The following is a 230686-nucleotide window of genomic DNA, read 5'->3' as shown; positions in this document are numbered from 1 at the left end:
ATGTAACAAAACCATTTAATCCATTGGAAATCGCTGCGAGAATTAAGGCTCGCCTGAGACGAGATAATTTATCTATTCCAATCTCAGAGCCAGAGATTACAACATATAGCTACAATTTTGGCAGGTTTATCGTAAACGAAACGGCAGGGGAGCTTATCGTGGAAGGACAGCGGGTCTCGTGTCCGGCACAGGTCTTTCTGTTGCTGCTCTATTTGTGTAAACATCCCAATCGGATATTTTCGAAAGGTCAATTGTATGAAGCGGTATGGGGATTAGATGGTCTAGCAGATGATAACACTGTCATGGTTCATATTCGTAGAATTCGTGAAAAAATTGAGGTTAATCCCAGCGATCCAAAATATCTGGTAACCGTTCGAGGGCTGGGGTACAAACTTGTCAAGGAGAACAGACGTGAGTAGGTTAAAACGAAGGCTAGCTGTACACTTTATGTATCAGTTTTTTTTACTTGCAATCGGAACACTTCTGCTCATCACTGTGGGATTAATTGTACTTGTACAAGAAATCAGTCAGAACGAGATTAAACGGAATTTTCCCGCAGGTGCACTGGACATAATGGTGTCTGATACCATAATTGAAAAAGACAAAGTCCAATTTAATGACTTGTTACTAAAGCAGATACGTGAAAAGGGCATGTGGTTACAAATCGTTAGGGAAGATGGGCGCGTTATTCATTCAGTCAATGTTCCCGAAGGCTTGCCAAACAGCTACCGAATCGATGAGCTGTGGGGGATTCATCAAACAAGTCATTGGAATTCATATACGATATACACAAAGATTTATAACACATTTGATTCACCGTATTTATTTTTACTAGGTAATAGTGAACCAAACAAAGAATTGGCGGCTAAATGGTTTGCCCACTATGCTCATCAAGGAATAGTGGCCACTTCTTCTCTGGCACAGATAGAAAAAGAAGTGAATGATCTAGGTTACCTACATGTTGTCGATCCACAAGGAAATGTTATTCAAACAATTGGCAAAAAAACAGAGAAACAGCAGTATCTTCCTATTGATTTAGTGAAGATGCAGATGGAGCCAGGTTCTTATCCGACGAAAATTGATGTATATTATGACCCTACATCTCTTAATACGTGGGTTCTACATATTACGAAAAAAGACGGAGAGTATCAGAAGCAACCGCTTTTACATGAAATCATTTATACTCTCGTAAAATTATGCGGGGGACTTTTTGCTCTGGCCATTCTTTTTTCCATCTGGCATGGCTATCGTTATGGTCAGCCGTTGCTGTTATTTATTGGCTGGCTGGAGCGAATGGGACAGGGACGCTACGATGAGGTATTGACCAAGAAGGACAGGAAAAATGCGTATCGTAAAAACGGAAAGCTACGCATGCGATATCGACTTTATCAGGAGGTTATTGAGGCTTTTTATCAGATGGCTGAAAAGCTAACAGAGTCGGAGCGGGAGAAAAAACGGTTGGAAAAAACCAGAGAAGAGTGGATGACTGGAATTACTCACGACCTGCGAACACCTCTGACAACCATTCAGGGCTATGGACACATGCTTGAAAGCAAACAGCTTGATTGGACAGAAACGGAATTACAGCAAGTGGGGCATATGATTCGAGAAAAGGCGGATTATATGCGGATCTTAGTAGAGGATTTTTCTCTTTCCTTTCAATTAAAGAACAATGCGGTATCCTTTTTTGTAGAACGGGTGGAGCTAAATGAATTTGTAAGACGGATTATCTTGCAGCATATCAATGACGTAACCATAGAGGAAACCTCATTTACCTACGAAAATAATCCTGAGCCACTGTACATGATGGCTAATCCGAAGTGGTTCACGCGCATGCTGGATAACCTGATTATTAATGCAGTCAAGCATACTCCTCCGGGGACGATGGTTACAGTTATGACGAAGCGCCAGGAGAACAGAGCAATATTAATTGTAAAAGATGAAGGATTAGGGATGGATGAGGAAACGAAAGAAAAGCTATTTGAACGTTATTATCGTGGCACTCATACGGAGGAGAAGACAGAAGGCTCCGGTCTGGGAATGAGTATTGCAAAGGCCATTGCAGAGGGGCATCACGGGACAGTCGAGGTAGAAACAGGAGTAGGCAGGGGTACTGCGATCACCTTATCGTTTCCTTGTGAATAACATCAGTAGGGAGCTTCTCATGCTTGAGGAGAGAATCTTGTGCAAAGCAGAATTATCCAGATGTAAAGCAGGCATTAACAGGCAGTCATCCTGTAGTGGCTGCTTTATTTTATTTTATGGATTAATTCCGATCGGTTTACTTGCCTTTTTTCGTTAAGGTGCTATACTAGAAAACAACTTAACGTTATTCCCGAAATGAAGATCAAAATCGGAGGAGTCGACATGACGAAGCGCTTTGGAATTATTTCTATTATGATGAGTATCCTTTTATTTCTTAGCGGCTGTGCTAGTGAAGGTACAGCACCTCAGCAGGGAGGAGACCAAAGTCAACCTGTAGCCGGGAGCGGCACACCCAAAAATGGGGGAAGCTTGGTAATCGCAGTTGGCGATGATCCTAGCGCACTTAACCCGAACTATGCTGGGGATCGCGTGACCTTAACGATTAATCAATCCTTGTTTGCACCCTTATTTACGATCAATGAGGGGAAGAAAACATTTGTATTGGCTGAGAGCCTGACGCAATCCAAGGATTTTTTAACCTATACGCTAAAACTGCGAGATAACCTGACTTGGCATGATGGGAAAAAGCTGACTGCTGATGATGTAGTCTTTACGCTTGCTAGTATTTTGGATGAAAAGCAACACAGCCCACAACGAAGCTTGTTTGTCTTAGATGGAAAGCCGATTCAGGTGAAAAAAGTTGACGATACAACAGTAGACTTTGTACTTCCTCAGGTCAGTGCAGCTTTTGAAGGAGCTTTGGTTCAGGTTTCCCCTATTCCTAAACATATTTTTGAAAATATAGAGGATATTGAAAAGAGTGAAAAAAACTTCAGTCCAGTCGGTTCTGGTCCGTTCAAATTCAAGGAATATAAACCTGGAGAGTATGTAACCTTAGAACGTTTTGATAACTACTTTGCAGGAAAATCCTATTTAGACACGATCACGTATCGAATTACCAAGGATAGTAACGCTGCGAATTTAGCAATGCAAAATGGCGAAATTCAAATGAAGTTCATCGACCCACAGGACTATAACAAGATGAATGACATGCAGATGTTTACCTTAATTAAATATAATGAAGGTCGATTGGTGTACATGGCTTTTAACCTCAATATTGATGTTTTACAGAAAAAAGAGGTTCGCCAAGCGATTGCCTATGCGATTGATAAAAATGAATTAGTTCATGCAGCGTACTCGTCTCTTGATTATGCTGAACCTGCTTATTCCTTGCTTACTCCTGATGCGCTTTATTATACAAAGGAGTTGCCTACGTATGATTATAATGTGGAGAAAGCTAAGGAATTGCTTAAAAAAGCAGGAGTCAATCAGTTGAAGCTTAGATTGGCCTATGTGAATAACAATAAACCGCAAACCAGCCAAGCGCTCTATCTACAGCAGAAATTGAAAGATATCGGAATTGAAATTGAATTGCAGCCATTAGATCCAGCAGCGTTCTCAAACAAATCTCAGGATATGAAAAACAAAGATTATGACTTGTCCTTTGGCGGCTATATTATGGGCTATGAACCGGATGCTTATAAATCTCTATTTGTTAGTACAGAGCCTTTTAACTATTCGCACTACAATAACAAAGAGTTTGATCAGCTATGGTCCAAGGCCGCTGTAGAGGTTGATACGGCAAAACGTGCTGAGCTGTATAAAAAAATCCAGCAAACAGTAGCAGATGATGTACCAATCTATCCGATTGCATACCCTAAATCCATTATAGCGGTGGATAAAAAATTTGGTGGGTTGCAAGAGGCGGTTACGAAGCCGGTTACCATGTTTGAGGATTTGTCAAAAATTTACGAGCAATAATAATAGTTCAATCATTTATAGGGAACAAGGGAGAAAATAAGCTGATTCGAATCAGCTTATTTTCATTCCCAGAAGCTGTTGTAGGAGGACATTCATGTGTTTTCATTTATAGCAAAACGGATTCTTCAATCCATTCCAATGTTATTTTTTATTTCTATTGTTTGCTTTGCTTTGATAAAGCTGGCTCCCGGTGATCCCCTGCAAGCCTTCATTACTCCCAAAATGAGTCTTGAGGATATCGAACGGATTCGGCATAACATGGGATTAGATCGACCTGGGTATGTTCAGTATTTGATGTGGCTGAAAAATGTGTTTATGGGTGATTTTGGCTATTCACTTATCAATCATCGGCCTGTGCTGACACAGGTAATTGAACGGTTGCCGGCAACAGCAGGGTTAATGGGAGCTTCTATCCTTCTGTCTGTTCTGTTGGCTATTCCATTAGGATTGCTGGCAGGGGCAAATCGAAATAAATGGATTGACAGTATTTTAAATATGTTTTCATATGTAGGCATTTCCATTCCAGCCTTTTGGTTTGCTATGCTTCTGATTTACTTTTTTGCGATTAAACTGCATCTTCTTCCTAGCATGGGAATAAGAACGATCGGAGTGACCTCCACCTGGGATGTTATCAAGCACGGGATTCTTCCCTGTTTGGTTCTTAGTTTTGGGCAATTGTCTGTTTATATGAGATATATTCGTTCCAATACGATTGGACAACTAAAAGAGGATTATGTTCAAATCCAATACGCGTACGGCTCTACCCGATGGCAGATTCTTTTTCGCCATGTGCTAAAAAATGTACTTTTACCGATTATTACCCTTCTGGGGATGTCATTACCTGATTTGATTGCTGGGGCGATTATTACTGAAACGGTATTTTCTTGGCCGGGAATTGGCTCACTTAGTATTAAAGCTGCCTTTGGATTTGATTACCCAATCATTATGGCGATTACCATGTTTACGTCCGTCTTGCTTATCATCGGCAATTTACTGGCAGATATCCTATACAGCGTAGTTGATCCTCGAATCAGGGCATGGAGGTAGCAAGATGAATAGAAGAAGATGGAATAACGTAAAAATGGAATTGTTCTCTAATAAGCTGGGCTTGATCTCGATTATGATTCTGCTTGTTTTTGCCCTTGGCTCCCTATTTGCTTTTTTAGCTCCGTATGATCCTAATCAGATCGTTATTCAGGATCGGCTTCAGGCGATGAGCCAAACGCACTTTTTTGGCACTGATGATTACGGTAGGGATTATTTTTCTCGGGCTCTATATGGTGGGCGAGTCTCTTTACTGGTGGGATTTGCTGCTATGATTATCGCTACCGGACTTGGTACAACAATTGGAGCGATTAGCGGTTATTTTGGAGGTATGGTCGATAGCATCATCATGCGCATCGTAGAGATTTTAATGTCAATTCCATCCTTTTTATTAATGCTGATTCTAAGTGTGTATTTAAAGCCTAGTATTCAAACCGTGATTATTATTATTGGACTTTTGACCTGGATGAATGTAGCTAGACTTGTCCGAGCAGAGACACTATCTGTCAAGGAACGAGAATATGTATTGTACGCCAAGGTGTCGGGACAAAGCTCATTTAAAATGATCTGCTATCACATCATTCCAAGTATCTCTTCTACTATCATTGTGACGGCGACCATCAATATTGCTTCTGCGATCTTGATGGAGTCGGCGCTGAGCTTTCTGGGATTAGGTATTCAACAACCTAATTCATCCTGGGGGAGCATGCTAAACAACGCACAAGGATATATAGGGGAAGCACCCCATCTAGCTCTATTTCCCGGCTTGTTTATTCTGCTTACGGTAATGAGCTTTAATGTCTTAGGGGATGTTTTGCGAGTAGCCTTTGAACCAAAAGCCAATGACGAATAGACATAGAATAACGAATGAAGATGATCAGCTTGGAGTGAGTCATATGACGGAAGTTTTATTGGATGTGAAGAATTTAAGAACGTCCTTCTTCACACGCGCTGGAGAGGTGCAGGCTGTTAGAGGAGTCAGTTTTTCCGTACACAAAGGTGAAATAATTGGGATTGTAGGCGAGTCGGGAAGTGGAAAAAGCGTAACCGCCAAATCCATTCTCTCTTTGATTGCACACCCGGGAAAAATTGTTGGTGGACAGATCAATTTCGGTGAAAAGGATCTGCTTTTAGCGACAGAAAAGGAGCATAAAGCAATTCGTGGGAATCGGATCGCTATGATCTTTCAAGACCCCATGACTTCGCTGAATCCGGTATATAAAATTGGGCGTCAGCTAACGGAAGTAATCATCAGACATCAAAAGGTGAGTAAGTCTGTAGCGAAACAAAAGGCAATCGAAATATTAAAACAGGTAGGCATTTCCTCTGCTGAGGAACGCTTCAACCAATACCCCCATGAATTCAGCGGCGGAATGAGGCAGAGAGTGATGATTGCAATGGCGCTTTCATGTGAACCGGAGCTATTGATCGCCGATGAGCCTACTACCGCATTAGATGTAACGATTCAGGCGCAGATTCTTGATTTAATAAAAGAGCTCGCTAACCAATCAGATACAGCAGTTATGCTGATCACGCATGATTTGGGTGTAGTTGCCCAAGTATGTACAAGAGTAATTGTCATGTACAGCGGTATGGTGATGGAGGAGGGGAAGGTTGAGGATATCTTTTATCGCCCGCAGCATCCTTATACACAGGGGCTTTTGCGTTCCCTGCCGAAACATCATAAGGGGAATAAAGAAAGACTAACTCCCATCGAGGGAACTCCGCCTAGTTTATTAAACCCTACGAATGGCTGTCCATTTGCCGAGCGTTGCCCGCATATGATGGATAAATGTCTGAATCAGATTCCGCCTTCTTATGAATTGGGCTCCGATCAACGGATGAAATGCTGGCTGGGAGAAGAGATCGGGGGGAACAGGTATGAAAACCAAAGACATTTTAGTTGATGTAGAGCATCTCAAAAAATATTATCCAATCCATAAAGGCTTTTTTGGAGGGGTAAAGACATATGTGAAGGCTGTGGACGATGTCAGTTTTCAGATTTATAAGGGAGAAACGTTTGGACTGGTTGGTGAGTCCGGCTGTGGTAAATCTACAACAGGACGCAGTATCGTTCGACTGTTCGATGTGACTGAAGGGAAAATACTGTTTGATGGACATGATGTTGCAAAAATGAACGAACAACAGCTTAAGCCATTCCGCAAACGAATGCAAACGATTTTTCAGGACCCGTATTCTTCTTTAAATCCAGGTATGACTGTCTTTGAGCTGATCAGTGAACCTATGAATATCCATGAATCGCTCGGGGCAAATGAGCGCAAGGAAATCATTTCGGCTCTCTTGGAGCGTGTAGGTTTAAAGAAAGAACATCTGGAGCGTTACCCGCATGAATTTAGCGGTGGGCAAAGACAAAGGGTTAGTATTGCTCGATCTCTTGCTGTGAAGCCGGAGTTTATTATGTGCGATGAACCAATCTCAGCACTGGATGTATCTGTTAAAGCACAAGTGGTCAATATGCTAGAGGATTTGCAAAATGAACTGGGGTTGACCTATCTGTTCATCGCCCATGATCTATCGATGGTCCGTCATATTTCAGATCGCATTGGAGTGATGTACTTAGGTCAATTGGTAGAAGTAGCTGAGAGTGGCGAGCTATATGAGCATCCGGCACATCCTTATACACAAGCACTGCTTTCCTCTATACCGGTAGCTGATCCGAACCTGCGCGATCAAAATCGTATCATGATGAAAGGTGACATTCCAAGCCCGTTGTCAACCATTCGCGGCTGTAAGTTCCAATCGAGATGTCCTTATGCATCGTCATGCTGTGCAGAAGAGCAGCCAAAGCTAGTATCGATTAGCGCGGGTCATCAGGTTGCCTGTCATTTATTCAGTGAATAAGTCAAAAATCGAGAGGGTATTCCACAATGTCTCTAGTAAAGCTTTCGCAAAATGAAGCACTGATGATTGAAGTCCTTCGAGCAAAGGGTGTGACAGATGAAGAATTATTGGATGCTTTAAAAAAGGAAGATATCAGCGATTTTCAGCAATGTAGCGATGACTTCGACTTTTCTCATCTGCTCGATTTTTCCAGACAAAACTGGAATGAGCTTGAACAAGCAGTCAGAGAAGGATATCAGATTAAATTTAATACAATCAATGGGATTAAATATCTGATCTCTGTAAGACTAAACCAAGTAGCTGACCGTGATTATCAAAACAAGGGAGAATATCTATCGGAAATTAAGCTGAAAGAAGCGGAAGTCATCTGGCTACAGTCTGTGATCTCTAAGAATTGGACAGTCGTAGAGCAAAAGCAAGATCAACACGCAGAGCTAAAGGTCGTCCAAATCGAATTGGTTCATTCGTAAGCATAGGAGTATCATACCGTCATTTATTAATGGAAAGTCACCTGTCAGGGTGACTTTTTTGTCGTTTAGCATCACGATCGTATCATTTTCTTTTTTGTCGTACTGGCGTAACACTTCAGCACTACGATATATCTAGTCATTTTTCAACAACGCAGTATGGCTCCTTTTATAAATTCAGCGCCAACAGGTGCTGTTTTTTTATTGACGTTAGAGATTGATTTCGATCTGATAGATCATGTAATGAAGGAACAACTTTCACAAAAATATAAAAACAATTGTGGGTATAATTTTTCTTGATTTTTTATAAGTAACCAAGCTATAATCACAACTGAAAATAATTATCATTTTCAAAGTAAGCTTGTTATACATAAAATTCAAACAAGAATTGGTTTGAGGAGAAGGAATGCTGTTGAATAAGCATGTGATAAAAATAACTACAGCAAGATGGAGTCTATCACTCATCTCGATGCTTTTTCTCTTGGTGCTTGTCGGCTTACTTGTTTCTATGTTCATAGCCATCTCATTTGGAGCAAAGGATTTGACACTAGAAACGGTATGGACGGCTGTTACTTCCTATAATTCAGAGCTGACAACACATCAAATTATTCACGAAATGCGGTTACCGCGTGTGATTGGGGCTGCTGTTGTCGGAGCAGCGTTCGCAGTTGCTGGGGCGTTGATGCAGGGAGTTACACGTAACCCGCTAGCTGATGCAGGGATTTTGGGGATTAATGCAGGTGCTACGTTTGTTGTAGCGCTCAGCTTTGCATTCTTTCCAAATTTGACCTACTCAAGCTTGATGGTTCTTTCATTTCTAGGAGCCGTGCTTAGTACCTTACTCATCTTTTTATTGGGATCGAGGGCAACTGGAGGGTTAACACCATTGCGTCTAACGATCGCCGGAGCGGTTGTTGCAGCTTTTCTACATTCACTCAGTTCAGGAATCGCTATTTATTATGATTTAAGTCAAGATTTAGCCTTTTGGTATGCCGGTGGTGTCTCTGGAGTGAGATGGTCTCATCTTAAGATACTGGTGCCGGTTATCCTGATTGCCATTTTGTTTGCTTTTTTATTGGGGCGTTCTGTTTCGTTACTTTCATTGGGCGACGAGGTGGCAGATAATTTAGGCGCTCATACAAAGCGTATTCGGTTATTTGGAATGGCGCTTGCTGTATTGCTTGCTGGTGTGTCTGTGTCTGCTGTTGGTTCCATTGGATTTGTCGGATTAGTCATTCCGCATATTTCCCGAAAGCTAGTAGGAGTTACTTATCGACTTATTATTCCAATGTCAGCTTTATTAGGGGCAATTCTGCTGGTGTTAGCTGACTTGGGAGCAAGGACAATAAATCCGCCTAGAGAGTTAGCGATAGGCGTAATGGTGGCACTTGTCGGTGTTCCTTTCTTTCTTTACCTTGCCCGCAAAGAAGGGAGGAGCTTATAAATGGAACAGCGCATTTTCAAAAGAGACAGGCGAGCCGGATTGGTCGGAATCATTCTAGTGCTTATTAGCTTGGTTACCATTCTTATCAGTCTTAATACAGGCTCTATCCGACTTGCTCCGTTAACTGTTTTCCAAGCCTTTATAGGCAATGGCAGTCAAGAGGATATGATGGTTTTATTTGAATACCGCCTGCCGCGTATTGTTGTCACCATGCTTGCTGGAGTGGGCTTAGGAGTTTCGGGAGCTATACTGCAAGGGGTATCCCGTAATTCATTGGCAGATCCGGGGATTTTGGGTCTGCATGCAGGTGCTGCTTTTGGCTTGATGATCTTTGTTAGTTTTTTTGAATCCCTAAAAGGGTCTCAAGCTTTATTGATCCCGCTGTTTACCTTTTTAGGTGGTGTAGTGACTGCGGTACTGATCATCCTCCTAGCTTATGATCGACATAAAGGGTTGCTGCCGATTCGCCTCATACTGGTTGGCATTGCCATTACAGCAGGCTTCAGTGCAATTACGCTGTTTCTGTCACTTGCCTTAGATGAAACAATATATGCATTCACTTCTAGATGGCTGGTTGGTAACGTATGGGGACGAGATTGGATCAATGTAGTGGCTCTTCTGCCATGGATTCTGATCTTTACACCATATGCATTCACCCAATCAAAAGCACTGAATGCTTTCTCACTTGGGGATGAAGTGGCGATGGGGATTGGAACTGCCGTGAACCGTAAACGCTTCTTATTACTGATAACCGCGGTAGCCTTATCATGCGCCAGCGTTTCGATGGTGGGAGGAATCGGTTTTATTGGGTTAGTTGCTCCTCATTTAGCGCGTCGACTGGTTGGACCGTTGTATCAGCATTTGCTACCAATAGCGGGTCTTATTGGCTTGGTCATTCTAGTGATTGCAGATACGGTTGGTCGTGCTATTTTTCAACCAAATGCGATTCCAGCCGGAGTAGTAGTGGCTGCTGTAGGTGCCCCCTATTTTTTATATGTATTAGGTAAAACAAAATAAATCATTTTCAAAAGGAGAAAAAATGAAAGAGAAACTACTGATTCTAATGTGCATCCTCACTATTTTTGTATTGTCTGCTTGTGGACAAAGCACGCCACAGTCAAATACAGAGTCGACAAAAGGGCAAACAGTCGAGCAATCGGCAGATAAGAAAGAGCCCCGTATTGCCTCCATGTCCATCCATTTGACAAATAACCTGCTTGCATTAGGCATTACGCCAGTTGGTTCTGTAATTGGTGGTGATTTAAAATCCTTCCTGCCTCACGTAGCTGATCGTCTGAAGGATACGAAACCATTAGGAGTAGTAGCAGACCCTGATATGGAAGCTCTATTAGCATTAAAACCAGATGTAATTTATGTAGATCAACAATATGCCGGAAAAGATTTATCTAAGTATGAAAAAATTGCAAAAACACATTCATTTAACCTAGATGATGGTACATGGCGAGATACGTTGAAAAAAGTAGGAAAGCTTGTAAACAAAGAGCAGCAGGCGGAAGCCTTTATTAAGGATTACGAAGCACAGGCAGAGCGTGTGAAAAAGCTTGTACAGAGCAAAATCGGTGATGGAACCGTGATGGGAATACGTGTAACGGGGAAAGAGCTACGCGTATTTAGCACAAGAAGACCAATGGGACCCCTTTTATATGAGGATTTAGGCTTGAAGCCTGCGAAGGGTGTAGAGAAGCTAAATAAAAAGAAAGCTTTTGAAGTGATTTCACAAGAGGTCCTTCCTGATTTTGATGCAGATGCCATCTTTGTTATTGTGAACAATAGAGGTGGGGCCGACAAGATGTTTGAGCAATTACAGAGCAATCCGATCTGGAAAGATTTAAAGGCCGTGAAAGCAAATCACGTCTACATGATTCCAGAACAACCGTGGCTAGATTACTCAGCACTTGGGGCAAAAATGGCATTGGATCATGCTGAAAAAATCTTTAGTAAATAGACAACAACCAAAAAGTCATGCGATTCTTGCGCATGGCTTTTTGCTTATTGAAAAAGAGGAATGGAAAAATTTTTGTGGAAGTAAATGGTAACGAAGTATCTATACAGCGAATGATGGATGGCATTAATAGGGAAATCAAAAAATAAAATGGAATGTGCCTCATTTTTCTATAAAAAGGGTTGGTCACAGGTAACACCTTTGCCAAAAATCGGACAGTCCGCAATAACATTCAGAGGGATTTGTTATTTTTTATAGAATTAGTTGGTATTGATTTCTATTTCAAGGAAATGTAACACCGAACAACCTGTGAGAACAGAATAAGCATACTTTAAGAGGAGAAACACGCATGAACAAACGACGACTCATTATTACTTGTGGCTCAATCGTAGCTTTCTTTTTTATTGCGATCATTGCCGCCAGTAGCTATTTTTATCAGATCAGCATCAGTCGTGATGGTCAGGTCACGCTGTATTCTGGTGAGCAGGAGGCTGCTACTACCCCTGTAGATGCAGAAGTGGAACGGGATAAAATCAGTGTAGAGGAATGGTACAAAAATCAGGAAAAGGGCAGTTTAGAGCAAACGTCCTTTGACGGATTAAAGCTAAAAGCCACTTACATACCAAGTGATCAACCTAGCGACAAGGCAGTTATTTTAGCTCATGGCTATCGCCGTAAAGGGGAAGACATGAAAAGCTACGCAAAATTCTATCATGACTTAGGCTTTCAAGTGCTAATGCCGGATGCCCGTGGCCATGGGAATAGTGAAGGCGACTATGTCGGATACGGCTGGCATGATCGTAAGGACTATCTAGGGTGGATTAAAATGCTAACGAAACAGGCAAAAGTAGAGCATATCTTCTTACATGGAGTCTCAATGGGTGGAGCAACAGTCTTAATGACTAGCGGCGAGGAGCTGCCACCTGAGGTGAAAGGGATTATTGAGGATAGTGGATTCACATCTATGACCGAGGAATTGGCTTATCAGTTGAAGCATTTATATCAGTTGCCGACTTTCCCACTTATGCAAACAACGAGTTGGACGACTAAGCTACGGGCAGGTTATTCGTTTGCAGAAGTTTCTCCTATTGAACAAGTGAAGAAGAATACTCGACCGTTATTTATCATCCACGGCGATCAGGATAAGCTGGTGCCAACAGAGATGGCTTATCGAATCTTTGACGCAGCACAAGGAGAAAAACAGATCTGGATAGTGCCTGGAGCAGGACACACGAAATCATTTACCGTAGCAAAAGAAGAGTATCAAAAGCGTATAAAGAATTTTATTGAACAGGCACTTTAGGCAAATGTTTATGTGACGTGGCATTCCGTTAGCAAAAAATAAAAATAAATGTAGAGCATCTGTTTATAGCGTTATTGCTGTGACAGATGCTTTTTTGTTTGGTACATTGCCTTTTCTATTACATAGAATATGAAAAACACAACTAGAGGAGGGTGCCTCATGATGTGGGAGGAATCGGATGTTTTAGAGGCGGCACGGCAATATTTGCCGGATGATGCGGAGGTTTTGCCAATGATAAAGCCTCAACATTCATCTTATGTTCGTACAATTGACACGGGCAAAAAAGGCAATCCAAGCGTTGCTGTTGCGTATAGATGGTCTGGGGGAATTTCACTGGTGATGCTCAAGCGAGACTGTGCTGGTTGGCAGGCAGTTTTTGAAGATACGGCTCATCCGCTCTATTGGTACTATCTGGCTGAAGCTCAATTGCAGGAAAATTTACCCGCTAAGGCTATTGAATCTATAGGAGCAGGTATCCGAGTCAAATCATCAGCTATCTATGCACCAAAATGGAATGAGTTAATTAAAACGATTCGTATACAAATAACACAAAAGTTAGTTGCTCTCTATCCGGCATCCATGAGTACGAGGGAAGGAGTGAAATGGGGCTACATTAATGAGCGCGGACAGTTTCTAATCATCCCCCAATTTGTATACGCCCTTCCCTTTGAAAAGAACGGGCTTGCTGTTGTAACGGTCGCAAATGGTACCGGATTAATCAATGAACAAGCTCAGTACATTGTAAAGCCTATTTACAATTCAATTAGCTCGTTTACGGAAGGTCGGGCAACTGTAATCGATGACAAGGGCTTTTGGGTGATAGATGACAAGGGAACAGTGTTGAGCGATAAACCCCACTCTTTTATTGGAACGTACCAAGATGGAAGGGCAGTATTTGCTGATTCAAATGAGCAGGGGTATCGATACGGCTATCTTAATTTGGAAGGGAAGGTTGTGATACCTAATAAATATGAAGAAGCCAATGATTTCATTGACGGGAAGGCAGTTGTCAAAATCAAAGAGAATCAATATGCGCTTTTAGGCCGTAATGGGGAGGTATTACATACGTATCCTTACCATACTGTAGGGCCGTTGAGCGATGGATTAATGGCTGTTCAACATAAAGAAAAAGAGCCGTTTGGCTATATGGATGAACAAGGAAAAGTAATCATCGAGCCGAAATTTACTTCAGCACAGGCATTCAAAGGAGGTCGTGCTGTAGTTAATACATCGGTGGATGATTTCGTGCTTACATTGGGGCTGATTGATAAAACAGGAGCATTCAAAATTAAGCCGGAGTACAGTGATATTGAGATGCTAGGGGAAGACCGGGTAGCAGTAGGCATTCTAAAGGACAGCAAAGCACCATACATGGGTTCTACATATGCAATTGCTGATAAGGATGGGCGTTTTTTTACAGAATTCGTGTTTAATAAAGTAGAGAAATATCAGGATGGGATAGCCTCAGCGACTAATGAACAGTCTACCTTCTTTATCGATCGTTTTGGAGAGATCATGAAGAATCTCCCCATTCTTAAAGGGAATGGAACGCTTAGTAAGATAGGAAACGTAATTAGGGCTGATGTGAACCAGCGAGTAAGCTATTATCAACCAAATGGCACATTGATTTACGCACAAAATACGGTTATTCCACTTACCAAGCAATACCGGGTCAAAGAGGAGATGTACCATCCTAACAAGGATTATCTCGTCTACTATCCGCAAATAGAAGGAATGGCTACCAGCACGATTCAGGAACAAGTAAACAAGCGTTTAAAAGATTTATCTCAAGTCAAGCCGATCGATCCGAATGTCCAGTTAGATTATAATTATTTCGGTGACTTCTCTGTTGATTTCTTCAATAATCAGCTTGTGCAATTAAAGCTACAGGGTTATAACTATCCGTTTGGAGCTGCACATGGAATGCCTACACAGATATATACTCCAATTGATTTGGTGACGGGGCAATTCTATAAGCTACAGGATTTATTCAAACCTAGTAGTGACTATGTAAAGATTTTAAGTTACATTATCGGCCAAATGATCAAGACAGACCCACAATACTCCTATGTTTTTCCTAATGCCTTCAAAGGAATCGCGCCGGACCAGCCCTTTTATGTGCATGAGGACGCTTTGTATATTTATTTTCCTCCCTATGAAATCGCACCTTATGCTGCAGGCTTTCCTACTTTTCGGATTCCATTTAAAGAGATTATGCCTATTATTAATACACAGGGAGCGTTTTGGAAGGCATTCCATTAACAAGCTAGATACGAAAAGCCGCAATTCATGTTTTTTGAGTTGTGGCCTTTTTGTATGTGCGAAAAATATTTGTATGATCTTCTGATTCTTGACTACTAAGGCTCGTACTTTTATACATATGTTTTAGATAAGTGTTTATTTTTCAGGAATAGGATGTCAGGTATGTGAATACATCAAAAGGGACGGATGCATGTATCAGATCATTTACACGAAGTTACATAACAGGAGAGGCGTAAGGAATTAGGATAGATCATTTTTAATAGAGGAGGGAAATATTCATGACAGAGTGGAGGGCTTTTGAAGAAAATGCATTGTACCCTGATTGTCATGCGAGGTACTATTTCTATCCGTTTGTAGTTGATCCTGACGTAGAGATCATTATCGAGGGAGAATATCCTTGTTCACGTTATATGTCTTATACAGTTTACGGCTACAATCTGCAAGTGATTGCAACCGCGTTTGATCAAATGCTAATCCCCAATGATGGATGTGTAAATACGTTTGAGCCATATGCGAATTGGCAAGCTACAAATCGCAGCTATACACTCAAGCTTCAGTTCATACCACCACCTCAATATGTATGCCCTTTTGTTCCTGGGGTAGGCAATAATATATTTTTTGTTGGCGCACTGCCAAATGGCCAGCCTAATTCGTGGGGGATTCTAGTTTATCGTATATATGTAGCAAGTGAAGGAGGAGACGAGGCAGGGGGAGCTTTACCGAAAATCACCTATCGGCGCATACGAGATGGCAAACGTCTCAGAATAAAAAATTCGAAGCCATTTGATATGAAAGCTATTTTACAACAAAGCAATCAAGCATGCTGCATGCCGTCTAATCCAATAGCAAATCGAACAGGAGCTTTGCCGCCAAATACTAATGGGCTCACCTGGACTCGTCCATCTTACAAGCAAAATCTCGTTTTACTAGGTAACCCACAGGGAGGTTATATATATGCCCCGCTTTATTCCTCGCCTACTCAGTATTTGTGTTTGAGATGGAAGGCCCCCACATTCCCTGATACGTACCATAATCAGCCCATTACAGGACTAGAAAATATGCGATATTGGAGCATGTCCTTTGTCTCCAAGGTTGGGACTGCTACTATTTGTACGGTGGCTGATTATCAAACCGTATTGGACGAACAAGGATTTGCTACATTGGTAGTAGGATTCGGAGCTCCGCGTCCCGCCTTTGCCATTCCTGAGCATGGGTACACTTGGATTGATTTAGGCAATCAGCCAGTAAAAGGTGTCATTTATCGCAATATGGTGGTATCTGCATGTTTTACTTGCACAGCAGTAAATATCCCCTTTGGTCAACAGGTTTCTATGCAGATGGGAGAGTATTTACCAGTGGGACAATATATTTCAGGAAACTAAGGGAACATTCTGCATTCAAAGTTTATTTCCTTTGAGTGTAAATTCTATAAGGGAAAGTGATACAGGAAATTCCAATCAATGTGAAGAACAGTATAGATATTGAAAAAAATTCTAGAAAAAGGAGGTGCACCTATGAATATACATGCAGTCAGGACAGAATTAATTGAGACGGTAGATGGTTTGTCAGATACAGAACTCAATCAAAGAGCAATGGAGGGTGTCTGGACGATAGGACAGGTACTGGAGCATTTGTATCTGACCGAAAAAGCGGTAGCTTACCATGTGAGGAAGGCGCTACATAATGAGGATGTACAAATAGATCCAAAGCCCATTTCCTTCATACTGGATCGTAACAACAAAGCGCAAGCTCCCGCTCCTTATGAACCAACAGATGAACCTAAACATCTACAGGACTTACTCCTGAAGTTGGAATCTACTCGTACCTCTTTGTTGGGCGCTTGCGAAGATAAAGAGAGTTCTCAGCTTGCCAAAAAAGGATTTACTCATCCAGCATTTGGGCTTCTAGACATAAATCAATGGATTGAATTTGTTGGACTTCATGAACAAAGACACCTAGAGCAAATTAAAGAAATCAAGGATCACTTATCGGTGTAGCTAGCTAGATTTGGTGTTTCTGCTGGCGCTTGTCTAATGAAAACCCGTAAAAAGGAAAAACAGACTGCCAATCCGGTATCTGTTTTTTTTATATTCCTCTTTACAAACCGACCGGCGGTTTGTAAAATGATAACAGGAAATAATGGTAAAGGAGAAAGTGCTTATGACACAACAGAATCACGCCGTGTCCACTTTTCAGCTACTAGTAGCAACTACGGAGGATCTCATTCGTGAACGGGGATGCCGGCAAACTACCCTACAAGAGATTATGAACAGAACCAAATTGTCAAAAGGAGCCATTTACCATTATGTGCAAAGTAAGGATGAGCTATTTGCTTATATTTTGCAAACGAAAATGGAAAAGGTAAACGAGCAGTTTCAGCACCAAGTGGAAATTGCCAAACGTGGAGAATTACATGATCCACTAAAAGCCATCATTGATGGTTTTACTGAGTTGCTACAGGGAGAAAAAGAAGTCTCCAGTCAAATTTTTATATATCTCCTTAGCCAAAAGGAAAATAAAGGTATTTCTACTTTATTGAACCGATTTCACCAATTTTCTGTTGATATGCAAATGAAGTGGCTTCAATGCGGACAGGAAGCGGATGCTATTTCCCCAAATATCGATCCACGGAAAATGGCTCATTTTTTTATGACAAATATGTATGGGAGCATAATTGCAAAAGAAATGGGTGTTGATCTATTTTTGGCTGATGATTTATACCTTATTATGAATGATTTATTGCAAAACAAATAAAGAAGCAAGTGAAAAATACTAGGAATAGCAGGAGGTCAACTACTGATCTCCGTCTGCTTGACCTACTGGGAAAGGAACTTTTGCAAATGATCCAAGTATGGAACACGATCCTTCTGCCTTGAGCCAATAAAGAGAAAGTATTGTAGTCCAATCCAAAGAAACAATCATGAGAACGAGCATAGGAGTTCTTTATTTTTTATCGAATACAAACCGCCAGTCGGTATGTTAATAGGAGTGTTTAGCTTATATGAAAGCAAGATCAACAAAGACGCGCAATTTTAAAATCATCCTTACTATTATTCTAGTGGTGGCCATCTCAATTATTTGGTACTACAGCTACAAAAATTACTATTACGTAACAACTGAAGATGCTCAGGTTACAGGGGAAATCTATAAAATAGCAGCTAAGGTACCAGGAAAGATAGAACAATTCAGTTTGGAAGAGGGTACGCAGGTTCGCATGAATCAGGTAGTTTCCAGGCTCGAACAAGTAAATGCCAATAATATTTCTTCTTTAGAAAACATGATTGTACGATCTCCAATCGATGGTGTCATTATTCAAAAGCTTGCTAATCAAGGGGAGATTGTAGGCGCTGGTAATCCGTTAGCCCTTGTAATGAACAAAGCCACCTTATATATTCAGGCCAATATAGAAGAAACCAAAGCAGGCTATGTTAAAGCTGGGCAGCCGGTGGAGATTCGCTTAGATATGTTTCCCGGTCATGTGTATCAAGGCAAGGTTGAATATGTCGGAGAGGCGACGCAGTCCACATTTTCTTTGCTTCCTCGAACGAATGCAGGGGGCAGTTTTACCAAGGTCACACAACGTATTCCGGTTAAAATCAGCTTTGTTCAACAAGCTTTTCATTTTACGCCTGGAAGTAATGCTACGGTCACGATTCTTGTGAGATAGGAGAGAAATCATGAGTAGAACGAAACAACGTTATCTAGACCAAGCGCATTCTTCTTCCCAGAGCTTTTGGCCCGCTGTATTTGCTATTGTGCTAGGCACATTTATGGCGGTATTGGATACCAGTATTGTTAATGTGGCGATCCCAGAAATGATGAATGTTTTTGGAGTCTCTACGGACGAGATTCAATGGGTTGTTACGATTTATACGCTTACGATGGCAGCTATCATTCCCCTCTCAGGATATGTAGGCGCTCGTTATGGCATGAAGGTGAGCTATCTTGTCAGCCTGCTCCTGTTTACGTTAGGTTCGTTATTTTGTGGATTGGCATGGAGCAATGAAAGCATGATTGCAGCAAGAATTGTTCAAGCCATGGGCGGTGGCTTGATGATGACAATTGGACAGTCGATGATTCAATATGTTGTACCTGTGGAAAAAATGGGTCCGGCAATGGGGGTATTTGGCATCTCGGTATTTGTCGCGCCAGCAATCGGACCTAGCTTAAGTGGCTATTTTGTAGAATATTTGGATTGGCGATTGATTTTTACTGTGAATATTCCATTTGGATTACTGGCTCTTTATTTAGTCTGGCGCTTTTTACCAGAGACAAGAGCAGAAGGAGGGCACCGCTTTGATTTACTGGGGTTTGTGTACGCGAGTGTATTTCTTGTTGCGACCTTGTTAGCCTTTACTAAGGGAGAGCAGGAGGGATGGGGTTCCTTTTATATCGTTTCCTTATTTTTGTCAGCATTAGTGAGTGGTGTTCTCTTTATTCAGAGAGAGCTATCGACATCGGAGCCTTTAGTGGATATCCGTTTGTTTGGTAATCGAGATTTTACATTAGGTGTTTTGGTTAACAGCTTGATCATGGCAGCCAATTTTAGTGTTATTTATCTCTTGCCTATTTATTCGGAAAACATGCTAGGAAAAACAGCAATGGAAACAGGCCTTCTCCTACTGCCTCAAGCGATTGCATCTGGTATTGTGACGCCGCTAAGTGGAATGCTGGCGCCTAAATGGGGAGTAAAGCCTTTTATAATTAGTGGCATTGCACTATGTATCCTATCTGGGATCGGCATCGCTCAGATCGATCTACATACGGATATGAGCTATATGACATGGTTACTGGTACTCAGGGGTGTAGGAATGGGTTTATGCTTAATGACCTCTATGCAGATTCCTCTGTTAGCTATTACGGATCAAAGCAGGATATCGGCAGGCTCTGTCATTACTAATGTTTCTCGACAAATGGCTATCTCAATTGGCATCGCTGGCTTAATTAGCTATTTTTATCAGCGCGGTGCTACATATACGGCTCATTTATCAGAAACGGTTACATATAAAAGCGTGTCAACCAGCGAGACACTACAGCAATTTATACAAATGTTTAGCCATAAAGGATTTTCGAGCATGGAGGCACAGAGTATGTCTTTGGGATTAATGGGGCAATTGGTTCAAAAATATGCTACTATTCAGGCTTTGCAGGATAGCTTGGCGATGGCAGTGCTCGCATTCGCGGTAGCTCTTGTATTGATTTTTTTGGTACGGGAAAAGAAAATGCCTTAGAGCAGATTTCACCCATCGCAGATAGCGGTTCCCATACATTTATGGTCAAGGTGCTACTGGATCATGCTGAATTACGTTTGCGGCCTGGAATGACGGGTTAGTAACATTCACGGAAGATACGAAATAAGAATGCACAAAGAAGGGGAGAGAAGATGATGAATAAAGTACAAAATGGTCGATTCGCAGCATCAGGGGGCAAATCCTTCGTGGTGTTTTACATTGGAATGCGCATCAATAAATGGTGGGCCGTTCATAAATGGATCCCTGTCTTTCTCGCAATGGTGAAGATGCTTAAAGAGCTATACCAGCACCCAGAATTAGGGTTTATAGGAGCAGAAAATTGTTGGAATGGTAGAACAATCGGTCTCATACAGTACTGGGATTCCTATGATCAGCTAGAAAGCTATGCCCATGGTGGCTATCATCTAAAGGCTTGGAAGGATTTTCAGCGCAAAATAGGTTCAGATGGAAGTGTAGGTATTTTTCACGAAACCTATAGCATGGAACCCTCCAAGTATGAGGCAATTTACGCGAATATGCCGTTGTTCGGACTAGCCAAAGCGATTGGTCAGGTCCCTGCCACTGGTAAATATCAAAGCTCTCGAAAAAGATTAACAGCAAACCCTTCAGAAGAGAAAGCAGAATGAAGAAGGGGGCAAGGCTTCTTCTAGGATATGTGGGCAACAAGCTGGTGTAAAATCAGCTTGTTATTTTTTAAAAAAATATTGACAATGAGAATCAGTATCAATATTATGTAAGTGATAATAATTTTCATTTAAGGATTAGAAATATAGATATAAGGGAGAGATCTCCGTGAGCAAAATTGGAATGATATATGCGAGCATGACAGGAAACACCGAGGAAATGGCAGAACTGATTGCGGAAAGCATTCGCGAACAAGGGCTAGAAATTGAAGTAAAAGAGGTATGGAATGCGAAAGCTGCTGACTTGGTTGAATATGATGCAATCCTGTTAGGGGCATACACTTGGGGCGACGGAGATCTGCCGGATGAATTCCTCGACTTTTACGATGAAATGGACGGACTTGATCTTAGCGGCAAGAAAGCAGCTGTATTCGGCTCTGGCGATACGAGCTATCCAATGTTTGGAGAGGCTGTAGAGACACTGACTAAGAAGCTGCAATCCTTAGGAGCAGAAATTGTAGTAGAGGGCTTGAAGATCGAGCTTTCACCTGGAGATAAGGAAATTGAGGAATGCAAAGAGTTTGGCGCTACCTTTGCCCAGAAGCTAGGATAATGAATAGCTCGGATACGAGTACCTTTTACGAATAAAGATAGGGATAAATGATAAAGAAGCCAGAAGATGAAACAGGTAATTTCTGTTCATATCTGGTTTCTTGTTCTGTTCAGTTTTCTGTTTCCTTTTGTTTAAAGGCCGACCATCATGCAAAAAGCCCCGGAGAAAGCCTCCGGGACCGATTGAATAAGAATTCTTGGTTATTTAGCTTATTGCTTGTCGTAGGTAACTTTATTCGTTTTACCTTTACCTTTGAATTCCCACAAGTCATCTTTACCATCAGTGTCATAGATTGTTCCATCAATGTCAGCATCTTTAAACTCATCCCAGATGTCATCGCAGATATCTTTGATGAATTTTTTGATTTCTGAATCACTTAGGTCTTCATATTTACTCTTATAATCATCAAGGTCAACCTTAATGGTTACGTCGATATCATCCTCGTCACCTTTTAGAGTGATATCCCATTCGATTTTTTTCCATTTACCATAATCATCGTTTAGATTGTCCTCTAGATCATCTACATCATCTTTTTTGCTCTTTTTCTTTTTATCTTTATCCTTCTTATCTAATTGATCTCTATAGTAGGTAACGTCTTTTTCTAACGTAGAGATTTTAGAATCTTTGGCAGCAAGCTCTGCTTGTAGCTGTGCAATCTTAGGATCTACACGATCTCCTACAGATACTGTAAAGGAAGCTTGATCCCAAGAAACATCCTTGTTAAATACCCCTGCCATCATGCGAAGCGGGATGTATGTAGTACCGTTTACGATGAATGGCTCGGTATCAGTTGGAACTACATAGCCGTTATACTTTACTTTCACATTGTTGTAAGTAGCTTGAATATTTTTTTTCACGACAGCTGCATCAGTTGTAGCAGGCAAAGCCCCGATTAACAAAGCTGAGGACAGCAAAAGTAGCGTTTTCTTTTTAAACATGTCTTTCCCCTCCAGATAGTGGATCAATCTTCTTTTGATACTCATTTGTAAACCTTTTATCCGATAATGAAACGGCAAGTTAGCATGGAATTCTCTCTAAATATAGAACTCCTGAAAATATACGGCTAAGTATCAGAATAGTGCTTATCACGCTTTTTTACAAGAGAAAAAAGTCATACTGTCGTCCCATTTTTCATCTTTTTTCCTGCTAGGTTCGTGTCGTTTTTTTCCATTATTTTAATTAAAAGCTTTTATACTGGGAAAGTTTTTTAGTTAAGATAAAAGTATCCAAAGTAAATAACGGTAATAATTACTAATCTTTCAGTTAATGTAAACTGAAGGAAATTGTCTAAACAGTGATGTAATCCATATATCATAAATGTCTAATAAAGCAGAATACCCTTGTTGAATAGCGAAGAATAGACTTGCAATTGCAAACAAATAAAAAATATACTGAAGATACTCGACAAGGACTGCTGATTAGAAAAAAATGAAAACTAGAAGTAATGTTGCAATTCGTTCAAAAAATATCCACTTTAGAGAAGATCACAGCATTGCGATAAAGTCCAAGATCAACTACTATGGAAAATAACTGTACTTTTGTAAGTAAATAAATAATAGTATGGGTGGTGTCAAGTTGAAAAAACAACACAACAAAAAGACGAAAGCTGGATCAGGTAAAAAAGGACAACCCTCTGATCAATCTTCAAAATGGATCTTTTGGAGTATCGGAATCATAGCTGTTTTAGTAGTAGCGTATCTCTTTCTTATGCCAAAATCAACGCAACTGGCATTGATGGAAGCTACAGATTATGAAGGGCAGCCTTACTTTGGTAAAGAGACTGCCAAAGTTAAAATTGTAGAGTTTGGTGATTATAAATGCCCAGCCTGCAAAACATTTAATGAAGAGCTTGTAAAACAGATTGATAAAGATTTTGTGGAGACTGGAATAGCTCAGTTTTATTTCTTCCAAGATCCATTTCTTGCTGTAGATTCTCACCGAACAGCTTTATTTGCTGAAACGGTTTATGGAGAATTAGGGAATGACCTTTTCTGGAAATTCCATGATTTATTATATAAAAACCAGCCAGAGGACCTTAGTCTGGAAAAACAAGATTATTTTACAGAGGATAAGCTAAAAGGTCTTATCGGTCAAATCGCTGATCAAAAGCAAACGGAAAAGGTTATGCAGGCTTTTACGGCTAAGAAATACCAAGCGGCTGTTGACAAGGATTTGGCTATTGTAAAAAGGCTGGATGTAAGAGGAACCCCAACCTTATACATTAATGGTAAGCGATTTGAGGGAACTACCATGGATGACTTCAAAAAGGCTGTAGAAGAAGCCGCTAACCCTGTTACAGAGGGGAAATAGCGTATGAACAAGCCGTTAGTGTTTTCCTGGATTACTGCAATTATTGCCACAGTTGGCAGCCTTTATTTTAGTGAAGTAATGCATTTTGTCCCGTGTACGCTTTGCTGGTATCAGCGAATCTTAATGTATCCTTTGACAATCCTGTTGGGGATGGCTGTGTATCGCAATGATACCAGTATCTATAGATACATTTTGCCGCTTTCGATTATTGGCATGGTCACTTCGGCTTACCACTATAGTGTACAGAAGGTTCCTTTTATGAAAGGAATGTCCTTCTGTACGCAAGGTGTGCCATGTACAGGTGAGTATATTAATTGGCTCGGCTTCATCACAATACCTTTCTTGGCATTAGTTGCCTTTGTGATGATTACGATTTGTCTGCTTGTAGTGAAAAGAGGGGCAGATACCGAGTAAGGACAAAAGAAGTGAGTTTAGAGCTGGGCAAAAATTTATTGGTAATTTACTAACAAGAGCGGCATAGTGGCCAAATGAAGTGCATAAGCTATTGCAGATAGCAACAGACAAGCAGAGTGTTGGAAGAGAGAATTCCCAGCACTCTGTTTTTTTTATAGGGCAACGTGTACCGATTCATCAGCAAGGCAGTGTTGGGACAGAAGCCGCCTATCTGGTAAAAGCTTTATTTTCTACCTATGGGGCTAAGTAAATTGAATAATAGGGGAATAGTGACATAGCTTCGTCAAAGGGAATGAGTGGTAGAGGATTGCTAACAAATGTTTTTTATTTTAAAATAGTAACAGTGGAAAATATAAAAAATAAAATATTTTCCTTGGTTCCAGAGGGGGTGATCTCAATGCAAAATCGCATTGCAGTGTGTGCGATTGAAGAGGTGAAGCGATATGGTGTCAAATTCACAATGGCAAACGTTGCTCAGCTTGCAGGCGTTAGCACGAAAACCTTATATGGTATTTTTACATCCAAAGAGGAGCTGCTAGCCTACATTATTCAGCAGGATATGCAGCATTATTTCAATAAAGAAACAGAAATCTTACAACATGAGCAGCTGGGACCAATTGAAAAATTAAAGCAGTTGTTCTTCGTGATTCCTAGTGAGCTTATCACGTTTGATTTACGATTCTTAGAAGAATTAAAGAGGTTTTATCCTGAGCAGTGGCAGATTTTTAATACGCTTATGCATGAGGGATGGGACAATATAAGCAGATTTATGGAAGAAGGCATTGCAGAAGGTGTCTTTCGGCCCGTGAATGTGAAGGTTTTCATCCAGATGTTTATAGGTTCCTTACAGCAGATGACCTATCAATCTCCGCTCACACAGCAGCAAATGACAGTGCATGAGGCGCTGGAAGCCATCATGGATATCATGGTGGAGGGTGTAAGAGATAGAGAGAGTGAGTCAGCAAATAGAGAGGAGAGAGCGAAATGAGTTGGGTCTTTTTGGGAGTAGCTATTTTATTAGAGGTTGCAGGCACGACTATGATGAAGCTGTCGAATGGGTTAACGAAGATATGGCCAACCATTCTTATGTTTGTGTTTTATCTGATTTGCTTTTCCTCGTTAAGTTTAGCTTTAAAAAAATTAGAGGTTGGCGTTGTGTATGCAATTTGGTCAGGAATCGGTACCGCATTAATCGCGACCATTGGGATTATTTGGTTTAAGGATAGTCTATCCTTACAGAAGGTGATTGCTATTCTATTGATCATCGCAGGATGTGTTCTTTTAAATTTGCAAGGTGGCTCCCATGGAGCACCAGCAGAAGGAAAGCACAGTGAAGAAACCGAAGTGGTAGCATCTGATAGTAAGAGTGGCTGATACCAGTAAGCAAAAAATGACGTAAAACCATTCAGGCTACAAAGGAGTGCACCAAGAAATGAGACTAGGGGCAGTGGAAGCAGGGGGAACAAAGTTTGTCTGTGCAATCGGAAATGAATTTGGAGAGATTTTGGAGAGAAGTAGCTTTCCAACCACGACTCCGCAAGAAACCTTGGAGCAGGTAATAACCTTTTTTCACCAAAAGAAGCTAGATGCGATTGGAATAGGCTCGTTTGGACCGATTGATCTAAACACAGCTAGTGCTACCTATGGATATGTAAGGAATACGCCAAAGCTCGCTTGGAGAAATTATCACGTGCTTGGTCATATGAAAGAGCATTTTTCTGTTCCGATTGCGTTTGATACAGATGTAAATGCTGCTGCATTGGGTGAGTCTACTTGGGGTGCCGCAAAAGGCTTGGATAGTTGCATCTATATGACAGTAGGTACGGGAATTGGTGTTGGGGCTATTGTTGAAGGAAAGCTATTACACGGTATGTCTCACCCAGAGATGGGACATATCTTGGTAAAACCACACCATCTCGATTCGTTTACAGGTGTGTGTCCGTACCATGGCAACTGTTTAGAGGGCATGGCATCTGGACCAGCTATTGAAAAACGGTGGAATCAAAAGGGAGCAAAATTGCAAGCAAGCACAGAGGTCTGGGAGCTGGAGGCTTATTATTTAGCTCAAGCGTTGATGAATTATGTCCTTATCTTAGCACCTAAAAGGCTCATCATAGGCGGCGGGGTTATGAAGCAGGAGCAGCTATTTCCCCTAGTAAGGCAGCAACTGAGCGAGCTATTACAAGGCTATGTGAGTGAAAATCAGCATTTCTGTAACGACTTGTCAACCTATATTGTTCCACCGGCACTAGGGGATAACGCAGGAGTGTGCGGTGCTCTAGCCTTAGCGAAAAGAAGCTTGGTACAAGGATAACAGCAACCAACAAGGTTTTGATTGAAGATCAATTGATTTTGCATGTATATAAAAAAAGGTAGCTCATTTCGGGCTACCTTTTTTCGTGCTTGTTAGACAGTAACTTCTGTTTCGCGCTTTGTAAATTGTGGAACAGGTGGTGTTTTGCGATTTAACATACGAATGCTTAATGCGGTCAATGCTTCGGCAATAGGGATTGCGAGCCAAATGCCATTTACCCCGAACCATTTTGGCAGGATAAACACCAAAGGAATAACCAGCAAGACACCACGGGTTAAAATAATCCACAGTGATTTGCGTATCTTCTGTATGGCTTGGAAATACTCCCCATATACAAGATTATATCCTAAGAAAAGATAGTTGATAAAAAATAGATTCATTCCGTTCACGGTGATTTGAATCAATTCTTCTGATTGGATGTCAAATAACATGATAAACACATTCGAAAACAAAACGCCAAAAAGTAAGGCGGCGATTCCGAAGCCCCAGCCAGTTTTTACTGTTAAACGTAAGCTAGCTCGCAATCGCTCACTTAATTGAGCACCATAATGGAAGCTGGCAATCGGTTGCAGTGCCGCTCCTACCCCCATGAACAATAACAATAGCATCGCATGAATATAGTTGACGATGGCATAGGCTGCAACCCCCTGTGCCCCCAGATATTTCATGAAAGCCAGATTGTACGCTAAAGTAGTGATCGCGATTGTACTCTCTGCAATAAAGCTAGGAAAGCCGATATTTACGATTTGCCTGATTTCCTTTAACTGAAACCGGAATGCCACAAAACGCAATGTGCTACCTTTCTTCCAAAAGTGGGTAAGTAGCACTAAAAATCCGATAGCAGCCGATAAGATTGTAGCGTAGGCCGCTCCCTTTACACCCATTCCCATCATGAAAATAAAGATATAGTTAAATAGTATGTTCAGAACCGATGTGACGATTAGGCCCATCATCGCTAGCTTGGGGTTTCCATCATTACGGATAAAAATGCTCAGGATGTTTTCTAATACATAAACGATCCCGAAGGTTAACAACACATGTAAATAATCAAGTGCATAAGGCAGGATTGTCTTGTCAGCTCCAAAAATATAGGCTATTTGTTCGATATGTGTTAAGCAAACAGCCATGATGAGGCTAACCAATAGAAGTGCCAGTGCAAAAGATTGGGTAAAAATCTGGCGAGCGTGTGTTACTTCATTTCTTCCCAAGGCAGCCGAGTAGAGAGTAGCTCCACCCATTCCAATCCAAAGAGAGATAGAAAGGAAGATAGAAAAAGCGGGTACGGAGATGTTTACCCCGGCTAATCCTTCTGGTCCCACCCCGCGGCTAACAAATACTCCATCCACAAAAATATTAATCGACATAAGTAACATGCCGAGTACAGAAGGGATGAGATAAGAGATGAATAGCTTTGGCACGGGGGTCTCCCTTAGTTTAATTGCTGCGTCTGTCATAATACGACCTCCTTGTGATAGCTCTTATTGTAAACCTTCAAGCTACTTGAAACTCAAGGGGGCGTAGAAAATTTTTTGTTTGCGAGTCAATAAATTCTGTTGAAATCAGTGATTTATAAGGAGGATAGAGGCTGAATTGGGATTTGAATTTCAGTAATAAATTCATCCGATTCACTGGTGATAGACAAATCTACAATGCCTAGCTCATAGGATTTGTCTGTAATCTCATAATGACACTGTTTGATCGCTGAAAGGAGGCGTTCATATGACTGATCAAGCTGTTCGTAAGGCCCATAATGCATTGTACATGCATACAGACCAGCAGGAATACTGGCATAGCGCTCTTTATCGACGGGGAGATCATCAATCATAATAAATAAACTGTTGTAATCTTGATAGTCTCCTTTGAGGATGGAGGATTTGGACACAGAGGTACCGATATCACCAGCAAATAAGGATACCTCTAAAAGCTGAAGATCGCTTTGCAAGGTATTAAGGTGATATTCAAATTCTTCATCAGAGAGTTCTGCTTCCACGACTATGGAGTGAATATATCGCTTTGGTAACTCTTTAAATACCACGGAATCATCCGGTTTATCTACGCCTTGTTTAATGGTTGTGATCTTACTTTCCAAGCGATTTAACATGTAGACAATTTCCTGTTGTTTTTGTTGAAGAGATGTTCTTTGCTTTTCTAGGATGTCCAAAGCCAAATCGGGTGTACGTTCATCCATAAATCTTTTAATCTCTTGTAGGGGAATCCCTAAATGGCGAAAAAACTTAATAGAAGTCAAAGTAGAAAATTGGTCAATGGTGTAGTAACGGTACTGGGTTTTCTGGTCAATAGTTTTGGGCTGAAAAATGCCCTTTTCATCATAATAGCGAAGCGTTGATTCCGCGATACGATGCATACGAGCCATTTTGCCAATTGTAAAGCGATTTTTCATAACAGATTCCTCCGGTTCGGGTACACGTTTCCTCTTGTGTTCTAGTAATACATTATCTTGTCCTGTTATGCAAAATCAATCAAGTCAAAGAAGCATATAAAAAAGACAGACGAAATGATGAATTTCGCCTGTCTTTATGAGATAACATGGATAGAGGCTTTGTTGCTCCTCTATTTTGAGAGCATTGCTTATCCGATGAATTCTTGTACCCAGTAACCGTTGTAGTATCCTACTCCGATTTTTGTAAAGGAAGAATTCATGATGTTTTCACGGTGTCCGTCGCTGCCCATCCAGTCTTTCATTACTTCTTCAGCAGAACGTTGGCCTTCAGCGATGTTTTCGCCCGCTGTTTGGTAGGAAATCTTATACTGATCCATCATGTTAAATGGAGATCCGAAGGTTGGGCTATCATGGTCGAAATAATTGTTGTCTGCCATGTCTTTTGCTTTGTCTGTTGCCATTTTAGCTAGCTCTGTATCCATGCTAAGTGGTTTCAGACCAGCTTTATCACGTTCTTTGTTTACGATATCTACTACTTCGTTCACCATTGCGCTTGCGTCAGCAGATACGTTTTCTTTTGAAGCTTTATCTTTTCTCTCTTGTTTCATAGAAGGTTTTTTCTGTTTGTCTACAGAAGCTTCATCGGAATCGTCAGCAAATCTGTTTTCAATCTTTGGTGCAGAAGGTGATTTAGTGCCCGAATCTTCAATGTTTTTTAACTTTTGAAAAATGGAGTTGTCCTTATCTTTCGTTTGATTTAATAGGCTATTTAATAGATCTGTAGGAAGGCAATCCTTGGATTTCCCTTGCTTTTGATTAAGTAATTCAGTCAATGAAGCAATATCTTGTTTGGCTGGTAGATTTTTTACCGCGCATACTGGAGAAGCAGCAAATGCAGACGTAGCGACACCACTTACTGCCATTCCTACTGCCAATGCAAATACCGTTTTAGACATCCAATTTTTCTTCATTATTCATCGCTCCTTTTTTTTACCTACGAGGTTAGTTGTCGGGTTCGGATTGAGGATACAACCCTACGCAGCATTTATGTGTGATTCACCCCAGGTGGCTAGCATAAGCCTTACACCATCGGTCATCCCCCGCACTTCTCATGACTTGGGAAGTTTCGGCAAACTCAGAATAACAAAGTTGCAAGCACGGAAAAAGCGGTAGATAACTGGTAAAAGTAGATAAAAATTCCTATTAAAATTTGATGAGAAAAGGAGGAATAAGGAAGAGATCAAGCGGCTAAAGGGATGAAGCTGGATCAAAATGATAGAAAATGAAGGCCATGGTAACAGGTAGTTTTGAAAAAAAACAGCACATTTGTTATGTGGAGGAGGAGAGCGAAGCAAATGAAGCAGGAATAAATTAGGATTAATTGTAAAAAACATCCTCCTATCAAAGTCTACTATAAGACAAGCTGAATGTGGAAAAGTTAAATAGGAGGTTCATTTTAGAGTAAAAATCTGAAAATTGAAAGTATGTAAGAAGAGTGAAGATGGGTACTAGGAGGAAACAAACCTATAACGAATGGTAGATAAATAGAAGAATATCATTTGTTACGATCTAGAAGGAGGGATGACTAATGGTTTTTCAGACCGCAGCATCGTCGGAATACCTAAAACTAGTAGAGGATGTATTTGAACAAGCATATGAATGTATAGTGGTCACTAATCCAGAAGGCATCATTCTAATGATGAATCATACATATCGGAATTTCATCGGGATAGCTAATCCAATCGGCAGACATGTTACTTCAGTCATTGAGAATACGCGCATGCATATAGTAGCTAAGACCGGATTAGCTGAATTGGCTGAGGTTCAACGGATTAACGGCCGTGATATGATAGCGAACCGTGTCCCTATTTATCGGGATGGGAACATGATTGCTGTGCTGGGAACTGTTCTGTTTCAGGATGTACGGCAGCTTCACGCTTTGTCTGCTACTGTCGATCAATTAAAACAAGAATTAGATTACTATAAAGGCGAATTGCAAAGAAAGCTGGGAGCAGTTTATCGTTTTGAACAGATTGTTAGCACCAGCGACTTAATGAATAAATGTAAGGAATTGGCGATGAAGGTTGCTAAAAGCAATACAACTGTACTTATTACGGGAGAGAGCGGGACGGGCAAAGAACTATTTGCGCATGCTATTCATGCGGCAAGTCAGCGAGCGATGGGACCATTTATTCGGGTAAATTGCGCGGCAATCCCAGATAATTTATTGGAGTCCGAGTTGTTTGGATACGAGGAGGGAGCATTTACAGGAGCTCTGCGCAAAGGGAAAAAAGGGAAATTTGAGCTAGCTGATCGAGGTACAATCCTGCTAGATGAGATTGGGGATATGCCACTCGCTCTACAAGCCAAGCTCTTACGCGTTTTGCAAGAAAAAGAAGTAGAGCGAGTCGGAGCAAGTCGACCAATCTCATTAGATGTACGAGTGATTGCTTCTACGAATAAAGATATGTTTGCTTTAATGAAAGCGGGAAAGTTTCGCGAGGATTTATTTTACCGCTTGCACGTTGTTACCCTTACCATACCGCCGCTTCGTGATAGGTTAGAAGACTTGCCGCATTTGGTAGAGAGTATACAAGAGCAACTGATGGAGTCAACGGGGATTGTTGTGAAAGGGATGGATGAAGAGGTATGGGAGCTGTTACGTTATCACCGCTGGCCTGGCAACGTAAGAGAGCTGCGCAATGTATTGGAGCGTGCCATGCATATGATGGAGGGGAGTTGGATTCGGGCCGAGCATATTTTGCTGCCAACATCCACATCAGGAAACCCAATGATACAGAGTAGAGTTCCTATTCTTAAAGATTGGTTAGCAAAGGCTGAACGAGAGGCGTTGCTACGGGCCGTTCAACTAACTGGGGGAAATAAACGGGAGGCAGCAAAACTGCTCGGAATTAGTAAATCCAGCTTTTATCATAAGTGGGAGAGGCTAATTGACAGGCAAATGCAACAAGTGAAGCAGTAAGTCCAATATTTTGGAAGGTGTCCAGAATCTTGGACTTTTTTACATGTGCAAAGATAAGGCTTATGATTCTTATAGAGACGAGCTTATATATTTGTAGGAAGCAAAGAGCGTGCGAATTTATTTCCGAAAATTTGGACTTTAATTCGAGAGCGGTATGTGAAAGCGTTCCGTTGGTAAAAGCATGGGACGCTAAAAAGGCTGTTCGTATCTGTGAGAATTGCTGGAATGATAGTAAAGAACGCGTATTACTGAATGAATGGCATGAATTATGCTTCTCTTGTAAACGACAGACACCATTTTGTCATATGAGAGAGGGGAAGTATTTATGCTGTTAGAGATCGTAGCGATCCTTGTATCTTTGAGTCTACTAATGTTTTTTGCATATCGAGGCTATCCCGTTATCGTATTTGCCCCCATTTTTACTCTGTTGGCTGTCGCTTTATCTGGCTTAGCGTTATTGCCAAGCTATACAGAGACATTCATGAGCAATGCAGCTAATTATATTAAGGCATTTTTCCCCGTCTTTTTATTGGGAGCGATTTTCGGTAAGGTGATGGAATTGAACGGAGCGGCTGGTTCTATCGCACAGACAATTGTCAAAGGATTAGGAGCAAAGCGTGCAGTGTTATCCATTGTATTAGCCTGTGCAATCCTTACCTATGGTGGCGTTTCCTTGTTCGTTGTAGCTTTTGCGGTCTATCCCTTTGCAGCAGCTCTTTTCCGGGAAGCGAATATCCCGAAACGCTTGATTCCGGGGACGATTGCTTTAGGAGCGTTTACATTTACCATGGATGCGTTACCCGGTACACCACAGATTCAAAACATTATCCCAACCAATTACTTTGGGACAGATGCCTATGCGGCTCCGCTAGTAGGAATTGTGGGAGCCTTCCTGATTTTTCTGGGCGGGATGCTGTGGTTGGAAAAACGTCGCAACCAGGCGGCTATAGCGGGAGAGGGATATGGTGACAATCATAAGAATGAGCCAGAAGCAAAAGAAACTGAAAAATATCCTCCTATTGCCTTGGCTATCTTGCCTTTGTTGCTGGTGCTTCTCACTAATTTTCTGTTAAGCAGAGGATTCATTGCGGTCGATAGCTGGTATGATCCGGCTATGCTTAACGAAAAATTTAAGATTGAAAATGTGAAGACGGTAGCTTCTTCATGGGCTTTGATCATTGCGTTGTTAGTAGGGGTTATTTCAGCTTTAGCTATCAATGTAAAAACGGTGCACAGCAAGCTAGCGGCAGGTCTTACAACAGCAGCCATGGGGGCTTTGCTTGCCATCTTTAACACGGCCTCTGAGGTGGGCTTTGGGAACGTGGTAAAGACATTGCCCGGCTTTCAAAGCATTCAGGGTTGGATTTTGGGAGCAAGTGATCATCCATTGGTCTCTGAGGCCTTAGCGGTAAATGTACTGTCTGGAATGACTGGTTCCGCCTCTGGTGGTTTGTCGATTGCCTTGGAGGTAATGGGCAAACAGTATGTAGAGCTAGCAAATGCCGCTAATATTTCCCCAGAACTCCTACATCGGATTGCTTCCATGGCCTCAGGGGGGATGGATACGCTGCCTCATAATGGTGCTGTCATTACATTATTGGCTATCACGGGGCTTACGCATCGTCAGTCCTACAAGGATATTTTTGTTATTACTGTTTTGAAGACAGTAACGGTTTTCCTATTGGCTTTCGTGGTTTCCATTTTCTAATGAGATGAGGGCGGAAAAGGGAAGAAATAAAGGATGTTGCCATGATGATAAGGAAGAGGAGAAATGTCGTATGGGGTTGCTAGATCAAAGAGTAGCATTCATCACTGGGGCTGCGAGCGGTATTGGTTATGAGATGGCTAGGCATTTTGCTAAGGAAGGAGCAATTATTGCCATCGCTGATCTGAATGCAGGAGCTGTTGCTGCGTCGACAGAGAGACTACGTCAGCAGGGGTATAAGGTGATCGGCTTACCCTGTGATGTTTCAAATGAGGAGCAGGTTGCAGCCAGCGTCCAACGAGTTGTCGAAGAGTATGGCAGATTGGAGATTTTAATCAATAATGCTGGTCTACAGCATGTGTCTTCAATTGAGGAATTTCCGACAGAGCGTTTTGAGCTACTGCTAAAGGTCATGCTAGTGGGGCCTTTTCTAGGCATTAAGCATGCTTTCCCTATTATGAAACAGCAGGGATACGGTCGGATTTTAAATATGTCATCCATAAATGGGCTTATCGGATTTGCTGGAAAAGCGGCCTACAACAGTGCCAAGCATGGAGTAATTGGATTGACGAAAGTAGCCGCGTTAGAGGGAGCAGTACATGGGATTACAGTAAATGCCTTGTGTCCCGGCTATGTTGACACTCCTTTAGTACAAAATCAACTGAAGGATTTGGCTATTACTCGTAACGTACCTTTAGAAAAAGTATTGGAGGAAGTCATTTACCCTTTAGTTCCTCAGAAGAGATTGTTGTCCGTTGAGGAGATTGCAGACTATGCCTCTATGCTGGTAAGCGATAGATTAAAGGGAGTGACAGGCATTGCCGCCGCTATTGATGGCGGATATACCGCTCAGTAAAAGAACCATTATGAGCAACTGTAATGAGAAAAAGCAGGTAACAGAAAAGGAGTAGAGAAGTCCTTTGGCTATTACCTGCCTTTCTATCTATTTTCTTATTGGAAAGAAAACGTAATTTCTTCTAAAGCTTCATTAAAATCAACGGTCATGCTTTTATCTTCAATAAACCACATATCATCTTGTTCAAAAAAGAAGGTCATGCCTTCAACCGTACTGGAGAGTGCAATCTCATTCGGTTCGGTTTTAGAAATCCCCATGGAATAGCTTTTATGTAGGCTAGTGCCTCCGCCGTATCGGACGAAAAAGCGAATGAAATCGCCTGATTTAAAGCCCCAGTCTTTTTTGAACCAAGCAAGTGCCTGTGGTGTAATGGTAATGGACATTGAGAGCCACTCCTTCATCATGTCGTCTGGAGATTGGTCGATACAGAAGTATCCTTTTATGTAGCATACCAGATTTTTATTGAAACATGATAGGATATAAGTGTAAAGTCTAAAAAAGTTAGTTAAAAAAATCCAGGCAAACGTGTGAGAAACATCACATACATATACATAGTTATCGAGTAAGATAAGAGTGCACCAAGGAGCTGAATAGAAAAAGATAGCCCCAAGGTGGTTTATAAGGAATTGCTTTTATGCGCTACTTAACATCAATAACAAAAGTTCCTTGTAAACTAGAATGTGAAAAATTTCACTTTCGCTTTATTTTTTTAACGCGTACGTGAAAAAAATTCACTAAATCTGTGGATACAATGCTTTCTTATTTAATAAGGAGGAAGAAACCATGAGCAATGAAGTAAAAGTGCAGGAGCAAGCAAAAGAAGAGGCAGTAAAAACAATGATTGATACCTTGGTCGAGAATGGTAACCAAGCGTTAAAGGACTTTGCTAATTACGATCAGGAGCAAATAGACAGCATTGTAAAAGCAATGGCATTAGCCGGGTTAGATAAACACGTATATTTAGCAAAATTGGCTCATGAGGAAACAGGACGCGGTGTTTTTGAAGATAAGATGATCAAAAACATTTTCTCTACAGAATATATTTATAACAGCATTAAAAAGGATAAAACAGTTGGTCTTATCCGTGAAGATGAGCAGAATGGCATCATCGAAATAGCTGAACCGATTGGGGTAGTAGCAGGGGTTACACCAGTAACAAACCCGACCTCTACCACCATGTTCAAAGCAATCATTTCTATTAAAACACGAAACCCAATTATCTTCGCCTTCCATCCATCTGCACAGAAATCTAGTGCAGAAGCGGCGCGTACATTATATGAAGCAGCAATGAAAGCTGGTGCTCCAAAGAATTGCATTCAGTGGATCGATCAGCCTTCCCTAGAAGCAACCAAACAATTGATGAATCATCCAGGCACAGCTCTTGTATTAGCAACAGGTGGAGCCGGTATGGTGAAATCAGCTTATAGTACAGGGAAGCCGGCACTTGGTGTAGGTCCTGGTAACGTACCTTGCTATATTGAGCGGACTGCGGTAATCGAGCGTGCAGTAAATGATTTGATTTTATCCAAAACATTTGACAATGGTATGATTTGTGCTTCTGAGCAAGCCGTGATTGTTGATGCACCAATCTATGAACGAGTTAAACAACTGATGATCTCTAATAATTGTCACTTTTTGACGGCTGATGAAAAGGCCAAAGTGGAGAAATTGGTCATAAATGAAAATACATGCGCCGTTAATGCGGATATCGTAGGAAAACCAGCGGCGGTTATTGCAGAAATGGCTGGTATACATGTAGATCCGGAAACGAAAATTTTAGTAGCAGAATTGACAGGTGTAGGCCCTGACCATCCATTATCTCGTGAAAAATTAAGTCCTGTTCTTGCATGCTATAAGGTGAAAAATGCGGATGAAGGCTTCCGCCGTGCTGAAGAAATGCTTGAATTCGGCGGCTTGGGACATACAGCGGTTATCCATACAGAAGACGATGATCTTATGGAAGCATTCGGAATGAGAATGAAAGCTTGCCGTATCGTAGTGAATGCTCCATCTTCTCAAGGTGCAATCGGGGATATTTACAATGAATTCATCCCATCCCTAACGCTTGGTTGTGGTTCTTATGGTCGAAACTCTGTATCTACCAACGTTAGTGCTGTGCATATGATCAACGTCAAAAAGGTGGCGAAACGACGCGTGAACATGCAATGGTTTAAGATTCCAGAGAAAATTTACTTTGAGAAAAATTCTATTCAATATCTGCATGATATGCCTGATATCTCTCGTGCTGTAATTGTGACAGACCCAGCTATGGTAAAACTAGGCTATGTAGATAAGGTATTGAGAAATCTGCGCAGTCGTTCTCAATACGTCCATTGCAAAGTGTTTAGCGACGTAGAGCCAGATCCATCTGTAACAACTGTACGGAAAGGAACCGAGCTCATGGTGGATTTCCGTCCTGATGTGATCATTGCATTAGGTGGCGGTTCTGCGATGGACGCAGCGAAAGCGATGTGGTTGTTCTATGAATATCCAAATGAAGAATTCCAAAACCTATACCAAAAATTCTTGGATATCCGTAAACGCGTTTATAAATTCCCTAAACTAGGTCGCTTAGCTAAATTCGTAGCGATTCCTACCACCTCTGGTACTGGTTCTGAGGTAACACCATTTGCGGTAATTACTGACCGTGAGAAAAACATGAAATATCCAATTGCTGATTATGAATTGACTCCTGATGTGGCGATCCTTGATCCGCAATTTGTAATGACTGTACCAAAGGTAATCACTGCTGATACTGGTATGGACGTCCTTACTCACGCGATGGAAGCGTATGTATCTGTAATGGCAAATGATTTCACAGATGGTCTGGCATTAAAAGCCATTCAACTTATCTTTGAATACTTGCCACGTGCCTATAAAGACGGTGGAGACGAGGTCGCCCGTCAAAAGGTCCACAATGCATCTTGCATAGCAGGTATGGCTTTTGCGAACGCATTCCTTGGTATCAACCACAGCTTAGCACACAAGTTGGGGGCTGAATTCCATATTGCACACGGTCGTTCCAATGCGATTTTAATGCCACATGTTATTCGCTTTAATGCGACTGTTCCGAATAAATTCGCATCTTTCCCTCGATATGAAAAGTTCATAGCACATGAGCGCTACGCAGAAATCGCTCGGTTGTTAGGACTTCCTGCTAAAACAACAGAAGAGGGTGTAGAAAGTTTAATTCAAGCCGTCATTACATTAGGAAAATCTTTAGATATCCCAATGAGCATTGAAGCGAATGGAGTAACGAAAGAAGACTTCGAAAAAGAAGTGGATCGCTTAGCAGTTCTCGCATTCGAAGACCAATGCACTACGGCTAACCCTAAAATGCCATTAGTTACTGAGCTTGCAGAGATTTACCGAAACGCATTCAAAGGCGTGTAGAGCTACACAAATTTGTGTTAGCTATACCATATAGTTTCTCCTTTCCGATTTCATATGATAACCTTCCCTTCACACTACTAAATTGGGCGAGCCGAATCAGGCTCGCCGTTTTTTTCTTTTCCTGCGCGACAGCAATCTTATTACTTTAACTGCTATCTTCTTACTATGTAAAAAATTTTACTAAGCGTTTGTTAATTTCAGCATATTTCAGAAATTATATTTACAGTCTTCAAAAAATCAGATAATGTATTACAAAAGAACATAGCAGTACAGTTGAGAGAGCAGATAGAGAAGAGTAGATAGGTTTTTAGTAAACAGTGCAGGTTAGACCAGTATAGTACAGGGTTTATAGAGCTGAGGAGGAGAGTTTAGATGAGAAAAGTAACAGGTTTTATTATGTCTATTGGATTAGCGTTGTCATTAGCTGCATGTGGTGCTGCACCAACTGCAAAGCAGGAGGGAGTAACAGCAGCTGGACAAGATACATCAGATAAGCAGGTCAAAATTGGTGTATCCCAATTTGTACAGCATCCTGCCCTAGATTCCATTTATCAAGGAATTAAGGATGGATTAAAAGATAAAGGCTTTGAAGAGGGTAAAAATCTGGAAGTAGATTATCAGAACGCAAACGGCGAACTGAATAATACCATCACAATTGCTCAGAAATTTGCGAGCGACAAGAAAGACGTGGCAGTGGCGATTGCTACTCCGTCCGCTCAATCGTTGGCTAAAGCTATTGAAGATGTTCCAGTAGTATTTACTACAGTGACAGATCCTGTATCAGCAGGATTAGTGCCTTCTTTAGATAAACCAGATAAGAATGTAACAGGAACTTCTGATAAATTGTCAATGGAAGTGCAGTTGCAGCTCGTTCAAAAGTTCATTCCTACCATCAAAAAAATCGGTGTCATCTATACTACATCAGAAGTAAATGCAGAGGTTCAGGTTAAGGATTTACAGGCGGCTGGTCAAAAAATGGGTATCGAAGTAGTCCCAGCAGGCATCAGTAGTCAAAATGAAGTGCAAATGGGCGCTCAATCCTTACTTGGCAAAGTGGAAGCTATTTTTATCCCGATTGATAATACAGTGGTTGCTTCCATTGAAGGCGTGCTTGGTGTAGCGGAGAAGGCTAAAGTACCGGTGTTTGCATCCGATATGGATACGGTAAAACGCGGTGCAGTGGCTACGTATGGCATTGATTATTACAAGATGGGCAAACAGACCGGGGAAATGGTCGCGCGTATTCTGAATGGTCAGAGTGTGGCAAATACACCGGTTGAAGTTGGAAAGGATACCGAATTGGTCATTAACGAGAAGGCTGCTCAAAAGTTTGGTTTGACTATTTCAGATGATTTGCGTAAAGAAGCGAAAGAAATCGTGAAATAACAAAGGGGGCAGCGATGCCCTCTTTTTGGCGTGCGATTAGACAGGGTATTGCTTGAAGAGAGCAAAAATCCTTTAATGTAGAAGGTTGAGATTAGTAAGCTGAGACGAGCACAGGAGGATGACAGATGAGTGTAGCAATGATGGGAGCTTTGGAACAAGGATTATTATTTGCTGTAATGGCTTTAGGTGTTTATCTTACGTTTCGCATTCTTAACTTTCCTGATCTAACAGTAGATGGGAGCTTTGCCTTAGGTGGAGCAATGGCAGCTACCTTGATTTCGGAAGGAACAAATCCTGTATTAGCTACTTTAGTTGCCACAGGAGGTGGAGCATTAGCGGGAGCTTTTACAGGAGTACTTACTACGAAGGGGAAAATTAACGGGCTACTTGCAGGGATTTTAACCATGATTGCCCTATACTCGATTAATTTACGAATCATGGGTAAATCAAATGTTCCCCTATTACGTGAAACGACACTGTACTCAATAGCAAAGGATATGTCTATTCCAGACTTCACGGTGAATGGTATTACATTGTTTTCAGGAGTTGCGTTCCTTTTCCTAGGTGGAGTTTTTCTCTTAAAAGGAATCTTGGATTATTTTTTACATTCTGATATAGGGCTTGATCTGCGTGCTACGGGAGATAACCCAACTATGATACGGAGCTATGGTGTTGGTACGGATGGAACGTTAATTATGGGACTGGCCCTATCTAATGCACTCGTGGCCTTATCTGGGGCGCTGATTGCCCAATTTCAAGGGTTTGGCGATGTAAACATGGGAATCGGTATGATTATCATTGGACTCGCCTCTGTTATTATTGGAGAAGTGATTGTTGGCGATAAGAGTATCATGAGAGCTACATTTGCAGTTATTATGGGCTCCTTATTGTACCGATTTGTCATTGCTTATGCACTAAAAGTTGGTCTGTCACCTGGGGATATGAAGCTGATTACCGCTTTACTAGTGATTGTGGCACTTACTTTACCGAATGTATTGCGTGGGATGAATAAGCACCTGCCTGTCTTAGGTAAAGGAGGGAATAAATCATGCTAAAGCTAACAGATGTATCTAAGCTATTTTATAGAGGAACCGTAAACGAGAAGATTGCTTTACAGCAAATTCATTTACATTTGATGCCGGGTGATTTTGTAACCGTAATAGGCAGTAATGGAGCGGGTAAATCAACATTGCTAAATATGATCGGCGGAGCCTTGTTGCCGGATGGTGGACAAGTATGTATTGATGGGAAAGATGTAACACGCAGGGGAGAGCATCAACGCGCCAAATATATAGGTCGAGTATTCCAAGACCCAATGGCGGGAACCGCACCTCATATGACTATTGAGGAAAATCTAGTTATCGCACTAGCGCGAGGGGAGCGGAGATTGTTCCGACTAGGGGTCACGAAGTCAAAACGGAGCTTCTTTCGCGAACAACTGAGCATTTTGGAGCAAGGGCTAGAAGATCGCTTGCAGGCTAAGGTGGGTCTATTGTCTGGAGGTCAACGTCAAGCTCTAAGCTTGTTAATGGCAACCCTGACTAAGCCAAAAATCTTGCTATTAGATGAGCACACCGCAGCGCTTGATCCGAAGCGGGCAGCACTGATAACAGCACTGACTAAGCGAATTGTCGAACGTGATCAGCTAACGACTCTCATGGTCACACATAACATGGAGCAGGCACTTTCGCTAGGAAATCGATTGCTGATGCTGCATGAGGGCAAAATTATTTTGGACGTAGGGCAGGAGCAAAAAGCTAGCATGACGACAAAAGAGCTGTTACAGGCTTTTGAAACAGCGCGGGGCGAGAGCTTTACAGAGGATCGATATTTACTGTCGTAACAAACGAAACTATGAAAATACAAAAGCCAATGCTTATGGACAAAGAACCTAGGCATTGGCTTTTTATATGAAAATCCCTATTAGCCGTTGATCAGACGACCAATGATTGGATAGTAGTACGTTCTACCTGTAAGAGAGTAGAAAATACCTTTGATTGGGCAGTAGAGAGCCATGATTCCGAACACGATGAGGAACGGAATACCAATTAGTATAAACGACAAAGCCCAAGAAATACCGATCAATACAGACATGGAAATATGGAAAACGAGTGCTTGCAGAGCTACGTTTTTGACATAGCGATCAGATGCAAGTAACCAAATAAGAATGGGCCCGATGATGGGAGCAAAAAAAGTGCTGGCATGGGAAAGTAATTTTAACACTTGATTCATTTCCATAGCAAAAACCTCCTATTCGTTAAGGCAAATATCACGTAAGTAACAATAGATTCACATGATATCATGTTCCTAATGAATTTTCAAAATGTCATACTCAAAATATTTCTTTGTTTTACACTTTTATTTTACAAGTGAATCAATGTTTTTTATACCAGCAAACGAATGATTTTTATCTCCTCCTAGAGACTGAGAGGAATAGTTAAATGAAAGCTGAACAATTGTCGAAATATATATTTGATTTATCGAAAAAAATAAAAAAATGTAAAAGGATTTTAAGATAATGAAAAGAATGGTAAAAAGATACCCGAATAATGAGTTTTTATAGGAGGAAAGGAAGGTTTTTAGATGAAGTGGAGAAAGACAATGTCTGCGCTGCTTGCCACCGCGCTGCTTTTTAGTACAATGGCAGGCGTACCAAGCATTACGGAAGCTAAGAGTAAGAAAGATACCAAACAGCAAAAGCATCATCAGAAGAAGAAAAAAGACAAAGAAACGACAAAAGACAATTTTTCACCCGTAGACGAGTCTAGTCTTAACCTCGATCGTTTAGTGAAAAATCTACAGGCAAGAGGCATTATCGCTGAAGATGCTACTCAGGATGAGATTCGAGATTCTATCAAGGAATATCTGGAGGATAAGCGTATACCGAGCGGGCCAGATACCTCAAGCTCATTTGGTGCTGAGGCAAAGCGGAGTCAAGAAGCTGCTAAAGAAGAGGTCATCCAGAATGTAGCTGAATTTAAAGGAAAGAAGCGTTCTAGAAATTTTGATGACAATATGTTTGTTGATAATATCGTTGTTAGTCTCATTGAGTTTCCCGATCGGCTTCACAATGAATTACCAAAAGTGAAGGATTCGATCTGGACGGCTGATTTTAATGAAGAGCATTATGAAAAAATGCTGTTTGAACCGGGCGGATATACTACGCCGGAGGGAACTTCAATGACCACAATGGCTAAATATTACGAAGAGCAATCGCGTGATACTTGGTCCGTAAATGGGATAGTAACACCTTGGATAACCGCTAAACATTCCTATAAATACTATGGGAAGAATAGGAATGGTGGGGATGCTCACCCACGTGAGCTAGTTATTGAATCCTTGGAGCAGGTAGGTAAGGCAATCGCTGGACATGAGGAGGAATACGATCAACGTGACCCTTACGATCTTGATGGGGACGGAGATTTAAATGAACCGGATGGCATTTTGGATAATCTGATGCTGGTACATGCCGGTATCGGAGAAGAAACAGGGGAGGATGACGATGCGATCTGGTCACATCGTTGGACGCTGGAAGAGCCTGTTAAGATACCAGGAACCAATCTACTTGCATATGATTATATGATTCAACCAGAAGATGGAGCGCCAGGTGTTTTCAGTCATGAGTATGGACATAATTTGGGCTTACCGGACTTATATGATACGAATAAAGGCGGACACGATTCTCCAGTTGGAGCTTGGTCATTAATGTCAAGCGGTAGTCACACAGGCTATGTATTTCAAACAGAACCAACTAGTCTTGATCCGTGGTCTAAGATGATGCTGCAAGAAATGTACGGAGGCAAATGGGTATCTCCGAAGGTAGTAGATTATGCTGACCTTCGCAAGAAACAGAAGTTTACATTGCATGAAGCGGTAAACAAAGATATTGATAATAACATGGTACTTAAAATTGATATGCCTGAGATTATGAAGGATGCACCAACGAAGCCCTTCCAGGGTAAATATTCTTATTTTTCGGATGAGGGTGATAATTTAACTAGTACGATTACCACTCCTGAAATTGATCTCACGGATGCTACGGAAGCAACAATGACTGTAGATATGTGGAGGAGTATTGAAAAAAATTACGATTTCTTATACCTAAATGCTATTGATGTAGATACAGGCGAGGAGGAATTAGTAGAGGATTGGAGCGATGATCCCGAGGATTGGGAGGAAGTAGAGATTGATCTCTCTGATTATGTCGGGAAAAAAATGAAATTCCAATTCGAATATGTGACAGATGCTGCTATGACGAAGCAAGGAGTATATCTGGATAACATCGTAGTATCAGTTGATGGTGAAGAGGTATTTATAGATGACGCAGAAGGGAAGCCTAAGATGGATTTAGACGGCTTCACTCAATTCGATGGAAAAGGGAAAAAATATGATGCCTATTATCTCGTAGAATTGCGCTCTTATAACGGTGCTGACGAAGGATTGAAATATTTTCGCCGTGGAGAAACATTTTTAACCTATGATCCTGGAATGGTTATTTGGTATTACGATGGGAGATATGGTGCAACTGAAGATAATAAAACCAGTTTGCATCCTGGTCATGGAATGCTTGGCGTGGTTGATTCCCATCAACAAATAAAATATTGGGACGATAACAAGAAGAAACCAGCCGATGCGCGTTACCAAGTAAGTGATGCTGCATTTAGTCCAAATCGTACCAGTGAAATTAATCTTGATTATATCTTGGGAAAGATGTGGAGTCCGTCGAGGAAGGGTGTAACAACCTTCTCGGATGAAAAGGATTACTCGATGCCAGGCTTAGAGGATGTAGGAATGGTACTGCCACAGGTAGGTCTTACCATCAAGATTAAGGATGTCGAGGAGGACTTCTCAAAGGCTACAATTGAAGTGTGGAAAGACTAGAGAATAGGACAAAAAAAGACGACTTGTTAGAAAGTCTTCACCAAAAATTAGAAAATAGGTTACATGAATTCGAGCATTTGTGATAACATATGAATTGTTGGAAACAGCAACCTATTTCGACAAAAAATTACAAAAAATATTGTCGATCCGCATAGAAAAACCGCAGGTGGCCGAACACCTGCGGCGATCGCAAATAGTCGTACGGGGTAGGTAGCCGTTCGAGTCAGCCATGGCCACTTTTCTGTTTAGTAGACAGACTAGTGGTCATTTCCGTTTGGCAGAGGCGGTCAGCAAGGCTATGATGAGTGTCCCAAACGTAATCATCAATGATAAGCCTTCATACACTGACATATGCCCACCCCCTTTCCGTGGGGATACGGTCCGCCTTACCGTCGTTTGACTTATCTGCTTAAAATTTATTATATCATGATATTTTCCTTTGTTGTATTATTTTGTAAAATGTCATGATTGTTAAATCATTTTTAGACCGCTGATTAAAATAATAACGCAAATCATGTAGCGTAAATGAATGGTAGGTACTTTAAGAGCAAGCAAACTCCCAATAAAAACACCGGGAATTGAACCTGTTAACAGTTGGAACACGGTAGCATAATTTATGTTTCCATATAGGATATGAGTAAAACCAGCAGCAGTAACAAGAAAAAAAGCGTGAGCAATATCGGTTCCGACCGTTGAGGCACCTCGCATTTGAAAAAGGTAAAGCAAAACAAGGGCAAATAGGGAACCGCTGCCAACAGAGGTAAAGCCTACGATAAAACCTAAGATGGCCCCTGCAGTAATGACTAACATACTTTTTTCTTGCGTCGTTTTTAGTTGCCATTTGTTTGGCTTCACTTCTTTATGAGATTGAATCGTTTTGATCAGCATGACAATAGGAATGAGAATCAGCGCAAAACCTAATACCTTTTTTACTACTACATCAGCCGAACCGAAATTTGTTTGTATCCAATGTAGAGAATGAACGGCGAGAATGGCGCTGGGTACACTTCCAATACCTAAGTAGAATACAATGGTCCAGTCCACCGTTTTTTGTCTCCAATGCTGGAGAGTACCAAATATTTTTGTAATGGAGTTGTAGACAAGGTCTGTTCCTACGGCGATCGTTGGTTGAATTCCCATCATGATTAAGAAGGGCGTCAGTATTGCTGCCCCACCTACTCCTGTTAATCCGACAAGAAAGCCAACTAATACACCGATGAGAGTTAATGAAAGATCGATCATGCGAAACCCTCTCTTCTGTGGGCGAATGTACCTTACATGGTATGGAGCAGAGAGAATCAGGGTGCGTATCGATCAAAAAATGGGCGAGGGGCAGTTGTTATGTGCTAACTGCGTTTCTATTGTTGACTGTATATGGAAAGATTCGCTACAATGAATGCGAATCTATTTATGAAAAAAATCACTTCTTAGCTATAGACTTTCGAGTAAATATTCCGCTGTTATAGGATATGGGATCACTTATTTTGAAAGAAGGAAAGGAGCCTTGCAATATGGAACACGAGGTTGACTTAAAGGAGTCCGGCACCTCTTTCCTAGATGATATGGATACAAAACAAGTGCAAACTGAACCCGCAACGCTATCAGATTATGTACAATTAATGAAACCAGGTATTATTTTTTCTAACTTGCTTACTGCTTTTGCTGGTATTTGGCTTGCTTCAGCAGGTTTTAAAAATTTTCAATTTGACCTGACGATCTATACGTTGATTGGAACTTCTGTCATTATTGGCTCTGGTGCTGTGCTGAATAACTATCTGGATCGCGATCTGGATAAAAGAATGAAACGAACGCAAAGCCGTGCCCTAGCAACAGGACGAATTCAACCACGCAATGCATTGATTTTTGGACTAGGTTTATTATTGCTTGGATTGATAGTGCTGTTCTTTCTAGCTAATCCGCTGGCAGCAGTTTGTGGTCTGGTGGGGCACATTTTTTATGTGTTAATTTATACCCCGATGAAGCGTGTCAGCACTTTGAATACCGTGGTAGGTAGTGTCTCAGGAGCTATGCCGCCTTTAATTGGCTGGGCTGCTGTAACAGGAACGCTTGATTTAGGAGCCTGGACTTTGTTTCTAATCATTTTCTTGTGGCAATCTCCGCACTTTTTGTCATTGGCTATGATGAAGGTGGAGGATTACCGAGCAGGCGGTATCCCAATGCTTCCGGTGGTACGCGGATTTGAAGAGACAAAGCGTCAGATGTTCTTCTGGGGTGCTGCACTACTGCCGGCATCACTCATTTTATTCCTATATGGGAATGTAGGCATGTTATATTTTATTGTCGCATCCATCATGGGGATTATTTATGTAGTGTTTCTCTTCCAAGGTTTTTCTGCCAAGGATGATATGGCATGGGCGAAAAAGCTATTTGGTTATTCGCTCATTTACTTAACAGTGATGTGTGCAGCCATGGTTATCAGCGCTATTTTGGTTCACTTATAAAAAAGTTTGAAAAGTTGACATGTTTATCACACATTAATATAGGAACATCTCTTGCAAAGCGGGGGATGTTTCTTTACTGTTAAAGGAAGTAAGAAAAAATTCGGAATAAAGGAATTTATTAAAAAGATGGCGGTTACATTTTTGCGCCAGCTAGGTTCGTTGCTTCTTCAAAACGATTTGCTACATTAATAAAAGAGGTATGGAAATGGACAAAAATGTAAAACGATTAGCGATCCTCTCGACCCTTGTTATGTTTATCGTGATGATTGCCGGTTCTTTAGTAACCAAAACTAATTCTGGTCTCGGCTGTGGAAATGATTGGCCACTGTGTAACGGGAAGTTTGTTCCCTCCTATGCTTTGGAGTCGATCATTGAATATGTTCATCGATTAACCACCGGTCTAGCAGGGATTGTAGTGGTTGTCTTTTCTATTTACTCGATCTTTACATACAAGGGCAATAAAGAAGTATTAGGGCTAGCAATTTTCGGAATGTTTTTTATTGTAGTAGAATCTATCCTAGGAGCCTCTGCAGTCATTTGGCCACAATCTTCACCTGTCTTAGCTCTTCATTTTGGCTTTTCTTTACTCGCCTATACAGGGGTATTTATGCTCACGATGTTTGTGATTAATCATGAACGCCTCCAGAAAATAATCAAGGGAACTGTTACAAAAGGCTTTGGTTTATATGTGTGGATGGTAAGTTTATACGCTTACGGGGTTGTGTATTTGGGTGCCTACGTGCGTCATACAGGCTCCAGCTTGGGCTGTTCGGGCTGGCCGCTTTGTAATGGGAAGCTTATTCCAGAATTAAGCGGTCAGGTAGGTGTTCAGTTTGTACATAGGGTGGCTGCTGCTGTATTGGTGCTGTTGATTATCGGAATTTATGTATATGCTGCCAAACATTATAAAGAATCACGCAAAGATATTTATACCTGCTCTAAGCTAGCGCTTGTATTGGTTATTCTTCAAGTTCTTAGTGGAGGCTTAGTGGTATTTGCTAATTTAGAATTATATGCTACTTTGACACATTCTGCTATCATTACAGTATTTTTTGGCATACTATGCTACTTAGGCTTACAGACATTGAAGAGGCCATCCTAAAAAGCGGAAATGGAAAAGAGCGAGGTGTTCTCGCTCTTTTTCTTTGGTAGACGGATGAGTAGCTGAGGAAGCCTAATCATCCTCCATGTATTCGTCCTGCAAGACGGAGTAAACCTTTGAATCCCGCAGTTCCCCTTTGATTAACACATTTTTACGAAGTGTTCCTTCATAAACCATCCCCAATCGTTGCATGACACGCTCAGATAGCGTGTTAGTTGCTTCACATTTACCTTCCATGCGAACGAGACCAATTTCTTTAAACCCATAAGCCATTACTGCCCGAAGCGATTCGTAGGTCATTCCTTTTCCGCGATAGTCAGGATGAAGGACTGCACCTAATGAAGCGCTTTTTTCTTTTTCTGCATATTGAAAAAGACCTGCGACTCCAATGGTTTTACCAGATTCTCGATGATAGATCGCCCAAATAAAAGCTTTTTTCTCTGCGCAATCGGCCATTCGTTTTTCTAAGTACAGAACCGTATCTAATTTGCTTTTATGGATTTTTCTAGGAACGTGATGCGTGGTTTCTTCCTTTGAAAAGATTTCAAAAAGGTCATCGGCCTGATGCAAGGATAGATGGAGGAGCATGAGTCGTTCGGTTACGAGAACAGGGTAGTCGGTTATCATTGATCCAACTCCTTTATATGTATTAGTTCCTTGAACCTATTTTTTCTTATTCTATGTATATCACAGGTTTTGGTAGAAACAAAAGAATATCTCCAAAACTTTCATCACTATCTTTTCTGAAGCAACCCTCTTACTTCTGGTACAATAGGTAAAAGCAAACAAATGATCGATAGAGGTGGAAAGATGCGTATTTTGCATACAGCAGACTGGCACTTCGGCAGATTGCTAGAAGGTCGGGATAGACGTATAGAACAAGCGGCTTTTGTAGACGAACTATGCCAGATTGTTGAGGATAAACAAATAGATTTAGTAGTGATAGCAGGTGATGTATATGACTCTGTAAACCCACCGGCATGGGCGGAGGAGCTGTATTATGAAGCCTTAGAGAGATTGTCAGCAGAAGGTAAGCGCGGGGTAGTCGTTATTGCAGGTAATCACGACCAACCAGAACGGGTGCGCGCTGCTTCGCCACTAGCTCATAAGCATGGAATTGTGTTGCTTGGGTTGCCTAAGGAGCTACCTTTGCTTACTAAGGCTGAGGCGTCAGCAGATAAAGTAAGAATCATCGATGGAGGATCATCTTGGTTTGAGATTGCTATTCCAGGAGTAGACCATACCGCAGTAGTGGTGGCTTTATCATATCCTTCAGAAGCACGATTAAAAGAATTGATAAGTGAAAGCTTTACACCAGAGCAAATGCAACAGGCATTTAGCGAGAGAATCAAGGACCTCCTCCATGATTTAGCCAGCCATTTTCGGCAGGATACGGTCAATATTATAACAAGCCATCTGTTTGCTATGGGCGGAATGGAGACTGACTCGGAGCGTCCCATCCAGATTGGTGGGACACATACTGTCTCGCTGGATGCGTTTCCTCCACAAGCAGATTATGTTGCTTTAGGACATTTGCACCGTTTGCAAAAACTAAGTGAAGCACCATTGATTCGCTATAGTGGCTCACCGTTATCGTACAGCTTTTCGGAGGCGGGACAAAGCAAGGCGGTGGTGATGGTGGAGATTATTCCGGGTCAGCAGCCGACAGAAGAAATTATTTATTTAAAATGCGGTCGTACTCTAGCAAGATGGAAAGCGACTGGCGGAATAGCAGAGGTTGAAAAGTGGCTGGAGGAAGGAAAAGATGCAGATTGTTGGATTGATTTAGAAATTCACGTGGATGATGTGATTGATCCAGCAGAGTTTCAACGTATTCGTAAGCTGAGCGATAACTTTGTAAAGGTACAGCGCGTGCTGGTTGTCTCCACAGAACAAGAGAGGCAGGAAATAGAAAAACGCGAGGAATTAAATCCCGTACAGCTTTTTACTCGTTTCTATGAACGAAAGCGTGGAACATCACCAGATGAACAGGTTATTCAATTATTTTCCCGTATGATGATAGCCTCTGATGCTGAGACAAAGAAACAGCCAGGAGGAGATGAATAATGAAGCCTATTTACTTGAAGCTATCAGGATTAAATAGTTATCGAGATTTGCAGGAGATTGATTTTGAAACGTTGTGTGAAGCCGGATTGTTTGGGATTTTTGGCCCTACTGGTAGCGGTAAATCCAGCATTTTAGACGCGATTACGCTGGCGTTGTATGGACAGGTTGTTCGTACAGGGGGAGGTTCGCATCCGCATGAGGTTCTCAATCAATTGGAGTCACGGCTATTTGTCTCCTTTACCTTTGAATTAGGAGGGGCGAGCCAACGACAGCGCTTTACCATCGAGAGGGAGTTTGGTCTAAATAAAAATGGTAATCGAAAGCAGCCGGAAGTACGTTTAATTCAACACGGCTTACTTGATGGTGAACAAGATCAGGTGCTGGAATCTAAAGCAACAGCAGCTACATCCATGATCGAGAACCTGGTGGGTTTAACCATTCATGATTTCACACGGGCAGTCGTGCTACCGCAAGGCCAATTTTCTAAGTTTTTGACCTTAAAAGGCAGTGAGCGAAATGAAATGCTCCAGCGAATTTTTCATTTGCACGAGTATGGCGAAAAGCTGATGCAACGGGTCAAGGAGCAGATAGACAGCAATAAAGCCTCTCTACATCAGTTAGAAGTGGAAGAAGCACGGCTGGGTGATGCGAGTGAGGAGGCTGTTGAAGCGGCGACTCAGGAGGCAGCAGGATTAGAGAAGGAATATGCGGAAGCGGAGCAGATTCACAAGGCTTTGTTGAATCAAAAGAATGAATGGGAACAAATTCGCAAGTGGCAGTTCGAATTGGGGGAAATCCAACAAAAGCTGACACAGCTTGAAGAGAAGGCTCAGCAAATCATGCTGCGAAAAAATGAAATAGCTAGACTGGAGGCATCTATTTCTCTTTATCCATTGGTGCAAAAGGAACGACAGACGATAAAGCTATGGGAAGATGGTAAGCAACAGTTACTAGCAAAACGGGTGGAACGGGAGCAAGTAGAGCTGCGTTGCCAAGAGGCTGAACAAGTAAGTCAACAAGCCCAACAACGATTGCGACAAGAGGAGCCACAGCTCATTCAGAAGCGAATCGAACTACAGCAAGCCGCAGAGTGGGAGCAAGAAATAGTAAAATTGGCTCAGGAAATCGGGCAATACCAGACAGAGATCCGTTTATTACAGCAGCAAATAGATCAGGATGAAGCTATGCTGTCAGAACTTGATCAGCAAAGAGCGGTAGTAGCTCAGGACCTGCAAAAGATTGATGCTGAATGGCAACAGACCACATTACGTTCAGAGGAACGCAAAGCGATTCGTGCGATGCAACAGGCCAAAATTGCCTTTGTTCAGGAAGAGCAACGTTTTGTAAGCACTGAGCGTGAAGCAACAGAGCTGTCTCAAAAGGTACAGCTTGGTCAAACCCGATTAAAAGAAGCAGATAGCTTCTATATTCATGCTCATGAAAAACGTAAAGAGACCGAAATCGCGGTAGTTGAAAAAGAGGCTCAGCCGATCAGAAGTGAAGAAGACATTACTCGATTACGTGAACAGCTTGTAGATGTAAAACGGATCGGCATTGATTGGCGTGGCTTCGAAAAAAAACAGGATGATTGGCGGTTAAAATGGACGGAATGGACTGCTTCACATGCGGATGTAACAACCAGATTACAGCAGGCAGAACAAACGTTGAACCACATAGAAAGCAAGAGAGGGGCTAGCCAGGATCAGTTAAAAGAGTGGGAGACGCAATGGGATTCTTGGCAGCAGGCTAATATGGCTCATGCGTTGCGTTTACAGCTAAGAGCTAATGAAGAGTGCCCGGTTTGTGGATCAACGCATCATCCTTATAAGGATACAGATACGGATACGGGCAATATCGTGCAGACAACAGCCCAAGCTCCTTCGCTACAACAGCAGGAAACGGCTTTACGTGATCGTCGGGCCAACTTAGATCACATGCTGGAACAAGTGGAAGAGGAATGGAGGAGTACCTCGGAGGCTTGTCAGCAGATAAGAGTCGAGCTGGCTGGGTTATTGGAACGAAAGGATTCCTTGCAAAAGGAAAATGCACAGATTGATCAAGATTTGCAGCATATCAAACACCAATTAATTCAATTGGGTGAAGAGTGGGTTGTAGCGTCTGTCGATGAATTGGGAGGGAAGTTCAAACAGGTTAGTCAAGAAGTAAAAGAACTCTCAGAACAACGTCACAGCCATGTGAAGCAGCTAGATGAATTGCAAAAGCTTCTTCGTGAGCAACGTGATGAAGAGCTGGAAAAAAAGGCGCAACAACAAAAAATCACCGCTTGGCTAGAGGGTCAGCAGGAGCAGCTACAACAAGTTAACAAGCGTCTATTGGATCATCAAAAGGCTTTATTAACGGCAGAACAGCAATTGGATGAACTACGGGGGGAAATTCCACGTGATCAGATTGAAGCTCATCACGCCAGAATGGAAAAGATGGAGCAAAGACAGGAAGAGCTGCGTACGCTACGAGTGAATCTGGAAAAATCCCTTGAGGAATTACAGCAACAAAAACAAGTTCAGATAGAACAGCGCGGAGAAAAACAAGCCAGACTAACAGCGTTACATCAACGCTATGACGATCGAGAGGCACAATATAAAGCTAAACAAGAGCAATGGCAGATACGTACACAAGGTAGACCGGCTAATGAATTATTGCAGTTGTTGGAGCAGAATCTACAAGAGCTACAGACAGCAGCAGAACAAGCCGATACTCTAAAGCTTCAACTAACAAATCAGCGGCAACAATTGATGGAATCATTAGTTTCATTAGAAGAAACAAATTTACAGCTTACGAAGCAAGCTAAGGAATTGGAATTGGAAGTTGAACAAGCTTTGTCGCATGCTATGTTTGCTGATCGGGAAACCGTCTATGAATATTATGAGCGCCGAGCTTTATTGGGGTCGTATCAGACAGAGGTAGAAAGCTACCAAAAACAGCTAACGGAATTGGCATATGCTAAGACACGCTTGGTTGAATCTCTTGCTGATCGGTCTGTAAGCGAGGAGTCTTACAATGAGCTATATACCTCCTTTTCAGAAGGAGAGCAACGCTTGTCTGCATGTAGGGAAGCTTTAACACTGGCAAAAGAGAGACTTCTAATCGTGCAACAAAATCACGAGAAATGGAAAAAAATAGAGAAGGAATTCGGTGCTGTCATTGATGAGCAGAGTCGTTTAGAAGAGTTACGAAAGCTGTTTGAAGGAAAAGCATTTGTTCAGTATATTGCTGAAGAAAAGATGATGACGATCGCCCGTGATGCTACCTATCATTTAGGACGTATGACGAAAGGCCGCTATGCACTGGAAATTGGAGATGGTGGAGAATTCGTATTGCGAGATGAAGCAGCGGGTGGACTGCGCCGTGCTGTTAACACTCTATCTGGAGGGGAAACATTCTTAACGGCTTTATCTCTAGCATTGGCCTTATCAGTTGAAATTCAAATGCGGGGAGGTCGTTTGGAATTCTTCTTCTTAGATGAAGGGTTTGGAACCTTAGATCCTGAATTGCTAGAGGTTGTCTTGGATGCTTTAGAGAAGCTAAGAATGAGCCAATTTACGATAGGATTAATTAGCCATGTACCGGAACTAAAATTGCGTATGCCGCGACGGCTGGTCATTACCCCTGCTGAACCGCTTGGGTCTGGTAGTCGCATTCATATGGAGATGGAATAGGAGGGGAGACAATTGGCTGTACAGTTTTTACTAGGTCGGGCAGGTACCGGCAAGACGGCTGCGATCTATTCTGACGTAATAAAAAAGCTCGATGAGGAACGGATGGGTCCCCCTCTAATCTACTTGGTTCCCGAGCAATCAACTTTTCAGGAAGAATATAAATTAATTAATTTGCCCGGGTATTCGAGTCATATCAGGGCACAGGTGTTAAGCTTTGGCCGTCTTTCCTACCGAATATTACAGGAGGTTGGGGGACTGACAACGTTGCCTATTGATGAACGTGGTAAGCAGATGGTGCTACGTCTGCTATTAGAACGTTATCAGGATGAATTAAAGGTGTTTCATCGGTCTGCCTTGCAGCCAGGATTTGCTGAAGAATTGGTACAGATGATCAGTGAATGTAAAAAGTATAGTGTCAGTCTGGAAATGCTGGAGCAGCTACAAATAGAAAATGCAACCCTTCAGCATAAATTACATGATTTGCTATTAATCATGAGGGCGTATGAAGAGTATGTTGCAGATAAATATTTTGATAGTGATGAACTTTATTCCACAGTTGCCAGCAAGCTAGCTCAATCTAGTTTTATTGCAGATGCAGAGATTTGGATTGATGGTTTTAGTGGTTTTACAAAACAGGAATATGCGTTAATTGAGCAATTGATGTACTGCGCTAAACAAGTAAATATAACTTTGTGTTTAGACCCGCAGGATCGAATGAAACCGCTAGATGATCTTTCGCATTTCTATCCAACAATGGAAACGTATCAAAAGCTACTAGATATTGCGATGCGAGGCAATATTCCAATTGAGGAGCCGCGTTTGTTTGAGCATAACCATCGTGTTACTAGTAGTCCATGGCTTGCACAGGTAGAACAAAAATATTTTGACTGGAAAAAGCCTGCTGTTCTGCCTTCACCTAAGCATGTTGACGAGGTAAAGCTGTTTACAGCCGCCAATCGCAGGGCTGAGGTACAAGCGGTCGCTCTGCAAATTTTGTCACTTGCACGTGATTATGGCTACCGGTATCGTGATATGGCTGTGCTTTTGCGAGAAATGGGTACTTATTCTGAAGAAATTGCTCATGTATTTACGAGCTATGATATACCATACTTTCTTGATCAAAAGAGAACCGTAAGCCATCATCCTTTGATTGAATTTATTCGTTCATCACTTGAGGTGATCTCTAAAAATTGGAGATATGACGCCGTCTTTCGTTGTTTAAAAACTGATTTACTGTCCCCGTTGAATCAGCCGCTTAGCCAATCGAGGGCTGAGATTGATTTACTAGAAAACTATGTGCTGAGCTATGGCATTCAGGGATATTATTGGTCCATGGATGAGTGGGGGTTTCACGGAACTAATACTCTATACGAGCAAATTGAATCCATACGTCAACAATATGCGACACCTCTTACAACATTTGAGGCTAATATGAGAGTGGCTTGCAAAGCGGGTGTACGCCAAATGGCGACCGTCCTATATGAATTTTTACAAATGCAGGATGTTCCTACCAAACTGGAGGAGTGGCAGGAGCAGGCCGAATTAGAAGGTGATTTGGAAGCTGTCCGTGAGCACGAGCAGGTTTACAATGATGTGATGGATTTATTGGATCAGATTGTAGAAGTAATGGGCGATGAACAAATGGAGCTTGTTACATTTGCTCGGATCATTGATACAGGTCTGGATAGTATTCGTCTTGCCTTAGTTCCTCCTTCGCTGGATCAAGTGGTCATTGGGTCCATGGAGCGCTCCCGTCAACCTGACGTAAAAGCTTTGTTCTTGATGGGAGCAAATGAAGGTGTGATCCCCCTACGTCCCAAAGAAGAAGGGATTTTAAACGAAGCGGAGCGAGAAAAGCTGGAAAAGGCAGGTATTGAACTAGCACCAACAGCGAAGCGAAAGCTAATGAATGAGCAATATCTTCTCTATCGTGCAATGACACGACCATCGGAGCGACTATGGATTAGTTGCTCGCTGGCTGATGAAGAAGGCAAAGCCCTGTTACCATCTAGCTTGTACGAAGAGATGAAAAAGACCTTACCTGGCCTTACGATTGGATATTTTCACAACGAACCAACTGCAGAACCGCAGTTGGATATAGGATTGCTGGGAAGACCGCGACAGGTGTTTAGTCATTTACTAACATTAATTCGTCAATTAAAAAAAGGAATTTCGCTTCCTCCATTTTGGTGGGAGGTGTATGACTGGTTCCTTGAGCATGCAGAAGATGAAAAACGTGAGAAATGGCTGTTATCGGGGCTGGGATACCAAAACCGTGCTTATCCACTTTCCAAAGAAGTTAGTCGTTCCTTATACGGAAATGAGATTCGGGTAAGTGTTTCCCGATTAGAACGATTCCAAGCCTGTGCCTATTCTCATTTTTCCTCACATGGTCTGCGGCTAAGTGAACGTCAAATGTATCGTCTCGAAAGATTTGATGTTGGTGAGCTTTTTCATGCATCTTTGAAAATGGCAGTAGAGCAAATGAACAAACAGCAGGTTAATTGGAGTGATATGACGGAGCAAGGTAGCATGCAGTTGGCTGATCAGGTGGTGGAGGAGCTTGTTCCACAAACCAGAAGCAGTATTTTGCAACGCACGGCTCGTTATCGTTATGTCACAAAGAAATTAAAACGTGCTGTTGGGCGTGCGATCTCTGTACTGGGTGAGCATGCACGAAGAAGTCAATTTGAACCGATCGGTTTGGAAATTGCTTTTGGGCCTGGCGGAGAAATTCCGGGGCTGACTCTGGAGCTGGAGGATGGAATCAAATTACATTTGTTAGGTAGAATTGACCGAATTGATCACTCTGTAGGAACAGAAACTGAATTTTTACGTGTGATTGACTATAAATCGGGCCCGAAAGCCCTTGTTTTGTCCGATGTGTGGAATGGATTGAATCTTCAATTGCTAGTATATCTGGATGTGGCTGTGAGCAACGCTGAGAAATGGGTAGGCAAGCAGGCTGAAGTAGGCGGTGTCTTCTATTATCAAGTAGCAGATCCGTTTGTTGCTGCTAAACAAATGCTATCAGCCGAGCAGGTGGAAGCGGAACGGCAGAATAAGCTGAAAATGAAGGGGCTTATGCTAGCGGACTCACAATTAGCACGCTTAATGGATAGCCAAACGGAATCGGGGAATTCTGATCTGCTTCCGTTTGGGATCAAAAAGGATGGAAGCTTCACACAATATTCATCAGTAGCTTCCAAGGAGCAGTTTGATCTCCTGCAAAAATTTGTGCGCAAATGTATTGTGAAGCTGGGGAAACGATTAACGGATGGAGATATAAGCATCGCGCCTTATATGCAGGGGCCAAGACTTGCATGTCAGACTTGTGCGTATAAGTCGGTTTGTCAGTTCGATAGTTTATTGGAAGGCAATCAGCCACGTTTATTAAGTAAAAAGACCGATAAGGAAGTTTGGGAGTTAATTCGTGAAGAAGTCTACGAACAAGATGACGAGGGAAGGGAGGTAGGAGCATGAGTGAGCAGGATAATGTAGTGGAACAAAAGCCGAGTCATTGGACGGATGAGCAGTGGAGAGCCATTATCGAAAAGGGGGATAACCTGCTGGTAGCTGCCGCTGCTGGTTCTGGTAAAACCTCAGTTTTAGTAGAGCGGATTATTCGTAAAATCTCTGATGTTAACGATGCTGTAGGAGTGGACCAGTTACTGGTTGTAACATTTACAAATGCGGCTGCTGCCGAAATGCGCCACCGAATTGGCGATGCTCTGCGTAAAGCCTTGGAAAGCGATCCTACCTCTGCCCATTTACGTAAGCAATTGGTTTTACTGCAACGAGCAACTATTACCACGTTGCATTCTTTTTGTTTGGGCTTGTTACGTCAATATTATTTCATAGTGGAGCTTGATCCAGGGTTTCGCATTGCAGATCAAATGGAGGCAGAATTACTGCGTCAGGATGTATTAGAAGAGCAATTTGAACACTGGTATGAATCTGATGAAAGCTTTGCAGCATTAGCTGACGTGATGGTAGAGGGCCAGGATGACGATGCGTTAATGGGGTTATTTATGCGATTGTTTGACTTCTCCCAAAGTCATCCGCATCCAGATCGTTGGCTAAAAAATGCAGCCGATATGTTTGCCCATACACAAGTGGAAGAGTTACACGAATCTCCTTGGGTCGTGACATTGACAGGGGCTATTTCTTTAGAGTTATCTGCCCTTGAGTCGCAAGTAAAAAAAGCAATAGCTCTTGCAGAAGAACCAGACGGACCTGGAGCATATACGCCTTTATTACAGCAGGAGCTTACTTGTATTCATCAAGCGAAATGTGCTGCTGAGCAAGGCTGGAAGCAGTTAGATGACAGTATGAGAAGCATTGCATTCGGTCGATTGCCAGCAGTAAAGGATGCTGACCCGCTGCTTAAAGAACAAGTCCAAAAACTACGCAATGGTGTAAAAGATAAAATAAAGAAGCTACTGGAAGAATATTTCACGATGACGCCTGAGCAATATGCGACAGACCTCAACCGAATGGCTCCTTATATGCATACACTGGCTCGGCTTGTTAGTGAGTTTAAACAGGCCTTTCGACAAGCTAAGCAAGAACGGGCTCTTGTTGATTTTAGCGATCTGGAGCATATGGCACTGCGAATTTTGCAGCAGGAACAAGAGGATGGCAGCTTCGTCCCCTCTGCCATTGCTATGCAGCTACAGGAACAATTTGCTGAAGTGCTAGTCGATGAGTATCAGGATATCAATCTTGTGCAGGAAACGATTTTACAGTTGGTCTCAAGGAAAGAGACAGCAGGAGTGGCAGCAAATCGTTTCATGGTAGGGGATGTTAAACAGAGTATCTATCGCTTCCGACTTGCTGAGCCTAATCTCTTTATGCAAAAGTACGATTCGTATGAAACGAATGAAGAAAAGGACCCTTTCGCTCCTAAGGAAAAGAGTGTGCCTTTGGAGCTGAAGGGAAAGCGAATTGATTTGGCCGCTAACTTCCGCAGTCGAAAGGAAGTAGTGGATGCTGTCAATTATCTGTTTCGTCTAGTCATGACTCCGCGTGTAGGTGAGATTACTTACGATCAATCGGCAGAATTGATTGGTCGAGCTTCCTATCCAGAGATAGAGCCAGAGCAATTGGTGGTAGAAGTACATTTAATCGATCGTACGGGGGTTGAATCGGAGGAGTCCAGTTTAGGGCAAGTGTCAGAGCGAGCAGGTACTAGCTCTACAGGAAGTATAGATAGCTACGATAGTGAAGGAGAAGCTCTACCTACTCTTGAAGAGGAAGCCTCTGTTGCTCAGCTAGAAGCACGTTTAATTGCCAAGCGTATTAAGGAATGGCTAGAGCCTGGTGTGGGCGGTCAGCCGTTACTTGTATTTGATAAGAAAACACAGGGAATGCGTCCCCTAGAATATCGGGATATTGTTATTTTGCTTCGAGCTACCGCGGGCTGGGGACAAGCAATAGCAGACGAATGTAAGCAGGCTGGAATACCTATCTATGTAGAACAGAATCAGGGTTACTTTTCCGCGAATGAAGTGGATGTAATCATGTCATTATTACGTGTCATAGATAATCCAAAGCAGGATATCCCATTAACAGCGGTACTTCGCTCTCCTCTTATTGGCCTTAGCGAAGAAGATTTAGCTCAGATTCGAGTGTTGACTCCTACGGGGCCCTTTTATCAGGCAGTCGAACAGTATGTTATGACCGAGGAGGAGCAGTTGAATCGGGTCGTAATGGCCAAGCTTCGCCGATTCTATCGGATGGTGCAGGGCTGGCGAACAAGGGGAAGACGAAGCTCGGTAGCAGAGTTATTGTCTGATATTTATACAGAGACAGGCTATGTTGATTATGTAGCATCACTAGAAAATGGATCACAGCGCCAGGCAAATCTACGCGCTTTATATGATAGAGCGAAGCAATACGAAGCTACCTCATATCGTGGATTGTTTCGATTTTTACGCTTTATTGATCGAATGCAGGAGCAAGAGAATGATCTTGGAGAGGCGCGGACCATTACAGAAAGTGAAAATGTAGTCCGTTTAATGACGATCCATAAAAGTAAGGGATTGGAGTTTCCGGTCGTATTTGTGGCTGGAATGGGTAAACAGTTTAACCAAAGCGATATGAAAGGTCGTTTTTTACTGCACAAGGACTTGGGCTTTGGCCCACAGGTGGCCGACGCGGTTTTGCGCCTGCGTTATCCAAGCTTAGCTTTTTTAGGAATTCGTCAAAAGCTTAAATTAGAGATGCTAGCTGAAGAGATGCGTGTACTGTATGTTGCGCTGACTAGGGCTAGAGAAAAGCTTATCCTTGTAGGCTCAGCTAAGGACTTGAGCAAATCAGCCATCGCCTGGTGCAGCCAGTCTACTGATAAAGAGACCCTATCTGATGAAGATTTAATCCAAGCGAAAGGATATCTTGATTGGATTGGTCGAGCATTAGTCCGGCACAAACATGGAGAACCTTTACGCTTGTTGTGCCCAGAAAGTCAGGATATTTCCTCGATACCGCTAGTGCGAGATCCGTCTGTGTGGCAGTTTCAGTTTTATCAGCCGAGTGATCTGATGGCGATAACCGAACAAAGTGAGCATGATGAGGAGGTTTTCTCCTTATTGCAGAAACGAAAGCCAGTTCCTGATCATCCACATGCAGAGGAATGGCGTGATCAAATTAGGTCTGTACTGGAGTGGCAGTATGCTTCACAGGTTGTGTCACAGGTGCCGGCTAAATGGACTGTTAGCGAATTGAAGAGCCAAGCTGTAAATCTAGCCGATGGAGCAGAAGGAGCTGGAGTGAAGCTTGATTGGGAGAATGAGCGTATTGACACGCAATCTCAAGTGGTAGCAGGAATAGAAAGCCAAATAGATAGACAGCTAACCACTCAGGCTGCAGCCGAAGAGCGCGGTCACCTTAATGCAAGCCCTGAGCAAATAGCAGAGGGTCCAAGGCTACGTCAATCAAGGCTCACAAAGAAGCCGAGATTTCTAACTGAAATGGACAAGAAGAGCAAGGATATAAACAGCGAAAAATGTGATCCGAAAATCATAACAAATAATGATTCTGTAATCATCAAGGAAGAAAGACGCGAGAAGCTGGTAAATCAAACGAAGTATGAAAAACCTATTTTTACGAAGGCAGAAATAGGTACCTTTACGCATTTGATTATGCAAAATCTACAGTTGAATAGAGCCTTGGATCAGGCGGACGTTACTGATCAAATCGAGCAGATGATAGCAGGACAGATGTTGACTAGGGAACAAGCCAATGTGGTGGATATTGCTTCTATAGCTCGTTTTTTTGCCAGTGATTTAGGACAGCGCATGCAAAAGGCTACCAAGGTGTACAGAGAGCTACCATTTACGCTTGCCGTCCCTTTACGTGATATTAGATCTCGCTTGCTTGCTGAACAAGCAGAATTATTATTATCTGATTCAGGTGACGAACGGGTACTTGTGCAGGGGGTAATTGATTGTGTCATTCGTGAGGCAGACGGTGGATTGACTTTGATCGATTATAAAACAGATCGATTACCAGCAGATGAGACTAAAGCAGCTCAGATGCTTCGGACAAGATACAAGGAGCAAATAAGCTTGTACACACTCGCTCTTGAGGAGAGCTGGAAAGAGCCAGTTGCGAACCGCTATTTGATAGCTATGTCAACAGGACTTGCGGTTCCATTGCATGAAGAGTAAGGACGATTGAAAAAACGAAGAGGTTTCCCGAAAATCGAAATGAAAGAGGGAAGCCTCTTCGTTTTACTTTTTATCTTGTTTAATCAGCACCATCATAGTGAGTACAATACAAGTCAGAAGGCTAGTGATGCCGATCGTAGCACCAATAAATGCAATTCCCAAGCCTTCAAATCCACTTACATTGATGCTATATAGAACTGCTATACTGCTGACAATAAATACGACCGTTGAAGGGATATACATAAGAAACAAGGTTCCAGGTTTTTTGATGTACAGAAAGTAGGAAATGGAGAATAAGCCCAAAAAGGTAATGATAGCGATCATGATTATGCCTAACAAATAAACATCACCATCCTTGTGTTGTTGGCTTAGTTTATCCAATTTTTAAACAGGAAATTTAGTGATGAGTAATCACGTTACCGGCAACATGTGAGTTTTCTTATCTGTTGACCGCAACTTCCCTCGATTTTTAGCGTACTAGTATGGAGGGGGAAGAAAGATATGGAAAGTAGAGAATATATGGAGTTTATGGGGGCCTTAACTGCAATAGCGCTACCTGTCTCCTTAGGATTATTGCTTGCCTATTTTATTCGGAAACTGCCTGAATGGTTCAAGTGATGATGACATTCTTTTCGTACCGCATGATTTCTTCTATTGCTGGCATCATAGATGATAGATTCATCATAATTACTAACATAGAAAAGCAGGTATGGTCCTTTGCTATATGCGAAAAGACATGCCTGCTTTTACATTTCTACATATAAAAAAAGAGATAATAACATGTTGGGAAGGCCTACTAAAAAAAAATGTACGGCCCACATTTGCTGTTTTTTGTGTTTTTTATCATAAAAAAGAGAGCGTTCATGCATTCTGCTACTATCTAATAGAAAGGTAGAAATGAATGCGCTGATCCCCCAGAATAAGGCACCAAGGATAACAGCTACTTTAAGCATGAGCAGGTGGTCTTGAATGAGTAATGAGACGAGGAGTGAGACAAGTAAACCTAAACTTAATGATTTTAACATGAATCCCCTCTCCTTTCTCACTCATTTTTACGCTTGGCAGGCCGAAAAGGTTACAGGAAAAAATGCCATAAATCTGTTCTTTATTACGGTGATTGGATAACGAAGGGGAACGTGCTATACTTTGAAGAAAAAATTCGGGAGGAACCCTACGATGCAACCAATATCTGACAAAGAATGGAACCAATTTAAGCAAAAGCATGAAGATACAGCAATTATGCTAATTACGTGCCCTGATCGTCCCGGGATCGTCTCAACAGTTTCCCGATATCTATATGAACAAGGTGCTAATATCATTCAATCTGACCAATATACAACCGACCCAGAAGGTGGACGCTTTTTCATGCGGATTGAATTTAAGCAAAGCCGTCTACAAGAGTGCTGGGAGTCATTAAATCAGGGGTTTGAACCGATTGCCAAACAGTTTGAGATGGAATGGAAGCTAGTAGAGGCATGCAAGCGTAAGCGTATGGCCATTTTTGTATCGAAAGAAGATCATTGCCTAGTAGAATTGCTGTGGCAGTACAGTGCAGGATACTTACATGCGGATATTGCGATGGTTATCAGTAATCACTTGGATACGAAAGATATTGTAGAAGCGATGGGGATTCCTTTCTATCATATTCCTGTGACAAAGGACACGAAACAAGAAGCTGAGCAAAAGCAAATCGAGCTCATCAAAGGCAAGGTAGATATGATTGTATTAGCTCGTTATATGCAGATTTTATCGCCGACCTTCCTGCAAGATTTTCCATGCCAAATTATCAATATTCACCACTCCTTCTTACCAGCTTTCGTAGGAGCAAAGCCATATGAACGAGCGTATGAGCGTGGCGTTAAATTAATTGGTGCTACTGCGCATTACGTAACGGAAGAACTGGATGCGGGCCCGATTATTGAGCAGGGAGTAGAACGTGTGACTCACCGTGATGATGTAGATGATCTTAAGCGTTTGGGTAAACAAATAGAGCGGACCGTGTTGGCCCGCGCTGTTCATTGGCATTTAGAAGATCGAGTTTTGGTTCATCAAAATAAAACCGTAGTTTTCCCATAAAGATCGGGCAATTCTTGCTGTAGAACGTGGTTGATATAGGAGATGACCTGCTGAGATTCAGGGCCATGTAAAATAATATGACCAGAGTTTGGGAAGTATTGAACAGTGGTTTGCTTGCTCGTCACCTTTCGCTGTAGATACTCTGCGCTAACAGCTTGAACAGTATCATCCCTTTTCCCCTGAATAATGTAGTACGGGCATGTAACACGATGCATCATGAGCTTTGTTTCAGCTAAAAGCCTGCGGAACTGGAGCATGCTAGTAAGCGGAATACGGAACAGGCTAGCCAGATATTTGTTGCTGTAGTTACTGAAGTCTTCTTTTAAATTAGAAAGGGATTGGGGAATATCCCAATAGTAGTATGGTGTACACAGAGTAAACAAGAGTCGAACGGGGTAACGAGCGGCTAGATGGAAGGCAAGTAGGCCACCCATTGAAAAACCGATTATCACTGTGATATCTACGCGCATGCTAAGTCGTTGATAGGCATGCTCGGCTGAATGTATCCATTGCTGGCGAGTTGAATGCTTCAAATGATAACGATCGGTCCCATGACCTTCTAATGTAGGGCATTCAACAGTATAGCCCTGACTACGCAAAAATTGAACGAGAGGTAGCACATCATTCATTTTGCCTGCAAATCCATGTAAAACAAGAAAGCCAAGCGTGGTAGCCATTTGCAAGCTCCTTTCTAAATAAAAAAGGCGACCCAAGGGTTGCCTTTTTTTGCCTAGAATACAGGGATTCTTAACTCTAACAAGCGCAACAGAGGAGATGCTTTTGCATATGTGCAAAGCCAAGCTTACGATGTCTTGTTAGGTTATGCGAAATGAAATGAAAGTAACCGTGTTAGACGATAACGGTTTTTAACTCGTTTGCCACTTGGAAGGAAGCGGCGGTGCAGGCTTTAATATCATCTGCTGTGAAGCCATCCGCTACTTCGATTAAAGTAAGGCCTTCTGACGTTACGTCAAATACTGCACGATCAGTAATAATCCGGTTAACCACTTGTTTCCCGGTTAAAGGGAGCGTGCAGGCAGGAAGAATTTTGCTCTCTCCATGCTTATTTACATGCTCCATGATCACCACAATTTTTTTTGCACCGTGGACCAAATCCATGGCCCCGCCCATTCCTTTTACCATTTTTCCTGGAATCATCCAATTAGCTAAATCACCCTTCTCGGATACCTCCATCGCACCCAGAATGGCCAAATCAATATGACCTCCGCGGATCATGCCAAAGGACTCAGCAGAGGAGAAATAGGAAGCACCAGAAATGGCAGTAACGGTCTCTTTTCCAGCGTTGATCAAATCAGGATCGATATCATCAGCATACGGATAAGGGCCGATGCCCAGTAATCCATTTTCTGATTGTAAAACTACGGTTTTACCCTCCGCAATATAGTTAGCCACCAGTGTAGGCATACCAATTCCCAAATTTACATAAAAACCATCCTCGATTTCCTGAGCGGCACGCATGGCCACTTGCTCGCGAGACAAGGTCATGGATAACTACCTCCTTATTTTAAACAGTGAGTAAGCGTACGATTAAACATTATCAATGTTTGTGATTGTTCGATAATATTTTTAATAATGTTATATCAAGCTTTCTGAACAGTGCGCCGTTCGATACGTTTTTCAAAGGAAGGGGCTTTAATCAAGCGTTGTACGTATATGCTTGGAGTATGAATATGATCAGGGTCAAGTTCACCTGCCGCTACGATTTCTTCCACCTCAACAAGCGTGATTTTACCAGCCGCCGCCATCATTGGATTAAAGTTACGTGCGGTTTTATGATAAATGAGATTACCGAGCGTATCTGCCTTCCAAGCTTTGATTAATGCAAAATCACCGGTAATCGCAGTTTCCATTACGTATTCTTTATCATTAAATATGCGAGTTTCACGTCCTTCGGCAATAGGTGTACCGACACCAGCCGGTGTATAAAAGGCAGGAATGCCAGCCCCACCAGCACGAATTCTTTCCGCTAACGTACCTTGTGGCGTTAATTCTACCTCCAGTTCGCCGGAGAGGAATTGCCGCTCAAATTCTTTGTTCTCCCCTACATAAGAGCTGACCATTTTCTTAATTTGCTTTTGCTGTAGCATGAGGCCAAGCCCCCAATCATCCACGCCGCAATTATTTGAAACCACGGTTAACCCCTTGACCCCTTTATCACGCAAGGCAATGATCAGATTTTCCGGAATACCGCAGAGACCAAACCCACCTACTAATAACGTAGCCCCATCATGAATATCCGCAACCATGTCGTTATATGATTCATAAATCTTTGCCACGATGCACCTCTCCCTCCTGTTTAAAAAAAGCTATCACAGTTTTGTACGATCTGGGATGTGTGTAAGCGTTTTATAAGATGAATTTTATCAGACTATTCAAAAAGATAAAAGGGTAGAACACAACTTTAGCGACCTATCATATCTTTTCTTTTTAAGGTAAGATTACTAAGGATAGATAGAGAGTTTTGAAACGGAGGAAACCTGCATGATAAAAATGTTTGTAAGCGATTTGGATGGCACTTTACTAACAGATGAGAAAAAAATTGATCCGGCCGATCGTGAGGCATTGCTGTTTTTAGCTCAAAAGGGAATCCAAATTTGTATTGCCAGCGGTCGTATTGATAGAGATATTAAATGGGTCATTGAGGAGCTAGGTCATCAGTGCCATCGTGTGAGCCAAAATGGTGGTTTTGTTATTACGCGAGAAGAGCAGTTACTGCATGCTTGCGATTTTGATCCAGAGATGGCTCGGAAATTGTGTGAGACAGGGCAGGAATTCGATGCAATAAGCTTGGTGAGTGTAGGCGATGATGTGTACCTGACGAAAAAAACAGCGTACAAGGAAATAGAAGAGGCTCATAAGGAACAAATTAAAGAGGAGCCAAACCTTATTAATATGTTCAGCGATCAGCTAAAACCAACTAAATTAACATATATCGGTGAAATGGAGACATTAAAGCAATTACAGCAAAAGGTTCATGAGCTCTACCCTGAACAATTTGATTCATTTGTATCCTTTAGCGATTGTCTAGATTTAATGCCTTTACATGTTAGTAAAGGAGATGGTGTAAGCCGATTGATGGACAACCTAGGTCTATCACCGGATGAAGTGGCTTGCATCGGGGATTCCTACAATGATCTGCCTATGTTTGAAGCAGTGACACACAGCTTTGCCATGGGACATGCTGATGAGCCTATTAAAGAAAAAGCGGCTCATACAGTAAAGAGCGTGCGCGAGGCAGCAGAGTGGGTCGCTTTGCAAAACGGCTGGCAGTTGACACCTTCATATTCATCTAAATAGCAGGAATATAAGACGCGGCTTCCACGTATCATGTGGGGCTGCTCTTTTATTTTTGTTTTTGTGGTAATTTTATTTTTTAAATTCCCTATCATTTGGAGCAAGAATAAATAAAGCGAAACAGATGCTCGCGGTAGCCGATGATGAGCTGTCAAAGGGGTAACTTTGCCAGTTATTTGGTAATTGGCGGAATAATAGAAGGAAAAGAAATTATGTAAATGATGGTAATTTAAATCCAAATGAAGGAAGGAAAGAAGAGGATATGGCAGAAATAGAAGATAGACGGGAAAAGCTATGTTCGGAAGATTTTCAACCCTTACTACGTACCAATAGATAACTAAATAACAGGTAACCATGGATTTGGCATAAGCAGTAGACCAAAAAGGGCTGTCAACTCAATGGATAGCCCTTTTTCCATTGGTCAAGCTTTCAGGTATAATAGTGAAAATCAGTTTATTTCACAAAGAGGTGACCCATGAATCGTCGAAAGGGGCTGGTGTACGTATGTATTCTACTATTGGCACTAGCTGTTCAATTTGTATTTTCTTCTCAACCGTATGGACAACAGGATATACGCGGACAATTAAAAAAATATCTCGACCTACATGATGTTCAGGAGAAAGTTGGAAATATTTCATTTCAATATGTAAACAAGGAGGTAAGCTTTGAAAATAATGGTGTAGAAGGAGTTTTAGAATTTTTCATTCGTAAAGGAGGCCATTTCTTTGGTTTTATGTTCATTGGAATCATGCTGTTCCAAGCCATTCGCTATTTCTCTTCCCCTGCTTATTCATTGCCATGGAGCTTGTTTTTAAGCCTATTTTTAGGGGTGCTAGATGAATGGCATCAGTCCTTTACACCCGATCGCTCTGCACTCGTTACGGATGTTGTGCTTGATTTTTCGGGAGCCTTCATTGGCATAATATTTTTATTTGTCTATACAATTTTCAGAAAAAAACAAAAAAGTTTAAAAATGTTGTAACAGAATACTCACAGGTGTTAACATTTTAACGTAGGGTTGATGATAAAATTTAGAAAATCAACCATCATAAAGAGAGATAACACCACTATAGAATTAGGAAAAAGAAGGGAAGTCTGTTAAATGAAAGTACCTGTTGGTATTTCAAACCGTCATATTCACTTATCACAACAAGATCTGGATCAATTATTTGGACCTGGCTATGAACTTAAAAAGCTGAAAGATCTAAAACAAGTTGGTCAGTACGCAGCAGAAGAAACGGTTAACATTGTTGGACCAAAAGGTAGAATTAATAAAGTGCGTGTATTAGGACCGGTACGTAAAGCGACCCAACTAGAAGTATCCCGTACGGACAGCTTTGTCTTGGGTGTAGAGCCTCCAGTACGTGATTCTGGAGACATTAAGGGCAGCCCTGGTATCACTCTCGAAGGTCCTCATGGAACTGTTACCATTGATGAAGGTGTTATCATTGCATTCCGTCACATTCACTTCTCTGAAGAAGAAGCAAAAGAATTTGGCGTAAAAGACAAACAATTTGTTTCCGTTGAAGTTCCAGGAACTCGTTCCATTGTGTTTGAAAATGTATTGTGCCGTGTGCATAAGGATTTCCGTTTGGAATTGCACATTGATACGGACGAAGCCAATGCTGCTGGTCTTAAAAACAACATGGAATTAGAAGTTATTGTACCAGTTGATAATCGTGACACCTATTCTAAGTTTAAAGCACAGGAGAAAAAGCTAAGTCTTGTTCTTAACTGCGGTAGTTCCTCTGTGAAATATCAATTGTTCGAATTGCCTTCCCGTAAGGTAATCGATAAAGGCATTGTAGAAGAAGTAAAACGCGATGCTTATGAACAAGCTATTAATGCTATCTTTGATAAATACAAGCAATACGATATCTCTATGGTATCTCATCGTGTCGTTCACGGTGGAGAGGATTTCAAGGAATCCGTGATTATTACGGACGACGTAAAACAAAAAATTGATGCATTGTCTCGATTTGCACCACTTCATAATCCTATCAATCTACTAGGAATTGAATTGGCGCAAAAAATTCGTCCAGATGCACTACACGTAGCCGTATTTGATACAGCTTTCCATCAAACAATGCCTCCAGTATCATATTTGTACCCATTGCCATATGAGTACTACGAGAAATACGGCATTCGTAAATACGGCTTCCACGGAACGTCTCACCGTTATGTTGTTCAACGTGCTGAGCAATTAATGGGTACTCCAAAAGAAAAATTACGTCTAATTAGTTGTCATATTGGTAGCGGTGCAAGCATCACGGCTGTTCGCTATGGCCAATCCATTGATACATCTATGGGTATGACTCCACTAGCGGGTGTAATGATGGGTACTCGTAGCGGTAACATTGATCCAGGTATCTTGCCATACATCGCTGAAATCGAAAAAACAGATACAGCGGGTGCAATGGAGATTTTGAACAAAGAAAGCGGTGTGCTAGGTTTATCTGGCATCTCCAGCGACTTGCGAGACATTGAAAAAGCAACAGCAGAAGGTAATGAGCGTGCTAAATTAGCACTTGAATTATTCGCTCAACGCCTACATGACTTCATTGGTTTGTACTTGGCTCGCTTAAATGGCATCGACGGTATCATCTTTACAGCAGGTGTGGGCGAAAACAGTGAATTAGTTCGTCAATTGGTATGTAACGGACTAGAATACGCTGGTGTTATTCTTGATAAAGAAGCAAATCGCAACAACAAAGGGGAGGGCTTCATCAACAGTCCTTACTCTCCAGTGAAGATTATGGTAATCCCAACTAATGAAGAATTAGTGATGGCTACCGATGCTTACCAGCTTTTCCTAAATAAAACAGATATGGTACAAGTATAAAAGTGAAGAATGGGCTTTTCATTAAATCGTTTTGTCTGCTATACTTAGGAAATGAGCCTGTATGAAGTGAGGTTCTCGACACTTGGTGAAAAGATAAAAGGAGTGCAAAATGGATGGCAGTAGAAGTTGGAAGCATCATTGAAGGAAAAGTGACGGCAATTAAACCTTTTGGTATGTTTGTTGCTGTGGATGAAACGCAACAAGGACTAGTTCACATTTCCCAAGTTGCAAATGGTTTTGTAAAGGATATTAATGATCACTTTTCCGTTGGAGCTGCTGTGAAGGTTAAAGTACTCTCCATCGATGATGCGGGTAAGATCTCCCTTTCCGTTCGCGCAGCTTTACCAGCACCAGAACGCGAAGCTCGCGACGAACAAAAAGATCGTGGTGGAGAACGTGGCGGCTATCGTGGTGGGGGTAATCGTGGTGGAGACCGTAGCTTCAGTAAGCGTGACACTCCTAAGGACTCGTTTGAGGACAAAATGAAAAAATGGTTGAAGCACAGCGAAGAAAATATAGCTACCATCAATAAAAAACAGAATAAGCGCGGATATTAATCGTAGCGATGTTATAAACAGAAAAGAGGAACTATCATAGTTCCTCTTTTCTTTTTCATGTTTTAGCATAAAATCTGGATAAATATAGAGAACAGGTGGTAATAAAGCATGTGGAGAGAACTTTTGCAGGGTGTTACTGAGATCATTCAAATTACGGAAGAAGAACGAGCTATTCCGCAGGTGGCATTGTTCACAGTAACCTATCGTAGCGATATACACCTAGTAAAAGCACTTTTAGCTATTCCAGATCAGAAATTACAATCTCAGCCTAAAGCAGAAGGTCTTTTGCCAGCCCTTCTATACTGCCGAGGCGGCTATAAAAAAGTCGGAAGAGTTCAGCCAATGCGAATCTCTCAAATGGCAGCTTTCGGCTATGTTATTATTGCTCCTCACTATCGGGGAAATGAGGGCGCCCCTGGTAAAGACGAATTTGGCGGAGCAGAGCTAGAGGATGTGCATCAAGCTTATGGTTTACTTGCTAACATGCCTTTTGTAGATCGCAGCCGGATACATCTGTATGGCTTCTCCAGAGGGGCAATGATGGCACTGCGCGCTAGCATGATACCTAACCGTTTTGCGTCCGTAGTTGTTTGGAGCGGTGTAAGTGATATGCATCTTACGTATGCAGAACGGGAGGATTTGCGGCCCTTGTTGAAAAAAATGATGGGTGACCCAGATTCTGCTCCCGAAGCGTATGAGAGCCGCTCACCAGTGAGGGAGGTAGAAAAAATCACCTGTCCCGTGTTAATCATTCATGGCAAAATCGATCAGAATGTTGGGGTAGAGCATGCGAATCGTTTGGCGAAAGCTCTTGTCCTGCATCATAAACCACATGAGTTGTGGTTGGTAGAGGATGAGTCCCACTTATTTACTTCGGAGCAGATTGGAGAATATACGAAAGCTATGTTTCGTTGGTTAGAAAGCATTTCTATTAAATAGATAATAGGATAAGTAAAGCCAGTTAAATTAACATATCAATGTTTAACTGGCTCTTTTAGTAAAAGTAAATTATTTTAATTATTGACAATATATTGAATTGAAAGTAAATTTAAGTAAAGTTATATTATGCCATTTATAGAAGGGAGGTGAGAGTATGAAAAATTATACAACACCAAAAGTGAAAGTAGTAAACCCTGGCGTAATTGATGTAGTTGATTCTTGTCAATGTGGTGCAAAAAATGGAGCAGGAGCGTAAGACACATAGGCAATATTAGTAATGGCACTACTTGTAAAAATAGTGCCATTACTATTTCTATTAGGAAAGGAATGATACGATGTTAGTAACCGATGATGTATTAACTTTTCCAAGATTAGCTGTCTATCGAGAAAAGGAAGACTATATTATTCATAATTACTTGGTGAGTAGTTGGATTGTGTTGAATCAGCAAGAATATGAAATAGCGCATGAAATGATTTACAACAAAAAGTCACCGCAGGGTTTAATTGATGAACAGTACGATGCAAGTTTGGTAAAAAGGGTCATTGGTTTGATTAGACTGTATAAGATTGATAGCTTTAAGGTAGATACTGAGAACAAGCAAAGTATGCATAAACCTGTACCTAAATCTGTTTATTTTGTTACAACATACAAATGTAATTTAAATTGTGTCTATTGTTATGCAGAAAGTAGCCCCAACAGATCTATGGATAATGATATCTCTACCGAAGAGGCTAAAAGAGTCATCACAGAAGTAAAGGAATTAGGGACAAAAACGATTGTTTTTACAGGGGGAGAGGCATTTTTACGAAAAGATCTCGTGGAATTAATGGAATATTCCGATTCCTTAGGGTTACATGTCCATATGATTTCAAATGGTTCTTTTATTTCTAACAAAGAGATAGCTAACAAAATTGCCGAGATTACGAAATTAGTAACGATAAGCCTTGATTCCATGATCGAGGACGAGCATGACAAAAATAGGGGAAAAGGATCGTGGCAGAAAGCGAAAAAGGCCATTGATTTATTGCTAGAAGCTGGTTGTAAGTTAAAAATTAACCAGACAATCACGAAAAATAATATGGATGCTGTGGAGGACGTAATCGATTATACAAATAAAAATAACATCAGGCTCATTATAGCTCCTGTAGCTTCATTAGGAAGAGGCAAGACTCACGAACACGAATTAAATTATGTGCAACGTATAAAAATCGAAAACACAATCATCAACAAACAACCTAACTTTGATGCTGTTAACCAGTTTTACATTAAAAATCATTGTGGTCACGCGTACAGTGAGTTTTCGGTTGATAGCAAAGGCGATGTATTTCCCTGTAAAATCATGCATAATCCCCAGTTTTTAGGTGGGAATGTAAAAGACAAATCGTTAGAAGAAATTTATTACGAATCTCCAGTCTTTACTGCATCACGAAACAGAATCACGGATAACTTACCGATTTGTGGAAAATGTACATTTAAACATATGTGTGGAGGTGGATGCAGAGCTATCCAATGGAGCGATACAGACAGTATAGATGGCACAAACACGGAAGAATGCAAAATTATAAAAAGTAACTTGAAAAAACATATGTGGAATTATTTTAGAAAATCAAAAGAGGAGGTTCCTTCCTAATGATGTCTCCCTATCAAGTAAACAAAGATATCTTCTATGATCAAAATGCAGAGGGTATATTTGTCCTTACACCTGAAGGACAAACGATATTGTTTGAGGATGAAGTAGCCTGTACACTGTGGACACATATTTGTACGAAAGAAACAATTACGCTTGAAGAGATGCTAAAAGAGATATCGGGAAAATTTAATGTTAATACAGAAAATACGATGATTACAAATGATATACAGATGTTTTTAGATGAATTAGTTAGGCATAGGTTACTTACTACCTAGGTAATGTTTCTATTTGCTATCATGACAACGAAAATGATGGATATCAACGCCAAACAATTTGGGGCATGACCATCTAAGATAATAAGTAAGTACATGCAATCATGCCCTGTAGCATCTAAAAATATTTGTACGTTAAGAAGGAGATTTTGGTTTGGATATCATAAGAATATTCAAAAATAAAAACTATACATATCTTTTTCTGGCGAATGTAACCTCCTCTATGGGCAATAAAATTGGTCTTATCGCATTCACATTATATATTCTTACAAGATTTTCTTCACAGCCTATCTTTGCTACCATTACAGAATTAATGTACTCTCTCCCCATGCTTGTCATTTTCTTGTTCATTGGTGCTGTAGCAGATCGTTTTGACCGCAAAAAGATTGCTTCTTGGGCGGATTTTATTTGTGCTTTTCTTTCTCTAGGATTACTTTTTTCTATTGCCATTGATTCCATCGTCCTTTCCTTTTTCATCATATTTGTGAGGAGTGCAGTCTCTAATTTTTTTGGTCCTGCACAAAGAGCTATCATGCAAGGCATTTTAACCGAAAAGGAATATCCAGTAGCTACCGGTTTAAATCAAATGGTAAACAGTATTCTTATATTAGTAGGCAGTTCCATTAGTATCTTTCTTTATTGGCACATTGGTATAGAGGGAGCAATCTTGGTAGATGCCATATCATATCTGGTATCTGGATTGCTAATCCAATTATGCAATATCAAAGTAGAAATCAGATTGCCAAATGGTGAGAAATCGTGGAAAGATGTATCAATAGTAGCCTTGCTATCAGATTTCAGCAAAGGTGTTCGATATATTTGGAATAATAAACTAGTATTAGCCATATCAAGTGCTTTTTTTCTATTTGGAATTATAAATGCCGGTTATGCACTCATTCCTACTTACGCATTGAAGTATAAACTTGCTCCAGAGTCATATGAGACAGTATTGCTATGGATGGGGATTGTGTCAGGGGTAGGTTCTTTGTTTGGAAGTGTAGTCGGGTCCTATTTAGCAACTAAAATGAAACTATATCACATAGCAGTTCTTTCCCTTATAATTATGGGGAGCTCGGTTGTTTTCTCAGGTCTTACGAACAACGTCTCCATTTTTATTCTCCTTGATTTTTTCATTTCTTTGGCTTTTCCCTTATTAAATATAGGTTTTGGCGGTTGGTTGCCAAGCCTCGTTGACCCCAAAATAATTGGAAGAGTATACGGGTGCCTTACGCCTATGATGATGCTGTCACATTCTGTTACGTTGGGGATTATCGCAGTTACGTTCCCTGTCTATATAAGTGTAAGCTTCTTATTCTTCATACACGGCACATGTATGCTTCTAGCGGCCATTTTTTACTACTATATCTTTCAAAAGAATTTTGCAAATAAGCGAGTTGTTGAGCAACAGATGTAAAAGCGAATAATGGAAACAATTCGTTTGAAAAATCGCTTTTTCCCCCTATGCCCATTCGTTATAATGAAGAGACAAAAGGATGATAACGGATCCATGTAGGTAACTAAAAAAGCGGGGAATTCATGTATGCAGCAAAATTTGTTTGAGCAGTACCAGCATAGTGATATTGATGAATTGGCAGATGTTATAGGTGAATTACTACAAAATCCAATTACCATTGAAGATTTGGATCATCGATTGATTGCTTATAGCTCTCATGGTGATAGTACCGATCCAGCGCGTTGGTCTACGATTATGGGACGGCGTGTGCCAGAAACAGTATTAGCACGGCTCTGGAAGGATGGCGTTTTTCAACAGCTCTTTTCGCAAAAGGACCCCGTACATATTCCTGAAAAGAAAGAGATTGGACTTGGAAAACGGGTTGCAATTGCGATACGCAGAGGCAATGATATCTTGGGCTATATCTGGGCGCAGGAGGTAAATCGTGCCTTGACCTCCTGGGATGATGAAATTCTTCGTCAGGCTGCTAAGGAAGCGGTGCCTCGACTGCTACAACGACAAGGAAAGCGCAAAGCCGAGCAGGATAGACAAAAAGAATTCCTCTGGGAGCTTTTACTTGGTGGACATAGCGAGGAGACGAAGCTGCAACAGAAGGCGATTAATCTACACATGAAGATTGTTCCTCCATTGATGGTTTGTACCATAGAGGTTCTGGAAGGCAAGGGTGAACAGCTGCACCAATTGCTTTATCCTCTATTGATGCGAGATAAAATGTATAGCTTAACAGATGGTTCTCAGCTGATTTTGCTTCTGCAGCACCCTAAAGGGCAAGCTGCTACAGAAGACGCGTTGGTTACTTATTCTGAGCAATTTTTAGGGGAATGTATGTCCAAGCTCACAGATAAGTTTGGAAAGGGAAAAGCCCATATTGGCTGTGGCCGCCCGGTTTGTTCCCTCATTGAAGGGCGTCAAAGCTATCAGGAGGCTTTGCAAATGAATGTGATCAAACGGCTGTTTCCTCAGGAGACAGAGCGGATACTGAGATTTCAGCAATTGGGAATCTACCGTTTCTTGCCTCAGATTAAAAGCTGGAATAAAGAACAAGCCTACAAGAATGATCAGCTAGCTAAACTGCTTTATTATGATCAAGAAAACCAAACGAATTTAACCGAAACGTTGGAGGTCTTTCTCGATCATGTCGGAAAGGTTAACCGAACAGCGGCTCATCTGCATATCCATATTAATACGCTTAGCTATCGTTTAAAGCGCATTGAAGAAATCATGCAGATTGATTTAGATGATCCGAACCTGCGATATTCACTCTATATTGATTTAAAGGTAATGAAGCTGGGATAGTTCTTTTGCGCATTTGTGAAAATTCACAAACGAACGCTTTTTCTCTCAAAAGAATCTCTAATGCCCCCTTTATGAAAACGCTGTATTATTGAGAAGTGAAGAAAATATTGTAAGTGAAAGAGAACTGAGCAGGGGCTATCAAGGGGAGGATTTAATTATGATTATCGGAATTCCTAAAGAGATTAAAAACAATGAGAACCGTGTAGCGATCACGCCTGCTGGAGTGACAGCATTGGTACAAAGCGGTCATCAAGTATTAGTTGAAACAAATGCAGGGCTAGGCAGTGGATTTATTGATACTGAATATCAAGCAGTGGGGGCTACTATCGTTCCAACAGCAGCAGATGCTTGGGCAGCTGATATGGTGATGAAAGTAAAAGAACCACTTGCTTCTGAATATAACTATTTCCGTGAAGGACAAATTTTATTTACTTACTTGCACTTGGCACCAGAACCAGAATTGACCAAAGCATTGGTTGATAAAAAAGTGATTGCGATCGCTTATGAAACCATCCAAATGCCAAATGGCTCACTTCCGCTGTTAATGCCGATGAGTGAAGTAGCAGGACGTATGTCTGTTCAAATCGGAGCTCAATTCCTTGAAAAACCATACGGCGGTAAAGGTGTACTTCTAGGAAGCGTTCCAGGCGTTCCAAAAGGTGAGGTTGTCATTGTCGGTGGTGGTATTGTAGGTACTAACGCTGCGAAAATGGCAGTAGGCTTAGGTGCAAATGTTACGATTTTAGACATTAGTGCTGATCGTCTTCGTCAATTAGATGACCTATTTGGTGGACGTGTTCACACATTGATTTCTAACAGCTTTAACATTGCTAACGCAGTGAAAAAAGCAGATTTGTTAGTAGGAGCAGTTCTAATTCCAGGTGCACGTGCGCCACGTCTGGTAACAGAAGAAATGGTAAAAACAATGGCACCAGGGTCTGTGATCGTTGACGTTGCAATTGACCAAGGTGGTTCTATTGAAACGATTGATCGCATCACTACACATGATAACCCAACCTATGAAAAGCATGGGGTTATTCATTACTCAGTAGCCAATATGCCAGGAGCAGTAGCTCGCACATCTACACTTGCTCTAACAAATGTAACTGTTCCTTATGCTGTGCAAATTGCTAATAAAGGATATGTGGAAGCAATCCGTAGCAACCAAGCTCTAGCAAAAGGTGTTAACGTTATTAATGGTCAAGTAACCTATAAAGCAGTAGCGGATACACACAATCTGCCATTTGTTTCTTTGGAAGATGCGTTACTAGTAGCAAGTAAATAAGAAGTTCCAAATTATAAAAATAATTCATTTGAAAAAGTGCCATACTTTTTGTTAAAAAAGGTATAGCACTTTTTCTTTTTTTGACTTTCTATCCAATGCCAAAGGTTTGTGGTATGCTCTTATATCGAGAACAGAATATGCGTTAGGAGTGAAGTGGCAACAATGTATAAGCACCTAAAAAAGTTTATCTTTAAAATGGATCCTGAATCGGCACACGAGAATGCGATTAATGGACTACGAATGGCTGACAGCATTCCTTTAGGCAAAAAGGTATTAAACATGATGTATGGCTATGAAAATCCAATGCTCGTAAACAAAGTATGGGATATCGTTTTCCCTAATCCGGTAGGACTGGCGGCTGGGTTCGATAAAAATGCCGAGGTGTATATTCCGCTCGGATTAATGGGATTCGGCCATGTAGAAGTCGGCACGTTAACTCCGCTAGCTCAACCAGGTAATGACAAGCCACGTTGTTTTCGCTTAAAGGAAGATCAGGCGATTATCAACCGTATGGGTTTTAATAACCACGGTGTACAAGCAGCAGCGAAATCCTTAAGTCATTATCAGGATGCCTGCATGCCAGTTGGGGTAAACATTGGAAAAAATAAACTAACTCCTAATGATCAAGCAGCAAGTGACTATGAAAAATGCCTCGAAGCGCTCTATCCCTATGGTCATTATTTTGCGATTAATGTAAGCTCACCTAACACTCCTAACTTACGTGACTTGCAGGAAGTAGATAGTTTACGTCATCTTTTGCGGACAATCCGTAAGAAGGCGGATCAGCTAGAGAAATACGGTGCGAAGCGTAAACCAATCCTTTTAAAAGTAGCCCCAGACATGTCGGATGAGCATATGAGCGATGTTGTTTATGTTGCTTTAGAAGAGGGAATGGATGGTTTGATTGCTACCAACACTACTCTGTCTCGAGAGAGTGTTTCCGATCGCAGGCTGGCGAAGGAAGCAGGGGGACTGAGTGGTCCAATGCTATTGCCACGTGCAACCGAATGCGTTCGTGATATTTATAAAGCAGTAGGCGACAAAATGCCTATCATTGGGGTAGGGGGTATCTTCACTGGTGATGATGCGTACCGCATGATGAGAGCAGGTGCGTCTATGACCCAGATTTACACGAGCATGATCTATGTGGGACCTGGTGCTGCCACAGAGATTAACAAGCGTTTGGTTCAGCTTATGAAGCGAGATGGATTTACGCATATTAGTGAAATTATTGGGATTGATCATAAATAAAGGTGCAATTCTACTAAAAGGAGCTCTTTCATTTTGAAAGACTCCTTTTTAATATGCCGATTTTTCTACACATTGCTTTCAAAAATTCTGCTTGGGATTTCCCAAAAACCAGCTACAATATATGTGAGACGATACAATAAGAGAAATGATTATAGGGGGTTAGTGTAATGCGGATACTGATGGTAGGTGCGGGTGCAATTGGTGGATATTTTGGATGTCGTTTAGTGGAGAGTGGCAGGGATGTTACTTTTCTTGTACGTCAAAAACGTAAGGAACAACTAGAAGAGCGAGGTCTAGTTATCCAAAGCGTAAATGGCGATTCCACAGTCCAAACCGCCTTATTAGTAGCTGGAGAAGAAGCGCCCCCTTTTGATGTCATTATGTTATCGCCAAAAGCATACCATCTGGAGGATGTAATCAATGATATTGCTCCCTTTGTGGGTGAGGATACGATGATTATCCCGCTTTTAAATGGAATTGCTCATATGCAGCCATTACAGGAGCATTTTGGGGCAGAAAAGGTATTGGGCGGATTGTGTTTTATAGAAACAACGCTAAGCGCTGACGGGGATATCGTCCAAACTAGTAAGGCTCACAGGCTCGTTTTTGGGGAATGGAATGGTGGCACGTCCGAGCGAGTAGAGCGATTATATGAGTATGTAAAAGGAGCGAATGCGAGCTTCGAATTATCCTATAACATTCAGCAGGAGGCTTGGCAAAAATATTTATTTATTACGATGCTCTCAGGCATTACCACCTTGATGAACTCCGCAGTAGGACCAATTCGCGATTCTCCATTTGGAATCGAGCTAACGAAACAAGTAACAGAGGAATGTGTGAGAGTCATGATGGCGGTTGGCGCACCTATCTCTGCTGACATGGTAGATCGTGTGATGGAGACTTTTAAGCAACAAGGCTATAAAATGAAATCCTCCATGCTACGGGATATGGAAAAACGTCTGCCAATTGAAGGAGAGCATTTGCAGGGGTACTTGCTACATCTTGCCGAACAGCAGGGAATAGAAACACCAATGCTGCGAATTGTTTATAATAACGTAAGAATTTATGAACAAAAGCGTCAAAGCACATTCTAATGTTATAATAAGGGGCAGAAAAGGAGGGCTATGCTGAAATGGAAGTTGTAAAAATTGCTCCCCGTGGTTATTGCTATGGCGTAGTGGATGCCATGGTACTGGCTATTAAAACGGCAAAAAATCAAAATGTGCCGCGCCCTATCTACATTTTGGGAATGATCGTGCATAATGCGCATGTGACTGAAGCCTTTGAACGTGAAGGAGTTATCACGTTGGATGGAGAAGATCGTCTAGCGCTTTTAGATAAAATTGATCACGGAACCGTTATCTTCACGGCTCATGGAGTATCGCCAGAAGTCCGCAAAAAGGCGAAGGAAAAAGGTCTGACGGTTGTGGATGCTACTTGTCCTGATGTAACGAAAACGCATGATCTCATTAAAGAGAAGGTGGAGGAAGGCTACCATATTCTCTATATTGGTAAAAAGGGACACCCTGAGCCAGAGGGAGCCATTGGGATAGCGCCTGATCGTGTTCATTTGGTTCAGACGCTGGAAGATTTGCAAAACGTCCACATTACGACTGACAAATTGGTGGTCACCAACCAAACAACGATGAGCCAATGGGATGTCAGACACATTATGGAAGCCATTGTAAAGAAATACCCTTCGGTAGAGGTGCACAATGAAATATGCATGGCTACACAGGTTAGACAGGAAGCAGTAGCAAAACATGCTGGTAAAGCAGAGGTAACGATCGTTGTAGGTGACCCTCGAAGTAATAATTCCAATCGTTTAGCGCAGGTTTCAGAGGAGATTGCGGGGATTCCGAGTTATCGCATTTCTGATCTGTCTGAGCTTAATATTGAGTGGCTGAAGGGTAAAAAGAGTGTATCTGTTACTGCGGGTGCATCTACTCCGACACCATTAACAAGGGAAGTTATTGCTTTTCTTGAACAGTTTGATGAGCTTGATCCTTCTACGTGGGAAAAAGTACGGACAGTTAATTTCGGTAAGCTATTACCTACCGTAAAGGAAGAGAAAAAAGAGTAAAAGTAGCAATCTGATACAAAAACAGCTTCTTCGGTAATTCCGATTGAAGCTGTTCTTTATGTGGAAAGTAGAGGAGAAAACTGCATGAACAGCAAAAATAACCAGCATACTTTTACAAACGAAAGCGCTTCAAATGCTTATGTAGCCTTAGGTGGGCTTTATATCTTTTTGTATTACGCTATGGGTGCTTACTCGCCTCTACTAACAGAGTACTTTAAATCTATTCATTTAACTGGAGTTGAAATTGGTACGCTTAGTTCGATCACTCCTGTAGTATCCTTGCTGCTACAGCCCGTTTGGGGAATGATTTGTGATCGCTTTCAGGTTCGGAAAAAGGCGCTGATTCTAGCACTTATCGTTGTAGCCTGCGTCTCATTTTTGTTTACCTTTATTCATTCGTACGCATGGGTGTTTTTTACCATTGCGTTCTGGTCTGTTTTTCAATGCGCGGCTATCCCGATTTCAGATAGCTTAACACTTAGCTATGTAAGCAAGCGCTCCATGCATTTTGGCAGTATTCGTTTATGGGGAGCGATTGGATTTGCTATTGCCGCTTTTCTTACTGCCTTGGCTGTTCAGCAGTGGGGTCCATCTGCTATTTTTTACAGCACAGGATTTGCTTATTTTATCGCTGTACTCTTTTTGATCAGAATTCCCGATGAGCGAATTGAGCGAAAGGCGATCACGCGTAATAGCTTTAAAGAGGCTGGGACGCTTTTTAAAGGTCCACGCTTTATCCTCTTTCTCGTCTCTACATTTTTCGTATTTGGTCCAATGACTGCTCATAATACCTGGTTTAATCTATACTATCAGCATATCGGTGGAGAGATTGCCACATTAGGACTTGCTTTTTTACTGTTTGCAGGTAGTGAAGTACCTTGTATGAAGCTGGCATCAAGCCTTGTCAAAAAAATAGGTCTGGAGCAAACACTCTTATTTGCTTGCCTTGTTTCTGGTGTCAGGTGGTTTTTCTACGGATCAGCTCCTAGTACGACAATTGTCTTAAGCTTATTTTTCCTACAAGGATTATCAGTTGGGCTATTCCTCGCTACGGCTGCTCAATATGTACGGGATAATACACCGCTTGCCTTGCAGGTAACAGCTCTAGCCCTATTTGCTTCATTTGGACAGGGATTAGGCTCCATGGTTGCTAATTACACAGCAGGCTGGGTTATGGAATATTACGGTATTTTGCGTACGTATACATTCTTTGGGATTTCTACCTTACTCGGAATCATCCCTTTATTGCTCATCTGTTATGGTCCTTGGAAGCGCCGTTCAGAAGAGATTGCTGCAAAATAAGATTCAAGGTTAGAATCGGAAACAATATAATTGAAAACCGACTGAAAGGCGCATGTTAGAAGGCCCTTTCAGCCGGTTTTTTTATGTTTGAAACGTGATTAGAAAACAAAAAAGGAGAAAGAGAATTCAATTTTTTACGTTATACCTTATGATATAAAGCGCTGCTACACGATACCACTTACAATAATTGACAATCATCAGAGCTGTGATTTATACTCGCCTTACAGAATGAAAATTCATTCCGCAAAGGAGTACAGGATGTGTCGGAATCTAAACGCGATTTAATCATGAAAGCTGCACTAATTCTTTTTGAGGAACGAGGCTTTGATGGGACAACAGTTCCGATGATTGTAGAGAAAGCGGGAGTTGGTGCCGGTACTCTTTATCGGTATTTCGAAAATAAGGAGTCGCTCGTCAATACCTTGTTTCAAGAATGTGTAATGGATTTGCTAGAGACTGTAAAAAAAGGATATCCCCATTCTTCTGAAGATGTATATGAGCAATTTCAACACATTTCCAATCAGGTGATTAGCTATTTATTGAACAACATGTATGCATTATTGTTTCTTGATTCACATGCGAATAGGCATTATCTGGACGAGGCTAGTCGCCAATCCTACAATATGCTACGGGATTTCTTTATTGACTTTATTCATCAGGGCCAACAAAAGAACATCATTCGCCCACTACCTGCTGAAGCATTGCTTACGATCGTTGACGGTGCCTTTATTGCTTTAAATAAGGCCATTCGATTTTGTGAAATTAAGAATCCATCAGAATTAATTGCAGGTGTACAAGAAGCATGCTGGGATGCGGTCAGAATTCATTAATTCAGACCCCTCTTATCAAAACGGAATGAATATTCATTCCGAGCCCAAGTCAGTTTTCACAATCTAACAGATTTAAAATATAGGAGTGATAAGAACATGAATGCTACCGTACAAAAAAGGTTTTGGATTCTACTCATACTCTCCCTCTCGATGATCGTGATGACGGCATGCAGTAAAGATAAGGAAGCAACTGTTCAACCGCAGGGGGCGAAAATAGTTGTAGCAGAGGCAATTAAAGCGAAAACATTTAAAGAGATGAGTGAGCTTTCCGGAACGCTTGCTCCCAAGGAAGAAACAACGTTATCTTTTGAAGTAGCAGGAGAGGTCAAGTCCCTACCATACAAAGAAGGAGATCAAGTAAAAAAAGGGGACATTTTGGCCCAGCTTGATTCCACAGATTACTCTCTCCAGCTAGCTTTGGCCGAGGCTCATGTATATGGTGCGAATGCTAATTTGGCTAAAGTAAAAAACGGCTTCAGAGAACAAGAGGTTCAGCAAGCAAAAGTAGCGGTTGATGCAAAGAAAATCTTGCTGGAAAAGGCACAAAAAGATTACATACGCATGGAGCAACTCTATAAGAGTGGTGCGATCCCTCAAACTGAGCTTGAAAATGTCAAAAATGCACTTGAACTTGCTAAAAAAGACTTTGCCTCGGCCCAGCAATCCTACTCGCTTGTAATGGCAGGAGCTCGGGCGGAAGATATAAGCTCGACCCAAGCGAACTACCAGGGCGCTGTTGTTGGTCGAAATCAGGCCGCAGCCACTCTAGCAAAAACACAGATAAAAGCTCCGATTACGGGAACAGTACTATCAAAATTAGTGGATGTGGGACAACTGGCGAGTCCGGGCGTTCCTGTTTACCGTATCGGCAACATTACCCAATTGAAAACAGTTTTACCCGTACCTGACAGGGATATATCCGCCTGGAATGTAGGAGATACAGTCGAATTTACACTGTATGAGCAAAAACGAACAGGAAAGGTCTCAAAAATCTATCCGGCCACCAATGAGCAGACAGGTACGATCAGTGTAGAAGTTGTGATTGATAATACAAAGCATGACTGGTTTCCCGGACAAGTAGTGAGTGCTAAGCGCGCCTTGTTACAAAAAGAAGGAATTTTTGTGCAGGTCGAAGCTGTTTTTAGCCGAGGGTCCGGTCCTTTCGTTTATGTGATAAAAGATGGTAAAGCCAGAAAGACGCCTGTTGCCATTGGCCAGTACGTTGATAACTTTTTGGAAATTACATCAGGGCTTCAAGCAGGAGATATGCTGATTACGAAAGGTGCTGACCGATTGCTCGACGGTGACATTGTTGCCGTGGGAGGGGGCAAACAGCATGATTGAGTATTTCATCAAAAAGCGAAAAATAACGCTTGTCTTCTTTACGATGGTGGTGCTGATCGGGATATTCGTCTCCCTCTCACTTCCTAAGCAGGAATCACCAGACACCATTGTCAGTATGGCTACGGTTACAACCATTTACCCAGGGGCCACTCCAGAAAAAATGGAACAAACCGTAACAAAGAAATTGGAAGGAAAGATCAATGAGGTTCAAGGCATCAAATCAATTAGCTCCGAATCCCGTTCTGGAATATCCCTTATTACCGTTCGGTCAGAGAGTAAAGTCGAACCGAAAAAGGTATTTGAAGAACTGCGGAAAAAAGTGAAAGATGCTGAGGCTGATTTACCTGAGGAAGCGGAGCAACCAATCATTAATGATGACATGAGTCGTACGTTTATCCAGACCTTTCAAATTACGGCAGAATCATTTGAGGAAATCCTTCAGCTACGCGATACACTTGATCTTTGGAAGGATCAGCTTCGTACCATACCTGGTGTTTCAGATGTCTCTATACTCGGTCTGCCAAAACAGGAACTAAAAATATATGTAAATGCCCAAAGATTGCAACAATACAAAATTTCCTGGACGCAGGTAATGAATGCTGTTCGAACGAAAAACGAAACGACGCCACTTGGGGACGTTAACGTTGACACCCGTAAATATCAGCTTACCTTACCTGTTAGCTACAAGGCTGACACATTCAACAAAGTAATTGTAACCCGTACAAAAGAAGGAGTGCCTGTTTATCTTCAGGATATCGCGACGATTTCAGACAGTACCAAAAGACTTGAATATCAAACCTATTATAACGGGAAGCCTGCTGTGACGGTCAGCATAAATGCCGAATTGGGAAGCGATGTTCCTGGTGTTCAGAAAGCCATTGATCAAAAGCTAGAAACGTTAGAAAAGAATCTTCCTTCGTGGGCAAAAAAAGAACCTGTTTTTTCCCAGATGGATCGAATTGATGAGCTTTTCTCCGGACTGTTTCACGAGATGCTGATTGCCATTGTGGCCGTTCTTTTCATATGCACGCTAGGCCTGAACCTGACGACCTCCATGATGGTGGCATTGGCGATTCCAATCTCATTGGCAGCAGGGATGGCTGTCCTTCCCTTCTTTGGAATTACACTCAACCAGATGACAATCTTCGGGCTTATCATTGTACTTGGTATTCTAGTGGATGATGCAGTAGTGGTGAATGACAATATCGAGAGAAGGCTGTCTGTACTGGGGGAAGATGCGTATACGGCTTCCGTACTTGGAACCAAAGAGGTCTCGGTTTCGATTATCACAGCTACTCTCGCTACGGTCTCGGCGTTTGGGCCAATTATTTTTCTTCCTGGAGATGCGGGGCACTTTATCTTTCCCGTTCCGGTGATCATCATCTTTACGATGCTAGCCTCAATGCTCATGTCACTTACGATAGTTCCTATTTTTAGAGAATGGAACCAGAGACGGAACAAAAAACAGACAAACTATCAAAAGCCAGCCGGTCTATTAGGCAAACAAATCAATTCCTTGATCCAGTGGTATGGAGATCGCGTCATGCCGATTATGCTGAAGAATCCATTAAAAACAGGAGTCACTGGGGTATTGATAGCAACCGTGTTTTATGGACTGATTACATTTATACCCGTTCAACTTTTTCCAGATGATGACAGGCCACAGATGGTTGTCAACATTAGCACGCCTATTGGCAGTAATTTGCAGGAAACAGATCGAATTGTTCAGGGTGTTACAGAGTGGATTCAGAAGCAACCGCATATTGAAAAGGTCTCTGCTTTCTTAGGTGGAAATGGGCCACAGATGATTCCGAGTGCACCACCTGTCGGATCAGGAGAAAATATGGCACAATTGGTGATTACATTTGATAATAAGCAGATGGATTCAAGAAAAATTCTGGAGCCGTGGATGGTACAGTTTAAACAGATGTACCCAGAAGCAAATATTATTCCTTATAGTGTAAAGGCCGCGATGTATACAGGAAGTCCGGTAGCCATTCGGGTGTATGGAGACGATTTGCATCAGCTATACGCCATTTCGGAGCAAATAAAACAACTGATTGCCGAGACGAAGGGAACCTATAATATAAACGATACTCTGGGTAACGAGCAATATTCCTTGCAATTCAATGTGAATCAAGGAAACATGGATAAGAAGCTGATCAGTGAAGCTGACTTAACACGGACATTACGTCTGATTAGCCAAGGAATTCCTATGGGACAATTTGATAATGGAAAAAATTTAGTTGATCTCACTCTGCTTGCGGATCAGTCGGGAATGACGACTCAGCAAGTCTTTCAACAGCTCACGGTTCCCAACGTTCAGGGGCAGCTCATTCCTGTCTCTCAGATAGCGGAAATGAAGCCAACCTTATCATTACAGAATATACCTCGCTACAATTTATCACGCAGTGTTACGATTACAAGTGATGTAGGAGATCGGACTGCCGATGATGTGATGAGAGAATTGAAAGAGAAGATGGAGAAGCTAGAATTACCAGCAGAGTATGCATGGAATGTAACTGGTGAAACAGAAGAGGAAACTGATATTTTACTTGATTTAGGAATGCTTGCGGTTGTAGCTGTTTTCCTCATTTTTCTCTTGATTGTCATACAGTTTAATTCATTATCCATTCCTATTTTGGTCATGAGTACGGTCTATTTGGCGATTTCTGGCAGTCTAATCGGGTTATTTATTACAAGAACACCAATCGGATTTATGACAGTGGCGGGCTTTATCTCCTTGTCTGGGATTGTTGTGCGAAATGGGATTGTCTTGATTGAGTTTATCGAGGAGGCAAGACATACTGGTGTTGAACTGAAGGAAGCAGTTATTGGAGCTGGTAAAGCCCGATTGAGACCGATCCTGTTAACATCTGTGGCAGCGATAGCAGGGCTTACACCAATGGCGATTACGGGCAGCGTGATGTTCAAACCGCTCGCTATTACCATCATTTCTGGTTTGTTGTTCTCTATGCTACTAACACTGATTGTGGTTCCATCTTTGTACACGGTTCTTGCAATTGGCAAGCAACGGAAAGTAGCAAGAAAGAAGGCTCGGGAACAGATAAATAGCCAACAGGTTGAAAAGTCATTGTAAGTCAAGGCTTCCTCAGTGTCATAAAAAAGTAAAAAGGAATGGATAGCGAGTCAAATGATTTATGACTGCTATCCATTCTTTTTTGCGTGTCTTTACAAGTCTACGATAAGCTTTTCGTTGTTGATTAATGGTTATATGGGAATTGAGTTGAATATCCGCTAAATTGCTGATGAGCTTGTGTTACCTTTTGCTGATCTGCTGCTTCAAGCTTATACCAGCCCTTTTGAAACATACAATTATATAATTCACGGGCTGACTGATGAGTTTCCGTTAATAATTGCATATAGGCTTCATGTAATTGCTGGTGACTTGCTTCTCGCACTGCATCATTTAGGCTATCAGTTAAATATTTGCAGGTGCTAAGCGCATCATTGATATAATCGCGATCGTTCATTTCAGGGCCTTTGACCTTTGGCAATTGATTGGATTGCGGATTCGCAATTTGTTTGTTTTGCATGAGGAAAACTCCCTCCCTTTCCTAGAAATTATTGCATCTGTGGCAACGTTTTGATGACATTTGTATTATTGATAGTTAGGTGTGTTAACAGTTGTTCATAATGCATTTGGTGCATGTAGCCCGTTTTGTTTAACAAATCTTTAATCTGAGGGTCCTGTACCTGCTGTGCGAAATAATGCAGCTTCTTAAAGGCGTTTAACTCCCAGGACATAGCATCCTTTAGGTAAGATAAATCCTTGCCCGTAATGACTGTAGGCGGAGTAGGGAATGGAATTTGTTGATTTTGGGCGTTGGCTAATTTAGAAGAGATGGTTTGCATAGTGGAAAGCCTCCTTTCAAATCTGGACAGTTTACAGGGATAGCTTTTGTTTGAACAGAAGGTTTCATACAAGACAAAAAATGCCCTTTCCAAAGCCAAATCGGCCTGTTAGGAAAGGGCTGTGATGTATGTATTTTCATGCTTGATCGGGTATGTTTACTTTGAGTTGTCGTTTGTAGCTTGGATGAATTGCAAAGCGATTATTTCAAAGTCGATGCTGGCTGGAGCGATGAATAAGAAGTATTCTAGCTCCTCCTGTAATTGATGCTGTAGCTCAATTAACCGAGAACGTAAATCTTCTCCAAGCTTTGCTTGTACAGATAGTGCTACCTCAAGGCGAGGCATGGCTTGAAATGTATAATCCACCCTGTGCACTTTCACGACAGTGCTATTTCGATAGCAGGCCTGCTGTACCAGTTTCCGCAGTACCTGTTCATGAATTTGAATCCGGCCTTGGGAAAAGGAAGGTTGAACAACTGTGGTTTCACCCATGTGTTTTTTAGAGGCAAAGATTTGCCATGCTGAATCAACAATCCGTTTAAATAAATCCTTCTCCACTTCTACGCGTGGAATAGGAATTACGTGCTGACCCATTGTTTCACGAACATAGCGGGCTGCTTCAATCTCTTTTTCAGGTTTAATCGCTTCTATTGGGATGTATTCCGTTACTTCCGGCAAATCGAGCGCAGTGATAATCTTTCCAATCATCCGTGTTGAGGTGCCTAAAATTAAAATCTTCTCAATAGGAAGCTTGTGCAGAACGCGCTGTACTTCATCCACATGATCTGAAAAATGAAAGATAGCGCGTTTTACTGCACGAATTTTTGTCTTTTCATATTTAGCTGAGTAGCCTGCAACCTTACGACCTTGATAGATAAGAATTCCATCATCAATGATGGCATCAATGTGACGTGAGTGAGCGAGACTTAATGCACTGGTGCTTTTACCTGTACCACTAGGGCCATAGAGAGCATATACTTGCACAAACTTCCCTCCTCCACTTTTTTATTCAGTATAGCATGGATTAATCAAGCGCAGGGAGAAAAGCGGGGTGCCGAATAGAAGCACAGCGAAATCGCTTTTAGAAGTCTGAGATGACTTTTTTACCGATAAGGCGCCCCTAGCTCTCGTGCTCGCTCAGTAGCTCGCAGAATGGCTTCTGTTATGGCTTGTTTAAAGCCGTGCGACTGCAATACCTCTAGGCCTGCCTGTGTAGTTCCGCCTGGACTAGTTACTTTTTTACGCAGGACCGCTGGCTCTTCCTTGGTCGCGATCAACATGTGAGCGGCGCCAAGCAATGTTTGTACGGTTAGCTCCCGGGATATCTCTTGGGAAAGACCTGCTTGCTGTCCAGCACCCTCCATGGCTTCCACAAGATAATAAATATAAGCAGGCCCACTCCCAGATAAGCCAGTGATAATATCTAATTCTTGTTCGAAAACGATACACACATGACCGATTGCTTGAAATAAACATTCTGCTATAGCCAGATGTTGCTCAGACGCAAATTTACCAGCAGCTATTCCAGTTGCGGATAAACCTACGGCTGAAGATGTGTTTGGCATCGCACGAATGATTGGACATTCGACGCCAAGCCATTCCTGAATAGAGGAAGTAGGGACTCCGGCAATGACAGAGATAATCAAATGATCAGGAGTTACGTACTCACGCAGGGTCTGGCATGCTGAGGCGACGTCCTTTGGTTTCATTCCCAAAATGATCACTTGAGACTGTAGAAGCATAGTTGATAAATCACGAGTTGGGGTCACTCCGTACTGTTCTTGTAGTTCACGGAGCCTAGCATCATCTGAATGATTAGTCACATAGATGCTATTTGCAGGTAGTAAATGTTTAGCTGTGATACCTTTTACAATGGCTTCTACGATGGAACCTGCTCCCATAAAACCTACGTGAAGTTGTTGGCATATCTGGTTAGCTTGATGATCGTTCATGAGAGAGATCTCCTTTCGTAAATAACGATTACCTTGTTTGTCCGTTTCCTAAGACACGATATTTAATAGAAGTCAATGTTGTTAGACCCATCGGACCGCGAGCATGCAATTTTTGTGTGCTAATTCCAATTTCAGCTCCAAAGCCAAATTCTCCACCATCTGTAAAACGTGTAGAAGCATTATGATAAACAACAGCAGCATCTACGGCTTGCAAGAAGCGTTCTGCTTGCGTTTGATCCTCAGTCAAAATTGATTCCGAGTGCTTGGTTCCATAAGTAGCGATATGTTCCAAGGCCTCATCTATATTCGTAACCGTTTTAACAGCAAGAATGGTGTCTAGGAATTCAGCATGCCAATCCGGTTCGGTAGCTAAGACAAAGCGATCGCGTAGCTCTGGGTGGGAAGCCATTGTTCCTTCGCATACGCGTAGCTCTACGCCTGCATCTAGCAGGGATGTCAAAAGAGCTGCGGATTGATCATGTCCAAAATCTTGATGGATGAGTAGGGACTCAAGAGCATTGCATACAGCAGGACGACTTAGCTTAGCATTTTGTACGATAGCTTTGGCCATAGCCGAATCAGCGGATTGATCAATGAAGATATGGCAATTACCTACTCCGGTCTCAATAACAGGCACAATGGAGTTTTTCACAACACGATTGATTAGGGATGCTCCTCCACGTGGGATGATCACGTCGATAATTCCATGGAGGCTGCACATCACATCTACCGCTGCCCGATCGGTCGTAGCAAGATACTGAACCGCTTCATGTGGCAGTCCAAGATTTTGAAGGGCGGTTTGAATACTTTTTACCAAAGCTAGGTTAGAACGAGTGGTTGAGGCACTACCGCGCAGTACAACGGCATTTCCTGTTTTTAGTGAAATGGCGGCCGCATCTACTGTAACATTTGGACGTGCTTCATATATCATACCGACTACCCCTAGTGGTACACGCACGGAACGAATGGCCAAGCCGTCCTTTTGAACCCACTCCGCAGTTGTTTCGCCAATAGGATCAGCAAGAGCAGCTAAATCCTCTAGGCTATCAGGTAAGGCAGTAATTCGTTCGGGTGTTAGACTAAGACGATCAATTAAGCTCGTAAGCTGTCCACTTTCAATTGCCTTGTCAACATCCTGTTTATTTTCAGTTAAAATATAAGCTTGATCAGCTAAAAGCTGTTCTTTTATAGCGCGTAATGCAGCGTTCTTTTGTTCGCTGGTCAAAAGTGCCAACTTTCGTGAGGCTACTTGAGCTAGTTTTGCCTGCTTCGTAACCTGATCAATCACCTGCTTGGAGGCTACATTCGTTTGGTGGTTTCCTTCTCTCATGTTTCCCGCTCCTTTTTCTTGCTTATTTTATATGAGATGAGGCAGAGATACCCATTGATCTCGATGAATAGCTTCTGTAAAAGGTTTTTCCCTCTGTGGGTCACTGATGATTTGGCGCAGTAGTTCACTATCATAGCGACAGACACCTCGACCAATTAAACCAGTAGGGGCATACACTTCAACAACATCCCCCTGTGAAAAATCACCCTCTACACTGGTAATTCCCGCTGGTAGCAGACTGCTCTTGCGTTGCTGAATCGCTTCTTGGGCCCCAGCATCTACATGCAAGCGACCGGCGATAGCGGAATGCAGGGCAATCCACTGCTTCTGTGTAGAAACACTCTCGCGCTTTTCAGCAGCATGAGTAGTAGAGGTGTCCAAATTTATTCCGCCAAAATCTCCAATATAGGTTCCTTCTCCTGTCCCATTAATGACATGCAATAAACTATCCTTGGAGGATAACCGTCCGATAAAGGTACGCGTGCCTACATTTAAGGCCGTTTCAGCAGCAATTACCTTGGATTGCATTCCTCCAGTACCAAGAGATGAACCTGAACCGCCAGCTACTGCTTTGATTTCATCTGTAATGGTAGCGACCTTGTCGAACCGCTTTGCGTCAGGATTATTTCTTGGGTCTTTATTATAAATACCATCAGTATCAGTCAAAATGATGTAGATGTCAGCATGCAGCATACCAGCCACTAATGAACCTAACATATCGTTATCGCCGAACGTTAACTCGGCAACAGAGACAGTATCGTTCTCGTTAATGATAGGAGTGATGTTGCGTGAAAGGAGTAGGGACATCGTTTGAAACGCATGACGGTATCGTTCCTGATTAGAGAAGTCACTGCGAGTCAACAGAATCTGTGCGATATGATAGTTATAGGCAGCAAACAAAGCTGAGTAATGCTCCATCAAAATACTTTGTCCGATAGCTGCTGCGGCTTGCTTAGCTACGATGGTTCGCGGTCGTTGTTCATAGCCTAGCAGGCAATATCCACTTGCTACAGCTCCCGAACTCACGAGTACGACCTCGTGTCCTTCACCACGCAGAGCTGCAATGGCGTCTACCAAGAGACTCATTTTTTGTTGGTCGCAGCCGCCTTGTTTTTTTGCTAAGGAACTGCTTCCTACTTTCACCACAATGCGCATTTTTCCGGTCTGATTCATGTTGATCTGCTCTCCTTTTTCATCTCTAACAAACAAAAAAACCTTCCATCCTTAGAAAAACATAAGGACGAAAGGTTTACTTTCGCGGTACCACCTTAATTAAATGCCGAACCAACCCTTACATGGATCGACATCTATCTTTACACTTAAGAAAGCCATACATGGCCGATAAGCGCTTTCCTTGATAACAGGGGAAAGAATCCTGTCTAGGTCATCCCTAGCCGCTCTGGGATGGGTTCAAGCTGTTTCATGCACGCGATCTTCCAGCCAATGGATCGCGTTCTCTGGAGCAGAAAGGGGGCTTTACTATTTCCCTTCAAAGCGATGAAGTATGATTATTTACATCATTATGATGGGGAGGACGGGAAAATGTCAAGGGACGTTACTGGAAATTTTCTTGTCCATATATGCCAGAGCGTTTTGTTATTTCGTACCGTTTGGATTCCTGATCCCGTCCTAAGTGATACCTCACAAGCGAGCTAGAGGATGCAACAGTAGGTGAAATTCCAGAAACCTCAACAATCAAACCGCTATTTTCAACGGAGACCTTCATATTCTGAGTAGAGATAAATACAGGATAGCGTTTTGTCGAAGTAGACAAATAAACATGTCCATCAACGATTTTTGTATCCAAATGATCGTACAGGGCAACAGCTAATGGTCTGCTCCAATACTGCTGAAAGAAAGCGAGAATCCCATCTCTGGTATGATAAGGCTTTGGAAGCTGTCGATAAATGAGCCCATCTTCTTTAATCTCTTTGCCATCAGGAAGGGTAGCGGCAGCATATTCTAAATCATTAATGACCTGTTCGGCTTTTTGTAAGAATACGGACACATCATTGAGATTTGTTTCCATATGAGCTATTGCTGTCGTTTGCCATTTAGTCTGTTCCTTTTTGGTACTGGCTGTTTTTATGTGATCTGATTTTTTAGCAGTTGTAGCAGAATCGTCCTTGGATTTATTGGTAGCACCTTTTGATTTGACTGTTTTCTCAGCCTTTTGGCTCTGTTCCTTTTCACTGGTATTCTTTGATTGCTCTGGTGGTTTACCACCTTTACATCCCGTTGCACCAGTTATAAGCAGAGCTATTACCAACGGAATATACCAATTTTTGTGCATAAAAAAGCACCTCGTTTCTCCTTTTTTGCTAGCTTTTGAGTAGGAAGTCGATTTCAAACCCGTTAGATTTTACTAAAAAAGGGCATGGAGGAAGGAGGAGATGGTTATGATAAGACAATATTGAAACGAGAAAAGGGAAAAAAGAACGACGAGGGGTTGTTTGTTGGCTGTTTTCCCACTATCATAAAAGGGATAAGCATTCGAAAATAGGGGGAAGCCCCGGTTTATTTGAGGTGGTAATAACGCATGTTCGGATTTGGAAATAAACAAAGAAAATTAATGACGTATGACGTATTGCTGGTAAAAACAAAAGATGGCAGAGGCCGTGACTTTTTCCAAGTCGCTTTTCACAGCTCTCAGGCCGCTGATATTATGAGTATGATTACGAAGCTGGAGAAATCCAAATACAATTCAACAGAATATCTAGGTGAGCTTGGTGATTTTAAGATTATTACGCATTATGAAGGGGTAGAAAGCATCAACATTCATGACACTGTAGACCCTGATTCGACACCTATTCAAATTCAAGATTTCGCAAATATGATGCTCCGTCGTTTTGAAATGCTTCAAGAAGCTGGCAAGCTGGAAGAAACAGAGGAGTTAGCTTTCTTTATGGGCGAATTAACTATGCTGCGCGATGAATCCTTTACATCATTATAGAATCTAACCAAATAGTGATGAAATTCAGAAAATAGGATTGCAAGGTATGGTTATTTGGTTTACAATGAATCTGAACAAGTACTTTTTTGGTAGTAAATGTCAACATTCCACAGAATCGAAAAAATAAGGCGATTTTTGTGGAATGTTTTTATAGGCAGATAATGAATGAGCATTCATTCAAGATGAAAAACGACACCAAATCTGCCTACCTGCTAAAATCAAGCCATGATACGGCATATGAAGGAGGAGACTTCATGGAACGCAAAATTAACAAAGCTGCGGTCTTGGGATCAGGGGTCATGGGAGCTGGTATTGCAGCCCATTTGGCTAACGTAGGTATCCCTACTTATCTGCTGGATATCGTACCGCGTGAACTGACGGAGGAAGAGAGCAAAAAGGGATTGACGCTGGATCACCCAGCCGTTCGTAATCGTATTGCACAAGCGGGTCGTGATCGACTGCTAAAGGAAAAGCCGGCGCCTCTGTATGATAAAGATTCCATCTCCCTCATCACAGTAGGCAATTTGGAGGATGATCTAGACAAACTAAGAGAAGTGGATTGGATCATCGAGGTTGTTGTCGAGAATGTAGATGTGAAAAAGCAGGTATTTGCTAAAATAGAAGCGTATCGCAAACCTGGCGCGATTGTGTCCTCTAATACCTCAGGTGTTTCCATCAATGAAATGTGTCAGGATTGTTCAGAAGAGTTCAAAAAATCCTTCCTGGGAACGCACTTTTTTAATCCCCCTCGTTACTTAAAGCTCTTAGAAATTATCCCAGGTGAGCATACTGATCCAGCTTTAGTTGAATTTATGATGCATTTTGGAGAATTTGTACTCGGAAAAGGAACTGTTCTTTGTAAAGATACACCTAACTTTATCGCCAACCGCGTAGGTACATATGGTCTGCAAGTGTCCATTCAGGAAATGCTACGTCTTGAGTTAGGAGCAGATGAAATAGATGCTCTTACAGGTCCAGTAATTGGTCGTCCAAAAAGTGCGACGTTCCGAACCTTGGATGTGGTGGGTTTGGATACGTATGTGCACGTTGCAAAAAATGTTCGCGATAAAGCTACAGACGAAGCTGAAAAAGCCATGTTTGAAATTCCTGAGATCCTTACCAAGATGGTGGAAAATCGCTGGTTAGGTCAAAAGGCAGGTCAGGGCTTCTTTAAGCAGGAGAAAACAGCAGCAGGAAAAGAGATTTTAGTCTTGGATACGAAGACGTTGGAATATAAGCCAAGGGTAAAAGCGAAGTTTGCTTCATTGGAGGCGGCTAAGCAAGCCAAAACATTGCCACAAAAATTGCAGGCAATTGTGTATGGAAAAGATAAAGGCAGCGAATTTTTATGGAACGTATTGAAAAAGACAATGCTGTATGCAGCCGCAAAAGTACCAGAGATTGCAGATGACATTGTTTCAGTAGATAAAGCAATGAGATGGGGTTTTGGTTGGGAGCTAGGTCCCTTTGAAACATGGGATGCCATAGGTCTTGAAAAATCAGTAGCTCGCATGAGAGAAGAAGGTGAAACCATTCCAGCTGTGGTAGAGGAGCTATTGGCTAGTGGAAAAACCTCATTCTATGAAAAAGCGGAAGGAAAGGTTGCTGCTTTTCATATCGGCGGAGCCTTTAGAGAACTAGAAGAGAAAAAGGAAGTCATTAATCTAGCCGCTCTAAAAGAACAGGGCAAGGTGGTTGTCAAAAATGCAGGTGCATCCTTAATTGATTTAGGCGATGGAGTTGCTTGCTTTGAATTTACCACCCCGCATAATGCGCTAGGCGTAGATATTTTGCAAATGTTCAATAAAGCAGCAGATGAAGTAGAGAAAAACTTCACTGGTATGGTGATCGGAAACCAAGGTAAGAACTTCTGTGTCGGATTAAACCTAGCGATGGCATTAATGGAGGCACAGGACGAAAACTGGTTTGAGCTAGATATGCTGGCTAAGAAATTCCACAACACCGTTAACCGAATACGTACAATGCCTCGTCCGGTAGTAGCTGCGCCGTTCGGAATGACGCTTGGTGGCGGAGTAGAGATTTGTTATATGGCTGATCAGGTGCAAGTAGCAGCGGAAACCTATCTGGGCTTTGTAGAAGTAGGCGTTGGTGTATTGCCTGGAGCGTGTGGTACCAAAGAAATGCTCTTTAGAGCGATGGAAAACATCCCAAGCGGAACTCCTACTCCTGTCGATGCCTTCCCATTTGTAGCACGAGCATTTGAAACCATTGCCATGGCGAAAGTATCCACCAGCGGTAAGGAAGCAATCAAATTAGGGTATATGCGCCCAACCGATCGCGTTTCAATCAATCAGGATCATCTGTTATATGATGCTAAACAAGCGGTACTAGAGCTTGATAAACGCGGATATACAGCTCCTGTTGAACGCCGGATTCCAGCTATCGGAACGACAGGATTTGCCTCATTACGCCAAAATATCTATGGATTGCGTGAAAGCGGCATGATCAGTGAGCATGATGAACTCATTGCAACGAAAATCGCTTATATCATGTCTGGGGGAGATGTCCCAGCAGGTACACAGGTTAACGAAACGTATATTCTTGAACTTGAGCGCCAAGGCTTCCTTGAATTAATCAAAACCCAAAAGACCCAACAGCGCATGCAGCATATGCTTGCTAAGGGAAAACCGTTGCGTAACTAAACGAGCGTCGGAAAAGAAGGAGGAGAAAGCATGAGAGAAGTAGTCATCGTGGCTGGGGCACGTACGGCTGTAGGTAAGTCAAAGCGCGGCTCATTAAAGGATGTTCATCCAGTTGATCTGGGCGCATATGTTGTAGAGGATTTGCTTCGCCGTGTTCCGAATCTGGACCCGGCGTTGATTGAGGATATAATTATTGGAAATGCAGTGCCAGAAGCGGAGCAAGGAACCAATATGGCTCGTTTAATCGGTCTTCGAGCTGGATTGCCGACCAATGTATCAGGGATTACGATAAATCGTTTTTGTTCGTCTGGTTTACAAAGTATTGCTTATGCGGCCCAACAAATCATGTGCGGTGGTGCTGATGTCATCATTGCAGGTGGTGTGGAAAGCATGAGTCTTGTACCGATGGTGGGGAATAAGGTAGCTTTGAACCCAACCTTGGTGGAAACGATGCCAGAAGCATACATGGGCATGGGACATACGGCAGAGAGAGTAGCACAGCGCTATGGCATTAGTCGTGAGGATCAGGACCAGTTTGCGGTAAGAAGCCATCAACGTGCGGCGGAGGCGATTGCGGCTGGTAAGTTTAAAGATGAGATAGTCTCAGTGCCAGTGAAGCAGGTATTTGTGGATGAGAACGGTAAACGTCATGAGAAAGAATTTGTGTTTGATACGGATGAAGGTGTACGCACTGACACAAATGTTCAAACCTTAGGAAAATTACGACCAGCCTTTCATATAAAAGGAAGCGTTACAGCGGGTAACTCGTCTCAAACTAGCGATGGCGCTGCCGCCGTTCTCGTGATGTCTAGAGAAAAAGCAGACGAATTGGGCATTAAGCCAATCGCTAAGTTCCATTCCTTTGCAGTAGGTGGAGTTGATCCTGATGTCATGGGAATTGGTCCAGTTGTTGCTGTTCCAAAGGCCCTGAAGCAGGCTGGGCTTAGCCTTCAGGATGTAGATTTGTTTGAGTTAAACGAAGCATTTGCCTCGCAATCCTTAGCTGTTATTCGTGAGCTGGGCATTGATGCTGAGAAGTTGAATGTTAACGGTGGTGCAATCGCATTAGGACACCCATTAGGATGCACAGGTGCCAAATTAACGGTATCTCTACTAAACGAGATGAAGAGACGTCAGTCAAAATACGGTGTTGTAACAATGTGTATCGGTGGCGGTATGGGTGCTGCTGGGGTGTTTGAGGTTCTGTAAAAAAGATGTTTGTGATTCTGTGAAAAATTGTAATCTTCCAAAGCATGAATAGCTTGATCGTTAAATATGGAAAGGAGAAATGAAACATGGCAGATGTAAAAGAAATTGTACGCGGTGGAAGCTTTTTGATCGAAGCAGGTTTAGCAGAAGATGTATTTACACCAGAGGATTATACAGAAGAACAAAAAATGATTGCGAAAACCACAGAAGAATTTGTGGTTAACGAAGTTTTACCTCACTTGGAGGAGATTGAACAACATCATTTTGATCATTCGGTTCGCCTGTTAAAGGAAGCAGGAGAATTAGGGCTGTTAGGTGCAGATGTTCCAGAAGAGTATGAGGGGCTTGGACTTGATAAAATGAGCTCTGCGTTAATTACAGAAAAAATGGCACGTGCACGTAGCTTTGGCCTAAGCCATGGTGCTCATGTAGGGATTGGTTCCCTGCCAATCGTATACTTTGGCAACGATGATCAAAAGCGTCGGTACCTGCCTGATTTGGCATCGGGTCGTCGTCTAGCGGCCTATTGCTTAACAGAGCCGGGTTCTGGTTCGGATGCATTGGGTGCTAAGGCAACAGCGCGTCTATCTGAGGATGGCACGCATTACCTGTTAAATGGAGAAAAGCAATGGATCACCAATGCTGGATTTGCTGATGTATTTGTAGTCTATGCCAAAATCGATGGTGAGCATTTTACAGCGTTTATTGTAGAACGTGATTTCCCTGGCGTATCATTTGGACCAGAAGAGAAAAAAATGGGGATAAAAGGCTCCTCAACACGCACCGTTATTTTTGAGGACGCTAAGGTACCGGTCGAAAACTTATTGGGTGAGCAGGGCAAAGGTCACGTCATTGCGTTTAATATTTTAAACGTTGGTCGTTATAAACTAGCGGTAGGGACAGTAGGCTCTGCAAAACGTGCATTAGATATTGCGACAGAATATGCAAAAGAGCGTAAACAATTTAAAACGCCAATTGCTAACTTCCCACTTATTCAAAATAAATTAGCTTCTATGGCAGCAAAAGTATATGCGTCTGAAAGCTCTGTATACCGTACAGTAGGGATGTTTGATTCCTCCCTGTCAAGCTTGGGAGAAAAAGCAAATGATGGCCGTGAAGTAGCAAAAGCAATTGCTGATTATGCGATCGAATGCTCGATCAACAAGGTGTTTAGTTCCGAGGTATTGGATTTCTGTGTGGATGAAGGCGTGCAAATCCATGGTGGATATGGCTTTATGTCCGAGTATGAAATCGAGAATATGTATCGTGACTCTCGCATTAATCGTATTTTTGAAGGTACCAATGAAATTAACCGCTTATTAATTCCGGGCACATTGGTTAAAAAAGCAATGAAAGGCGAATTGCCTTTGTTGCAGGCAGCATCAGGCTTACAGGAGGAGCTGATGAGCTACTATCCTAGTGAGCTAGAAGAAGCTCCTTTGGCTGTTGAAAAGCATCTGCTGGAGATGACACGCAAAATCATTTTAATGGTTGCAGGCTCAGCTTTAATGAAGTACCAAAAACAATTGGATCAAGAGCAAGAGCTACTAGCGATTGCGGCTGACATGCTAATAGAGCTATATGCGATGGACAGTGCCGTGAAGCGCACAGAAAAAGCAATCGCCAAAAATGGAGCAGATAAAGAACAGCACAAGCTGAACCTGACAACAGTGTTTGTGCATGAGGCTTTCGATCGTATCGAGCAAGGAGCGAAGGAAGCGTTAGCGGGAATGGAAGAGGGAGACGACCTCCGTTTACGCTTATCTATTCTTAAAAAATTGACACGTCGTGACCCAATCAACAGCATTGGCTTAAAACGCCAAATCGCGGCTCACGTATTAGAGAAGAATGGCTACGCAGTATAAAAGCATATAGCTTGAGCCTAAAAAAGGTTGCCAAGGAAGTCGGCAACCTTTTTTTACTTTTTCTTTTTTACATCCTTTTGGGTGGAAGCACGATAGTTAGCGCAAGAATTTCGCTCGACTAATTTGAAAGGGATAATAATGCGCTTGGTAGGTTCATCAGGTTGTTCAAGCTTCTCAATCAAGCATTTTCCAGCCTGATATCCCAGTTGAAAGATTTGAATATCTACTGAGGTGAGCGGCGGCTGAGAGATTTCCGTGATCAGAGCATTATTAAAACTAATAAGAGACACATCTTGAGGCACGTTAACCCCTATCTCGTTTAGGACTCGCAAAATGCCCAAGGCCATCATGTCATCCGTCACGATCAGGGCAGTCGGTCTGTTAGGCAAATTCATTAGTTCAATCGCAGCTTCCTCACCGCCTTCACGCAGGACTTTTTCTCGAACAATATATTCGTTATGTAGGGTGAGGGAAGCTTGGGTGATGGCTTGTTTATAGCCTTCTAAACGGTCAATGGTTACCACCATGTCAGGTGAACCACCAACAAACGCGATTCGTTCATGCCCCTTTTTGATGAGGTACTCGGTGATTTCCTTCGCTGCTGAATAATTGTCGTTATCGACATGATTAATGGCATCCATGTCCGTATGTGGTTTTCCCACCATTACAAAGGGAAAATCTCGTTCTTTTAGATAATTGGTGACGCGATCGTTAATTTTGGAATAAAGCAGAATCAATCCATCTACTCGACCACCTTGAACCATTCTCACAACGCCATCATACAATTCCGCTTCCGTTTCCCCGGTGGACATACAGATAGCGTACTCGCGGCTATGGGCAATTTTGCTGATACCTCGGATCACTTCAGGAAAGAAAGGATTTTGGAAGATCCGATCTGTTGAATCAGGCATTACCAGCCCAATGGTTTGTGAGGATTTGCTAGCAAGACTCCGAGCCTGATAGTTAGGATGATAACCGAGTTGTTCCATGGCTTTTCGAACACGCTGCTTTGTTTTTTCGCTAATGCGAGGATGGTTGGCAACGACACGAGAGACTGTAGATGGTGCTACATTTGCCGCCCTTGCTACATCTTTAATTGTTACCCCCATGCGTTACCATCCCTTTCCACTTCATTTTTCATTATGATCTCTCATGAAAAAACAGTCAGGGAGGTGCCCCCAACTGTTTGAATAATTATTGGTTTAGTTCAAATGTGAAGATCTGCTTATCCTTCAAATAAGAGCCTTTCACTTCTTGCCCATTTACATAAATGGTTTTCATCGTATCTACTCCGTGAACGTGGACAATCATAGATTTCCAAGAAGGAGAGTAGCCTGTGTAAATGTCCTCTATGTTTATTTCTACTTGATTTTCATCGTGGTGACAAGTAATTTTTCTCTCTAGATATTGATTATTTTGATAGGAGAACGTATTTCCGTCATCTTCATACAGGATGTACTCTGATTGTTGCTGGCTTGGATAGAGATGAATCATGATCTGCTCGTCAGGAACCTTAGTGGATAATTTAGCTGGTGCCTCCGGAATAATTGCCCCTTCCTTCACAAAAATCGGTAGGGTATCGAGAGGGGCAGAAACCATGATATGCTTACCGCCAGCGAATTTAGTATCTGTCCAGTAATCATACCAGGTGCCTTCTGGCAGATAAACAACGCGATGGTACGTTGCTGGTCTAGTGATTGGCGCGATTAAAACATTCTCACCAATCAAGAACTGATCGGACAGATTGGATGTATGTGGATCGTTTGGATATTCCAGAACAAGCGGGCGCATGACAGGAAGACCTGTCTGATGTGCTTCACGGAACAACGTATATAGGTGCGGAAGCCATTTATAACGTAGTTCAATATATTTCTTCGTGATCATTTCCACTTCTTCTCCAAACGCCCATGGCTCTTGCGCTACTGTACCAAGATTGCTGTGGTTTCGGAAATAGGGGGTAAAAGTTCCGAGCTGTGTCCAGCGTGTCAGCAATTCCCCTGTAGTATCATGTGCAAAGCCTCCAACATCAGGTCCGGTAAATGGCACTCCAGATAACCCAAGATTCATGCACATAGGTATCGCCATTTGCATATGCTCCCAGAAGCTTCGATTATCTCCTGTCCAGACAGCGGCATAACGCTGTACACCAGCGTATCCAGCTCTGGTCAGCACAAACGGACGCTTTCCAGATAACTGTTCTTTTAAACCTGTATAAGTCGCTTCGCCCATTAGGAGACCATAGATATTGTGCAATTCGCGGTGAGTTTTTGGATTTCCGTCATTTTCATGTATGACTGACAAATCCATGGTCTTTGTTTCATTGAAAACAGCAGGCTCATTCATATCATTCCAGATACCTTCAATGCCCATGTCAGTATAGAATTTTTGCTTCTGTCCCCACCATTTCCGCACATTTGTATTGGAAAAGTCAGGGAATGCACTGATTCCGGGCCAAACTTCCCCTACATATATATTTCCATCCAGGTATTTGCAAAAATGATTTTCCCGTACCCCCTCTTGATAGATAGGGTACTCCGCATCTTGCTTGACACCTGGATCAACAATGGGAACGATGTTAATCCCTTCTGCTTTTAATTCTTGAATCAGCGAATGGGCATGCGGGAATCGATCATAGTCAAAAGTAAATACACGGTATCCGTCCATGTAATGAATATCCAAGTAGATCGCATCGACTGGAATTTCTTTATGCTTAAAATTTCTTACCAGTTCCCGTACTTCCTGCTCGTTTTTATAGCTGTAACGTGATTGATGATAGCCAAGTGCCCATTTAGGGGGAATATCCATGCGGCCTGTTAATGTCGTGTATTGAGTAATAACATCCTTTGGAGTAGGCCCTGCCAGAATGTAATAATCTAATTCGCCGCCTTCTGCCCCGAAGGAATAGCGGGTTTGACTAGATTTCAGATCAAAAACGCTGCGATACGTGTTATCAAAAAAGATTCCATGTGCAAAACCATTTCGAATCGTCATGAAGTACGGAATCGATTCATAGAGAGCATCAGTCTCTGGATTATGCGGAGCAAAAACGTCTGTATTCCACATCGTCATGTTTTCCCCGCGTTTATCAAGAAAACCGGTTTTTTCGCCAAATCCGTAAAAATGGTCGGCGGCATCCATTTCTTTAAAACAAATAATTTCTTGTTTTTGTGTAAAGGCCATTCCTCTCTCGCCCTCAGCTACAAGCAGTCGTCCCAAAGGATCATAGGCGGAAATGCGAAAAGGATTTTTGTTGATTTTTAGGTGAAGCCCAGCTGCTTTAATCAGGAGATACTGATCATGGTCCTCACATATTGTATGGACATCCTGAGAAGCTTTTATGAGGGCAAAGCTGCTTTCTAGGGTAGGTTTTGATAGCGGTTTCATAGTTATCCGCACAATATCATCTGCATAGAAGGATAGACTAACCCAACCACGCTCACAGCGAAAGTGGAAGAGATCAGTTTTTTCATAGTCTAATAAGGCACCAATATCATAGTATTGGTTCGAATTGCTTGCTTGTTCATTTCCAGGATGAATGGCAAAACTGGTATCTTGCATATAAAAACCTCCTTTGTTCTTTGGTTGACCGCATGTTTGAAAGAATCTCACAATCATTATATTTTCAATCAATTAATTGTGCAACCGATTGCGCAAGTTATTTTCGAGTATTTTATTGTTATTCTCTTAAAGGGACTGCCTTTCATTTGGTTTATGAAGGGATAAATAGTTGTATTAAATGTATTTTCAGTTAAGAGAAATAAGCTATTTTATTTTTGGAGCGAAAAGAGGAACTATTATAAAATTTCTCTTGTTTTATGAAAGCGTTTTTATTACAATGATTTTGCGCAAACGATTTCATTGAGTTGATAAAATAAATGATAGATGTATTCAGGGGGGAGTCACAGTGAGAAACATGGCATCTTTTGATTTCTGGCAAAAGCTTGGGAAAGCACTTTTAGTGGTAGTTGCTGTCATGCCTGCTGCGGGGATTATGATTTCTCTAGCCAAGCTGATTGCGATGGTAGGTGGAGATGTAACCTTTGTCGTCAGATTTGCCCACGTGATGGAAGAAATAGGCTGGGCTATCATCGGTAATCTTCATATTTTGTTTGCAGTTGCCATTGGTGGCTCATGGGCTAAGGAGAGGGCAGGTGGCGCATTTGCCGCACTGATTGCTTTTATCTTAATCAATCGGATTACGGGTGCAATTTTTGGAGTAAGCGGGGATATGTTATCAAGCCCTGACGCTACGGTCTCCTCCTTATTTGGAAAAGAGTTAGTAGTGAAAGATTATTTTATTTCATTTTTAGGGGCCCCTGCTCTTAACATGGGTGTTTTTATTGGCATTATTTCTGGTTTCCTAGGGGCTGTTATCTTTAATAAGTACTATGATTACAATAGACTTCCGGCGTCGTTAGCTTTCTTTAATGGGAAGCGATTTGTTCCGTTTGTCGTTATTTTTTGGTCGGCTGTAACCGCTATCATTTTGTCTGTTATTTGGCCGTCTATTCAGGGAATTTTGAATGATTTCGGAAAATGGATTGCTTCTTCTAAAGACTCTGCACCTGTCATTGCTCCCTTTATCTTTGGGATGCTAGAGCGCTTATTGCTACCATTTGGATTGCATCATATGCTGACTGTTCCTATTAATTATACCCAGCTTGGCGGTACATACACATTGCTTACTGGTACCAGTGCAGGTCAGGTCGTAGCAGGTCAAGATCCATTGTGGCTGGCTTGGGTTGCTGATTTGAACAACCTACTTTCTCAAGGTGATACAGCTGCTTATCAGCAATTGCTAAATAGTGTAACGCCAGCTCGTTTTAAAGTAGGTCAGATGATTTTGTCAACGGCGTCATTGCTTGGTATCGCGTTAGCTATGTATCGTCATGTGGATATCGAGAAACGGCCAAAATATAAATCCATGTTTTTCTCTGCTGCTTTGGCGGTATTTTTGACAGGGGTAACAGAACCGATTGAATTTATGTTCATGTTCGCCGCACCACTTTTGTATGTGGTTTACTCCATTTTGACTGGACTTAGCTTTGCGATGGCTGATTTTATTCACCTACGCCTACATTCCTTTGGATTTATCGAGCTGTTAACACGAACACCAATGGCGATACGGGCGGGAATGATCCAGGATATCATCAACTTTGCCATAACATGCCTCGTCTTCTTTGGATTGAATTTCACTGTCTTTCATTTTTTGATCAAAAAGTTTAACTTCCCTACTCCAGGGCGCGCTGGAAATTATACAGATGAGGAAGAGCCCTCCACAAAACAAGAGCAATTGAAAAAAACCACTACTGGTGTTGCCGAAACGATTGTTCAGCTATTAGGGGGACAGAATAATATAGTAGATGTGGATGCTTGTATGACTCGTCTGCGAGTAACCGTTAAAAATATAGAAGATGTGGCTAAAGAATCAGAGTGGAAAAAGACAGGTTCGCTCGGACTGATTTTAAAAGATAAGGGAGTTCAGGTTGTGTACGGTCCGAAGGCAGATGTGATTAAATCAGGCGTTCAGGATTACTTAGGAGTCTAATATGAGATTATTAACACTGAACTGTCATTCGTGGCAGGAATCTAATCAGCAAAAAAAGCTAGAGGAATTAGCGGATGCCATAGCAGAGCATGCCTACGATGTTATAGCTTTGCAAGAGGTTAGCCAATCGATTGATGCTGTAGTGATAAAGGATCACATTAAAGCAGATAACTATGCTTATCTGTTATTACAAGAGCTTCAGAAGCGTGGACTAGACGATTATCGGATGGTCTGGGAGTTTTGCCATATCGGCTATGAGATATACGAAGAAGGGGTAGCTTTGCTAACCAACCTCCCCATTATAAAGCAAGACGCATTTTATGTATCCAAGCATACAGATACGTCATATTGGAAAACCCGCAAGGTTATCAAAGCGACTGTGGAGTATCATCAGAAGTGCATTTCATTCTTTTCCTGTCATTTCGGATGGTGGGAGGATGAAGAGGAGCCCTTTCATGCTCAGTTCGAACGTTTCATAAAGAGGACGGATAACAATGAACTTACCTTCTTAATGGGAGATTTTAATAATCATGCCAAAGCGAGAGGGGAAGGCTATGACATGGTAAAAGGGCAGGGCTGGTACGATACGTTTCTACTCGCAAAGGTTCGAGACGAGGGCAGTACAGTTCAAGGAAAGATAGCCGGATGGGATCGGAATCAGGAAGGCTTGCGGATCGATTATATCTGGGTTAATCAGCCTGTCTCTATCCAGGAATCAAAAGTGATTTTTAACGGAACCAATAAGCCAGTCATATCTGATCATTTTGGAGTAGACGTCATGATTTGATGCTAAAAAACCAAGATCCGATTTACTAACAATCGGGTTTTGGTTTTTTTATTTTTATTTTTTTTATCTTTTCCTGAAACGTTTGTGAAAAACACCTCGTCAAAGAGTGTGAATCAAGCAAAATGGAAATTTTGTTAATGAAAATGGAGGTATCCACAATGAATAAAACCTTTAAAATGTTAAGTGCTGCTCTAGTTACCGCTGTGGTGGCTACCAGCTCCATCTCTGCTTATGCCGCTACTCCACAACTAACACAAACAAATCTTATACAGCCAAAACCAGCATCTAAGCATGCGATTTATGTAAATGGCAAAGTAGTCGATCAGAAGCTAGACGTATACGCAAATAAACAAAATGTACTAATGATCCCTTTGCGTACAATTTCTGATCAACTAGGCTATAAGGTTACCTGGAATGCAGAAACGAAGAGTGCTGAGTTGCAAAAAGATGCGCAATGGACAGCAGTTGCGGTGGGGAAAGATCAATACAGTATAAATAAAATGTATGTGCAGTTAGGATCAGCTCCCGAGTCAAAAGCAGGAGTAACCTACGTGCCAGTTACCTTCTTTGATAAAGTGCTTCATCAGCAAGTAATTGTTGAGGAGGATGGGACAATAAAAATTGGCGAACAAGTTCAAGGGGTAACGAAAAAAGGTAGTATTACTAACATCTCTATTGACGAAAAGGATGCTTCTCTTAAAGGGGCTATCATGGTGAATGGATTTACAAACGGTGTGCGTTTGAACATCACAGACGAGACAAGCATCGTTAATCAGGATGGTAAAAAGCTGACCATAGCTGATTTGAAGTTGGGTCAAGAAATTGAAGTTGAGCACGGTCTGGCTATGACTTTAAGCATTCCGCCTATGACCAATGCAGTGAAAATCGTGGTAAATGATAAAATGGCTACTCCTGAGGTTTTAGGAACGGTTGGTGAAGTCGTTGAAGCGAAAACATTAACAGATGGAACCGTGCAGGTAGTGATTAAAGGCGAGAAGCTAAACGACCAATCCTTTGAGATGATTGCGCTAAATCTAGCAAAAGATACTCCGATTATCGACGCAAAGGATAATAGTCCATTAAAAGCAGAGGACTTGCGTAAAGGGACAAAAGTCTATGGATTCTATGGTCCTGTGACAACAAAGAGCCTACCAGCGATTGGGCAGGCGATGAAGATCGTGGTTGAGCAGGAGTCTTTGATTCAGCCTAAATAAAAAGCTACAGCCTACGTGGATAGCTACAGATGCTATGGCAGATCGTGGCTTGAATACGGAATACAAAAAACGCTTGGACGGATGATCCAAGCGTTTTTTTATGTTATGGAAAACCAGGCTAATCGCTTAAGGATAAGCTTTCCCTATTTTCCGATGTTCGCTTAATAATGTTCCTAGTAAATCGCTTCCCAACCAGCAGGAGTTACAAACAGACGAATCGCAATAATTTTCCGATCCTCCATTAAGGTAAAGTAATGACGATAGGAAGAAGGAACAGAGATTAAATCGCCGGGGGATAGCTCTACATCAAAGTAGCGACCGTCTGTGCCTAAAATGGCAAAAATACCATGACCATCTACGCAAAAGCGGACTTCATCATCCGTATGATGATGTTCTTTGACGAAGTTCTCTAATTTTTTATCTAACTCTGGTGTTTTGTCACTTAGGACAATGACGTCTGCTGTAGTGTAGCTGCGGCGTTCGCTAATCTCTAGTATCTCTTTTTGGAAGGTATCTAAAATTTGCTGTTTTTCAGCATCAGTTGGCGCGTAATTATTTCGCAAAGCAGGATCTAATTGATCCACGCCCCAATATTCATAGATAACATCCTGTGAGTTTAAAAAAGCCTGAACCGCCTCTCTATCCTCAATATATTCATTGGTATCGTGAAAACGTACTTTTGCCATGAAGAAGGACCTCCTAATGTTGTAATCTTATGAATTATTTATTTAATCAGACTGAATTAAATGGCAATACCAGACGCTTTTGCAGATAAATTACCTACTTGCAATAAGCGCAGTTGATATTCAAATAGAAATTCAAAAGCTTCTATATGTCTTTTTGCTTCAAAATCATTACGACCCCAGGCATATATTCCGTGGTTGCGGATTAACACGCCGGGTACATCAGGCTTGATCGCCTCTTTAATGGCCGCTGCTAACGTAGGGATATCTGCATAGTTTTCTACAATCGGGACGGTAAGAAGAGCGTTTTCCTCCCAAATGCCCAGTCCTTTGATTAATTCTTGACCATGAATAGTAAAGCTTTGCTTTTGTGCATACACCTCGGAAATCACATTGTTGGCAATCGTGTGTACATGAAAGCAAGCGCCAGCATCGGGAATGCTTTGGTAGACAACAGCATGCACTAATGTTTCCGCAGAGGGCTTCAAATTGGTAGGTTCTACAGAATTGCAATTGCCGTCAACGATCAAGTAATCTTCTGGCGATAGTTTGGTTTTATCTTTGCCACTGGCGGTCACAGCAAATTGTAAGGGTACATCGCTGATTTTAATAGAGAGGTTTCCGCTTGTGCCCGGAAACCAATCTCTTCTAGCAAACGTTAGCTTTACCTCATCTAATTTTTTAAAAGCGGCGGTGCGCTGTTCAAGTGTTGTTGTCATAGCACAATCCCCTCCTGTTTGGCCCTAATGGCTTTAATAATTGAAATCACATCATAAAAAGTAGTAAATGGTTTATGTGATAAATTTTCTTCCTGACATTTTTCCAGCAGGAAGGAACGAGCAATGACAAAATCAGCAATTCGAGACCCTGCCAAGTCAGTGATACTATCCCCAATAACAACACGTGTATAGCCGGTAGCATCATAGCTTCTAATAATGGTAGTTTTACACATTCCGCAATCTGTTTGGCAATGCTCATCGCAGGTATGCGGCCACGTAATTTTTATTCTCTCTTTGCTAAAATCACTGCCATTACAATAAATTGGGCCATCAAGCTGAAACGGAGCAAGAATCGGATGAACAAAAAAATCGATACCTCCGCTTGTAATGAGCAGAGTCACGTTTTCCTGCCGGCAATAATCCACAAACTCTGCAAAACCAGGGCGGATACGGGCATTCTCTACAGCAAATTGAGTGATTTCATGTTCGAGTGAAGAGGGAAGCAGGGAAAACAGCTTTCCTACCCCTTCTCTAATGGATATTTGTTGCGTCAAAATTTGTTCGGTTAACTCTTCCCAGCCTGGGGGATGAAAGTGGCGCATGATTGCCACAATATTGTCTTTTTCTGTAATCGTTCCATCGAAATCGCAAAAAAGCACAAGCTGTTTCGTCATGCAGAACCTCCCCATTTTTCTAGTGCGAGTCGCAGTTCATTAGAGTCGGAAGCTGCTACTGTAAGACTGATTCCATTCACGGATGCATCAATAGCGGCACGGAATGCTCGACCGCCTGCTGTTGCTCCGAGTGGGTGCCCATGAATGCCGCCGCCTGCGTTAACAACCTGATCTAGGCCAAAGTCGGCGTACAGTTGGGGAACCAATCCGGGATGAATACCCGCTGATGGAACAGGGAAGGCAGGTTGCAAGGTGCCGTGTTCCTCGACTAAATGATTAGCTAGCTGAGTAGCCTCGCTCTTATCTAATGCTACATTTCCGTATGGAGAAGGGAATAACACTAAATCAGCCCCGGCTAAACGCAATAGCTTACCGAGCAGGAGCGGAGCAGCAATGCCGTAATCAGGACTAGGATAATAGGCGCCGGCGAGTGCGGGATGTGCCATGATTGGCACTTGAATGTCTGGATCTTCTGCTAGACGTTGCAGGAGATCGAAGCCAAAAGCAAGTGCATTAAACAAAAGGCAGGAAGCACCTGCATCGACAGCTTGCTTCGCTCGTTCAATAAGCTGTGAGCTAGGCCCTGTAAGGTTAGCGGCATACAAGACAGGTTTGCCGGTTTGTTCTGCAATTTTATCTGAGATGGCTTTAAAGCGTCTGATACGTTGGATAAATGGAGCTTTATCATCAGCAAAGAAAATTTCATCATCCTTAATCAAATCAAGGCCGCCTTCTGCTTGGGCACGAAACTGCACTTCTAGTTCCTCTAGTGACAAACCTGTGCATGACTTAAAAATACTCATTAATAAAGGACGATCATGCACACCGGTTATTTCCCGTATTCCTTTTATGCCGAATTTTGGACCCTGAAAGCCTTGTAAAAAAGAAGGAGGAAGCTGAATGTCTACCAGCTTGATTTTCCCGTCCATTGATAGTTTGCCAAATACCCCTGTAAGAAGAGAAGGGATATCCTGTGTAAAGCATATGGTTGGATAACTAATCGTGATATAACCTCGTGTTTCACCTGACGAGGTGGATTCAAGAGGAGATACATCCGCTACTTCACCTAAATAGGGGCGTAGCTGCTCCTGCTTTGCCAGAGGAAGGTCCGTCCATGAGCCTACTGTCATACCAACTGCAATACCTTCCGCTTTTTTTTGTAAATCCTTTGCTTGGGTTAAATAGGTTACGAGGATTCGATCTGTACTCATGGATGACCTCCTTGTAGGTAGAGAATTTATCAACTAAAAACGCCCCCTTCAAGAGAAGGAGGCGTCCGATAGACAGATCATCTTCTTCTCTTATCTCTCACATAAATCAGTACAGCACGATTATGTGTAGGATTTAGCACCGTTTCGCATCGTTTATCCCGATGCGAGGGTTGCCGGGCATCATAGGGCCAGTCCCTCCGCCTTCTCTCAATAAGAGCTAGGTAATTGTTGTAATTGTCAAAATTGAAGCTGATTCTTGGAGATCATCTTATCCCTTTTTGTAACATGCGTCAACCCTTTTTATAAATAAAAACTGAGTTGAATAAATTGTTTGACATAACTGGATTACCTGTGTATATTTCTACTAACGATTCATTTATGAGGCTTTAGCTACGCAGGATAGGAACCTGTGTTCACCTACAATTACATATACTTAATGGATACCTTATCCAGAGACGGTGGAGGGACTGGCCCGATGAAACCCAGCAACCGACACATAGCCGCTAACCTGGCATGTGCACGGTGCTAATTCCTGCAGAGACATGTAAAATTCTGGTAGATAAGGGGGAACGTTTTATGAATATGACATGTCAAAACGACCTCTTTTCTTCGGAAAAGAGGTTTTCTTTTTCTTTGGTAAGCAAAGCATGGTGTGAACAGATATGGGCAGAGCATAAGTATTGGGTCATGATGAGGTGTTATCAAAAATATAAGCAAATCTCACAAGCATTTCGGGATCAAGTAAAAACGTCTCGCGAAACAGGCGAACGCGATTGGAGTATATTTGCAGAACAGTTATTACATGAATTTCAGAAGATGCGAAAATTGCCTATTGATTCAGGCAATGCCTGTAATGCCTTGAGTCATGCATTCGGTCATCTGCGCGGAAAACTTACGGAGCAAGAAAGCGGCTCCTGGCATGTCTTATTGCAAAGGAACTGGGAGGAAGCTCATCGTATATTGTTCTTACTTACTATGGAATATGGTGATGATTATTTGTCGCGGTCTCGCCTATTTTCACCGGAGGCTCCTAGCAGTCACACATGGATTCGGTTTCGTGGCAAAGATTTTTTTATTGCAAAGGATTTGGGGCAGTGGAAGATTCTTGAGCCATGGGAAGTTTGGGAGCGAGTCGGCGTGTATCAAGTTAACCTATTAACCAAATATCGCTTATTAGCCAATCTAGGAGGAATCGTTCATCCCCTGGCACAATACGATCAATACATCAACCGAGACTAGAGTGGTAAAAGGAGAGGAAAAGATATGGGGTATCAAGCGTTATCGGTTCAAGAATCCATTTTATACGTACAGAATCAGGGAACGATTTTTACACAAGCTGCGCCTCTTGTTAGCCGAGAAATTGGTGATGGCAATTTAAATTTGGTTTTTAGAATAACGGATGAAGAGACCGGTAAAAGTGTCATTGTGAAGCAGGCTTTGCCTTATGCCCGCGTGGTTGGCGAATCATGGCCGTTAACGCTGGACCGATCTCGGATTGAAGCAGAGGCTCTCAAAATTCAGCGAGAGCTGGTAGGAGATTTAGTACCTGAGGTATACCATCACAATTCGGAGCTGGCTTTGACGATTATGGAGGATGTAGGTGATCATAAGCTACTCCGTGCAGGCCTTATTGAGGGAGAGATATACCCGTATTTCGCTAAACATATTGGAACTTTTCTAGCTCATACCTTATTTTTTACCTCTGATCTTGGAATGAATCCTTTTGCTAAAAAGGCTAATGTGAGCAGGTTCATTAATCCAGAGCTATGTAAAATTACGGAGGATCTTGTATTTACTGATCCATATGAGGACCATGACACCAATAATTTTAATCCACTTATCCGCCAAGACGTAGAAGCAATATGGGGGAATCACGCATTACGTCGAGAGATTGCTAAGCTAAAATACGACTTTTTGACACGAGCAGAAGCTTTGTTGCATGGTGATCTGCATACAGGCAGTATTTTTGTCACCAAAACAAGTACAAAGGTGATTGATCCCGAGTTTGCTTTTTATGGGCCAATAGGTTTTGACATTGGGGCTATCATCGCTAATCTTGTCTTAAATTATGCAGGACAGCACGGCCTCCAAGCCGACATAGAGAAACGGGAGCAGTATCGTTTTTACTTATTGGATACGATAGAAAACGTCTGGAATGAGTTTGTATCGCAATTCGTTCGTCTGTGGCATAAAAAAGCGGAGGAGCGTAGTGCGCATGTTCCTGATTTTTGGCAGGATTATGTATCTCAGGTCTTACAGGATACGGCAGGATATGCTGGGTGCAAAATCCTAAGACGCGTGATTGGACTGGCGGGTGTAGCTGATTTAAATAGAATTGAACAAGAGGAGCTTCGAGCAGAAGCCGAAAGACTGGCATTAGAGATCGGCCAATCCTTCATTCTCAATCGTAAGCATTTGGCAGAAATCACAGATATCACGGCGATCGTGCGAGAGATTACGCTTGAACGGGAGCAGGTCCTACAAAAGTAAAGTGGCAATCAAACAGAGTCATCTGCTGTCCTGCTAAACAGGGCAAGCAGGTGATTTTTGTTTTTTAGAGAATTATTGTTCAATCTATTGCATCAAAAAAGGCTAAAAAAAGGGGGAGAAGCATGAAAAATATCGTCATATCGCCTGATTTGGAGCTAAAGGAAGTTCGTATTGAGGATGCAGCAGTCACCTTTGCTTTAATAGAAAAAAACCGAGATTATTTACGGGAGTTTTTGCCATGGCTAGATAATGTGCGAGATATAGAGGATTCGGAAAATAATATTCGTTTTGCCATTCAACAGGCAGCAAATATGCAGGGAACTCATTATTCGATTTGGTATCGAGGCCAACTTGCAGGAAGAGTTGCCGCCAATTTTATCGAATGGAATCATCGTAAAACGGTAATTGGCTATTGGCTGGGGGCTGAATTTCAGGGTAAGGGTATCATGACGCAAGCAGTTGAGGCATATCTTGATTACTTGGTATTTGGGAAGTGGAATTTACATCGGGCAGAAATTGCAGCTGCTGTACAAAATGAGAAAAGCCGTGCTATCCCGGAACGGCTAGGGTTTCAATTAGAAGGAATTATGAGAGGAAATGAATGGCTGTACGATCATTACGTGGACCATGCTGTATATGGAATGCTACAGCAGGAATGGAAGCAGCGAAAAAAAGAGAGGGAAGCTAGGGGTCCCATTTTATAATTGACTGAATTTTGAGATTTGTGGATGGGGAAGGTGTTGGAAACTGGGTTCAGCCATTCTTGTATTAGATGAAGCAACAGCTAGGATTGATAGTGAGACGGAATCGGCGATACAGGATGCTTTGAAGGTTCTAGTGCAAGGAAGAACAACTTTTATCATTGCTCATAGACTGTCAACCATTCAGGATACCGACGTTATATGGGTGTTGTCACAGGGAGAGATCGTTGAGCAGGGGAACCATGAGGAGTTAATGGAGAAGCAGGGCATCTATTATAAGATGTATCAGCTTCAGCAAGGAAAGCCTTTAAAGTAAATTGAGAAAAAGTAGAGGGTTGTGGAAGAGTAGGGATACGGTGTATGATCTTCTAATGGAAAGGAGATCGCATACATGAAATCTTCGCGCTTTACTTTTACAACATTGCTCGTAGTGGTCTTTATTGCTGGTATTACTCAGGGATTGACGCTTCCTTTGCTAGCTATCTTGTTAGAGGAACGCGGCATTTCTGCTGTTTCTAACGGTTTGAATGCTGCTGCTCTCTATGTCGGAATGTTCATTATGTCGCCATTGATGGAAATCTTTTTACGAAAATGGGGTTATCGGACATGTCTATTTATAGGGCTTGTACTGGTGACATTTTCTACTTTATTACTTCCATTGTTTACATCGCTTAGTGTATGGTTTGTCCTCCGCTTGATAATGGGGATGGGCGACTCTGCTCTGCATTATACCAGTCAGATCTGGGTGACGGCAACATCTACACCAGAGCGACGTGGGCGTGATCTTTCGCTATACGGTCTGTCTTATGGAGCTGGTTTTAGCGTAGGACCACTAGCCATCAATTTAATGCCGTTTGGCTTGTGGGCACCTTTTATGGCACTTGTTGCTTGTAATCTGGTAGCTTTCTTCATGCTGTTACAAATTCGTAACGCCTTCCCACCTGAAGTAAAAGCAAACGATGGAAAAAAGGTAGTTAAATCAAGAGAAAAGTACAAGATGGTTATCCAAATGACATGGCTGGCTTTGATTCCAGCTTTCCTATACGGTTTTATGGAAACAACGCTAAACGGCAGCTTTCCGATCGCTGCCCTACGTTCGGGAATTTCGGCAGAATCCGTTTCTATTATTTTGCCATCCTTTGTAGTAGGTAGTTTATTCCTACAGTTGCCACTTGGAACCCTAAGTGACAGAGTAGGACGCAAAAAAGTCATGATGTACTGTGCCATAATTGGCTGCATCGCGTTTATGCTGTTCCCGTTGGCAACATCCTCTGTACCGCTAATGATGCTGTTATTAGCTTCTGCGGGAGCAGCGGTGGGCTCTTTCTACTCGCTAGGATTAGCTTATTGTGCTGATATCCTGCCACAAGGCTTAATTCCGATTGCAGGAATTATTGCAAGCATGAACTTTAGCGTAGCAAGTATTATTACACCTAGTGTTAATGGATTCTTAATCAATTACGTTTCTCCAACCTCAATCTTTGTGGCGATGGGTGCTATGTTTATTGTTTTCTTCTTGGCAGCTCTTTTCTTCCGACCAGAGAAAGCGCAGACTACATCTATTCAAGAGTTTGAAGGAGTGGAAATGAAGTAGGATAAACGAGACCTGGCTATGACGGCTAGGTCTTTTTTCTTTTCAAAATTGTTCTTGACGCATGTAAAAAAGAATTATACTATGATTGTAATCATTATTAAAAAGTTTGCCTTGTTCAATTATATTCACCTATGGAAAAATGCATAAAGCCGCATGAACGCTGTTACCTTCGGGTAGCAGCTTCGTTTGTTTTTAGGGGAATTTTAAGTATGATTCTCTTTCTCAACAAAGTAAAAATTCAAACCAAAAAAGAAAGAAGGGTGATTGTATGTTACAAAAAGGGATGATGATTCTTTCAGGTGTGTGTGTTCTGATTAGCTGGCTATGGGGCAGTATCGCAGGGATTGATCCTGCTTGGATTGCCATTGTGGTATGCGGGGTACCCATTGCCATTACAGCGGGTAAGGAATTATGGGAGCAACGAAGTCTGAATAGCGATGTGCTGGTCACGATTGCAATCATCGCGGCTACCTGTATTGGGGAGCTACTAGCTGCGGCTGAGGTAGCCTTTATTATGATGATTGGAATGTGGCTAGAAGAGAAAACCGTGGCCAAAGCCACTTCAGCTTTAAAGGAAATGGTAGAAATGACTCCTGAACAAGCACGCGTCATGCGAGGGGGACAGTGGATTGAGGCAAAAGCAGATTCAGTGCTAGTAGGTGAGCTGGTACTGGTAAAACCGGGTGAGCAGATACCAGTGGATGGAATTGTAGTAGCTGGTCAGGCTGCGATTGATCAGGCAATTTTAACTGGAGAGTCCTTACCTGTTGAGAAGCGGCAAGGGGATGAAGTATTCGTAGGTACTACCAACACAAACGGCTCCCTAGAAATTCAAACCACTCGTGTAGGAGAAGAAACAGCATTTGCGAAGGTAACGAGATTGGTAGAGGAAGCAATGGAGAAGAGGGCACCTGTACAGCGCTTGTTGGACAAATGGGCGGTATGGATCGTCGGGGCTAGCTTATTATTGGCTATTCTTGTGTATCTTGTTACAAATGATATGGTGCGTTCTGTGACCGTTCTAATCGTATTTTGTCCCTGTGCTTTGGTACTGGCTACTCCGACTGCGATTATGGCAGGGATAGGAAACGCAGCTAAAAATGGGATTTTAATTAAAAGCGGTGTAGCACTAGAGCAGTTAGGCTCAATTAATACGGTTTTATTTGATAAAACAGGTACGTTAACAAAAGGAGCATTGTCCGTTGCCGGGATTGCACACGCGGAGCATAGTGCCCAAGAGGTGATGCGTTGGGCAGCGGCCTTGGAACAGCATTCGGAGCATCCGATTGCTACAGCTATTTTACATCAAGCTAAAAAATGGGAATTAGAACTTCCTGCTGTAGAATCCTTTATTATGCATGCTGGCAGTGGAATTGAGGGGGTTGTTGAAGGGAAACGCATCTATGTGGGAAATCCATCCTTTATGAAGGGACTAGGAATAGGTCTTGAACAGGTTCAAGGCTTGCTTACAACGAAAGAAAAGGAAGGAAAGACGAATATTCTTATTGCTTCCGAGTACAAACTGCTAGGACTCATTTCAGTATCTGATCAGCTTCGACCTGAAGCTAGGGAAACGGTTGAAACATTAACAAAGGCAGGTGTTGAGGTAGCGGTCGTTACTGGAGATAACAAGGGTGCGGCACGGTTTATGGCAGAACAACTGGGAATTACACAGGTGTATGCGGAACAAATGCCGGACATGAAATATATGCAGGTAGAGCGCCAGCTGAAAGCAGGTCGTAAGGTAGCGATGATTGGTGATGGGATTAATGATGCCCCAGCGCTAACACTAGCTGATGTAGGGATTTCGATGGGCGTACACGGTACCCAAATTGCTGCGCAAGCGTCTGATGTGGTATTAATGTCAAATGATCTGCGCAAAATTGCCGATGTCATGCGTTTGGGTCAAAAGGCAGTACAAGTGATCCGGGAAAATCTAATCATTTCTACAGCTATTAACAGCGCTGCTATCTTGCTTGCTTTATTAGGTGTGTTGGGCCCGGTATTTGGTGCTTTCGTTCACAATATTACTTCGGTATTGGTGGTATTAAACTCTGCCAGACTCATTAATTTTTTATCTACTCCTAAAAATTCGCGTCCATCTTCTCCGCATCATGGAGCCCATTCATCAGCCGGGTATGCTACTGATACAGGAAAGCTTCAATCTATCAATAAATTTGTCGGATTGTAAAAAGAGCAGATGGAAGCTGTACAAGGGATAATGCTACGGTCAGGTTATCCCTTGCAGTCAACATCTGCTTGCTCAGTATCAATGAACTTTGTTTCCCTCATCCAGCAATTGACTAACAGTAACAAACTTATATCCTTTAGAACGCAAGTCAGTAATGAGCTCCTGTAAGGCTTTTAAGGTTTGCTTTTGATTCATCCCGCCATCGTGGAAGAGGATGATATCCCCTCGGGAGGTATGCTTTTTAACACTGTTCACAATAACAGATGAGGTGCGAGCTAAGGACCAGTCTCGCGGATCAACCGACCAATAGATGATATCATAACCCGATAATTGCACAGCATTCATCACATCAGTGGTAATCACACCCCCTGGCGGACGATAGTATTGGGGGAGGACACCTGTAGCCTTGTAAATGGATTTTTCAGCTTGTTTAATTTCATCATAGATCTCTTGCTCGGTTAATTTGTTTAGATCGTAATGATGATACCCATGGTTTCCGATTTCATGGCCAGCTTTTTTTATCCATTGCATAATGACAGGATATTTATCAGACTGGGAGCCTAAGACAAAGAAGGTGCCAAGAATACCGTTCTTATGCAGCGTTTCTAGAATACGAGGTGTATAAGTTGGATCTGGACCATCATCAAAGGTTAAAGCCACCACCTTTTTTTGCGTTTCAATTCGGTGGATAGGCTCATAGACCATTTGATTGGCAAAAAGACCAACAGAACCTGATGAAGTTACCCCTAACCATGCTAAACCTATGAGGGCAAGGCAGCATGTAAAGCTTCTTGCCAATCGCTTCTTCACGGTGAAACCACTCCTTTCTTCCGTCATTTCCTTCCTTAGGTTGACCGAACAGGGATAAGAACATGCTGGAAGAAAAGCGCAAAGTTTGTCGGATATGGTATCATGGAGGGAAATGTTAAGGGCGAGAGGAGTGACATGACGTTGGAAAAAAGCGGCTTGCTGCATGGACTAGCACATACCTATCAAGGAAAAGAACAACCTGTCGATTATTATCTTCATTTAAATGAAGAAAAAATAAGCCTGAATGAGTGGATTGGACAACAAATTTCGATTCAGTATGATGGACAAAAAAATTGTATTGCTTGTGGACGCAAAACCAATAAAACCTTTAATAGTGGTTACTGTTATCCTTGTTTTACGAAACGACCAGAGAACGATCTTTGTATTGTCAAACCGCATGAATGTCATTTTGACCAAGGAACCTGTAGAGATGAGAGCTTTGGAGAATCACATTGCATGATTCCGCATTATGTATATCTGGCGCTCTCTAGCGATGTCAAAGTGGGACTTACCCGTAAGAACAATGAGTTAAAACGTTGGGTAGATCAAGGAGCCATTCGGGCTATACCGATCGCAGAGCTCCCAACACGTCGAATGGCAGGAGAGCTTGAGGTACATCTCAGCCAATTCATGCCAGACAAAACCAACTGGCGTAAAATGTTAAAAGGTGAAGTAAAAGAAGCCGATCTAATTCAAATTCGGGAAGAAGCTTATGAGAAATTTCCGGAAGAGTTTAAGCCATTCCAATTGCGTGAAGACGAGTGGATCGATATTACCTATCCAATCTTAGAAACCTTGTCTAAAATTAATTCTTTATCCTTGGACAAGCTCGAATGTGTTTCTGGAAAGCTACTTGGTGTAAAAGGTCAATATTTAATTATGGATATTGGAGTTTTCCAGGTACGAAAACATGCCGGTTACCATGTAACGGTGAAAACTGGATAAATCAAAACAACAGCAAAAACCATGGTCGAACCGGATCATGGTTTTTTTGCTGTGTAAATGCCACTTCTATCCAGGCCCGACTTCTAATGTTCACTGAAATATCACACAGATGGAAGGCGTATCCAATGGATATTGTGAAATGGAGACTCATATACTTTTTGAAAAACGTAAGAGGTGTTTTCAAATGGACAAATTCTATCGTGATACGTGGGTAGAGGTCAATTTGGACGATATACGGACTAATATATTGACCTTTCGACAGCATATACCCAAAAAAACTGAAATCATGGCAGTAGTGAAAGCAGATGCATATGGACATGGCTCCGTAGCAGTCGCAAGAGAAGCCCTAGCGGCAGGCGCTACCGCTCTAGCCGTCGCGTTCCTAGATGAAGGGATTGTCCTTAGAAAGGCAGGCATCAAGTGTCCCATACTGATCTTAGGCTATACACCGATAAGAGCAGTGCAAAAAGCATTTGAATGGAACATCTCATGCACTGTGTTTCAAACGAATTGGATAAAAAAAGCGGAAAAAATCTTAAGCAAGAAACAGGAAAAGAAGAAAGCCAATAACCATGCAGATAATCATGGAGATAACCATGCAGATAAAAATGAAGACAAATCAATAACAAAGAATGCTCAAGATAAGAAGGACATAGCCACACAGGGGTGTAAACGCTTGTCTGTACATATCAACATCGACACAGGTATGGGACGAATTGGTGTAAGGACAAAAAAAGCACTTCTTTCTGTGGCGAAGGGTGTCTATAACAGTGAAGTGTTTCAATGGGATGGCATTTATACTCATTTTGCCACGGCAGATTCACAGAATGTCACTTATTTGAATCAGCAATTCGAAAGATTTCAAGACTATTTAGGATTTTTAAAGAGAAAAGGGTTTAAACTACCTGCTATTCACTGCTGCAATACTGCGGCAGCGATGACTCATCCTGAGTGGGGATTTAATTATATTCGACTAGGAATTGGAATGTATGGATTATATCCATCTGTCTATATAAAGTCATTACATATACTTAATCTAAAACCTGCTCTTCAAGTAAAAACCCGTGTTTCAAATGTGAAGTTTATGCAAAAGCCGCTTGGCATAAGCTATGGTGTTACCTATATCGCTTCACCAGGGGAACAGATTATTACTCTTCCGATCGGCTATGGAGACGGTTTTTCGCGGTTGCTTTCGAATAAGGGAAGCGTCCTTTTACAAGGAAAGCGATTTAGCGTGGTAGGCAGGATAACGATGGATCAATGTATGGTAAGTGTAAATAAAATCAAGGCAAAAGTAGGAGATGAGGTTGTGATTTACGGTCGATCTGGCAAGGAAGAGATCACACTGGAAGAAGTAGCCGAACTAATGGGTACGATTAATTACGAGGTAGCCTGCATGCTTAATTATCGATTACCGCGGGTTTATACCAAACAAAATAAAATCGTCTCCGTACGTAATTTATTAGGATCAATAAATCCTAAGCCAAGAAAACAGAAGAAAAAGTAACAGAGCTGATACATATTGAAAGTGGATGGCTTTTTTGTTTCGTGATGATTGGATATTTTCGAAAGGGGGATACTTTACATCCATTCAGCATGTGTATATTTCGAATATGGGGATGAACACTTCCATAAATCCATCCTAGATGTTGATTTTATGATACGTTAACAGATGTCATCATAACGTCGTTCATACTTTTCTTTTTTGAGACCCTTTGATGAAAGATATATTTTATGAAAGATATTTATAACCCTCGACAATCCTCGACTTTCAAAATCCTTTTCATTAAATAAAGTAAAATCAATCCAATAATTTTTATTGTTATTTACATATATATACAATAAAGTTAGAATCAAGTTAAGAATGATAAAGGAATCAATGTAATAATTTATAAATCATGGAAGGGGATTAACATGAGCGTAAGTCTAACTTTCACAACATTGGGGGAACTGATAAAGAGGAAAAGAGTAGAAATAGGCATCAGTTTGTCAGAAGTGTCCAGAATGACAGGGATTAGTAAAGGGGTTATTTCTAAAATAGAAAGTGGTGAAACAAAAAGTCCAGAGTTGAGGACGTTGAAACCTATCGCAGATGTATTAAAAATTCCTTATGAAGACATAATTGAATATAGCATCCAGGTAGAACGCCGTTATGGATTATATGATGACTTTTTATCAGAGGCTATTGAGATTTCCAACCCTTCTTTGATTAATAAAGTAGCAATCAAATTTCTGGAAAATATCAGGAAGGAAAGAAACGTGCTCATCGTTAGACCATTTGTATACACTTGCAAACACTAATATAAGCAACGATGCAAAGATAACTCTTTACACAACTATTGTTACTTACGCCAGAGTCCATGGATTACCGCAATACATAGCTAAAGGGTTATTCAAAAAATACTTAATTGAAAGAGAAGATTTAAGGAATTTGGAAGAGTCGTTTAGAATGGGAGAAGAAATCAGCCATTATGTAGATTTTTTATCTAACAATGAAAAGATAACATATTACTTCAAAATGGCTTTACATGCTCATAATATTAAAAAATATAACGAGTGTATCGAGTATTGTGAAGCAGGTCTTAAACTAGATGTTTCAAGCAACGAATTGAAGGCAAGGGCTTATTTATCTATGATAAATTCCTATGGTTTCATGAAAAATTACGATATGGCAGAGTACCATTTGAACTTTTTGGAAAAATACGAGTTCAAATTCATTTCCGATTCATGTAAAATTACTAGAGCTATTATACAGGGGAAAAAGAAACATTTCGGTATAGCTATTCCAGCACTACGAAAATGCTATGAAGTGGTACAAAGTGACTTGAAGATACATATAATCAATGAGTTATTAGATTTGTATCTTCAGGAGAATGATTTCATTTCAATTGAAGAAATTTTTAACCTTGAATCAGAATTTCTACCCCAAAATCCTACAACTCCTTATAAAAAAATAGCCATTGGTAAATATTTTCAGTATAAAGGGAATTATTTGACCGAAAATTGCATATTTAATGAAGGAGCAAGATCATACTTGCAAAGCTTAAAGACATTTGGAGCTGTTTATGCAATTCAAGAACTTGCAGAATGTATGGCCGAATTTTTGGAATTGTTTACGACAAATTCAAAATCAATGGATTTAGAATATGTTGTAAGACTAAAAGAGTTGTATACTGATATAGCAAACAAAAAGGAGGGGATATAATTGAGAAAAGCATATGGAATGTTGATGTTATCGTTGGCGCTAGTGATGACTCTAGGCATTACAGCAAATATTGAAACCGCGAGTGCTAAAGAATTTATTTCTCCGCAAAAAGCTCAATCTTATTTTGTTGATCCCGGTCATTAATTCAATTGTTTTTATCCTCAAATAATAAAGAGAGCGCTAAATAAAAAGCGTTCTTTTTTTATTTTTTTGAAAATTTTGCATTTATCATAAAAAGGGAAGAACGTTTCTTCGAGAAAAAAATAAAGGTAGTCCCTGCAACTAATGGTAAAATAATACATAGGAGGAAGGAAGGGGGTATCATCTTCGAATTATATTATTTGTCAACTAAAAGGGGCGTTCCCCTAGTCACCAACTAACTGGAACGTCCCCGTCATGAATAACAAAAAATGTTATTCGAGCCAATTGTATCACTTAAATAAGGAAAGAGAAATGGAAAAATTCAAATCAAAAAATGATTTACAGAAGCTTATAGAACTCCTCCGTCAAGAGTTAGAGATGTTGTATTACAAAGAAGGCTCATTCGTACATCCAACCGTACTACAACTGAGCCAACAACTAGATGAGTATATCGTTATGTTTGAGAAGATTAGACAATAGTTGGTCGATATGAAGAAGCTGTACGGGAAACTTTACAAAGCCCAGTAGGGGGAATAATTATAAAGCCGTTTTTCAGCTATTCACTAAAGACCTCTAGGGAGGTATATCTCAAGATAAAACTGTAACACAAAACCAATTGTAAAAAAGAGGATTTTGATTAAAAACATAGAAAGGATGTTTAAGGTTTGAAAAAACAAACTATTAATTTCTCTATTTTATGTGCATTATTGTCGGGCGTTACTATGCCTTCACTCATCACAAATCCAACGGCAGTATATGCTTCTCCACAAAGTCAACAGGATTTGGTTAAGTGGTTTAAAGAAGCCGCAGATGAATACAATGTTCCGCTTGAACTCCTTATTTCTATAGGATGGGTTGAATCCAGATTAAATGATCATGATGGAGAACCTAATAACATTAATGGCTACGGATTCATGAATTTAGTATCAAATCCAGAAAGGAAAACGCTTGAAGAGGCTTCAGAAATAACTGGGATTAGCATAGATGAATTAAAAACATCAACTCAATCTAATATCAAAGGAGGTGCTGCCATATTATCTAAATATCAACAAGAAATTACTGAAAACAAGGATAATTCAAAGGATTATAAAGATTGGCTTGAAGCAGTAAAATTATATAGTGGTGCTGATTCTGATGATATAAGTACCAGTTACGCTGAAGATGTCTTTAGCTTAATTGAGAATGATTTAATTGATTTATCTAGCGAAGAATTAGTAAAACCCTCTCAAGTAGATGTGGATGAGTATCAAATAATGGCAGGCCCACCTGAACTTGATATTAAATGGGTTCCAGCGCACAAGTCTAACTATGATTCTACAAAACGATCTGCAAAAGATATTACCCATCTAGTTATTCATGTTATGCAAGGCACATATACAGGCTCTATTAGCTGGGCGCAAAAAAACCATGGTAGTAAGGGTGCTTCATCAGCTCATTATTATGTAAGTGATGACGGGGATATAACTCAAATGGTTGATGATAGGCATATTGCTTACCATGCGAGAAGTGCAAATCCTTACACAATTGGTATTGAGCATGAAGGGTATGTTGATGAACCAAAATGGTTTACAAATATAATGTATAGAGAATCTGCGAAACTTGCGGCAATGTTAGCTTATACCTATGATATTCCTGTGAATAGAAAGCATATTAAAGGGCACAGTGAATATCCAAATCAAACGCATACTGACCCGGGAAAATATTGGGATTGGGATTATTATATGAAAAAGGTAAAGGTATATTATGATAAATTTGAAGATGATGGCAGATATTAGGTTTTAACTTATAGCTGCCATCAAATAAGGAGGAACTCAACTTGAAGAATCTGTTTTATTTGTTGGCAGCATGTATTTTTCTTTCTGGTTGTGGACAGGAGAAGGTAACTTCTCAACAAGAACACAAATTCCAATATAATGGAATTTCATTAGGAGACTCTTATGATAAGGTCGTGGAGCTATATGGAAAGCCAGAATCAGAAGACAAAAAGGGGGATATAAAGTTATTAGCATACCGAAGTAAAAAGGGTCTTTCAAATACCTTGATTCTACAAAATGATAAGGTAATTAAAAGCACTTCTTATATGGAGTATCTTGATGGAGAAAAATTACCAAAAACAAAAGAAGAGGTTTTCCAGACATTTGGTACAGGTTATAAAATGGAACTAAAGGATTGCTATGAATCAACTAAGTGTGAAAATTATATATACTCGTTCGAAGATGAGATTCTAGAGTTTTTAACTTATTGGGATAATCAAAAAATTGATGTGGTAACGTTAAAGACAAAAGAAGCCGACAGTGTTCAATGAATAAGTCTTTAATGAGTGACTAAAACCCATGCTCTTAATGAAGCGTGGGTTTTATAATAAAAAAGTATGCATTTGGAATAAATTGACAATAACTTATCTCAATTTTATAATAATGGGGGATTGTGCTTTTTAAATAAAAAAATGAATAAGAATGGAGAGTTTGGTAATGAAAAAAGTTTACCTTTTCTTGCTAATTTCCATCCTAGCTATCACTTCAATTTCAGCTTGGAATCCAACCAAAGCTGAAGCAGCAAACGCCAGTGTTGTCACCCAAAAAAATGATAAGCTAACAAAAGAAAATATAACTTTCATAGCATCTCTTTTAGAAAACTCTGCTCCTGATGTGCTGACTGATAAAATCCTGACTAGCAAGGGTGACATTCCTAAATTAATTTGGTTTGATAAGTTGCAATCGTGGACGGGTGATTTTTTATCACTTACAAGATCAAAACGATTCATTGATGGCAACTCGAAGGAAGTAATCATTTCAACATTAAAAAAATACTATACCTCCTCTAAAGCAGAAGAAATCTTTTCCTTTTATTTTAAGAAGAGAGAAAATGGTACTTATGAATGCATCGAGACAGAAGGATTCTCTTCAAGCCTACAAGGCATTCTAGAAGGGCTAAAAGTAAATATCCAAAAGAAAAATGCAACAAATACAAGTGTTTTGTTTGAAGGTTTTGGATACGACTCCTTTAACTTTAAGGAGACGCAGAAAAGTGCAATAAAGGTACAATTCAATCTTGTTAAAAATAAGGATCATTATCTCATTAACGATATAATTGACCTAGATTAAGTTTTAGCTGATATTTGCTCTAAAAGACATTATATCGTTTAATTGCAAACTAAATTAGCAATCCAGGAACGTCTGAATATCAAATTCAGGCGTTTTTTGATGTATAAAAAGTAATTTATGTTTTAGTTAAGCTATCCACTAGACTGTTCCTATTTGGAGTCCTCATATGAAATTATATAGTAGTAAAACTAGAATTCCTCAGGCGCGATGTTGGTATTACTTTTTTCCTAAAATAAGAATATAACCAGTATCCCTTATGAAGAGATAATTGAACGCTATGTTGAAATAGAACATCGAATCGAGGTTTTGGATGATATATTACAGTTGTGCATTGAGGTCTCAAGCCCTTCTTTGATGACTAAGGTGGCAACGAAATTCCTTGAAAATTCTAAAGAAGAAACATACGTACTATTAGAGCATGTCTTTTGTCTTGCTAATAATACTGCAAACAATGAAGTTAGACTGTCGCTATACAATACAATTATTAAATATGCAAGGGTACACGAAATTTCCCATGTACATAGCCAAATCATCCCTAGGCTGCACGGAAAACTTTACGAAACCCAGTAGGGGGTAATAATTATTATTGCCGTTATTTAGCTATTTATGACCAATTTAGGGAGATTTACAACATGTTTATTTGGGACAATTCATTTCCTTTAGTTGAAAATGAAACCTCCCTTTATCTCCTCCAATCATAAACATCCTTTGTTACATCGATTTCATGTCCATTGATTATGACTGTTTTGTTATCCACCCAATTGATTGAAACAGTATCCATTTTAGAATCCCAGTAGATATTGTTTTTTTTCCCAGAACTATTTGTAACGACTTCAGCCCGGATCGAATCGGGTACTGTGGCTCCACCTTCAACTATGTAGGCATTTACGCTGTGCTTTTTATCAGGTGATGCTACTGTATGAATTAATTTCCCTTCTGGAAGATTATACATTGCATAAAAGAAATGATAGAACAAAGCTCCCATAACTAAGAGTATTAAAAGCAATATACTAATCGCCCATTTCCATTTGTTCACAAATACCCCTCCTAATTAACATCTAAGAAAGTAGATACCTTATTATATAGAATATAATGTAAAGTGAGGGATTAAAATGAAAAATGCTATGTTTATATAGTACAAAATCATGGTTGTAAGAAGCATCGAAGAATAATTTAAAATAATGTTGATAAATTCTTTCTGTTGACTTGGTTTGTGGTTAAGTAAGAACTGGTCTGGTACTTTATATTAAAAGGATAAAAAAAGAGGGTGATACAATGGGCATTGTTTCATTTTTCAATATCGTTAACACAGTAGGTATCCTGTTGTTTGTGCTACTAGTAGGCATCATGTTTTTCAGAAAAAAAACCGACACCCCAAAAAATATATACGTAGAGGTACTGTTTCTTGTTTTCTTAATTGGGTTTGATGTGTACATGTTTTTAAACGATCAAACAGCAATTAAACCTTTAGTTGTATCTTTACTAACAATCGCTGCTTGCCTTCAAGTAGCAAAATTAACTAAGAGTTTAAGAAAAAGCAACTAAGCAAAAAGGCTTTATGTGGGTCCCGATAATAGTCATTATGTAAAAAGCGTCCGAACTCAAATTCGGGCGTTTTTGATATGTTTATATAGTACAAAATCATCGTTTCAGAAAGCATCGAAGAATAATTTAAAATAATGTTGATAAATTCTTTCTGTTGACTTGGTTTGTGGTTAAGTAAGCACTGGTCTGATACTTTATATTAAGAGGATAAAAAATGGTATAATATTCATATTGATTATCTTTTAGAAGGTATTCCTTTTATGAAGAAAAGATTACAAGTTTTCATATCGTCCACTTTATAGTGTATCAACTGAATTTTTTCTTAACATATAGACATAATGGAAACTAGACTACATAAACTAAGTGTTGCAGGCAATGGATAAAAGAATATTTTCACCTAAAGATGATGAAACAGGATAAACATACACCAATGAGTTACCGAGCAAGTGAAATAATGAAAAAACGCAATAAACAACAGGCTGTTAGTAATAGGACAAATATCCACTAACCGGAATATCCTTCTGTGCAAAATGTGGAGGTATGGCGAGGGAAAAGATATACGTCTCGATACTATAGATGCTCATCTACTCAAAACGATGGTGATAGAAAGTGTACTCAAAATGGAATAAATGCTGAGAAACTTGAAAAAACTATATATGAGGATTTACTCGAAGAATTTACAAAAATGAAAGAAGGAAAATATGTTATTGACAACGAAATTGAGGTTAGATCGTATAAAGAGAAATTAGAGAAAGCTGAATAAGGAAAGAGAACAGCTAAAAAAAGAAGCAGGTTCAGGTTGTAATGAATATAGATTTAGTTGATGATGAAGGAAGTCCAGAAATATTACTGGGGCTGAAGCATAAAATCTAAACATGAGATGAACAAATTTTTATAACGAAGAGACAAATCATTGGATCAGAAAACCATGATAAAAATGTCTCAAGGGTAAAGATGTAATTGAAAGAATGAAGGCTATAGATTTAGAGGATTTAGGAGCCTTACAAGTATTATTCCATAATGTAATAGAAGAGGTGAGGAGTTTTGACAAACGCACCAAATATTCGTTTGTATAGTTACGCAAAGTGCGGCACATGTCGCAAAGCTAAACAATGGCTGGATACCAATGAGGTTACATATACAGAAATCCCAATTGTTGATACTCCGCCATCGAAAGAGGAATTGCATCAAATCTGGCAAAATAGCGGGTTGGATATTCGCAAATTTTTTAATACTAGCGGCCAATTCTATCGTGAGCTGAACCTGAAGGAGAAGCTGCCAACAATGTCAGAGGATGAAATGCTAGAGCTGCTCGCGTCCAATGGTAAGCTAATTAAGCGACCTCTTATCACAAATGGGGCAAAGACAACACTCGGTTTTAAAGAACAAACCTTAGAAGAAATGTGGGGCAAATAACCCAATCTTCTAGTTAAAAAGGGAAGAGTCACATACCGATTTTCATTACAATCGGGCAGCATACATAGAGATTGAGGATCATTGTCAAACAAAAACCACTGTTTAATAAAAATTATTACAAATTAATATTGACTATAATCTATTGATTTTGATATCATAACTCTTGTAAATAACATTTACTATTCCTTAAGGAGGTAATATATATGGCACAACGTATTATTGGTCTTCAAGCTCCTGATTTTTCTATGGAAACAGTATCCGGTGACGGAAAAGAATTCGGTCGCGTTTCTCTTTCTGACTATAAAGGTAAATGGTTGGTATTGTTCTTCTATCCACTAGATTTCACTTTTGTATGTCCAACTGAAATTATCGCTTTGAGCGACGCATATGAAGATTTCAAAGATTTGGATGCAGAGGTACTAGGTGTATCTGTTGACTCTGTACACTCTCACAAAGCTTGGATCAACACTCCACGCGACCAAAATGGTCTTGGTGGTTTGAACTACCCACTTGCTGCTGACTTCAACAAAACAGTTGCTCGTTCTTTCGGCGTGTTGGATGAAGAATCCGGTGCAGCTTACCGTGGTCTATTTATCATCGATCCCGAAGGCGTTGTTAAATACCAAGTAGTAACTGATATGAACGTAGGACGTTCTAACGACGAAACTCTACGTGTTCTTCAAGCTCTACAATCCGGCGGACTTTGCGCAGCTAACTGGCGTCCAGGCCAAGCTCATCTAAAAGGATAATTCCTGACTTAGTTGGGTATCGTGTACACAAACAAAAGGGTCTAACTTTACAGTGTTAGGCCCTTTTCTATATTAAAGGAGGCATGAACCATGCGTTTACGTGAAGAACTTCCAGACTTTCCAGGCATCACAGAATGGGTAAACGGTCAAGTTTCTAAGGCTGATTTGCAGGGCGAAAGAGCAGTTCTTGTACATTTCTGGTCCGTTAGTTGCTATATGTGCAAAGAATCTCTACCACAAATTAACGAGTGGCGTGAAAAATATGCAGATCAGGGCTTAAAAGTTATTGGTATTCATATGCCGCGTTCCGAAGCTGATACAGATATTGCGAAAATTAAAGAAACCATCGCTCAATATGAGCTTACTCATCCAGTAGCGATTGATAACGAAATGACCACAACTGATGCGTTCCAAAACGAATACGTTCCTGCCTACTATCTGTTTGATGAGACAATGGCACTTCGTCATTTCCAAGCAGGCGAAAAGGGCTTAAATATGGTCAAAAAACGTTTGCATCGAATTTTGGGTATTGAAGAGGATTAGGGTCCTTACATGTCCAATTATGTAGAGGGGAAACTCTAAGAAGACCCCCGTTGCTCATACACTTCAAAAGAAGAGGAGCAATGTCGGCTTTGCCGTCACCAGAAGTCTTGGATAAACATCCGAGTGTTCTACGAAAAAAGGAGGAAGTTAGATGGAATTTCCAAAAGAGTTACGTTACAGCGAAGAGCATGAATGGGTACGTGTAGAAGGCAACAAGGCTTATATCGGTATTACTTCTTTCGCTCAGTCCGAACTAGGTGACATCGTATTTGTTGAATTGCCAGAAGTAGGCTCTACCATCCAACGTGATGAACCATTCGGTAGTGTAGAATCTGTTAAAACCGTATCTGAACTATATGCTCCAGTTACTGGTAAAGTATTAGAAATTAACGCTGCTCTAGAAGAGGAGCCTGAATTGGTAAACACATCTTCCTATGACAAAGCTTGGATGATCGTGGTTGAGTTGTCTGATTCCAGTGAGTTGGATAAGCTTATGGATGCGGATAAATACGAGGCAATGGTAAAAGAATAATCAATAGCGCTTACTAACGTTATGAACAAAAAGATCGGTTATCAGAAACCGATCTTTTTTTGCTTTCGTAACCTTTTTGCAAACATTACAGAGTGATACTCTTTTATAATGAAGGAAAGGTATGTAGTTTAGTTGGAGGTTTTCTACCATATGATTATGAATTTGAAACAGTGGAGTGCTGGTGTACTGCTGGTAGGCTTATTGGCAGGGTGTACACCTGTTGCTTCCCCGAATGAATTATTGAAGGCTCCCACCTTAAATAAAAATCAAGAAGAAGTAAAAAAGGCAGTACTGGCTAATTTGCCGCAAGGAAGCTCGCTTATGATTCCACGCAATAATTCTGATGAAAATGGAGCCATTATCGAAAAAGACTTAAATGGCGATGGAAGTAATGAAGTTGTAGCTTTTTATAAGCAAGGTGAATATAACGTGGGATTTATTGTGATGCAAAAAACCGAGAATAGCTGGCAAAAGGTTGGACAGATCGAGGAGACGGGTCAGGATGTAGACTATGTGGCCTTTGAGGATGTTTCAGGAGATAAGGAAAAAGAGATTTTCGTTAACTGGATGGCAAGTGAGGGTGTAGACAAAGAGTTTGGCGGATACAAGTGGATAGATGGACAAATGATTCAAATTTTAAAAACATCCTGCAAGGAAGCTATCGTAGGGGATTTAGACAAGACAGGGGTATCAAAGGCCTATGTGTTCAAACTGGATCATGACAAAATGAAAGCCCCTGCGGAAGTGTACCAGTATGACAAAGCGACTTCGAAAATGAAAATGATTCAGCAATTGGGATTAGATTGGTCGATTAATGGATATGAAAATATTTTATTAGGCAAGGCATCTAAAGAGCAAAATGGTATATTTTTAGATTCGGGTATCGGTGCCCATTCAGGGCAAACGGCACTTTTGGTCAGTAACAAGGGAAAGCTAACACAGGTAGACCTGTCGAATTATGATAACGTAATGTATAAGCCTTATTCTACTTTTAGTAAGGATATTAATAATGACGGAATTATCGAAATCTCGACATTAGTACAGCCGGTGGGAGCAGAAGATTTGTCCATGGTTGATACGCCTTGGATTACAGAGTGGTACCAATGGAACGGTCAAAAAAGCCTGATCAAAGTAAAAGAATCCTATGATGACGATAGCAATGGATTTCAAATAAATATACCAAACTACTGGTTCGGACATTATACGATCAGGCTGGTCACTACAAAGGAAGCAGGAGCGATCACCTTTTTATACCTAGATTCTCAGGGAAAGCCATCAGCCGAGTTGTTTACCATTGATCCGATTAAAAAAACAGAGTGGGCGAGTAAAGAGAAGGAGTTAAAACAACAAAGAAAAGAGTATAGCGTTATAGATGAAAATGGTGAAAACATCTTTATTGCTCGATTCCCGACTAATATGAGCAGTGTTCCAGCAAAGGAACAATCTGTTTATCGAAAAATGCTATTTAATTTGCAGCAGATCCAAGAGATATTTCGAAAAATATAGGTGAATAGCAGGGCATCTAGGTACAAGGCAGAAAGGAGCAAGGGGAGAGATGAAAGTACTATTGCTAGAAGATGAGGAATCCATCCGAGGATTTGTCCGCATTCAATTTAAACGAAATGGGTTTGAAGTATTAGAGGCACAGACAGGCGAAAAGGCGTTGGAAATTGCTAAGAAGGAGCCAGATATCGCTATAGCTGTATTAGATGTAATGCTTCCGGGCATCAGTGGTCTGGAGGTTTGTCAGGAATTACGGAAGATGTACCCGCAATTGGGGATTATTATGCTTACTGCTAAAGCTCAAGAAGTAAATAAGATCGAAGGATTAAACTTAGGAGCAGACGATTACATTACAAAGCCCTTTAGTGCCGCTGAACTGATTGCCCGAATGAATTCGTTGAAACGACGGGTAGAAACGATACCTTCCACTGTAAAACCAGGTGAATTGATTACTTCTGGCCCATTTACCCTGCGATTGGCGGATCGAAAAATGATCAAAAATGGGCAAGAAATAGATTGCACGCCCAAGGAATTTGCAATTATCCACTTATTAATGGAACAAAAGGATCGTGCAGTCAGTCGCGATGACATCCTAAATGAAGTTTGGGGAAAACATTACATTGGGGATTTAAAGGTAGTAGATGTTAACGTTAGACGCATCCGCCAGAAAATCGAGGATGATCCCTCGAAACCGAAATATTTGGAGACAGTCTGGGGATTTGGTTATCAGTGGAAAGAAGGAACGTAAAATATGTATGGAATAAAAAAACGTCTAGTCATGAATTTTACCTTTGTCGTATTAATGGTAATTCTAGTACTAGGAAGCTCGTTTGTTATAGGAGTCCGTAGTTTTTATTATGGTGGTGCAGAACAGGCGCTACTTAGCCGTATAAATGTGTCTACGAACTTTTATAACAAATACATTCAATATTATAATCTGCAAAGTAAAGCAAAATATATTTTCGAGCATACGTCACAGGATGATCTCGCACATGTAGAGGTCATTGATTTAGATGGTAATGTGATTTTAGATTTTAACGGTTTCACTAAACGCAAAAGTGTACTTACACAGGATGTACAGGATGCATTAAAAGGTGACACAGGGATTTGGGTGGGAAAAAGTGAAGATACAGGAGAACATATTCTTGCAGTATCTAAGCCACTCACCTTTTATAATTCAACAGCAGGAGTCCTGCGTTATGTGACCTCTGTTGAAGAGATCGACAAGGTTGTGAACCAGATTACACTGCTTGTGTGGAGCATTGGCACTGGTCTCGTTCTTTTATCTCTAGTCTTAAATTTGATTTTATCTAAGCGAATTATAAGCCCTATTGTTGAGCTTACGGGTGCGGCTAAGTCAATGGCAAAAGGTGATTTTAGTCAACGGGCTAGGCAGGCAGCAGATGATGAGATTGGAACGTTGGCCGAAACCTTTAACTATATGGCGAGCGAATTAGAGAAGGCTGAGGAGATCAAGAACGACTTTATTTCTTCTGTCTCCCATGAATTGCGAACTCCCTTGACCTCTATTAAAGGCTGGTCTGAGGTGGTTCTGACAGGTGACATGGAAGACAAGGAAGAGACACGCCTAGCCATGCAGATCATTGTGAAGGAAACGGATCGACTCACTGGATTAGTAGAACAATTGCTAGACTTTTCCCGCTTGCAGGCAGGAGGAATGGAGATTCATAAGACAGAGCTAGAGGTGAATCAGCTCTTAATGGATGTCCAGCAGCAGTTTTCTGCTCGTGCCTTCCAAAAGGAGATTAACTTGGTGACAGAAACTCCAGATGAACCCTTGCGTGTATTAGGAGACGAGAATCGCTTAAAGCAAGTGGTCATAAATCTGCTTCATAATTCAATGAAGTTTAGTGAGGAGCACACTACTATCACAATTCGTAGCTATCGAGAAGATCAGGTAGTTATTATAGAAGTTATAGATCAGGGAGCCGGAATATCGGAAGAGGAATTGCCTAGAATTACAGATAAATTTTATAAAGGTAAGCATAAGCAATCAGGTAGCGGCATCGGATTATCGCTGTGTTTAGAAATTGTAAAATTACATCAGGGCACACTTCATGTAACGAGCAAAGTTGGCGTAGGTACAACGATTCAGGTCTGTTTACCTATATATGAACAATAAGAAGAGTGAAGATGAATATCAGGATTTCATTGAAAAATCATCAGAAACGGCTATAATCAAATACGGGATTGGTAGAATTATCATTGGTGAAACTGGTAGCATTTTAAACCTAGCATATCGGAAGCTTGTAAGATACAATCAAGGGACAATAACGATTTTGTACTTGTGTGTCTGTTCAGATAAAAACAAATAAGAGTTCGACCACATGTACATGGAAGGGAGAGCTTATGGGTTTTTGCTGTGGAGCAGGGATGATTGGCTCTTTTGGAACACTTCGTCACGTGGAAATTCTGGTGCACAATGTACCAATCATGTATTGTCCGGTTTGTAATCGTACGAGAGTTCATCCGACCGTTGAAGGTGAGTATGAAATTCTTGTTGAATATGCTCAGGGAGATCACGCTGCAGAAGTGGATTTCGCAGAGTTTGTAGATTTGGATAAGCTGTCCGAGCTGTTTGAGAACTGTTCAATGACAGATCAAGGTTCTTATGATGAGAGTCTGAAACGACAAATTGACATCGCCCTTGATTTGCTAGGTATAGCCAAACAAATGAACGATTTGGAATGGCGAGAAGCTTTAACAAACAGATTAACAAATTTAAGCCATCGGTTACGACAACATCACGCCAATGAGCGAAAGACAAAAAAAGCCTTTTAATAGGGGCTAACCAGTGAACAGTTGATGGAGGTCAGCCGTTTAGGAGGATTGTATTCGATGCTTCAACTTCAAGGTGTTCATCATATTGCTCTTAGCTGTCGCAATGTGATGGGCGTAGCTCAATTTTTTCAAGAGATTTTAGAAGTACCGATTTCTCTTGATCAATCGGGAGAAGATGAGCCAGTTTATTTCAACATTGGGCCTTATACACGAATTGGTCTACATCCAACTACCAAAGAGCTAAATATAAATTCCGGTCACGTGGATCACATTGCTTTTGCAGTGGCAACACGTGATGAATTAGACTATCTTGTTGATAAGTTGGAAGCGGAAAATATATGTTACCGTGGGCCGATTGAACGCCCAGGAAGTTATAATCTTTATTTTGAAACGCCAGACGGTCACCACTTGGAGATACGTTTGGACAAGGATGAAGAGGATGAAACGGATGACGCCTAAGAAGGCGTCTTTTTTCTTTGTGTACATTTGATAAACTTCTACAAAAAAAAGGTCTGCCTTCAATTGGAAAAGGCAGACAAGAAAGGAGTTTATAATGAAAAAGGGGGTACTAATGGGTGAGTAGTAGGTAATTTACCTATCTACTAATTATTACCTATTATGCATTATTTTTCGGAAAAATTCAATCAATTTTTAATATTTTTTTAAAAAGTTAAATCAGTTTCCGCATATTCAACAAATGATCTTACCAAATTTTTTCGTGATATTTATTCCGTGATAAAGAACGTAGAAATATGACGATAAAAACTGTCTGCGGTAGACAGCGAACGACAAAGGCTCCAATTCCTCGCCAAAGGTTTCGACTCACAAATTTACGAATATGTAGGTAGTGAATGGATCGTGATGTGAGCGGAGGGATGACAGTGGCTTCTCAATTAAGAGCAATATTGTTTGAAGTGCAAAAACGCTTGGAACGAAAAAGATACCTACAAAGTTTGATGAAGGATTGGAATCGCCATGTTGGTTTTAAATTAGAAGATGGAACACTTGATAGCTGTTTAGTCTTTTCTAATGGAGAAATAATCGTAACGGAGTGGAATAAGGGGCATAAGGCGGAGGTTGTTGTAAAAGGGGATGTCCAACGCTTACAGATGCTTTTGACCGGTGATGAGCTCTCCTATCGCTATGCTAAAGAAAACATCGAGATGAGAGGACACGTCCGAGATCAATTAAAATTAGATTCCCTGCTGCGATTATCTTTGGAGAATGAGAAAAAGTTAGCCTAGTTTTAATATTGCATTTACTCGTAGATATCAATAGTATATAAATTATCCCTGCCACTTTTTAAAAAGGGGCTGTTTGTTTTTGCTGATGAAACGGAAGATAGAATCCATTTACTAGGCTCATACCTAGATTTCAATGAATCGTCTCTAGTTATTCACATCTTTTTCAAAAAAAACGCAAAATCTTGTAGCTTAATTGATCTAATGTGATATACTAATTACAAAATAAATCATGATATAGCCCACATTTTTTACGGTTGGGGAAGGAGATACATTTACATGGAAGCCAAAACGGTTAAGCGTCTATCAGAAGTTCTTGCTGGTGCCAATGCTCATTATAATTTGGCTGTACCCAAGTTGATTGAAGAAGCAGTTAAACGTGGCGAAGGAGTTCTGACAGATAAAGGCGCTTTAAACGCGCTAACTGGCAAATTCACAGGGCGCTCTCCGAAAGATAAATTCATAGTCGATGAACCCTCTGTCCATGACAAAATTGATTGGGCCAATAACAAACCCATTCAAATCGAAAAATTTGAGCAATTACATGCGGAAGTTCTAGCTTACCTAGAAAACAAAGAGCTTTATGTTTTTGACGGATTTGCTGGAGCGGATCGTAGCTTTCGTTTACCCATTCGTGTAGTAAGTGAATTTGCTTGGCATAATCTGTTTGCTCATCAATTGTTTATCCGTCCAACAGTGGAAGAATTAAAAGGGCTTCAAGCCGATTTTACAGTTATTTATGTTCCGAACTTCAAAGCAAATCCGGAGGTTCATGGAACCAATTCTGATACATTCATTATTATTAGTTTTGAACAGAAGGTAGTTTTAATAGGCGGAACAGAATATGCCGGTGAAATGAAGAAATCCATTTTCAGCGTGATGAATATGCTGTTACCTGAACGCAATGTGTTATCTATGCATTGTTCAGCTAATGTTGGCCGTGACGGAGATGTGGCTTTATTCTTTGGCTTGTCAGGCACAGGGAAAACCACTCTATCTGCTGATTCAGACCGCCGTTTGATTGGCGATGATGAACATGGATGGTCTGATCAAGGAGTCTTTAATATAGAAGGAGGATGCTACGCAAAATGCATTCGTCTTTCTGAACAAGGGGAGCCACAAATCTGGAATGCAATCAATTTTGGTGCCGTGCTAGAAAATGTAGTGGTCGATCATGCTAGTGGTATGGCTAATTATGATGATGATCGCTACACAGAAAATACACGTGCGGCTTATCCTGTAGAATCGATTCCAGGAGCCGTCATACCTGGTGTGGGCGGCCATCCAAATGTGATTCTTTTCCTAACAGCAGATTCGTTTGGGGTAATTCCTCCAATCTCTAAATTAAACAAGGAACAGGCAATGTATCATTTCTTATCTGGCTATACGAGTAAAATGGCTGGAACAGAACGAGGTGTAACCCGGCCTCTAAGTGAATTCTCCACATGCTTTGGCTCTCCTTTCTTACCATTGCGTCCTATCGTTTATGCAGAAATGCTAGGGAAAAAGATTGATGAGTCTAATGCGCTTGTATATTTGGTGAATACGGGCTGGACAGGTGGACCTGTGGGAGTTGGAAGCCGGATGAAATTGGCATTTACGCGTGCAATGGTAACGGCTGCTCTTCATGGAGAATTGGAAAAGGTAGAATACGCTACTGATCCTGTGTTTGGAGTACAAGTGCCAACTACTTGCCCAGGTGTACCTAGTGAAGTGCTACAACCACGTCAAACATGGACAGATAAGGATGCCTATGATCAGCAGGCAAATGAATTAGCTAAGCTGTTCCAGGCTAACTTTGCTAAAAAGTTCCCGAAAGCAACTGATATTTCACAGGCTGGTCCTGTCGTTAAATAAAGAGAACGTAGTAGAAGACCCGGGTATTTCCCCGGGTTTTTTTGTTTGTTATCTGGTTTTTGTGTCGAGTCCATGACAAATCAAACTCGTAAACTTTGCTAGGTTAGGGAATTCTGCTACACTGTGGGGAGTGGCTAATAGAGAAAATTTCTCAAGTCTGCATCAATGGATACGTACACCTAGATATAAAAGATAAAGGTAAGTAGCAAAAGAGGATGGATTATGTAAAAGGGAAGGGGCAACTGCACATGAGTAACGATAAAAAACAACCGGAATCCACACTTTCTTTAAAAGAGTGGGCTGTAGCGATTAAAGCATTAGGGGAAGGAAAACAAATTATTACTGTCCGTAAAGGCGGTTTATATGAAGAAACAAGAGATTTTAAGCTAGAAAACGATACATTTTATTTGTACCCAACCTATGAGCACCAAAAAGCAGAGATGATCAAACCTGAGAATCAAGCTGATCTGGAAGCAACTCTTGTAGGCTGGAGCCTTGATAAACCAACTGTAGATATCGAATACTTTGCTCATATTACAGATGATATAGAAATTTTAGATGAAGCAAAAATTCGTGCATTGAACCCTTACCATATTTGGACGGACGACTTTGCTGATGTTCGTCTGCACTGGAAAAAGAAGAAACCATTGCATATTCTATTTGCTCGCGTTTATAAATTAGACAAGCCAGTGACGATCGAGATTGCTGAAGAATATAAAGGCTGTAAATCTTGGCATAACCTTTTGTCCAGCCTTCCGCAAAATGGTTATACACCAGTACTAAGCGATGAGGAATATGCACGTACCCGCCAAGTCATTATGGATGTACTAACGAAGGAAGAGTAGCCTCTCTCTTTGGCTGTAACATGAGGAAAATCCCACTATGCTAGTAGTGGGCTCTTTTCGTCTTATGAGAAAACAGTTATGTAAAAAATGGATCAACAGTTAAAAATAGTCCGTTGCAAATGGAAAAAACACCATGTTTATACAAGGGATTTTACCGCTTTATAATAGGCTTATCCTGATTTAAGAAACATTCATGTTTTATAAATATGGCAATAGTTCTTTCCTTGCTTTCTTAGAATTATTATTATAAAATGTATTGAGAATGGATTGAGAATGCACAGGTTTTTCGATAGGATAGTATAGTGCTTGTCTACAACATCGTGAAGACTGTTTGATCATAATATATGGAGGAATGCAAGATGGCTGCTGTACATCTACAGATTAAGAATTTACGCGCAAAGATTGAGGAGAAGGAAATCCTTAAAGGCTTGAACCTAGAGATCAAAGGTGGGGAAATCCACGCGATCATGGGACCAAACGGAACAGGTAAATCTACATTGGCATCTACGCTAATGGGACATCCTAAATATGAAGTAACTGATGGTGAAGTTATCCTAGATGGTGAAGATCTATTGGACATGGCTGTAGACGAACGTGCTCGTGCAGGTCTGTTTCTAGCTATGCAATATCCATCTGAAATCACAGGTGTAACGAACTCCGATTTCTTGCGTTCTGCTATGAATGCTACTCGTGGCGAAGGAAATGAAATTTCCTTAATGAAATTCATCCGTGAGATGGATAGCAAAATGAGTACATTAGAAATGGACGAAGCGTTTGCTCATCGCTACCTAAATGAAGGTTTCTCTGGCGGGGAGAAAAAACGTAATGAAATTCTACAAATGATGTTGCTTCAGCCTAGTCTCTGTATTTTAGATGAGATCGACTCTGGTTTAGATATCGATGCTCTTAAAATCGTAGCAAAAGGTGTTAATGAGATGCGCGCTGAGGATCGCGGTTTCTTAATCATTACTCACTATCAACGTCTACTAGACTATGTGAAGCCTGATTTCGTACATGTTATGATGCAAGGCCGTATCGTAAAATCAGGTGGCCCTGAATTGGCAGAACGTCTAGAAGCAGAAGGTTATGATTGGATTAAAGCTGAGCTCGGTATCGAAGACGAGACCGTTAACGCAGAATAAGAGGCGAAGGAGGTCGAGACTATCATGAGTACAGAAACACAACTTCGCTTTGGTAAAGAAGCGATTAAGCAATTTTCCCAAGCGAATCAAGAACCAACCTGGTTTTTAGAAAAGCGTCTAGCTGCATTCGAACAAGCACAGACGCTATCTCTCCCTGTGTTGGAGAAAACCAAGATTGATAAATGGAACTTCGATCAATTTCACCCGTTCCAACTAGAAGCGCGTGTAGACAACATCGAACAATTGGATGAAGTCGTAAAAGAACAACTGGATGATAAAGACATAACCAGCCTGCTCGTACAGAAAAATGCGTCTGTAGTCTACCATAAGGTGGATGAAGAGTTGAAAAGCCAAGGCGTTATTTTTACTGACCTTGCTACAGCGCTTCGTGAACATGGTGAACTTGTGAAACAATATATCTATTCAATTGTCAAAGAAGACGAGCACCGTGTAGCTGCTTTGCATGCAGCAGTGGCAAATGGCGGGGTATTCCTGTACGTTCCAAAAAACGTAGAAGTGAAAATGCCATTGCAAGCTATTTATGAAGTAGCAGGCGAGGAATCCCTACTAGCACCTCATGTTGTTATCGTAGCAGAAGCTAATGCCCGTGTAACTTATGTAGATTCTTTTGTATCTGCAGAGGGAACCAATATGGTAGCAAATAGCGTTGTAGAAGTACACCTAGGCGCTAACGCACACGTACAAGTAGCGTCTGTTCGTTCCTTCTCTACTGAGGTTCACGATTATGTATACCGACGTGCCTTGATCGGCCAGGATGCTAATATGGAATGGATTTTGGGCGAGATGAACGATGGTAACACAGTAGCGAACAATACCTCCATTTTAGAAGGTAAAGGCGGAAATGCTGATACCAAATCCATCACTGTAGGAACAGCTAAACAACGTCAAAATCTGACTTCTCAAGTGCAGCATATCGGAACGCATACTGAATCCAATATGTTGAGTAAAGCAGTAATGACAGATGAAGCGGTTGCCATCCTAAACGGAATTACCAAGATTGAAAAAGGCGCAGAAAAAGCAAACGGTGTGCAAGCAGAAAACATTTTGATGCTATCTGAAAAAGCTCGTGGTGATGCAAACCCAATCCTTTTGATTGATGAAGACGATGTAAAAGCTGGTCACGCTGCTTCTGTTGGTCGCGTGAGCGAAGAAAGCTTGTACTATCTAATGTCTCGCGGTATTGAACGAAAAGAGGCTGAACGTCTTGTCATTATTGGATTCTTGGACCCAGTGGTTGCCGAGATTCCGATTGAAGGAGTGAAAAGCAAGCTACGCCAAGCATTGGAAAGGAAGTTAGGACGATGAACGCACATGAAGTCCGTAAATTGTTTCCTATCTTACATCAAGAAGTAAATGGGCATCCATTGGTGTATTTGGATAGCGCCGCTACTTCTCAAAAGCCGATTCAAGTTCTTGAAGCGGTAGATAAATATTATCGCAGCTATAACTCTAACGTTCATCGCGGCGTCCATACGCTTGGTACGTACGCGACGGACGCTTATGAAGGCGCACGTGAAAAGGTACGTGCGTTCATCAATGCCAAAGAAACGGCTGAAGTAATCTTCACGCGCGGGACGACTACCGCATTAAATACCATTGCAATCGGGTATGCTCGCACGTTCCTTACTGAAGGCGATGAGATTGTAACCACGCTAGTTGAGCATCACAGCAATTTTATTCCTTGGCAACAAGCAGCTAAGGCAACTGGAGCAACTTTCAAGTTCATCCCGTTAGCTGAAGATGGAACGATTACCCTTGAGGCAGTGAAAGCAACAATCACACCACAAACCAAAGTGGTCGCAATCCATCACATCTCTAACGTTCTAGGTGATACAACTCCCATCAAGGGAATTGCTAAAATTGCACATGAAAATGGCGCTATTTTGGTTGTGGATGGTGCCCAAAGCGCTCCACATAAAAAAGTCGATGTACAGGACCTGGACTGTGATTTCTATGTCTTTTCCAGTCATAAGATGTGCGGGCCTACAGGAATCGGCGTCTTGTATGGAAAACGTGCACTCTTGGAAAAAATGGAGCCAGTTGAATTTGGTGGCGAAATGATCGATTTTGTATATGAACAGGATTCTACATGGAAGGAGCTCCCTTGGAAATTTGAAGGGGGAACGCCGATTATCGCTGGGGCCATCGGACTTGGGGCGGCGATTGATTTCCTAAATGATCTGGGCATGGATGAAATTGAAGCACATGAAAAGAAACTGATTAGCTATGCAATGGAACGCATGAAAGAATTGGATGGACTTACGATTTACGGTCCTATCGAACATAGAAGCAGTCTAATTACTTTTAACCTGGCGGACGTTCATCCGCATGATTTGGCAACGGTTTTAGATGCAGAAGGTATTGCTGTACGTGCAGGCCATCATTGTGCACAGCCGTTGATGAGATGGTTGAAAGCTACCGCTACTGCTCGTGCCAGCTTCTATCTGTATAACACAGAAGAGGATGTGGATGCCTTAATCGCTGGGTTGAAAAAAGCGAAGGAGTATTTTGGAAATGTCTTCTCTTGATGATCTCTATAGACGTGTCATAATGGATCATTATCAAAAACCACGGAATAAAGGAAAGCTAGAGGATGAAAATGGATTGGTGATCAATCTAAATAATCCAACCTGTGGAGACAGTATTTCGTTATCGCTGCAAGTAGAGAACGGTATAGTTATGGACGCAAAATTTCTCGGGGAAGGATGCTCCATTTCTATGTCCTCTGCTTCTATGATGACGGAAGCTGTAAAAGGAAAAACCGAAGAGGAAGCGTTGCGCTTGATTCAAATTTTCTCTGATATGATGCAGGGAAAAGAGCCGGATGACAATATTGATTTAGGCGATATTGAAGCTCTGCAAGGTGTCTGCAAGTTTCCAGCGCGCATTAAATGTGCAACGCTCGCCTGGAAGGCATTGGAGCAAGGTATTAACCAGACGGACGTGAAGTAATATACCCTCCAATTGAATTGTGAGGCAAAAGGAGTGAACGATATGGCGAAGAAAGCCCCTGAAATCCAAGAGTATCAATATGGATTCCACGATAAAGACGTTTCGATTTTCCGTACGAAAAAAGGTTTAACTCGTGAAATCGTAGAAGAGATTTCGAAAATCAAAGAAGAACCAGAATGGATGTTAGAATTCCGTTTAAAAGCGCTAGACATTTTCTATAAAATGCCAATGCCTAAGTGGGGCGGCGACCTTGATGAATTGGATTTCGACAACATCACTTACTATGTAAAACCATCTGAAAAAGCTGGTCGTAGCTGGGATGAGGTACCAGAAGAAATCAAGGCTACCTTTGACAAGCTAGGTATCCCAGAAGCTGAGCAAAAGTTCTTAGCTGGTGTATCTGCACAATATGAGTCTGAGGTTGTTTACCATAACATGCAAGAAGATTTAGAGTCTCTAGGTGTTTTATTTACGGACATGGACTCTGCTGTACGTTTATACCCTGATATCGTGAAGGAGTATTTTGCGACAGTTATTCCGCCAGCAGATAATAAATTCGCGGCGCTTAACTCTGCTGTATGGTCTGGTGGTTCCTTCATTTACGTGCCAAAAGGTGTAAAAGTAGAAACTCCACTTCAAGCATACTTCCGCATTAACTCAGAGAACATGGGTCAATTCGAGCGTACACTAATCATTGCGGACGAGGATAGCTTTGTTCATTACGTAGAAGGCTGTACGGCGCCAATCTACAGCACAGATTCCTTGCATTCTGCTGTAGTTGAAATCATTATTAAAGAACGCGCTCGTTGCCGTTATACAACGATCCAGAACTGGTCTAATAACGTATATAACCTAGTAACCAAACGTGCTGTAGCGTATGCTGATGCAAACATGGAATGGATTGATGGAAACATCGGTTCCAAGCTAACGATGAAATATCCTGCCGTTATCATGAAAGGACCGCGTGCTAAAGGTACAGTTCTTTCTATCGCAGTAGCGGGTAAAGGTCAGCATCAGGATGCTGGTGCGAAGATGATCCATCTAGCGCCTGATTGTACTTCCACGATCGTATCTAAGTCTATTTCTCGCGATGGTGGTAAAGTAACATATCGTGGTCTAGCTCAATTTGGTCGTAAAGCAGAGGGTGCTAAATCTAACATCAAGTGTGATACATTGATTTTGGATAAATTGTCCACTTCTGATACGATTCCATACAATGAGATCATGAATGACTACGTAACGCTTGAGCATGAAGCGACTGTATCTAAAGTATCTGAAGATCAATTGTTCTATTTGATGAGCCGCGGTTTAAGTGAAGCGGAAGCTACAGAAATGATCGTAATGGGCTTTATTGAGCCATTCACAAAAGAATTGCCAATGGAATATGCTGTTGAAATGAACCGTCTGATTAAGTTCGAAATGGAAGGTTCTATTGGATAACAAACGATTAACCCTTGTATATCAAGGGTTTTTCTTATGTTTGCATGTGCAAAGTTCGTGCAAAGTTGAAATTATTTTAACGCTAATTGAAGTTATTTTTAACATGATTATTTGTGACGTAGGCAGTGAATTTTGCAAGTTCATCTGTTTGAATTTTTCCTGTAATATGCCCATATGTTCTGCTTAATTCTTTTGTGTCTTTATGACCTAATCTTTTTGCTATATAAATTTCACTTACACCTGATTCAAGGAGTAAAGTTGCATGAGTGTGCCTGAAAGCATGTAAGCCCCTATATTCAACCCCTGAAGCCTTATGATAGTTCTGAATCGTTTCACGAATGATTGAAGGTGTGAGATAATGCCCATTATAATTTTGAAAGATGATTCCATCATTATTTTTCTTGAATCTTGGATTTCCAAGAATCAGTTCATTTTGTTTTGCCTTGAATTTTTTCAGTTCACGAATAACTTCTTCATCGATGCTGATTACACGATAAGATGAATCATTTTTCAAAGTTGTAAGCTGCACTTTGTTATTATCATCACGGCTTGTTTGCTTGTTGATATCAATCGTATTTCCTTGAACATCTTCCCATCTTAATGCAAGGGCTTCTGATATCCTTAAACCCGTTTTGTATAGGAACAAAATCAACATGTAATACAAACGGTATTCAGGGAACCTTTGATGCTTGTATGTTCTTAAATAATCCAATAGTTGATTCATTTCATTAAGGCTGAAATATTTCACTTTTTCATCTTCTTTTTTCACAGCAACATTGTCTTGAACTTCTATCTTCAATCTATCTGCTGGATTCTTTTCAAGCACCTGAAGTTCTTGAACGGCATAAAACAAAATACTTTTTATCACCGAAAGATATTTTCGCCTTGATCCTATTGAATATTTAGGCTTTCCATTCTTATCAAATTCCCCAAAGGCTGCAAGCCAATCTTTCACTTCTATCCTTGTGATTTTTGCAATTTTTTTATGACCAAATGCAGACATCACATGATTTCTTATAATTACTTCAAGCTGTCTGAATGTTGAAGGCTTTGTTGATTGCTTTTTCCATTTCAGCCATTGTTCCACAACATATTCAAAAGGCATGTTTCTATCCGCTATAGTTTGGCTATAGTATTTTCTTTCCTCAGTTTTTGCGGCAGCAATTTCAGCTTCTTTTTTTGTTTTGAAACTTCCGATACCTTTTAATTTTCCATCTATATAAATTTGCACCTGATAATTTCCGCTTGGTAATTTTCTTATGTTTGCCATGCTGTCTTTTCCCCTTTTTAACCTTTTAAAATGATTTCGATAAGGCTTTTTATTTTTGCCTTTTCTTCTCTGGTCAAAAGCCTGTTTTGAAAAAATATTGGATGATTGGAATCTAATAAAAAATCAAGGTGGAACGGGTCCTGTTCTTGCTCTGCTAGTGACCATTCTATATCTTCCTGACTGTTTTTTTCGTTTTTTATTTTAATAAAATCAGAAGCATCAATATATCCTGCTGCTGCCATTAAATTTTCATATGGTTCATCTAAACCTTTTGCCAATCTTTCTATAATTTCTGGAGAAGGTCTATCTCGTTTGCCGCTTTCAAGATGTGAAATATACATAGCAGAAACACCTGATAATTCCCCAAGTTTATTCATTGAAAGGTTTTTTTCTTCTCTTTTCTTTTTGAGATAATCTGCAAAGTTTTTCATTATTAATCACTCTCCCTTTTAATTACAATTATAAACAATAATTTATGTATCGTAAACAATAGTTTGTATAAATTATTGTTTATAGTGATATAATGTTTTTTATAAACTATAGTTTATAATGAAAAAAAGTAAAATGTTTTAAAAAATACACCAAGGAGGAATAAGCAAATGCTTAACATTTCTTTAGACGAAAATGAATTAAAGAAATTATATTTAGAGGAAGTCCGTAAACGTGTGGATGAAATTGAGGAACAGAAGTTGTTAATAGATGTCAATGAACTTTGTAATATGCTTTCGTTAAGCAGACCAACTGTAGAAAAATTATTTATATACAATCCGAATTTTCCTTCCTTGAGAGTGGGTAAGAAGTGGTTATTTCCTCGTAAAGAGGTAGAGGAATATATCAAACGTTGGTCAATTGATGTTAGAAGGAAAGGTGGTGTTGTTGAGTGCGATTAAATTTAGAAGAAAGAAAAGGAGCACTTCAACATGGAAACAGGTATTTCCTTAACTGTTACTGCATATAAAGACGGTTTTAATCATAAAGCCACAAAAAAAGACACGGAAAAAATAATGTCATATATGAAAAAAGTGAATATATATTTTTCCGAGCAACGAAATGAATCGATAATAAGATTTCTTGCAATATTGAAAGAAAGAAAGCCCCATGTTTGTGCCAGTTGGTTTGGCTCATCCATCGTTCAGGATGATATTAAGAATTTTAGTTGTAATCTTATGTATTTTGATTTTGATAAAGGCATTACGGATTATGAAGAATTTGAAAGAAAAGCAAAAGAGCATTTCCATATTATCCAAAGGTCATCTTCCTGGTCAGAACAACACCCGAAATACCATTGTTACAATATTTTGAATGAGTTTATTTATGATTTGGATCACTGGTGGCAAGTTTATGAATCTTTATTTGAAATGTATGAAGAGGAATTTGGCCTAAAATTAGATGGTTCCATTCATCCAACAAAGCTATGTTATGCAGGTTTGAGCGACCATATTATTCAAAATGATTTGCCGTTTTTAGAAGTACCAGAGAAAAAAACAAAAGAATTTAAGCATACTTTTCTTCAAGGCAGCGGTAATAATCAGGATTTTGATTTTCAACGGTTTAAAGTATGTATTGTCAAATTAACTGAAACAGGAATTTTGCTTACTTATCAGCATTGGATAAGATTCATTCTTGCTTTATGTGATTTGTTTCAAGAAGGAATGATTACCGAGGAACAGGCGTTGGAAATCTGTTCGATTATAGATGATGGTAAAGGTGAAACATTTAGGAAATTTGAAAGAGAAAAAAGCAAAATGAACAATTGGTCACTTGGAACCATCATTTATTACTGCAAAAACGCAGGGATTCATGAAATTTATTATGTGCAAAAAGCAGACTTTATTCCTTTACCTTTTGCCATAAAAGATGATGTCTTATATAAAACGATTTTGAATAAAAAGGGAAATCAAAAAGAATTAAAAATGGTTTCTCGTATGGCTCCTCATATTGTAAGAAAGCTGAGCAATGTTGAAAGAAACGAAGTTTATTATGAAATCGCTTGGAGCGATAATGGACAGAAAAAAACAGAAGTGGTCCCGGCAGGAGTGATTTCAACAAAAAAAGAGCTGCTTACATTAGCAGCTCATGGATTCTCTTGTAATGATGGAAATTGCAAAGATTTAATTGATTATTTTCATGACTATTTGGCTTTAAACCATGTAAATCAGGCTTATATGGCAGATCGGTTAGGGCATATCAAAGATGCTTTTATCCATCCTTTGCAGTCACAGGGTGTGGTAATCGTTCCAAATGATTTAGGCGAGAAACAATTACTTGAAGCATTTCAAGTTAAAGGAACCGTGGAAACATGGAAAAATCATGTGTTTAATCGAATTAAGACCTATCCAAAAGTATTATTCCTAGTTTTAGCTTCATTCGCTTCTGTCATACTGCGTGACTTGAATGTACCACCCTTTATTGTAGACCTATCAGGAAGTACTTCGCAAGGCAAAAGCACGTCTATACAGGTATCTAGAAGTGTTTGGGGCAATGAGGGCTTAATAAATGAGTGGAACGCCACAAAGGTGGCTATAGAGCGCAAAGCAGGCTTTTTGAACAGCTTCCCACTTTACATGGATGATACCAGAAAAGCCGATGAACGGATTTTACCAAATGTGGTTTATCAATTTTCTGGCGGTCGTTCAAAAGGTCGAGGAAGTGTAAGTGGTTCTCAAAAAGAATTGACTTGGAATAACATTCTGATTAGTACAGGAGAAGTGCCATTAACGGAATATGCAAGGAAAGCCGGAGGAGCGGCGGCAAGGGTTATTTCTTTAGTTGATGAACCATTTGGTAAGGTAAAAGACAATTTTTTTTCTGAATTATATCAAGCGCTAGAAGATAATTACGGGGCAGTGGGGTTGGAATTTTTGAAGAGATGGCAGGAAGCAAAAAAAGATTTACTGTCGGAATTTACAACTCTAAAAAACCATTATATTCAAAAGGCGAATGGCGATGAAGTCTTAACAAGGTTAAGTATGTATTTTGCAGCTGTTAATTTTGCAGGTGTCGTTTTAACTAAACTTTTAAATGTAGAAATGGATTTAACTTTGTTGAATCGGCTGTTTGATGAAATGGCAGAAGATAATCGAGCCATTGATAAGCCAAAGCAATTGCTTGAAGAAATTTTATTTAAACTCGATTCAAATCGTAAATATATAGCAAATCAAAGCACACCTGATACAGTTTGGGCTGTTTACAAAAATGGTACAGTGTGTCTTACACCTGATTTCTTAAAAGAAGAACTTGGAACAGAAGAATGGATGATGCGGAAGGCATGGCAAAAACGTGGATATACTCAAACTCATCTCAATAAAGATGGGAAGGAAATTGATTATAAACAAGTTAAGCATAGGCATGCAAATACAATGCTGTGATTGTTAACAAAGAGTTTTATGAAAAAACAGGACTTGATTTTGAAGTAGATTACGATCAAGAAGAAGATTCGGATCAGTAGCCTTGCATAATTCAAGGGTACAAGCTTGAAAGGGGGTGAGAAAATGGAAATGCTAGATGCAGAAACACAAAGAATTATTGATGAAATGTACAAAGCATATGGAAAAGAAAGGCTCAATGCAGACGAAATTTTAAATTGGCTTGATGCAAATGGGTACGACTTTTATTTTGATTAAATGGTGGTTTGCAGCATAAATTACAACATTATATCAAGCGGTAGCAAGGGTAATGATGTATTGGTTGATTGCGACGTCGCTTAAAGGTAATAGAAAGTACTAAAGGTACCAAAACATTAATTATAAAAATAAAATTTTGGTACCTGACAAAATATTGATATATAAAGGTTCTTATAAACAAAGTACTAAAAGTACTAAAAGTACTATGAAAAATAATATATAACGAATAGGCAATTTTTATCCTTTATAAAAATTTGTATTATGTATTCGTAAAAAAGTGGTACTTTTGGTACTTTCGTACTCAACAGGAAAAAGACTTGATATATGTAGGTTTCGGCATTGTACCTAGAAAGAAATCTTAGTACCTTTTTGGTACCCATTGTACCTTTTTTTATAATAAGCAATGCATGAAAAAGAGTAATAAACAATTGAATGCCTTTCGAACCTCTAAATCTTTGTTAGGGGTCTTTTTTATTGCATACCAAATTTTATATTTTGCATAATAATGACAAAAAATATGCAAAATAAGATAAATAAAAATGAAAAGAAATGCGGTGAAAACATTGAAAAAAGATGCAGAGATTCAAGCGCTGATTGATAAAGGACGGAAAGCATATTATCGCCAATATCGGCAGAAACCTGAAAACAAGGCAAAAGCTCAGAAATACCAGGATAACTTTTTTCTTAAAGTGGGTTTGGAACAATTGAATATCAAAGGAGATAAAGCAAATCCATGAGCGAACATGTTTACAAGATTGTTGGCGCTCCATCTAAGAAAATCACAGCATTGAGAACAAAATATAATTTTAAAGAAATGAAAAGGGCTAGGTGGAAACCGTGAAAATAAATAATTTAAATGTGATAGAAAGAGTTCAAGGGATTGTGAGACCTCCAGAAGAGAACCTAATCGGATTTTATCTAAGTAATCAAGATGTCCAAGCGTTAAATGGCTTAGTCAGTCGTTGGAACTTGTACGGGAAAGCAGATCCTTATGCTGAAACCATACGGAAGGCAATCGATGAAAGGCATAGCCTAAAAGAAGTGACACTGTCAAAGACAGGACGGCATAGTAATCAAGGCACGGTCTGGCTTGAAAAGAGTGTACGGAAAGCTTTGATAAAAGAAGCCATTAAAGAGGGAATCGATCCAGCTGATTATATTCGTGGAATCATTTATAGTCTTAACCAAAAGTTATTACATGAAGAGATGGAAGAACGTGAACGCGTAAATCAACTCATGCATGATAACAGGAAGATACCAGTGAAACTAATACTGGATAAGGAATTACGTGAGAAGTTATTAAAGCGTTTTGATAAAGAGCTGATGAACGAAGAGCTGCGAGAAAAGGTGAAGAGAAGACCTGCACGTATGAACGGGACTACGGTGGAAGATAGAATGCTGCAAGAAGTACTGAACAATCATTTGCTGAAGTACTTGAACAAATGATTTGTTAAAGATATCCCCCCCTATTTTTAATATGATCTTGCCTTATGGGAAGACCGGCGCCAAGGGAGGCTTTTCTAAATACGTAGCATTATTCAAATAAAGTTGGAGGTGACATTATGTGCAAGATTGAAAACCAGACCAAAGCAAATATGCAGCGACTGGGAATCTACAGACCTGAATTTGACCAGACCATTCAAATTTATTCAGGCTTAATCGAGCAATATAATAGCCTCTTAAGTGAACTTAAAAAGTCCCAATTTAAAGTGGTTGAACCAACAACACGGAACAATGACAGCATGAAAAAAAGTCCTCTTATAGGTGTCCTAGAAACCCTGCGTAAAGATATTTTGACTTATTCAAATTGCTTGGGGTTAACTCCTATGGGACTAAGAAAAATTAATGACGATATGAAAAATGAACAAAAAAAATTAAGCAAATTGGAAGAGGCACTAATTAATCTTAATTGAAGGAGGTGTAGAAATGGTGTCTTATCAAGTTCATCGTTCAGCCGAATATCAGGACTTTCGGGAATCACGGTTAAAGGTCTTTGAAAAAAAGAAAGGTATCCTGCAAAAGCGGCTGCAAAGATTAAAAGCCCAGACTTAAAAGCTGGCGTTTTATTTTCAAGTGCTTTTTGATTTTTAATTGCTAATAAATCCTCCAATCTTTTAAGCAGCTACTATAATTGTTAGCTGCTCTTTTTATTGAAAAAGGACTTATTGATTATCGTCATATTTGGGCCAAAAGGTGACGTAGCCAAGAGAGGGGCAAACATGAGATAGCAAAGGTTTGCTGGATGAATCCACCATATGGAAAAGAGATAGGGAAATGGGTTAAAAAAGCCTTTGAAGAAGCGTCAAAAGGGGCTACAGTCGTTTGTTTGCTACCAGCTAGGACGGATACTAAATGGTGGCATGAATATTGTATGAAGGGCGAAATTAGGCTTGTAAAAGGGCGTTTAAAATTTGGAGATAGCAACAATTCAGCACCTTTTCCAAGTGCGGTTATTATATTCGGAGAACAAGCCCAAATTAATACACTAAAAGCAATGTAGAATAGAGTTGATTTTTAACCAAAATAAAAGACGACAATTGTCGTTCCTTTGGCATACCCTTTAACTAATACCGTAGGTTATCAAAAAACCTGGTCTAAATTGGATGGTTTTGCAACCAATACCGTGGATGATAATTCATAATGAGAAAAAAATATAATCTAAGGAAAAAATGAATTTACTTCATAGCGGAAAGGAGTGCTCCTAATGAAAAACATCCTCAATAAGATATTTACCAAATTAATTTGTGGATTATTAATAATTACTTTACTTGGTGCATGTGGACAGGTTCAAGATAATCCAAAAGTCAGTGATAATAAAATACAAGAATCCAAATCGAAGCCAGGTTCTACAAATAATTCTCTTAACACATTGGCAGAAGACAGTAATAATAATCAGCAGAATAACAATTCCAACCCATTCGAAATTTTAAATAACAGCATTGCTACGCTTGAAAAGTCTTTGGCGGATTTGTCGGTAAAGGTGGACAACAACGCTAAGGTGATCGCTCAGAACACAGCTAACATTGCTGATAACAAGACAGAGGTAGATACATTAAAGCAAGAAAATGCTACGCTGAAACAAGCAAATGTTTCAATAGAAAATCGCCTAACAGCGATTGAGAACAGTATTCATGTTGAAATGGGAATCGCTAAATTAAATAATCAATTGATAGCAGAAAACAGATGTGAAAGAGTGGAAAAAGTTTCAATGCTTCGATGGCAAGGAATGCCTCGAATCGAAGTTTTATTTGATAAAAATAATTGTATCATCCAAAAAGGTTTTTCTGATGAATTTTATAACATTGTATTGGCTGAATTTAATAATGGCAATGAGTATGAAGGACATACTATTAGTAAAGTAATAGCATCTACTACAACAGTATCAGATCCACAAGATATAAAAGAAGGGTATGAATATCACACACTCTGGGTAACAATTTATCCATAATAAACTAAAATATATTAAAGTAGCCCTCGGGTTGCTTTTTTTTTGTCAATTTTTATCGCTGCATTAAATTTGTACACATACCGATACTAACGGGTAGCGTTAGTTGAATATGAAAACCAAAGACCGCTGAAAAGTTGGTCTTTTTAATTTAAATACATATAGAACGTTAGTTCGTATATAATGGTATCAAAGGGGATGGTTCATAATGACAATACGTGACCGTGGTAAAATGAAATGGCAGGCGGCTTCTTTTATACCGCTAGCATTCGAAATGACCAGCGAAATGTTCAAGGATCAAGCTCGGACTGCAAAACCAATATTAGACGAACACCAGACGGAAGAGTTTGACCTACGTATAGCTTACGCAATGGAATACAGCCATGCAGTAAAGCTGACGATATGGAATAATGGATTTACTCATGAAATGACTGGGCGTGTTCATTACGTCGATCCGATAACGCATGAGTTGCGGATTGAGGTGAAGCCTGGTGAATTTGAACGAGTGGCATTCGATAGTGTAGTCGGAGTGAAGGTTTTGAATTAAGCAACTATGGAAAAAGTAGTTGCTTTTTTTTAATTTGAAATAAACATGGACATCTTCATAGTTATAATTTGACTTTTTTGATATAGTAAAAATGGACTGGTATTGTCGTTGACGGTATAAATCCATGCCTCCTTTATAAAAACAGTTTCTCTTTTATAAAATGTGCAACGAAAACAAAATGCAATAGTTTGAGGAATGGCAGAAAACAACATTTTGGTTTTAAAATTAGAAATAAGCAGAGAGGATACATAGAATTTATGAATAAGCAACAGCTCGCCACGAAAATATGGGAATCCGCTAATAAAATGCGTTCAAAGATCGAGGCCAACGAATATAAAGATTACATTTTAGGCTTCATTTTTTACAAGTACCTTTCGGACTATGAGGTAAAGAAACTAAAAGAAGAGGGCTCTACCCAGGAAGACATTGAGGCTCTTGTTGAAGACGATACAGAAACCGTAGAGTATGTTCGTGAAAAGGTCGGGTACTTTATTGCCTACAAGGACTTATTCTCGACTTGGCTCAAAATGGGCAAAGATTTTGATGTGTCTAATGTTACGGATGCCTTGTCAGCGTTCGACCGTTTGATTAACCCACCTGATAAGAAGGTATATGAGGGTATATTTAATACCCTGCAGACCGGTTTAAGTAAACTTGGTGATAGTTCCGCATCCAGAACAAAAGCTATCAGCGATCTGATCCATCTGATTAAAGATATTCCTATGGATGGCAGGCAGGACTACGATGTTATTGGCTTCATATATGAATATCTGATTAGCATGTTCGCTGCTAATGCTGGAAAAAAGGCAGGAGAGTTTTACACGCCACATGAAGTATCTCTTCTTATGTCCGAAATTGTTGCAGACCATTTGAAGGACAGAACGGAAATCGAAATTTATGACCCGACGAGCGGTTCAGGCTCCCTTTTGATAAACATCGGTCGATCAGTTGCAAAGCATATTGATAATGAAAACAACATTAAATACTATGCGCAGGAGCTGAAGCAGAATACATACAACCTTACTCGTATGAATTTAGTTATGCGTGGCATCATTCCGGCTAATATCATAACCCGCAACGGTGACACTTTGGAAGATGATTGGCCGTACTTTGATGAAACTAACCCTGTTGAAACATACAATCCGCTTTATGTGGATGCAGTTGTTTCCAATCCTCCCTACTCACAGCATTGGGAGCCGGGTAATAAAGAAACAGACCCTCGCTACGCACGTTTTGGGCTCGCTCCGAAATCAAAAGCCGATTATGCTTTCCTGCTTCACGACTTGTTCCATATTAAGCCGGATGGCATCATGACGATAGTTCTCCCGCATGGGGTTTTATTCCGTGGCGGTGAAGAGGGTGAAATTCGGAAAAATCTGATTGAGGGCAATAACATTGATGCAATCATCGGACTTCCTGCTAATATTTTTTTTGGAACCGGTATTCAAACAATAATTATGGTTTTGAAGCAAAAGCGTGAGAATACCGATGTTTTGATTGTTGATGCATCCAAGGGTTTTATTAAAGTTGGCAAGAACAATAAGCTCAGAGCATCTGATATTAAAAAGATAGTTGATGCCGTAACTGCCAGAGCTAATATTGACAAATTCTCAAGGAAAGTGTGTCGAGAAGAAATTCGCCGAAATGAATACAACTTGAATATTCCGAGATATGTTGATTCCTCTGAAGGCGCAGAAAAATGGGACCTGTATGCTTCTATGTTCGGTGGCATTCCCATGAGTGAAATTGCTGAACTTAGTGAGTACTGGAGTGCTTTTCCAGAATTAAAAGAGGCACTTTTTACAAAAGGCGTGGGTCCATATGCTGAGTTGGCAGTCAGCAATATTGAACAGACTGTCGATGAGCATCCCGCCGTAAAAGCTTTTATTTCTAATTTCATGAGAGCTTTCGGAGACTTTGATAGTTTCTTGAAAAGCGAGCTGATAACGAATATGGCAACCCTCAATATTTCAAAAGAAGAGGTCGTTTTGAGTGCTGACATTTTTGCCCGCCTTGCTTCCATTCCGCTTATTAACAGATATGAAGCATATCAATTGCTTGATGATGAGTGGGCAAAAACATCTGTTGACTTAGAAATAATTCAAACAGAAGGTTTCAACGCTGTTAAAAAAGTTGATCCCAACATGGTAATCAAGAAGAAGGACGGCAAAGAGGAAGAGGTACAAGATGGTTGGATCGGTCATATTATTCCGTTTGAACTTGTGCAGCGTACGCTTCTTTTGGATGAATATGAAGCACTTAAGCAAAAAGAGGGCCGCCTTGCTGAAATCTCCTCTGAATATGATGAATTACTTGACTCTCTTTCCGAAGAAGAAAAGGATTCAAGCTTGACAAACGATTCTAGCGATGCGTTTGTCGCAAAAGCAGTCGGTGAAAAACTCAAAGAGATCTATGCTGATGTGGACACCCAGGAAATTAAGGCACTGAACGCTTATGCTGCACTTTCTAAGAAAGCCGAAAAACTTGCTTATATCAGTGCACATGACGATATAGTATGGTCCAATATGGACGCAAACAAGGATGGTACATATAGTAAAAAAGCAGTAAATTCCTATTTAGCAGAGCTTCAATCCGCCTTTGAATTCCCAGAAGATTCTTTTGAAGCAAAAATTGTAAAAGTAAGCAAGCTGATGGCCGAGGAAAAGGAAGTAAAAGCACAGGTAAAAGCAGATGTCGCTGCATTGCATATGAAAACTAAGGAAACCATCGAATCGCTTTCTGACGAACAGGCGCTTGAACTACTTGAGCAAAAATGGATTTTCCCGCTTACGGAGAGTATTAAGCAGCTTCCCAAAGCAGTAATTCAAGTTCTAGTAGACAAAATCAAAACCCTTTCTGAAAAATACGCTGTCACCTACTCTGCGGTCGAATCGGAGATAAAGGAATCGGAGTCTATTCTCTCGGCGCTCATTGATGAACTCGTTGGTAACGAGCATGATATGAAAGGTCTCAGCGAGTTCCAGGCGCTGTTAAAGGGTAAATGATATGGCTGAAATAGATAAAAAACCAGAGATTCGCTTCACTGGATTTACCGATGCTTGGGAACAGCGGAAGTTGGGGGATATTCTAAAAACACATCAATTTAGTCCGTACTTAGCAGAACCAAGTGATTATGGGAATTATGAAGTTATTCAGCAGGGAGATAAGTCTGTTGTTGGATATGCCAATGGAATACCATTTGAAAACTATCCAGATGTAGTTTTGTTTGGAGATCATACACTGTCATTGTATAAACCAAGAGAACCATTCTTTGTAGCCACCGATGGCGTGAAAATTTTGAGTGCTGATGGTTTAGAAGGTAATTTTCTATTTACGCTTTTAGAAAGATACAAACCTGAATCGCAAGGGTACAAACGCCATTTCACAATCCTCAAAAATGAGCGTGGTTGGATAACAGAAAATAAAGAAGAACAAGCAAAAATCGGCTCATTTTTCAAGGGTCTTGACCATCTCATCACCCTTCATCAGCGTAAGTATGACAAGCTGGTAATCGTCAAAAAATCATTGCTCGAAAAAATGTTCCCGAAGGATGGAGCCAATGTTCCAGAAATTCGCTTCGCTGGATTTACTGATGATTGGGAACAGTTTATGGTTAGTGATGTATTAACAGAACAGTCACGCCCGATTGAAATGGATGACAAGGAAACATATCAGCTTATTACTGTGAAAAGGCGTAATGGCGGAATTGTGTCCCGTGGTTTCTATAAAGGAAAAGACATATTGGTCAAAAACTATTATGAGGTTCATGAAGGTGACTATGTAATTTCAAAACGGCAAATCATTCATGGAGCGAATGGAATAGTGCCGAAAAGCCTTGATAAATCTATCGTTTCAAACGAGTACTTAGTCTGTTCCGGAAACGAACATATTACTTCAGAGTTCTGGGGATTGATGTCTAAACTACCGGAAATGTACCGGCTTTTTTTCTTAAGCTCCTATGGAGTTGATATTGAAAAGATGGTGTTTGATGTCGAGGATTGGAAGAAACGAATGATCACAATCCCCTCAATCCCGGAACAGAACAAAATTACAGAGTATTTTGCTACACTCGACAATCTTATCAGCCTTCATCAGCATAATTTAGAAAAGTTGAAAAATATCAAGAAATCAATGCTCGAAAAAATATTTGTGTAGGAGGTGTGAACGCGAAATGGTCTTTGACAAAGAATTAGATTTTGAAGAGTCCTTAATTGAGGTACTCTCTCATAAAGGCTGGGAACCTGAGGTCCTGAAATATCCCACTGAAGAATATTTGCTAAAAAACTGGGCGGATATTCTCTTTGAAAACAACAGAGGTATCGACCGTTTGAATGATTACCCTCTGACAAGCGGAGAGATGCAACAGATTATGGAGCAGATCACCACACTGCGGACGCCTTTAAAACTAAACGGCTTTATCAACGGTAGAACTGTTGCCATTACCCGTGATAACCCCGATGACACTCTGCACTTCGGGAAAGAGGTCAGCCTCAAGATTTATGACCGACGTGAAATCGCTGCGGGACAAAGCCGCTATCAAATTGCACAGCAGCCAAAATTTAAGAGCAAGTCCAAAATATTAAATGACCGTCGCGGTGATTTGCTGCTCTTGATCAACGGTATGCCGGTTATTCACATCGAGCTGAAGCGCAGTGGCGTTTCGGTCAGCCAGGCATATAACCAGATAGAAAAATACTCCGATGAAGGGATTTTCACAGGCATATTTGCGCTGATTCAGATATTTGTTGCTATGGAACCGGCAGAAACAGTTTATTTCGCCAATCCTGGAATGGACGGAAAGTTCAATAAGGATTTTTATTTTCATTGGGCAGATTTTAATAACGAGCCTATCAATGACTGGAAAGATATTGCTTCTTCATTGCTTTCCATTCCGATGGCACACCAGCTTATCGGCTTTTACACCGTCGCCGATGATACCGATGGTGTACTGAAAGTCATGCGCAGCTATCAATACTACGCAGCAAACGCCATTTCTGACCGTGTTTCCAAAACCAACTGGGATGGTCGCGACAGGCTTGGCGGATATGTTTGGCATACCACAGGCTCCGGCAAGACGATGACAAGCTTCAAGTCGGCGCAGCTGATTGCAAACTCCAAAGATGCAGATAAGGTTATCTTCCTGATGGACAGAATTGAACTTGGTACGCAGTCCTTGAAAGAGTATCAAGGTTTTGCAGATGAAAATGAGTCCGTTCAGGCAACGGAAAACACCATTACTTTAATTTCAAAACTAAAAAGCGAAGACCCGGCAAATACGCTTATAGTCACCTCTATCCAGAAGATGAGCAATATCAGAGACGAAGAGGGCGGCTTAAATGCTCATGATATTGAGATGATGAGTTCTAAGAGAATCGTCTTTATTGTCGATGAAGCGCATCGCTCTACATTCGGAGAAATGCTAACGGATATAAAGTGCTCTTTCCCGTCTGCCGTTTTCTTTGGATTTACAGGAACGCCGATTCAGGATGAAAACCAAAAGAAAATGAACACCACCTCAACCATCTTCGGTGACGAGCTGCATAGATACAGCATTGCCGATGGTATTAGTGATAAGAATGTCCTTGGATTTGACCCTTACAAAGTGTTGACCTACAGAGATAGAGATGTTCGGCAGGCTGTTGCTAGGGAGCAGGCAAAAGCGGCTACCGTTGAAGAAGCCCTTGCTGATCCAAAAAAGAGTGCAATCTTTTATAAATACATGGATTCTTCTCAAGTAAAAATGGCGGGCTATATCGGTGATGACGGAAAGTATGTCAAAGGAATAGAGGACTATTTGTCGACATCCCAATATCATACAGAAGAACATGAGAACATGGTTGTTAAGGACATTGCTGACAACTGGGTGACATTAAGTCATAATAGCAAGTTCCACGCAATCTTTGCTACAAGTAGCATACCAGAGGCAATCATTTATTATAGGTTGATAAAAAAAGCCATGCCAACATTAAAGGTTACTTGCCTATTTGACCCAAGCATCGACAATAACGGCGGAGTTGCCTTTAAGGAGAACGGTCTAGTTGAAATAATCGAGGATTACAACGCTAGATATGAGCAGAAATTTAGTCTGAAGAGCTACGATAAGCTGAAAAAAGACATCGCTGCACGGCTTGCTCACAAAGAGCAATATAAATTGATTGAAAGAACGCCGGAAAAGCAGCTCGATCTTCTGATTGTAGTCGACCAGATGCTGACAGGCTTCGACTCCAAGTGGATTAACACGCTTTATATGGATAAGAAGCTTCGGTATGAAAATATCATCCAAGCATTCTCCCGTACAAATCGTCTGTTTGGCCCAGAAAAGCCTTTTGGAACCATACGATACTACAGATATCCGCATACGATGGAACAAAACATAGAAAAAGCTGTGAAGCTCTATTCTGGGGATAAGCCTATTGGATTATTTGTAGAAAAGCTTGAGTACAATCTAAACAAGCTGAATGCAATTTTTGATGACATCAGCGAGCTGTTCACCCGTTCCGGGATTCTGAACTTTGAAAAGCTGCCGGATGACCGTTCGGAGCGTGGGAAATTTGCATCACTCTTCAAATCATTCAACGACTATCTGGAAGCTGCAAAAATTCAAGGCTTTACATGGAATCAGTCAACGTACCCGTTCAGCCATGGCAGTGGAAAGCCAAAGACTAAAGTCGATATGAAACTAGATGAAAACACCTATTTGGTTTTGGCGATGCGTTATAAAGAGCTGTTTGGCGGCAGCGGCGGTGGTGGTGGTGGTGACGATGTTCCGTTCGAGATTGATGGTTACCTAACGGAGATTGATACCGGGAAAATCGACTCGGACTATATGAACTCGCGATTTGAAAAGTTTCTGAAAATCCTTACACAAGATGATGTAGATGAAGCTGAAATGAGGAAGACGCTTGATGATTTGCATAAGTCATTCGCCACGTTGACGCAGGAAGAACAAAAGTATGCAAACATATTCCTTCACGAAGTAGCAAGCGGAAATGCCAGGATGGAAAACGGTAAAACTTTCAGGGATTATATCACTGAATATCAGTTCAAGGCAAAGAATGACCAAATCCAAAGTATTTCACGAATCTTGGGAGTTGATGAAATGAAACTCCGCAATTTTTTGGCTGCAAATGTAAATAAGGCAAATATCAATGAGTTTGGTCGCTTTGATGATTTGAAGGCTTCCGTAGACAAAGTCAAGGCAAAGGAATACTTTGAAAAATTGGAAAACGTAAAAATACCACCATTTAAGATCAACATAAGAGTACACAATTTGCTTCAGGAGTTCATTCTTAAAGGTGGGTATGATATCGAAGAGTAGAAGAATGAAAGGTCCCTTCAAAGGTAAATCTTGTAGTTAAAATGGTGTTAATTAGTGAGAAAATTACCGGTGGGCAACTTAAGTTGTTGACAAATGCAATTGTTGAACAAGCCAAAGAACAGTATAAGGACTGGGTCAAGGAACCTAGCTTATGGATAAAGGATATTTTGGAGATAAAAACCCACAGCGCAAACTGTGGGTTCTCAAGCTTTAACCCGTTCCTAAATGTTTTTAAGGTCCAATTACCATGCCAAAAACGTGCAAAGTTCGTGCAAAGTTTAGTTTATAATAACAGTTTGAAATAATTTCCAAAACGCTTTATATCAATAGTTGAAGGGGCTTTTTTGGATGTTGTTTAATGCTGTTTTAAGTGCTTTTAATCAAGTTCGAGATGGAAGGGTCTATTGGTTAACCTTGTTGTATCAAGGGTTTTCGGCTTCGGAACTACGGTTTGCCCGATTTTTAAAATTGAACATACCGTTCGTACTGACTCAAAGCGTCATCCTCGATCTTCTTGGTGACGTGAAGATATGTATCAGCGGTTACTTTAACACTTGCGTGTCCGAGTCTCTCGGACACGTATTTTATATTTGCGCCCGATTCCAAAAGATGAACAGCATGGGTGTGACGTAAGGCATGAGGTGAGAGGACAGGAACTCTCCTGCGCGCTTACATACTTCTTTGAAATACTCCCGTACCATGTTTATACGTAACCATCTGCCGTCTTGTTGATGGAAAACAATATTCTCTTTTGTAGCCTTGTAGTTCTCGTACATAAGGCAAACTTCTTTTTGATTGACTTTAGTGTCTTTAGGAATTTTAATTCTTTGGAGGTGTATAAATTGGTCTATGCCATAAGTGATGACCATAATATGAACATTGATGGATGTAACTTAAGTTGAAAGAATATTTGGATAAAACTTTCTTTAATGGTATAATAAGCAGGTGATGTTGTAGTGTAAGAAGGAGGGTAGGGTTTGAAAAAAATATTTTTGTCTGTAATAACCTTAGTGATTGCATTTTTAGTTATTTATAATTTTGAGTGGCTTATTGGCGGTTATTCATACAAGAAAGAAGAAATGAAAAGTCAAATAGAAGCCTATCTTATAAATGAAAAGAAGTACAAAAAAAGTGATATTACAGAAATTAGAGTTGATTATCTAAGGAAGTTCGATGCGTATTTTGCTAGAGTCATTTTTAGTGACGAGAAAGACAAAACATATGGCTATAGCATAATTGATGGAGAGGTCATGCAAACAGGTATTGCAGCTTCTAAGTATAAAAAAGATGATTTAAGTGATGAAACAAAACATAAGGAACCAAAACATAAGGAACCATAAAAAAGTTACCTGTCAGATGGCAGGTAACTTTTTGTACTCTTTTTTAGAAATTGCCTTGGGTAAGTACAGTGGTCACATCTGAACTGTCTTCAAGATCGTAAGGAGCAGCGATTTCTAGTTCAATTGGAGATGTACCCCCTGGTCCAGGTACATATGTCTTAGATGTATTCAATCTAACACCAGCACCAAAATAGTATGCATTCCATACAATTTTTGAACAATATGTTTTTTGCTTATAATTGTATAAATCAGAGATGGCATATTCTACATCGTCATATTTATTTACATACCACTCTGCCCAATCAGCTGCCTTATTTCGAATCTTGGTTCGATTATATCGAACTACTTTCGTCCCATATTTTTTACCTACATTATCTCTAAAAAATCTCCTGATTGAAGTTTTTTCAGGATTATACCCTATCCCTCGTATTTCAACAATATTTTCTGTATCTACAACAATGGCAGCATGACCAGTAAGTCCTTTTGAAATGGTATTGTTTGTTATAAGAATATCCCCTGGCTTAATCTCAACTCTTGAATTCGGATAAGTTGCTTCGACTGGAACATCCTCTGGTTTATTGATTTTCTGTCTTTCTATTTCAGAAGCTGACACACCTAAAGCCTCAGTAAATATTAGTGAGACTGACATCAACGACATAAGTAATCTTTTTTAAACATATTTAAGCCTCCGAATTATTTGTTATTCCTTCTCCTCGCTTATAAACAAAATCTTGGTTAAGAGTCATTCAATATCTTCTATCTGTCTTCAAAGAATAGCTGAATCACGGCTTTATTTTGTTATACAAGGTTTTCCATACAGCTTATTCACATGAAAGACAACTACTTTTTCGAAAAAAAATATTTTTTTCATTTAAACGTAAAGGCGTGGTAAACTTGAATGGAGCATCATTAATATGCTCTGGTTATTGGGGTGTTCCTAAGCTTTCGTAGGGCATTTGGGAACATCCCGATTTTATTACCTGTTTAAAATCTTTCTTTCGACATCTACCACTGCAATCGCCCCATGCTAATATCAGTCAACTCCTTTCTTTGAAGATTCTTTCTTTGCTATCCTCCTTACTTCTGGTATCCACAAAAGATAAAACTAATGAAATTTTCTAAAAAATATATGGATTACCAGTTATTTACTTAATTATATATCAGTATAAACAAATTTTCCCAAAAAAAAAGAGAGGTTATCCTCTCTTCTACCATCCTTCACCTACACTTTTTGAAGAAACTGCCGTATCAAATTCTTTAGCCTCAAAATTCGTTTCTGTAATGCCGTACAAGGAGAGAATCGCTAGTAAGAAAATTATTCCTCGCTTCATGGAAACCACCATCTCTTTCTGTCATAACTTCGACAAATTTTTCTTTTTGCTCAGATGTCGCAAGATAATCATATTCATAATACTTCAAAATAATGCTACGGACTCTCTCTACATTTTTAAACATGATAGCTAGCTCCAGAGCCTCAAAGATGTATTCAAACCCTTTGTTGCTATCCTCAATTATAAAATAATATGAGGCTAATGCTTGATAAAGTTTTAACTTATGTCTTTTTGTAGGAATGCTTGTTTGACAAGCAATTTTTTGGATTTGTATTTCAAAAGTACTAATCAGTTTTTGAATACTTTCAATATCTTTCTTCTGTAAATATGTTTCAATAGCAACTGGCAATAACATAAATATTTCAACATCAGTAGCTAAACTAGCAAAGCTGTCAATATATTCGACATGGCCCATTTCTATTGAAAATAATAATTCATTTAATTTCGAAATTTGCTGATATCCTTCATACTTAGCATATTCTTTAGTTATAAGTAATGCCTTATCATAATCTTTCATTTCTCGATAACTAAAGGATTCATATAGTAAGGCTTCAGCTATGAAATTGCTATCGTTTAACGTGATAGCTAATTCCTTTAATTCTGCGGCATACTTTAATAGTTCTCCCCATTTTTCTACAGCATTATAAAAGGTTAATATTTTATAATACGCTTCTAGTTTATATTCTTTTGGAAGTAGAGGAAGGTATTCTAAAAGTTGGTGTAGCGATTTATAACCAGAGACAGTAAGGTCTACATCTCTAGCTATTACAAATCGTTTAAAATAACAAATGGCTACTCGTTCGTTACGTGTTGTACTTTTCTTGATCACAATATCGTACAAGGGCAAACTGTAGTTTCTTTGATCGGAGGAAAATATGAATTCTGCCATCTTAAAAGTATTTTCAAGAAGTCTTTTTCTATCAGTGTCCTCATTGATTAATGCCATGATCTTTTTTGTAAGATCATATCGTTCAGCTTTGATACAACTTATGAAAAATTCTGCTGTTTTAATAGGGGACATTTTTCCCGATTCATTAAAGCAATCCCCTAAAAATTCCTCATAAAAAGTATCTTCTAGTAAGTCTAAAGCTTTCGTAATAGCCACTAATTGAGAAAGTGTTATTTTTTGTCTATTGTTAAGTATTTGACTGATGGTGACTGATTCAATTTCCGTTGCTAAAACAAGGTCTTTTTGTTTCCAGCCTTTACGATCAAGTGCTTCTTGTAAACGTTGACGTAATTCTATCTGCGCACCTTCATAATTGTAATCTAAGACGTGCATTAAACCTATCACCCTTTTTAATATTGGAAAAATAAGTAAAATATTCCATTACATCTTACTTTAATTAGATAATATTGTAAATAAAAATAAAAGTATAAGAGTAATATTTTTAAAAATATTAAGTTCCATTTTTTCTTAACAAGCATCTCTGCAACCATTTTCTTATTTTCATGAAATTTTTCAACCAAACTTCATAGTAACTCCCTTTTTATTTTGGTTTAGCGAGGCAAAGATAATGCGAAAGCCCTCTGACGGAATTTAAACCGTTTGAGGGCTATTTTTGTTGATAAACATGTAATTTTACCCATTGATTAATCTCCTCACCACAGGAGGGAAAATATCGCTTGTATTGATTAAAAATTTTGAAGAGCATACAATGGCTACAATCGGTCAGTGCCATACAACTAGACGAAAGAAGTATGGGAAGGACAAGCATAAAAAGAGAGGATTGTTAGCGATGGAAGATATTTTAGACCAGGTAGCAAGACTAGGAAAACAATTGCATCAAAAAGATATAACGTTTGCCCTAGGTGGCAGTACTCTATTATACAGCTTAGGATTAGAAACTACCTTTCGCGATATAGATATCACTACAGATGCATCATTAGATAAGCTAAGCGAAGCATTAACGGAATATCCTGTGACAGTAGAGATTTCGGGTGATGGTATATACAACACTCAATATCGCTTATCGGTGGAGCTACATGGAAAAGAGATTGATTTTATGGGGAATTTTTCTGTGAAAACAAAAACGGGTGTATGTCATCTTCCCTGCCTGCCAGCTTACGAATGGAGAGGCATCCCGGTCTGCGCTTCTGAGGTATGGGCTGTAGCTTATCACCTAATAGACCGTATTCAAAAAGCAGATAGAATATATGGATATCTTGAAAAGAACGGTACCAATCTAGAAGTTTGTAAACGATTACTGCAAGAACCGTTGCCCGAGGAGGTTAAAATAAGATTATTGTCCCTTATCCAATTATATTCATAGTCTTAACAAGGATTGAGGAAATAAGCATATTTCTGTCTAGTCGATAGGAATATCCTGTCCTTTTTTTGCAGATATTACTTTTATATACAGATGATACTCCCGACTTCCCTGCTAGCAAAAAACTTAGAAGATGTATAGGAATAGGGGGGACAAGGTAATGTCTACATTCATGAAGAAAGAGATTTCTCTCCTACATTTTATTTTAACCATTACTAGCATTGAAATTGGAACAAGCATTTTGACACTTCCTGCAGAGCTTGCACAGGCATCTGGAACGGATGGCTGGATTTCCATTTTGATTGGGTATGTTCTGTCCACCATAGTTAGCCTATGCATTATAAAGGTCATGTCAAAGCATCCAGGAAAGACAATGCTACAAATCCTCCATCTTTATTTCTCCTCTATAATAGGAAATGTAATGATGGTTATCTGGATTATATATAGCTTTATTAGTGCATTCTCTATTTTTGTTTCGAGCGTCTTCATTATTAATGAATGGATACTGCCAAATACACCCAATTATTTTATTAGTGTTCTATTTATTGTTCCCATTTACATGGCAATACGCGGTGGCATTCGAGTGCTTAGCGGATTTCAGGTTGTTGTGTTTTTTTCAACTTTATGGTTATTACTAGTCCTCCTTTTCCCTTTAGATCAAAGTCATTTCGTGTTTCTGCTGCCAATTCTAAAGGAGGGGTGGGAGCCTGTTATTCAAGGTGTACGGATCGCCGTGTTTCCCTTCCTAGGCTTTGAATTGGCCTATCTTTTTTATCCATACATAAAGAATAAAGAGCATGCCGCAAAAGGCATTATTATTGCCAATTCAATCACTTTGCTGATCTATTTGGAAATCACTATTATATGTTATATGGTTTTTAGTCCTGATGAGATTACAAAGTATATCTGGCCTACCCTAACATTGGTCAAGCCGATACATTTCGCATTTTTGGAGCGCTTTGAAATTGTCTACGTCTCTTTTTACATCCTCATTTTTTTATCATCCGTTATCCCATATCTATTTTTTGTTACAGAAGGTATCTCTGAGCTTACGAAAAGAAGAGAGCGGTCACAGCTATATATCATTTTAGGGATTTTTATAGTGAGCTATCTGTTTTATCAGCCGTACTTTACTAACATAAACTTGTTGAATATCCTTTTAGCTCCTTTTTCTTATATCGTAGCTTTTACTTTTCCTGTGTTCTTTTGGCTATACGTGATGCTTGTACCAAAAAGAAAAGGCACTTGATTCATTGCCTACACTACATCGACAATAAAGCTAAAAACGCTTGCCTATGACGCTACGTCACCCTGTAAGATGCTGTAAGATGGGAAAAAGCAAGAGAGGAAGAAGACGACTTTCTGCTAAGGAAAGTCTTTTTTTATTGGTAATGAAAGCAGAAAAGGCGGAAAAGCTTAATAGGAATTGTTCATTGAAGGGAGAGGCTAAAAATGTCTAAGATGGCATTTGTTTTATATGATACAGTATCTATTTATAAACAGATGCTCGCAACCGTAACACCCGGAAATCAAATAATTGTAGAGTCTTGTTTTTTGAATAAATGTCGATACAATCATCTTTATAAATTCAGATACTACAACAAATTTTGACACTAAAATATGTAGGCTTTTCATTGGAGGAAATTAAAGCTCTTCAGCCAATCTGGCCAGTCGATTTAGAGGAATCATTACAGATGCAAAAGAAATTGCTGGAGGAAAAGCGGGAGAAGCTTGATCAAGTTATTTCCACGTTGGATTATGCCAGTCTGCCAGTGAAGCAGGAGCAAAGCGTGAAATGGGATGCTATCATTGACTTTGTATACGAAGCACCAGGCCTTGGAGAATGGTCAAGTAGACATGTAAACATATTTGAACGGTTAATCTGCTAGTGAATTCCGGAAGAATATGGTAGAATATTGAAAAAGTGTTAATGGCAAGGTGTTGGTTAACATGAAATTCATCCAATCTTCCGCGTGGAATTTACTGGCAATCGTTCTTTGTTCTCCGTTACTATTTCTCACCATGTATATGGATTACAAACAAGGTAGCGCATGGATGTATTTATTGTCCATGATCTTATTGCCCTTGTGTGTGAATCAATTCAGATATATGCTGGGGGGCATTGCTATTTCAATGGTTCTAACCATAGCTCTTGCACACTATTTTATGGGTGGAAGCGATGCTTACTTTGAGCCATTGACAGCAGAGCTGGTCGCACTAATTCTTTCCGGGCTGTACGCTTTTCCACAATTGCTGATATATCAGGTAATTAAACTTGCTTTTCAGAAAGAAAGGTCAGAATAAAATAAAAAAAAGCGGTTACAGTCGATTCATCAGTAACCGCTTACACTACTTTTTTTAGAAATTGATTAAAAACCCTTGTATTTTTAAAATAAATCTGCTATATTAGTTCTTGTATGAAACATATGGACAGGTGTCCGAGTGGCCGAAGGAGCACGATTGGAAATCGTGTAGGCGGGGTCGACCCGTCTCGTGGGTTCAAATCCCACTCTGTCCGCCATTTTACTTTATCTTTTATTTTCATACATGGCGGTCGTGGCGAAGTGGTTAACGCATCGGATTGTGGCTCCGACACTCGTGGGTTCGATTCCCATCGATCGCCCCATCTTATTTTAAAGACATATAACTGCTACGATTAAAACCCCTTTGTTGTTCAAGGAGACTTGAAGACAAGGGGTTTTTTGACGAATTCGGGCATTTGATGGAACCGTATGTATGATGTAGCATAGGCTTATATATGGAGAATTTTCAAGTGAGGGGGAGACAGATGTATCTGCTTAAAATAATGCTACTGATGATCGCGTTTCTTTTCCTGCTTTTCTTCCTCTATCTCATATCTAAGAAGAAGGAGTGTACGAAACAGCCGGAAATGCTAAAGGTCTGGCTGGGTGTGGTCGAGCAGGCGGTTACTGAAGCAGGATCTCGCTCTATACAGCATTCTCAGAAACAAGAGCCCCCAGATATTTATCATGATGAACCAAAAAATAAGCAAACAGATGTGACTTGGCAAAAGTGGATCAAGTCGCATTATCAAGCATTCTTTCATGACCAACCCATTGATCAGGTTTCGATTCAGCAGGAAACAGAGGAGATTGCAGTGCTTCTATATCCGTGTAACCGCAGTCGAGGATGGTTTACGTATGCGACTTGTGGCTGCGCAATAAAGAATGGCACAGAATATATCATTAGCACTTATGAAAAACATCAGGAATTGCCTATACTGATTGAACACATTATACAACAGGCTGTAGAAATAGACAGTTCTACTAATGAGCAGCTCTTTTCGAGCGGTCAACCATTTGGGACACATCATGGTTTTACACATGTCATTTGCCTGCCTCCTGTTTTTGAACCAGAAGGGTTTACCCATTTTACCGATGGAAAAGAACTTGTGAGTATATACATGCTAGTTCCTTTATGGCGCACAGAGGCTGAGTTTGTGACACAAAATGGTTGGTCTGAATTAGAAGCGATCTTCATAGAAAATGATGTAAATACTTTAGAATGGAATCGAGCCTCTGTCATCTAAATTAGATGATTCGGAGGTTTCTTTTATATGGGGATAAAGTATAAAATAAAATTGATATTATCAAAGCATGAAGACAGTCCCATTGAAAGAATAGGGAAAGGACAAAAAAATCATGGAAATTATCTGGAAATTTTGAAACCGTATGCAAATCGAAACGTATAAACAAGTGCAAGATAAAATGATTGCACCCTTTTACGCACTTGACTTAATTCTAGGATGAGGTGTTTACATGGGGACATGGGATATTATTTTTCTTAGCTGTATAGGACTTGGATTCTTGTTTGCTATTGTGTTGATGTTTGTTGATCATAGTCATGCCCTTACAGGTGGTGTAGAAAGCCCTGTATTACAACCTGTTTGTGTTGTGAGTGCTATTACAGCCTTTGGTGCTTGCGGCTTTCTTCTGCATCGGTTCACATTACTTTCCATCACAAGTGTCGTGTTACTTTCGGCTGGTAGTGGTCTACTACTTGCTGCAGTGGGGTATTTTATCTGGATTCGCCCCATGAAAAACGCTGAAAATTCTACAGGCTATTCGCTTACCCAATTGGAAGGGCAATTGGGGGAAGTTGTTACCACCATTCCTGCCAAGGGATATGGAGAAATTATCATTACAATGCTGAGTGGGACTAGTAACCAAATTGCCTCTAGCCAAGATCAGGTTATGATTCCTCAGGGTTCTCGTGTCATAGTTGTCAAAGTAGAGGATCATGTTCTACAAGTGATTCCCTTTGAATAAATGCTAGATGAATACATAAAGGAAGGATGTTTGCTAATGGATTTTGACATCATTGTGCTTGGACCTATTATTGCTGTAATCGCTGTTTTTGTAATCCTTGGTATTGCGTTTTGGGCTAGATACAAAACAGTAGGTGCTGATGAAGCAATGATTGTAACGGGGAGTGCACTTGGTACCAAGAACGTACTAACTGACGAATCAGGCAACAAAATTAAGATTGTACGAGGTGGAGGTACGTTTGTTCTACCAATTTTCCAGCAAGCGAACTTTTTAAGCTTATTATCACATAAATTGGATGTATCTACCCCAGAGGTTTACACAGAGCATGGTGTGCCTGTGATGGCTGACGGTGTGGCAATTATTAAAGTTGGCGGTTCTATAGAAGACATTGCTACAGCGGCGGAACAATTTATGGGGAAACCAGATGAGTCGCTACGTGCTGAAGCTCAGGAGGTTCTGGAGGGGTATCTACGTGCCATCCTTGGAAGCATGACAGTAGAGGAAATTTATAAGAATCGGGAGCGCTTTGCTCAGGAAGTGCAGGCAGTAGCTGCCAAAGATTTGAAAAAGATGGGGCTGTCTGTTGTAAGCTTTACCATCAAAGATGTTCGAGATAAAAACGGTTATTTGGCTGCGTTAGGTATTCCGCAAATTGCTGCGGTGAAAAGGGATGCTAGCATCTCCCAAGCAGAGGCTGATAAAGAGTCGCGCATCAAGCAGGCCCAAGCCGAAGAGCACGCTAAAAAGGCTGAATTATTGAAAGAAACCAACATAGCTGAAGCAGAAAAAGAAAAGGAACTCAAAATTTCAGAGTTTAAGCAGGAGCAAGACAGAGCGCGTGCTTCAGCCGACCAGGCGTATTCATTACAACAGGCGAAGATGAAACAACAGGTTACTCAAGAGGAAATGAAAGTAGACATCGTACGCCGTGAGAAAGAGATTGAGCTAGAAGAAAAAGAAATTCTGCGTAGAGAGCGTCAGTACGATGCGGAAGTAAAGAAAAAGGCGGATGCCGATCGCTATGCTGTAGAGCAGGCGGCTGAAGCGGAGAAAGCGAAGAAAATGCGTGAAGCGGATGCTAAAAAATATAGTATCGAGGCAGAAGCGAAGGCACAATCAGAACAAAAGCGCTTAGAGGGTCTTGCTTATGCTGATGCAGAAAGAGCACGCGGTACAGCAGAAGCGGAGGTAACTCAGCTCAAACTGGAAGCAGAAGCCGAAGGGAAGCGTAAGCTGGCTGAAGCATACGAAAGGTTTGGTCAGGCGGCTGTATTAGATATTGTGGTCAAGATGTTGCCTGAGTTGGCCGAGAAGGTTGCTGAACCAATGAAAGCAATCGACAAGGTAACAATTATTGATACTGGTGGTGGTCAAGGAGACGGTGTAAATCGTTTAAGTACAAATGTCACTAAATTAATGACGCAGTTACCAGAAATGCTAAAGGATGTCTCTGGCTTAGATATGAATGAGATGATTGAGGGCTTCATGAAAAAGGGGCAGGTAGCCGCAACAGCAGAGATCAATCATGCTAAAGCTGAAGCCATGGAAGAAGCTTCTGAGGTTAGTAAGCTAACTGAGCAGATTCCACAAGAAAAATAGGCTCGTGAGCACTGATAACTGACTGGAGCTGTCATAGTTTTGTAAAGATCGATTGGTTGTACGAACCCTTCTACCGAGGTTTATTGAGGTAGGAGGGTTTTTTATGAATAATCATTTGTACAAGAATCAATACACTTTACATACATTAGGGGGGTATAGTAGTATAAGAGAACGATAATGTAAATGATAAATCGAAAGGGGTTTGAACAAGATGGAAAACGTCGTATTACAAGTACAAGGTATGTCGTGCAATCATTGTGTGCAAGCGATTGAAAAAGCTGTAGGTAACTTAGAAGGAGTTACTTCAGTCAAAGTTAGATTGTCTGAGGCAGAGGTGGATGTAGCTTATGATTCTACGAAAGTAACAGTAGAAGCAATTAAAGAAACGATTGATGACCAAGGATATGATGTAGAATAAGAGAGAATAACGTATACACTATATAGAGAATATGAGAAAAAGGGGGGAATGAAATGGAGGGAGATTATCAAGAGCTTGTACCTGATGAAAAGGAAAAAGGATGTTGTCAGGAGCGAACCAGTCATCATTCCGAAAAGCTAAAGGGGAATTTGCAATCCCGATTGAATCGAATTGAGGGACAGGTTCGCGGTATCAAGGGTATGATTGAAAAGGACGTCTATTGTGATGATGTACTAAATCAGATAGCTGCTGTTCAATCAGCGCTCAATTCCGTAGGGAAGATTCTGCTGGAAGGTCATATGAAAAGCTGTGTAGTGGAACGCATTCAGGAAGGCGACCAGGAAGTAATTGATGAGTTGCTAAAAACAGTGGCAAAGCTAATGAAATAACATGTATGGATTATACCTGCTAATTAAAGAAAAGCTCTCTTTTGTGTGTATATGTGAACACGTAAAAGAGAGCTTTTTGTCAGTAATCAGTATAACGAGTAATCTGTTGTATAAGAATAATCAGCCTATACTATTGAATCTTAATTTCACCGTTAATAATTTTGTTGCGGAATTCCTCTACTTTTTTCCAAACATCCTCAGAGATATTTTTACGGGAAGATTCAGATAAGCCGACACCATTTTCTTTTAAACCAAGGGAAAGTGTTTTACCACCTTCAAATTTACCAGTCATGTAATCGGTAGCTACTAGATAAGCTGCTTGGTCTACACGTTTCATCATGGATGTAAGTGTCACGTCATCCCCGAATACAAGAGATTGATCCATGTCTACGCCAATAACCCACACGTTCTCACCTTTGCCTTTACGGGCTTTTGCTTCATTAAAGACACCGTCTCCAGACGCACCTGCTGCGTGATATAAAATATCAGCACCTTGGTTGTAGAGTGAGGATGCAGCGGATTTACCAGCATCAGGTTTATCAAAGGCACCAGTATAAATGGTGTTTACTTGTACAGAAGGATCAGCCGCTTTTACCCCAGCTAGGAAGCCTTTTTCAAAGCGTTTTGTAACAGGGATCTCAATACCACCAACAAAGCCGACTTTCTTTGTTTTTGATGTTAATGCAGCCACGACCCCAGCTAGGAAGGAGCCTTCCTCTTCTTTAAATACAACTGAAGTAACGTTTGGAGCTTCAACGACTGTATCAATAACCGCAAGCTTTGCTTCAGGATTTTCCTTTGCTACCTTTTGTACGTGTTCCATGATTGGGAAGCCGATTCCAAAGGTTAAGTCCCATTTTTCTTTCACAAATTGGTTAAGGTTTGGAATAATATCTGCATCGGAGCTGGATTGCAGGTATTGTACCTCAGCACCTTTATCGTTTTTTACCTTTTGCAAGCCTTCCCATGTACCTTGGTTAAAGGAGTTATCATTTACGGTACCTACAGAGGTTACCATCCCGATTTTTACATTGCTTTTAGCATCTGAGGCAGGTGTTGCTTGTTTTTGGTTGCCGCATCCACTTAATGCTAAAGGTAGTACTAATAGAAGTGGTAGCACACGGCTAATCATTTTTTTCATGTTGTTTGTACCTCCAAAGAAAATGAGTAAAGAACGGCATTGCCGTAGCTCAAAAGCTAACAGAAATGCCGTTTTTATAAAAAAGTGTTACATTTTGTCTGGTACTGTAATTTCACCACTAATGATTTTTTGTTTAAACTCTTCGATCTTTTTCCAAACATCCTCGGAGATGTTTTTCTTTGTGGATTCAGCTAGTCCAACACCGTTCTCTTTCAAACCAAGAGATACCGATTTACCACCTTCAAATTTACCATTTAAAAGATCAGTAGATACTCGGTATGCAGCTTCATCAACACGTTTGATCATAGATGTCATTGTGATATCTTCGCCAAATACTTTAGATTGATCCATATCTACGCCGATAACCCATACGTTTTCGCCTTTAGCGCGACGGTCTTTTGCTTCGTTAAACAAACCATCACCTGTAGAGCTTGCCGCATGGAACACAATGTCAACACCGCGGTTAAACATAGAGGAAGCAGTAGATTTACCAAGATCAGGTTTGTCAAATGCCCCAGTGTAGAGGGGAACGATTGTAATATCTGGTTTAGCTGCCTTTGCACCTGCTGTGAAGCCTGCTTCAAAACGTTTGATTACAGGCATTTCAATACCGCCAAGGAAACCAATTTTGCCCGTTTTACTACTAAGTGCAGCCGCTACACCAGCAAGGTAAGCCCCTTCATGCTCTTTGAACACGATGGATGTTACGTTTGGTGCGTCAACAACAGAGTCAATGATAGCAATTTTAGCTTCTGGATTTTCTTTCGCTACTTTTTGTACATGTTCGGACATTAAGAAGCCGACACCAAAAGTTAGATCCCATTTCTCTTTAATAAATTGATTCAAGTTTGGAATGATATCACTATCACTTGCAGATTGCAGGTATTGAGTCTCTGCACCAGTGTCTTTTCCAAACTTTTGCAAGCTTTCCCATGTCATCTGGTTAAAGGAATTATCGTTAACTGTACCAGTAGCAGTAACCATTCCTACTTTTATGTGTTTTTTTGCTTCTCCAGATGCGTTCCCGGTTTCAGGAGCTTTTGTTCCACAGCCGCTTAGAGCGAGTGAGAAGGTCAAAAGACTAGCACCGAGGATTGAATAAAGCTTTTTCATGATGAAAAATCCTCCCTTTTGTCTCTGCTACGTTTTGTTTAAATTGGGCAAACGATGAAATTCTATCAGACAAATAAACAAACGTCAATTGTCAGATTATTTACGCAATGAATCCAGCTTCAAAATTCTAATGATATTCTGCTCATTTACAAGCAGGGTTATGTAATGTCCCAGCATTTGAGGATTGTCGAAAAAAGGAGTAAACTAATTATGGAAAGATTTTCTGTTGATTTCTGATGAGAAAGAATATCAGGGACAATGAAACAAGTTTATACAAAAGGAAAAAGCTTGGCGGCAGGTCAGAAGCGGTTAGATTATCTCGTATGAATGCCGTTGTACATGTCCTTGGCTAATTTGATACAAAGCTAAATCAGGTATCTCAGTTGCAAATGATAAAATCCAGTAGCAAAGCTGGGGATAATGCCATCCCTGTATATCTAGAGAAGAGGGAACGGCAGGAGAGAGCGGATGAGTGTGCAAAACGCCAAGCCAGCATTCTTGTTGTTTTTTCATCTGGGCTATGCTTTGAAAAAAAATAGATGGACTTATCAAAAAAGTGTCGGTTGAGGCAACTTCCGAAGAAGCAGGATAGGATGAAGTAATCATGTTTTGATGACCGCCTAGTAATGCAGTAAATTCGTAAGGCAATTGCTGTTTTGCTGCTACGAGTAGTTGAGACACTAGTGTTTTTGAGATAAGGATCGACTGATCCGCATGAGAAAAGGGAGAACCCAATAGGGTGTGGTTCATAGCTACTATTTCTCCTTTAAGTTTAAAGTGAAAGAAGGTTTTCTCTTGAGCAAAAACCAAAACATTCAAATTGGCGTATGCGGCTGGGGAGATCATGATGATTTATACACGCAGGGTGTGAAAGCCAAAGATAAGTTGTCTGTTTATGCCAGTCATTTTCCTATTGTAGAGCTGGACAGCTCTTTTTACGCTATTTTACCACAAAAAAATTATGTGACGTGGGCAAAGGAAACCCCTGATGCATTCCGTTTTATTGTCAAACCGCATCAAGGGCTGACCGGTCATCAACGTAACATGGAACGCGATGAAAAGCTAGAATTATTTAAGAGTTTTGAAGAGAGCATTCAGCCACTTGTTGACGCAGGGAAATTGGAGACATTATTGTTTCAATTCCCACCTTGGTTTGACTGTAAGCGAGAGCATGTTCAATACGTTCAGTACTGTGTACAATATTTTTCCCATTACTCTATCTCTGTCGAATTTCGACACCAAAGCTGGTTTGAGTCTGCTTGGAGAGAAAAGACATTAGCTTTTCTGCAAAAGCTGGGCGCTGTTCATGTTGTCTGTGATGAGCCGCAGGTAGGGTCTGGCTCTGTCCCCATTGTTACGGCGGTTAGTTCTCCAAAACAGGCATTGGTTCGCTTTCATGGGAGAAATAGGGCGGGATGGCGTGACACTGGCGCCCCAAATTGGCGAGATGTTAGGTATTTATACAGATATAGTGAAGAAGAGTTACAAGAATGGAAGCCTAGACTGCTCGAATTAAGTCAGCAAACGGAACGTGTTATTGTGCTATTCAATAATAATTCAGGGGGCGATGCTGTAGCAAACGCCAAGCGAATGATGCAACTATTGGATATTGATCCGGATGGATTGAATCCTCGGCAACTTGAGCTTTTCTAACAACATTTTGGCGTTGTACGCCCAGGAAGAGGCTGATCATGGTAATTGCACTCTTTATTTTATTGTTTATGTTTATTGGACTATTCGCAGGTGTAATGGGGAGTCTGGTTGGTATTGGCGGAGGAATGTTTTTCGTTCCTGCCTTACTTTATTTCGGGAATATGTATGAGCCAGGTAGTATTACCCCGCAAATAGCGAGCGGTACCTCTTTATTGGTCATTGCGATAACAGCTCTCTCCTCAAGTATTAGCTTTTGGAAACAGAAAAAAGTGGAAGTGCAAGCGGCTGTCCTATTTTTTATTGGTAGTGCTCCGGGAGCAATCGTTGGAGTTTATGTAAATAAATGGTTAAATAGTGACTCATTTTATCTTTTGTTTGGTTTATTTCAAATCTCCATGTTTATCTTGCTAATGATTAAAGATAAATTCAAGCCAAGAACGAACCAATGGAAGATTGTTAAAACCTATGTGGATGAGCAGGGGGAGCAGCAAGTTTATGGCTATAACCGTATCTCTGCTATCATCATTGCGTTTTTTGTCGGTATCATTTCTTCTTTGTTTGGAGTTGGTGGAGGAATTCTGATGGTGCCGGCACTGATCGTCCTATATCGTTTCCCTGCCCATATGGCTACGGCTACCTCCATGTGCATTATCTTTTTGTCGGCTGTTGTCGGTTCCACAACGAATATTATAAACGAACATATCCACTGGTTCTATGTGCTTGGTCTAGCGCCAGGGGCATGGATTGGTGGAGCAATAGGAGCTATTGTGTCTAATAAATTAAAAGGTAAGACCTTAATACTCCTGCTGAGAATCATGATCTTAGCGATTGCCGTTCAAATGATTTGTAAAGCTTTTGTAGCTTAGCATGCCGTATTTTCATTCGAAAAAACACCCCTTCTCTCTTTTGCTCATATCGTAAAAAGAAAGGAGGGGTACAGATGATTGAAATGAAGCCGCTTTATTTTAACGCGGGTGTAGCACAGGCCATTACCGTGCATTTGCCGAAAACTACGCTGCTGGTGGTGGCCACGGAAATCGGATATATCATGTGTGGTGCACTTGATGTTGGATTATTAAATGAGAAGTTAGCTCATCGAGAAATTATTGCAGGTCGGGCAACAGGTGTAAAAACGATACAAGAACTGCTGGATGCTCCTTTAGAATCAGTGACTTATGGCTCGGAGGCTTTGGGGATAGAGACAGGTATAAAAGGTAGCGATGCTATTGAATTCATGCTCTCTCACGAACAACGAACATAAGCGTAAAAGCCTCCTAATACCTCACGGAATAGGAGGTTTGCGATGGTGGACAAGCTCAACAGCCTTAGCCAAACTTCTCTTTATTAGATAACAATAGTAAAATCAATCCTTCTTTTTGACGAAATTACTAGTAGGTATAATGGTACTAGTACTAGGAAAGGCTTGGAAAAATTAATGCGATTATTGTCCATCACCCGCTGTGAAACGGGCATGAAGCTTGCACGAAGTATCTACAATAGTAATGGTACAATCTTAGTGGGAAACGGCGTTACACTCACTCAGAGAATGATCGCACGTTTAGCAGTAATGAATATTCATTCCATTTATATTGAGGATGAGGATACCGCTGATATTCTTATAGATGATATTATATCCGATGAGACGCGACGGGAAGCGATGGGATTTATCCACAAGTCGTTTGAAACCTTTCGTGAAGATCCTAAAAAATTTAGACAAGTGTTTGCGGCAGAAAAAATGGGACTGCGTGTTCGAGGCGTGCTCATGAATCTTATTCATGAATTAAAAAACAATCATTCAGCAATGAATTTACTAGGAACGGTGTGTGGTATCGATTCCTACGTGTTTGTCCATTCCTTTAACGTAACAATTTATACTGTATCAGTCGGATTAAAAATGGGGTTAAATGATAAGGAAATTGCTGATTTAGCCATAGGGGCTATTTTACATGATGTAGGTAAAATGATGATACCGCCTGAAATATTGAATAAGCCGGGGCGTTTGACTGATGAGGAGTATGAAATTGTCAAGCAGCATACCGTAATCGGATTTGAATTATTACGAAAACAAATAGGAGTTCCGTTACTAGCTGCACATTGCGCATTTCAGCATCATGAAAGAATTGACGGGAGTGGCTACCCCCGTCAATTAAAAGAAGCGGAAATTCATCCATATGCGAAAATTTTAGCCGTATGTGATGTGTTTGATGCTTTAACAAGTCATCGGGTTTATCGTAAGCCGATGCTACCGCATGATGCTACGGAGCTTTTGTTTGCAGGATCGGGTACGCAATTTTGTAATAATGTTTTGGAACAATTTCGAAATGCGATCTCTATTTATCCAGTTGGTCTAGGGGTCACCTTAAGCTCTGGTATCTCCGGCGTTATTATTAAAAATAATCCGGGATTTCCCTCCAGACCGGTTGTACGAATTTTAGAAAATGAGGCTCATGAAAAGGTAAAGCCATTTGAAATTGATCTAACTACCGAGTTAAGTTTAGTTATTTCTGATTGTGAGCCGCTTAGCTAATAGGTTTATTTTTGAGAAAGCAAGCCTTAGATGGTGACATTAGCTGGATTGTTTATTGTTTCGAGTCCAGCCTGATTCCAGGCGAGGATACCACCTTCTAAATTAATCAAATTCTCAAAGCCTTTCGATTCTAAAAGGCTGACTGCTATGGCAGAGCGAGCGCCTGAACGACATTGGACAAGTATCGGTTTATCTTTAGGAATCTCATCCAGTCGCTTGTGTAGAGAGCCGAGCGGAATATGAACAGCATGTGGAAGATGGCCCTCAAGCCATTCAGATGAATTGCGAACATCGATCAAGGTGACGTCCTGCTGATAGACAAGGGAAGTGGCTGTCATGACATCCATTTCCTTCATGTCTTTAAGCAGGGGGGACAGATCGATGTTTTTTTGAATTTCATTACTATCACCCATCGCTAAGACATGATCAATTCCAACCGCTCTTAAATCGGATAATATTTGTTGGTGATCTTCTTTATTTCCAAGGACATATAAGGGACTTTGTTCATCAATTAACCAACCAGCCCAGGTACAGAAGCTGCGCTGATGGGGGATAGATAGAGAGCCACTCAAATGGCTTTGGGCAAATACTGAGGCAAGACGTGTATCGAGCAGGATTGCGTCACTAGCTAGAATATCCTGTAGCACTTCCTGATTCATCTGTATTTCTTTGGGGAGAGGGATATCAGCTATCAAGGCTGCTCCTTGTTTATTAACCTGTTTCATTCGAGAGAAATAGCGGGGGGGCTCTGGCTGACCGTTTAACAGCCATGTAACGAATTTTTCTTCTTCTGTGAAGGCTAGGGCAGGATTATAGCGCTTTTCATAGCCTACCGTAGAAGAGGGGACGGCACCTAATGCCTTTCCGCAGGCACTTCCCGCTCCATGACCCGGCCAGATTTGCAGATAGTCCTCCCATTCTTTAAAACGTTGAAGAGATTGATACATTTGACGTGCTCCGACCTCAGCAGTACCTATTTGACCAGCGGCCTTTTCGAGCAGATCAGGACGTCCTACGTCACCAACAAACACAAAATCTCCTGTGAATACTCCGATGGGCTGTGACCCGGCTAAACCATAGTCCTTTAATAAAAAGGACAGACTCTCCGGTGTATGTCCTGGCGTGTGCATAACTTCTAAACGGAGATTGCCTACGGACAAGGTATCTCCCTCATGGATAATTTGATGGGCAACACCATCGAGTCCCGCATATTGCCAGTCAGGTCCCCCTTCTCCTGAAAGATAAAGAGTAGCCTGGGTCCGATGGGCGATCTCTCTTGCTCCGGATACAAAGTCGGCATGGATATGAGTTTCCAATGCACCTACGATACGCAGACCCTCCTGCTGGGCAATACGCAAATAAGCTGTAATGTCCCTTTGCGGATCAATGACGACGGCTTCACCAGTTCGTTGACAGCCTACAAGATAGGAAGCTTGAGCTAATGGTTCATGATAAAAGTAACGTAATAACATGAATGATCGTTCCTCCTTCTATTTTTTAATATGAAATATGGATGGAACAAGGGTTACATTCGCCCTTTCATCATTGCTCGCCAGTAAAGGAGAGGAAGCAAATCCTTTTTTACTCGATACATGCTATATCTTTCTTTTGCTTGATCAAAGGGAAACGTTTCGCGGGGTTCTAGCTTGTAATCAAATTCTGCTAGGATCAAGCGATTATAGCCTGTTACTAATGGGCAAGACGTATATCCATCATATCGAGCGGATAAGGTTTGCTGATCCATGACAGCCAATAGATTGGCCACGAGCACAGGCGCTTGTTTTCGAATAGCAGCCCCAGTCTTAGAAGTAGGAAGGTTACTACAATCTCCTAGAGAAAAAATGTTTGGGTAGCGTCTATGCTGTAGTGTAGCTGCATCAATTTCTACCCATCCAGCTTCGTCTGCTAAAGGGCTTTCTCGAATAAAACGGGGGGGAAACATAGGGGGCACCACGTGCAGCATGTCATAGGAAAGGGTATGTAACTCTTTTGTATCTAGATGAACAAATAAAGCTTCTTTCTTTTTTGAAAGAATCTCTATCAAGTTCCATCTGAAATTGGTGTGAATATTTTTTCTGTTAATAACATTCTGTAAGGAATCTGCATATTTTTTGACGGCAAAAATACTCGCATTAGCTGAAGCAAAAATGATCTGCGAATGGGAGCGCACCTTTGCCTTCCGCATATGATCGTCCGCTAAATACATGATTTTTTGGGGAGCACCCCCGCATTTAATCGGTGTATTTGGGTGAGTAAAAATAGCAGTTCCTCCTGAAAAAGTACGCAGACATTCCCACGTATACGAAACATGCTCATAAGAATAATTACTACATACTCCGCCTTTTCCAATTGCCTCTGGGAGCCCTTTAATTTTGTCCCAGCCTATCTCAATCCCGGCGGATACAACCAAATAGTCATATTGAATCTTTTCACCTTGTGCTGTACAGACTTGATTCATTTCTGGAAAAAAGGATTCGATAGACTCCTTGATCCAAGTCGCTCCCTTGGGAATTAGGGAGGCTTCCTCACGTTCTGTCTTTTCCTTTGATACAACACCTGCTCCTACCAGCGTCCACAAGGGCTGATAGTAGTGTTTATCAGCAGGGTCAATGATTGCAATACTTCCGCGAAGAGAGGGGCGTGCGCGCAATAATCGAGCTGCAACCATAATGCCGGCGCTACCTCCACCTACAATGGCAACACAAAACTTGCGGATACTTGACATCTCCATTCCCCTTTCAGACATATAAAAACTATCAATCGCAAGTAAGGTGAAGAAAGAAAAAATGTCAAAAAGAAAGGAAAACCCTTTCATTTACTAGGAGATATGTAAGTAGGCTCTTTTGTTAAAGATACCTCTTATTCTAAATTATAGACCTTTTTCCATTCATAACCAATCCCTTTTTTTAAAAATAACATACATTGTAGTTGCCAATGTGAACATGATAATCAAGACAATAAAATAGCCGTAGTTGGTATGTAGTTCTGGCATTACATCAAAGTTCATTCCATAAATGCCTGTCACAACCGTTAAAGGCATGAAAATGGTGGTCAATGCTGTAAAAATGCGCATAATCTCATTGGTTCGATTGGAAACGGAAGACTGATAAGCTTCGCGGACGTTGCCAATTAGCTCTCGAAATGTTTCAAAATTCTCCACAATCTTTACGGCATTCTCATGAATATCAACAAAATATTTACGTAGGTTAAGAGATATCAGAGATAGCTCCTTCGTTTGCAGTGCATGAATGAGATCGCGCTGTGGCGCCATCATCTTTTTGGCATACAGAATTTCTCGGCGTAACCCAACAATTTGAGAAAGATGAGTGTTTTTTGCTTTGAGTAACACCTGCTCCTCTAAATTTTCAATCAGGTCTTGAATTTCTTCCATTACATCAAAGTAGCTTTCAATGAGCTGATCCATAAAAAAATACAGGAAGAAGTCGGACGAATGAATTTCTTCTTCACGAATAATGGAGGGAAAAATACGAATCTCATCTATATCAAATTTACTGACCGTAATGACATAATGCCCTCCGAGAAAGATATTCACTTCTCGCAGAAATATATCCTCATTCTGAAACTGAATGCTATTGCTTACGATAAAGTAATGGTCATGGTAGACCTCAAGTTTAGGGCGCTGTTCCTCTTCATCAATGCAATCCTCAATAGCTAATGGATGCAAATGAAACAAATGCTGCAAGATGTCCAAATCAAATAAACGTGCTTGTATCCAATAGAAACCGTTAGCAGGTGGGCGTATTGTTATTTCTATGTCTTCAACTGGAGTCATGGTTCCATTCTCAATTAAATAGATTTTCAACGTATACCCCTCCTCGATCTTCTATTCTCACAGATACCACTAGTATATCCCGTATGTTAAATAACCTTGATTTACTAAATTTATTACCAACATTTACTCTTAATTAAATAGAAAGACGAGCCTAGCGTGCCGATCACACTTGCCGAGCCCACGACTTTCAGCAATGTAGCAGAACAAAAATTGTTTTCCTTCACCCAAAAGCATATGGCAAGTCCAGAAGGCGGAATCTATACCAATTATTTAGTGAGCTCGTATGAAACGAAGGGGCATATCTAGTCATCTACACTACTATTCATAATGTTATGACCTGTCCGTGGATAGATCCAGTCTGACTCGATTAGGACGAAATTCGAAAAAGAAATAGCCATAACAAAGCTCCTGCTTATGTTACAAGAAGCAGGAGCTTTTCTTTTTACGTAAGATGTTATAAAAGGTTATTTGTAAATAGGCTTAGGCTGCTTTTTCTGATTTTCCCAGCGTTTTAACAGTGGATAAGGATCAAATGCCCATTCATTATTTCCGGTGTCCCGATATGTTCCGTAATGAAGATGAGGCGGGAACTTCCCTGAGGTACCAGGCTTTCCATAGCCAGAACTTCCTACATAACCAATCACTTCACCAGGGACGACGATATCCCCCTCTTTTAATCCCTTTTTAAAGGAAGACAGATGAGCAAAGTAATGATAAATGTTGTCGATATCGCGGATACCTACGCGCCACCCACCATAGCGGTTCCAGCCTAATACCTCAACCACACCATAGCCTGTGCTCATCACCGGGGTAGAGTATCCGGCAAAAATATCGACTCCTTCATGAATGCGCCGTCCTCCCCAACCACGTGGGTCTCCCCACGTACTGCGATAGCTATAAGAGAAGCGTTTGGGAATAGGAAAAGCATGCTTATTTAATTCAAGTGTTTGGAATTTCTCATAGATTCGTGAGAAGTGCATGATGGTTCTTACGGCTGAATCACGCTTATAATAGTTCCATAGACCAATCTTGAAATCATCGGAATTAAAACCATAGGTACCTAAAAAACGAACAAGACTAGTTAATACGTCACGATCATTATCCTGATCGGCAACACCATCTCCTGAACCATCTAATCCAATTCCATGAAAGAAGGTAATGGATGTTAGATGATTGTCTTCCGAATCAGGATTAAAAACGCCGCACCACAATTCAGTAGGAACCTTGATAGCAGTGAGTCGTTTGTTCGCAGACTCTGCTTCCTTGTTTTTTGATTTCTTTTTAATGGTTCGTTCGTACTGATCAATAGCTGCTACATATTTCCATGGAATTCCATATAATGCTTCGTATTCAATGAATAATTCCATACGCTCATCCCACTCTGACTTAGCAGGGGAAGTTGATGGTGCCTTAGTTGATATTGATGCCGCTAATCCTTGAGATGGAACCATTAGGATAATAGCGATAATCAAACATGAATAAAGGCGTAGAAAACGCATACGTCTCCCTCCAGCCATTAGTCTCCTTATAGTAGAATGACCGATACGCTTATAAACTATTCTTACAAATTTTGGATGAAAAATAAAATGGCTTTAGAGCCTGTAGAAATAAAAGGAGAGGAGGTGTTATATATGACCAAACAATACGTTTTTATCGGGGGAGAAGGAGCTTTTCAATTGACGACGTTATTGCCACTTTGGCAGCAGCTTTACAGAGAGGAAGGTCTGTTTTTTTCACAGGTAGTTGATTCGTCCATTGATACGAGTGAATGGAATATAGAGGAGGCAGGCGCCTGGGATTCTCTGCTTGAAATGGGAATGCCTGAGAATTGTCAGATTATGGTGAGTCATTTGATTCTTCCTGAGGAGGAGATGATGGAGGACTCTCTTCTCCAACTAGCAGTAGGTCAATATATTAAAAAATGGAGGAAAAAAGAGGAAGGGGGAGCTTGTAGCACCTCATTTCTTAGCTGGCTACAAAGGATGGGGGTACTTTCGGCAGCAAGCCCACCTCCTGGTAAAATCCAAAGGGTGTGGAGTGGCAAGGGCATATATATAGCTTTTATCACCCCTGAAAAGGAAGGTGTAAAAGAACCTCAAGACCACACTGTGGAAAATAAGCATGCTTCTTATATAAATGAGCCGATGATTCTTTTACAAGCCACTTTAGAAGATACCCCTCAAGAATGGCTGGGATATACCATGCAAAGCTTGTATGCGGCTGGGGCCAAAGATGTTTCCTATTTTTCACTCACGATGAAGAAGAATCGGCCGGGTCTCATGCTACAGGTGATGTGCTACGAAAGCCAACAGGAGATCATGAAAAGCATCATGTTTCAGGAGACGACTACCTTTGGCATTCGTTATTTTCCCGTTGCTTGTCATCGTTTAACAGAACAAATTTTGGGTGTAAAAACAAAGTGGGGAGAAGTACAAGTAAAGCTGGGATTTTATCATGGGGATTGCGTGCAGATTGCTCCTGATTTTGAAATATGCTCCAGGCTAGCGGAAGATCATGATGTTCCTTTGCGGAAAATTTATCAAAAGGCAATGATGCTGGCTAAGGCACGCTTATAAGGCGTGCTTTTTTATATGGATGCTCACAAAGGGAAGATATGTTCGTAATCTTAGCAGGAACATAGCGGTAATATGAAGAAATTAGCTCATAGACGGGGAGGGCGAACATGATCAGATTTATTCATACTGCGGATGTCCATCTGGACGCACCTTTGACGAACCTATCTTCCATCTATGAAATCAGACAGGAAGATTTCCGACGTACAATGCGCCGAATACGCGATGTAGCAATAAATAATCAAGTCGACTTTTGGCTGATCGCTGGTGATTTATTAGAATACCATGGAGGCACAAGAGCTACTGCTTTATTTTTACGAGAGTTATTTGATAGCATAGCGCCCATACCTATATTTATCTCGCCAGGCAATCATGATCCTTGGCAAGAAAGTTCCTTTTATCAAACAATGGAATGGCCTGGGCATGTTCATATTTTCACAGATGAATGGGGCGTTTATGAATATCCGGAAAAATCGTGTGTGTTATATGGATGGGGGTTCCCTCAAGCGCATGTTACTACATCTCCACTAGATTCCTTTCCAGGAACATTACCTGATTATCGTTATCATATCATGGTGATTCATGGTTCAGTGATTACTGGTGAGCATAACGAGCATTCTGTCTATGCACCGATGACAATTGGCGGACTTGCAGATACAGGGGTAAATTATGTGGCACTCGGACATATCCATAAGCCGATGCAATTTCTGCATCCACAGACTCAACAGGTTTTCGCAGTATATCCAGGTTCTCCTGAAGGGCTGTCAATGAAGGAAAATGGAGAGCGGTATGCCATTCTAGGAACTATTTCTGGCAATGGGGACGTAACAGTAGAGCCTATTTCTGTACAAAGCAGAATCAGTAGAAAACTGACGATTTCATTGAAAGGACTGGAGACAATTGATGCAATCGTAGAGCGAGTCGAGCAGGAGCTATCTCACGTAAATAAGGAGGAATTGCTCTATGTGACGTTTGAGGGGGAACGAGCTAGCTATTTGCAGGTTCCCGTAGAGATAATCAAATCACGTTGCAAGGAGTATTTCTTTATTCAATTTACAGATCAAACCTATCCAGACATAGATGAGCAGCAGGTGAAGGAAAAGGGCGGCGTTTTAGGAAAATGGCTAGAAAAGCTAGATGATCTGGAACAGGCCGCAACAAATGAACGAGAGAAGGCAGTAATCCAACTTGCGAAACGAGAGGCTTTACAGCAGATTGGGAGTGTATTTCGTTGATCATTGAGGATATACATATTAAAGGGTTTGGTAAATGGCAGGAAAGAACCTTTACCTTTGCGCCGGGATTAAACCTATTTTATGCCCCAAATGAGGCTGGAAAGTCTACCTTATTACAGGCACTAGTGGCTAGCTTGTATGGGATGAAGAAGGATTTTATCAAAGTATCCCGTTATGTAGACGAATACGATCGCTATTATCCTTGGAACCATTCCACCTATGAAACCATCGTACGGTATACATTGGCAGATCAACAATTTCGCTTACATCGGGTTCTTGATAAAGAGCGTGAGCAAATGAAGTTGTTTTTAGAGCCAGAGCTGACAGAGGCTTTAGCCTTATATAAAGAGGATCGTCGGCGGGAATACAATTTTATCGAGAAGCATCTAGGTCTAAACCGCAGTTTATTTACCGATATAACTTGGATCAAGAGAGAGGGGTTACAGGCCCCAGAGCATTTATTACCAAACCTTACCCAAGAAGGTGTGATTGACCCTGCTGTTCAGGGTGTATTAGCTGCGTTGGAACAAGAGTATAGTGCGATAGGGAAAAAAGATAATGCTGAGAACACACGGTGGGGCAGAGTTAACCGACAATGGCAGCTGGCTCGTCAAGCTCTTCAACAAGCAGAAGAAATCTGGCTGGTAAACAAGCATCTCCACCAATCTTTGACGGAATGGCTAAAGGAAGAAGAACAAATCCAGAAAAGATATGACATGCTAGCTAGACTGCTTACCGAGCATCGGCAATTTATGGAGGTTTGGCAACACTGGTGGACTTACACGTATGAAACCACTCGTAGTGACCATGTTGCTCGCTGGTTAACCGAATCTATACATACACTGCACATCATATACAGTGAGGCGCCAGAGCTGATCGAATGCCACCAATCGACCCAGCAGCAGCTTGCTCGGCTTGAGTTGGAGATAGGACAGTATACGGAGGATGGTGATGTCATTGGACAATCTCCTAAAGAAGCAGGGGTTCAGGAAGAGTCAGTGGAAGCAACAAATCCTCTTGCAGAATGGAACAAACAAAATGAGTTACACAAGGATACTCAGCTAGAGCAAGTAAACCATGATTACCAAATAGCACGTACGATGAATAAGAATCTAGAGGATGCACGCCAACAACGCTATCAGCAGGAGGTCTTGCTTGCTCAACTAAAGGCCGCGCTACAAAATAAGAAAAGTGTTTATGCGGTAAGTAAGGAGCTTACTCATCTTTTACAAGAAGCACCTCAACTGGCTTATTATGATGAGGCTGTAGCTATGCAAGCAGAAAATTATCTGCGGCAAAATAAGGTGGATGAGGTAGAGCTGTTTGCCTCAATGAGTAGTCGAAGAGCCAAGAGCAGAAAGCAAAAGCTGGAACAATCGAAGCAAGAGACAGCACGAGCCTCTTCCAAAATTCCCCTGCATATTTGGATAAGTGGTGAGATCGCACTGGTAACTGCCATTTGGAGTATGTGGATGATGATTGAACAACGCTGGGATTTAGTGAGAATTGGCAGTGGAATAACCTTGATTGCAGGCTTACTCAGCTTCATTTTTTATTTTCTCTATAAGAACAAGCTAAGCAGAAAAAGAAAAGAAGCGAGCATTCAGACAGCACAAGTATCCCAGATTCCTGAATCTGTTTCGCAGTGGATTTCTCGGATGAATATTGACTCGGCAGAGCAAGTGCGGACGTTACGCGAGAAATATGTCAGATTACAGCATTGCAAGCAGGAGCTGGAGACTTTTACGCAGGAGAATGAGGACCAAGCTACTCTAATAAGTAAGCTACATGTAGAAATAAGCGAGCTACAGCAAGAAATCGAGCAAGCGCAACAAACACTACAGCAGCTAATTGAGCAGGAGCAGATTCAAAGTGAGCGGCTCACAGCTATTTTTTCTGTCCATCAGGTAGATAATTGGGAAGAATTTACCGATAAACGGGAAGCCTTATTGGTAGAGCTTCATGTGTTATCCGCTAATCAAGGACAATTACAAGCGATCGAACGATTAGAGGGAGAATTGCAGGCGGAAAGATTACGAGCAGAACAGTCAGCATTCATAGAACAAAAAGAAAAGGACCGACAAGCACTTCTGTTGAATTGGGCGGAAAAAACACGAGAGGCAATGCTTAGCTCTAAAGAGAAAAAGGAGCTTGAACAGGCTACAAGTCTAGAGGAGGCAAAGAAGCTGAAGCAGCAGCTTACCCATGTAAGGGAGCGTATTGCGAGGGCAAGGGGAGAGCTTGGACAGCAAGATCAAAGCTCTTTGGCCAGAGCCAAGACGGCTTTTGAGGAGGCTGAGCTAGCATTAGAAGAGGTGCAAGTACGACGAGATAGCTTACAGCTTGCGAGGGATACGCTTCAGGAAGCCATGAAGGTATGGCATAGAGAGGTTTCCCCAGATGTTAGTCAGATTGCTTCAGAAGTGACCCGTCAGATAACTGAGGGGCGATATCAAGATGTGCGAATTGATCCTACCAATCAATTTTCGATAAAAGTAATAGAACCTAATTTGCACAGGGTTCTTCCTCAGGAGAAGCTGTCTAATGGCATGCAGGATCAGTTATACTTTGCCCAACGAATCGCCTTCATTTTACAAATTAGTAAGGCCAAAGAACCGCTTCCCATTTTTTTAGACGATCATTTTGTCCATTACGACGAACAACGTTTACAGAGCACATTAGCATACTTACTTACATTAGCCCAGACCCATCAAATTTTTTTATTTTCTTGTCAACAGAGAGAAATGTTATTATTAAGTGAACAAATGAAAAATCATCCACGTCATCAGCTTCATAACTGGTACAATAAAGAAGCAAACAGTAACACCTAATAGGTTGCAGATAATAATCATTCTAATTATAATTGAGACACTGAAAAATGTTAGGAGTGTGACGGTAGATGGCACAACGCAAACCAGATTGGCTAAAAATAAATCTCGCATCTGGACAAGATTTGGACAACTTCCGTGAAATTAAGCAGATGATGCGTGGGAAAACCCTGCATACGGTTTGCGAGGAAGCAAAATGTCCCAATATACATGAATGCTGGGTGAATCGAACCGCCACTTTTATGATTTTAGGCGATATTTGCACACGTGCTTGTCGTTTTTGTGCAATAAAAACAGGTCTTCCAACCGAGTTGGATTTGGCAGAGCCAGAACGTGTAGCAGAAGCATCTGAACAAATGGGCTTGAAGCATGTTGTTGTAACTTCTGTAGCACGTGACGATTTAGCTGATGGGGGAGCAAGTATCTTTGCAGCTACGATCAAGGCTATTCGCAAACGACTTCCTCTTGCTACGATCGAGGTTCTTATCCCTGACTTTATGGGGAACTGGGATGCATTGAAATTAGTTATGGATGCCCGCCCTGATGTATTGAATCATAATATTGAAGCAGTGCGCCGCTTATCCGATCGTGTACGTGCTCGTGCTAAATATGATCGTACGTTGGAGTTATTACGTCGTGCAAAAGCGATGCAACCAACCATTCCAACCAAATCAAGTCTGATGATTGGTGTGGGTGAAGAAATTGAGGATATTTTGGAAACCATGGATGACTTGCGCGCGGTTGACGTTAATATCATGACGATAGGACAATACCTGCAACCAACGAAAAAACACATTGCTGTAACCAAGTATTACCATCCGGACGAATTCCGTATGATGAAAGAAGAAGGAATGAAGCGTGGTTTTAGTCACGTAGAATCAGGTCCGTTGGTACGAAGCTCTTATCACGCGCACGAGCAAGCGAATGCAGCAAAGGATACCATTGCGGCTGCTAACGCGTAATTGACAATAGATTAGATAAGCAATAATACGTTTCCTACAAACCTATCATTTTAATGGAAAAGCACCCTCAAACCATAAGCTTTATGGCAAAGGGTGCTTTGTTGTCGTTTAGCGCGTCATGCTTGGTGTCTTGTTCATCATGCTTTTGGTTTTTTCGGAATCGGTCATGCCCCCAAAGCTTTTCACAAGACGATCGACTGTTTGAACATGAGCTGCTCCCGTTGTGCTTTGCGTACTTGCTGTTTTTGCCGAGGAATTCGCTACATGAGACAATTCCTTAGTCATATTTGGATCATCGGTCAAATACACCTTGTAATACCGTGGTGCAATGGACAAAGCGCTGTTCCGAGCCTTTACGGTAGCAGAGCGATCATCTTTATCAGATGTTTTGACACCGACAAAAATTTCTTCATCCGTTACTAGAACGGTAGCATTATCAATTCCAGGAACACTACAAACAACTTGACCTACTGCTTGTGCCAATGCATCACGGTCAATATAGACGCGCGATGTTTTTTCGTACCCGCGCAATTGATTGCGATGTACAACAGCATATCCTGTTGTATTTGCATTTTGGCCATAGGAGGTGTTATAGGTGCTATATATGCTTGGTGCACCTGTCCCACTCATTGCATTGTAATACGGATAAGAATGCGTACTGTTAGGTCTGCCATATGCATTGTAGATTCCTACCCCATTCATCCGATAGCTTTGTCCATAGCTTTCATTGGAGTATAGGCTGGCTCCTTTAGTCAAAGTTCGTCCAGAATAGGGGGAACCACTCCTGTTGTAGGTGTTTGCTCTATACATAGAATTCGGAGTAGCTGTACCATCAGGGGTTGTTCGATACGCAGAGGTTCCACCATGTCTTAGGTAATCATTGTAATTAGGCTGGCTGCCATAGAAAAAAGATGGACGTCCAACATTGTTACGGTAACCAAACCCATCGTAATCATAGTTATTGATGTTTGTACCATAATTACGGTTTGTGTAAGCAGAGCTGGTATAGGATTTTGTTTTAGCTGTTCCGCCACCAGGGGTGGTTCCACAAGCAGATGTTAGTAATGCTAAGCTGGCTACAGTAGCAAAAATCCATTTCTTTTGCATAGATGGACACCTCCTGAGAATAGATTGCCCTCTTTAAGGATATGTTTTTCCGTAAAAAATGTGGTAAGATTGGAGAAGATGGTCATGTTTGAGGTTTTAGAAGAGGAGGAAGTACTCTTGATTCGCTTGCAAGCAGGTGTGTATGAATTATTGGAAGAAAATCGTGATGGCTGGAATCTGGAGGTCTGCAAAGAACGCTACAGCGATGTATTGGATAAATACGATTACATCGTAGGTGACTGGGGCTATGGCCAGCTTCGTTTACGCGGATTCTTTGAAAATACAAATCGTAAAGTGCCTTTTGAGCAAAAAATTGCTGCCTTAGATGAGTATCTTCAGGAATATTGCAATTTCGGCTGTGCTTATTTTGTTCTAAAGCGCACCAAACGTTTAAATGAATCTGAGCTAGAAGACGAAACAGACCAAACCCTGATTGATCTGGAAAGCCTAGATAAAGAATCATCTTCTCAAGCGACCCAAACTCCTACCCGACCTCGAAATTATGAACGTCCCTTTAAACGTCGATCGGACAAGAATGATAAGCCGTCTCGTTTTCCTCGACAAGATCGGGAGCGTCCGAATAAAGAGGGGAAAGATGGGAAGGATCGAGGGAATTCGAAAGCCAATCGAACCGAACAAATAAGCAAAGAGAAGCGTGCTAACAATCAAGCTCCAAAAGGACCACGGGTCAAACCAGCGGCTCCACCTACTAAAAAAGTCATTCAAACGGAAAAATAACGATACAAAAAACACCTGATGAGATAAAAAGGATTCTCAGCAGGTGTTTTTTTGGTTAGTTATACGGACTCATATCCAAATCCTTCTTCCCCATACACTGGTCCATCGACACTACTGTAGGTAAACGGTGAATAAAGGGGTTGGTAAAAGGACGGATAAAAGGGTGGATATGGGCTGAAATAATGCGGGTGGTGGTGATGTCTATGATGATGATGTGAACTATCGTGATGCCAATCGTGTCTTTGTACAGGAACGTATTGATAAGGTGAATACTCAGGAATCATATAGGGTGTGTTGGCTGGGGAATAATAATGAGGATAACTACCTGCATAGTTGCAAGTATTTCCTACATTGTACTCTGAATGTTGAATCTGATCTCTGGGCTCAGGCTGTTGGGGACAATGACCTTGGATTGGTTGGCTTTCGAATTGACTTTCCATAATCAACGATACACTCCTCACATTTTCTATTTTCTATTTATGGGAGCAGTATACGAGGAAAATAGGCATTTGGCGTATGTCCATATGTAAAATGGGCACTAAAGGCAAAGAAAAAAGCCCTCTGGCATTGCAGAGGACTCAGTGTTATTACCCAATGACTCGAACTAAAAACTCTTTTAATTCTTCCGCTTCTGCCTCAGTGATTTGATAGGCATACTCTAGGTATCCTTCTTCTTCTAAATCATCTGGGCCGATAATCGCACTACGACCGTTCTGAATATTGACAACCAGCTTTTTGCCATAAAAACGACTTGTTTTGATAATTGCCAGATCAAAACGTGTGGAATCGCCCATAAAACTCACAAATCGAGTAGTTGTTTCTTCCGTTTCATCATACAGATAGAAAGGCTCGTGGGACATTTATATTACCCTACTTCCATACTAAGTTTGGTTTATGATCTAGACTGTGTCTAGCCTCTACGAAACGAATCGTTCTCGTTTTTGCTCTCATGACTAGGGAATGAGTCTTAGCTATATTATTGCTTAGAAACTTAACCCCTTGCAATAGTTCACCGTCTGAAACTCCAGTTGCGGCAAAAATGGCATCATCACCGGAAACCAAATCATTAATTGTCAAGAGCTGCTCAGGGTCATCGAGTCCCATTTGGCGGCAGCGTTCGCGTTCTTCATCGTTTTGTGGCTTTAATCGTGCCTGCATATCTCCGCCTAAGCATTTGATAGCAGCAGCACTAATGACGCCCTCAGGAGCACCGCCAATGCCTACAAACAAATCAATTCCCGATTCTTCTGGCATAGAAGCAGCAATAGCAGCACCTACGTCACCATCTCCAAATAGCTTGACACGAGCCCCAGCTTCTAGAATCGCGTTAATGATATCCTGATGGCGCTCCCGTTCCTGAACAATCACAGTGACGTCTTCTATGCGTTTTTGATTTGCTTTTGCAACTGTTTCTATCATTTTTTCGATTGGATCATCTAGATTGATTAAGCCGGCTGCGGCAGGTCCTACTACTAATTTTTGCATGTACATATCTGGTGCATGCAGCATAGTGCCACGATCTCCAATTGCAAGAACTGCCATGGCGTTATTGTGGCCCTTCGCAAGAATCGTTGTTCCTTCCAAAGGATCTACGGCAACGTCAACCTCTGGAGAATCCTCTGATTGATTACCTAGTTTTTCTCCAATATACAGCATCGGTGCTTCATCAAGCTCTCCTTCACCGATGACAACCGTACCGCGAATGGAAATTGTGTCAAATACGGCGCGCATTGCTGATGTCGCAGCGTCGTCAGCTTCATTTTTTTTGCCACGCCCCATCCAGCGTGCAGAAGAGAGCGCTGCTGCCTCTGTAACACGAACAACCTCTAACGCTAATTCTCTTTCCATCTGATCCTCCTGTAACAATCGTTGTTATCGTTTTCTCTAAAACGTGCTTTATCGACTTCATTTTATCATATCATCTGAAAAACAACAGGTGTTCTCCTGATGAAAAGCGAAAGAAATGTTTGGATAGGGAAGATAATGTACGGAAATCACCTCTGAGCTATTAGATAAGTTATTTCATTCAGTATTTTTGTTATAATGGGACAAGGAAATGAGGTGAGTTTGTTGACGGAAGACCTTGGGATGAGCTTACTTGTATTGCTGATGGTTGTATTCACGTTTTTTGGAACTGTACTTTGGGCAAGGCTTGCTTCTAAAAAACGCAAAAAATAGATGATTAAGCGGGGGAAGACAACATGTACGATGTAAATACAGCAAAAGTCGAGCAGGTTCTTACTTATATGGAACGCATGCTAACGCTTTTATCTCAAAATATTACTTATTCTGATGAAGAACTGGCTTGTGACCAAATCAAACAATTAGCAATCGAACGCGCTTTGCATATATGTATAGAAGGAATTGCTGATGTAGGAAACGCTCTTATAGATGGATTTATCATGCGTGACCCTGGTAGCTATACCGATATCGTAGAAATCCTTCGTGACGAAACTGTTCTGACAGACGAGCAGGCTACAGTTCTACATCGTGTTATGGAATTTCGCAAACCACTTGTTACCTATTCAGAGATTTCTGTCTTGGATATGAGTGCATTAGTTAGAGAAGCTCTACCAATATTAACAACATTTGCACCCTCTGTTCGGACATACATTCAAAAGGAATTATTTTAGGAATAAACAAGGCAAATAGGTTAGTAACAAAAGTGGATTTTTTAAACAAAAACCTTTCATTAGTTTACTAATGTTATTCCTTCCTGTAGAATAGGAGAGAAAGGACGGTGATTGTTATGTCAAAGGAACAGACTTCCACACGTGATCAAATTCTGCATATGTTAAAAGTTAAAGGTTCCCTTTCGGTTAGCGATATTGCGTTGGATTTGGGCATCACGGAGATGGCAGTACGTCGCCATTTGAACACGTTGGAGCGTGACAATCTGATCAAGTCCTCGCTGGTACGTCAAGCGATGGGTCGTCCGACTAATGTATACTCCTTATCACAGCAAGCGGATGAATTATTTCCGCGTAACTATCATGATCTTACGCTAGACTTCCTTCAAGATTTAGTTGATATAGACGGAGCGGACAAGGTAGCAACCTTGTTTCGTAGACGAGAAGATCGACTCGAAGAAACGTATCGTCCCTATATTCAAGGCGAATTGGAAGAAAAGGTAGCTGCATTAGCGGATATACAAAATCAGAAGGGCTACATGGTGGAATGGGGTAGAGACGAGGAGACAGGGGACTATTTTATTAAAGAGTTTAACTGTCCAATCTCTCAGGTAGCTCGCCAGTTTAATCAGGCATGTAGTTGTGAATTGTCATTATTTAAACGCGTATTAGGTACAGAGGTAGAACAGGCCTCCTGTATGGCCAAAGGTGGAGACAAATGCCTGTACAAAATTAAACAAAAGGCTGAATAAAGAGCTAACAAACCACTCATCTGCGGGTGGTTTTTTGTTTTGTACAAGAGGATGTCATTTGTCAGGCTCAAATCAAGCAAGTACAATAGAGTAAGGCTAGGTGAAGGGAGAGACTACATGAAAACATATAAAGGATATCTGCTTGATTTAGATGGTACCATCTATCATGGGAACCGTGTTATACCTGAAGCTGTCACTTTTATAACATATCTTCAGGAAACAAATACTCCCTATCTATATGTTACAAACAATTCATCAACCACTCCTGAAAAGGTGGCAGAACGTCTAAGCAACATGGGCTTACCTACCACGCCCGATCAGGTTTATACAACTAGCATGGCTACAGCAAAATATTTAACAGAACAAAAAGAACGGCCCAAAACGTATTTTGCTTTAGGGGAAGAGGGTCTACAGACAGCCATGGAGGAGGTAGGATTTTCATTTACAGAAGAAAATCCCTCCTATGTCATCATCGGTATTGATCGAGACATTACCTATGAAAAATTAACAACAGCTATGCGTGCCATTCGAAATGGAGCCACCTTTATTGCTACCAATGCAGATCCTGCACTACCAACAGAACACGGTCTCATGCCTGGAAATGGAGCATTAGTAGCTGCTGTAGCGACTGCATCAGCCGAGCGTCCTACTATTATTGGAAAACCAGAATCCATTATTATTACGTACGCATTAGAAAAGCTGGGAACCAAACCAGAGGAGACCATCATTGTGGGGGATAACCTACACACAGATATTCAAGCGGGCATCAATAGTGGCATTGACACCCTGCTTGTGCTCTCAGGATATTCCACGCTGGAGGATGCAGATAAACATGATGAACCACCTACGTATGTAGAACACAGTCTGCTTACTTGGATGGATAAGATACGCTCTTAGCTTTAAGCTCTTCTTCTTCCTGACGACGACGCCGGTGGGCCAATCGGCTGGATGCTGCGGCTGCAATTGCGCCTACCAGGTCGTCTAAAAAGGTATGTACACCGTACTTTTTATCGTTTAATTTTTCTAGCACACCGTATTTTAGCTTGTCGGCATACCCATAATTGGTAAATCCAATACTTCCGTAAATATTGACAATTGCGAGCGCCAAAACCTCGTCTACTCCAAAGAGAGATTCATCAGTCGCAAGCATCTCTTGCAAAGGGGATAATAGCTTATTCTGTTCAGCTAGTATGTCTAACTGAATGCCTGTTAAGAGTGCATTTTGTACCTCACGCTTTTGTAGGACGGCATTTACGCTTTCTATACATTGTTCCATTTGTAGGTCGGGTATATATTTTTCTTGAAGAAATTTTACGATCTCCCCAATATCTTCAAGGCGCACTCCTCGCTCATGCAAAAGTTCAATTGCTTTAGAGTAGACTTGTTCACTCCAAATATGCTGCTGTTGATTCAACAAATATCGCCTCTTTCTAGCCTAGATACAGATAGCATTTGTCTTTTTTAGGTAGGCTATACTCACCTATGCCCATGAAATGTCATAAGCTATTTCAACAGATTCAGGGCAGGAGGTCTAGGTGATGGAAGAACTATTGGGCAGGTTTTGTGAGGAGTACTCTTTTGTAGATGCAGAGTGGAAAGAGGAGAATGGACGCAAGCTGCTGTATACGGATCGAGGATTACACTACATCCACACTTGTCCCACATCGTACCGGGCAAAGGGCTTTTTAGTTGAGAAGGCAATGGATGTGATCCATAAAAATTGTGATCTAAAAGTCTTACCCATTTGTAAAGCTAATGATGATAATTATCATATGAAAGATGGAGAAGTTCTGTACTATCTGCAAGAGGGCATGAGGGAGACAACGTGGGAGCGTCATTATTTTAATCTGGGTAGGTCACTGGCGGAGTTTCACCAAGCGACTCGCACGCTTTCATGGGATAAGCTCTATTTACCATACCGCTCCATAGGTACATGGCCAGAGATGTGGGAAAAGAAATGTAAAACCTATGAAAGTTTACTCGATAGTTTGGAAAAATCGAAAGCATTCAACCCCTTTGAGGTTTATTTATTTACAATGTTTACGTATATACAAGTATCTTCATCCACCGCTATTGATTATTTAAAAGGTAGTGGTTATAAACGATTAACCAATGCGATAAGTAAGCAAGGAAAGATAGCTTTTCAGAATTTTCAAGATGGTCATATTTTGTTTCATGAAAGTGGAAAAAGATACATCGCGGGACAATATAGCTGGGTACTGGATATGCGTACGCGTGATATTGGGCAAGGTATTAAATGGATTGTTCGCAAAAATGGATGGCAAGAAGATAAAGTAATAGAATTTTTAGTGGGTTATCAATGTATAGCACAGCTCTACCCTGAGGAATATTCCTTTATTTTTGCAATGCTGCTGTACCCCTCTCGCTTTTTAAAAACAGTGGAGATTTATAGCCTCATGGGCGATGAGGAGCGCGCATTAGTGGGAGAGGATTGGCAAACCCCGCTTGATGAAGAGCTTGCTACCATGGAACAAGTGCTTGGGCAATATCCAGAAGCAATTCGTCAGTACTTCGGCGTTGAAATTCCCGAGATACATTGGCTATGGAGGTTACCTGAAGATGACAACAAAACCATTTGTATATGTGACACGGAAAGTAGCGGAGGAAGCTATGAATCTTTTAGCGACTATAGCGACTGTTGAGGTATGGGATCAGGAATACCCTGTCCCCCGTGATATTTTATTAGAAAAAGCGAAACGCTCGGACGGCTTATATGTTATGCTGTCCGACCGGATCGATCGTGAAATCATTGATGCTGCCCCTCATTTAAAAGTAATTTCTACCCTCGCTGTTGGATATGACAATATTGATTTAGAAGCTTGCAAAGAGAAAGGTATTGTTGTAACGAATACACCAGATGTGCTAACAGATGCTACTGCTGATCTGACTTTTGGATTGTTAATGGCGGCGGGGAGACGTTTTATAGAAGCAAACAGAGTGCTGATGAATGGAGAATGGAAAACATGGAGTCCTTATTTCATGGCGGGCCAGCGCATTCATGGTGCAACGATTGGAATCATAGGGATGGGGCGGATTGGTGAAGCTGTTGCCAAAAGAGCAGCTGGCTTTGATATGCGAATCTTATACCATAATCGGAGCCGCAGAGTAGAGGCAGAACAGACCTATGGGGCTACATATTGCTCATTACCTGATTTATTGTGTGAATCTGATTATGTCGTGCTATTAACACCATTAACGGAGGCAACGAAAGGTCTAATGGGTGCAGAGGAATTTGCAATGATGAAGTCTACGGCAGTCTTCATTAATGCCTCGCGTGGAGCTACGGTAGATGAAGAGGCTCTATACCAAGCTTTGAAACAGGGAACGATTTGGGCGGCTGGTTTAGATGTTTTCGGGCAGGAGCCGATCCCAACAAATCATCCCCTTCTATCCCTTCCAAATGTAGTGGCTCTTCCACATATCGGTAGTGCTACTTATGAAACGCGAGATCGTATGGCGATGCTTGTCTCTGAAAATCTAGTGGCTGTACTTTCGAAAGGCGAGGCGATTACTCCTGTATGAACCCAACCTTTTTGATGTCTTTGGTCTGTTTCGTCTTCCTAGTGATAGTGTTCCTAGTGGTAATTAGCATGTATGTTGGCCATAAATTACTGCATCCAAGACGTAAGCCGATTAATGTTCATCCTGAGGATTACGGTTTACCTGCATATGACTGTATTACATTTCCAAGTCGTGATCAGTTGCAGATGAAGGGCTGGTATTTTTCTGCTGCGAAGCACCGAGAAGCACTTTTGAATCAAATAGATAAAGGAACAGCAGAGGCTAAACAGGAAAACAATTCTGTACAACCACTTAGAAATGCTACGATTATTGTTGCCCATGGCTATAGCCAGAATCGCTTAGAACAGCATTTACCGGCGTTAACGCTTGCTAAATCCTTTGTAGAAGCTGGGTATGATACACTCCTTTTTGATTTTCGAAATGCTGGGGAATCAGAAGGGAATTTGACTACAATTGGATTAGAAGAGCAGAAGGATTTGTTAGGAGCAATTGATTTTGCTACAAACTACGCTCCAGATCATTCTATTGGTTTGATTGGTTTTTCTATGGGGGCGGCTACCGCTCTGCTGGTTGCAGGGGAAGATGAACGCGTGAATGCAGTGGTTGCGGATTGTCCCTTTGCTTTGCTATCTGATTATCTTTCTAACAATTTGCCAGTGTGGACAAGACTCCCTTCCTTTCCGTTTACATCGATTATCCTAACTGTCATACCGATCCTGGTGGGGGCAAGCCCAAAGCAGGTGAAGCCTATAGAGGCAGTCAAACGATACGGCTCTAGACCGTTGCTTCTTATTCATGGCAGAGAGGATAAGACGATTCCTTATAAGGAAAGCGAAAAATTATATGAAGCAGCCATGCACCCCGAAGCAGAATTATGGCTAGTTCCAGAAGCAGATCATGTGCGGTGTTATACAAGAGATAGAGCATTATATTCTCGTCGAGTAATTCAGTTTTTTGATCGCTTTGTGGGGAAAAGTCCGAATAAGTAAAACGGACTTTTCCTATATGCTGCATCGGTTTTTACACAAAAAAAGCATTCAAGGCATAGGCACATGAATGCTTTCAATCGTATAATAATCTTAAAATACTTGTTGAACTTCTACAACACCAGGTACTTCTTCAACTAATGCGCGTTCAATACCGGCTTTTAGGGTGATGGTAGAAGAAGGGCAGCTACCGCAAGCACCCATCAAACGTAGTTTAACGATGCCATCTTCAACGTCAACAAGCTCAACGTCACCGCCATCGCGTTGAAGGTACGGACGAAGCTTTTCTAGTACTTCTTGTACTTGTTCTTTCATGGATAATCACTCCTTTTCAACTCCATTCTATTATAATCCCCCTACTTACGAAAATCCATGAGTTTCTATACTTATTATCATTCCTTTATCAAAAATAGGGGAGAAATGCACAAGTGTTGCTGGTTCATGAGAAAGTCCTTCCTGAGCGGACAATATTAAGATAAATGCAAAAAGTTTGTTGAAAGCATGGTATACTAATGGCGTTCCTACTTGTACTTATATATTCCTGCATATAAACATTGGATCGGAGGAAGATCTACGTGAAGGTTTATCGCAACATAAAGGAATTAATCGGAAATACACCTATTGTTGAACTGACGCAATTTGCTTTACCAGAAGGAGTTCGTCTGTTTGCTAAATTGGAGTCCTATAATCCAGGGGGTAGTGTAAAAGATCGTCTCGGAGTAGAATTAATACGAGATGCAGAAGAACGTGGTCTTTTGCAGCCTGGCGGGACTATTATTGAACCAACAGCAGGGAACACAGGGGTTGGTGTAGCGCTGGCCGCAGTTAATACCTCTTATCGTGTAATCTTTTGTGTACCTGAAAAATTTTCAATGGAAAAGCAAGAGCTTATGCGCGCCTTGGGGGCGGAAGTGATAAATACACCAACGGAATTAGGAATCAAGGGAGCAATAGCTAAGGCAAAGGAATTAGCTGAGTCCATTCCAGGAGCATTTGTGCCGCAGCAATTTGCCAACCCAGCAAACCCAGACGCTCACTATAAAACAACAGGTCCCGAGATTTGGGATCAAATGGATGGCCAAGTGCATACCTTTGTGGCTGGTGCAGGGTCTGGTGGTACCTTTATGGGAGTGGCACGTTATTTAAAAGAACAGCGTGCATCGATCAGAACTGTTATAGTTGAACCAGAGGGATCTATCTTAAACGGTGGAGAATCTGGTCCACATAAAACAGAGGGAATTGGGATGGAGTTTATCCCAGATTTTATGGATACTTCTTATTTTGATGCCATATATACCGTTTTGGACGAGGAAGCTTTCTCTCTTGTAAAAGAATTAGCGCGTAAAGAAGGTATTTTGGCTGGTAGCTCAGCGGGTGCAGCTTTACATGCGGCTTTGCAGGAAGCAGAAAAATCTGTTCCAGGAACGAATATTGTTGTACTATTTGCAGATAGTAGTGAGCGATATTTATCGAAACAAATCTATCAGGGGGGTCTATGACATGAGAATGAAAACTCGATTAATTCACGGTGGTATTGAGGGAGATATTCATACAGGAGCAGTATCTACACCGATTTATCAGGTGAGTACCTATAAACAAGAAGGAATTGGCGTTCATAAAGGCTATGAATATTCTCGTACAGGTAATCCGACACGCCACGCACTAGAAACCTACATGGCTGATATAGAAGGTGGAGCACGCGGATTAGCGTTTGGTTCGGGAATGGCAGCTCTATCCACTATTCTGTCCCTATGCAGTCAAGGGGATCATCTTGTTGTAGGAGATGATGTTTACGGTGGTACTTATCGCGTAATTACTCGCGTTTTCTCAAAATTGGGCTTGGAGGCTACCTACGTCGATACGACTGACCTCGCTGCTGTCGAAAAGGCATTACGTCCTAATACTCGAATGATTATTATGGAAACACCTACCAATCCTTTGTTAAACGTAACAGATGTAAGAGCGGTAGCCGCTATTGCAAAATCTAAAGGAGTTTTACTTGTAGTAGACAATACCTTTATGACTCCTTATTGGCAGAACCCATTGGATTTGGGTGCCGATATTGTCTTCCATAGCGCAACAAAATATTTAGGCGGGCATAGTGACGTAGTAGCTGGTATCGTTGTTACGAAGGAAGCCGAGCTTGGTGAACAGTTGCACTTCCAGCAAAATGCCATTGGGGCGATTTTAGGTCCTCAGGATTCATGGTTATTGCTACGTGGAGCTAAGACTCTGGGACTCCGCATGGAGGAGCATGAGAAGAACGCAAATCAATTAGCGAAGTGGCTCCAAGAACAAGCTTCGATCAGCCGTGTGCTTTATCCAGGCCTTGCATCTCACCCAGGCCATGAGCAAATGAAAAAACAAGCACGAGGCTTTGGCGGCATGATTTCTTTTGATGTAGGCAGCGATAAACGTGCAGAAGAAGTATTATCTAAATTAAAGTACTTCACTCTTGCTGAATCCTTAGGAGCAGTTGAAAGCTTAATCGGATTACCTGCTCGTATGACGCATGCCTCGATTCCTGCCGAACGACGTGCAGAGCTAGGGATAACAGATGGATTGCTTCGTATCTCTGTAGGTATTGAGGATGTAGAAGATTTAATGGAAGATCTGGAACAAGCTTTATCGTAAAAAAAATAGTTGTTAGTGATAAAATCAAGAAGCCAACCCAAACAGCGAAAAATGTTGGGTTGGCTTTTTTCGCATATACACTATTCTTACTTTGGCTAGATGCATGGTATCGTATTTGTTCGAGTAAACTCTAAGAGATGCTGCAAAAATATAAGTATGTAAATAATACACTCTGTCGTACATGCTTGTATTAACCTAGAAATGTTATTTTTTGAGAAAGATTTGAATGTTCAATCGACATAGACGGCTGTAAACCAAAAACAATATAATGAAGACAAACAGGGAGGCGGAGGGGTTCAAATGAACGTAGAAATCCTGGTATATGGAACGGAGCAATTATGCGCAAGCTGTGTGAATCTACCTTCAGCTAAAGAAACAGCAGTATGGCTAGAAGCGGCTGCTGGAAGAAAGTTTGTACAGGATCAATTTGTCGTACGCTACTGTGATTTCTTACACCCAACGACAGAAGTGGATAAATTATGGGCAAAAAGAATTGAAGAGGAAGATTTGTGGTATCCACTTGTCGTAATTTCCGGGGAAATTGTCGGAGAAGGAAATCCAAAGCTAAAGCAGGTGTATGAAGCTTTAGAAAAAGCAGGCGTTCAACCGATCGAAAGCGTTTAGGAAATGGAAAAAATAAGGTGTAACCTTTTTGTAAAGACTTCCTCACAGGGAAAACGTTATGATGAAGATGCAATCATAACAGAAAGAGAAGATGATGAATGAAAAACCATAAATGGATAGGGCTTTTAACCCTTGGCCTTTTGCTTGTCACTGGATGTAGTGATCGGGCGTTAACCAATCCCGCGTTGCTATCGAATGCTAGTGCAGAGAATACAACTTTAGAGATGTCGAACCAAATGCCAAATGAACCTGCAAAGCCAGAGCAGCCTGATAAACCGCAATCCATAAGCAATCCCTCACCTATTGTGAAACAAGAAGGAATCGAAAAACAATGGGAAAAAGATATAATGCCAATTGATCCTAGTAAAGTAATTGGAATGACAATACAGCAATTATTTGCAGAAAAAGGTGAAGGGAAAAAGGATTATGGTTATAATGCGGATGGAAAATTCCTATCGGCTATTGAATACAAGGAAACGTGGTTTCAATGGAAAGAGCCAGCGAGAGCTCAATATATTATCAATAATAACAAAGTAATGCAAATTACCTTAACCTATGAGAAAAGTACAAAGGTGCATGATCTAATTAAACAGATATCAAGTCTTCTTGGCGAGGGAGAACAACGTAAAGAAATAGGCGCACCTTCCTCGTACTCTGCTCATTGGAAAACAGAAACGGCAACATTTGACCTACAGTATTTTGACACTTATACGGAGATTTACATCTTTCCCACCCGGTAAAGAATTGATCAATGAATGAGCAACAGTAAACCTACCTTTCCCGTCTACTTTTGGGAACAAGGTAGGTTTTTTTGTATTCACGGAGCTTTTGTCAGTAGACAAAATCGTGTTATGTTTCAATTCACTTCAGTGTCGGCCTATTCATAATCTGGAGATAGCAAGGATAAAAAAGGTGGATGAGAATGGCTAATAAAAAACTGATTGGAATTTTAACAAGCAGAGAAGGAACGACGTTTAAGGAACCCAAATACTTTCGGAATTTGATCCATCAGGGGAAAAAGCTAGGCGCATCAGTATTTCTATTTTCCCATCGTGATGTATTGGTCAAAAAACAACGAGTCAGGGGATATGTACCGGATAAACATGGCGGCTGGAGAAGTAAGTGGTTTAGATGGCCAGACGCGGTCATAGATCGTTGCCGAACTAGGCAACCCGGATACTTATCCTTTCGCCGTAAACAGCATTTTTTATATGCAAACAGCATTTTCTCTAACAAATGGAATATAACAAAATATCTATGGACAAATAAAACCATGAGAAAATGGATGCCGCAAACCGAAATGTATTCAAAAGAGGCCTTACAGGAATATGTAGAGAATTTTGCGATTGTTTATGTAAAACCGGGTAACGGTACAGGTGGCCGCAGTGTTCTTAAAATTTCTAAAGGAAACGGTGGTTTTTTACTAGTTGGCAGGAATCGGAATTTGCAACGTAAAACATGGCAGGTAACATCTAGAGATGCTTTGGTCGAGCGGGTCAATCTATGGGTGGATCAGGAACGAATTCGTAACGGTCATTTTATGGTTCAACAAGGTCTAGATTTAGAATTACTGCCCAACAGGCCAAGTGATACGCGCTTATTAATTCAGAAAAATCAACAGGGACAGTGGAGTGTTACGGGTTTAGGAGTAAGGGTTGGACTGTTGAACAGTGCTACCTCTAATCTGCATAACGGTGGTAAGGCCACTGACTTTACCAGCTTCATGAACAACAGATTTGGTGAAGATAAAGGTAAAAAAATCTTACAGGAATGTCATGAATTAGCTTATTACACAGTCCAGAAATTAGAGGAAAAGTATGGTCGAATGTTAGAATTTGGTTTGGATATCGGGATAGATACGGCAGGGCAAATTTGGCTAATAGAGGTAAATCCAAAACCGGGCCGCGATATCTTTTTAGGAATGGGAAAAGCTAAGCTGTATAAAAAGGCAGTTCGTAATCCCTTAGCCTATGCCATGTGGCTTGCTGACAAGGAAAAAATTCTGAGAAATGATAAGTAAAAAATTACGTTACCGGAAGCAAAACGAACGAAGAAGCCAGAATGCAAAATGAACGGGATAACTGCTCAAAAGTCATTTAGCTACAGGAGTCTACTTATTGTGAGAACAGTAGGTGGCATCTGTAGCTTTGTTTACGTTGTAAAGATGACAGAGATAACAAAAATCTTGCCTTTGCTAGATAAGTGGGCATAAGGGTAAAATATTTTTGAAAAGAACATTATAATAGAATATATACGTAATAAAGAATATATCATTTACTTATAAATATATAGGAAGAAAAACCCGTTTTTTTGGGACACAAGGCAGGAATTAATATGAAAAAAGTCGAATATCAAAGTGCTATTGATGCGATCTTTACTAGCCTTCAGCATGTATAAAGCAAGTCTACTCTAGATCAAACAGATAGTTTGAATGGTAATGAGGAGTATTTGAGTGGATAGAATAACATCCACATTCATAGGAAAAGGTGTAAGGGTAGGAGGTAGCTCATGTCTGACAGAGATTATGATTCCCCGCAACAATTGAGGAACTACGAGCGTCTTCACACCATTGGAGAGCAGGAGAGTCAAATTGCTAATTTACAAAGAAGTATAGCTCAAATGGAAAATAAGCTACTAGAACTAACACAGCAGCATAGAAGAATCTTTGAAACACTACAAACTCAAATTTTTGCAGGTAAACGACAAGAGGACGGCTCTTTTGTTCTCACCTTTTCGGAAGGTAAGGTTGCAGAGGATTTAGGAGTTACAACAAAGGATGTAGAGGGGAAAACTGTTATTGAAATTTTCCGTACTGATATAGCTCCCTTTGCTCAGCAAAAATTTGAAGAAGCATTCTCTGGATGCTGTGTATGGTTTGAGTTTGAGCAGAATGAACGCTTTTATATTACGCAAATCTCCCCCCTTTTGGAAGGCGATAAAGTAACCGAGATTGTCGGTACAGTGTTAGATATTACGCAGTCAAAGCGTGTGGAGCAGAAAAAGAAACTGTATGCACAAAAATGTAAAACTAGTTTATCGATTCTGCCTCACGTCCTGTTTTCCTTTGAAAAACGAGAAGATAACCAAATTACCGTTACATTATTTGAGGGAGCACTTACTAAGCGTTTTGGAGTGGGCATAAAAGAGGGGTCCCTTGAAGATGTAATGCTACCGAACATGGTAAAAATAATAAAAAGTCATGTAGAGCGTGCCTTTTTGCAAGAAACAGTTGATTTTCAGATTTCACTTGATAACAGGCTGTATTATGGACATCTAAAACCCGTAATCATTCAGAATTGTGATACAAATAATCGAAAAGTAACAGAAATTGTTGGTTTTTTAACCGATGTGACTGAGCAAAAGCAAGTTGAAGAAATGCTACACGTAGTGACTCAGGGGATTACAAATAAGATGGGGGAAGAGTTTTTTCACTATCTAAGTCGCTCATTGATAGATGTTTTGGAAGTGGATTACGCATTTATTGCAGCATTACATAAGGGTAAACCAGGTCGTGCAGTTACGATATCCATAAGTGATAAGCAAGCTTATTTAGAGAACATCGAGTACGATATTGCTCATTCTCCTACTGAAGAGGTGATCAAATCTGGGGAAATCTGTGTGGTAGAAGGTGTACAGCAGATATATCCGCTCGATCAATCGCTTCGTTTCTTTAAAGCGGAAGCCCTAATGGGACAGCTTTTATATGATTCTAATGGCAGTCCAATGGGGATTCTTGCTGTTATGAGCCGCAAGCCAATCACCAATCCAGGATTAATTGATTCCATGTTACATTTATTTACGTCCAGAGCCACTGCTGAGCTAGAACGCAAATTGGCAGAAGAGCAGCTCATTAAAAATAATGCTATTTTGCGAGCGACACACGAATCGATGATGGACGGTATGCTGATTGTTAATGAATGGAATCAAATTGTACATTACAATCGAAAATGTAGGGAAATGTGGAAGATACCTGAACATGTGGAGCAACAAAATAATGCCAATCATTGGCTTATGTACATGTTGTCGCAAATTAAGAATAATCATCAGGCAACAGCCCTTTTTGATCTTGCTCAAGTGAACAGGCTACAACCTGACACAGTGGAGATAAGCTTTTATGATGGACGAGTATACGAGGTCTACTCAGGACCGATTGATTCATCTCAACAGCATGATTACGGGAGAATTTGGATATTCAAGGATTTAACAGATCGGAAAAAACACGAAGAGATGATGAGCCAAAAGCTTTTTTACGACTCGCTGACAGGGTTGCCAAATCGGGTATTGTTTGATGATCGTCTACTCCTAGCTATTTCTCAGGCAAAGCGCACGGAGAGTATGCTAGCTGTGGTCATTTTAGATTTGGATTGCTTTAAGGTATTTAATGATACATTGGGGCATGCGGCAGGAGATCGTCTACTGCAATTAGTCGCCGCACGTTTGGCTGATCATATGCGTGAGGGGGATACCCTTTGCCGCTTGGTAGGAGACGAGTTCCAATTCATTTTCCCGGAAATATCTAGCCTTCAGGATGTCGCTCAACTCTCACAAGAGCTACTAGATAAGATTGCGCTTCCTTTTGAGATGGAGGGTCAAAGTTTAACAATGACTTGCAGCATTGGCATTAGCTTGTACCCAAATGACGGAACCACACAGCTAGAATTGGTGAAAAATGCCAAGGCAGCTTTATACCGATCAAAAGAAAAGGGCGGAAATATTTATCAATTATATACGCCTGCTATGACGCAAAGTGCTTTTCAGAAGCTGACTCTCATGCAGGATTTACGTTATGCAATCGATCGTAATGAGCTTTTTTTACAATACCAGCCCCGTTTTGATTTAAGCTCAGGAGAGTTAATTGGGATGGAGGCATTAGTGCGATGGCAGCATCCTAAGCTAGGATTGATCTCACCAGGTGATTTTATTCCATTAGCCGAAGAGATGGGATTCATCGTCACGTTGGATGAATATGTTCTCAAAGCAGCATGTATTCAGAATAAAAAATGGCAGCAAGCTGGATTAAAGCCAGTACGCGTAGCTGTTAATATTTCTCCTGTTGAGTTTCAACAGCGTAACCTCGTTGCAACCATTGCCAAAGTTTTGCAAGAAACCAATCTTGCTCCGGAATATTTAGAGGTGGAGATTACAGAGGGTGTCACTATGCATAAGGTAGAGACGGCTATTACTACCTTGCATGAGCTCAAGGAATTAGGCATTCATTTATCTATTGATGATTTTGGGACGGGGTATTCCTCCCTTAGCTATCTGAAGAAATTTCCCGTGGATACTCTTAAAATAGATCGTTCCTTTATTCGTGACATTACAGTTGATCCTGATGATGCAGAGATTGTTTCCTATATTATTGCCTTAGCTAGGAGTTTAAAGCTGAATGTAATTGCGGAAGGAGTAGAGACAGAAGAACAGAAGAGCTTCTTAACGGAAAAGCAATGCTATGAGATGCAGGGGTTTTATTTTAGTCCTCCGCTTCATACAAATGAATTTGCTAATTTATTGGAGAATGTAAGCAAATAACAAGGCATCATAATAGACAAAAAACCCGGTATATAATCCGGGTTTTCTTTTTTCACTTCCTCAAGATGCAATTTGCCGATTTAATATAATGTAATAGTATAAATATTTTGATATTATAATATGGAGTTATAGCTGAGCAGAGAAACAAACAACCGCTCCTTTAAAAAGTCAGAACGGTCGTTGTATCAAAATTCATTCAATTAAGTTAACCTAAATGGTTTTTATACATCCAAAGGACACCGCTTTTCATTACACGCGGCATTTGACCTACAAGCGACATTTTGCCCATTACGCCAAAACCTTCTTTTTTGCCAAGAGAGCCTAGTGTCCCTTTAAGCTTAATAGCAGGCATTACGCTAGGATAACCCTCGCCCTTCATCTCACTTTTTAATACCATGGCGATTTGTTCTCCTTGCATCTCAGCAAGCTGGGCGCTTGGGGCATAAGGTAAGCTGGCACTGTCACCCACGACGTACACATTGGTATAATCAGGTATCTGGTGATAAGGATTGAGGATTGCTCGTCCGCTATTATCATGCTCAATAGGCAGATTACGTACAATGCGGTTGGCTTGAATACCTGCTGTCCAGACGATGACATTGCTTTCTATAGGTTGATTGTTGTTATAAACCACACCATCCTCAACACAGGTTACATTAGCCATATTAATAAGTTCAACGTCATTTTTAATAAACCATTCAGAAGCATAATCCTGCAATTTTTTCGGAAAAGGGCTTAAAATGCTTGGCCCACGATCCAATAAACGAATGGTCAGATCTGGACGGCTCTCGCGTAATTCAGCAGCTATTTCTACACCGCTTAAACCACCGCCGACAACAGTAACTGAACCATAGGGGTTAATATTATTGATCGCTGCATAAGCGCGACGAGTAGAGCCCAATGTTTGAATAGAGTGTGTGTATAGATCGGCTCCCGGAATATTATGATAACGATCCTCACAGCCCAATCCAAGAATGAGCCAATCGTATTCTAATTTTTCTTCATTTTCAAAATGGATCAAGCGCTCAGTTAGGTTGATGTCAATAACTTCTCCGTGTTTAATCTGTAAGCGTGGGTCGCTTGGAAAGGGCACGCGCACTTTACTTTCTGGTTCTGTTCCGGCTGCTAACGCGTAGTATTCGGTTTTTAAACCGTGAAAAGGCATACGATCTACTAGCGTCACCGAAACATCTGCCGGCAAGTCTGGGGTAAGTATGTGTTCGATGATGCGTAGGCCCCCATAGCCACCACCTAAGATAACTAGTCGTCTCATAGGAAGTCTTATCCTTTCTATGCCATATTTAAAACGGTTCCATTTTAAACAATGGAAGTGCAACAGAAACTTTTAAACGCATAAGGAAAATGATATAATTTGAAGTCGTCCCCAATCATTATAACTCTACCGTCTGTTTAGGTCGAGTTCCAATATTCACATAACTGCAATAATTTTTGAATAGGAGGGGCCCATGAAAGCTTTAGTGGAATTTTGTTCAAGCAATGTCATTTCTTATACCAAAACAGTCATGGATGCACTAGAAAATGATCCTGACTTGGATGTGGATGTAGTGGAATATGGCTGTTTAGGACACTGTGGCGAATGCTACATGCAACCATTTGCGCTAGTTAATGGAGATTTCATCACAGCGGAAACGACGGATTCGCTTTTGACATTAATTAAAGAAAAAATACAGGAATTTGTTCAGGAATGGCAATAATCGGCCGAGGGATGTTCATTAAAAAGAAGAACGCTTGTTGAAAAGTCCACTTCAGTGGTCATCTTCAATCAAGCGTTCTTTGTTATTAGTACTCTTTAATCACGTTATAGTGCGTGTCGCGTTCTACAGCAATTTTACCTGCACCTTTAATTAACCAGATCAGGTCTTCCTTGGTGATCCCTTGGTCAGATAAAGCACCAGCAGCATGACTGATACGTTCTTCTACTAGGGTACCGTGGGCGTCTGATGCACCAGCACGTAAAGCTAGCTGGGTTAATTGTGTACCGATATTAATAAAGTAGGCTTTAATATGATCTACATTATCGACCATGAGGCGGCTAATCGCAATTGTCTTGATGTCGTCCATCGCAGAAGTACGGCGTCTAATACCTGCTGTAGCTTTCATTGGTTGGACAGCTAAAGGAATGAAGACCTGGAATCCATTTGTCTCGTCCTGTAATTCACGGATACGCGACATATGAATTAAACGCTCTTCTTTCGTTTCGATGGAGCCGTATAGCATTGTACATGGGGTCAGCATACCCAGTCCGTGAGCTGTACGGTGTGCAAGCAACCAATCGTCTGTGCTTGCTTTTTCGGGACTCATTTTAAGACGGTATCGTTCCGTTAAAATTTCGGCACCGCCACCTGTCAAACTCTCAAGACCTGCATTCATCAATTCTTTTAGCACTTCTTCCATGCTGATGCCAGCTATACGGCTAAAAAATTCGATTTCTGCTCCGGTGTAAGCTTTGAGTGCTACATCTGGATAAGCCTTCTTTAAGGTGCGAAGGGTGTCGACATAGTAGTCAAAAGGAACATGATTGTTATGACCGCCAACGATGTGGAACTCACGAATGCCATCGTTAAAACGCGTTCCTACATAGTGAAGCAATTCTTCTGAACTCATCGTGTAAGCGCCCTCTTGATCCTGATCGCGGCGGAAACCACAAAAGCGGCATTTAGCTTCACATACATTGGTCGGATTAATATACATATTTTGAACAAAGTAAACTCTATTTCCATTTATACGCTCGTTCACTAAATTAGCTAGTTGAGCAATACTAAACACATCGTCTGATTCATAAAGGGCTAGCCCATCTTCTATGGTAAGACGCTCGCGATGTAAGACTTTTTCAGCAATCGATGCCAGCGTTTTATCTTGCGAAGCTATTGTAAGCAAGGACATATTTTCAACTCCTGAATAGTTATATAATACACAATCCAATGATCGTTCCATCAATTAAAGTATCTCTATTATAAGCTTCTTTGATAAATGCAACAACCTTCTAAGTTTTTACTGTGACAAGTTAAAAACTTGACAACAACACACAAAATTGTACAAAATATACAGAACAAATAGTGACTTTTGTTTGCAGAGGGTTTTATTCTAAAGTAAAATGTGAGATATAGCTACATGAGGGGGGAGAGAAAATGCGGGAACAATTACTCGAGAAAATGGAACTCCTTCGCCAACAGATGGTAGAAATTGGGACCCAATATGGGTTACATCACCCAGAGGTATTACGTTGTAGCCGGGAAATTGATTTGTTACACAATCAGCTTTTACAAATGGAAAAAGAAGTAACCTTCTGCAATGATAAGCCTTTCCACCTTCATATATTTGAGAATCGAACCCATTTCGCTTGAGGTTTGCTCTATATACTTTATGGACGGCGTCTTACAGGCGTTGTCTTTTTATTTCACTTTGTTTTCGAAAATTCTTACTTAGAGAAGTGCATCGTTACCTTGTTGCACTATATAATTCTTTGTATACTTAAGGGAAGCTGTTTTATAATAAAAAAACAGGATTTTATAATTGTTGATCGAGGAGGGGAATAGAATGATCAACTTCACACCTCAAGCAAGTGCTAAAATTCGTGAATTGCTGGAAGCGGAGAATAATCCCAATATCCTTTTGCGCGTTGGCGTAAGAGAAGGTGGATGCAGCGGCTTCTCGTATGGCATGGGAACGGATGAATCAACGAGCGAGAGCGATCAGATTTTTACGTATGAGGGTTTTAAAGTAGCGGTTGATGCCGAGAGCTATAAATATATTGAAGGACTCGTAATTGATTATAAGGAATCCATGATGGGCGGCGGATTTACGATGGAGAATCCGAATGCCGTTGCTTCTTGTGGATGTGGTGCTTCATTCCGTACGCGTGATTACGAGGGAAAAGCTGAAAAATGCGAGTAAGTGCTTTGTACTAACAAGCGAGCTCCGCAATCAGAGAGAAGGCCTTCTTGCCTTGTGTAGGGGAATTCATACATGAGCAAGAGGCTTCTCTTTATTTTTTTACTACACGAGAGAATGGAATCAAGAAGCTGTTACTTGAGTGAGAGAGGGAGGAGAATACGTGGAAAGGATAGCCGTAATCTCTGATATTCATGGAAACATACCAGCATTGGAAGCTGTGCTAAACGACATAGAGAAGCGCGGAATTAAAGAGATTTATTGCTTAGGAGATTTGGCTGGAAAAGGACCTGAACCAGAAAAAGCGGTCGACATGATAAGAGAAAAGTGTTCCGTTACAGTGCGTGGTAACTGGGATGACTTCATCGGAAATCCTACAGAGGATGAGGCGTTTGTCTGGCAACAACAACGCTTAGGAGAAGAGCGGATTCGTTATCTGAATACCCTGCCTTTTTCATATGATTTTTGGATGAGTGGCAGATTGATTCGATTGTTTCACGCTTCTGCAGATAGTGTCTTCCATCGTGTTCGCTTCACTGCCCCGTTGGAGGAGCGTCTGGCTATGTTCGATAACACGGAAGCAACGGGAAAAGGAGAACATACACCTGATGTAGTCATCTATGGAGATGTGCATCATGCATTTATTCAAGGATTAAAAGCAAAATCGTTATGTAATACGGGAAGTGTTGGAAATCCATTGGATATGACACAGCCTTCTTATATGGTATTGGAGGGCGAACTACATAAGCGACAACCAAGTAGTTTCTCAATGTCAATTGTACGTGTTCCGTATGATGTAGAATTCGCTATTCAAGTAGCGATTGATGAGGGGCTTCCAGCAGATGAACTAGCGGCTTACAAAAAAGAATTGCGCACGGCACGTTACAGAGGATTACCAGATGAATAACAAAAGGACCCGGGAGAGGATGTCTCTTTGGGTCCTTTTAAGCTATAGCTATCTATTGTCCGCGATGACAAATCATCGACGCCGCTTAATGCTGCCAAATCCCTTTTTAACCTTTGGTGGAGAATTGGTGCGTGGGCGGTCAAACATGGAGGAGTCCTTTTTGGAGGACGAAGAGCTGCCAAACCATGAACTGCCTCCGCTGTCGCTTTGAGAATCTCGGATGATTTTACCCTTAGATTTCGTTGTGTCAGCATCAGATTTCTTAAAAATACTACCGTCAGAGGAAGACGATTTTCCACTATTATCAGAGGAACGGCGCAGAATTGAGCCCTTGCCTTCTGTAGTAATAGGTGCAAATGTCTTTTTGTCCTCTTTTGTGGGGGTTTGGTAATCGGACCCTGATTTATAGATATCTCGACTAGAATAGCCACGATAGTTACCTTGACCCTTGGATTTCATCGAATCAAACAGATCACCTAAAACAGAGGCAAAGAAGTAACCTTCTAGGAAAGACATATTATAATTTTTTTGAACGAATTCCTTACTATCTACTTCAATGATGGTATCGCTCGGATTAGCTTCATCCTTTTGCAGATGATACCATTCATCGGAATAGATAAGAAACATGTGGTCTAAATCTTCCTTGGAAATTTCCTTGGGCTGTCGCTTTTCAGCCAGCTCCTTGGCAACCTCAGGAACCGTTTTGTCTGTCGCGCGATAAATGCGCGATGATTCGGCCCCGTTTTTCGTAATCTTCTCTAGTGGATAAGATGATCCAACCGACTGATCGGCGCAACCAGTTAAGAGTCCGGCGACCAGAGAGAGGACGAGGGTTGTCTTTAAGAATTTTGACAATGCTTGCCACATGAGGCCTCCCTCCTACACTCCCCGGAGTACTTTTACATCAGCGGGGATGATAAATTCTCCTTCATACAACATAAAGCGTCCGTCTTGCCATTCAATGCGCAATAGCTTGCGGTTATCGGATTGGAATTCCCAGACATATTGTTCACCATCCGAAGAAAATGGTGTTTTTCCTTGTGCCGTCATTCTTCCATCGAATTGCTCTTCCAAATGATACTCAATGTCATCTAACTCGATAATAGTAGGAACCTCATCAGGAGAGTCAAGTCGACCGTCAATTGGGGTATACAATTCATAGCTGGTTTTCTCGCGTTCTTCAATTTTTAAATAACGCAGGGTGTTACCATCCTGTAAGGTTAGCATAATGGCGTTTCGTTTCGGATTACGAGTGCGCCCTACAACTTGGTAGGTAACGAACGAGACTTCCACAATATCGCCTGATCCTACAGTCAGGATACTTTTTTCAACAAGGGGAGGCTCAGGCTTTTTTAGGATATTTTTAACACGTTGAAAAAAACTCATATGCATTTCCTCCTACAGCAGGCAAGCGGTAATAATAAAGGCGCCGGTAACATGAAGAGAGCCAGAAAAGAGCGCATGGGCTACTTTTCCTTCCTGTGTTCCTTTATTCAAGTCAAGACCTGCTATCTGGTATACGCTAAATTGAATGATTTTTTCGAGAACAAATAATAACACGAAAGATACGACTGAAACGAGTAGTCCCTGAATTAAATCGTTAGATAAAGATAATGATTGCGATAATATATAGCCCTGAGCAAGCAGTTTCATAATAAAGCGAGTGGAGACGGCTACATTTCCTCGCTTAATCTCTTCCATGTCCTTATACTTGGTGAATAGAGTGTCGATCCACATCAAGAGGCATAGCAAGAGAGCGCCTGAGGCAGTCCAGACGATCATTCGTAAAATATTCAAATCTCCAAGCATACGAAACCTCCTTTATCATTTTGACGCATGATGCGTGTAATATCCAGTGAAAAAACGTGGAATAAGTAACAGAAAGAAGAAAGGGGGGCCGCATAAAGCGGTTTACCCCTGATATTTTTTTAGTAGCGCAGCTAGTTCATCCTCTACTACTTTATCTTTATGCAATTGGGCAATTTCATCATCTAGCGAGGTTTGTTTTTTGTAAATTTCACCGCTTGCCTCTGCTTCAGCTTCTAGTTGAAGGGCACGATCTTCCATACGCTTAAGGCCAGCCATCGCTGTATCACTGTTAAATCCAGCCATGCTTTTGTTGATATTTTTTTGCGCATTTGCTGCATTCACGCGAGCCACTAGTGTTTCACGTTTATTTTTCAATTCCACCACTTGCTTACGCATTTCTTCTAGCTTCAAGCGCAGGTTGTCGGCGGCTTCTTTATTTTTTGCATAGCTCGCTTTGTATTCTTCCATTTTTGCAGTAGCTGATTTTTTCTCTTCTAATGCACGACGAGCAAGATCAATGTTTTGAGCTTGAGCGGCAATGTGTGCTTGCTCCTCACGCTTTTGAACCAATGCTTCTTGTTCCTCATACAGCAGCTTGAATTTTTTTTCAAGAGCGATTTGAGCAGCTACAGCTTTCTCAGCATCCTCTAAATCCTGCTGCATATCACGTAGATATTGGTCAGTCATTTTAATTGGATCTTCTGCTTTTTCAATTAGAGCATACAAGTTAGACATGGTTAAATCACGTAGACGTTTAAAGAATGACACAAAGCATTCCTCCTTGTTAGTAGCAAACATATTAGTTAGGCCCATAGGCCCTAGCATTTTAGCGCTTATACTCTGTATTACGTCTGTAGTCGAGAGAAGTTTCATTTAGGAAACAAGAAATTATTTCTCATTTGCTCAAAGCCTGATGAGACGTTTACAAAAAGCCCCTTACACGCTGTTCCTTTCTTATTTTACTCGAAATGGAAGGTAAAAAAGAAGTGCAGAACATAAAAAAAGGCACAAACTCAATATGAGTGTGCCTACTCTAAGTGAATGGAAGCTAAGCTTTGCTCCTGCACGGGTACTATTTTCGAGCATCCACACTCTGTACAGCTACATATATGTAAACAGAGCTGAGGAATTAAATCAGCATAGCCGTTTGATCTCTTACTACCGTCAATGGAGACATACGGACTGTAATCGCCTTGATAATCGGAGAGTTTTCCTTTGTCTTGAAAATAGCTACGGCAATTGGGACAGCGTTCTAATAATTCCCGAAATCCATTGCAAATGGGGCATATGGAGCTATTCATATCGCACCTCCTAGAAATAGAGTGTGCGAGCTGAAGAAACGTTATGCAAAAAACCCCCTTCTTAATGAAAAGGGAAGGGGGTTGAAAAGAAGTTTGTGAATTGACAATGTTCTGTCTATATCGGTAAGCGGTTTTTGAAGCTGTTTTATAAATTCATGCTGGAGGAGTGGCCTGGTTGTAGCTTGGCATTTGGATTGATATAGGCAATCGCATTGTTAACAGCCGTAGGAGCCTCACCAAACCCAACTGCAATCAGCTTAACTTTGCCTGGATAGGTAGCAATATCGCCTGCCGCATAAATGCCTGGAACACTAGTCTCCATTTTTGAGTTAACAACAATGGAATTTTTCTCTAGCTGAATTCCCCAATTTTTAATAGGTCCTAGGGATGAAATGAAGCCGAAGTTCACAATGACATCATCTACTTCGATTTCAGTTAACTCTTTGCTGATGTTATGCTCAATCGTAAGGCTCGTGATTCTGCCTTGGTCTGATTTAATGGAGGATAGTTCATAAGGAGTGAGTACATTCACCCGAGAAGCCATCATTTTCTCTACACTATGCTCATGTGCGCGGAATTTATCGCGACGATGAACGATATGTACTTCTTTCGCAATCGGCTCCAGCATCATTGCCCAGTCAACAGCGGAATCTCCACCACCAAATAGAACAACACGTTTATCTTTAAAGGTGTTTAAATCAGTAACAAAATAATGCAGATTTGTTTTTTCAAAGCTCATGGAGTCGGGATGCTCCAGACGACGAGGTTCAAACGCACCGACTCCAGCCGTAATAATAACAGCTTTTGAGTAATGCATCCCTTTGTCTGTAGTAATTTGTAAGCTTCCATCTGCTTGCTTTGCTACATCTTCAACCTTTTCCTCTAAGCAAATGGTAGGGGTAAAATGAGAGATTTGTTGCTTTAGGCCATCTACCAATTCTTGCGCCCGCACTTTTGGAAATCCTGCTACATCATAAATATACTTTTCGGGGTATAACGCACTTAATTGTCCGCCTAATTGTGGCATGCTTTCGATGATTTTCACGCTCGCTTGACGCATACCGCCGTAAAAAGCCGTAAACAAACCAGCGGGACCTCCACCAATAATTGTTAGATCGTATACCTGCTCATCTCTTTTTAATGAACTCAAAGTCCCATACACCTCCATATTCACTATAAAAATGCTAAGCCACTTTCTATTATATACAGCCGAACACCTGAAAAAAAAGAGAAAGTATGAATCAACAACAATTTAGAGTCAAATTCGGCAATTTTGTGTCAAAAACTACTTGCAAACCATGAAAAATGTCTCTATTATTAGTTTGTGTTGGTGAAATATGTGCAATTTTTCACAGATATTTGATCTTTTTCACTGTGACATGCTTAATTTTCACTGTAATTATTTTAGATAACCACTATTGCAATTATTTTCTATGATGCAGGGAACAGTATAAATACTATCTTTTATCGTGAAAAAAAACACATGATGTAAGATGATTTTTTAAAATTTGTAACGAGAGATGGAAGGAGTTTATCCATGAGCACACCAAAGATTCTAATCCTGGGCGCAGGTTATGGCGGGGTTACCACCGCTTGTGAATTGCAAAAAAAATTAAATCATAATGAAGCAGAAGTGACTCTAGTCAGCAAGCATGATTATCACTATTTAACTACATGGCTTCATGAGCCGGCAGCAGGTACAATGCCAGCTAGTCGAGCTCAAATTTTCTTAAATGAAATCATTGATAAAAATAAAGTAAATGTAATTAAAGGTACCGTTTCTAACATTTCTGGCGAACAACAAAAAGTAACGCTTGAAGACGGAACAGAGCTAGAATACGACTATTTGGTTATTGGTCTTGGTAGCGATCCAGAAACATTTGGTATCGAAGGTCTTAAAGAAAATGCACTTACAATCCGCAGCATCAATGCAGTTCAAAAGATTAAAGAACACATTGAATATATGTTTGCTTCTTATAATAGTGAACCGGAACGTACAGATTATTTGACATTTGTAGTTGGCGGAGCAGGGTTCACTGGAATTGAGTTCTCAGGTGAATTGGTAAACCGCATCCCTGAGCTTTGCCGTGAATATAACATTGATCCATCATTGGTGAAAGTATATAGCATTGAAGCAGCTCCAACCGCATTGCCTGGATTTGATAAGGATCTAGTTGACTATGCAATGAATCTATTGAGTAGCAAAGGTGTAGAATTCAAGATCAATACACCTATCAAACAATGCACGCCAGACGGTGTAATCTTGGCTACAGGAGAAGAAATTAAATCGAAAACTGTTATTTGGACAGGTGGAGTTCGCGGAAATGCTGTAGTTGAACAATCTGGTTTTGAAGTAATGCGCGGACGTGTTAAAGTAGATGAATTCATGCGTGCTCCTGGTTATGAGAATGTATTTGTCGTGGGTGACTGCGCATTGATATTTAATGCTGAAGGTCGTCCATATCCTCCAACAGCTCAAATTTCAATTCAAGAGGGCGAGAACGTAGCTCGCAACCTAAAAGCTTTGGTTCGTGGCGAAAAACTAACAATGGCACCTTTTGTACCGAATTTACAAGGTACTCTTGCTTCACTTGGTAAAGGTGAGGGAATGGGTATCATCTTTAATAAGAAAAAATTATTTGGTTTATCTGCCGCATTGATGAAAAAAGGTAGTGATGTTCGTTACCTTTACAAAATCGGCGGTATTGGAATGGTCATGAAAAAAATTCGTCTCTAGGAGAGTAGCGAATGCGCCATGCTAGTGTACAGGTAAGAGGACTTCTTACACGCGAAGAGTTAGACCGATATAATGCGCTTATGGAAATTGGGGCATATCTGGAGCAACAAGAACGTTATGATTTGTCCTACCACATTCAAAGTGAAGTGGATCGTCTGATAATGCCGGCCATTGAACGCTTAAAAGAAAAAGGTCGAGAGCGTGATCAGGAGAATTTGCGGTACATGATTGACCATGGTTTATTGGATATTCATGAGGAAGAATAACCTTAGCTCGTAATAGAAAAGACGGTAAGCCCTCCTGTCTCTAGGGATTTGTTAGAGATAGGAGGGTTTTTTTGTGCTGTACGGATAGCGTATACTACATGAAAGAAGTAGATAGGAGGATACAATGCGAGAATCTAAGGTATGGCTTGCTGCTGGCGGCATCGTAGTTAAAGGCAATGAAGTTTTGGTTGTAAAGAAAACATATGGTGGATTAAAGGGGAAGTGGTCTTTTCCTGCTGGTTTTGTAGAACCGAATGAAACAGTTGACGAAGCCGCGGTGCGAGAAGTGTTGGAGGAGACAGGTATAGTTGCACGTGTACGTCAGGTTGCAGCCCTGCGCACAGGCGTAATTCGTAAGGAGATTAGCGATAACATGATTGTATTTCTGATGGATTATGTTGAAGGTGATCCACAGCCTCAGGAAGGTGAGATTGAAATCGCTACCTTTATGCCCATTAATGACTTGCTTACAGATCCGCTTGCGACAGAGTATATTCAGATTATCTTGCCTCATATTCCTACGATGTCATCCTATCTCGTGGGAGAATCATATGTACCTGATCCTATATTTGGTTACTCAAGTTATAAAATTTTTACCTAAATGCTGTACAAGATGCCGAGCTTTATTGAAATACGCTCTGAAATAATCAGAAAAAACCTGATGATTCCGCTTACATCAGGTTTTTTGATTCTTTTTCCAAGGAAATAAAGGTGGAAATTACGTAGAAATGCTGTTATTATTTTAAAAACTAAATTATCTGAAAATAAAAGAATGCGAAATGGAGAGAGGAACAATGAGGAAACATACTGAAGAAGCATGTCCATATTGTAACGGTCAGGGCTACTTTCATGTAGCGGTTGGCGGAACAGAAAATTGTCCAAGCTGCAAGGGCAATGGGATGAATAGCGAATTGTATAAGGAACTTCAACCGCTCCAATCATAAGAGCATTAGAGCAAAAAATAGGAGATAGAATGGAAGAGAGTATGAATGGAATTTGAATGGAACATATTTTGAAGTAGCCCACTACATCAGAGGATGCAGGGCTACTTTTTTCGTTTCTATCATTTCTATTTACTCCTCTTCGGGACATAAGAAGCTGGGAGCCTTGATAAGCATTTTCTTTGGAAGTTGTTCAATTGACCGCTAAAGCACTTTTGGATACACTAAAGTCAGAATATAAACCAAATTCGGAGGTATCTCCTGCTATGTTTATGGCATTAAATCCAATAACACTTATCATCTCTATTGTGTTATTTAGTATTTTAGGCTTTGGCATCGGTTTTATTTTAAATATGCTTTTAAGAACGACATGGCTTCCTTTTGCTCTTACGATTGGACTAATTGGTTATGTAGTCATTTCCCTTATTGTAAAAGATACACCCCCATCTATTTGGGATTATGTTGTATTGTATGCTGGAATCGTAGGGACTTTTGCCAGTGGCTGGACGATTCAGACCTTACGTAGAAAAGGATATCGGATGTTTTAATTGGTTAGCACCCCTTGAGTAATCAGGGGGTGTTTTTGTGTCCTAGTAAATAATGTATATCCTCTCTCACTATTGGAAATGACTAGATGATGAGAGGAGGCAAATAGAAGATGAAATGGGTACGTTTTGTGAGTTCACTCACGATTAGTATGGCATTCCTGCTTAATTTTACGTCATACGGTTATTCTTCTACCATCATTGATGCAGGAGGCACCACCAGTTCACTTGGTTTGCACGAGAAAAAAGAAGGCTATAAAATGATTAAAAAAAGATATGTGCTTTCTAGCTCCATGACAGAAACAAATATGGACACCCAAAAAAACGATCAACCGCAGAACAGAAAATTAGGAAACAGAATAAATAAATCAGATGAAACAGCTATTTTAAACCAATATCCTAAGGTACGGGTGGTGGCTACTGGTTATTATGCAGGTGTAGAATCAACTGGAAAAAGCCCGGGACATCCCTCGTATGGCATCACGTATTCAGGTATAAAGGTACATCGCGGGACATACTCCACGATTGCTGCTGATCTGCAAGTTTTCCCGCTTGGGACGGTATTGTACGTTCCCGGCTATGGGTATGGCGTAGTTGCAGATAAGGGTGGAGCGATCCGTGGTAAGAAGCTCGATTTGTATTTCGATACAAAAAATGACGTATACAGCCAGTGGGGTAAGCGTGAAGTAGAGGTCTTTGTTATCCATCGTGGAAAAGGTTTTGTAAACGAGGAAATGATGAAGGCCTTGAATAAAGATGGTGTAGAAGCATTTGCAAGAATTACGAATTAACAAGAAAAAGACCTGAGGCAGTTCATTGTGCCAGGTCTTTTTCTCATGTAATAAAGGTTGTTTCATTGTATTAGGATAGCTATAGCTTTGGTGGAGCAGAAGATGTAGTTATCTGCGAGTCTAATGAAGCGCCTAGAGAAGGATAGAGGATGTTTACTAGTTGTTCCAATCCTTCCAATAATCGCGGAGAGGGGCGACAATATAGTCCTTCTTCTAAAATATGTACGTTATTATTACGGATGGCTGTCATCTGTTGCCACTCTGGACGATCTGTAATCATAGAAGTCTTTATTCTTTTGATTTCAATTCCACACCATACCACCATGACATGATCAGGGTTTCTCTCTGCTACTTGCTCATGGGTGGATTTTACATTATCAGTATTGTAATCAGCAAACACATTTGTGGCTCCTGCTAATTCACTTACATCGGTTAGCCAGTTTGTACGACCAGGTGTATAAATTGGATTGGGCCACCATTCCCAATAAAGTTTGGGGCGCTCGCTTATATTTTGGGTTAGCAAGCGGATTTGCTCGATACGTTTCATAAAATGTGTAGCTACCTGTTCTGCTTTTTCTACCCGATGAATTGATCTACCCACCTCACGAATATTATCTGCGATATCAAAGATGTGAGCAGGATTAAGGATAATATAAGGAAGATTGCGTTTCTTTAACTCTTCGATATTCTTCTCCATACCAGGGACACTGAGTGATGCTATTACCAGATCAGGTTGGAGAGCTTCGACTTTATCCATATCAATGCTCAGGTCTGGACCGACTTTCGGAAGGTGTTGCCATTCCAAAGGCCAATCGGAATGATCATCAAGTGCGATAACGTGTTCACCTGCATCCAAAGCATACAAAATTTCAGTATTACTTGGGCAAATCGAGATAATTCTCACATCTACTTCCTCCCCATGTGAGTATGTTTACCAGAATGGATGTAGGCACAGTGAGACAATAATACCTAACCAGCCACCCATAAACACTTCGATTGGCTGATGACCCAGAAGCTCTTTTAGCTTTTTCGTTTTTTCTGTGCGCGGATGTACTTTGAAGGTTTTCATACCCTCAAGCAAATGGTTAAATTCCTCTACGAGCTTATTTAACACAACAGCTTGCATACCAGCATGGCGACGAACACCAGTTGCATCAAACATCACGATGACGCCGATGATTGCTGAGATAGCAAAGGCATTGCTGGATAAACCCTCTTCAAGGGCTACAGCAGTAGAAAGTGCGGTGACGGCGGCGGAATGGGAACTGGGCATGCCCCCCGTGCTGAACATCAGTGGCCAACTCCATTCGCGGGTCGCCAGATAATTCAGGGGGATTTTGATGAATTGGGCCAACCCAATCGCCAAAAGCGCCGACCACAAAGGGAAATTGTCTAAGATGGTCATGCAGATATTCCGTTCCTTTCGTATAGACTTAATCCTACATGTTATTGTAACAGAAACTGAATATATACTTCCTTAACTTTTTCTTATAGATGATAAAGATTGCGCATCTATCCTGTAAATATTATTTACAACTTCATAACCTCTAACTAGAGGAAGATTCTTGCTCAATAAGGGAGAGGGGCCAATGTGGATATCTCGATATATGATATGATTTAAGGAAAAGGTACGGGAGGGAGCACGATGCAAGAGCGATATCCCGAGCAATATCTTCAATTCCTTAAGAAATTTAATCAACGAGAATTTTACGATTGTCATGATCTGCTGGAGGACATTTGGATGGAGCAAAAAACCAATAAGTTTTTACAGGGTTTGCTCCAAATGGCTGTAGGCTTGTATCATTTGGAATGTGGAAATATAAAAGGGGCACGGTGGATGTTTACAAATGCCCACAAATATCTAAGAGCATATTCACCACAATATTGGGATTTGTCGGTGGATGAGGTGCTTAGCTATTTAGAGAAGTGTCTGCAAGCCTTGCCATCTTCTGAAAAGATTCCGTATGATGAAGTAGAAAAACTGGACTTTCCCTATCAGACATTTCAATTGATTACGGAGGGGAATACAGACGAGGGACAATAGAAATAGAAAATAAAATGGCACGTATATCAAGTCTAAGTGATAAGAAGATATAGGGTGTACATTCAAGAAACGAGGGAACAACATTGATACATATTGAAGCAAAAAATCCTTCTTATTTAGAAAAACGAATAGATTATTTCATCCTGCCCGTATATCGGAATCAGACTCTACATACCCAGGAATGGAGCGAGCTAGATGCAACCTTCCATCAGCAACTGTCACAGATGCTACAAACAGGCGAGATTAGTGATCAGAAGGGCAAAGTAACCATCCTGCATACACTAGGACAATTGACAGCCACTCGACTAGTATTTCTCGGGATGGGAGAAATGGCTGAATTAGATTTTATCTCTGCAAGAGATGCGTTTGCCAAAGCTGTGCAGCAGCTCAAAACGGAAGCATCTGAGAAAAGCCTTGCCATTCTCTTGACAGAACAAACCAATCTAGGCCCAGAGCGCTTGACTCAAGCTGTAGGTGAGGCCTTTTTACTTGGAACCTATGCATATGAGGGCTATCGAGCGATTCCGAAACACAAGCCTTCTTTTCAAACAGTGGAAATTGTAGTCCATGAGGAGCAAGAAGCGAAAGCAGAAACAGGATTACAGCTCGCTCAAGCATTTAGTACAGGAACGAATCTAGCGCGTACGTTAGTGAATGAGCCTGGAAATTATTTGCCTCCACATGAATTAGCAAATAGAGCGATTGAGGTAGCAAAACGTTATGGAATGAGCTATGAGCTTCTGGCAAAAGATAAGCTGGAAGAGCTAAACATGGGCGGTGTCTTATCTGTCGCGCAGGGCAGTGCCGAATTGCCGTATGTGGTTGTCATCAAATACCAAGGGAAAGAGCAGTGGGAAGATGTCATTGGTTTAATTGGAAAAGGGGTAACCTTTGACACAGGTGGTATTTCGATTAAACCGGTAGCTGGAATGGAAGAAATGAAAACAGATATGGGTGGAAGCGCAGCGATGATTGGTGCTATGGAAGCAATCGGTCGCTTGCAACCAGCCGTTAATATCATGATGGTAATTGGCTGCGTGGAAAATATGCCATCTGGAACGGCATATAAGCCTGGCGATGTCATAACAACGATGAGCGGTAAAACTGTGGAGATTATCACCACGGATGCTGAAGGACGTTTGGTATTAGCAGATTGTATCACGTATGCCAAGCAGCAAGGGGTATCCTGCCTAGTGGATTGCGCTACGTTAACAGGTGGAATTGTAGTGGCGCTAGGGCACGTTGCGACAGGTTTGATGACGAATAATCAGCAATTAGCTAATGAAATGCTCCAAGCTGCTCAGTACTGCGGAGAGCGTTTGTGGCAATTACCAACATTCCCAGAGTATCGTGAATTAAATAAAAGCCATGTTGCTGATCTAAAAAATTCGGGTGGAAGATATGGTCATGCAATTATCGCTGGCGTATTTTTACAAGAGTTCGCTGAAGAGACTCCATGGGTGCATGTAGATATTGCTGGGACTGCTTCTCAGAGTAAAACGACTCCGTTAGGCCCAATAGGTGCTACGGGTGCAATGGTTCGCTCTATTGCTCAATTTTTGTTACAACGCGCCAATTAAGGTGTTCATAATATAAACGAGGTGAAAAAAGATGGCATTTACAAATCCAACCAATGACGAGCGCAGAACAATTTTAGAAGAGGCAAAAACGATTGCAGTAGTAGGCTGCTCTAATCGGCCAGATCGCACGAGCTATATGATTGCCGAGGCTTTACAGCATGCAGGATATCACGTAATCCCCGTTAACCCGATTATTGCAGGGGAAACGGTATTGGGTGAGAAAGTGATTGCGTCCCTTGCTGATATTAAAACTCCGGTTGACATTGTAAATGTGTTCCGTCGCAGTGAAGATACTCTGCCTGTTGCAGAAGATACCATCAAGATGGCTCATAAGCCTAAGGTCTTTTGGCTACAGCAAGGAATTTATAACGAAGAAGCAGCTCAGCTAGTAGAAGAGCAAGGGATAACAGCGGTTATGGACCATTGCATCAAGGTAGACCATGCCATTTTGGTACGCAAATAAAGGAGCGATGAGATGTGTTTTATGGATTAAGCCGCGGATCAAAAGATGATCGCGTTCCACCTAATCAAAAGGTAACGACAGGCTTTCCTGTGCTTCATTATGGTAATGTGCCAGAGTACAAAGACTTGAGTCAGTGGGATTTTCGAATTTTTGGAGCAGTAGAGGAGGAGAAGACGCTAAGTTTCTCTGAGTTTAAAGGGCTGTCAGTCGGAGAAGTACGCAATGACATCCACTGCGTGACAGGCTGGTCCAAGCTAGATAATGTCTGGGAGGGTGTTCCGGTAGAGGAAGTAGTGAAGTTGGTTACCATTAAGCCAGAAGCCAAATATGTGATGCTCCATGCAGAAGAAGGCTGGACAACCAATATGCCATTGGAGGATTTTATGGCAAAAGGGAACTTATTTGCGTTTAAGCATAATGGTGAGGATTTGACACCTGACCACGGATATCCGCTTCGATTTGTTATCCCGCATCTTTACTTTTGGAAAAGCGCAAAATGGGTTCGTGGGATTGAGTTTTTGGATAAGGATAAGCCAGGGTTTTGGGAGAAGAATGGCTATCATATGTACGGAGATCCGTGGCTACAACAAAGATATGAATGGGATTAATTAGGATAAAAAAGAGGCGGAAAACCGCCTCTTTAATTTACTTTAAATGATGTTATTTTTATTGGAGTCCGCCGTCCAGGCTCACCTAAGGCTTCACCTATTAGAAGTTTTAACTGAATCATGGCAGATTTTATGGATGTTTGTATACGGTGGGCTAATCATAATAAAGGTCGATAACCTTTGGGAGCTTGACGATCGGGTAAGGATTAAGTGGGCAGGAATCGCAGAATAAATAACTATAAAACCCTCCATTAATCGTGAGGTTTTTCATTCTTTTTCTTGGACAACCAACTCTGCAACCATTTTGCTTATTTTTATGAAATCTTGCAACCAAACATTGGTGATTTAAAAAATAGATTTTAAAAAAACATGAGAAACCCCCTCCACATATGTGGAGGGCTATTTTTGATATAAATGGATCATTCTTTATCTTTTGAGACGAAGCACAAGATACTAATAAATACAGATAAACCAATTAATATGAAAATAAAATCAGGGAGGCCTCCACGTGAAAAATTACCTGAAGCAGCTTCTTTTATTGAGTTCGCTATCTCATGTAAAGAATATACAATAGCTACTGTTAAAGACGAAAGTCCTAAAAGTAAAAATCCTACTAATTTATTCAATAAAACACACCCTTTTTCATTTACATTTATTAGAAATAATGGTAACTATTAATGAAGATTATAAAACATTTAACAAGGAGATGAAAGGATGAAAAAGAATAGGCTTAGCGCATTGATAATGTCTTTACTGTTAGTAGGGGTGGTTTCTGTACCAAATGGAATTTCATTAGCTGCTGAAAAACCTTTAAACGTACAAATTGCAAATGATGAAAAAGAGTTCCTAAGAATGCTTAAACATAGTAACAGTAATAAGTTGAGTCAAGAGAGCACTAGAGCCACAGCTACTGTTGCTAACGCTGAAAAAGTATCCGTTGATATAATGGATGAAAAGTCGAAATTTTCTTTGAAAGAAGATGAGCCGGGCAATCTTAAGTATTTTGGTGTAATTAACGTCGATGGGGATAAGTCGCCGGTATATATTAAATCCAAGGATGATATTTCTGACGATAACCTTATGGAGATAATGGAATCTGCGCTAAAAAAATTCGAAGAAAAATCAGAGAAGGATGTTGAATACAACACCTTAAGTACGACACCGAGTTACAAGTTAAGAGATAGAGCTTTAGGGATAACCGTTTCAAATAGCAAACTGGGAAAATTTTGGTATACGGAGTACAGGGCATATTACGGAGGCTCTACAAGTAAGATACATCAATATTACCTAAGAGCTGATCATGAGCATATGCTTAAAGGTACTTGGGATCCTAGACTTTATAAATTTAAAAGCACTTGGAATCCGGCAAGAAAATCAGACAATATAGAAATTTTGAATCCGAAGCCGCAAACCTCAGACAATAAAACCAGTATAGATATTGGAATACCTGGGGGAGTTTCATGGGAAGTAGACACAGGCGGCAGTATAGATATTGAAACTAATTTTAGCCCTTCTAAAAATACTGTTACTTGGGACGTAGTTAACGCCTCATTTCTTTGGCAGGATTTCTATGTGATGAAGGATTTTGGCTTCACCAAAGGAGTGGAGATAGAGTCTCCTAAGTCAAATAACGGATTTGATATGAAAGTATATTATAAAATATGGCATAACGAGCCGTACATTGGAATTGACTATGATGAATATTGGGATGATAACATTATCTATGACGAACGCAAAGATGATTTAGATTTTAAAGATTAATAAAAAAACCATGATGAAAGATACAATTCCCCGCCAGCTTTAAATTGGCGGGTTTTTGTTGATAAACATGTAATTTTACCCATTGCCTAATCTCCTCATCATCTAATAAAATAAGAACATACATTCGTGTTTAAGGAGATGTTTTGATGGCTAGCAAAATCCTGGATCCACTTGTAACCGAAATTCATCTTGCCAGAACATGCAGAAATGTTACGTCAGTATCACGAGTATAAGAAACTAATCGAGAAACCGATCATTAAAGAGGATGAGCTGGCCGAGTTTTGCTACATGATATCTGACCCACGTCAGTATGAATATGCTCTTACAATTAGCTGGTGGAAAGAAACAAAAGAGGGAAGAGGACTAATTGAATCTGCTTGGGGATGGGTAGAGAAGTTTGATTCAACGTTTAAACAGATTTAAGTTAAGGAATGACGAGGATTTTTGGTGGATACCTATTGAGGATGTAGTGAGAGTAGAGAATAAATCTACTCTCACTTGGTTTCACGCCTGATTTTTAATCAATCATCTTCACAATGGACAAATATATATTTAAAGTCATCCTCGTTTATTAAATGGTTTATTATTTCCTCTATTCTTTTTCTACTAACGTTATCAACCAAAACCATATCACTTGCCCATAGGTAAGCACCTTTTAAATTCTCACCAGTTTTTTTATTTTTTTGTTGGAGTGTCTTTATATTTTCATAGGTGAAGAATGTTGCGACCCACTTTGAGTTGTCTGATAACGTTACCATTATATCAACATTGTTATCGTAAATGTCGTAATTTTTATCTTCTGACTGCTCTACATTGATCCATATTTCTTTTACTACATGTTTCATATTTTCTCCTTATGATTGTGTTATTTTCTTTTCTTTCTGTATATTTCTTCTAGACGTTCAATAACTTTAGCTTGATTTTTTTTATCTGACTTTGCCAGTATTTCAACGGTATCTCCTTCAGTTCTTAGATATACTCTAGCTCCATTTTTTGAACGAAGCTCAAAAACCCCATTAAAAAGATAGTTGTTCCCTGAACCGGGATTACTATTTCCTTTTAAATACTCATTGAGTAAATGATTTGCTTCAGCTTGAAGCTTTTTATCTTTCATTGCTTTTTCAGTTTCGCGTATAAGAAAAGAATCTTCATCGATTCTCGAATTAACATAATATTTTCCAATTTTCTTTCGGCCATTTAAAACCTTATTAGCAAAACTAGCTATATCATCACCATGCTCTTTTAAAAGATTATATGCTTTCTTACCGGCCTTTGCACCTTTTCCTGCAGGGAATAGAGAGAGAATTGCGAATCCTTTCTCTGCATCACTAGCTTTTGGATCAAAAATTGTTTTTACATCATCTAAAATTAAGAAGTCCAGTCCTGCTTTGGCAGCGTCTAATAAAAAATTACCAGCATCAACTAGCCATCTCTTACTAGAGTCAATCCAATCAGAGGCCGTATCTTTTAAATCATCCCACCATGAATTAGAACGAGCTGAAGCGCTAGCTAGATACAATTGTTTACCTTCTTTTGATATTTGTACCCTATCGCTTTGAATATTACCTTGCAGATGATCATTGTTACTTTGCTCTTGTTGATTTCTCAAGGCCATTACTTCTCTTGCGCCGTTCATATTTTGCCTGTAAGAATTTGAAGCACTAGAAACTGATACCATGTTCATCCTCCTGATATTTTTTAAAATAATAGTGGATATACAAATATACCCAAATAATATATCGGAAGATTACATGGGAATATTTAGAATTAAATAAAAAATATATTTTTTTAGTAAAAAAATGCATATATAAAAAGGTGATAGCTTACTAAATTCTTGGATTCACTTTTACCTTAATACGTAGAAATGGTACGTCAGCTTCACGGGATAAGAAACTAATCGAGAAACCGATCATGGAAGAGGACGAGCTAGCCGGGTTTAGTTACAGGATTTCTGACCCACGTCAGTATGATATGCTCTTACAATAGCTGGTGGAAAGAAACAAAAGAAAGGTAGGAGAGCAATTGAATCTGCTTAGGGATGGGTAGAGAAGTTTGATCCAACGTTTAAACAAATCAAGCTAAAGAACGATGAGGATTTTTGGTGGATACCTGTAGAAGATTTGATTAGTGTAGAAGCCTAAGCAGTGCCTCTTACAGCTACATAGAATATATTACCTGTGGGAACAGGGATACAGCAAACACCCCATCGAATAAGATTTATGATGGGGTGTTTATGTTATTGTCGAGTAGCCTTAACTAAGTTTCTGGCTATCCCACCAACTAAAAATGGATTTTATTATTTTATTAAAATCATCATAAAAAACCATTGTCAGAAATCCTACTATTGTTATTAATGCTGAAATTGATCCAGCATTAATAAACAACCCTATAAACATAATAACAAATCCTACGTACAAACCAGTATCTTTGTGATCGGCGATGAT

The 230686-nt window shown here is 40.8% G+C and carries 219 protein-coding genes, 2 tRNA genes, 3 pseudogenes and 3 riboswitches (2 of these 227 only partly in view); of the genes and pseudogenes, 163 read left to right on the top strand and 61 right to left on the bottom strand.

The window, feature by feature from the left end; translation table 11 throughout:
• The 20 genes from BRLA_RS20670 to BRLA_RS20575 form a co-directional block, all read left to right on the top strand.
• A protein-coding gene (locus BRLA_RS20670; protein ID WP_003334412.1) for a response regulator transcription factor crosses the window boundary here: on the top strand, positions 1-419 show its 3' portion. 301 nt of this gene lie to the left of the window's left edge; 419 of the gene's 720 nt are visible here — the last part of the coding sequence; the start codon falls outside the window, past its left edge; the stop codon is at positions 417-419.
• The gene (locus BRLA_RS20665; RefSeq protein ID WP_003334413.1) at positions 412-2145 is read left to right on the top strand and encodes a sensor histidine kinase; all 1734 of its coding nucleotides are present in this window, start codon (positions 412-414) and stop codon (positions 2143-2145) included. Before BRLA_RS20670 ends, BRLA_RS20665 begins: the two co-directional genes overlap by 8 nt.
• Before the next feature lie 222 nt (positions 2146-2367).
• Positions 2368-3966: an ABC transporter substrate-binding protein gene (locus BRLA_RS20660; RefSeq protein WP_003334414.1), complete on the top strand. Its 1599-nt coding sequence runs from the start codon at positions 2368-2370 to the stop codon at positions 3964-3966.
• Positions 3967-4062: 96 nt separating this feature from the next.
• The gene (locus BRLA_RS20655; RefSeq protein WP_003334415.1) at positions 4063-5013 is read left to right on the top strand and encodes an ABC transporter permease; all 951 of its coding nucleotides are present in this window, start codon (positions 4063-4065) and stop codon (positions 5011-5013) included.
• 4 nt (positions 5014-5017) lie between these two features.
• Complete coding sequence (locus BRLA_RS20650) at positions 5018-5863, top strand: ABC transporter permease (protein WP_003334416.1); 846 nt, start codon at positions 5018-5020, stop codon at positions 5861-5863.
• A gap of 43 nt (positions 5864-5906) precedes the next feature.
• Entirely contained in the window at positions 5907-6917 is a 1011-nt protein-coding gene (locus BRLA_RS20645) for an ABC transporter ATP-binding protein (protein ID WP_003334417.1), read from the top strand.
• Complete coding sequence (locus BRLA_RS20640; RefSeq protein WP_003334418.1) at positions 6892-7872, top strand: ABC transporter ATP-binding protein; 981 nt, start codon at positions 6892-6894, stop codon at positions 7870-7872. Before BRLA_RS20645 ends, BRLA_RS20640 begins: the two co-directional genes overlap by 26 nt.
• A 26-nt stretch (positions 7873-7898) precedes the next feature.
• Positions 7899-8342: a YehS family protein gene (locus BRLA_RS20635; RefSeq protein ID WP_003334419.1), complete on the top strand. Its 444-nt coding sequence runs from the start codon at positions 7899-7901 to the stop codon at positions 8340-8342.
• 466 nt (positions 8343-8808) lie between these two features.
• Positions 8809-9783 (top strand): FecCD family ABC transporter permease, encoded by a 975-nt coding sequence (locus BRLA_RS20630; RefSeq protein WP_119912731.1) that lies wholly within the window; start codon positions 8809-8811, stop codon positions 9781-9783.
• Positions 9784-10800: a FecCD family ABC transporter permease gene (locus tag BRLA_RS20625; protein ID WP_003334423.1), complete on the top strand. Its 1017-nt coding sequence runs from the start codon at positions 9784-9786 to the stop codon at positions 10798-10800.
• Between the two features lie 22 nt (positions 10801-10822).
• Positions 10823-11749, top strand: coding sequence for an iron-hydroxamate ABC transporter substrate-binding protein (locus BRLA_RS20620; RefSeq protein WP_003334424.1), 927 nt, complete (start codon positions 10823-10825; stop codon positions 11747-11749).
• Between the two features lie 346 nt (positions 11750-12095).
• A complete protein-coding gene (locus BRLA_RS20615; RefSeq protein ID WP_003334427.1) occupies positions 12096-13049 on the top strand; it encodes an alpha/beta hydrolase in 954 nt (317 codons plus the stop codon).
• 159 nt (positions 13050-13208) lie between these two features.
• Positions 13209-15311, top strand: coding sequence for a WG repeat-containing protein (locus tag BRLA_RS20610; protein ID WP_003334428.1), 2103 nt, complete (start codon positions 13209-13211; stop codon positions 15309-15311).
• A gap of 278 nt (positions 15312-15589) precedes the next feature.
• Positions 15590-16693: a hypothetical protein gene (locus BRLA_RS20605; RefSeq protein ID WP_003334429.1), complete on the top strand. Its 1104-nt coding sequence runs from the start codon at positions 15590-15592 to the stop codon at positions 16691-16693.
• Between the two features lie 132 nt (positions 16694-16825).
• Positions 16826-17308, top strand: coding sequence for a DinB family protein (locus BRLA_RS20600; RefSeq protein ID WP_003334430.1), 483 nt, complete (start codon positions 16826-16828; stop codon positions 17306-17308).
• Positions 17309-17471: 163 nt separating this feature from the next.
• Complete coding sequence (locus tag BRLA_RS20595) at positions 17472-18065, top strand: TetR/AcrR family transcriptional regulator (RefSeq protein ID WP_003334431.1); 594 nt, start codon at positions 17472-17474, stop codon at positions 18063-18065.
• Between the two features lie 247 nt (positions 18066-18312).
• On the top strand, positions 18313-18978 hold the full coding sequence (locus BRLA_RS20590) for an HlyD family secretion protein (protein ID WP_003334434.1): 666 nt from the start codon (positions 18313-18315) through the stop codon (positions 18976-18978).
• 10 nt (positions 18979-18988) lie between these two features.
• Positions 18989-20542, top strand: coding sequence for an MDR family MFS transporter (locus BRLA_RS20585; RefSeq protein WP_003334435.1), 1554 nt, complete (start codon positions 18989-18991; stop codon positions 20540-20542).
• A 155-nt stretch (positions 20543-20697) separates the two neighbouring features.
• On the top strand, positions 20698-21189 hold the full coding sequence (locus BRLA_RS20580) for a DUF4188 domain-containing protein (protein WP_041752418.1): 492 nt from the start codon (positions 20698-20700) through the stop codon (positions 21187-21189).
• A 166-nt stretch (positions 21190-21355) separates the two neighbouring features.
• Positions 21356-21799 carry a flavodoxin gene (locus tag BRLA_RS20575; RefSeq protein WP_003334437.1) on the top strand — a complete coding sequence of 148 codons (444 nt, stop codon included), beginning with the start codon at positions 21356-21358 and terminating at the stop codon, positions 21797-21799.
• Between the two features lie 209 nt (positions 21800-22008).
• On the opposite strand, the gene BRLA_RS20570 is transcribed toward BRLA_RS20575, so the two are convergent.
• Positions 22009-22737, bottom strand: coding sequence for a stalk domain-containing protein (locus BRLA_RS20570; RefSeq protein ID WP_041752416.1), 729 nt, complete (start codon positions 22735-22737; stop codon positions 22009-22011).
• Positions 22738-23374: 637 nt separating this feature from the next.
• Here BRLA_RS20570 and BRLA_RS20565 point away from each other — a divergent pair.
• From BRLA_RS20565 to BRLA_RS20545, 6 genes are all read left to right on the top strand, one after another.
• Positions 23375-24109, top strand: coding sequence for a DsbA family protein (locus BRLA_RS20565; RefSeq protein WP_003334439.1), 735 nt, complete (start codon positions 23375-23377; stop codon positions 24107-24109).
• A 3-nt stretch (positions 24110-24112) separates the two neighbouring features.
• Positions 24113-24523, top strand: a complete 411-nt coding sequence (locus BRLA_RS20560) for a disulfide oxidoreductase (protein ID WP_003334441.1) — start codon at positions 24113-24115, stop codon at positions 24521-24523.
• Positions 24524-24602: 79 nt separating this feature from the next.
• On the top strand, positions 24603-24773 hold the full coding sequence (locus tag BRLA_RS24080; protein ID WP_003334443.1) for a hypothetical protein: 171 nt from the start codon (positions 24603-24605) through the stop codon (positions 24771-24773).
• Between the two features lie 147 nt (positions 24774-24920).
• Positions 24921-25511, top strand: coding sequence for a TetR/AcrR family transcriptional regulator (locus BRLA_RS20555; protein WP_003334444.1), 591 nt, complete (start codon positions 24921-24923; stop codon positions 25509-25511).
• Positions 25508-25897, top strand: coding sequence for a DMT family transporter (locus BRLA_RS20550; RefSeq protein ID WP_003334445.1), 390 nt, complete (start codon positions 25508-25510; stop codon positions 25895-25897). Before BRLA_RS20555 ends, BRLA_RS20550 begins: the two co-directional genes overlap by 4 nt.
• Before the next feature lie 58 nt (positions 25898-25955).
• Entirely contained in the window at positions 25956-26837 is an 882-nt protein-coding gene (locus BRLA_RS20545; RefSeq protein WP_003334446.1) for an ROK family protein, read from the top strand.
• Between the two features lie 92 nt (positions 26838-26929).
• Here BRLA_RS20545 and BRLA_RS20540 read toward each other — a convergent pair whose 3' ends face one another.
• The 3 genes from BRLA_RS20540 to BRLA_RS20530 all read right to left on the bottom strand — a co-directional run bounded on the left by BRLA_RS20540 (position 26930) and on the right by BRLA_RS20530 (position 30209).
• Positions 26930-28291 carry an MATE family efflux transporter gene (locus BRLA_RS20540; RefSeq protein ID WP_003334447.1) on the bottom strand — a complete coding sequence of 454 codons (1362 nt, stop codon included), beginning with the start codon at positions 28289-28291 and terminating at the stop codon, positions 26930-26932.
• Between the two features lie 113 nt (positions 28292-28404).
• Positions 28405-29238 carry a MerR family transcriptional regulator gene (locus tag BRLA_RS20535; RefSeq protein ID WP_003334448.1) on the bottom strand — a complete coding sequence of 278 codons (834 nt, stop codon included), beginning with the start codon at positions 29236-29238 and terminating at the stop codon, positions 28405-28407.
• A gap of 188 nt (positions 29239-29426) precedes the next feature.
• The gene (locus BRLA_RS20530; protein ID WP_003334449.1) at positions 29427-30209 is read right to left on the bottom strand and encodes a CAP domain-containing protein; all 783 of its coding nucleotides are present in this window, start codon (positions 30207-30209) and stop codon (positions 29427-29429) included.
• Positions 30210-30214: 5 nt separating this feature from the next.
• Positions 30215-30380: riboswitch (cyclic di-AMP (ydaO/yuaA leader) on the bottom strand.
• A 446-nt stretch (positions 30381-30826) separates the two neighbouring features.
• Between BRLA_RS20530 and BRLA_RS20525 the strand changes: the two genes are divergently transcribed.
• From BRLA_RS20525 to BRLA_RS20515, 3 genes are all read left to right on the top strand, one after another.
• The gene (locus tag BRLA_RS20525; protein ID WP_003334450.1) at positions 30827-32221 is read left to right on the top strand and encodes a sigma-54 interaction domain-containing protein; all 1395 of its coding nucleotides are present in this window, start codon (positions 30827-30829) and stop codon (positions 32219-32221) included.
• Between the two features lie 325 nt (positions 32222-32546).
• Positions 32547-33929, top strand: coding sequence for a GntP family permease (locus BRLA_RS20520; RefSeq protein ID WP_003334451.1), 1383 nt, complete (start codon positions 32547-32549; stop codon positions 33927-33929).
• 76 nt (positions 33930-34005) lie between these two features.
• Positions 34006-34782 (top strand): 3-hydroxybutyrate dehydrogenase, encoded by a 777-nt coding sequence (locus BRLA_RS20515; RefSeq protein WP_041752689.1) that lies wholly within the window; start codon positions 34006-34008, stop codon positions 34780-34782.
• 95 nt (positions 34783-34877) lie between these two features.
• On the opposite strand, the gene BRLA_RS20510 is transcribed toward BRLA_RS20515, so the two are convergent.
• Positions 34878-35165 carry a HesB/YadR/YfhF family protein gene (locus tag BRLA_RS20510; RefSeq protein ID WP_003334454.1) on the bottom strand — a complete coding sequence of 96 codons (288 nt, stop codon included), beginning with the start codon at positions 35163-35165 and terminating at the stop codon, positions 34878-34880.
• Positions 35166-35565: 400 nt separating this feature from the next.
• Between BRLA_RS20510 and adhE the strand changes: the two genes are divergently transcribed.
• From adhE to BRLA_RS20490, 4 genes are all read left to right on the top strand, one after another.
• Positions 35566-38175 (top strand): bifunctional acetaldehyde-CoA/alcohol dehydrogenase, encoded by a 2610-nt coding sequence (adhE, locus tag BRLA_RS20505; protein WP_003334455.1) that lies wholly within the window; start codon positions 35566-35568, stop codon positions 38173-38175.
• A 372-nt stretch (positions 38176-38547) separates the two neighbouring features.
• Positions 38548-39561 carry an ABC transporter substrate-binding protein gene (locus BRLA_RS20500; RefSeq protein WP_003334456.1) on the top strand — a complete coding sequence of 338 codons (1014 nt, stop codon included), beginning with the start codon at positions 38548-38550 and terminating at the stop codon, positions 39559-39561.
• 125 nt (positions 39562-39686) lie between these two features.
• Complete coding sequence (locus tag BRLA_RS20495; RefSeq protein WP_003334457.1) at positions 39687-40616, top strand: ABC transporter permease; 930 nt, start codon at positions 39687-39689, stop codon at positions 40614-40616.
• Positions 40610-41404 carry an ABC transporter ATP-binding protein gene (locus tag BRLA_RS20490; RefSeq protein ID WP_003334458.1) on the top strand — a complete coding sequence of 265 codons (795 nt, stop codon included), beginning with the start codon at positions 40610-40612 and terminating at the stop codon, positions 41402-41404. Before BRLA_RS20495 ends, BRLA_RS20490 begins: the two co-directional genes overlap by 7 nt.
• An 80-nt stretch (positions 41405-41484) precedes the next feature.
• On the opposite strand, the gene BRLA_RS20485 is transcribed toward BRLA_RS20490, so the two are convergent.
• A complete protein-coding gene (locus BRLA_RS20485; protein ID WP_003334459.1) occupies positions 41485-41799 on the bottom strand; it encodes a DUF4870 domain-containing protein in 315 nt (104 codons plus the stop codon).
• Positions 41800-42144: 345 nt separating this feature from the next.
• On the opposite strand from BRLA_RS20485, the gene BRLA_RS20480 reads away from it, so the two are divergent.
• Positions 42145-44442: an immune inhibitor A domain-containing protein gene (locus BRLA_RS20480; RefSeq protein ID WP_041752414.1), complete on the top strand. Its 2298-nt coding sequence runs from the start codon at positions 42145-42147 to the stop codon at positions 44440-44442.
• Between the two features lie 264 nt (positions 44443-44706).
• Here the strand turns inward: BRLA_RS20480 and BRLA_RS23870 are convergent, their stop codons facing one another.
• Complete coding sequence (locus tag BRLA_RS23870) at positions 44707-44793, bottom strand: putative holin-like toxin (RefSeq protein WP_113756953.1); 87 nt, start codon at positions 44791-44793, stop codon at positions 44707-44709.
• Between the two features lie 120 nt (positions 44794-44913).
• Positions 44914-45684 carry a sulfite exporter TauE/SafE family protein gene (locus tag BRLA_RS20475; protein WP_003334461.1) on the bottom strand — a complete coding sequence of 257 codons (771 nt, stop codon included), beginning with the start codon at positions 45682-45684 and terminating at the stop codon, positions 44914-44916.
• Between the two features lie 269 nt (positions 45685-45953).
• Between BRLA_RS20475 and cyoE the strand changes: the two genes are divergently transcribed.
• Together cyoE and BRLA_RS20465 are read left to right on the top strand one after the other, a co-directional pair.
• Positions 45954-46904 (top strand): heme o synthase, encoded by a 951-nt coding sequence (cyoE, locus tag BRLA_RS20470; RefSeq protein WP_003334462.1) that lies wholly within the window; start codon positions 45954-45956, stop codon positions 46902-46904.
• 205 nt (positions 46905-47109) lie between these two features.
• Positions 47110-48006 (top strand): COX15/CtaA family protein, encoded by an 897-nt coding sequence (locus BRLA_RS20465; protein ID WP_003334465.1) that lies wholly within the window; start codon positions 47110-47112, stop codon positions 48004-48006.
• Positions 48007-48078: 72 nt separating this feature from the next.
• Here the strand turns inward: BRLA_RS20465 and BRLA_RS20460 are convergent, their stop codons facing one another.
• Positions 48079-48633 carry a GNAT family N-acetyltransferase gene (locus tag BRLA_RS20460; RefSeq protein WP_003334466.1) on the bottom strand — a complete coding sequence of 185 codons (555 nt, stop codon included), beginning with the start codon at positions 48631-48633 and terminating at the stop codon, positions 48079-48081.
• 183 nt (positions 48634-48816) lie between these two features.
• Here BRLA_RS20460 and BRLA_RS20455 point away from each other — a divergent pair, with 183 nt between their 5' ends.
• The 4 genes from BRLA_RS20455 to addA are packed head-to-tail and all read left to right on the top strand — an operon-like array spanning position 48817 to position 61420.
• A complete protein-coding gene (locus BRLA_RS20455; protein WP_003334467.1) occupies positions 48817-50073 on the top strand; it encodes an exonuclease SbcCD subunit D in 1257 nt (418 codons plus the stop codon).
• A complete protein-coding gene (locus tag BRLA_RS20450; RefSeq protein WP_003334468.1) occupies positions 50073-53750 on the top strand; it encodes an AAA family ATPase in 3678 nt (1225 codons plus the stop codon). The genes BRLA_RS20455 and BRLA_RS20450 overlap by 1 nt, the downstream gene beginning before the upstream one ends.
• Before the next feature lie 12 nt (positions 53751-53762).
• Positions 53763-57233: a helicase-exonuclease AddAB subunit AddB gene (addB, locus tag BRLA_RS20445; RefSeq protein ID WP_003334469.1), complete on the top strand. Its 3471-nt coding sequence runs from the start codon at positions 53763-53765 to the stop codon at positions 57231-57233.
• Entirely contained in the window at positions 57230-61420 is a 4191-nt protein-coding gene (addA, locus tag BRLA_RS20440; protein WP_003334470.1) for a helicase-exonuclease AddAB subunit AddA, read from the top strand. Before addB ends, addA begins: the two co-directional genes overlap by 4 nt.
• A gap of 63 nt (positions 61421-61483) precedes the next feature.
• Here the strand turns inward: addA and BRLA_RS20435 are convergent, their stop codons facing one another.
• Both BRLA_RS20435 and BRLA_RS20425 read right to left on the bottom strand, forming a co-directional pair.
• A complete protein-coding gene (locus tag BRLA_RS20435) occupies positions 61484-61759 on the bottom strand; it encodes a YesK family protein (RefSeq protein ID WP_003341054.1) in 276 nt (91 codons plus the stop codon).
• Between the two features lie 407 nt (positions 61760-62166).
• The gene (locus BRLA_RS20425) at positions 62167-62445 is read right to left on the bottom strand and encodes a DUF5316 family protein (RefSeq protein ID WP_022585532.1); all 279 of its coding nucleotides are present in this window, start codon (positions 62443-62445) and stop codon (positions 62167-62169) included.
• Positions 62446-62596: 151 nt separating this feature from the next.
• On the opposite strand from BRLA_RS20425, the gene purU reads away from it, so the two are divergent.
• Complete coding sequence (gene purU / locus BRLA_RS20420) at positions 62597-63496, top strand: formyltetrahydrofolate deformylase (protein WP_003334476.1); 900 nt, start codon at positions 62597-62599, stop codon at positions 63494-63496.
• Here the strand turns inward: purU and BRLA_RS20415 are convergent.
• The 3 genes from BRLA_RS20415 to BRLA_RS20405 all read right to left on the bottom strand — a co-directional run bounded on the left by BRLA_RS20415 (position 63469) and on the right by BRLA_RS20405 (position 65793).
• Positions 63469-64173, bottom strand: coding sequence for an alpha/beta hydrolase (locus BRLA_RS20415; RefSeq protein WP_003334477.1), 705 nt, complete (start codon positions 64171-64173; stop codon positions 63469-63471). The two genes, purU and BRLA_RS20415, sit on opposite strands and share 28 nt — an antisense overlap.
• A 172-nt stretch (positions 64174-64345) precedes the next feature.
• On the bottom strand, positions 64346-65002 hold the full coding sequence (locus BRLA_RS20410) for a CoA transferase subunit B (protein WP_003334478.1): 657 nt from the start codon (positions 65000-65002) through the stop codon (positions 64346-64348).
• Between the two features lie 95 nt (positions 65003-65097).
• Positions 65098-65793 (bottom strand): CoA transferase subunit A, encoded by a 696-nt coding sequence (locus tag BRLA_RS20405; protein WP_003334479.1) that lies wholly within the window; start codon positions 65791-65793, stop codon positions 65098-65100.
• A 205-nt stretch (positions 65794-65998) separates the two neighbouring features.
• Here BRLA_RS20405 and BRLA_RS20400 point away from each other — a divergent pair, with 205 nt between their 5' ends.
• The 18 genes and pseudogenes from BRLA_RS20400 to BRLA_RS20320 all read left to right on the top strand — a co-directional run bounded on the left by BRLA_RS20400 (position 65999) and on the right by BRLA_RS20320 (position 87017).
• On the top strand, positions 65999-66814 hold the full coding sequence (locus BRLA_RS20400) for a Cof-type HAD-IIB family hydrolase (RefSeq protein ID WP_003334480.1): 816 nt from the start codon (positions 65999-66001) through the stop codon (positions 66812-66814).
• A 472-nt stretch (positions 66815-67286) separates the two neighbouring features.
• Positions 67287-67793, top strand: coding sequence for a VanZ family protein (locus tag BRLA_RS20395; protein ID WP_003334481.1), 507 nt, complete (start codon positions 67287-67289; stop codon positions 67791-67793).
• 120 nt (positions 67794-67913) lie between these two features.
• Positions 67914-68411, top strand: a pseudogene (pduL, locus tag BRLA_RS24905) (phosphate propanoyltransferase); the annotation flags it as partial.
• A gap of 150 nt (positions 68412-68561) precedes the next feature.
• Positions 68562-69653 (top strand): acetate/propionate family kinase, encoded by a 1092-nt coding sequence (locus BRLA_RS24900; protein ID WP_233882867.1) that lies wholly within the window; start codon positions 68562-68564, stop codon positions 69651-69653.
• Positions 69654-69766: 113 nt separating this feature from the next.
• Positions 69767-70210, top strand: a complete 444-nt coding sequence (locus BRLA_RS20385; protein ID WP_003334483.1) for a S1 RNA-binding domain-containing protein — start codon at positions 69767-69769, stop codon at positions 70208-70210.
• A 108-nt stretch (positions 70211-70318) separates the two neighbouring features.
• Positions 70319-71149 (top strand): alpha/beta hydrolase family protein, encoded by an 831-nt coding sequence (locus tag BRLA_RS20380; RefSeq protein ID WP_003334484.1) that lies wholly within the window; start codon positions 70319-70321, stop codon positions 71147-71149.
• Between the two features lie 335 nt (positions 71150-71484).
• On the top strand, positions 71485-72780 hold the full coding sequence (locus BRLA_RS20375) for a radical SAM/SPASM domain-containing protein (protein ID WP_003334485.1): 1296 nt from the start codon (positions 71485-71487) through the stop codon (positions 72778-72780).
• Positions 72780-73055 carry a PqqD family protein gene (locus tag BRLA_RS20370; protein ID WP_003334486.1) on the top strand — a complete coding sequence of 92 codons (276 nt, stop codon included), beginning with the start codon at positions 72780-72782 and terminating at the stop codon, positions 73053-73055. Before BRLA_RS20375 ends, BRLA_RS20370 begins: the two co-directional genes overlap by 1 nt.
• Before the next feature lie 151 nt (positions 73056-73206).
• Positions 73207-74466, top strand: a complete 1260-nt coding sequence (locus BRLA_RS20365) for an MFS transporter (protein ID WP_003334488.1) — start codon at positions 73207-73209, stop codon at positions 74464-74466.
• A 126-nt stretch (positions 74467-74592) separates the two neighbouring features.
• Positions 74593-75822 (top strand): PucR family transcriptional regulator, encoded by a 1230-nt coding sequence (locus BRLA_RS20360; protein WP_003334489.1) that lies wholly within the window; start codon positions 74593-74595, stop codon positions 75820-75822.
• Positions 75823-75979: 157 nt separating this feature from the next.
• A complete protein-coding gene (gene ald, locus BRLA_RS20355) occupies positions 75980-77107 on the top strand; it encodes an alanine dehydrogenase (RefSeq protein ID WP_003334490.1) in 1128 nt (375 codons plus the stop codon).
• A gap of 162 nt (positions 77108-77269) precedes the next feature.
• Positions 77270-78358: a quinone-dependent dihydroorotate dehydrogenase gene (locus BRLA_RS20350; RefSeq protein WP_041752413.1), complete on the top strand. Its 1089-nt coding sequence runs from the start codon at positions 77270-77272 to the stop codon at positions 78356-78358.
• A gap of 167 nt (positions 78359-78525) precedes the next feature.
• Complete coding sequence (locus tag BRLA_RS20345; protein ID WP_003334492.1) at positions 78526-79452, top strand: ketopantoate reductase family protein; 927 nt, start codon at positions 78526-78528, stop codon at positions 79450-79452.
• A gap of 38 nt (positions 79453-79490) precedes the next feature.
• Entirely contained in the window at positions 79491-80441 is a 951-nt protein-coding gene (locus tag BRLA_RS20340) for a 4-hydroxy-3-methylbut-2-enyl diphosphate reductase (RefSeq protein WP_003334493.1), read from the top strand.
• An 84-nt stretch (positions 80442-80525) separates the two neighbouring features.
• Positions 80526-81743 carry an MFS transporter gene (locus BRLA_RS20335; RefSeq protein ID WP_003334494.1) on the top strand — a complete coding sequence of 406 codons (1218 nt, stop codon included), beginning with the start codon at positions 80526-80528 and terminating at the stop codon, positions 81741-81743.
• 260 nt (positions 81744-82003) lie between these two features.
• Positions 82004-82573 carry a TetR/AcrR family transcriptional regulator gene (locus BRLA_RS20330; protein WP_003334495.1) on the top strand — a complete coding sequence of 190 codons (570 nt, stop codon included), beginning with the start codon at positions 82004-82006 and terminating at the stop codon, positions 82571-82573.
• Between the two features lie 96 nt (positions 82574-82669).
• Positions 82670-83917: an efflux RND transporter periplasmic adaptor subunit gene (locus BRLA_RS20325; protein ID WP_003334497.1), complete on the top strand. Its 1248-nt coding sequence runs from the start codon at positions 82670-82672 to the stop codon at positions 83915-83917.
• Positions 83910-87017, top strand: coding sequence for an efflux RND transporter permease subunit (locus BRLA_RS20320; RefSeq protein ID WP_003334498.1), 3108 nt, complete (start codon positions 83910-83912; stop codon positions 87015-87017). The genes BRLA_RS20325 and BRLA_RS20320 overlap by 8 nt, the downstream gene beginning before the upstream one ends.
• A gap of 124 nt (positions 87018-87141) precedes the next feature.
• On the opposite strand, the gene BRLA_RS20315 is transcribed toward BRLA_RS20320, so the two are convergent.
• From BRLA_RS20315 to BRLA_RS20285, 7 genes are all read right to left on the bottom strand, one after another.
• Complete coding sequence (locus BRLA_RS20315; RefSeq protein ID WP_003334500.1) at positions 87142-87474, bottom strand: spore coat protein; 333 nt, start codon at positions 87472-87474, stop codon at positions 87142-87144.
• Between the two features lie 28 nt (positions 87475-87502).
• Positions 87503-87793, bottom strand: coding sequence for a hypothetical protein (locus BRLA_RS20310; protein WP_003334501.1), 291 nt, complete (start codon positions 87791-87793; stop codon positions 87503-87505).
• Between the two features lie 156 nt (positions 87794-87949).
• Entirely contained in the window at positions 87950-88777 is an 828-nt protein-coding gene (locus BRLA_RS20305) for a nucleoside/nucleotide kinase family protein (protein WP_003334502.1), read from the bottom strand.
• A 119-nt stretch (positions 88778-88896) separates the two neighbouring features.
• Positions 88897-89745 (bottom strand): pyrroline-5-carboxylate reductase, encoded by an 849-nt coding sequence (gene proC, locus BRLA_RS20300; RefSeq protein ID WP_003334504.1) that lies wholly within the window; start codon positions 89743-89745, stop codon positions 88897-88899.
• A gap of 28 nt (positions 89746-89773) precedes the next feature.
• Entirely contained in the window at positions 89774-91075 is a 1302-nt protein-coding gene (locus BRLA_RS20295; RefSeq protein WP_003334506.1) for a glutamate-5-semialdehyde dehydrogenase, read from the bottom strand.
• Positions 91076-91102: 27 nt separating this feature from the next.
• Complete coding sequence (proB, locus tag BRLA_RS20290) at positions 91103-92248, bottom strand: glutamate 5-kinase (protein WP_003334509.1); 1146 nt, start codon at positions 92246-92248, stop codon at positions 91103-91105.
• A 382-nt stretch (positions 92249-92630) separates the two neighbouring features.
• A complete protein-coding gene (locus tag BRLA_RS20285; protein ID WP_003334510.1) occupies positions 92631-93368 on the bottom strand; it encodes a hypothetical protein in 738 nt (245 codons plus the stop codon).
• A 246-nt stretch (positions 93369-93614) separates the two neighbouring features.
• Here BRLA_RS20285 and BRLA_RS20280 point away from each other — a divergent pair, with 246 nt between their 5' ends.
• From BRLA_RS20280 to BRLA_RS20265, 4 genes are all read left to right on the top strand, one after another.
• The gene (locus BRLA_RS20280) at positions 93615-94028 is read left to right on the top strand and encodes a hypothetical protein (RefSeq protein WP_003334513.1); all 414 of its coding nucleotides are present in this window, start codon (positions 93615-93617) and stop codon (positions 94026-94028) included.
• 254 nt (positions 94029-94282) lie between these two features.
• On the top strand, positions 94283-96691 hold the full coding sequence (locus BRLA_RS20275; RefSeq protein WP_003334514.1) for a 3-hydroxyacyl-CoA dehydrogenase/enoyl-CoA hydratase family protein: 2409 nt from the start codon (positions 94283-94285) through the stop codon (positions 96689-96691).
• Positions 96692-96721: 30 nt separating this feature from the next.
• On the top strand, positions 96722-97900 hold the full coding sequence (locus BRLA_RS20270) for an acetyl-CoA C-acetyltransferase (protein ID WP_003334515.1): 1179 nt from the start codon (positions 96722-96724) through the stop codon (positions 97898-97900).
• 86 nt (positions 97901-97986) lie between these two features.
• On the top strand, positions 97987-99765 hold the full coding sequence (locus BRLA_RS20265; protein WP_003334516.1) for an acyl-CoA dehydrogenase family protein: 1779 nt from the start codon (positions 97987-97989) through the stop codon (positions 99763-99765).
• Between the two features lie 53 nt (positions 99766-99818).
• Here the strand turns inward: BRLA_RS20265 and BRLA_RS20260 are convergent, their stop codons facing one another.
• Both BRLA_RS20260 and BRLA_RS20255 read right to left on the bottom strand, forming a co-directional pair.
• On the bottom strand, positions 99819-100874 hold the full coding sequence (locus BRLA_RS20260; RefSeq protein WP_003334517.1) for a LacI family DNA-binding transcriptional regulator: 1056 nt from the start codon (positions 100872-100874) through the stop codon (positions 99819-99821).
• Positions 100875-100959: 85 nt separating this feature from the next.
• Entirely contained in the window at positions 100960-103323 is a 2364-nt protein-coding gene (locus BRLA_RS20255) for a glycoside hydrolase family 31 protein (RefSeq protein ID WP_003334518.1), read from the bottom strand.
• 355 nt (positions 103324-103678) lie between these two features.
• Between BRLA_RS20255 and BRLA_RS20250 the strand changes: the two genes are divergently transcribed.
• From BRLA_RS20250 to BRLA_RS20240, 3 genes are all read left to right on the top strand, one after another.
• On the top strand, positions 103679-105313 hold the full coding sequence (locus BRLA_RS20250; RefSeq protein ID WP_425304192.1) for a PTS transporter subunit IIBC: 1635 nt from the start codon (positions 103679-103681) through the stop codon (positions 105311-105313).
• A 1-nt stretch (position 105314) separates the two neighbouring features.
• On the top strand, positions 105315-106100 hold the full coding sequence (locus tag BRLA_RS20245; RefSeq protein WP_003334521.1) for an endonuclease/exonuclease/phosphatase family protein: 786 nt from the start codon (positions 105315-105317) through the stop codon (positions 106098-106100).
• Between the two features lie 158 nt (positions 106101-106258).
• Positions 106259-107314 carry a copper amine oxidase N-terminal domain-containing protein gene (locus BRLA_RS20240; protein WP_236867716.1) on the top strand — a complete coding sequence of 352 codons (1056 nt, stop codon included), beginning with the start codon at positions 106259-106261 and terminating at the stop codon, positions 107312-107314.
• Between the two features lie 173 nt (positions 107315-107487).
• Here BRLA_RS20240 and BRLA_RS20235 read toward each other — a convergent pair whose 3' ends face one another.
• From BRLA_RS20235 to BRLA_RS20220, 4 genes are read right to left on the bottom strand one after another with little or no spacing between them, the layout of a single operon-like run.
• Entirely contained in the window at positions 107488-108000 is a 513-nt protein-coding gene (locus BRLA_RS20235) for a cupin domain-containing protein (RefSeq protein ID WP_003334524.1), read from the bottom strand.
• Between the two features lie 56 nt (positions 108001-108056).
• Positions 108057-108716, bottom strand: a complete 660-nt coding sequence (locus BRLA_RS20230) for a methylthioribulose 1-phosphate dehydratase (RefSeq protein WP_003334525.1) — start codon at positions 108714-108716, stop codon at positions 108057-108059.
• Entirely contained in the window at positions 108713-109390 is a 678-nt protein-coding gene (locus BRLA_RS20225) for a 2-hydroxy-3-keto-5-methylthiopentenyl-1-phosphate phosphatase (RefSeq protein ID WP_003334526.1), read from the bottom strand. Before BRLA_RS20225 ends, BRLA_RS20230 begins: the two co-directional genes overlap by 4 nt.
• Positions 109387-110601 (bottom strand): 2,3-diketo-5-methylthiopentyl-1-phosphate enolase, encoded by a 1215-nt coding sequence (locus BRLA_RS20220; RefSeq protein WP_003334527.1) that lies wholly within the window; start codon positions 110599-110601, stop codon positions 109387-109389. The genes BRLA_RS20225 and BRLA_RS20220 overlap by 4 nt, the downstream gene beginning before the upstream one ends.
• Positions 110602-110688: 87 nt before the next feature.
• Positions 110689-110818, bottom strand: a riboswitch (SAM riboswitch).
• Positions 110819-111043: 225 nt separating this feature from the next.
• A riboswitch (SAM riboswitch) is annotated at positions 111044-111167 on the top strand.
• A gap of 10 nt (positions 111168-111177) precedes the next feature.
• Between BRLA_RS20220 and BRLA_RS20215 the strand changes: the two genes are divergently transcribed.
• From BRLA_RS20215 to BRLA_RS20190, 6 genes and pseudogenes are all read left to right on the top strand, one after another.
• The gene (locus BRLA_RS20215) at positions 111178-111840 is read left to right on the top strand and encodes a DUF1722 domain-containing protein (protein WP_003334528.1); all 663 of its coding nucleotides are present in this window, start codon (positions 111178-111180) and stop codon (positions 111838-111840) included.
• Between the two features lie 24 nt (positions 111841-111864).
• Complete coding sequence (gene mtnK / locus BRLA_RS20210; RefSeq protein WP_003334529.1) at positions 111865-113091, top strand: S-methyl-5-thioribose kinase; 1227 nt, start codon at positions 111865-111867, stop codon at positions 113089-113091.
• Between the two features lie 122 nt (positions 113092-113213).
• Positions 113214-113795, top strand: a complete 582-nt coding sequence (locus BRLA_RS20205; protein WP_003334530.1) for a GNAT family N-acetyltransferase — start codon at positions 113214-113216, stop codon at positions 113793-113795.
• A 49-nt stretch (positions 113796-113844) separates the two neighbouring features.
• Positions 113845-114108: pseudogene (locus tag BRLA_RS20200) on the top strand (multidrug ABC transporter permease); the annotation flags it as partial.
• Between the two features lie 75 nt (positions 114109-114183).
• Positions 114184-115386 carry an MFS transporter gene (locus tag BRLA_RS20195; RefSeq protein ID WP_003334533.1) on the top strand — a complete coding sequence of 401 codons (1203 nt, stop codon included), beginning with the start codon at positions 114184-114186 and terminating at the stop codon, positions 115384-115386.
• Between the two features lie 268 nt (positions 115387-115654).
• Positions 115655-117577 (top strand): heavy metal translocating P-type ATPase, encoded by a 1923-nt coding sequence (locus tag BRLA_RS20190; RefSeq protein WP_003334534.1) that lies wholly within the window; start codon positions 115655-115657, stop codon positions 117575-117577.
• Positions 117578-117655: 78 nt separating this feature from the next.
• Here the strand turns inward: BRLA_RS20190 and BRLA_RS20185 are convergent, their stop codons facing one another.
• The gene (locus BRLA_RS20185) at positions 117656-118387 is read right to left on the bottom strand and encodes a polysaccharide deacetylase family protein (RefSeq protein WP_187349308.1); all 732 of its coding nucleotides are present in this window, start codon (positions 118385-118387) and stop codon (positions 117656-117658) included.
• A 135-nt stretch (positions 118388-118522) separates the two neighbouring features.
• Here BRLA_RS20185 and BRLA_RS20180 point away from each other — a divergent pair, with 135 nt between their 5' ends.
• From BRLA_RS20180 to BRLA_RS20145, 9 genes are all read left to right on the top strand, one after another.
• Positions 118523-119332 (top strand): DUF2797 domain-containing protein, encoded by an 810-nt coding sequence (locus BRLA_RS20180; protein WP_003334536.1) that lies wholly within the window; start codon positions 118523-118525, stop codon positions 119330-119332.
• 184 nt (positions 119333-119516) lie between these two features.
• Positions 119517-120839: an alanine racemase gene (alr, locus tag BRLA_RS20175; protein ID WP_003334537.1), complete on the top strand. Its 1323-nt coding sequence runs from the start codon at positions 119517-119519 to the stop codon at positions 120837-120839.
• A gap of 407 nt (positions 120840-121246) precedes the next feature.
• On the top strand, positions 121247-121633 hold the full coding sequence (locus tag BRLA_RS24895) for a helix-turn-helix domain-containing protein (RefSeq protein ID WP_003334539.1): 387 nt from the start codon (positions 121247-121249) through the stop codon (positions 121631-121633).
• Positions 121634-121781: 148 nt separating this feature from the next.
• Positions 121782-122537, top strand: a complete 756-nt coding sequence (locus BRLA_RS24890; RefSeq protein WP_003334540.1) for a hypothetical protein — start codon at positions 121782-121784, stop codon at positions 122535-122537.
• Positions 122538-122681, top strand: coding sequence for a hypothetical protein (locus BRLA_RS24415; protein ID WP_164496767.1), 144 nt, complete (start codon positions 122538-122540; stop codon positions 122679-122681).
• A 309-nt stretch (positions 122682-122990) separates the two neighbouring features.
• Positions 122991-123158, top strand: a complete 168-nt coding sequence (locus BRLA_RS20160; RefSeq protein WP_003334543.1) for an aspartyl-phosphate phosphatase Spo0E family protein — start codon at positions 122991-122993, stop codon at positions 123156-123158.
• Positions 123159-123343: 185 nt separating this feature from the next.
• A complete protein-coding gene (locus tag BRLA_RS20155) occupies positions 123344-124453 on the top strand; it encodes an N-acetylmuramoyl-L-alanine amidase (protein WP_003334544.1) in 1110 nt (369 codons plus the stop codon).
• Positions 124454-124494: 41 nt separating this feature from the next.
• Entirely contained in the window at positions 124495-124983 is a 489-nt protein-coding gene (locus BRLA_RS20150) for a hypothetical protein (protein ID WP_003334545.1), read from the top strand.
• Between the two features lie 151 nt (positions 124984-125134).
• Entirely contained in the window at positions 125135-125782 is a 648-nt protein-coding gene (locus tag BRLA_RS20145; protein ID WP_238547454.1) for a hypothetical protein, read from the top strand.
• Positions 125783-126464: 682 nt separating this feature from the next.
• On the opposite strand, the gene BRLA_RS20140 is transcribed toward BRLA_RS20145, so the two are convergent.
• Positions 126465-126818 carry a DUF5412 family protein gene (locus tag BRLA_RS20140; protein WP_041752410.1) on the bottom strand — a complete coding sequence of 118 codons (354 nt, stop codon included), beginning with the start codon at positions 126816-126818 and terminating at the stop codon, positions 126465-126467.
• A gap of 239 nt (positions 126819-127057) precedes the next feature.
• On the opposite strand from BRLA_RS20140, the gene BRLA_RS20135 reads away from it, so the two are divergent.
• From BRLA_RS20135 to sufB, 19 genes are all read left to right on the top strand, one after another.
• Positions 127058-127327 (top strand): DUF2569 family protein, encoded by a 270-nt coding sequence (locus tag BRLA_RS20135; protein WP_003334550.1) that lies wholly within the window; start codon positions 127058-127060, stop codon positions 127325-127327.
• Positions 127328-127850: 523 nt separating this feature from the next.
• Complete coding sequence (locus tag BRLA_RS20130) at positions 127851-128090, top strand: recombinase zinc ribbon domain-containing protein (protein ID WP_003334551.1); 240 nt, start codon at positions 127851-127853, stop codon at positions 128088-128090.
• A gap of 281 nt (positions 128091-128371) precedes the next feature.
• A complete protein-coding gene (locus BRLA_RS20125; protein ID WP_003334552.1) occupies positions 128372-128743 on the top strand; it encodes an arsenate reductase family protein in 372 nt (123 codons plus the stop codon).
• Between the two features lie 203 nt (positions 128744-128946).
• A complete protein-coding gene (locus tag BRLA_RS20120; protein ID WP_003334553.1) occupies positions 128947-129492 on the top strand; it encodes a peroxiredoxin in 546 nt (181 codons plus the stop codon).
• A 90-nt stretch (positions 129493-129582) separates the two neighbouring features.
• Complete coding sequence (locus BRLA_RS20115; RefSeq protein WP_003334554.1) at positions 129583-130035, top strand: redoxin domain-containing protein; 453 nt, start codon at positions 129583-129585, stop codon at positions 130033-130035.
• 151 nt (positions 130036-130186) lie between these two features.
• Entirely contained in the window at positions 130187-130567 is a 381-nt protein-coding gene (gene gcvH, locus BRLA_RS20110; protein ID WP_003334555.1) for a glycine cleavage system protein GcvH, read from the top strand.
• Between the two features lie 150 nt (positions 130568-130717).
• Entirely contained in the window at positions 130718-132073 is a 1356-nt protein-coding gene (locus tag BRLA_RS20105) for a hypothetical protein (protein ID WP_003334556.1), read from the top strand.
• Between the two features lie 49 nt (positions 132074-132122).
• Positions 132123-132818, top strand: coding sequence for a response regulator transcription factor (locus tag BRLA_RS20100; protein WP_003334557.1), 696 nt, complete (start codon positions 132123-132125; stop codon positions 132816-132818).
• Positions 132819-132821: 3 nt separating this feature from the next.
• Positions 132822-134213 (top strand): HAMP domain-containing sensor histidine kinase, encoded by a 1392-nt coding sequence (locus BRLA_RS20095; protein WP_003334558.1) that lies wholly within the window; start codon positions 132822-132824, stop codon positions 134211-134213.
• 227 nt (positions 134214-134440) lie between these two features.
• Complete coding sequence (locus tag BRLA_RS20090) at positions 134441-134872, top strand: hypothetical protein (protein WP_003334560.1); 432 nt, start codon at positions 134441-134443, stop codon at positions 134870-134872.
• A 57-nt stretch (positions 134873-134929) separates the two neighbouring features.
• A complete protein-coding gene (locus BRLA_RS20085) occupies positions 134930-135331 on the top strand; it encodes a VOC family protein (RefSeq protein WP_003334561.1) in 402 nt (133 codons plus the stop codon).
• A gap of 416 nt (positions 135332-135747) precedes the next feature.
• Entirely contained in the window at positions 135748-136116 is a 369-nt protein-coding gene (locus BRLA_RS20080) for an SCP2 sterol-binding domain-containing protein (protein WP_119912730.1), read from the top strand.
• A 276-nt stretch (positions 136117-136392) separates the two neighbouring features.
• The gene (gene pckA, locus BRLA_RS20075) at positions 136393-137970 is read left to right on the top strand and encodes a phosphoenolpyruvate carboxykinase (ATP) (RefSeq protein ID WP_003334563.1); all 1578 of its coding nucleotides are present in this window, start codon (positions 136393-136395) and stop codon (positions 137968-137970) included.
• Between the two features lie 248 nt (positions 137971-138218).
• Positions 138219-138815: a DUF1802 family protein gene (locus BRLA_RS20070; RefSeq protein WP_003334564.1), complete on the top strand. Its 597-nt coding sequence runs from the start codon at positions 138219-138221 to the stop codon at positions 138813-138815.
• A 359-nt stretch (positions 138816-139174) separates the two neighbouring features.
• Positions 139175-139957, top strand: a complete 783-nt coding sequence (sufC, locus tag BRLA_RS20065) for a Fe-S cluster assembly ATPase SufC (protein WP_003340935.1) — start codon at positions 139175-139177, stop codon at positions 139955-139957.
• Positions 139958-139981: 24 nt separating this feature from the next.
• The gene (sufD, locus tag BRLA_RS20060; RefSeq protein ID WP_003334567.1) at positions 139982-141283 is read left to right on the top strand and encodes a Fe-S cluster assembly protein SufD; all 1302 of its coding nucleotides are present in this window, start codon (positions 139982-139984) and stop codon (positions 141281-141283) included.
• Positions 141280-142506, top strand: a complete 1227-nt coding sequence (locus BRLA_RS20055; RefSeq protein WP_003334568.1) for a cysteine desulfurase — start codon at positions 141280-141282, stop codon at positions 142504-142506. Before sufD ends, BRLA_RS20055 begins: the two co-directional genes overlap by 4 nt.
• A complete protein-coding gene (sufU, locus tag BRLA_RS20050) occupies positions 142493-142930 on the top strand; it encodes a Fe-S cluster assembly sulfur transfer protein SufU (protein WP_003334569.1) in 438 nt (145 codons plus the stop codon). The genes BRLA_RS20055 and sufU overlap by 14 nt, the downstream gene beginning before the upstream one ends.
• A 42-nt stretch (positions 142931-142972) precedes the next feature.
• Positions 142973-144370 carry a Fe-S cluster assembly protein SufB gene (sufB, locus tag BRLA_RS20045; RefSeq protein ID WP_003334570.1) on the top strand — a complete coding sequence of 466 codons (1398 nt, stop codon included), beginning with the start codon at positions 142973-142975 and terminating at the stop codon, positions 144368-144370.
• 82 nt (positions 144371-144452) lie between these two features.
• Here sufB and BRLA_RS20040 read toward each other — a convergent pair whose 3' ends face one another.
• Together BRLA_RS20040 and BRLA_RS22895 are read right to left on the bottom strand one after the other, a co-directional pair.
• Positions 144453-145640 (bottom strand): tyrosine-type recombinase/integrase, encoded by a 1188-nt coding sequence (locus BRLA_RS20040; protein ID WP_003334571.1) that lies wholly within the window; start codon positions 145638-145640, stop codon positions 144453-144455.
• 17 nt (positions 145641-145657) lie between these two features.
• Positions 145658-146071: a helix-turn-helix domain-containing protein gene (locus BRLA_RS22895; protein WP_051876129.1), complete on the bottom strand. Its 414-nt coding sequence runs from the start codon at positions 146069-146071 to the stop codon at positions 145658-145660.
• Between the two features lie 168 nt (positions 146072-146239).
• Here BRLA_RS22895 and BRLA_RS20030 point away from each other — a divergent pair, with 168 nt between their 5' ends.
• From BRLA_RS20030 to BRLA_RS19980, 13 genes are all read left to right on the top strand, one after another.
• On the top strand, positions 146240-146530 hold the full coding sequence (locus tag BRLA_RS20030; protein WP_003334573.1) for a helix-turn-helix domain-containing protein: 291 nt from the start codon (positions 146240-146242) through the stop codon (positions 146528-146530).
• A gap of 30 nt (positions 146531-146560) precedes the next feature.
• Positions 146561-149008, top strand: a complete 2448-nt coding sequence (locus BRLA_RS22890) for a DUF927 domain-containing protein (RefSeq protein WP_003334575.1) — start codon at positions 146561-146563, stop codon at positions 149006-149008.
• 123 nt (positions 149009-149131) lie between these two features.
• A complete protein-coding gene (locus tag BRLA_RS25075; RefSeq protein ID WP_003334576.1) occupies positions 149132-149263 on the top strand; it encodes a hypothetical protein in 132 nt (43 codons plus the stop codon).
• Between the two features lie 539 nt (positions 149264-149802).
• Complete coding sequence (locus tag BRLA_RS20020) at positions 149803-150000, top strand: hypothetical protein (protein ID WP_003334577.1); 198 nt, start codon at positions 149803-149805, stop codon at positions 149998-150000.
• Positions 150001-150100: 100 nt separating this feature from the next.
• On the top strand, positions 150101-150709 hold the full coding sequence (locus BRLA_RS20015; RefSeq protein ID WP_041752409.1) for a hypothetical protein: 609 nt from the start codon (positions 150101-150103) through the stop codon (positions 150707-150709).
• 116 nt (positions 150710-150825) lie between these two features.
• Complete coding sequence (locus tag BRLA_RS20010) at positions 150826-151176, top strand: P27 family phage terminase small subunit (protein ID WP_003334579.1); 351 nt, start codon at positions 150826-150828, stop codon at positions 151174-151176.
• Between the two features lie 13 nt (positions 151177-151189).
• Positions 151190-151315 carry a hypothetical protein gene (locus BRLA_RS25070; protein WP_003334580.1) on the top strand — a complete coding sequence of 42 codons (126 nt, stop codon included), beginning with the start codon at positions 151190-151192 and terminating at the stop codon, positions 151313-151315.
• A gap of 172 nt (positions 151316-151487) precedes the next feature.
• On the top strand, positions 151488-151763 hold the full coding sequence (locus BRLA_RS20005; protein WP_272898002.1) for a DNA N-6-adenine-methyltransferase: 276 nt from the start codon (positions 151488-151490) through the stop codon (positions 151761-151763).
• 204 nt (positions 151764-151967) lie between these two features.
• On the top strand, positions 151968-152711 hold the full coding sequence (locus BRLA_RS20000; RefSeq protein WP_003334582.1) for a hypothetical protein: 744 nt from the start codon (positions 151968-151970) through the stop codon (positions 152709-152711).
• Between the two features lie 205 nt (positions 152712-152916).
• Complete coding sequence (locus BRLA_RS19995; protein ID WP_003334583.1) at positions 152917-153255, top strand: YolD-like family protein; 339 nt, start codon at positions 152917-152919, stop codon at positions 153253-153255.
• A 257-nt stretch (positions 153256-153512) separates the two neighbouring features.
• The gene (locus tag BRLA_RS19990) at positions 153513-156260 is read left to right on the top strand and encodes a type I restriction-modification system subunit M (RefSeq protein ID WP_003334584.1); all 2748 of its coding nucleotides are present in this window, start codon (positions 153513-153515) and stop codon (positions 156258-156260) included.
• 1 nt (position 156261) lies between these two features.
• Complete coding sequence (locus tag BRLA_RS19985) at positions 156262-157410, top strand: restriction endonuclease subunit S (protein ID WP_003334586.1); 1149 nt, start codon at positions 156262-156264, stop codon at positions 157408-157410.
• Between the two features lie 16 nt (positions 157411-157426).
• A complete protein-coding gene (locus BRLA_RS19980) occupies positions 157427-160573 on the top strand; it encodes a type I restriction endonuclease subunit R (RefSeq protein ID WP_003334587.1) in 3147 nt (1048 codons plus the stop codon).
• Positions 160574-161035: 462 nt separating this feature from the next.
• Here the strand turns inward: BRLA_RS19980 and BRLA_RS24410 are convergent, their stop codons facing one another.
• Complete coding sequence (locus BRLA_RS24410) at positions 161036-161179, bottom strand: hypothetical protein (RefSeq protein WP_164496766.1); 144 nt, start codon at positions 161177-161179, stop codon at positions 161036-161038.
• A gap of 371 nt (positions 161180-161550) precedes the next feature.
• Here BRLA_RS24410 and BRLA_RS19965 point away from each other — a divergent pair, with 371 nt between their 5' ends.
• Positions 161551-161913 carry a DUF3139 domain-containing protein gene (locus tag BRLA_RS19965; protein ID WP_003334589.1) on the top strand — a complete coding sequence of 121 codons (363 nt, stop codon included), beginning with the start codon at positions 161551-161553 and terminating at the stop codon, positions 161911-161913.
• A gap of 43 nt (positions 161914-161956) precedes the next feature.
• Here BRLA_RS19965 and BRLA_RS19960 read toward each other — a convergent pair whose 3' ends face one another.
• Both BRLA_RS19960 and BRLA_RS19955 read right to left on the bottom strand, forming a co-directional pair.
• On the bottom strand, positions 161957-162526 hold the full coding sequence (locus BRLA_RS19960) for a YiiX/YebB-like N1pC/P60 family cysteine hydrolase (protein ID WP_236867720.1): 570 nt from the start codon (positions 162524-162526) through the stop codon (positions 161957-161959).
• 650 nt (positions 162527-163176) lie between these two features.
• A complete protein-coding gene (locus tag BRLA_RS19955; protein WP_003334591.1) occupies positions 163177-164526 on the bottom strand; it encodes a helix-turn-helix domain-containing protein in 1350 nt (449 codons plus the stop codon).
• A 376-nt stretch (positions 164527-164902) separates the two neighbouring features.
• On the opposite strand from BRLA_RS19955, the gene BRLA_RS19950 reads away from it, so the two are divergent.
• The 11 genes from BRLA_RS19950 (at position 164903) to BRLA_RS19900 (ending at position 172209) form a co-directional block, all read left to right on the top strand.
• The gene (locus BRLA_RS19950) at positions 164903-165517 is read left to right on the top strand and encodes a hypothetical protein (protein ID WP_119912729.1); all 615 of its coding nucleotides are present in this window, start codon (positions 164903-164905) and stop codon (positions 165515-165517) included.
• A gap of 157 nt (positions 165518-165674) precedes the next feature.
• Positions 165675-166763, top strand: a complete 1089-nt coding sequence (locus tag BRLA_RS19945) for a GerAB/ArcD/ProY family transporter (protein ID WP_003334593.1) — start codon at positions 165675-165677, stop codon at positions 166761-166763.
• Positions 166764-167100: 337 nt separating this feature from the next.
• Complete coding sequence (locus BRLA_RS19940) at positions 167101-167403, top strand: MerR family DNA-binding protein (protein WP_081870832.1); 303 nt, start codon at positions 167101-167103, stop codon at positions 167401-167403.
• Positions 167404-167464: 61 nt separating this feature from the next.
• Positions 167465-167818, top strand: coding sequence for a hypothetical protein (locus BRLA_RS19935; RefSeq protein ID WP_003340921.1), 354 nt, complete (start codon positions 167465-167467; stop codon positions 167816-167818).
• A gap of 124 nt (positions 167819-167942) precedes the next feature.
• A tRNA-Ser gene (locus tag BRLA_RS19930) sits at positions 167943-168035 on the top strand.
• A gap of 29 nt (positions 168036-168064) precedes the next feature.
• Positions 168065-168140 (top strand) — tRNA-His (locus BRLA_RS19925).
• Between the two features lie 162 nt (positions 168141-168302).
• Positions 168303-169064, top strand: a complete 762-nt coding sequence (locus tag BRLA_RS19920) for a suppressor of fused domain protein (RefSeq protein WP_003334598.1) — start codon at positions 168303-168305, stop codon at positions 169062-169064.
• 229 nt (positions 169065-169293) lie between these two features.
• Complete coding sequence (locus tag BRLA_RS19915) at positions 169294-169803, top strand: NfeD family membrane protein (RefSeq protein WP_003334599.1); 510 nt, start codon at positions 169294-169296, stop codon at positions 169801-169803.
• Positions 169804-169839: 36 nt separating this feature from the next.
• Positions 169840-171402, top strand: a complete 1563-nt coding sequence (locus tag BRLA_RS19910; RefSeq protein WP_003334600.1) for a flotillin lipid rafts scaffold protein FloT — start codon at positions 169840-169842, stop codon at positions 171400-171402.
• A 211-nt stretch (positions 171403-171613) separates the two neighbouring features.
• Positions 171614-171820, top strand: coding sequence for a copper chaperone CopZ (gene copZ / locus BRLA_RS19905; protein WP_003334601.1), 207 nt, complete (start codon positions 171614-171616; stop codon positions 171818-171820).
• A 53-nt stretch (positions 171821-171873) separates the two neighbouring features.
• Entirely contained in the window at positions 171874-172209 is a 336-nt protein-coding gene (locus tag BRLA_RS19900) for a metal-sensitive transcriptional regulator (protein ID WP_003334602.1), read from the top strand.
• A gap of 130 nt (positions 172210-172339) precedes the next feature.
• On the opposite strand, the gene BRLA_RS19895 is transcribed toward BRLA_RS19900, so the two are convergent.
• The 3 genes from BRLA_RS19895 to BRLA_RS19885 all read right to left on the bottom strand — a co-directional run bounded on the left by BRLA_RS19895 (position 172340) and on the right by BRLA_RS19885 (position 175213).
• Positions 172340-173350, bottom strand: a complete 1011-nt coding sequence (locus tag BRLA_RS19895; protein ID WP_003334603.1) for a BMP family lipoprotein — start codon at positions 173348-173350, stop codon at positions 172340-172342.
• Between the two features lie 87 nt (positions 173351-173437).
• The gene (locus BRLA_RS19890; protein ID WP_003334604.1) at positions 173438-174463 is read right to left on the bottom strand and encodes a BMP family lipoprotein; all 1026 of its coding nucleotides are present in this window, start codon (positions 174461-174463) and stop codon (positions 173438-173440) included.
• Between the two features lie 309 nt (positions 174464-174772).
• Complete coding sequence (locus BRLA_RS19885) at positions 174773-175213, bottom strand: M67 family metallopeptidase (protein ID WP_041752404.1); 441 nt, start codon at positions 175211-175213, stop codon at positions 174773-174775.
• A 45-nt stretch (positions 175214-175258) separates the two neighbouring features.
• Here BRLA_RS19885 and BRLA_RS19880 point away from each other — a divergent pair, with 45 nt between their 5' ends.
• From BRLA_RS19880 to BRLA_RS19865, 4 genes are all read left to right on the top strand, one after another.
• On the top strand, positions 175259-176116 hold the full coding sequence (locus tag BRLA_RS19880) for a DUF72 domain-containing protein (RefSeq protein ID WP_003334606.1): 858 nt from the start codon (positions 175259-175261) through the stop codon (positions 176114-176116).
• A gap of 38 nt (positions 176117-176154) precedes the next feature.
• Complete coding sequence (locus BRLA_RS19875) at positions 176155-176982, top strand: sulfite exporter TauE/SafE family protein (protein ID WP_003334607.1); 828 nt, start codon at positions 176155-176157, stop codon at positions 176980-176982.
• Between the two features lie 74 nt (positions 176983-177056).
• A complete protein-coding gene (locus BRLA_RS19870; RefSeq protein WP_003334608.1) occupies positions 177057-177377 on the top strand; it encodes a YunC family protein in 321 nt (106 codons plus the stop codon).
• Between the two features lie 174 nt (positions 177378-177551).
• Positions 177552-178643 (top strand): HD-GYP domain-containing protein, encoded by a 1092-nt coding sequence (locus BRLA_RS19865; RefSeq protein ID WP_022585598.1) that lies wholly within the window; start codon positions 177552-177554, stop codon positions 178641-178643.
• Between the two features lie 26 nt (positions 178644-178669).
• Here the strand turns inward: BRLA_RS19865 and BRLA_RS19860 are convergent, their stop codons facing one another.
• The 4 genes from BRLA_RS19860 to BRLA_RS19845 all read right to left on the bottom strand — a co-directional run bounded on the left by BRLA_RS19860 (position 178670) and on the right by BRLA_RS19845 (position 183935).
• The gene (locus BRLA_RS19860; RefSeq protein WP_003334610.1) at positions 178670-180115 is read right to left on the bottom strand and encodes an MBL fold metallo-hydrolase; all 1446 of its coding nucleotides are present in this window, start codon (positions 180113-180115) and stop codon (positions 178670-178672) included.
• 53 nt (positions 180116-180168) lie between these two features.
• Positions 180169-181368 (bottom strand): FAD/NAD(P)-binding oxidoreductase, encoded by a 1200-nt coding sequence (locus BRLA_RS19855; RefSeq protein ID WP_003334611.1) that lies wholly within the window; start codon positions 181366-181368, stop codon positions 180169-180171.
• A 162-nt stretch (positions 181369-181530) separates the two neighbouring features.
• Positions 181531-182466 (bottom strand): magnesium/cobalt transporter CorA, encoded by a 936-nt coding sequence (gene corA / locus BRLA_RS19850; protein ID WP_003334612.1) that lies wholly within the window; start codon positions 182464-182466, stop codon positions 181531-181533.
• Between the two features lie 434 nt (positions 182467-182900).
• Entirely contained in the window at positions 182901-183935 is a 1035-nt protein-coding gene (locus tag BRLA_RS19845) for a M23 family metallopeptidase (protein ID WP_003334614.1), read from the bottom strand.
• A 132-nt stretch (positions 183936-184067) separates the two neighbouring features.
• Between BRLA_RS19845 and larC the strand changes: the two genes are divergently transcribed.
• From larC to lipA, 4 genes are all read left to right on the top strand, one after another.
• Complete coding sequence (gene larC / locus BRLA_RS19840; RefSeq protein WP_003334616.1) at positions 184068-185012, top strand: nickel pincer cofactor biosynthesis protein LarC2; 945 nt, start codon at positions 184068-184070, stop codon at positions 185010-185012.
• Positions 185013-185119: 107 nt separating this feature from the next.
• Positions 185120-186244: a metallophosphoesterase family protein gene (locus BRLA_RS19835; protein ID WP_003334617.1), complete on the top strand. Its 1125-nt coding sequence runs from the start codon at positions 185120-185122 to the stop codon at positions 186242-186244.
• Positions 186241-189075 (top strand): AAA family ATPase, encoded by a 2835-nt coding sequence (locus BRLA_RS19830; RefSeq protein ID WP_003334618.1) that lies wholly within the window; start codon positions 186241-186243, stop codon positions 189073-189075. Before BRLA_RS19835 ends, BRLA_RS19830 begins: the two co-directional genes overlap by 4 nt.
• Positions 189076-189143: 68 nt before the next feature.
• Positions 189144-190034 (top strand): lipoyl synthase, encoded by an 891-nt coding sequence (gene lipA, locus BRLA_RS19825; RefSeq protein WP_003334619.1) that lies wholly within the window; start codon positions 189144-189146, stop codon positions 190032-190034.
• Positions 190035-190142: 108 nt separating this feature from the next.
• Here the strand turns inward: lipA and BRLA_RS19820 are convergent, their stop codons facing one another.
• Positions 190143-191141, bottom strand: a complete 999-nt coding sequence (locus BRLA_RS19820; protein WP_003334620.1) for a YhcN/YlaJ family sporulation lipoprotein — start codon at positions 191139-191141, stop codon at positions 190143-190145.
• Positions 191142-191225: 84 nt separating this feature from the next.
• Between BRLA_RS19820 and BRLA_RS19815 the strand changes: the two genes are divergently transcribed.
• Positions 191226-191879: a YutD family protein gene (locus BRLA_RS19815; RefSeq protein WP_003334621.1), complete on the top strand. Its 654-nt coding sequence runs from the start codon at positions 191226-191228 to the stop codon at positions 191877-191879.
• A 59-nt stretch (positions 191880-191938) separates the two neighbouring features.
• Here the strand turns inward: BRLA_RS19815 and BRLA_RS23860 are convergent, their stop codons facing one another.
• The 3 genes from BRLA_RS23860 to glpX form a co-directional block, all read right to left on the bottom strand.
• The gene (locus BRLA_RS23860) at positions 191939-192319 is read right to left on the bottom strand and encodes a hypothetical protein (RefSeq protein WP_142179892.1); all 381 of its coding nucleotides are present in this window, start codon (positions 192317-192319) and stop codon (positions 191939-191941) included.
• 147 nt (positions 192320-192466) lie between these two features.
• On the bottom strand, positions 192467-192739 hold the full coding sequence (locus BRLA_RS19810; RefSeq protein WP_003334622.1) for a DUF3055 domain-containing protein: 273 nt from the start codon (positions 192737-192739) through the stop codon (positions 192467-192469).
• A gap of 10 nt (positions 192740-192749) precedes the next feature.
• Entirely contained in the window at positions 192750-193727 is a 978-nt protein-coding gene (gene glpX / locus BRLA_RS19805) for a class II fructose-bisphosphatase (protein ID WP_003334623.1), read from the bottom strand.
• Between the two features lie 353 nt (positions 193728-194080).
• Here glpX and BRLA_RS19795 point away from each other — a divergent pair, with 353 nt between their 5' ends.
• The 3 genes from BRLA_RS19795 (at position 194081) to BRLA_RS19785 (ending at position 196158) form a co-directional block, all read left to right on the top strand.
• Positions 194081-194512: a DUF86 domain-containing protein gene (locus BRLA_RS19795; protein ID WP_003334626.1), complete on the top strand. Its 432-nt coding sequence runs from the start codon at positions 194081-194083 to the stop codon at positions 194510-194512.
• A gap of 116 nt (positions 194513-194628) precedes the next feature.
• Positions 194629-195261, top strand: coding sequence for a helix-turn-helix transcriptional regulator (locus BRLA_RS19790; protein WP_003340871.1), 633 nt, complete (start codon positions 194629-194631; stop codon positions 195259-195261).
• 117 nt (positions 195262-195378) lie between these two features.
• Complete coding sequence (locus BRLA_RS19785; protein WP_003334628.1) at positions 195379-196158, top strand: TIGR01457 family HAD-type hydrolase; 780 nt, start codon at positions 195379-195381, stop codon at positions 196156-196158.
• Here the strand turns inward: BRLA_RS19785 and BRLA_RS19780 are convergent.
• On the bottom strand, positions 196130-196678 hold the full coding sequence (locus tag BRLA_RS19780; RefSeq protein WP_003334629.1) for a phosphatidylglycerophosphatase A family protein: 549 nt from the start codon (positions 196676-196678) through the stop codon (positions 196130-196132). The two genes, BRLA_RS19785 and BRLA_RS19780, sit on opposite strands and share 29 nt — an antisense overlap.
• Before the next feature lie 121 nt (positions 196679-196799).
• Between BRLA_RS19780 and BRLA_RS19775 the strand changes: the two genes are divergently transcribed.
• From BRLA_RS19775 to BRLA_RS19765, 3 genes are read left to right on the top strand one after another with little or no spacing between them, the layout of a single operon-like run.
• Complete coding sequence (locus tag BRLA_RS19775; RefSeq protein ID WP_003334630.1) at positions 196800-197924, top strand: protein kinase family protein; 1125 nt, start codon at positions 196800-196802, stop codon at positions 197922-197924.
• Positions 197842-198804, top strand: coding sequence for a 2-hydroxyacid dehydrogenase (locus BRLA_RS19770; protein WP_003334631.1), 963 nt, complete (start codon positions 197842-197844; stop codon positions 198802-198804). The genes BRLA_RS19775 and BRLA_RS19770 overlap by 83 nt, the downstream gene beginning before the upstream one ends.
• Positions 198801-199793, top strand: a complete 993-nt coding sequence (locus BRLA_RS19765) for an alpha/beta hydrolase (protein ID WP_031309458.1) — start codon at positions 198801-198803, stop codon at positions 199791-199793. Before BRLA_RS19770 ends, BRLA_RS19765 begins: the two co-directional genes overlap by 4 nt.
• Before the next feature lie 90 nt (positions 199794-199883).
• Here the strand turns inward: BRLA_RS19765 and BRLA_RS19760 are convergent, their stop codons facing one another.
• Positions 199884-200105 carry a NifU family protein gene (locus tag BRLA_RS19760; RefSeq protein ID WP_003334633.1) on the bottom strand — a complete coding sequence of 74 codons (222 nt, stop codon included), beginning with the start codon at positions 200103-200105 and terminating at the stop codon, positions 199884-199886.
• Positions 200106-200365: 260 nt separating this feature from the next.
• Here BRLA_RS19760 and cysK point away from each other — a divergent pair, with 260 nt between their 5' ends.
• The 6 genes from cysK (at position 200366) to BRLA_RS19730 (ending at position 208577) form a co-directional block, all read left to right on the top strand.
• A complete protein-coding gene (cysK, locus tag BRLA_RS19755; RefSeq protein ID WP_003334634.1) occupies positions 200366-201289 on the top strand; it encodes a cysteine synthase A in 924 nt (307 codons plus the stop codon).
• A gap of 1 nt (position 201290) precedes the next feature.
• The gene (locus BRLA_RS19750) at positions 201291-202424 is read left to right on the top strand and encodes a bifunctional cystathionine gamma-lyase/homocysteine desulfhydrase (RefSeq protein ID WP_035318430.1); all 1134 of its coding nucleotides are present in this window, start codon (positions 201291-201293) and stop codon (positions 202422-202424) included.
• A gap of 300 nt (positions 202425-202724) precedes the next feature.
• Positions 202725-203048, top strand: coding sequence for a YuzD family protein (locus tag BRLA_RS19745; protein WP_003334636.1), 324 nt, complete (start codon positions 202725-202727; stop codon positions 203046-203048).
• Positions 203049-203146: 98 nt separating this feature from the next.
• Entirely contained in the window at positions 203147-203788 is a 642-nt protein-coding gene (locus BRLA_RS19740; protein ID WP_003334637.1) for a hypothetical protein, read from the top strand.
• Positions 203789-203970: 182 nt separating this feature from the next.
• Complete coding sequence (locus tag BRLA_RS19735; protein ID WP_003334639.1) at positions 203971-205068, top strand: YheC/YheD family endospore coat-associated protein; 1098 nt, start codon at positions 203971-203973, stop codon at positions 205066-205068.
• Between the two features lie 488 nt (positions 205069-205556).
• A complete protein-coding gene (locus tag BRLA_RS19730; RefSeq protein WP_003334640.1) occupies positions 205557-208577 on the top strand; it encodes an EAL domain-containing protein in 3021 nt (1006 codons plus the stop codon).
• Between the two features lie 205 nt (positions 208578-208782).
• Here BRLA_RS19730 and BRLA_RS19725 read toward each other — a convergent pair whose 3' ends face one another.
• Positions 208783-209850, bottom strand: coding sequence for an NAD(P)/FAD-dependent oxidoreductase (locus BRLA_RS19725; protein ID WP_003334641.1), 1068 nt, complete (start codon positions 209848-209850; stop codon positions 208783-208785).
• A gap of 193 nt (positions 209851-210043) precedes the next feature.
• On the opposite strand from BRLA_RS19725, the gene BRLA_RS19720 reads away from it, so the two are divergent.
• The gene (locus BRLA_RS19720) at positions 210044-210292 is read left to right on the top strand and encodes a YuzB family protein (protein ID WP_003334642.1); all 249 of its coding nucleotides are present in this window, start codon (positions 210044-210046) and stop codon (positions 210290-210292) included.
• 85 nt (positions 210293-210377) lie between these two features.
• Here BRLA_RS19720 and mqnE read toward each other — a convergent pair whose 3' ends face one another.
• Positions 210378-211481, bottom strand: coding sequence for an aminofutalosine synthase MqnE (gene mqnE / locus BRLA_RS19715; RefSeq protein ID WP_003334643.1), 1104 nt, complete (start codon positions 211479-211481; stop codon positions 210378-210380).
• Positions 211482-211726: 245 nt separating this feature from the next.
• On the opposite strand from mqnE, the gene BRLA_RS19710 reads away from it, so the two are divergent.
• The 3 genes from BRLA_RS19710 (at position 211727) to BRLA_RS19700 (ending at position 213396) form a co-directional block, all read left to right on the top strand.
• Positions 211727-211942: an aspartyl-phosphate phosphatase Spo0E family protein gene (locus BRLA_RS19710; RefSeq protein WP_003340846.1), complete on the top strand. Its 216-nt coding sequence runs from the start codon at positions 211727-211729 to the stop codon at positions 211940-211942.
• 193 nt (positions 211943-212135) lie between these two features.
• Positions 212136-212492: a HesB/IscA family protein gene (locus BRLA_RS19705; RefSeq protein ID WP_003334645.1), complete on the top strand. Its 357-nt coding sequence runs from the start codon at positions 212136-212138 to the stop codon at positions 212490-212492.
• A gap of 160 nt (positions 212493-212652) precedes the next feature.
• Positions 212653-213396, top strand: a complete 744-nt coding sequence (locus tag BRLA_RS19700) for a metallophosphoesterase family protein (protein ID WP_003334646.1) — start codon at positions 212653-212655, stop codon at positions 213394-213396.
• A 72-nt stretch (positions 213397-213468) separates the two neighbouring features.
• Here BRLA_RS19700 and BRLA_RS19695 read toward each other — a convergent pair whose 3' ends face one another.
• The 6 genes from BRLA_RS19695 to BRLA_RS19675 form a co-directional block, all read right to left on the bottom strand.
• Positions 213469-214263 carry a DUF4247 domain-containing protein gene (locus BRLA_RS19695; protein WP_003334647.1) on the bottom strand — a complete coding sequence of 265 codons (795 nt, stop codon included), beginning with the start codon at positions 214261-214263 and terminating at the stop codon, positions 213469-213471.
• Between the two features lie 12 nt (positions 214264-214275).
• Positions 214276-214782 (bottom strand): DUF4178 domain-containing protein, encoded by a 507-nt coding sequence (locus BRLA_RS19690; RefSeq protein ID WP_003334648.1) that lies wholly within the window; start codon positions 214780-214782, stop codon positions 214276-214278.
• Between the two features lie 12 nt (positions 214783-214794).
• Positions 214795-215205 carry a DUF350 domain-containing protein gene (locus BRLA_RS19685; RefSeq protein WP_003334649.1) on the bottom strand — a complete coding sequence of 137 codons (411 nt, stop codon included), beginning with the start codon at positions 215203-215205 and terminating at the stop codon, positions 214795-214797.
• 102 nt (positions 215206-215307) lie between these two features.
• Positions 215308-215973, bottom strand: a complete 666-nt coding sequence (locus BRLA_RS19680; RefSeq protein WP_003334651.1) for a PspA/IM30 family protein — start codon at positions 215971-215973, stop codon at positions 215308-215310.
• Between the two features lie 260 nt (positions 215974-216233).
• Entirely contained in the window at positions 216234-216506 is a 273-nt protein-coding gene (locus BRLA_RS23855) for a hypothetical protein (RefSeq protein ID WP_003334652.1), read from the bottom strand.
• Positions 216507-216651: 145 nt separating this feature from the next.
• Positions 216652-217674: an NAD(P)/FAD-dependent oxidoreductase gene (locus BRLA_RS19675; RefSeq protein WP_050816491.1), complete on the bottom strand. Its 1023-nt coding sequence runs from the start codon at positions 217672-217674 to the stop codon at positions 216652-216654.
• Between the two features lie 369 nt (positions 217675-218043).
• Here BRLA_RS19675 and BRLA_RS19670 point away from each other — a divergent pair, with 369 nt between their 5' ends.
• The 6 genes from BRLA_RS19670 to BRLA_RS19650 all read left to right on the top strand — a co-directional run bounded on the left by BRLA_RS19670 (position 218044) and on the right by BRLA_RS19650 (position 221786).
• Positions 218044-219243, top strand: coding sequence for an NAD(P)/FAD-dependent oxidoreductase (locus BRLA_RS19670; RefSeq protein WP_003334654.1), 1200 nt, complete (start codon positions 218044-218046; stop codon positions 219241-219243).
• A gap of 11 nt (positions 219244-219254) precedes the next feature.
• On the top strand, positions 219255-219509 hold the full coding sequence (locus tag BRLA_RS19665; protein WP_003334655.1) for a hypothetical protein: 255 nt from the start codon (positions 219255-219257) through the stop codon (positions 219507-219509).
• Between the two features lie 124 nt (positions 219510-219633).
• Positions 219634-220110 (top strand): NUDIX domain-containing protein, encoded by a 477-nt coding sequence (locus BRLA_RS19660; RefSeq protein WP_003334656.1) that lies wholly within the window; start codon positions 219634-219636, stop codon positions 220108-220110.
• 193 nt (positions 220111-220303) lie between these two features.
• Positions 220304-220453: a YuiA family protein gene (locus BRLA_RS24075; RefSeq protein WP_003340833.1), complete on the top strand. Its 150-nt coding sequence runs from the start codon at positions 220304-220306 to the stop codon at positions 220451-220453.
• Positions 220454-220716: 263 nt separating this feature from the next.
• A complete protein-coding gene (locus BRLA_RS19655) occupies positions 220717-220998 on the top strand; it encodes a YuiB family protein (RefSeq protein WP_003334658.1) in 282 nt (93 codons plus the stop codon).
• Positions 220999-221108: 110 nt separating this feature from the next.
• Positions 221109-221786, top strand: coding sequence for a 3D domain-containing protein (locus tag BRLA_RS19650; protein ID WP_003334659.1), 678 nt, complete (start codon positions 221109-221111; stop codon positions 221784-221786).
• Positions 221787-221865: 79 nt separating this feature from the next.
• Here BRLA_RS19650 and BRLA_RS19645 read toward each other — a convergent pair whose 3' ends face one another.
• Positions 221866-222690 (bottom strand): ABC transporter substrate-binding protein, encoded by an 825-nt coding sequence (locus tag BRLA_RS19645; protein WP_003334660.1) that lies wholly within the window; start codon positions 222688-222690, stop codon positions 221866-221868.
• A gap of 27 nt (positions 222691-222717) precedes the next feature.
• Positions 222718-223191 (bottom strand): divergent PAP2 family protein, encoded by a 474-nt coding sequence (locus BRLA_RS19640; RefSeq protein ID WP_031309465.1) that lies wholly within the window; start codon positions 223189-223191, stop codon positions 222718-222720.
• On the opposite strand from BRLA_RS19640, the gene BRLA_RS24100 reads away from it, so the two are divergent.
• The 5 genes from BRLA_RS24100 to BRLA_RS19620 all read left to right on the top strand — a co-directional run bounded on the left by BRLA_RS24100 (position 223127) and on the right by BRLA_RS19620 (position 226481).
• Entirely contained in the window at positions 223127-223267 is a 141-nt protein-coding gene (locus tag BRLA_RS24100; RefSeq protein ID WP_018673480.1) for a hypothetical protein, read from the top strand. The two genes, BRLA_RS19640 and BRLA_RS24100, sit on opposite strands and share 65 nt — an antisense overlap.
• Before the next feature lie 164 nt (positions 223268-223431).
• Positions 223432-223830, top strand: coding sequence for a DUF309 domain-containing protein (locus tag BRLA_RS19635; RefSeq protein ID WP_003334663.1), 399 nt, complete (start codon positions 223432-223434; stop codon positions 223828-223830).
• Between the two features lie 83 nt (positions 223831-223913).
• Positions 223914-225410, top strand: coding sequence for a leucyl aminopeptidase (locus BRLA_RS19630; RefSeq protein WP_003334664.1), 1497 nt, complete (start codon positions 223914-223916; stop codon positions 225408-225410).
• A gap of 31 nt (positions 225411-225441) precedes the next feature.
• Positions 225442-225873 carry a CoA-binding protein gene (locus tag BRLA_RS19625; protein ID WP_003334665.1) on the top strand — a complete coding sequence of 144 codons (432 nt, stop codon included), beginning with the start codon at positions 225442-225444 and terminating at the stop codon, positions 225871-225873.
• Between the two features lie 14 nt (positions 225874-225887).
• Positions 225888-226481 carry a sulfite oxidase-like oxidoreductase gene (locus tag BRLA_RS19620; protein ID WP_003334666.1) on the top strand — a complete coding sequence of 198 codons (594 nt, stop codon included), beginning with the start codon at positions 225888-225890 and terminating at the stop codon, positions 226479-226481.
• Positions 226482-226900: 419 nt separating this feature from the next.
• On the opposite strand, the gene BRLA_RS23445 is transcribed toward BRLA_RS19620, so the two are convergent.
• Positions 226901-227107 carry a hypothetical protein gene (locus BRLA_RS23445; RefSeq protein WP_003334667.1) on the bottom strand — a complete coding sequence of 69 codons (207 nt, stop codon included), beginning with the start codon at positions 227105-227107 and terminating at the stop codon, positions 226901-226903.
• An 88-nt stretch (positions 227108-227195) separates the two neighbouring features.
• Between BRLA_RS23445 and BRLA_RS19605 the strand changes: the two genes are divergently transcribed.
• Positions 227196-228242: a hypothetical protein gene (locus BRLA_RS19605; protein ID WP_003334668.1), complete on the top strand. Its 1047-nt coding sequence runs from the start codon at positions 227196-227198 to the stop codon at positions 228240-228242.
• Between the two features lie 146 nt (positions 228243-228388).
• A pseudogene (locus BRLA_RS23440) lies at positions 228389-228756 on the top strand (YolD-like family protein).
• Between the two features lie 7 nt (positions 228757-228763).
• Here the strand turns inward: BRLA_RS23440 and BRLA_RS19595 are convergent.
• The 3 genes from BRLA_RS19595 to BRLA_RS19585 all read right to left on the bottom strand — a co-directional run.
• Entirely contained in the window at positions 228764-229087 is a 324-nt protein-coding gene (locus BRLA_RS19595) for a hypothetical protein (protein WP_003334670.1), read from the bottom strand.
• 20 nt (positions 229088-229107) lie between these two features.
• Positions 229108-229920, bottom strand: a complete 813-nt coding sequence (locus BRLA_RS19590; RefSeq protein WP_003334671.1) for a hypothetical protein — start codon at positions 229918-229920, stop codon at positions 229108-229110.
• A 574-nt stretch (positions 229921-230494) separates the two neighbouring features.
• On the bottom strand, positions 230495-230686 hold the final stretch of the coding sequence (locus BRLA_RS19585) for a helix-turn-helix domain-containing protein (protein ID WP_003334673.1). 216 nt of this gene lie beyond the right edge of the window; only the last 192 of its 408 coding nucleotides appear in the window; its start codon lies beyond the right edge, outside the window; its stop codon occupies positions 230495-230497.

It is taken from the genome of Brevibacillus laterosporus LMG 15441 (assembly GCF_000219535.2).
GTDB lineage: Bacteria > Bacillota > Bacilli > Brevibacillales > Brevibacillaceae > Brevibacillus_B > Brevibacillus_B halotolerans.
The sequence above is the reverse complement of the archived record's forward strand: the minus strand, read 5'-3'. Positions and strand labels throughout refer to the sequence as shown.

Coding starts and splice junctions, on each gene's coding strand:
- BRLA_RS20660 (WP_003334414.1), top strand. CDS start 2,368: ATGACGAAGCGCTTTGGAATTATTTCTATTATGATGAGTATCCTTTTA.
- BRLA_RS20650 (WP_003334416.1), top strand. CDS start 5,018: ATGAATAGAAGAAGATGGAATAACGTAAAAATGGAATTGTTCTCTAAT.
- BRLA_RS20645 (WP_003334417.1), top strand. CDS start 5,907: ATGACGGAAGTTTTATTGGATGTGAAGAATTTAAGAACGTCCTTCTTC.
- BRLA_RS20640 (WP_003334418.1), top strand. CDS start 6,892: ATGAAAACCAAAGACATTTTAGTTGATGTAGAGCATCTCAAAAAATAT.
- BRLA_RS20635 (WP_003334419.1), top strand. CDS start 7,899: ATGTCTCTAGTAAAGCTTTCGCAAAATGAAGCACTGATGATTGAAGTC.
- BRLA_RS20630 (WP_119912731.1), top strand. CDS start 8,809: ATGCTTTTTCTCTTGGTGCTTGTCGGCTTACTTGTTTCTATGTTCATA.
- BRLA_RS20625 (WP_003334423.1), top strand. CDS start 9,784: ATGGAACAGCGCATTTTCAAAAGAGACAGGCGAGCCGGATTGGTCGGA.
- BRLA_RS20620 (WP_003334424.1), top strand. CDS start 10,823: ATGAAAGAGAAACTACTGATTCTAATGTGCATCCTCACTATTTTTGTA.
- BRLA_RS20615 (WP_003334427.1), top strand. CDS start 12,096: ATGAACAAACGACGACTCATTATTACTTGTGGCTCAATCGTAGCTTTC.
- BRLA_RS20610 (WP_003334428.1), top strand. CDS start 13,209: ATGATGTGGGAGGAATCGGATGTTTTAGAGGCGGCACGGCAATATTTG.
- BRLA_RS20605 (WP_003334429.1), top strand. CDS start 15,590: ATGACAGAGTGGAGGGCTTTTGAAGAAAATGCATTGTACCCTGATTGT.
- BRLA_RS20600 (WP_003334430.1), top strand. CDS start 16,826: ATGAATATACATGCAGTCAGGACAGAATTAATTGAGACGGTAGATGGT.
- BRLA_RS20595 (WP_003334431.1), top strand. CDS start 17,472: ATGACACAACAGAATCACGCCGTGTCCACTTTTCAGCTACTAGTAGCA.
- BRLA_RS20590 (WP_003334434.1), top strand. CDS start 18,313: ATGAAAGCAAGATCAACAAAGACGCGCAATTTTAAAATCATCCTTACT.
- BRLA_RS20585 (WP_003334435.1), top strand. CDS start 18,989: ATGAGTAGAACGAAACAACGTTATCTAGACCAAGCGCATTCTTCTTCC.
- BRLA_RS20580 (WP_041752418.1), top strand. CDS start 20,698: ATGAATAAAGTACAAAATGGTCGATTCGCAGCATCAGGGGGCAAATCC.
- BRLA_RS20570 (WP_041752416.1), bottom strand. CDS start 22,737: ATGTTTAAAAAGAAAACGCTACTTTTGCTGTCCTCAGCTTTGTTAATC.
- BRLA_RS20560 (WP_003334441.1), top strand. CDS start 24,113: ATGAACAAGCCGTTAGTGTTTTCCTGGATTACTGCAATTATTGCCACA.
- BRLA_RS20555 (WP_003334444.1), top strand. CDS start 24,921: ATGCAAAATCGCATTGCAGTGTGTGCGATTGAAGAGGTGAAGCGATAT.
- BRLA_RS20550 (WP_003334445.1), top strand. CDS start 25,508: ATGAGTTGGGTCTTTTTGGGAGTAGCTATTTTATTAGAGGTTGCAGGC.
- BRLA_RS20545 (WP_003334446.1), top strand. CDS start 25,956: ATGAGACTAGGGGCAGTGGAAGCAGGGGGAACAAAGTTTGTCTGTGCA.
- BRLA_RS20540 (WP_003334447.1), bottom strand. CDS start 28,291: ATGACAGACGCAGCAATTAAACTAAGGGAGACCCCCGTGCCAAAGCTA.
- BRLA_RS20535 (WP_003334448.1), bottom strand. CDS start 29,238: ATGAAAAATCGCTTTACAATTGGCAAAATGGCTCGTATGCATCGTATC.
- BRLA_RS20530 (WP_003334449.1), bottom strand. CDS start 30,209: ATGAAGAAAAATTGGATGTCTAAAACGGTATTTGCATTGGCAGTAGGA.
- BRLA_RS20525 (WP_003334450.1), top strand. CDS start 30,827: ATGGTTTTTCAGACCGCAGCATCGTCGGAATACCTAAAACTAGTAGAG.
- BRLA_RS20520 (WP_003334451.1), top strand. CDS start 32,547: ATGCTGTTAGAGATCGTAGCGATCCTTGTATCTTTGAGTCTACTAATG.
- BRLA_RS20510 (WP_003334454.1), bottom strand. CDS start 35,165: ATGTCCATTACCATTACACCACAGGCACTTGCTTGGTTCAAAAAAGAC.
- adhE (WP_003334455.1), top strand. CDS start 35,566: ATGAGCAATGAAGTAAAAGTGCAGGAGCAAGCAAAAGAAGAGGCAGTA.
- BRLA_RS20500 (WP_003334456.1), top strand. CDS start 38,548: ATGAGAAAAGTAACAGGTTTTATTATGTCTATTGGATTAGCGTTGTCA.
- BRLA_RS20495 (WP_003334457.1), top strand. CDS start 39,687: ATGAGTGTAGCAATGATGGGAGCTTTGGAACAAGGATTATTATTTGCT.
- BRLA_RS20490 (WP_003334458.1), top strand. CDS start 40,610: ATGCTAAAGCTAACAGATGTATCTAAGCTATTTTATAGAGGAACCGTA.
- BRLA_RS20485 (WP_003334459.1), bottom strand. CDS start 41,799: ATGGAAATGAATCAAGTGTTAAAATTACTTTCCCATGCCAGCACTTTT.
- BRLA_RS20480 (WP_041752414.1), top strand. CDS start 42,145: ATGAAGTGGAGAAAGACAATGTCTGCGCTGCTTGCCACCGCGCTGCTT.
- BRLA_RS23870 (WP_113756953.1), bottom strand. CDS start 44,793: ATGTCAGTGTATGAAGGCTTATCATTGATGATTACGTTTGGGACACTC.
- BRLA_RS20475 (WP_003334461.1), bottom strand. CDS start 45,684: ATGATCGATCTTTCATTAACTCTCATCGGTGTATTAGTTGGCTTTCTT.
- cyoE (WP_003334462.1), top strand. CDS start 45,954: ATGGAACACGAGGTTGACTTAAAGGAGTCCGGCACCTCTTTCCTAGAT.
- BRLA_RS20465 (WP_003334465.1), top strand. CDS start 47,110: ATGGACAAAAATGTAAAACGATTAGCGATCCTCTCGACCCTTGTTATG.
- BRLA_RS20460 (WP_003334466.1), bottom strand. CDS start 48,633: ATGATAACCGACTACCCTGTTCTCGTAACCGAACGACTCATGCTCCTC.
- BRLA_RS20455 (WP_003334467.1), top strand. CDS start 48,817: ATGCGTATTTTGCATACAGCAGACTGGCACTTCGGCAGATTGCTAGAA.
- BRLA_RS20450 (WP_003334468.1), top strand. CDS start 50,073: ATGAAGCCTATTTACTTGAAGCTATCAGGATTAAATAGTTATCGAGAT.
- addA (WP_003334470.1), top strand. CDS start 57,230: ATGAGTGAGCAGGATAATGTAGTGGAACAAAAGCCGAGTCATTGGACG.
- BRLA_RS20425 (WP_022585532.1), bottom strand. CDS start 62,445: ATGTTAAAATCATTAAGTTTAGGTTTACTTGTCTCACTCCTCGTCTCA.
- purU (WP_003334476.1), top strand. CDS start 62,597: ATGCAACCAATATCTGACAAAGAATGGAACCAATTTAAGCAAAAGCAT.
- BRLA_RS20415 (WP_003334477.1), bottom strand. CDS start 64,173: ATGGCTACCACGCTTGGCTTTCTTGTTTTACATGGATTTGCAGGCAAA.
- BRLA_RS20410 (WP_003334478.1), bottom strand. CDS start 65,002: ATGACCTTGTCTCGCGAGCAAGTGGCCATGCGTGCCGCTCAGGAAATC.
- BRLA_RS20400 (WP_003334480.1), top strand. CDS start 65,999: ATGATAAAAATGTTTGTAAGCGATTTGGATGGCACTTTACTAACAGAT.
- BRLA_RS20395 (WP_003334481.1), top strand. CDS start 67,287: ATGAATCGTCGAAAGGGGCTGGTGTACGTATGTATTCTACTATTGGCA.
- BRLA_RS20385 (WP_003334483.1), top strand. CDS start 69,767: ATGGCAGTAGAAGTTGGAAGCATCATTGAAGGAAAAGTGACGGCAATT.
- BRLA_RS20380 (WP_003334484.1), top strand. CDS start 70,319: ATGTGGAGAGAACTTTTGCAGGGTGTTACTGAGATCATTCAAATTACG.
- BRLA_RS20375 (WP_003334485.1), top strand. CDS start 71,485: ATGTTAGTAACCGATGATGTATTAACTTTTCCAAGATTAGCTGTCTAT.
- BRLA_RS20370 (WP_003334486.1), top strand. CDS start 72,780: ATGATGTCTCCCTATCAAGTAAACAAAGATATCTTCTATGATCAAAAT.
- BRLA_RS20360 (WP_003334489.1), top strand. CDS start 74,593: ATGCAGCAAAATTTGTTTGAGCAGTACCAGCATAGTGATATTGATGAA.
- ald (WP_003334490.1), top strand. CDS start 75,980: ATGATTATCGGAATTCCTAAAGAGATTAAAAACAATGAGAACCGTGTA.
- BRLA_RS20350 (WP_041752413.1), top strand. CDS start 77,270: ATGTATAAGCACCTAAAAAAGTTTATCTTTAAAATGGATCCTGAATCG.
- BRLA_RS20345 (WP_003334492.1), top strand. CDS start 78,526: ATGCGGATACTGATGGTAGGTGCGGGTGCAATTGGTGGATATTTTGGA.
- BRLA_RS20340 (WP_003334493.1), top strand. CDS start 79,491: ATGGAAGTTGTAAAAATTGCTCCCCGTGGTTATTGCTATGGCGTAGTG.
- BRLA_RS20335 (WP_003334494.1), top strand. CDS start 80,526: ATGAACAGCAAAAATAACCAGCATACTTTTACAAACGAAAGCGCTTCA.
- BRLA_RS20325 (WP_003334497.1), top strand. CDS start 82,670: ATGAATGCTACCGTACAAAAAAGGTTTTGGATTCTACTCATACTCTCC.
- BRLA_RS20320 (WP_003334498.1), top strand. CDS start 83,910: ATGATTGAGTATTTCATCAAAAAGCGAAAAATAACGCTTGTCTTCTTT.
- BRLA_RS20315 (WP_003334500.1), bottom strand. CDS start 87,474: ATGCAAAACAAACAAATTGCGAATCCGCAATCCAATCAATTGCCAAAG.
- BRLA_RS20310 (WP_003334501.1), bottom strand. CDS start 87,793: ATGCAAACCATCTCTTCTAAATTAGCCAACGCCCAAAATCAACAAATT.
- proC (WP_003334504.1), bottom strand. CDS start 89,745: ATGAACGATCATCAAGCTAACCAGATATGCCAACAACTTCACGTAGGT.
- BRLA_RS20295 (WP_003334506.1), bottom strand. CDS start 91,075: ATGAGAGAAGGAAACCACCAAACGAATGTAGCCTCCAAGCAGGTGATT.
- proB (WP_003334509.1), bottom strand. CDS start 92,248: ATGAATCAGACCGGAAAAATGCGCATTGTGGTGAAAGTAGGAAGCAGT.
- BRLA_RS20285 (WP_003334510.1), bottom strand. CDS start 93,368: ATGCACAAAAATTGGTATATTCCGTTGGTAATAGCTCTGCTTATAACT.
- BRLA_RS20280 (WP_003334513.1), top strand. CDS start 93,615: ATGTTCGGATTTGGAAATAAACAAAGAAAATTAATGACGTATGACGTA.
- BRLA_RS20275 (WP_003334514.1), top strand. CDS start 94,283: ATGGAACGCAAAATTAACAAAGCTGCGGTCTTGGGATCAGGGGTCATG.
- BRLA_RS20270 (WP_003334515.1), top strand. CDS start 96,722: ATGAGAGAAGTAGTCATCGTGGCTGGGGCACGTACGGCTGTAGGTAAG.
- BRLA_RS20265 (WP_003334516.1), top strand. CDS start 97,987: ATGGCAGATGTAAAAGAAATTGTACGCGGTGGAAGCTTTTTGATCGAA.
- BRLA_RS20260 (WP_003334517.1), bottom strand. CDS start 100,874: ATGGGGGTAACAATTAAAGATGTAGCAAGGGCGGCAAATGTAGCACCA.
- BRLA_RS20255 (WP_003334518.1), bottom strand. CDS start 103,323: ATGCAAGATACCAGTTTTGCCATTCATCCTGGAAATGAACAAGCAAGC.
- BRLA_RS20250 (WP_425304192.1), top strand. CDS start 103,679: ATGGCATCTTTTGATTTCTGGCAAAAGCTTGGGAAAGCACTTTTAGTG.
- BRLA_RS20245 (WP_003334521.1), top strand. CDS start 105,315: ATGAGATTATTAACACTGAACTGTCATTCGTGGCAGGAATCTAATCAG.
- BRLA_RS20240 (WP_236867716.1), top strand. CDS start 106,259: ATGAATAAAACCTTTAAAATGTTAAGTGCTGCTCTAGTTACCGCTGTG.
- BRLA_RS20235 (WP_003334524.1), bottom strand. CDS start 108,000: ATGGCAAAAGTACGTTTTCACGATACCAATGAATATATTGAGGATAGA.
- BRLA_RS20230 (WP_003334525.1), bottom strand. CDS start 108,716: ATGACAACAACACTTGAACAGCGCACCGCCGCTTTTAAAAAATTAGAT.
- BRLA_RS20225 (WP_003334526.1), bottom strand. CDS start 109,390: ATGACGAAACAGCTTGTGCTTTTTTGCGATTTCGATGGAACGATTACA.
- BRLA_RS20220 (WP_003334527.1), bottom strand. CDS start 110,601: ATGAGTACAGATCGAATCCTCGTAACCTATTTAACCCAAGCAAAGGAT.
- BRLA_RS20215 (WP_003334528.1), top strand. CDS start 111,178: ATGAATATGACATGTCAAAACGACCTCTTTTCTTCGGAAAAGAGGTTT.
- mtnK (WP_003334529.1), top strand. CDS start 111,865: ATGGGGTATCAAGCGTTATCGGTTCAAGAATCCATTTTATACGTACAG.
- BRLA_RS20205 (WP_003334530.1), top strand. CDS start 113,214: ATGAAAAATATCGTCATATCGCCTGATTTGGAGCTAAAGGAAGTTCGT.
- BRLA_RS20195 (WP_003334533.1), top strand. CDS start 114,184: ATGAAATCTTCGCGCTTTACTTTTACAACATTGCTCGTAGTGGTCTTT.
- BRLA_RS20190 (WP_003334534.1), top strand. CDS start 115,655: ATGTTACAAAAAGGGATGATGATTCTTTCAGGTGTGTGTGTTCTGATT.
- BRLA_RS20180 (WP_003334536.1), top strand. CDS start 118,523: ATGACGTTGGAAAAAAGCGGCTTGCTGCATGGACTAGCACATACCTAT.
- alr (WP_003334537.1), top strand. CDS start 119,517: ATGGACAAATTCTATCGTGATACGTGGGTAGAGGTCAATTTGGACGAT.
- BRLA_RS24895 (WP_003334539.1), top strand. CDS start 121,247: ATGAGCGTAAGTCTAACTTTCACAACATTGGGGGAACTGATAAAGAGG.
- BRLA_RS24890 (WP_003334540.1), top strand. CDS start 121,782: ATGGGAGAAGAAATCAGCCATTATGTAGATTTTTTATCTAACAATGAA.
- BRLA_RS20160 (WP_003334543.1), top strand. CDS start 122,991: ATGGAAAAATTCAAATCAAAAAATGATTTACAGAAGCTTATAGAACTC.
- BRLA_RS20145 (WP_238547454.1), top strand. CDS start 125,135: ATGGAGAGTTTGGTAATGAAAAAAGTTTACCTTTTCTTGCTAATTTCC.
- BRLA_RS20135 (WP_003334550.1), top strand. CDS start 127,058: ATGGGCATTGTTTCATTTTTCAATATCGTTAACACAGTAGGTATCCTG.
- BRLA_RS20120 (WP_003334553.1), top strand. CDS start 128,947: ATGGCACAACGTATTATTGGTCTTCAAGCTCCTGATTTTTCTATGGAA.
- BRLA_RS20115 (WP_003334554.1), top strand. CDS start 129,583: ATGCGTTTACGTGAAGAACTTCCAGACTTTCCAGGCATCACAGAATGG.
- gcvH (WP_003334555.1), top strand. CDS start 130,187: ATGGAATTTCCAAAAGAGTTACGTTACAGCGAAGAGCATGAATGGGTA.
- BRLA_RS20105 (WP_003334556.1), top strand. CDS start 130,718: ATGATTATGAATTTGAAACAGTGGAGTGCTGGTGTACTGCTGGTAGGC.
- BRLA_RS20100 (WP_003334557.1), top strand. CDS start 132,123: ATGAAAGTACTATTGCTAGAAGATGAGGAATCCATCCGAGGATTTGTC.
- BRLA_RS20095 (WP_003334558.1), top strand. CDS start 132,822: ATGTATGGAATAAAAAAACGTCTAGTCATGAATTTTACCTTTGTCGTA.
- BRLA_RS20090 (WP_003334560.1), top strand. CDS start 134,441: ATGGGTTTTTGCTGTGGAGCAGGGATGATTGGCTCTTTTGGAACACTT.
- BRLA_RS20085 (WP_003334561.1), top strand. CDS start 134,930: ATGCTTCAACTTCAAGGTGTTCATCATATTGCTCTTAGCTGTCGCAAT.
- BRLA_RS20080 (WP_119912730.1), top strand. CDS start 135,748: ATGACAGTGGCTTCTCAATTAAGAGCAATATTGTTTGAAGTGCAAAAA.
- pckA (WP_003334563.1), top strand. CDS start 136,393: ATGGAAGCCAAAACGGTTAAGCGTCTATCAGAAGTTCTTGCTGGTGCC.
- BRLA_RS20070 (WP_003334564.1), top strand. CDS start 138,219: ATGAGTAACGATAAAAAACAACCGGAATCCACACTTTCTTTAAAAGAG.
- sufC (WP_003340935.1), top strand. CDS start 139,175: ATGGCTGCTGTACATCTACAGATTAAGAATTTACGCGCAAAGATTGAG.
- sufD (WP_003334567.1), top strand. CDS start 139,982: ATGAGTACAGAAACACAACTTCGCTTTGGTAAAGAAGCGATTAAGCAA.
- BRLA_RS20055 (WP_003334568.1), top strand. CDS start 141,280: ATGAACGCACATGAAGTCCGTAAATTGTTTCCTATCTTACATCAAGAA.
- sufU (WP_003334569.1), top strand. CDS start 142,493: ATGTCTTCTCTTGATGATCTCTATAGACGTGTCATAATGGATCATTAT.
- sufB (WP_003334570.1), top strand. CDS start 142,973: ATGGCGAAGAAAGCCCCTGAAATCCAAGAGTATCAATATGGATTCCAC.
- BRLA_RS20040 (WP_003334571.1), bottom strand. CDS start 145,640: ATGGCAAACATAAGAAAATTACCAAGCGGAAATTATCAGGTGCAAATT.
- BRLA_RS22895 (WP_051876129.1), bottom strand. CDS start 146,071: ATGAAAAACTTTGCAGATTATCTCAAAAAGAAAAGAGAAGAAAAAAAC.
- BRLA_RS20030 (WP_003334573.1), top strand. CDS start 146,240: ATGCTTAACATTTCTTTAGACGAAAATGAATTAAAGAAATTATATTTA.
- BRLA_RS22890 (WP_003334575.1), top strand. CDS start 146,561: ATGGAAACAGGTATTTCCTTAACTGTTACTGCATATAAAGACGGTTTT.
- BRLA_RS25075 (WP_003334576.1), top strand. CDS start 149,132: ATGGAAATGCTAGATGCAGAAACACAAAGAATTATTGATGAAATGTAC.
- BRLA_RS20020 (WP_003334577.1), top strand. CDS start 149,803: ATGAAAAGAAATGCGGTGAAAACATTGAAAAAAGATGCAGAGATTCAA.
- BRLA_RS20010 (WP_003334579.1), top strand. CDS start 150,826: ATGTGCAAGATTGAAAACCAGACCAAAGCAAATATGCAGCGACTGGGA.
- BRLA_RS25070 (WP_003334580.1), top strand. CDS start 151,190: ATGGTGTCTTATCAAGTTCATCGTTCAGCCGAATATCAGGACTTTCGG.
- BRLA_RS20000 (WP_003334582.1), top strand. CDS start 151,968: ATGAAAAACATCCTCAATAAGATATTTACCAAATTAATTTGTGGATTA.
- BRLA_RS19995 (WP_003334583.1), top strand. CDS start 152,917: ATGACAATACGTGACCGTGGTAAAATGAAATGGCAGGCGGCTTCTTTT.
- BRLA_RS19990 (WP_003334584.1), top strand. CDS start 153,513: ATGAATAAGCAACAGCTCGCCACGAAAATATGGGAATCCGCTAATAAA.
- BRLA_RS19985 (WP_003334586.1), top strand. CDS start 156,262: ATGGCTGAAATAGATAAAAAACCAGAGATTCGCTTCACTGGATTTACC.
- BRLA_RS19980 (WP_003334587.1), top strand. CDS start 157,427: ATGGTCTTTGACAAAGAATTAGATTTTGAAGAGTCCTTAATTGAGGTA.
- BRLA_RS19955 (WP_003334591.1), bottom strand. CDS start 164,526: ATGCACGTCTTAGATTACAATTATGAAGGTGCGCAGATAGAATTACGT.
- BRLA_RS19950 (WP_119912729.1), top strand. CDS start 164,903: ATGGCTACAATCGGTCAGTGCCATACAACTAGACGAAAGAAGTATGGG.
- BRLA_RS19945 (WP_003334593.1), top strand. CDS start 165,675: ATGTCTACATTCATGAAGAAAGAGATTTCTCTCCTACATTTTATTTTA.
- BRLA_RS19935 (WP_003340921.1), top strand. CDS start 167,465: ATGAAATTCATCCAATCTTCCGCGTGGAATTTACTGGCAATCGTTCTT.
- BRLA_RS19920 (WP_003334598.1), top strand. CDS start 168,303: ATGTATCTGCTTAAAATAATGCTACTGATGATCGCGTTTCTTTTCCTG.
- BRLA_RS19915 (WP_003334599.1), top strand. CDS start 169,294: ATGGGGACATGGGATATTATTTTTCTTAGCTGTATAGGACTTGGATTC.
- BRLA_RS19910 (WP_003334600.1), top strand. CDS start 169,840: ATGGATTTTGACATCATTGTGCTTGGACCTATTATTGCTGTAATCGCT.
- copZ (WP_003334601.1), top strand. CDS start 171,614: ATGGAAAACGTCGTATTACAAGTACAAGGTATGTCGTGCAATCATTGT.
- BRLA_RS19900 (WP_003334602.1), top strand. CDS start 171,874: ATGGAGGGAGATTATCAAGAGCTTGTACCTGATGAAAAGGAAAAAGGA.
- BRLA_RS19895 (WP_003334603.1), bottom strand. CDS start 173,350: ATGAAAAAAATGATTAGCCGTGTGCTACCACTTCTATTAGTACTACCT.
- BRLA_RS19890 (WP_003334604.1), bottom strand. CDS start 174,463: ATGAAAAAGCTTTATTCAATCCTCGGTGCTAGTCTTTTGACCTTCTCA.
- BRLA_RS19885 (WP_041752404.1), bottom strand. CDS start 175,213: ATGAACCACACCCTATTGGGTTCTCCCTTTTCTCATGCGGATCAGTCG.
- BRLA_RS19875 (WP_003334607.1), top strand. CDS start 176,155: ATGGTAATTGCACTCTTTATTTTATTGTTTATGTTTATTGGACTATTC.
- BRLA_RS19870 (WP_003334608.1), top strand. CDS start 177,057: ATGATTGAAATGAAGCCGCTTTATTTTAACGCGGGTGTAGCACAGGCC.
- BRLA_RS19865 (WP_022585598.1), top strand. CDS start 177,552: ATGCGATTATTGTCCATCACCCGCTGTGAAACGGGCATGAAGCTTGCA.
- BRLA_RS19860 (WP_003334610.1), bottom strand. CDS start 180,115: ATGTTATTACGTTACTTTTATCATGAACCATTAGCTCAAGCTTCCTAT.
- BRLA_RS19855 (WP_003334611.1), bottom strand. CDS start 181,368: ATGTCAAGTATCCGCAAGTTTTGTGTTGCCATTGTAGGTGGAGGTAGC.
- BRLA_RS19845 (WP_003334614.1), bottom strand. CDS start 183,935: ATGCGTTTTCTACGCCTTTATTCATGTTTGATTATCGCTATTATCCTA.
- larC (WP_003334616.1), top strand. CDS start 184,068: ATGACCAAACAATACGTTTTTATCGGGGGAGAAGGAGCTTTTCAATTG.
- BRLA_RS19835 (WP_003334617.1), top strand. CDS start 185,120: ATGATCAGATTTATTCATACTGCGGATGTCCATCTGGACGCACCTTTG.
- lipA (WP_003334619.1), top strand. CDS start 189,144: ATGGCACAACGCAAACCAGATTGGCTAAAAATAAATCTCGCATCTGGA.
- BRLA_RS19820 (WP_003334620.1), bottom strand. CDS start 191,141: ATGCAAAAGAAATGGATTTTTGCTACTGTAGCCAGCTTAGCATTACTA.
- BRLA_RS19815 (WP_003334621.1), top strand. CDS start 191,226: ATGTTTGAGGTTTTAGAAGAGGAGGAAGTACTCTTGATTCGCTTGCAA.
- BRLA_RS23860 (WP_142179892.1), bottom strand. CDS start 192,319: ATGGAAAGTCAATTCGAAAGCCAACCAATCCAAGGTCATTGTCCCCAA.
- BRLA_RS19810 (WP_003334622.1), bottom strand. CDS start 192,739: ATGTCCCACGAGCCTTTCTATCTGTATGATGAAACGGAAGAAACAACT.
- glpX (WP_003334623.1), bottom strand. CDS start 193,727: ATGGAAAGAGAATTAGCGTTAGAGGTTGTTCGTGTTACAGAGGCAGCA.
- BRLA_RS19795 (WP_003334626.1), top strand. CDS start 194,081: ATGTACGATGTAAATACAGCAAAAGTCGAGCAGGTTCTTACTTATATG.
- BRLA_RS19790 (WP_003340871.1), top strand. CDS start 194,629: ATGTCAAAGGAACAGACTTCCACACGTGATCAAATTCTGCATATGTTA.
- BRLA_RS19785 (WP_003334628.1), top strand. CDS start 195,379: ATGAAAACATATAAAGGATATCTGCTTGATTTAGATGGTACCATCTAT.
- BRLA_RS19775 (WP_003334630.1), top strand. CDS start 196,800: ATGGAAGAACTATTGGGCAGGTTTTGTGAGGAGTACTCTTTTGTAGAT.
- BRLA_RS19770 (WP_003334631.1), top strand. CDS start 197,842: ATGACAACAAAACCATTTGTATATGTGACACGGAAAGTAGCGGAGGAA.
- BRLA_RS19765 (WP_031309458.1), top strand. CDS start 198,801: ATGAACCCAACCTTTTTGATGTCTTTGGTCTGTTTCGTCTTCCTAGTG.
- BRLA_RS19760 (WP_003334633.1), bottom strand. CDS start 200,105: ATGAAAGAACAAGTACAAGAAGTACTAGAAAAGCTTCGTCCGTACCTT.
- BRLA_RS19750 (WP_035318430.1), top strand. CDS start 201,291: ATGAGAATGAAAACTCGATTAATTCACGGTGGTATTGAGGGAGATATT.
- BRLA_RS19745 (WP_003334636.1), top strand. CDS start 202,725: ATGAACGTAGAAATCCTGGTATATGGAACGGAGCAATTATGCGCAAGC.
- BRLA_RS19740 (WP_003334637.1), top strand. CDS start 203,147: ATGAAAAACCATAAATGGATAGGGCTTTTAACCCTTGGCCTTTTGCTT.
- BRLA_RS19735 (WP_003334639.1), top strand. CDS start 203,971: ATGGCTAATAAAAAACTGATTGGAATTTTAACAAGCAGAGAAGGAACG.
- BRLA_RS19730 (WP_003334640.1), top strand. CDS start 205,557: ATGTCTGACAGAGATTATGATTCCCCGCAACAATTGAGGAACTACGAG.
- BRLA_RS19725 (WP_003334641.1), bottom strand. CDS start 209,850: ATGAGACGACTAGTTATCTTAGGTGGTGGCTATGGGGGCCTACGCATC.
- BRLA_RS19720 (WP_003334642.1), top strand. CDS start 210,044: ATGAAAGCTTTAGTGGAATTTTGTTCAAGCAATGTCATTTCTTATACC.
- mqnE (WP_003334643.1), bottom strand. CDS start 211,481: ATGTCCTTGCTTACAATAGCTTCGCAAGATAAAACGCTGGCATCGATT.
- BRLA_RS19710 (WP_003340846.1), top strand. CDS start 211,727: ATGCGGGAACAATTACTCGAGAAAATGGAACTCCTTCGCCAACAGATG.
- BRLA_RS19705 (WP_003334645.1), top strand. CDS start 212,136: ATGATCAACTTCACACCTCAAGCAAGTGCTAAAATTCGTGAATTGCTG.
- BRLA_RS19695 (WP_003334647.1), bottom strand. CDS start 214,263: ATGTGGCAAGCATTGTCAAAATTCTTAAAGACAACCCTCGTCCTCTCT.
- BRLA_RS19690 (WP_003334648.1), bottom strand. CDS start 214,782: ATGAGTTTTTTTCAACGTGTTAAAAATATCCTAAAAAAGCCTGAGCCT.
- BRLA_RS19685 (WP_003334649.1), bottom strand. CDS start 215,205: ATGCTTGGAGATTTGAATATTTTACGAATGATCGTCTGGACTGCCTCA.
- BRLA_RS23855 (WP_003334652.1), bottom strand. CDS start 216,506: ATGAATAGCTCCATATGCCCCATTTGCAATGGATTTCGGGAATTATTA.
- BRLA_RS19675 (WP_050816491.1), bottom strand. CDS start 217,674: ATGGAGGTGTATGGGACTTTGAGTTCATTAAAAAGAGATGAGCAGGTA.
- BRLA_RS19670 (WP_003334654.1), top strand. CDS start 218,044: ATGAGCACACCAAAGATTCTAATCCTGGGCGCAGGTTATGGCGGGGTT.
- BRLA_RS19665 (WP_003334655.1), top strand. CDS start 219,255: ATGCGCCATGCTAGTGTACAGGTAAGAGGACTTCTTACACGCGAAGAG.
- BRLA_RS19660 (WP_003334656.1), top strand. CDS start 219,634: ATGCGAGAATCTAAGGTATGGCTTGCTGCTGGCGGCATCGTAGTTAAA.
- BRLA_RS24075 (WP_003340833.1), top strand. CDS start 220,304: ATGAGGAAACATACTGAAGAAGCATGTCCATATTGTAACGGTCAGGGC.
- BRLA_RS19655 (WP_003334658.1), top strand. CDS start 220,717: ATGTTTATGGCATTAAATCCAATAACACTTATCATCTCTATTGTGTTA.
- BRLA_RS19650 (WP_003334659.1), top strand. CDS start 221,109: ATGAAATGGGTACGTTTTGTGAGTTCACTCACGATTAGTATGGCATTC.
- BRLA_RS24100 (WP_018673480.1), top strand. CDS start 223,127: ATGAATTGGGCCAACCCAATCGCCAAAAGCGCCGACCACAAAGGGAAA.
- BRLA_RS19640 (WP_031309465.1), bottom strand. CDS start 223,191: ATGACCATCTTAGACAATTTCCCTTTGTGGTCGGCGCTTTTGGCGATT.
- BRLA_RS19635 (WP_003334663.1), top strand. CDS start 223,432: ATGCAAGAGCGATATCCCGAGCAATATCTTCAATTCCTTAAGAAATTT.
- BRLA_RS19625 (WP_003334665.1), top strand. CDS start 225,442: ATGGCATTTACAAATCCAACCAATGACGAGCGCAGAACAATTTTAGAA.
- BRLA_RS19605 (WP_003334668.1), top strand. CDS start 227,196: ATGAAAAAGAATAGGCTTAGCGCATTGATAATGTCTTTACTGTTAGTA.
- BRLA_RS19595 (WP_003334670.1), bottom strand. CDS start 229,087: ATGAAACATGTAGTAAAAGAAATATGGATCAATGTAGAGCAGTCAGAA.
- BRLA_RS19590 (WP_003334671.1), bottom strand. CDS start 229,920: ATGGTATCAGTTTCTAGTGCTTCAAATTCTTACAGGCAAAATATGAAC.